At 32.0% G+C, this 176,938-nt stretch carries 190 protein-coding genes, 1 other RNA gene, 3 pseudogenes, 1 riboswitch and 2 other annotated features; of the genes and pseudogenes, 167 read left to right on the top strand and 27 right to left on the bottom strand.

Going from position 1 to position 176,938, the window contains the following annotated elements; translation table 11 throughout:
• Positions 1 to 331 precede the first annotated feature (331 nt).
• The 17 genes from B5D15_RS03040 (at position 332) to recJ (ending at position 14,115) form a co-directional block, all read left to right on the top strand.
• A complete protein-coding gene (locus B5D15_RS03040; RefSeq protein WP_143287180.1) occupies positions 332 to 526 on the top strand; it encodes a DUF1858 domain-containing protein in 195 nt (64 codons plus the stop codon).
• Between the two features lie 143 nt (positions 527 to 669).
• A complete protein-coding gene (locus B5D15_RS03045) occupies positions 670 to 861 on the top strand; it encodes a DUF1858 domain-containing protein (RefSeq protein ID WP_078695640.1) in 192 nt (63 codons plus the stop codon).
• 139 nt (positions 862 to 1,000) lie between these two features.
• Positions 1,001 to 1,744 (top strand): YebC/PmpR family DNA-binding transcriptional regulator, encoded by a 744-nt coding sequence (locus tag B5D15_RS03050; RefSeq protein WP_078695641.1) that lies wholly within the window; start codon positions 1,001 to 1,003, stop codon positions 1,742 to 1,744.
• Between the two features lie 62 nt (positions 1,745 to 1,806).
• On the top strand, positions 1,807 to 2,406 hold the full coding sequence (locus B5D15_RS03055) for a BofC C-terminal domain-containing protein (protein WP_078695642.1): 600 nt from the start codon (positions 1,807 to 1,809) through the stop codon (positions 2,404 to 2,406).
• Positions 2,407 to 2,604: 198 nt separating this feature from the next.
• Positions 2,605 to 3,099 (top strand): crossover junction endodeoxyribonuclease RuvC, encoded by a 495-nt coding sequence (gene ruvC, locus B5D15_RS03060; protein ID WP_078695643.1) that lies wholly within the window; start codon positions 2,605 to 2,607, stop codon positions 3,097 to 3,099.
• A gap of 12 nt (positions 3,100 to 3,111) precedes the next feature.
• Positions 3,112 to 3,708, top strand: coding sequence for a Holliday junction branch migration protein RuvA (gene ruvA / locus B5D15_RS03065; RefSeq protein ID WP_078695644.1), 597 nt, complete (start codon positions 3,112 to 3,114; stop codon positions 3,706 to 3,708).
• A 9-nt stretch (positions 3,709 to 3,717) separates the two neighbouring features.
• Positions 3,718 to 4,719, top strand: a complete 1,002-nt coding sequence (gene ruvB, locus B5D15_RS03070; protein ID WP_078695645.1) for a Holliday junction branch migration DNA helicase RuvB — start codon at positions 3,718 to 3,720, stop codon at positions 4,717 to 4,719.
• Between the two features lie 4 nt (positions 4,720 to 4,723).
• Complete coding sequence (gene queA, locus B5D15_RS03075) at positions 4,724 to 5,749, top strand: tRNA preQ1(34) S-adenosylmethionine ribosyltransferase-isomerase QueA (protein ID WP_078695646.1); 1,026 nt, start codon at positions 4,724 to 4,726, stop codon at positions 5,747 to 5,749.
• Between the two features lie 17 nt (positions 5,750 to 5,766).
• On the top strand, positions 5,767 to 6,891 hold the full coding sequence (gene tgt, locus B5D15_RS03080; RefSeq protein WP_078695647.1) for a tRNA guanosine(34) transglycosylase Tgt: 1,125 nt from the start codon (positions 5,767 to 5,769) through the stop codon (positions 6,889 to 6,891).
• Positions 6,892 to 6,912: 21 nt separating this feature from the next.
• The gene (gene yajC, locus B5D15_RS03085; RefSeq protein WP_078695648.1) at positions 6,913 to 7,218 is read left to right on the top strand and encodes a preprotein translocase subunit YajC; all 306 of its coding nucleotides are present in this window, start codon (positions 6,913 to 6,915) and stop codon (positions 7,216 to 7,218) included.
• A gap of 48 nt (positions 7,219 to 7,266) precedes the next feature.
• The gene (locus B5D15_RS03090) at positions 7,267 to 7,659 is read left to right on the top strand and encodes a TIGR04086 family membrane protein (protein WP_078695649.1); all 393 of its coding nucleotides are present in this window, start codon (positions 7,267 to 7,269) and stop codon (positions 7,657 to 7,659) included.
• 103 nt (positions 7,660 to 7,762) lie between these two features.
• Positions 7,763 to 7,903: a six-cysteine ranthipeptide SCIFF gene (gene scfA / locus B5D15_RS03095; RefSeq protein ID WP_078695650.1), complete on the top strand. Its 141-nt coding sequence runs from the start codon at positions 7,763 to 7,765 to the stop codon at positions 7,901 to 7,903.
• Between the two features lie 114 nt (positions 7,904 to 8,017).
• A complete protein-coding gene (gene scfB / locus B5D15_RS03100) occupies positions 8,018 to 9,376 on the top strand; it encodes a thioether cross-link-forming SCIFF peptide maturase (protein WP_078695651.1) in 1,359 nt (452 codons plus the stop codon).
• 14 nt (positions 9,377 to 9,390) lie between these two features.
• A complete protein-coding gene (locus tag B5D15_RS03105; RefSeq protein ID WP_078695652.1) occupies positions 9,391 to 10,050 on the top strand; it encodes an HD domain-containing protein in 660 nt (219 codons plus the stop codon).
• A gap of 98 nt (positions 10,051 to 10,148) precedes the next feature.
• Positions 10,149 to 11,387 (top strand): protein translocase subunit SecD, encoded by a 1,239-nt coding sequence (secD, locus tag B5D15_RS03110; RefSeq protein WP_078695653.1) that lies wholly within the window; start codon positions 10,149 to 10,151, stop codon positions 11,385 to 11,387.
• A gap of 20 nt (positions 11,388 to 11,407) precedes the next feature.
• Complete coding sequence (secF, locus tag B5D15_RS03115; RefSeq protein WP_078695820.1) at positions 11,408 to 12,268, top strand: protein translocase subunit SecF; 861 nt, start codon at positions 11,408 to 11,410, stop codon at positions 12,266 to 12,268.
• 62 nt (positions 12,269 to 12,330) lie between these two features.
• The gene (gene recJ / locus B5D15_RS03120; RefSeq protein ID WP_479722847.1) at positions 12,331 to 14,115 is read left to right on the top strand and encodes a single-stranded-DNA-specific exonuclease RecJ; all 1,785 of its coding nucleotides are present in this window, start codon (positions 12,331 to 12,333) and stop codon (positions 14,113 to 14,115) included.
• Between the two features lie 3 nt (positions 14,116 to 14,118).
• Here recJ and B5D15_RS03125 read toward each other — a convergent pair whose 3' ends face one another.
• From B5D15_RS03125 to lpdA, 10 genes are all read right to left on the bottom strand, one after another.
• Positions 14,119 to 15,231: a hypothetical protein gene (locus tag B5D15_RS03125; RefSeq protein ID WP_143287182.1), complete on the bottom strand. Its 1,113-nt coding sequence runs from the start codon at positions 15,229 to 15,231 to the stop codon at positions 14,119 to 14,121.
• A gap of 127 nt (positions 15,232 to 15,358) precedes the next feature.
• On the bottom strand, positions 15,359 to 16,483 hold the full coding sequence (locus B5D15_RS03130; RefSeq protein WP_078695655.1) for a DUF58 domain-containing protein: 1,125 nt from the start codon (positions 16,481 to 16,483) through the stop codon (positions 15,359 to 15,361).
• A gap of 11 nt (positions 16,484 to 16,494) precedes the next feature.
• Positions 16,495 to 17,436: an AAA family ATPase gene (locus B5D15_RS03135; RefSeq protein ID WP_078695656.1), complete on the bottom strand. Its 942-nt coding sequence runs from the start codon at positions 17,434 to 17,436 to the stop codon at positions 16,495 to 16,497.
• Positions 17,437 to 17,468: 32 nt separating this feature from the next.
• Positions 17,469 to 17,531, bottom strand: a riboswitch (Fluoride riboswitch).
• A 44-nt stretch (positions 17,532 to 17,575) separates the two neighbouring features.
• On the bottom strand, positions 17,576 to 17,857 hold the full coding sequence (locus B5D15_RS03140; RefSeq protein WP_078695657.1) for a hypothetical protein: 282 nt from the start codon (positions 17,855 to 17,857) through the stop codon (positions 17,576 to 17,578).
• A gap of 15 nt (positions 17,858 to 17,872) precedes the next feature.
• Complete coding sequence (locus B5D15_RS03145; RefSeq protein WP_078695658.1) at positions 17,873 to 18,280, bottom strand: putative zinc-binding protein; 408 nt, start codon at positions 18,278 to 18,280, stop codon at positions 17,873 to 17,875.
• A 1-nt stretch (position 18,281) separates the two neighbouring features.
• Entirely contained in the window at positions 18,282 to 18,683 is a 402-nt protein-coding gene (locus B5D15_RS03150) for a putative zinc-binding protein (RefSeq protein ID WP_078695659.1), read from the bottom strand.
• On the bottom strand, positions 18,676 to 19,527 hold the full coding sequence (locus B5D15_RS03155) for a putative zinc-binding protein (protein WP_078695660.1): 852 nt from the start codon (positions 19,525 to 19,527) through the stop codon (positions 18,676 to 18,678). Before B5D15_RS03155 ends, B5D15_RS03150 begins: the two co-directional genes overlap by 8 nt.
• Complete coding sequence (locus B5D15_RS03160) at positions 19,520 to 19,813, bottom strand: 4Fe-4S dicluster domain-containing protein (RefSeq protein ID WP_078695661.1); 294 nt, start codon at positions 19,811 to 19,813, stop codon at positions 19,520 to 19,522. Before B5D15_RS03160 ends, B5D15_RS03155 begins: the two co-directional genes overlap by 8 nt.
• Position 19,814: 1 nt before the next feature.
• A complete protein-coding gene (locus tag B5D15_RS03165) occupies positions 19,815 to 20,192 on the bottom strand; it encodes a hypothetical protein (RefSeq protein ID WP_078695662.1) in 378 nt (125 codons plus the stop codon).
• A 19-nt stretch (positions 20,193 to 20,211) separates the two neighbouring features.
• Entirely contained in the window at positions 20,212 to 21,609 is a 1,398-nt protein-coding gene (gene lpdA / locus B5D15_RS03170) for a dihydrolipoyl dehydrogenase (RefSeq protein WP_078695663.1), read from the bottom strand.
• A 434-nt stretch (positions 21,610 to 22,043) separates the two neighbouring features.
• Between lpdA and B5D15_RS03175 the strand changes: the two genes are divergently transcribed.
• The 5 genes from B5D15_RS03175 to B5D15_RS03195 are packed head-to-tail and all read left to right on the top strand — an operon-like array spanning position 22,044 to position 24,402.
• A complete protein-coding gene (locus B5D15_RS03175) occupies positions 22,044 to 22,529 on the top strand; it encodes a permease (protein ID WP_078695664.1) in 486 nt (161 codons plus the stop codon).
• Positions 22,526 to 23,059: a permease gene (locus tag B5D15_RS03180; protein WP_078695665.1), complete on the top strand. Its 534-nt coding sequence runs from the start codon at positions 22,526 to 22,528 to the stop codon at positions 23,057 to 23,059. The genes B5D15_RS03175 and B5D15_RS03180 overlap by 4 nt, the downstream gene beginning before the upstream one ends.
• Positions 23,060 to 23,084: 25 nt before the next feature.
• Positions 23,085 to 23,480 (top strand): thioredoxin family protein, encoded by a 396-nt coding sequence (locus B5D15_RS03185; RefSeq protein ID WP_078695666.1) that lies wholly within the window; start codon positions 23,085 to 23,087, stop codon positions 23,478 to 23,480.
• A gap of 1 nt (position 23,481) precedes the next feature.
• Positions 23,482 to 24,168: a cytochrome c biogenesis CcdA family protein gene (locus tag B5D15_RS03190; protein WP_078695667.1), complete on the top strand. Its 687-nt coding sequence runs from the start codon at positions 23,482 to 23,484 to the stop codon at positions 24,166 to 24,168.
• 12 nt (positions 24,169 to 24,180) lie between these two features.
• Positions 24,181 to 24,402 carry a sulfurtransferase TusA family protein gene (locus B5D15_RS03195; protein ID WP_078695668.1) on the top strand — a complete coding sequence of 74 codons (222 nt, stop codon included), beginning with the start codon at positions 24,181 to 24,183 and terminating at the stop codon, positions 24,400 to 24,402.
• Here B5D15_RS03195 and B5D15_RS03200 read toward each other — a convergent pair.
• Complete coding sequence (locus tag B5D15_RS03200) at positions 24,399 to 25,301, bottom strand: LysR family transcriptional regulator (protein ID WP_078695669.1); 903 nt, start codon at positions 25,299 to 25,301, stop codon at positions 24,399 to 24,401. The genes B5D15_RS03195 and B5D15_RS03200 overlap by 4 nt on opposite strands.
• 211 nt (positions 25,302 to 25,512) lie before the next feature.
• Here B5D15_RS03200 and B5D15_RS03205 point away from each other — a divergent pair, with 211 nt between their 5' ends.
• From B5D15_RS03205 to aspS, 15 genes are all read left to right on the top strand, one after another.
• Positions 25,513 to 26,181, top strand: a complete 669-nt coding sequence (locus B5D15_RS03205) for a YeeE/YedE thiosulfate transporter family protein (RefSeq protein ID WP_078695670.1) — start codon at positions 25,513 to 25,515, stop codon at positions 26,179 to 26,181.
• Between the two features lie 29 nt (positions 26,182 to 26,210).
• On the top strand, positions 26,211 to 26,438 hold the full coding sequence (locus tag B5D15_RS03210; protein ID WP_078695671.1) for a sulfurtransferase TusA family protein: 228 nt from the start codon (positions 26,211 to 26,213) through the stop codon (positions 26,436 to 26,438).
• Between the two features lie 38 nt (positions 26,439 to 26,476).
• Entirely contained in the window at positions 26,477 to 27,010 is a 534-nt protein-coding gene (locus tag B5D15_RS03215; protein ID WP_078695672.1) for a YeeE/YedE thiosulfate transporter family protein, read from the top strand.
• A 47-nt stretch (positions 27,011 to 27,057) separates the two neighbouring features.
• Complete coding sequence (locus B5D15_RS03220) at positions 27,058 to 28,293, top strand: FAD-dependent oxidoreductase (protein WP_078695673.1); 1,236 nt, start codon at positions 27,058 to 27,060, stop codon at positions 28,291 to 28,293.
• Positions 28,294 to 28,410: 117 nt separating this feature from the next.
• Positions 28,411 to 28,704, top strand: a complete 294-nt coding sequence (locus B5D15_RS03225) for an ArsR/SmtB family transcription factor (protein ID WP_078695674.1) — start codon at positions 28,411 to 28,413, stop codon at positions 28,702 to 28,704.
• A 20-nt stretch (positions 28,705 to 28,724) separates the two neighbouring features.
• A complete protein-coding gene (locus B5D15_RS03230; RefSeq protein ID WP_078695675.1) occupies positions 28,725 to 28,964 on the top strand; it encodes a thioredoxin family protein in 240 nt (79 codons plus the stop codon).
• Between the two features lie 77 nt (positions 28,965 to 29,041).
• Positions 29,042 to 30,010, top strand: a complete 969-nt coding sequence (locus B5D15_RS03235; RefSeq protein WP_078695676.1) for a permease — start codon at positions 29,042 to 29,044, stop codon at positions 30,008 to 30,010.
• Positions 30,011 to 30,152: 142 nt separating this feature from the next.
• Positions 30,153 to 30,455 (top strand): ArsR/SmtB family transcription factor, encoded by a 303-nt coding sequence (locus B5D15_RS03240; protein ID WP_078695677.1) that lies wholly within the window; start codon positions 30,153 to 30,155, stop codon positions 30,453 to 30,455.
• 77 nt (positions 30,456 to 30,532) lie between these two features.
• Complete coding sequence (locus B5D15_RS03245; protein ID WP_078695678.1) at positions 30,533 to 31,051, top strand: adenine phosphoribosyltransferase; 519 nt, start codon at positions 30,533 to 30,535, stop codon at positions 31,049 to 31,051.
• 116 nt (positions 31,052 to 31,167) lie between these two features.
• Entirely contained in the window at positions 31,168 to 33,348 is a 2,181-nt protein-coding gene (locus B5D15_RS03250; RefSeq protein WP_078695679.1) for a RelA/SpoT family protein, read from the top strand.
• 12 nt (positions 33,349 to 33,360) lie between these two features.
• Entirely contained in the window at positions 33,361 to 33,810 is a 450-nt protein-coding gene (gene dtd / locus B5D15_RS03255; RefSeq protein WP_078695680.1) for a D-aminoacyl-tRNA deacylase, read from the top strand.
• 10 nt (positions 33,811 to 33,820) lie between these two features.
• A complete protein-coding gene (locus tag B5D15_RS03260; RefSeq protein ID WP_078695681.1) occupies positions 33,821 to 34,435 on the top strand; it encodes an MBL fold metallo-hydrolase in 615 nt (204 codons plus the stop codon).
• A 58-nt stretch (positions 34,436 to 34,493) separates the two neighbouring features.
• Positions 34,494 to 34,679 (top strand): hypothetical protein, encoded by a 186-nt coding sequence (locus B5D15_RS03265; protein ID WP_078695682.1) that lies wholly within the window; start codon positions 34,494 to 34,496, stop codon positions 34,677 to 34,679.
• 10 nt (positions 34,680 to 34,689) lie between these two features.
• Positions 34,690 to 36,120, top strand: coding sequence for a coproporphyrinogen dehydrogenase HemZ (hemZ, locus tag B5D15_RS03270; RefSeq protein WP_078695683.1), 1,431 nt, complete (start codon positions 34,690 to 34,692; stop codon positions 36,118 to 36,120).
• A gap of 30 nt (positions 36,121 to 36,150) precedes the next feature.
• Positions 36,151 to 36,353, top strand: a binding site (T-box leader).
• A gap of 44 nt (positions 36,354 to 36,397) precedes the next feature.
• The gene (gene aspS, locus B5D15_RS03275) at positions 36,398 to 38,182 is read left to right on the top strand and encodes an aspartate--tRNA ligase (protein WP_078695684.1); all 1,785 of its coding nucleotides are present in this window, start codon (positions 36,398 to 36,400) and stop codon (positions 38,180 to 38,182) included.
• A 62-nt stretch (positions 38,183 to 38,244) separates the two neighbouring features.
• Here the strand turns inward: aspS and B5D15_RS03280 are convergent, their stop codons facing one another.
• Positions 38,245 to 39,708, bottom strand: coding sequence for a putative glycoside hydrolase (locus B5D15_RS03280; RefSeq protein WP_078695685.1), 1,464 nt, complete (start codon positions 39,706 to 39,708; stop codon positions 38,245 to 38,247).
• 214 nt (positions 39,709 to 39,922) lie between these two features.
• On the opposite strand from B5D15_RS03280, the gene ssrS reads away from it, so the two are divergent.
• The 5 genes from ssrS (at position 39,923) to B5D15_RS03305 (ending at position 44,168) form a co-directional block, all read left to right on the top strand.
• Positions 39,923 to 40,098, top strand: a non-coding RNA gene (ssrS, locus tag B5D15_RS03285) — 6S RNA.
• 22 nt (positions 40,099 to 40,120) lie between these two features.
• Positions 40,121 to 40,849: a tRNA threonylcarbamoyladenosine dehydratase gene (locus B5D15_RS03290; protein ID WP_078695686.1), complete on the top strand. Its 729-nt coding sequence runs from the start codon at positions 40,121 to 40,123 to the stop codon at positions 40,847 to 40,849.
• A gap of 16 nt (positions 40,850 to 40,865) precedes the next feature.
• Positions 40,866 to 41,126, top strand: coding sequence for a metal-sensitive transcriptional regulator (locus B5D15_RS03295; RefSeq protein ID WP_078695687.1), 261 nt, complete (start codon positions 40,866 to 40,868; stop codon positions 41,124 to 41,126).
• Positions 41,127 to 41,441: 315 nt separating this feature from the next.
• The gene (locus B5D15_RS03300) at positions 41,442 to 42,677 is read left to right on the top strand and encodes a serine hydroxymethyltransferase (protein WP_078695688.1); all 1,236 of its coding nucleotides are present in this window, start codon (positions 41,442 to 41,444) and stop codon (positions 42,675 to 42,677) included.
• Between the two features lie 258 nt (positions 42,678 to 42,935).
• Positions 42,936 to 44,168: a BaiN/RdsA family NAD(P)/FAD-dependent oxidoreductase gene (locus tag B5D15_RS03305; protein WP_078695689.1), complete on the top strand. Its 1,233-nt coding sequence runs from the start codon at positions 42,936 to 42,938 to the stop codon at positions 44,166 to 44,168.
• 23 nt (positions 44,169 to 44,191) lie between these two features.
• On the opposite strand, the gene kamA is transcribed toward B5D15_RS03305, so the two are convergent.
• Together kamA and B5D15_RS03315 are read right to left on the bottom strand one after the other, a co-directional pair.
• Complete coding sequence (gene kamA, locus B5D15_RS03310) at positions 44,192 to 45,463, bottom strand: lysine 2,3-aminomutase (protein ID WP_078695690.1); 1,272 nt, start codon at positions 45,461 to 45,463, stop codon at positions 44,192 to 44,194.
• A 14-nt stretch (positions 45,464 to 45,477) separates the two neighbouring features.
• Complete coding sequence (locus B5D15_RS03315; protein ID WP_078695691.1) at positions 45,478 to 46,257, bottom strand: hypothetical protein; 780 nt, start codon at positions 46,255 to 46,257, stop codon at positions 45,478 to 45,480.
• 137 nt (positions 46,258 to 46,394) lie between these two features.
• On the opposite strand from B5D15_RS03315, the gene B5D15_RS03320 reads away from it, so the two are divergent.
• A complete protein-coding gene (locus tag B5D15_RS03320; protein WP_078695692.1) occupies positions 46,395 to 47,525 on the top strand; it encodes an NAD(P)-dependent oxidoreductase in 1,131 nt (376 codons plus the stop codon).
• Between the two features lie 53 nt (positions 47,526 to 47,578).
• Positions 47,579 to 48,211 (top strand): GntR family transcriptional regulator, encoded by a 633-nt coding sequence (locus tag B5D15_RS03325; RefSeq protein WP_078695693.1) that lies wholly within the window; start codon positions 47,579 to 47,581, stop codon positions 48,209 to 48,211.
• Between the two features lie 28 nt (positions 48,212 to 48,239).
• Here the strand turns inward: B5D15_RS03325 and B5D15_RS03330 are convergent, their stop codons facing one another.
• On the bottom strand, positions 48,240 to 48,914 hold the full coding sequence (locus B5D15_RS03330; protein ID WP_078695694.1) for a L,D-transpeptidase: 675 nt from the start codon (positions 48,912 to 48,914) through the stop codon (positions 48,240 to 48,242).
• A 45-nt stretch (positions 48,915 to 48,959) separates the two neighbouring features.
• Here B5D15_RS03330 and B5D15_RS15365 point away from each other — a divergent pair, with 45 nt between their 5' ends.
• Positions 48,960 to 49,106 carry a hypothetical protein gene (locus B5D15_RS15365; RefSeq protein WP_179122177.1) on the top strand — a complete coding sequence of 49 codons (147 nt, stop codon included), beginning with the start codon at positions 48,960 to 48,962 and terminating at the stop codon, positions 49,104 to 49,106.
• Between the two features lie 53 nt (positions 49,107 to 49,159).
• On the opposite strand, the gene B5D15_RS03335 is transcribed toward B5D15_RS15365, so the two are convergent.
• Complete coding sequence (locus B5D15_RS03335) at positions 49,160 to 49,438, bottom strand: YmaF family protein (RefSeq protein ID WP_179122178.1); 279 nt, start codon at positions 49,436 to 49,438, stop codon at positions 49,160 to 49,162.
• 181 nt (positions 49,439 to 49,619) lie between these two features.
• On the opposite strand from B5D15_RS03335, the gene B5D15_RS03340 reads away from it, so the two are divergent.
• The 3 genes from B5D15_RS03340 to B5D15_RS03350 are packed head-to-tail and all read left to right on the top strand — an operon-like array spanning position 49,620 to position 52,851.
• Positions 49,620 to 50,759: a cysteine desulfurase family protein gene (locus B5D15_RS03340; RefSeq protein WP_078695696.1), complete on the top strand. Its 1,140-nt coding sequence runs from the start codon at positions 49,620 to 49,622 to the stop codon at positions 50,757 to 50,759.
• Positions 50,756 to 51,892, top strand: a complete 1,137-nt coding sequence (thiI, locus tag B5D15_RS03345; RefSeq protein WP_078695697.1) for a tRNA uracil 4-sulfurtransferase ThiI — start codon at positions 50,756 to 50,758, stop codon at positions 51,890 to 51,892. Before B5D15_RS03340 ends, thiI begins: the two co-directional genes overlap by 4 nt.
• Before the next feature lie 32 nt (positions 51,893 to 51,924).
• A complete protein-coding gene (locus B5D15_RS03350) occupies positions 51,925 to 52,851 on the top strand; it encodes an alpha/beta hydrolase (RefSeq protein ID WP_078695698.1) in 927 nt (308 codons plus the stop codon).
• Positions 52,852 to 52,885: 34 nt separating this feature from the next.
• Here the strand turns inward: B5D15_RS03350 and B5D15_RS03355 are convergent, their stop codons facing one another.
• The 5 genes from B5D15_RS03355 to B5D15_RS03375 all read right to left on the bottom strand — a co-directional run bounded on the left by B5D15_RS03355 (position 52,886) and on the right by B5D15_RS03375 (position 56,151).
• Positions 52,886 to 53,059: a zinc-ribbon domain-containing protein gene (locus B5D15_RS03355; RefSeq protein ID WP_078695699.1), complete on the bottom strand. Its 174-nt coding sequence runs from the start codon at positions 53,057 to 53,059 to the stop codon at positions 52,886 to 52,888.
• A 112-nt stretch (positions 53,060 to 53,171) separates the two neighbouring features.
• Positions 53,172 to 53,603, bottom strand: coding sequence for a Fur family transcriptional regulator (locus B5D15_RS03360; protein WP_078695700.1), 432 nt, complete (start codon positions 53,601 to 53,603; stop codon positions 53,172 to 53,174).
• A 12-nt stretch (positions 53,604 to 53,615) separates the two neighbouring features.
• A complete protein-coding gene (locus B5D15_RS03365; RefSeq protein WP_078695701.1) occupies positions 53,616 to 54,458 on the bottom strand; it encodes a metal ABC transporter permease in 843 nt (280 codons plus the stop codon).
• Positions 54,452 to 55,228 (bottom strand): metal ABC transporter ATP-binding protein, encoded by a 777-nt coding sequence (locus B5D15_RS03370; RefSeq protein WP_242948684.1) that lies wholly within the window; start codon positions 55,226 to 55,228, stop codon positions 54,452 to 54,454. Before B5D15_RS03370 ends, B5D15_RS03365 begins: the two co-directional genes overlap by 7 nt.
• An 11-nt stretch (positions 55,229 to 55,239) precedes the next feature.
• A complete protein-coding gene (locus B5D15_RS03375; protein ID WP_078695702.1) occupies positions 55,240 to 56,151 on the bottom strand; it encodes a metal ABC transporter substrate-binding protein in 912 nt (303 codons plus the stop codon).
• A gap of 220 nt (positions 56,152 to 56,371) precedes the next feature.
• On the opposite strand from B5D15_RS03375, the gene B5D15_RS03380 reads away from it, so the two are divergent.
• From B5D15_RS03380 to B5D15_RS03450, 15 genes are all read left to right on the top strand, one after another.
• Positions 56,372 to 60,133: a phosphoribosylformylglycinamidine synthase gene (locus tag B5D15_RS03380; RefSeq protein WP_078695703.1), complete on the top strand. Its 3,762-nt coding sequence runs from the start codon at positions 56,372 to 56,374 to the stop codon at positions 60,131 to 60,133.
• A gap of 163 nt (positions 60,134 to 60,296) precedes the next feature.
• Complete coding sequence (locus B5D15_RS03385; RefSeq protein WP_078695704.1) at positions 60,297 to 61,286, top strand: ornithine cyclodeaminase family protein; 990 nt, start codon at positions 60,297 to 60,299, stop codon at positions 61,284 to 61,286.
• Between the two features lie 80 nt (positions 61,287 to 61,366).
• Positions 61,367 to 62,011 carry a beta-phosphoglucomutase gene (gene pgmB / locus B5D15_RS03390; protein WP_207651444.1) on the top strand — a complete coding sequence of 215 codons (645 nt, stop codon included), beginning with the start codon at positions 61,367 to 61,369 and terminating at the stop codon, positions 62,009 to 62,011.
• 15 nt (positions 62,012 to 62,026) lie between these two features.
• Positions 62,027 to 63,349 carry a histidine--tRNA ligase gene (hisS, locus tag B5D15_RS03395; RefSeq protein WP_078695705.1) on the top strand — a complete coding sequence of 441 codons (1,323 nt, stop codon included), beginning with the start codon at positions 62,027 to 62,029 and terminating at the stop codon, positions 63,347 to 63,349.
• Between the two features lie 20 nt (positions 63,350 to 63,369).
• The gene (locus tag B5D15_RS03400) at positions 63,370 to 64,047 is read left to right on the top strand and encodes a DUF2971 domain-containing protein (RefSeq protein ID WP_078695706.1); all 678 of its coding nucleotides are present in this window, start codon (positions 63,370 to 63,372) and stop codon (positions 64,045 to 64,047) included.
• A gap of 16 nt (positions 64,048 to 64,063) precedes the next feature.
• Positions 64,064 to 65,302: a competence/damage-inducible protein A gene (locus tag B5D15_RS03405; protein WP_078695707.1), complete on the top strand. Its 1,239-nt coding sequence runs from the start codon at positions 64,064 to 64,066 to the stop codon at positions 65,300 to 65,302.
• Positions 65,303 to 65,438: 136 nt separating this feature from the next.
• On the top strand, positions 65,439 to 66,833 hold the full coding sequence (locus tag B5D15_RS03410) for a sigma-54 interaction domain-containing protein (RefSeq protein ID WP_078695708.1): 1,395 nt from the start codon (positions 65,439 to 65,441) through the stop codon (positions 66,831 to 66,833).
• Between the two features lie 263 nt (positions 66,834 to 67,096).
• On the top strand, positions 67,097 to 68,137 hold the full coding sequence (gene ord, locus B5D15_RS03415; RefSeq protein ID WP_078695709.1) for a 2,4-diaminopentanoate dehydrogenase: 1,041 nt from the start codon (positions 67,097 to 67,099) through the stop codon (positions 68,135 to 68,137).
• 4 nt (positions 68,138 to 68,141) lie between these two features.
• Complete coding sequence (gene ortA, locus B5D15_RS03420; protein ID WP_078695710.1) at positions 68,142 to 68,453, top strand: 2-amino-4-oxopentanoate thiolase subunit OrtA; 312 nt, start codon at positions 68,142 to 68,144, stop codon at positions 68,451 to 68,453.
• Positions 68,450 to 69,868, top strand: coding sequence for a 2-amino-4-oxopentanoate thiolase subunit OrtB (gene ortB, locus B5D15_RS03425; RefSeq protein WP_078695711.1), 1,419 nt, complete (start codon positions 68,450 to 68,452; stop codon positions 69,866 to 69,868). Before ortA ends, ortB begins: the two co-directional genes overlap by 4 nt.
• Positions 69,869 to 69,882: 14 nt before the next feature.
• The gene (locus tag B5D15_RS03430; RefSeq protein WP_207651445.1) at positions 69,883 to 70,254 is read left to right on the top strand and encodes an ornithine aminomutase subunit alpha; all 372 of its coding nucleotides are present in this window, start codon (positions 69,883 to 69,885) and stop codon (positions 70,252 to 70,254) included.
• Positions 70,254 to 72,458 (top strand): D-ornithine 4,5-aminomutase subunit OraE, encoded by a 2,205-nt coding sequence (gene oraE, locus B5D15_RS03435; protein ID WP_078695712.1) that lies wholly within the window; start codon positions 70,254 to 70,256, stop codon positions 72,456 to 72,458. Before B5D15_RS03430 ends, oraE begins: the two co-directional genes overlap by 1 nt.
• 15 nt (positions 72,459 to 72,473) lie before the next feature.
• A complete protein-coding gene (locus B5D15_RS03440) occupies positions 72,474 to 73,829 on the top strand; it encodes a GlmL-related ornithine degradation protein (RefSeq protein WP_078695713.1) in 1,356 nt (451 codons plus the stop codon).
• A gap of 16 nt (positions 73,830 to 73,845) precedes the next feature.
• Positions 73,846 to 74,904, top strand: coding sequence for an ornithine racemase Orr (gene orr, locus B5D15_RS03445; protein WP_078695714.1), 1,059 nt, complete (start codon positions 73,846 to 73,848; stop codon positions 74,902 to 74,904).
• A 416-nt stretch (positions 74,905 to 75,320) separates the two neighbouring features.
• Complete coding sequence (locus B5D15_RS03450) at positions 75,321 to 76,640, top strand: replication-associated recombination protein A (RefSeq protein ID WP_078695715.1); 1,320 nt, start codon at positions 75,321 to 75,323, stop codon at positions 76,638 to 76,640.
• A gap of 31 nt (positions 76,641 to 76,671) precedes the next feature.
• Here the strand turns inward: B5D15_RS03450 and B5D15_RS03455 are convergent, their stop codons facing one another.
• Positions 76,672 to 78,672, bottom strand: a complete 2,001-nt coding sequence (locus B5D15_RS03455; RefSeq protein ID WP_078695716.1) for a methyl-accepting chemotaxis protein — start codon at positions 78,670 to 78,672, stop codon at positions 76,672 to 76,674.
• Positions 78,673 to 78,883: 211 nt separating this feature from the next.
• On the opposite strand from B5D15_RS03455, the gene B5D15_RS03460 reads away from it, so the two are divergent.
• The 8 genes from B5D15_RS03460 to mnmA all read left to right on the top strand — a co-directional run bounded on the left by B5D15_RS03460 (position 78,884) and on the right by mnmA (position 88,645).
• Positions 78,884 to 81,100 carry a beta-propeller domain-containing protein gene (locus tag B5D15_RS03460; protein WP_078695717.1) on the top strand — a complete coding sequence of 739 codons (2,217 nt, stop codon included), beginning with the start codon at positions 78,884 to 78,886 and terminating at the stop codon, positions 81,098 to 81,100.
• 141 nt (positions 81,101 to 81,241) lie between these two features.
• Positions 81,242 to 82,558, top strand: coding sequence for a xylose isomerase (xylA, locus tag B5D15_RS03465; RefSeq protein ID WP_078695718.1), 1,317 nt, complete (start codon positions 81,242 to 81,244; stop codon positions 82,556 to 82,558).
• Positions 82,559 to 82,656: 98 nt separating this feature from the next.
• Positions 82,657 to 83,832: an ROK family transcriptional regulator gene (locus tag B5D15_RS03470; protein WP_078695719.1), complete on the top strand. Its 1,176-nt coding sequence runs from the start codon at positions 82,657 to 82,659 to the stop codon at positions 83,830 to 83,832.
• Between the two features lie 11 nt (positions 83,833 to 83,843).
• On the top strand, positions 83,844 to 85,376 hold the full coding sequence (xylB, locus tag B5D15_RS03475) for a xylulokinase (protein ID WP_078695720.1): 1,533 nt from the start codon (positions 83,844 to 83,846) through the stop codon (positions 85,374 to 85,376).
• A 132-nt stretch (positions 85,377 to 85,508) separates the two neighbouring features.
• On the top strand, positions 85,509 to 85,946 hold the full coding sequence (locus B5D15_RS03480) for an RrF2 family transcriptional regulator (RefSeq protein WP_078695721.1): 438 nt from the start codon (positions 85,509 to 85,511) through the stop codon (positions 85,944 to 85,946).
• Between the two features lie 2 nt (positions 85,947 to 85,948).
• Positions 85,949 to 87,148, top strand: a complete 1,200-nt coding sequence (nifS, locus tag B5D15_RS03485) for a cysteine desulfurase NifS (protein ID WP_078695722.1) — start codon at positions 85,949 to 85,951, stop codon at positions 87,146 to 87,148.
• The gene (nifU, locus tag B5D15_RS03490) at positions 87,141 to 87,557 is read left to right on the top strand and encodes a Fe-S cluster assembly scaffold protein NifU (protein WP_078695723.1); all 417 of its coding nucleotides are present in this window, start codon (positions 87,141 to 87,143) and stop codon (positions 87,555 to 87,557) included. The genes nifS and nifU overlap by 8 nt, the downstream gene beginning before the upstream one ends.
• Positions 87,558 to 87,565: 8 nt before the next feature.
• Complete coding sequence (gene mnmA / locus B5D15_RS03495) at positions 87,566 to 88,645, top strand: tRNA 2-thiouridine(34) synthase MnmA (RefSeq protein WP_078695724.1); 1,080 nt, start codon at positions 87,566 to 87,568, stop codon at positions 88,643 to 88,645.
• Here the strand turns inward: mnmA and B5D15_RS03500 are convergent.
• The gene (locus B5D15_RS03500; RefSeq protein ID WP_179122179.1) at positions 88,629 to 89,882 is read right to left on the bottom strand and encodes an O-antigen ligase family protein; all 1,254 of its coding nucleotides are present in this window, start codon (positions 89,880 to 89,882) and stop codon (positions 88,629 to 88,631) included. The two genes, mnmA and B5D15_RS03500, sit on opposite strands and share 17 nt — an antisense overlap.
• A 77-nt stretch (positions 89,883 to 89,959) precedes the next feature.
• On the opposite strand from B5D15_RS03500, the gene B5D15_RS03505 reads away from it, so the two are divergent.
• The 93 genes and pseudogenes from B5D15_RS03505 to B5D15_RS03960 all read left to right on the top strand — a co-directional run.
• The gene (locus tag B5D15_RS03505; RefSeq protein ID WP_078695726.1) at positions 89,960 to 90,472 is read left to right on the top strand and encodes a PRC-barrel domain-containing protein; all 513 of its coding nucleotides are present in this window, start codon (positions 89,960 to 89,962) and stop codon (positions 90,470 to 90,472) included.
• A 7-nt stretch (positions 90,473 to 90,479) separates the two neighbouring features.
• Positions 90,480 to 91,487: an AI-2E family transporter gene (locus B5D15_RS03510; RefSeq protein ID WP_078695727.1), complete on the top strand. Its 1,008-nt coding sequence runs from the start codon at positions 90,480 to 90,482 to the stop codon at positions 91,485 to 91,487.
• 76 nt (positions 91,488 to 91,563) lie between these two features.
• Positions 91,564 to 91,765: a binding site (T-box leader), on the top strand.
• A 48-nt stretch (positions 91,766 to 91,813) separates the two neighbouring features.
• The gene (gene alaS, locus B5D15_RS03515; RefSeq protein WP_078695728.1) at positions 91,814 to 94,450 is read left to right on the top strand and encodes an alanine--tRNA ligase; all 2,637 of its coding nucleotides are present in this window, start codon (positions 91,814 to 91,816) and stop codon (positions 94,448 to 94,450) included.
• Positions 94,451 to 94,580: 130 nt separating this feature from the next.
• On the top strand, positions 94,581 to 94,838 hold the full coding sequence (locus tag B5D15_RS03520) for an IreB family regulatory phosphoprotein (protein ID WP_078695729.1): 258 nt from the start codon (positions 94,581 to 94,583) through the stop codon (positions 94,836 to 94,838).
• Between the two features lie 180 nt (positions 94,839 to 95,018).
• On the top strand, positions 95,019 to 95,969 hold the full coding sequence (locus tag B5D15_RS03525; RefSeq protein ID WP_078695730.1) for an aldo/keto reductase: 951 nt from the start codon (positions 95,019 to 95,021) through the stop codon (positions 95,967 to 95,969).
• Positions 95,970 to 95,980: 11 nt separating this feature from the next.
• Positions 95,981 to 96,394: a Holliday junction resolvase RuvX gene (gene ruvX / locus B5D15_RS03530; RefSeq protein WP_078695731.1), complete on the top strand. Its 414-nt coding sequence runs from the start codon at positions 95,981 to 95,983 to the stop codon at positions 96,392 to 96,394.
• 62 nt (positions 96,395 to 96,456) lie between these two features.
• Positions 96,457 to 96,738 carry a DUF1292 domain-containing protein gene (locus B5D15_RS03535; RefSeq protein ID WP_078695732.1) on the top strand — a complete coding sequence of 94 codons (282 nt, stop codon included), beginning with the start codon at positions 96,457 to 96,459 and terminating at the stop codon, positions 96,736 to 96,738.
• Positions 96,739 to 96,802: 64 nt separating this feature from the next.
• Complete coding sequence (sfsA, locus tag B5D15_RS03540; RefSeq protein WP_078695733.1) at positions 96,803 to 97,480, top strand: DNA/RNA nuclease SfsA; 678 nt, start codon at positions 96,803 to 96,805, stop codon at positions 97,478 to 97,480.
• Between the two features lie 104 nt (positions 97,481 to 97,584).
• Positions 97,585 to 98,058, top strand: a complete 474-nt coding sequence (locus B5D15_RS03545) for a Fur family transcriptional regulator (RefSeq protein ID WP_078695734.1) — start codon at positions 97,585 to 97,587, stop codon at positions 98,056 to 98,058.
• A 92-nt stretch (positions 98,059 to 98,150) separates the two neighbouring features.
• A complete protein-coding gene (locus B5D15_RS03550; protein ID WP_078695735.1) occupies positions 98,151 to 99,815 on the top strand; it encodes a ribonuclease J in 1,665 nt (554 codons plus the stop codon).
• A gap of 104 nt (positions 99,816 to 99,919) precedes the next feature.
• The gene (locus B5D15_RS03555) at positions 99,920 to 100,270 is read left to right on the top strand and encodes a YlbF/YmcA family competence regulator (protein ID WP_078695736.1); all 351 of its coding nucleotides are present in this window, start codon (positions 99,920 to 99,922) and stop codon (positions 100,268 to 100,270) included.
• A gap of 18 nt (positions 100,271 to 100,288) precedes the next feature.
• Positions 100,289 to 100,759 carry a QueT transporter family protein gene (locus B5D15_RS03560; RefSeq protein ID WP_078695737.1) on the top strand — a complete coding sequence of 157 codons (471 nt, stop codon included), beginning with the start codon at positions 100,289 to 100,291 and terminating at the stop codon, positions 100,757 to 100,759.
• Between the two features lie 86 nt (positions 100,760 to 100,845).
• Complete coding sequence (gene typA / locus B5D15_RS03565) at positions 100,846 to 102,678, top strand: translational GTPase TypA (protein ID WP_078695738.1); 1,833 nt, start codon at positions 100,846 to 100,848, stop codon at positions 102,676 to 102,678.
• 65 nt (positions 102,679 to 102,743) lie between these two features.
• The gene (gene mltG / locus B5D15_RS03570; protein ID WP_078695739.1) at positions 102,744 to 103,790 is read left to right on the top strand and encodes an endolytic transglycosylase MltG; all 1,047 of its coding nucleotides are present in this window, start codon (positions 102,744 to 102,746) and stop codon (positions 103,788 to 103,790) included.
• 83 nt (positions 103,791 to 103,873) lie between these two features.
• Positions 103,874 to 104,533 (top strand): O-methyltransferase, encoded by a 660-nt coding sequence (locus B5D15_RS03575; RefSeq protein WP_078695740.1) that lies wholly within the window; start codon positions 103,874 to 103,876, stop codon positions 104,531 to 104,533.
• A gap of 45 nt (positions 104,534 to 104,578) precedes the next feature.
• Positions 104,579 to 105,766 carry an RNA-guided endonuclease InsQ/TnpB family protein gene (locus tag B5D15_RS03580; RefSeq protein ID WP_078695741.1) on the top strand — a complete coding sequence of 396 codons (1,188 nt, stop codon included), beginning with the start codon at positions 104,579 to 104,581 and terminating at the stop codon, positions 105,764 to 105,766.
• Positions 105,767 to 105,931: 165 nt separating this feature from the next.
• The gene (locus B5D15_RS03585; RefSeq protein ID WP_078695742.1) at positions 105,932 to 107,164 is read left to right on the top strand and encodes a peptidase U32 family protein; all 1,233 of its coding nucleotides are present in this window, start codon (positions 105,932 to 105,934) and stop codon (positions 107,162 to 107,164) included.
• The gene (gene udk / locus B5D15_RS03590; protein ID WP_078695743.1) at positions 107,157 to 107,792 is read left to right on the top strand and encodes a uridine kinase; all 636 of its coding nucleotides are present in this window, start codon (positions 107,157 to 107,159) and stop codon (positions 107,790 to 107,792) included. Before B5D15_RS03585 ends, udk begins: the two co-directional genes overlap by 8 nt.
• Before the next feature lie 147 nt (positions 107,793 to 107,939).
• Entirely contained in the window at positions 107,940 to 108,614 is a 675-nt protein-coding gene (sigK, locus tag B5D15_RS03595) for an RNA polymerase sporulation sigma factor SigK (RefSeq protein ID WP_078695825.1), read from the top strand.
• Between the two features lie 170 nt (positions 108,615 to 108,784).
• Positions 108,785 to 109,303, top strand: a complete 519-nt coding sequence (locus B5D15_RS03600) for a YqeG family HAD IIIA-type phosphatase (protein WP_078695744.1) — start codon at positions 108,785 to 108,787, stop codon at positions 109,301 to 109,303.
• The gene (aroE, locus tag B5D15_RS03605; protein WP_078695745.1) at positions 109,293 to 110,120 is read left to right on the top strand and encodes a shikimate dehydrogenase; all 828 of its coding nucleotides are present in this window, start codon (positions 109,293 to 109,295) and stop codon (positions 110,118 to 110,120) included. The genes B5D15_RS03600 and aroE overlap by 11 nt, the downstream gene beginning before the upstream one ends.
• Before the next feature lie 32 nt (positions 110,121 to 110,152).
• Positions 110,153 to 111,364: a GspE/PulE family protein gene (locus tag B5D15_RS03610; protein ID WP_078695746.1), complete on the top strand. Its 1,212-nt coding sequence runs from the start codon at positions 110,153 to 110,155 to the stop codon at positions 111,362 to 111,364.
• A gap of 12 nt (positions 111,365 to 111,376) precedes the next feature.
• The gene (locus B5D15_RS03615) at positions 111,377 to 112,435 is read left to right on the top strand and encodes a type IV pilus twitching motility protein PilT (protein WP_078695747.1); all 1,059 of its coding nucleotides are present in this window, start codon (positions 111,377 to 111,379) and stop codon (positions 112,433 to 112,435) included.
• Positions 112,436 to 112,448: 13 nt separating this feature from the next.
• Positions 112,449 to 113,639, top strand: coding sequence for a type II secretion system F family protein (locus B5D15_RS03620; protein ID WP_078695748.1), 1,191 nt, complete (start codon positions 112,449 to 112,451; stop codon positions 113,637 to 113,639).
• Positions 113,640 to 113,694: 55 nt separating this feature from the next.
• Positions 113,695 to 114,075 carry a type II secretion system protein gene (locus B5D15_RS03625; RefSeq protein WP_078695749.1) on the top strand — a complete coding sequence of 127 codons (381 nt, stop codon included), beginning with the start codon at positions 113,695 to 113,697 and terminating at the stop codon, positions 114,073 to 114,075.
• A gap of 64 nt (positions 114,076 to 114,139) precedes the next feature.
• A complete protein-coding gene (locus tag B5D15_RS03630) occupies positions 114,140 to 114,892 on the top strand; it encodes a prepilin peptidase (protein WP_078695750.1) in 753 nt (250 codons plus the stop codon).
• 80 nt (positions 114,893 to 114,972) lie between these two features.
• The gene (locus tag B5D15_RS03635) at positions 114,973 to 115,467 is read left to right on the top strand and encodes a hypothetical protein (protein ID WP_078695751.1); all 495 of its coding nucleotides are present in this window, start codon (positions 114,973 to 114,975) and stop codon (positions 115,465 to 115,467) included.
• Positions 115,464 to 115,790 carry a hypothetical protein gene (locus B5D15_RS03640; RefSeq protein ID WP_078695752.1) on the top strand — a complete coding sequence of 109 codons (327 nt, stop codon included), beginning with the start codon at positions 115,464 to 115,466 and terminating at the stop codon, positions 115,788 to 115,790. The genes B5D15_RS03635 and B5D15_RS03640 overlap by 4 nt, the downstream gene beginning before the upstream one ends.
• Before the next feature lie 117 nt (positions 115,791 to 115,907).
• Complete coding sequence (locus tag B5D15_RS03645) at positions 115,908 to 116,324, top strand: PilW family protein (RefSeq protein ID WP_078695753.1); 417 nt, start codon at positions 115,908 to 115,910, stop codon at positions 116,322 to 116,324.
• Entirely contained in the window at positions 116,317 to 116,718 is a 402-nt protein-coding gene (locus B5D15_RS03650) for a hypothetical protein (protein ID WP_078695754.1), read from the top strand. Before B5D15_RS03645 ends, B5D15_RS03650 begins: the two co-directional genes overlap by 8 nt.
• Before the next feature lie 13 nt (positions 116,719 to 116,731).
• Positions 116,732 to 117,349 (top strand): hypothetical protein, encoded by a 618-nt coding sequence (locus tag B5D15_RS03655; protein ID WP_078695755.1) that lies wholly within the window; start codon positions 116,732 to 116,734, stop codon positions 117,347 to 117,349.
• Positions 117,350 to 117,373: 24 nt separating this feature from the next.
• Complete coding sequence (locus B5D15_RS03660; RefSeq protein WP_078695756.1) at positions 117,374 to 117,880, top strand: hypothetical protein; 507 nt, start codon at positions 117,374 to 117,376, stop codon at positions 117,878 to 117,880.
• Between the two features lie 4 nt (positions 117,881 to 117,884).
• Positions 117,885 to 118,451 carry a type 4a pilus biogenesis protein PilO gene (pilO, locus tag B5D15_RS03665; RefSeq protein ID WP_078695757.1) on the top strand — a complete coding sequence of 189 codons (567 nt, stop codon included), beginning with the start codon at positions 117,885 to 117,887 and terminating at the stop codon, positions 118,449 to 118,451.
• On the top strand, positions 118,429 to 118,947 hold the full coding sequence (locus B5D15_RS03670) for a shikimate kinase (protein ID WP_078695758.1): 519 nt from the start codon (positions 118,429 to 118,431) through the stop codon (positions 118,945 to 118,947). The genes pilO and B5D15_RS03670 overlap by 23 nt, the downstream gene beginning before the upstream one ends.
• A 150-nt stretch (positions 118,948 to 119,097) precedes the next feature.
• Positions 119,098 to 120,171 carry a M24 family metallopeptidase gene (locus B5D15_RS03675; RefSeq protein WP_078695759.1) on the top strand — a complete coding sequence of 358 codons (1,074 nt, stop codon included), beginning with the start codon at positions 119,098 to 119,100 and terminating at the stop codon, positions 120,169 to 120,171.
• An 87-nt stretch (positions 120,172 to 120,258) separates the two neighbouring features.
• A complete protein-coding gene (gene efp, locus B5D15_RS03680; protein WP_078695760.1) occupies positions 120,259 to 120,816 on the top strand; it encodes an elongation factor P in 558 nt (185 codons plus the stop codon).
• Positions 120,817 to 120,903: 87 nt separating this feature from the next.
• A complete protein-coding gene (locus B5D15_RS03685) occupies positions 120,904 to 121,329 on the top strand; it encodes a CD1247 N-terminal domain-containing protein (protein ID WP_078695761.1) in 426 nt (141 codons plus the stop codon).
• Positions 121,330 to 121,441: 112 nt separating this feature from the next.
• Positions 121,442 to 122,395 (top strand): stage III sporulation protein AA, encoded by a 954-nt coding sequence (gene spoIIIAA / locus B5D15_RS03690; RefSeq protein WP_078695762.1) that lies wholly within the window; start codon positions 121,442 to 121,444, stop codon positions 122,393 to 122,395.
• Positions 122,396 to 122,420: 25 nt separating this feature from the next.
• The gene (gene spoIIIAB / locus B5D15_RS03695; protein WP_078695763.1) at positions 122,421 to 122,939 is read left to right on the top strand and encodes a stage III sporulation protein SpoIIIAB; all 519 of its coding nucleotides are present in this window, start codon (positions 122,421 to 122,423) and stop codon (positions 122,937 to 122,939) included.
• Between the two features lie 15 nt (positions 122,940 to 122,954).
• Positions 122,955 to 123,149, top strand: a complete 195-nt coding sequence (gene spoIIIAC, locus B5D15_RS03700) for a stage III sporulation protein AC (RefSeq protein WP_078695764.1) — start codon at positions 122,955 to 122,957, stop codon at positions 123,147 to 123,149.
• Between the two features lie 11 nt (positions 123,150 to 123,160).
• Positions 123,161 to 123,547, top strand: coding sequence for a stage III sporulation protein AD (spoIIIAD, locus tag B5D15_RS03705; RefSeq protein ID WP_078695765.1), 387 nt, complete (start codon positions 123,161 to 123,163; stop codon positions 123,545 to 123,547).
• A 9-nt stretch (positions 123,548 to 123,556) separates the two neighbouring features.
• The gene (gene spoIIIAE / locus B5D15_RS03710; RefSeq protein ID WP_078695766.1) at positions 123,557 to 124,699 is read left to right on the top strand and encodes a stage III sporulation protein AE; all 1,143 of its coding nucleotides are present in this window, start codon (positions 123,557 to 123,559) and stop codon (positions 124,697 to 124,699) included.
• 4 nt (positions 124,700 to 124,703) lie between these two features.
• On the top strand, positions 124,704 to 125,285 hold the full coding sequence (gene spoIIIAF / locus B5D15_RS03715) for a stage III sporulation protein AF (RefSeq protein WP_078695767.1): 582 nt from the start codon (positions 124,704 to 124,706) through the stop codon (positions 125,283 to 125,285).
• Positions 125,286 to 125,294: 9 nt separating this feature from the next.
• A complete protein-coding gene (spoIIIAG, locus tag B5D15_RS03720) occupies positions 125,295 to 125,888 on the top strand; it encodes a stage III sporulation protein AG (protein ID WP_078695768.1) in 594 nt (197 codons plus the stop codon).
• Between the two features lie 68 nt (positions 125,889 to 125,956).
• On the top strand, positions 125,957 to 126,445 hold the full coding sequence (locus B5D15_RS03725) for a SpoIIIAH-like family protein (protein WP_078695769.1): 489 nt from the start codon (positions 125,957 to 125,959) through the stop codon (positions 126,443 to 126,445).
• 131 nt (positions 126,446 to 126,576) lie between these two features.
• Complete coding sequence (locus B5D15_RS03730) at positions 126,577 to 126,972, top strand: Asp23/Gls24 family envelope stress response protein (RefSeq protein WP_078695771.1); 396 nt, start codon at positions 126,577 to 126,579, stop codon at positions 126,970 to 126,972.
• A gap of 57 nt (positions 126,973 to 127,029) precedes the next feature.
• Complete coding sequence (amaP, locus tag B5D15_RS03735; protein ID WP_078695772.1) at positions 127,030 to 127,572, top strand: alkaline shock response membrane anchor protein AmaP; 543 nt, start codon at positions 127,030 to 127,032, stop codon at positions 127,570 to 127,572.
• A 14-nt stretch (positions 127,573 to 127,586) separates the two neighbouring features.
• On the top strand, positions 127,587 to 127,811 hold the full coding sequence (locus B5D15_RS03740; protein ID WP_078695773.1) for a DUF2273 domain-containing protein: 225 nt from the start codon (positions 127,587 to 127,589) through the stop codon (positions 127,809 to 127,811).
• A 15-nt stretch (positions 127,812 to 127,826) separates the two neighbouring features.
• Entirely contained in the window at positions 127,827 to 128,246 is a 420-nt protein-coding gene (gene nusB, locus B5D15_RS03745) for a transcription antitermination factor NusB (protein ID WP_078695774.1), read from the top strand.
• Positions 128,239 to 129,159, top strand: a complete 921-nt coding sequence (locus B5D15_RS03750; RefSeq protein ID WP_078695775.1) for a tRNA (adenosine(37)-N6)-threonylcarbamoyltransferase complex transferase subunit TsaD — start codon at positions 128,239 to 128,241, stop codon at positions 129,157 to 129,159. The genes nusB and B5D15_RS03750 overlap by 8 nt, the downstream gene beginning before the upstream one ends.
• 1 nt (position 129,160) lies before the next feature.
• Positions 129,161 to 130,006 carry a bifunctional 5,10-methylenetetrahydrofolate dehydrogenase/5,10-methenyltetrahydrofolate cyclohydrolase gene (locus tag B5D15_RS03755; RefSeq protein ID WP_078695776.1) on the top strand — a complete coding sequence of 282 codons (846 nt, stop codon included), beginning with the start codon at positions 129,161 to 129,163 and terminating at the stop codon, positions 130,004 to 130,006.
• The gene (gene xseA / locus B5D15_RS03760) at positions 129,999 to 131,216 is read left to right on the top strand and encodes an exodeoxyribonuclease VII large subunit (RefSeq protein WP_078695777.1); all 1,218 of its coding nucleotides are present in this window, start codon (positions 129,999 to 130,001) and stop codon (positions 131,214 to 131,216) included. The genes B5D15_RS03755 and xseA overlap by 8 nt, the downstream gene beginning before the upstream one ends.
• Positions 131,203 to 131,445, top strand: a complete 243-nt coding sequence (gene xseB, locus B5D15_RS03765; protein ID WP_078695778.1) for an exodeoxyribonuclease VII small subunit — start codon at positions 131,203 to 131,205, stop codon at positions 131,443 to 131,445. The genes xseA and xseB overlap by 14 nt, the downstream gene beginning before the upstream one ends.
• Before the next feature lie 4 nt (positions 131,446 to 131,449).
• Positions 131,450 to 132,325, top strand: a complete 876-nt coding sequence (locus B5D15_RS03770; protein WP_078695779.1) for a polyprenyl synthetase family protein — start codon at positions 131,450 to 131,452, stop codon at positions 132,323 to 132,325.
• Between the two features lie 12 nt (positions 132,326 to 132,337).
• The gene (locus B5D15_RS03775; RefSeq protein ID WP_078695780.1) at positions 132,338 to 132,775 is read left to right on the top strand and encodes a divergent PAP2 family protein; all 438 of its coding nucleotides are present in this window, start codon (positions 132,338 to 132,340) and stop codon (positions 132,773 to 132,775) included.
• Positions 132,776 to 133,426: 651 nt separating this feature from the next.
• Positions 133,427 to 134,008, top strand: a complete 582-nt coding sequence (locus B5D15_RS03780) for a hypothetical protein (protein ID WP_242948685.1) — start codon at positions 133,427 to 133,429, stop codon at positions 134,006 to 134,008.
• 16 nt (positions 134,009 to 134,024) lie between these two features.
• Positions 134,025 to 135,887, top strand: coding sequence for a 1-deoxy-D-xylulose-5-phosphate synthase (gene dxs, locus B5D15_RS03785; protein ID WP_078695781.1), 1,863 nt, complete (start codon positions 134,025 to 134,027; stop codon positions 135,885 to 135,887).
• A gap of 9 nt (positions 135,888 to 135,896) precedes the next feature.
• On the top strand, positions 135,897 to 136,709 hold the full coding sequence (locus tag B5D15_RS03790) for a TlyA family RNA methyltransferase (RefSeq protein WP_078695783.1): 813 nt from the start codon (positions 135,897 to 135,899) through the stop codon (positions 136,707 to 136,709).
• A 71-nt stretch (positions 136,710 to 136,780) separates the two neighbouring features.
• Positions 136,781 to 137,638 carry an NAD(+)/NADH kinase gene (locus B5D15_RS03795; protein ID WP_078695784.1) on the top strand — a complete coding sequence of 286 codons (858 nt, stop codon included), beginning with the start codon at positions 136,781 to 136,783 and terminating at the stop codon, positions 137,636 to 137,638.
• A gap of 16 nt (positions 137,639 to 137,654) precedes the next feature.
• Positions 137,655 to 138,107 (top strand): arginine repressor, encoded by a 453-nt coding sequence (locus B5D15_RS03800; protein ID WP_078695785.1) that lies wholly within the window; start codon positions 137,655 to 137,657, stop codon positions 138,105 to 138,107.
• An 11-nt stretch (positions 138,108 to 138,118) separates the two neighbouring features.
• On the top strand, positions 138,119 to 139,819 hold the full coding sequence (recN, locus tag B5D15_RS03805; protein ID WP_078695786.1) for a DNA repair protein RecN: 1,701 nt from the start codon (positions 138,119 to 138,121) through the stop codon (positions 139,817 to 139,819).
• 163 nt (positions 139,820 to 139,982) lie between these two features.
• Positions 139,983 to 141,221: a SpoIVB peptidase gene (gene spoIVB, locus B5D15_RS03810; RefSeq protein ID WP_078695787.1), complete on the top strand. Its 1,239-nt coding sequence runs from the start codon at positions 139,983 to 139,985 to the stop codon at positions 141,219 to 141,221.
• Between the two features lie 206 nt (positions 141,222 to 141,427).
• Positions 141,428 to 142,231, top strand: coding sequence for a sporulation transcription factor Spo0A (gene spo0A / locus B5D15_RS03815; RefSeq protein WP_078695788.1), 804 nt, complete (start codon positions 141,428 to 141,430; stop codon positions 142,229 to 142,231).
• Positions 142,232 to 142,367: 136 nt separating this feature from the next.
• Positions 142,368 to 143,075: a hypothetical protein gene (locus B5D15_RS03820; protein WP_078695789.1), complete on the top strand. Its 708-nt coding sequence runs from the start codon at positions 142,368 to 142,370 to the stop codon at positions 143,073 to 143,075.
• Between the two features lie 239 nt (positions 143,076 to 143,314).
• On the top strand, positions 143,315 to 143,845 hold the full coding sequence (locus B5D15_RS03825) for an NUDIX hydrolase (protein WP_078695790.1): 531 nt from the start codon (positions 143,315 to 143,317) through the stop codon (positions 143,843 to 143,845).
• Between the two features lie 60 nt (positions 143,846 to 143,905).
• Entirely contained in the window at positions 143,906 to 144,547 is a 642-nt protein-coding gene (spoIIM, locus tag B5D15_RS03830; RefSeq protein WP_078695791.1) for a stage II sporulation protein M, read from the top strand.
• Between the two features lie 303 nt (positions 144,548 to 144,850).
• Positions 144,851 to 145,729 (top strand): site-specific tyrosine recombinase XerD, encoded by an 879-nt coding sequence (gene xerD / locus B5D15_RS03835; protein WP_078695792.1) that lies wholly within the window; start codon positions 144,851 to 144,853, stop codon positions 145,727 to 145,729.
• A gap of 94 nt (positions 145,730 to 145,823) precedes the next feature.
• Positions 145,824 to 146,999, top strand: a complete 1,176-nt coding sequence (locus tag B5D15_RS03840) for a phosphopentomutase (RefSeq protein WP_078695793.1) — start codon at positions 145,824 to 145,826, stop codon at positions 146,997 to 146,999.
• A gap of 4 nt (positions 147,000 to 147,003) precedes the next feature.
• A complete protein-coding gene (locus B5D15_RS03845) occupies positions 147,004 to 147,822 on the top strand; it encodes a purine-nucleoside phosphorylase (protein WP_078695794.1) in 819 nt (272 codons plus the stop codon).
• Positions 147,823 to 147,836: 14 nt separating this feature from the next.
• Complete coding sequence (locus B5D15_RS03850) at positions 147,837 to 148,655, top strand: purine-nucleoside phosphorylase (RefSeq protein WP_078695795.1); 819 nt, start codon at positions 147,837 to 147,839, stop codon at positions 148,653 to 148,655.
• Between the two features lie 14 nt (positions 148,656 to 148,669).
• Positions 148,670 to 149,995, top strand: coding sequence for a pyrimidine-nucleoside phosphorylase (locus B5D15_RS03855; protein WP_078695796.1), 1,326 nt, complete (start codon positions 148,670 to 148,672; stop codon positions 149,993 to 149,995).
• An 86-nt stretch (positions 149,996 to 150,081) separates the two neighbouring features.
• Positions 150,082 to 151,251 carry a D-alanyl-D-alanine carboxypeptidase family protein gene (locus B5D15_RS03860; RefSeq protein ID WP_078695797.1) on the top strand — a complete coding sequence of 390 codons (1,170 nt, stop codon included), beginning with the start codon at positions 150,082 to 150,084 and terminating at the stop codon, positions 151,249 to 151,251.
• A gap of 330 nt (positions 151,252 to 151,581) precedes the next feature.
• Positions 151,582 to 152,472, top strand: a complete 891-nt coding sequence (locus tag B5D15_RS15820) for a GspE/PulE family protein (RefSeq protein WP_341427979.1) — start codon at positions 151,582 to 151,584, stop codon at positions 152,470 to 152,472.
• Positions 152,473 to 152,512: 40 nt separating this feature from the next.
• Positions 152,513 to 153,262: pseudogene (locus B5D15_RS15825) on the top strand (GspE/PulE family protein); the annotation flags it as partial.
• Positions 153,263 to 153,274: 12 nt separating this feature from the next.
• The gene (locus B5D15_RS03870; RefSeq protein ID WP_078695798.1) at positions 153,275 to 154,486 is read left to right on the top strand and encodes a type II secretion system F family protein; all 1,212 of its coding nucleotides are present in this window, start codon (positions 153,275 to 153,277) and stop codon (positions 154,484 to 154,486) included.
• Between the two features lie 15 nt (positions 154,487 to 154,501).
• The gene (locus tag B5D15_RS03875; protein WP_078695799.1) at positions 154,502 to 154,912 is read left to right on the top strand and encodes a type II secretion system protein; all 411 of its coding nucleotides are present in this window, start codon (positions 154,502 to 154,504) and stop codon (positions 154,910 to 154,912) included.
• Between the two features lie 69 nt (positions 154,913 to 154,981).
• The gene (locus B5D15_RS03880; RefSeq protein WP_078695800.1) at positions 154,982 to 155,482 is read left to right on the top strand and encodes a pilus assembly FimT family protein; all 501 of its coding nucleotides are present in this window, start codon (positions 154,982 to 154,984) and stop codon (positions 155,480 to 155,482) included.
• A 9-nt stretch (positions 155,483 to 155,491) separates the two neighbouring features.
• Positions 155,492 to 156,007, top strand: a complete 516-nt coding sequence (locus B5D15_RS03885) for a PilW family protein (RefSeq protein WP_078695801.1) — start codon at positions 155,492 to 155,494, stop codon at positions 156,005 to 156,007.
• A gap of 11 nt (positions 156,008 to 156,018) precedes the next feature.
• A complete protein-coding gene (locus B5D15_RS03890) occupies positions 156,019 to 156,945 on the top strand; it encodes a type IV pilus biogenesis protein PilM (protein ID WP_078695802.1) in 927 nt (308 codons plus the stop codon).
• A gap of 14 nt (positions 156,946 to 156,959) precedes the next feature.
• Positions 156,960 to 157,511: a PilN domain-containing protein gene (locus B5D15_RS03895; RefSeq protein ID WP_078695803.1), complete on the top strand. Its 552-nt coding sequence runs from the start codon at positions 156,960 to 156,962 to the stop codon at positions 157,509 to 157,511.
• A 4-nt stretch (positions 157,512 to 157,515) separates the two neighbouring features.
• Positions 157,516 to 158,604, top strand: a complete 1,089-nt coding sequence (locus B5D15_RS03900; protein ID WP_078695804.1) for a hypothetical protein — start codon at positions 157,516 to 157,518, stop codon at positions 158,602 to 158,604.
• A gap of 4 nt (positions 158,605 to 158,608) precedes the next feature.
• A complete protein-coding gene (locus B5D15_RS03905) occupies positions 158,609 to 159,346 on the top strand; it encodes a type II secretion system protein (RefSeq protein WP_179122180.1) in 738 nt (245 codons plus the stop codon).
• Between the two features lie 16 nt (positions 159,347 to 159,362).
• Positions 159,363 to 161,696 carry a pilus assembly PilX N-terminal domain-containing protein gene (locus B5D15_RS03910; protein WP_143287185.1) on the top strand — a complete coding sequence of 778 codons (2,334 nt, stop codon included), beginning with the start codon at positions 159,363 to 159,365 and terminating at the stop codon, positions 161,694 to 161,696.
• Between the two features lie 11 nt (positions 161,697 to 161,707).
• On the top strand, positions 161,708 to 164,851 hold the full coding sequence (locus tag B5D15_RS03915) for a vWA domain-containing protein (RefSeq protein WP_078695807.1): 3,144 nt from the start codon (positions 161,708 to 161,710) through the stop codon (positions 164,849 to 164,851).
• Between the two features lie 103 nt (positions 164,852 to 164,954).
• Complete coding sequence (locus B5D15_RS03920) at positions 164,955 to 166,082, top strand: tRNA nucleotidyltransferase/poly(A) polymerase family protein (RefSeq protein WP_078695808.1); 1,128 nt, start codon at positions 164,955 to 164,957, stop codon at positions 166,080 to 166,082.
• Positions 166,075 to 166,689 (top strand): site-2 protease family protein, encoded by a 615-nt coding sequence (locus tag B5D15_RS03925; RefSeq protein WP_078695809.1) that lies wholly within the window; start codon positions 166,075 to 166,077, stop codon positions 166,687 to 166,689. The genes B5D15_RS03920 and B5D15_RS03925 overlap by 8 nt, the downstream gene beginning before the upstream one ends.
• Before the next feature lie 10 nt (positions 166,690 to 166,699).
• The gene (locus B5D15_RS03930) at positions 166,700 to 167,449 is read left to right on the top strand and encodes a segregation/condensation protein A (RefSeq protein ID WP_078695810.1); all 750 of its coding nucleotides are present in this window, start codon (positions 166,700 to 166,702) and stop codon (positions 167,447 to 167,449) included.
• Positions 167,434 to 168,000 carry an SMC-Scp complex subunit ScpB gene (scpB, locus tag B5D15_RS03935; protein ID WP_078695811.1) on the top strand — a complete coding sequence of 189 codons (567 nt, stop codon included), beginning with the start codon at positions 167,434 to 167,436 and terminating at the stop codon, positions 167,998 to 168,000. The genes B5D15_RS03930 and scpB overlap by 16 nt, the downstream gene beginning before the upstream one ends.
• Positions 168,001 to 168,035: 35 nt before the next feature.
• Positions 168,036 to 168,608 carry a hypothetical protein gene (locus B5D15_RS03940; protein ID WP_078695812.1) on the top strand — a complete coding sequence of 191 codons (573 nt, stop codon included), beginning with the start codon at positions 168,036 to 168,038 and terminating at the stop codon, positions 168,606 to 168,608.
• The gene (ytfJ, locus tag B5D15_RS03945) at positions 168,592 to 169,017 is read left to right on the top strand and encodes a GerW family sporulation protein (protein WP_078695813.1); all 426 of its coding nucleotides are present in this window, start codon (positions 168,592 to 168,594) and stop codon (positions 169,015 to 169,017) included. Before B5D15_RS03940 ends, ytfJ begins: the two co-directional genes overlap by 17 nt.
• A gap of 113 nt (positions 169,018 to 169,130) precedes the next feature.
• Positions 169,131 to 170,255 carry a D-alanyl-D-alanine carboxypeptidase family protein gene (locus tag B5D15_RS03950; protein WP_179122181.1) on the top strand — a complete coding sequence of 375 codons (1,125 nt, stop codon included), beginning with the start codon at positions 169,131 to 169,133 and terminating at the stop codon, positions 170,253 to 170,255.
• Positions 170,256 to 170,305: 50 nt separating this feature from the next.
• Positions 170,306 to 171,286 carry a sulfide/dihydroorotate dehydrogenase-like FAD/NAD-binding protein gene (locus B5D15_RS03955; RefSeq protein WP_179122182.1) on the top strand — a complete coding sequence of 327 codons (981 nt, stop codon included), beginning with the start codon at positions 170,306 to 170,308 and terminating at the stop codon, positions 171,284 to 171,286.
• Positions 171,287 to 171,289: 3 nt separating this feature from the next.
• Positions 171,290 to 172,297: pseudogene (locus B5D15_RS03960) on the top strand (FAD-dependent oxidoreductase); the annotation flags it as partial.
• Between the two features lie 489 nt (positions 172,298 to 172,786).
• Here the strand turns inward: B5D15_RS03960 and B5D15_RS15830 are convergent.
• The 4 genes and pseudogenes from B5D15_RS15830 to B5D15_RS03980 form a co-directional block, all read right to left on the bottom strand.
• Positions 172,787 to 173,914, bottom strand: a pseudogene (locus tag B5D15_RS15830) (recombinase family protein); the annotation flags it as partial.
• An 18-nt stretch (positions 173,915 to 173,932) separates the two neighbouring features.
• Positions 173,933 to 174,850, bottom strand: coding sequence for a BRCT domain-containing protein (locus B5D15_RS03970; RefSeq protein ID WP_207651446.1), 918 nt, complete (start codon positions 174,848 to 174,850; stop codon positions 173,933 to 173,935).
• Positions 174,851 to 174,875: 25 nt separating this feature from the next.
• Entirely contained in the window at positions 174,876 to 175,334 is a 459-nt protein-coding gene (locus B5D15_RS03975; protein WP_078695816.1) for an ImmA/IrrE family metallo-endopeptidase, read from the bottom strand.
• A gap of 24 nt (positions 175,335 to 175,358) precedes the next feature.
• Complete coding sequence (locus tag B5D15_RS03980; protein ID WP_078695817.1) at positions 175,359 to 175,715, bottom strand: helix-turn-helix domain-containing protein; 357 nt, start codon at positions 175,713 to 175,715, stop codon at positions 175,359 to 175,361.
• 199 nt (positions 175,716 to 175,914) lie between these two features.
• Between B5D15_RS03980 and B5D15_RS03985 the strand changes: the two genes are divergently transcribed.
• The 3 genes from B5D15_RS03985 to B5D15_RS03990 all read left to right on the top strand — a co-directional run.
• Positions 175,915 to 176,109 (top strand): helix-turn-helix domain-containing protein, encoded by a 195-nt coding sequence (locus tag B5D15_RS03985; RefSeq protein ID WP_078695818.1) that lies wholly within the window; start codon positions 175,915 to 175,917, stop codon positions 176,107 to 176,109.
• A 106-nt stretch (positions 176,110 to 176,215) separates the two neighbouring features.
• Positions 176,216 to 176,383 carry a hypothetical protein gene (locus tag B5D15_RS15370; protein ID WP_179122183.1) on the top strand — a complete coding sequence of 56 codons (168 nt, stop codon included), beginning with the start codon at positions 176,216 to 176,218 and terminating at the stop codon, positions 176,381 to 176,383.
• A partial coding sequence (locus B5D15_RS03990; RefSeq protein ID WP_078695819.1) for a Rha family transcriptional regulator occupies positions 176,383 to 176,938 on the top strand: 556 nt, incomplete at its 3' end. The genes B5D15_RS15370 and B5D15_RS03990, both read left to right, overlap by 1 nt.

Below are 176,938 nucleotides of genomic sequence, written 5' to 3' on the forward strand. Positions count from 1 at the left end.
CAATAATTGGGAGCTTATCTACTTGGAGTTTTTGATATTCTTTCTTAACAGGTTCATCCAACTTTTTAGTAATGCTCTTACCTGTTAAGGCAATGAATAAATACATGACAACATGTTCTAAAAACTTAATGTACGTTAACAGATAAATATTAATTTCGCTCATAACTTGTACCTACCTTTCTTGTTTAGAAGTTTGTTTTTCAAGTTATAAATTACCTCAAAATAGGGAGGGGGTGCAAGTTATTATATAAAATTTAATCAAATCAAGGGGTTAAGGTAAAAGTTTAACTAAAAGCTTTTACAAAACCTATGTATATATGGAGGTGTAATTATGATTACAAAGGACATGGGTATAACTGAAATAGTTTCAAAATACCCAGAAACATTAGAAGTTTTTGCAGCCTATGGAATGGGATGCGTAGGATGCATGGCAGCAAGGTTTGAAAACTTAGAACAGGGCGCTATGGCTCATGGAATAGATGTTAACAAGCTTGTTGATGATTTAAATGCAAAAATAAAAAAATAAAAAATATAAAAATTGAAGGTGCTGTTTTTACAGCACTTTTTATTTTTTTGTTGATTAATTGAATATTATTTGATATTATAATAATTGAATTCAAGAAAATAGAAAATATCTATTTGACATAAAATAAATCAGGAGGGATTTTAATGATTACAAAGGATATGAGCATAACAGATATAGTATCAAGATATCCTCAAACAGTTGATGTTTTTATGAAATATGGTATGAGTTGCTTTGGATGAATGGCAGCAAGGTTTGAAAACTTAGAGCAGGGTGCTCTAGCTCATGGAATGAACGTTGATGCTCTTTTAAAGGATTTAAATGATGCAATAAAGTAAATCTTAGGCCGCAAATGCGGCCTTTTTCTACGTTTAACCTTGCAATGATAAATATCTTGTGCTAATATTTTTAGGTGAAAAGTTTGTATGAAGTTTATAAAATTCATTAAGGTATTTTATTAGTTGGGAGGAATAAAAAATGTCAGGTCATTCAAAATGGCATAATATACAGGCTAAAAAGAGCAAGGCAGATGCTGCAAGAGGAAAGATATTCACAAAACTTGGAAGAGAACTTACGGTAGCTGTTAAAGAAGGAGGACCTAATCCTGAATCTAATTCAAGACTTAGTGATTGTATTGCAAAGGCAAAAGCCAACAATATGCCTATGGATACAATAATGAGAATAATAAAGAAGGCATCAGGTGAGGGAAACGGTGAAAACTATGAAGAGATAGTTTACGAAGGTTATGGACCATCGGGAGTTGCAATGATTATTGAGGCTCTTACTGATAATAGAAATAGAACTGCAAGCGATGTAAGACACCTTCTTGAAAAACATGGAGGAAACCTCGGAGCAACTGGATGCGTTGGCTGGATGTTCGAAAAGAAGGGACTTCTTGTTGTAGAAAAAAATGATAAGATTGACGAGGACGAGCTTATGATGATGGCTCTCGATGCAGGTGCTGAGGATTTTTCATCTGAGGATGAAGCCTATGAAATTACTACTGCTCCATCAGATTTTACAGCTGTAAGGGCAGCTCTTGAAAGTAGTGGAATAGAATTTTTATCAGCAGAAATTTCTATGATTCCAAGCAATACAGTGGATTTAAATGAAGAAACAGCTGCAAAACTTGAAAAGTTAGTTGATCTTCTTGATGACAACGACGATGTTCAAAACGTATGGCATAATGCTAATTTTCCTGAAGGATGGGGAGAAGAATAATATATTAGATTGTATAAAAATCTAAAAAGTGGGCATAATATCCTCTGAGAGGAGGAAATATTATGTCAAAACGACGTTTAGCCTATGTGTTAGTTCTGATTTGTACTTTAGCAGTTAGCTTTATAGCAGGTTATTTTACCATATTAGAATACGTTAAAAAGGAGCAGAAACTAAATCCTAATCCAATAAAGATTACCGATAATACTGTAACTGAAACATTAAAAGTACCAAAGTCTGAGATAATAAATGAATCTACAGTTATAGTAAAAAGAGACAGATATACAAAGGGAGTAACCTTTATAGATGAATACAGTGAAAAAGCATCTTTGAATGTAATTGGGATGGACATCTATGCTGCTGAGAATTATTTTAAAAATTTAGGTTATATAATAATTAAATTTTCACCTGAGAAGGAAAAGACTGTTGTAATATCAAAGGACATTCCTGATTTGTGGCCTGCTAACTGCTATGTGGTAAAGGATGATAATGGCTACGTTGCTCTTTATAAAGTTGAAGAGGACAATACTCTTTCCCTCCTTAGAGTAACAGAGATAAAAGTTGACAACCTTCCAGTTCAGGAGAAGGATGATTTGTCAAAGGGAAAAATATTTAAAACAAAAGAAGAAGCGGAGAATTTGATAGAAGAAGATTACAATTCATAATAAACAAATGTTTTAATTGTGAGCCTTGAATTTTGCTTATGCAAAGTTCAGGGCTTTTTTAGAGTGCTTAGCACGGCGGTAGTTTGGCGGTTCGATTATAATAAATTTATTCAAAGTATAAAAATGTGATATCATGGGTGTAAAACGGAAAGAAATGATGTATAATATTAATCGAACATGTTTTCGTTGGAGGTTTTTATGAGAATAATAGGAATTGACCCTGGAATTGCTATAATGGGATATGGAATTTTAGATTATGCTTATAATAGGTTCAGCGTTGTAAATTATGGAGCTATTATAACAACAAATAAAGAAAGTATGCCAAAACGCCTTGAAATATTATATAATTCTTTATGGGATATTTTAAATGAATATAAACCCGATGCAGTAGCCTTTGAAGAACTATTCTTTAATCAAAATGCAAAAACTGCTATAATAGTTGGACAGGCAAGGGGTGCAGCAGTTCTTTGTGCACAAAAAAGCGGTATAGATATTTATGAATATACTCCACTTCAGGTTAAACAAGCGGTTGTAGGATATGGAAGGGCTGAAAAAAAACAAATACAGCAGATGGTTAAAATGATACTTAACCTTAAAGAGATACCAAAGCCGGATGACACAGCAGATGCCCTTGCTATTGCAATATGCCATGGACATTCAAGCCACATGGGAGATATGTTTAGAATAAAATAAGGCGGTGAAGCAATGATAGCTTATATAAAAGGCGATATTGAAGTTATGGGCGATGATTATATTATAATTGACAACAATGGAATTGGTTATTTAATAAATATGCCTCTTAGCGATATAGAAAAACTAAAAAATCAAAGGGAGAATGTAAAAATTAATACATATCAATATGTCAGGGAAGACGCTATAGGACTTTTTGGATTTTTAAGCACAGAAGGCCTTAATATGTTTAAGATGCTTATTAATGTTTCGGGAGTTGGGCCTAAGGCTGCACTTTCCATTTTATCGAGCGTTTCCCCCTCAAATTTAATACTTTCAATAATAATGGGAGATGAAAAAACTCTCTGCAGAGCTCAGGGAATAGGCAAAAAGCTTGCTCAAAGAATTATACTTGAACTTAAGGATAAATTTAAGGATTATGATTTAACACAGAAAGGTAAAAATGATAATAATGACTATGCTGAAAATGATGGTATGGAGGCTTTAGCGGCCCTTATGGCGTTAGGATATACGAGGCAGGAGGCAGCTTCTGCCATTAAACAGGTGGATGATGGTACTTTAGGCATTGAAGAAATAGTTAAAAGGTCTTTAAAGTTTTTAATGAGAGGTTAGGTGATATAAGTGGATGAGAGAATTGTAACCTCTGAGCTAAAATATGAAGATATAGAAATTGAAGGAAGCTTAAGGCCGAAGTATTTCAGCGAATATATCGGGCAGGAGAATGTGAAAGAAAAGCTTTCAATTTTTATACAGGCTGCTAAAAATAGAGGAGAGAGTCTTGATCATGTTTTATTGTATGGTCCCCCTGGCCTCGGTAAAACAACGCTTTCAAGCATAATAGCAAATGAGATGGGCTGTGGTTTAAGAATTACTTCAGGGCCTGCAATAGAAAGGCCCGGCGATCTTGCAGCAATTCTTACTAATCTTGGTGAAAGTGATGTACTATTTATTGATGAAATACACAGACTAAATAGGAGTGTAGAAGAAATTCTCTATCCTGCTATGGAAGATTATGCTTTGGATATAATAATAGGTAAAGGACCGAGTGCCCGCTCAATAAGAATTGATCTTCCAAAGTTTACTTTAATAGGAGCAACAACCAGAGCAGGAATGCTCACCTCACCTTTAAGGGACAGGTTTGGAGTTATATGCAGGCTTGAACTTTATGATGTTAAGGAGCTTTGCCTTATTGTAAAAAGATCAGCACAGATTCTTAGTATAGGAATAGATGAGGAGGGAGCCTTAGAAGTTGCAAGACGCTCGAGAGGAACACCAAGAATTGCAAATAGGCTACTTAAAAGGGTTAGAGATTATGCTCAGGTTAGAGGAAATGGATATATAGATTTAAAAACAGCGAAAAAAGCCCTCGACCTTCTTGAAGTTGACAGTTTAGGACTTGATAACATAGACAGAAAGATGCTTCATACAATAATTAATAAATTTTCAGGAGGACCTGTTGGAATCGATACTCTTGCTTACTCTATTGGTGAAGAAAACGATACAATAGAAGATGTTTATGAGCCATATCTTCTTCAAATAGGGTTTATAAGCAGAACGCCAAGGGGAAGAATAGCTACAAAGCTTGCCTATGAGCATTTAGGAATAAAAGATACTAAGGAGTGACTTTATGAACGTACATGATTTTTATTTTGACCTTCCTGAAGAGCTTATTGCTCAGGAGCCTTTAAAGGAAAGGGATTCATCGAGGCTTTTAGTTCTTCACAGAGAAGATGGTAGAATTGAACATAGGATTTTTAGAGATGTTATAGAGTACTTAGAAGAAGGTGACTGCATAGTTTTAAATAACAGCCGTGTAATCCCTGCAAGGCTTTTTGGAGTAAGGGAAGGAACTGGAGCTAAGATGGAGTTTGTCCTTCTCAAAAGAATAGATAAAGACAGGTGGGAAACCCTCGTAAAGCCTGGGAAAAAAGCCAAGATAGGTTCGAAATTTATTTTTGGTGATGGAGAATTAAAATGTACTATACTTGAAAATACACAAGCAGGAGGAAGGATAATTGAGTTTGAATATGAGGGAATATTTGAACATATTCTTGATAAACTCGGTCAAATGCCTCTTCCTCCATATATAAAAAAGCAGCTTAAGGATAAAGAAAGATACCAGACGGTTTACTCAAAGGTTGAAGGCTCTGCGGCTGCACCAACAGCAGGACTTCACTTTACTGAGAAGCTTTTAGGAGATATTGAGAAAAAAGGAGTAAAAATAGCCTATGTAACCCTTCATGTGGGGCTTGGAACTTTTAGACCGGTTAAGGTTGAAAATATTGAAGAACATAAAATGCATTCTGAGTTTTATTTAATAGATGAAAAAAATGCAAATATTATAAATGAAACTAAAGAAAAAGGTAAAAGAGTTTTTGCAGTTGGAACAACTTCCTGCAGAACTTTAGAAACAGCATCGGATATAACAGGAAAAATTAAGCCTCAGTCGGGCTGGACGGATATCTTTATATATCCAGGTTATAAATTTAAAATTGTAGACAGCCTTATTACTAATTTTCATCTTCCCGAATCAACCCTTATAATGCTTGTTAGCGCTCTATCAGGAAGGGAAAATATTATGAAGGCATATGATATTGCTGTTAAAGAAAAATACAGATTCTTTAGTTTTGGGGATGCTATGCTTATACTTTAAAATTTAGGAGGATAATTATGGAAGCGATAAGATATGAGCTTATAAAAAAGGATGAAAGAACCGGAGCAAGGCTTGGAAAACTTCACACACCCCATGGGACTATAGATACACCAGTTTTTATGCCCGTTGGAACACAGGCAACTGTTAAGGCTATGACTCCTGATGAGCTTAAAAGTATAGGGGCACAGATAATACTTAGCAATACATATCATCTTTATTTAAGGCCAGGAGAAAAGCTTGTTGAAAAGGCAGGGGGCCTTCACAATTTTATGAACTGGGATAGGGCTATATTAACTGATAGCGGAGGTTTTCAGGTTTTCAGCCTGAGCGAGCTTAGGGATATTAAGGAAGAGGGAGTAACATTCAAGTCCCATATTGATGGTTCAAAGCACTTTATATCTCCTGAAAAGGCGATTGAAATTGAAAATGCTCTCGGAGCTGATATAATAATGGCCTTTGATGAATGTCCTCCCTATCCTGCTGATTATGACTATACTAAAAACTCTCTTTACAGGACTATAAGGTGGGCTGAAAGATGCAAGAAAACCCATAAAAATACTGAAAAGCAGGCGCTGTTTGGAATAATACAGGGAGGAATGTTTAAGGATTTGAGGCAGGAAGCTGTCAAGGAGATGATAAAACTCGATTTCCCTGGATATTCAGTTGGAGGACTCAGCATTGGAGAGCCTAAACCGATAATGTATGATGTTCTCGACTGGACGACTCCTTTAATGCCTGAAGATAAGCCAAGATATCTTATGGGAGTAGGAAGCCCAGACTGCTTAATCGAAGGAGTTATTAGAGGAATAGATATGTTTGACTGCGTTCTTCAAACGAGAATTGCAAGAAATGGAACTGTATTTACCAGCAAAGGAAAGCTTGTTGTAAGAAATGCAGAATATGCTGAGGACTTTAGACCTCTTGATGAAGAATGCGACTGCTATACATGCAGAAACTACAGCAGGGCATATATAAGACATCTTTTAAAAGCTCAGGAGATTTTAGGAGCAAGACTTACTACGATTCATAATTTAAGATTTACAATAAGGCTTATGGAAAAAATAAGAGAAGCTATAATGCAGGATAGTCTTTTAGAATTTAGGGATGAATTCTATGCAAAATTTGGTTATAATAATAATTAATAGAATAAAGGAGGTGTAATTATGCAGGGAGGAGCTAATATTTTGCTTTGGGTGCTTATTCTTGGAGTGTTTTACTTTTTCTTAATAATGCCTGAGCAGAAAAAACAGAAAAAAATAAAGAGCATGATTGAAGGATTAAAGGTTGGAGACAACGTTATGACGAGGTCGGGAATATATGGTAAAATCATCGATATGAATGATAATTCAATAATACTTGAGACAGGTCCCGACAAGGTAAAACTCAGTATGTCTAAGTATTCTGTATCATCTATTTTTGAAAAGGAAGAAGAGGTTAAGGAAGAAGTTATAGAAAATAAAGAAGAATAATACATATATTAATAACTCCACTCATATATATTTTAGGGGGTGGAGTTTATGTATGAAAAAGACGATAAAGAAAAACTATATGTAGTTTATCTTAAAGCAGTTATTAGAGGAATAGTATTATCTATAATACTACTCTTGATTGCATCATTAATATTCTTCTTTTCAAGCCTGAATCAGGAATACATGAAGACTGTCGTATGGGTTATTACAATTCTTTCCATATGCTATGCTTCCATATATGGCGCTTTAAAAATAGGAAGCAAAGGCTATATGCATGGAGCATTTATTGGAGGCATCTATATCATTTTAATGGCTGTTATTGCGCTTCTTGCAGAAAAGGGGAATCTTAACATGAGAGCATATATAATAATGTTTGTAATGTCCCTTGTTATAGGGGCCCTTGCTGGAATGATTGGAATTGTAATTGGAAGTAAGGATTAAATTTAAGGACTTGAATTGTAAGTATTGAGTAATAATATATTTTATGCTATAATTTAGTAGTTGATTTTAGAATAATTGATTTAACATAAAGGAGGAATTTATTATGAAACATATAAAAACAATAAACTATGGTGCATTAAAGAATAGCATAAACAAGCCAGGATGCAAAGAATGTGCAAATTCCTGCCAGTCAGCATGTAAAACTTCCTGCACAGTTGCAAATCTTGAATGTGAAAGCAAGTAACTAAAATGGCAGTAACCTTAAAGTTACTGCTTTTTAAATTTTTTAACACTTTATTTCTTTATTTATTAAGCATTTTATATTATTAAAATGTATATTTTTTAAGGAGGAGTAGCGTTGAAAATCCATAAATATAAGCAGTGCGGATTAAATATAGTAATCGATGTAAACAGCGGGGCAATTCATGTTGTTGATGATGTAGTATACGATATATTGGATTTTTATGAAGAAAAAAGCAAAGACGAAATATTAAATACTCTAAAGGGAAAATATTCTATAGATGAAGTAAAAGAAGGAATTGAAGAAATTGAAAATCTTATAAATGAAAAAATGCTCTTTACTGAGGATATGTATAAAGACATCGTCTTAAAGGATGAAGGTCCTTCCTTTGTTAAGGCTATGTGCCTTAATATTGCCCATGACTGTAATTTAAGATGCAAATATTGTTTTGCTTCAGAGGGAAATTATCATGGGAAAAGCGAGCTTATAAGCTTTGAAGTTGGAAAACGTGCTATTGATTTTGTTATAAAAAATTCAGGAATAAGGCATAATATTGAAGTAGACTTATTTGGAGGCGAGCCTTTATTAAATTTTGAAACAGTAAAACAAATAATAGAATATGCAAAATCTGAGGGAGAGAAGAATAATAAAAATATAAGATTTACAATTACAACAAATGCAACGCTTCTTAATGATGAGATTATCGATTATATAGATAAGAATATGGGAAACGTTGTTTTAAGCATAGATGGAAGACAAAGGGTAAATGATAATATAAGAATAAGACGAGATGGAAGTGGAACATACTCAGATATAATGCCAAAGATTAAAAGAATGGTTGAAAAAAGGCAAAAGGATAAACAGTACTATGTTAGAGGAACTTTTACCCATGAAAATCTCGATTTTTATGAAGATGTGATTCATCTATCAAATGAGGGCTTTAAGGAAATTTCAATTGAGCCTGTTGTTCTTCCTGAGGATAATCCTCTATCATTAAAAGAAGATGATATTCCTAAAATATTTGAGCAATATGATAAACTTACTGAGGAGATAATAAAAAGAAGCAGAGAAGGTAAAGCCTTCAAATTTTATCATTTTGCAATGGATATCAACGGAGGCCCATGCATATATAAAAGAATATCGGGATGCGGTGCAGGATATGAATATGTTGCAGTAACTCCTAATGGAGATATATATCCATGCCATCAGTTCGTAGGAAATGATAAATTCAATATGGGCAACGTTTTTGATGGAACTTTAAACAGCGCTATTTCAAAAGAATTTAAAAATGGACATATATATAATAAGCCAAAATGTCTTGACTGCTGGGCAAGGTTTTACTGCAGCGGGGGATGTCAAGCAAACAATTACAACTTTACGGGAGACATCCATAATCCCTATGAGCTTGGATGTATGATGATGAAAAAGAGAGTTGAATGTGCTATAGCAATAAAGGCAAAACTCTCACAGGAGTAAGGAGGGACTCTATTTTGGTTACCCTTGACATGGTGAAAAACAGTGAAGAAGTAAAAACCTATATTGAATACGGTAATAATCACCTCGGAGCCATTGGCTTTACAGAACACAGCTTCAGACATGCGAATATAGTTTCTAATATAGCGGCTTATATTTTAAAGGAGCTTAATTACAGCCAAAGGGAAGTTGAGCTTGCAGCTATTGCTGGATATCTTCATGATATAGGTAACGTTGTAAGCAGGCATGATCATGGTCAGACAGGGGCTATACTTTCAATGAGTATATTAAAAGAACTTGGAATGGATTTTAAAGAGATATCCCTCGTTGCAGCAGCTATAGGAAATCACGAGGAGGAGTATGGGCAGGCTGTTAATTTCATAGCTTCAGCCCTGATTCTTGCTGATAAATCCGATGTTCACAGAGGAAGAGTTAGAAATAAAGAGGCTGTAAATTTCGATATCCATGACAGGGTAAACTTTGCTGCTGAAAAATCTGAGATTATAGTTCTTTCAAAGGAGAATGCAATAGAGCTTAGACTTAAGATAAATACAGAAATATGTCCCGTAATGGAATATTTTGAAATATTTCTCAACAGGATGATGATGTGCAGAAAGGCAGCAGATTATCTAAATACCCAGTTCAGGCTTAATATAAATGAATCAAGACTTTTATAATATGGCATAGTATTACAAATATGAATAAAACAGTTAAGTTGACTTAAAATACCTTAAGATGTATAATATAATTTAGCAACGCGAAAAGGGGGATACATATGAGAAAAAAAGGGACAATAGCATTTATAATCAGTACATTTCTAATCTTATTTTTTGCCTATACATTGCTAAATGGGCTTAATTTAGGGAATTATGAAGTAAAACCGTTAAAGAGCCTTCTTTCCCTTGGTCTTGACTTAAAGGGCGGAGTATATATAGAAGAGGAGGCTGTTGGACAAGTATCTAAGGAAGATTTAGAGAGAACAAGGCAGCTTCTCGATCTTAGAATAAATAACCTTGGAGTTAAAGAATCAACGGTTGCAATAATACCTGGAGTTAATAGAATTAGAATTGAAATTCCAGGTATATACAATGCAAAGAGTGCCCTTGATGCAATAGGTAAGACTGGAGAACTCAAATTTATAGGACCGGATAACAATGTTATATTAACAGGTAAAGATGTTGCAGATGCAACAGTTGGAGTTGACCAGAGAAACAATCAGCCTGTTGTTCAATTAAAGCTTAAAGATGAAGGAACTAAGAAGTTTGCTGAGGCAACTACAAAATTTATAGGTAAGCAGATTGCAATATATATGGACGATGATATGGTTTCAAATCCTACAGTTCAGGATGCTATAACTGGAGGAGAAGCTATTATAACAGGAAGTAAGGATATAGAAGAGGCAAAGAGACTTGCTGGTATTATTAAATCTGGTGCCCTTCCAATAAAGATTAGTCCAGCTACTGTTGAAACAATAGGACCAACCCTCGGAGCGGAGGCTATACCAACAAGCACCAAAGCAGCTGTTGTTGGTGTTTCACTTGTTATGATTTTTATGCTACTTTATTATAAGATACCAGGTCTTATAGCAGACCTTGCTTTAATAGTTTATATGATACTTACAGGACTGATTTTTGTATCTATAAAGGCAACATTAACCCTTCCAGGAATCGCAGGACTCTTACTTTCAATAGGTATGGCTGTTGATGCTAACGTTCTTATATTTGAAAGAATAAAGGAAGAATTAAACCTTGGAAAATCCCTTAAGGCAGCTGTAGATTTAGGTTTCCATAGAGCATTTACATCTATTTTTGACTCACAGATAACAACATTAATAGCTGGATTTGTTCTTTATTTCTTAGGTTCAGGTTCAGTTAAAGGATTTGCTCTAACCCTTAACATTGGTGTTTTATGCAGCTTGCTCACAGCAGTAACTATAACAAGATTCCTTCTAAAATCCTTTGTTAATTCAGGAATTATAACTAATGTTAAATTCTACAGACCGTCTGTAAAGTAGGGGGTGGCGTCATGGATAAGATGTTTAAAATAGTTGAAAAGTGGAAGATATGGTTCAGCATATCATTAATCATAATAGTAATTGGACTTGGAACTTGGCTTATAAAGGATTTAAATTATGGAATTGATTTTAAGGGTGGAACAGTAGTTACAATAAAAATAGGTAAGGATTTTAATGTTGAAGATATAAGAGCCATGGCTGCAAAATACGATACAAAGGCTTCTGCAAGAGAAATACTTGAAGGAAAAAAAGTTGAAATAAGCAGCAAGGATTTTACTGATGAGCAGGTTTCACAGCTTTTTAATGATGTAAAAGCAAAGTATCAGCTTGAAGATACTGCTCTTGAATCAACAAGAAGAATAGGACCTTCAATAGGTAAAGAATTAAGGAAAAAGGCTATAACATCATCAATCGTTGCTACATTAGGTATACTTTTATATACATCCTTTAGATTTGAATTTAAATCAGGTGTTGCAGCTGTAATAGCACTACTACATGACCTTTTAGTAATGGTTACTGTATATGCTGTGCTTCAAATTCCTGTAAACAGCAGCTTTATAGCAGCGATGCTTACAATACTTGGATATTCAATAAATGATACTATAGTTGTTTTTGATAGAATAAGAGAAAACAGAAGACTTGGAAAGTATAAAAGCTTTGCAGTTACAGCAGATGTTAGTATAACTCAAACTCTATCAAGATCAATAAATACAGTCTTAACAACACTTTTTACAATAACAGCAGTATATGTTTTAGGCGTTCCAGCAATAAAAGATTTTGCTCTTCCGCTAATCGTTGGTATTATAAGCGGATGTTATTCATCAATATTTATAGCAAGCCCTGTCTGGGTGCTTTTAGAGAAAAAAGGAAAGGTAGCTTAAGAGCCAGTTTACTGGCTCTTTTTGTTTGTAAGTTTTTATAAGTAATATTATAATTATATAAGATGCAAAACAGGGGGTTGACTATATTGGAAAAATGGATGCTTAAAAACATAAATGCCGATGTAAAAAATATATCCCAAAAGTTGGGAATAAGTGAAGTTCTTTGCAGAGTTTTATTAAATAGAGGCATAACTGATTATTATGCTGCAAAATCCTTTATTGAGTCTAATGAAAAATATATGTTAAATCCAATTCTTATGAAGGATATTGAAAAAGGTGTGGAAATAATATTAGACAGCATAAAAGATAAAAGTAAGATAGCTGTAATAGGAGATTATGATGTTGATGGGGTTATAAGCACTTTTATGCTTTACAGCTCATTAAAAAGGATAGGAGCAGAAGTTATATATGAAATACCACACAGAATAAATGACGGATATGGAATAAATAAAAATATAATAGATAAAGTTTTAAAAGAGGGAGCAAAAACTATAATAACCTGTGACAATGGAATATCAGCAATTGAGCCTATAAATTATGCAAAGGAAAAGGGGCTTAAAGTTGTTGTTACAGATCATCATGATGTTCCTTTTGAAGAAAGAGATAATGAAAGGGTTTATTTAAATTCTAATGCCGATGCCATAATAAATCCTAAACAAATGGATTGCAGCTATCCTTTTAAACAGCTTTGTGGAGCAGGGGTTGTTTTAAAATTTATTCAGCTTTTATATGAAAAGAAAGGGATAGATAAAAAGGAATCTGATGCTTTTATAGAATATGCTGCTGTTGCAACAGTCTGTGATGTTGTTGATTTAACAGGAGAAAACAGAATTATAGTAAAAAGAGGACTTGAATTTATAAACAATAGTAAAAATATAGGTCTTAGGTCGCTTATTAAAGTATCAGGGCTTGAAAACAAAAAAATAACGACATATCATTTGGGCTTTATTATAGGTCCCTGCATAAATGCAACGGGAAGGCTTGACATTGCAAAAAAAGGAGTAGAGCTTTTATTAACCTGCGATGAATATAAAGCTTTAGAGTATGCAAAGGAACTTGTAGAATTAAATAATGAAAGAAAAAATATGACATTAAAGGGAGTTAAGGAAGTATTAGAAGAGATAGAAAACAGCAGTTTAAAAGATGATAAAATTATTGTAGTTTATAATAAAGAAATTCATGAAAGCATTGCTGGAATTATAGCAGGAAGGATTAAAGAAAACTATAATAAACCCACAATCGTTTTAACCTGCGGAGAAGAGTGCGTTAAAGGTTCTGGAAGAAGCATTGAAAGTTATAACATATTTGAAGGTCTTTTAAAGTGCAGTGATATTTTAATAAAGTATGGAGGACATCCTATGGCTGCGGGACTATCTTTAGAAGAGAAAAATATAGAGCTTTTAAGAAGAAGGTTAAACGATGACTCTAATCTTACTGATGAAGACCTAATTAGAAAAATAACCTTAGATATGCATCTTCCTATAGATAAAATAACTATTGAAATCGCAGAGGAGTTAAAACTTCTCGAACCTTTTGGAAAGGGAAATGAAAAACCATTGTTTGGAGAGAAAAATGTAAAGCTTTTAAGAGCAATAAAAATAGGAGATGGGAATTTTCTAAAATTTAAACTGTGCAATAAAGAAAATATAGCCTCAATTGATGGGCTTTATTTTGGAGATATAGATGAATTTGAAGCTTTTGTTATAGGAAAATATGGAAAAGATGAGCTAAACAATCTTTATAATGGATTACCCAATAATATCATTATTGATGTTGCTTTTAATTTAGATGTTAACGAGTATATGGGATATAAGACGGTACAGCTTATTATTCAAAGTTATAGATAAAATCTATTTTTTTACAGTATTTAGTTTCTTGTAATCTTCGATAAAACTTTTAACAACGTTTTTATTAGGCTTCATGTTACCATACCTTACATTAATATATATATATCTTAAAGAATTTAAAATCTCTCTATCAAATGTTGTACTGCTTTTTTGGTTTATTTCAAAGGTTGTATCGCTGTTTTTAATTTCTATTTTATTTTTAATGGATTTCTTTATAAATTTTAAATAGTAAAACCTTATCTGCTCTGAATAATCCTTAGGTTTTTTAAAAAGTACAGTACTTTTTATTTTTCCTAAAGGATTATTTTTTTCAATTTTGATATATTCCTTTTTTTCTGTGTAAATTTCTGATTCTTTGTTTTTTATGCTGTATCTTTTAAAAATTTTTATTATTATATATATTATAAAAAGACAAATTAGCCCTTTAAAAATAAAATTTAAAACAGTATTGCTGACAATGAAGCTTGATACGCTTTTATAATCTGTATTTTTTAGTTTTTCAACAGGAGTTTGAGGTATTTGAACTTTGACATTGTTTATGATTATCCTGTTTAAAATATTTCTTAAGATATTTATTAAAAAAGAGAGAATATATCCAATAAATAATAATACATAATAAAATACATGCAAAAACAATTCAGTTATAAAAAAGTAGGTGTTTAATAAAATTTGATAAAAGCTTTTCCTTAGATTATCCATGCTGAGTATAAGAGAGGATACAGATATTATTATTGAATATAGAAGATTTATTTTATCTATTTTTTTATTTATGGAAGTTAATTCTATGTTTCTTAAAGTTCTTAAAAGCGTTATAGAGGATATTAAATATATAAATATATAGGGAGCGCATACTAAATTTAATGTATGAATTTTACCGCTTAAAAGGCTTATAAAAATAATTGCAGAAAGTATATATAATGTTTTTGTAAATTGTTCTGAAGCATTGCTGTAGTTTATATTATCTATAACTTTTAAAATAAAATAATAGGAACAGAAGCTTATTACAGTAATAAATAAAATGTAATTTATAGAATTAAAAAACAAATAAGGTATAAAAGCAGGAATTAATGAGAAAAATAAAAATTTCTTATTTTTGTTTTTCTTTTTATATAGCATAAAAGTAAAGACTGTTATCCAAATAAAAAGAAAGGAGTTATTTTGTACATTACCTAAAAAAATCAAAATAAAATTTAGAATAGAAAATACAAGTGAGTAAAAATATATTATTTCTATAAAAATGATATTATTCATTTTTATCACTTCTTTCGGTAAAGATTAAAACTTTATCATCTATTTTGCTTAAATTTTTATCATCCATTGTTATAAGAATGCATCTGCTTGAAAGAGCTGATAATTTATTAATATATTCTATATAGTTTTCATGTATAAAAGGCGTTATTATTATTGTTGTAGAATAATTAAAGCTGCATTTTAATACTTTTTTTAGTGTTACTTCAAATTCTTCATCAACTGCATAGGAAGCTCTTCCGAGATTTTCAAGTATTTGATTTAAAAGAGTAATACCATATCCAAAAGAGATGCTATCGTTTTTGTTTGAAAAATCGCTTCCCTGAATATTATCTATATATGCATAGGGGATACCTGCCATTTGAAATTCTCCTACTATAGTTCGAGTAAAGGATAAACATTTTTCTATTTTTGTTTCATCTATATTAATCCAAAAAGGTTTATCACATTCAATGTTGAGAATTATAAGGCTTGTATTTTCACAGGTATAATCAAATTTTTTAACCATAAGTTTATTTGATTTAAGTGAAGAAGGCCAGTGTATAAATTTTTGAGGATCATAGGGTGTATATTCTCTTATACCAATAGTAAGTACAGGATCATCTATTATCCATCTTTTAACTGATATATCACCGTAATAATCTCCATAGGGTTTTAAATGCTCATCTATATTTAAAGGTTTAGGAATAGCAATAATGTACTGGGAAAACTCTATGCTTATATTTGAAGTATCAATACCTAAAAAATCTCCAATTGTTAAAGTTACATCGAAGAAAATATGTTTTCCCCTTTTACTGCATGCAGCCTTATAGGTTCTTTTTATTCTCTGATAGGGCATTAGAGTATAACTTGATTTATGATAAAGGTAATTTGCTGTTTTAAGAAGATTTGCATTATATTTATAATAAATAGAATCAGGGAATTTTTCTGTTACGTTAATAAAGGTTACAGGAAGCATTTTTTTATTTTCAATTATTACTGTTATATCAAATTCTTCATCAATTTCAACAATTTTTTTTGATATTTCTCTCTTATAATTAAGTTTGTAATAGGAGTATTTTTTTGAAAGATAATTTAAAATGATACCTATAAATATGAGTAAAATAACTGCGTATATCATATTGATTACCTCTAAAAGTCCTCAACGGGAGCTTTAATGCTATCTATTATATGATTAATAATTTCAATATTGTTTGCCTTATTTAATCCCTTAGTTATTATTCTATGATTTAAAACATAGGGAGATAGCATTTTTACATCCTCAGGTATAATAAAATCTCTTCCTTCTATGGCGGCCTTTGCCTGACAAGCTCTAAAAAGTGCTATAGTTCCCCTTGGACTTACTCCAAGAAGTATTTTTTCGTTTCTTCTTGTTTCTTCGATTATGTCCATAATATAATCCATAACATCTTTTGAGATATCAACTTTAGAAAAATTATTTTTTACATATAATATTTCATCTAAAGTTATTACGGGCTTTATTTCGTTTATTAAATTAAAGTTCTTATTTCTATAAACGACTTCAATTTCATCTTCTCTTTTAGGATATCCCATGCTTATTCTCATGAAAAATCTGTCAAGCTGTGCCTCAGGCAGAGGAAAAGTTCCGTAGGATTCAACAGGGTTTTGAGTTGATAGTACCATAAAGGGTTCATTTAATCTGTGAGTTTGTCCATCTATAGTAATCTGTTTTTCTTCCATTGCTTCAAGAAGACTTGATTGAGTTCTTGGAGTTGCCCTGTTAATTTCATCAGCAAGTACTATATTTGTAAACAAGGGTCCCTTCCTGAATTCAAATTCACAGCTTTTCTGATTATAAAAATTTATGCCTGTAATGTCTGATGGAAGAAGGTCTGGAGTAAATTGAATTCTTTTAAAATCGCAGCCTAAAGAATTTGAAAATGCTCTTATGAGCATTGTTTTACCAACACCAGGGATATCCTCTAAAAGCACATGACCTCCACAAATAAAAGAAATGGTTACAAGTTCTATGACATCTTTTTTTCCCACTATAACCTTTGAAACGTTTTGAATAATTTTTTCTTTAAAATTTACAAAAGCATTTAAATCCATGGCATTACCTCCTAAAAATAAAACTTCTGCATAATACTGCAGAAGTTATCAATCTAAAAAAGATAATTATGGCGAACTTCATCACCTATTTACTTTTAATTTTAATATATATAAATTTTTATACTATGTCAACAAATTTTTAACAGCCGCAGCCGCAGGATTTCTTCTTAACAGTAAACTTATCCTTTGATTTTATAACTTCGATTTGTCCTAAGGCTGGTTTAAATTTATCTTCAGCAACAAATTTAACTCCTTCAAGTTCAACAACTATATCGTTATCCTTTACATTATCAAATTCTATATCGAATATAGGTCCGCTGCAGCCAAAATCAACAAGTATAAATCTTGCAGCTTCTTTTCCTTCATTTTTTAAAGCCTCACCTAATTCTTTTAATAATTCCTTTTCAATTTTAATATTCATAATACTTACCTCCTATTATTTATTTTCAGCTATTTTATCAAATTTTTCGCATATTACCTTTGCAACTTTATCAACCATTTCCATATGCTGAGAAGTCATATCCTTTGTTGAAACTGTTTTATCAAGAGCTACATCATTTCCTAATATTTCTGAAACATCAACGATGTCACTTACTTTTCCGCTGTATTTTTCCGTTGCCCTTTTTGCACAGCACTTGCTGCATCCATCAACTGTTATTACTGGAAAAGCTTTTGCAAAAAATCTTTCTTCTTCTCCTCCTGCAAGGTAAAGAGGAAGACAAAGAGTTACTGTTTGCCCTGGACGAAGTTCTTCAAGCATTTTTCTTGTTGCAAGCCTTGAAATTGTTCCTCCAAGGCATTCTTCACCGCTGCAGGATAAAACGCCTATTTTTAAATCAGCCATTTTATTTCTCCTCCTTTAAAATGTCATCTACTTTTTCACAAATCTTTTCACATAGTTCATCTACAACCTTCCATCCATCAGGGGTTAAAGCAGTAGCTGTTCCTGCATCAACTCCTCTATGGTTTCTCATCTCATCAACAGTTCTGTACTGCATTTTAACAATACCTCCAGCAAGTTCAGCGTTTTTTGCAGCACAAAGTTTAGGACAGCCATCAATTGTAATGCATGGGAATCCTTCTATTTTTGACTTTGAATCCTCATCCCCTGTAACTATATGTGCAAGGCATACAGTTTCAGTTTCATTAGGCTTTAATTCATTTGTAACTTTAAGGGCAGATTCCCTTGCCATAAGGCCGAATACTTTTCCAATACCGCTGCAAGGTATTACCTTTACTTTAGACATGAAATTCATCCACCTTTCGTTTCATTATCTCAAAATATTTATTGAAATCATATAAAAGCTCTTTGTCGCTTTCAAAATCAGAAAGCTCAATTTCTTCAATCCATCCCTTTTCATAGGGGTTTTCATTTATAAGTTCCGGAGAATTAAGAAGCTTTTCATTAACAGCTACAACAGTACCGCTGACAGGGCTTACTACTTCAAATACAGCTTTACCTGATTCAATAGTCCCAGCCTCACCGAATTGTTCAATTTCGCTTCCAACTGCTGGAGGAGTAAAAAACATTATATCGGATAAACTCTGCTGAACATAATCTGTAACTCCAATTCTTGCCCTATTTCCTACAACATAGACATAACAGTCGTTTTCATTAAAATAAAATCCTTCCTTTGGTACTCTGAAAATAAACTTGTCTTTCTTATATATCTCATATTCAAATTTTTCAGGGAAATCAGTATCTAAAGAGCTTATAACTTTTTCTTCTTCCTTTAAAAGGTTATCTGCAATAATATTAACAAGTTTGAAATCTTCATCATTTAGTTTAAGGGAATTATGAAGTTCTATATTATTAGCCTTTGCTTCATCAGAAATATTAATTTTCTGAGCTATTTTTAAGGACTTTTCAGAAGCAAGCCTGCTGGCACACCTTGTGTTGCAGCCATCTATTACTATTAATGGCTTTTCCTGTGCAATTTTATTATACCTTGCATCTGCAACTCTATATAGTACAGGACAAATAATTTCACTATCTGAATTCTCACATACTTTTATTGCAACTTCTCTTGAAATACATCCTGCACATTTATCAAGGCCGTTGCATGGAAGGAGTGCATAGGATTTACTCATTTCCTTCCATCTCCTTTCTTAATTCCTTAATCATCTTTGTTGTTTCATTTTTGTTAGGGAAAGATAGAGCATCAACTCCGCAGGTTTTTCCACAGGCACGGCAGAATACAACGCAGTTGTTTGGATTTTTAACTATAAGCTTTTTTTCTTCTCCCTCTCTTATTTCATAGACATCGTGAGGACAGAATTTTACACATTCCATGCAGTAGTTGCATTTTGTATAATCTATTCTTGGACTCCAGTCTATTTTTTCCCTTGGTACACCCATAAAAGTAGTTTCAGCCATATTATTCTACCTCCAATCCTAAATCCTTTAAAGCATTTTTAACAACTTCTAAAGCTTTTTCATTAGTCATGTCTCTTATATCCAGCATCACAGCATCCTTTTCAATATCAAGGCCGGCATCTTTAAAGGCCTGCTTAAACATCTTTCTTTGCATATTTGGAGCACAGGCACCTATTATAACTTTTCTGTGAGCTTTTAAAAAATCTGCAAGGAATCTGTCACCATCTTCTTCACAAAGCTGAGGGTGTATAAATCCATATTCAACGGGTAGCTCAACCCTAACTTGATTAATAAAGTCCCAAATATCCATTGCCTTAAATCCAGGGCACTTTCCAGTACATACACACATAATAAAACCAGGTAATTTGTTTTCTTCCATAATTATTCCTCCTTAAAATTTATTCTTTATGAATGGCTCTGCCTAAGGCATCAGCACAGGCTTCCCATATTGCTTCGCTTAATGATGGATGGGGATGTATCATATCTGCTATAACATCAGCCTTTGCTTTTAAAGTTATTGATAGGGTTATTTCAGAAATCATTTCTGAAGCATTATTTCCAAGTATTTGTCCGCCTATAATGTAATTGTCTTCATCTATTATTATTTTTACGAAGCCTTCTCTTTCGCCTAAAGTAAGGGCTCGTCCGTTATTTCTAAAATTAAATCTGCCAACTTTATATTTTATTCCTCTTTTTATAGCTTCTTCCTCATTTAAACCAACAGATGCAACTTCGGGGTTAGTATAAACGCAGGATGGAACAGCATCATAATTAATAGTTGTATCTAAACCTAAAGCATTTTCAGCTGCTGTTTTCCCTTCTATAAATGCAATATGGGCAAGAAGCCTTCCGCCTACAACATCCCCTGCAGCATAAACTCCTTTTATGCTTGTTTCCATGTGCTCATTTACAACTATTGCACCCTTATCTATCGATAAACCTAAACTTTTTACCTCATCACTTTGGGAATTTAGTTTTCTTCCGATTGCAACTAATACTTTTTCACATTCAACTATGTTTTCTTTGTTTTCTTCTGAATATAAAACCTTAAGTAAACCATTATCTTCTCTTATAGATTTAACGGTAGAGGAAAGTTTAAAAATTATTCCCTGTCTTTTCATTATTTTTAAAAGTTCATTTGAGATTTCCTTATCTTCAAAGGGCAAAATTCTATCCTTCATTTCTATAATAGTTATCTTACATCCAAGAGTACTTAACATAGATGCAAATTCAAGACCAATAGCACCAGCACCAATAATAGTCATGGTTTTAGGTATATAGTCAAGATTTAATGCTTCATCGCTTGTTATAACGTTTGGAAGGTTTATACCTTCTATATTTGGCATGAGGGGGGATGAGCCTGAAGTTATTATCATTTTATCGCAGTATACTTCAATTTCACCTTCATCTGTTGACACAATAATTTTTTTAGGATTTTTTATCATGCCTTTTCCCTTTAAAACTTTAATTCCTTTTTGGGGGAGAATATGCTCAAGCCCCATGTTTAAATTTTTGACAACTCTGTTTTTCCTATCTATTGCACTATTCCAGTTTATGTTTGAAATGCTGCTTTCGATTCCAAATTCCTTTGATTTTTTTATTATATATGAAACTTCTGAAGTTTTAAGAAGAGCTTTTGTAGGTATACAGCCTCTATTAAGACATACGCCTCCCAATTCTTTTCCTTCAACTAACACAACATTTGCACCAAGCTGAGAGGCTCTTATTGCAGCAACATACCCAGCAGGACCCCCTCCCAAAATAGCTATTTGACAATTTAATTTATTATCATTCATATACTCACCTCCATTAACATAATTATTTAATTAAATAATTAAAACAATCTTATACTTATAGTACTACTTTGATAATATAAAGTCAATCAATTATAAAGAATTTTTTGTGAATAATAGTATCTATAAAATTAAATAGATTTACTGACGTAGTTATAATTATTTTTTGATTCATAGCTATAAAAAGAGAACATAAAATTTTTGTATAGGTTGAGCTAAGGGAAAATGGTACAATTTAGAATAATAAAAAATATATAAGATGTTTTGAATTTTATAAAATATTGCCTACGAAATAAAAATGAAGTTGCAATATTTTATGCATGAGTTTATAATAAAATTAATGAAATAAGGTCAATATGAAATTACTTATTGGCTTTATTTAATGTAAACAATTTAATTATATAATTAAATAATTGATTTAAAAAGGAGGAACATTTATGAGCAATTATATATTATATGCGATAACTATACTATTACTGGTTATTTCATATTATAAAGACAAAAAGAAGACAAAAATGGCATTAAAAAAGGCATGGAAATCCTTTGAAAATATTTTGCCTGAATTTTTAGGAGTTATAATGCTTGTTGGAGTACTTCTATCAATTTTAAATCCACAGGTTATATCAAAAATTATTGGTAATAGTTCTGGATGGGTTGGAGTTATATTGGCTGCAATTGTCGGTGCAATAACATTAATACCTGGATTTGTTGCCTTTCCCACAGCAGCAATGCTTCTTAAAAACGGAGCAGGATATATGCAGATAGCAGCCTTTGTTTCAACACTTATGATGGTAGGAGTTGTTACCATGCCAGTTGAAATAAAATATTTTGGAAAGAAGATAACAATAATGAGAAATATATTAGCTTTTATTTTTTCCTTTATTGTGGCATATATTATTGGAAAGGTGGTATATGGTGTATGAAAAAATTGCTTGAAAGATATAGATTTTTTATTATAACAATAATAGCTGTTTTAATATTAACTGCAATAAATGCAAAAATAGGTTTTAAAGCTTTCAGTATAGCAGGATATAGTTTTAAAGAGATGTCTTTAGTAATTCCTCCAGTTTTTGTACTATTAGGTCTTTTAGATATCTGGGTACCGAGGGAAACAATGATAAAATATATGGGGGAGGGCTCAGGGATAAAAGGTATAATTTTATCTATACTGCTCGGTTCTGCTGCAGCAGGTCCTTTATATGGAGCTTTTCCAATTGCAGCAGTTTTTATGAAAAAGGGAGTAAAATTCAGCAATATACTTATTTTTATTGGTGCATGGTCTACTACAAAAATACCTATGTTTTTATTTGAAATGTCTTCCCTTGGAAGTAAATTTGCAATAACAAGGCTTCTAATTGATATACCAGGAATTATAATAATTGCATATATCCTCTCTTCTATGGTTTCAAAGGAAGAAGTAAAAAAATTATATGAGAATGCAGAAAACCTTTAAAATATTTATTAGGGGGATATAAAAAATGAAAAGAGCAACTAAAATAATAATATTAATTCTTATTGTTTTAGGGATTGGAGGAGTCTGGGGCATTAAATATTATAATAATAGCAGTAAAAATGAAGATTTGCAGATAGAAAATGTAAATATGCCTATGCTTATAGATTTAGGTGCAGGAACATGCATACCATGTAAAGAAATGGTTCCAGTCCTTGATGAAGTAAAAAAAATGTACGATGGAAAGGCGAAAGTTGTAGTTGTTGATGTTTATGAACATCCAGAAATTGCAGATAAATTTGGAATTACACTTATACCAACTCAAATATTTCTCGATGAGAATGGAAGAGAATTTTACAGGCATGAAGGATATTTCCCTAAGGAAGATATTATAAAAGTATTCGATGAAATGGGAGTAAAGTGATATGATTAACCTTCTAAATAATTTTGGTAATCTTTTATCAAATAATGTTTATCTTGCATTTTTAGTATCTTTAATAGCTGGAATTGTATCCTCTTTCAGCCCATGTGTTCTTTCTACTATTCCTCTAATTATAGGATATGTTGGAGGATACGCAAAAAAAGATAAAAAGACTGCCTTTAAATATTCATTAGTTTTTTGCATAGGTCTTATAATTACTTTTACTACCTTTGGAGCATTATCTGCAATACTTGGAAAGCTGCTTACAGGGACGGGCAAGTGGTGGTTTATAATACTTGGGTTAATAATGCTATTTGTAGGATTGCAGATGATAGGAGTTATAGAATATGGAAACAACTCTTGTAAAATGCCTGATAAGAGAAAAGGCCTTTTAGGAGCTTTTTTTCTTGGGATACTTGGGGGGGTTTTATCATCTCCCTGTTCTACACCGGTTTTAATTGCAATATTATCCTTTGTTGCAGGAAAGGGTAATATTATTTTAGGAATAGTTATGCTTCTTTTTTATTCTATAGGCCATTGTACTTTAATACTTATTGCAGGTACTTCTATAGGATTTGTGGAGCAGCTTAGCAGCAATAATAAGACACTGATGCTTGGAAAAGCATTAAAAATAGTATTTGGAGTAATAGTGATATTGTTGGGATTTTATCTTATATATACAGGTATATAAGTGGTGATAAAAATGGTTGTTTTAGATTGTTTGGGGCTTATATGCCCTGTTCCATTAATAAAAGCAAAAATAGAATATAACAAATTAAAAAGAGGAGAGAGCATTATGGTAATAACAGACCATAGCTGCTCTTCTCAAAATATAAAAGAATATTTTGAAAAATTAAAATGCAGCATAAAGATTGAGGAAGTATTGAATGGTGTATGGGAAATTACTATAACAAAAATAGATTAGCAAAAGGTTTTTTTACCAAATTGCTTTATAAAAGATATAAAATCTTTTATATGAGCTTGTTCTGTTTTTTCTTTTTTATATATTATACAGATATTACAACATGCTGCTTCATCTATAGGTATGCAAATAAGGCTTTTAGAATATATTTCTTTTTTTATTGAACTATATGGTACAATAGAAACTCCATGACCTGCACTAACTGATGCTTTTATTGATTCGATTGTATCAAGTTCCATTTCGATATTAAGATTATCTAAAGGTATACCATTTTTAATAAAAATCTCTTCTACTATTTCACGGAATCCACTTCCACTTTGTGTTATAATTAGAGGCATCTTTGATACTTCATCTATCGATATAGTATTTTGATTATTCTTATATAGCTTTGATGATGCAATAAATACTAAGTTGTTTTCGCTTATTTTATAACATTCCAAAAAATCATTATTAATTTCTTTGTCAATAAAACCAATATCAGAAGTATTATCGATTACATGTTCAATTACCTGTTTTGAATGCTCAGATTTTAAAGTAAATTTAATATTTGGATGCTTTTTTTTATAAATATGAAGAGTACATGGAATAAGGTATTCACCAACGCTGTTACAGGTAGATATTTTTATCTTTTTTATATCAGATAATTTTGATTGCTCAATATCTTTTTTCATATTATCATAAATATTTATCAATGTTTCTGCATAAGCAAAAACTATTTCTCCTTCTTTAGTCAGTTCAATACCTTTATTGCTTCTTAACAGCAATTCACTGCCTATGGACTTTTCAATAGATTGAATTTGCTGACTCAATGCTGATTGAGTAAGATGTAAATTTTTTGAGGCTTTAGATATGCTTTTATACTTTGCAGTTTCAATGAATCCCCTAAGATAATCAATATTCATGATATACACTCCTACTTTCTTATTTCAATAAATATTATATGGTATAAAAATTAGTTTGTAAAATAAATAACAAATATTAATATTTCTTATATAGTATAAAAGATTCTAATGATTCAAAACATTAAAATTGATATATAATTAACATGTAGAAACAAACCGGTTTGTTGTAATTATAAAAGTTAAAAATTAGACAATTTCAGGAGGTGAAATTATGTCAGAAGTAGTTCAAAAATCAATAAAAACTAATTCAAAATCTAAGAAAAAGGTTAATCAGATTCCCTTTGGTGTAGTTCTTCTCATAGGATTAATAGGTTTTGGATTCTTCATGGCTAATCAATCACCAAAATCAGCAGTAATGTGGGTTTTTGGTGTTGCAGCAGGTTTTACTCTTCAAAGATCAAGATTTTGTTTTACTGCATCAATGCGTGACCCAGTATTAACTGGAAGTACTTCGCTAACAAAAGCTGTAATAATTGCTATTGCAACTGCAACAGTTGGTTTTGCATCAATACAATATGGAGCAGTTATAAAAGGAGCAGAAAAAATCCCAGGGAATATTTCACCCGTAGGAATTCATGTTGCAATAGGGGCATTTATGTTTGGAATAGGTATGGTAATTGCAGGAGGATGTGCATCGGGAACTTTAATGAGAGTTGGAGAAGGCTTTACAATGCAAATGCTTTCTATCGTATTCTTTATAATAGGTTCACTTTGGGGTGCAAAAGACTTTGGATGGTGGACAAACACCTTTATTTCAAAGACAAAACCAGTATTTTTACCAAATTTAATTGGCTGGGCTCCGGCACTTTTAATACAATTTGGATTGCTTTTAGCATTATACATTTTAGCCGATTGGTATGGAAATAGAAAAAGCGAATAATATTAAAAAATTAAAGGGAGGATTTTAAAATGGCAGAATTAAGATTAGATTGTTTAGGAGAAGCATGTCCAGTACCACTTTTAAAGACACAAAAGAAAATGGAAGGAATGAAGGTTGGAGATATATTAGTAGTAGAAATAGATCATAGCTGTGCTATGAAGAATGTTCCTGAATGGGCAAGAAAAGAAGGTCATAACGTTGAAATAGAAGAAGTTGATGATGGACAATGGGAAATATATATTGAAAAAACAAAATAGATAATAATTAGACACCTATTTTGTGGGAGGTGAAAGGTTTGGCTTTGAAAAATAATGTTTATTATAAGAAATTTTTAAAAGAACCTTGGAGTTATACAGCGGGTGCAGTAGTACTTGCAGCTTTAAATATTGGTATGTTTGCATCAACAGGTAAACCATGGGGTGTAACTTCACCGTTTGCCACATGGGCAGCAAAAATATATCAGAGCATGGGTGGACATCCAGAAACCTGGGCTTACTTTAAAAGTGCAGCAAATGCTGAAGCACTAAAAAACAGCATATGGCTTGATTTACATTCAGTATCTGATATAGGAATTATTTTTGGGGCATTACTTGCAACATTACTTGCTTCACAATTTAAAATAAAGAAAATAAAGTCTGTAAGACAGGTTATTGCAGCTATTCTTGGAGGTTTATTGATGGGATATGGTGCAAGAATAGCTTTTGGATGCAATATAGGTGCACTGTTTAGCGGCGTTGCGTCTATGTCGCTTCATGGATGGGTATATATGATTTTTATATTTTTAGGAGCTTGGGCAGGAAGCAAACTTCTTGTTAAGTATTTTATGTAAAAATATGGTGGCTTATGCCACCTTATATTTTAAGGAGGAACTAATTTATGGAAAAGAAACATGAATACTATGATGTTGTAATAATTGGCGGTGGAGCTGCAGGACTCACTTCAGCAATATATTGCGGAAGAGCAAGGTTAAAAACTCTTTTAATCGAAAAGTCACTTCTTGGAGGTCTTGCAACATATACAAATGAAATAGCTAATTACCCAGGCTTTCCAGACGGAATAACAGGGCTTGATTTAATGAAGCTCTTTGAAAAACAAGCTAAAAACTTTGGTGTAGATATTAAATTAACAGATGTTAAATCTGTTCAGCTTAGAGGAGAAGATAAAACAGTTGAAACCTTTAGAGTAATATATCATGCTAAATCTGTAATTTTAGCATCTGGTGGTAAACCAAGACTTACAAAAGCTAAAAATGAAGAAAATTTTCTTTATGATAAAGGTATATCCTTCTGTGCAACTTGCGATGCTGCTTATTACACTGATAAAACTGTTATGGTAATAGGAAGTGGTGATGCAGCAATTGAAGAAGGAATGTTTTTAACTAAATTTGCAAAAAAAGTTATTGTATCTGTTATCCATGATGTTGGAATTATGGATGCTAATAAGATTGCACAGGAACAGGCATTGAAGAATCCTAAAATGCAATTTTTATGGAATACAGTAGTTGACTCTTTTGAAGGAGAAGAAAGATTAAATAAAGTTATATTAAAGAATGTAAAAACTAACGAGCTTATTGATGTTACTGTTGATGGTTGTTTTTTATTTATAGGTTACGAACCAAATACAGAAATTTTAAAAGAACAAATTAAATTAACTAAACAAGGATATATTATAACAAATGAGAAAATGGAAACTAATATTGAAGGAGTTTTTGCAGCTGGAGATGTTAGAGATAAGTTTTTAAAGCAAGTTTCAACTGCAGTAGGGGATGGAGCTATTGCAGGTGTTGGAGCAGAAAAATATATTGCTGAAAGCGAACTTTTCCAAAATGAAATAATGCAGAAAGAAAAAATAGGGCTTATTTATCTTTGGTCTGCAATTGATGAAAAATGCAGGAACTTACTTGTACATGTAGAAAAAGTAGAAAAAGAATTTAAAGATGAAATAAAAGTAAATAAAATTGATGTTTACAAGAATGCTGGTCTTGCAGCAAGATTAAATATGCAATTAGATGTACCAGCCATAGTTTATACTAAAAATGGGAATATTATAAAAGTATTAAATGATATAAGCTATGAAAATATTTGCAGGGATTTAAAAATTATAAATGAATAAAAACCAAAGGCATGGAATTAATTCCATGCCTTTTACTTAAAAAATTTTAACAATACTATTGACATAATTATATAAGAATATTATTATATAATTAAGAAATTTGTTAGGGTGATGCATATGAATAAAGAAGAGATGATTGTAAAAGTATTAAAAGCTCTTGGGCATCCTATAAGATTTAAAATAGTAAAGTTTCTTTTAATAGAGCCTCAATGTGTATGTAAATTAAATGAAAATATTGAATTCAGTCAGTCGAATCTTTCACAGCATATTAAAATACTAAAGGATGCAGGAATCATAAAAGGGGAAAAACAAGGACTGAATATTGAATACAGCATTGCCAATGATAATGTGAAGCATATAATAAATATGACTGAAAAATTTGTTGAATATTATTTAAATAATATAAAATAATAGAAAAGGGAGGATAATAAATGATTATTAAAATTTTAGGAACAGGATGTTCTAACTGCAAAAAGCTTGAAGCAAATGCAAAGGAAGCCGTGTCCAAAACAGGGGTTAGTGCAAAGGTTGCTAAAGTAGAAAATATTAAAGATATTATGGCTTATGGGGTAATGAGAACTCCTGCAATAGTTATAAACGAAAAGGTAAAAGCTTTTGGCAAAGTATGTACTGTTGATGAAATAGTTAAATTCATCAATGAAGAGAAGTAGGCGTTTTGCCTATTTCTTTAACTTAAAATATTAGATAATACTTATATACTTATCTATTTGGAATAGGAGATGATTTTATGTTTGTACCAGTTCAACGATTTGCAGATTGGCTTGTGTATGGAATATTTGGATTAGCAAAAGATAGTAAACTTGGAAGTGCTTTAAATTTCTTTGTTTTTGATTCTATAAAGATATTTATACTTTTATTTATAATAATCTATGCCATAACTTTTATAAGAAGCTTTTTTCCTCCAGAAAAAACAAGAAAGATACTTGCTAAAAATAAGGGTAGCGTACTTTTAGGCCACGTTCTTGCTGCTCTTTTAGGTATAGTAACCCCATTTTGTTCCTGTTCAGCTGTACCGCTTTTCATAGGTTTTGTTGAGGCAGGAGTACCTCTTGGAGTTACATTTTCATATCTTATAGCAGCACCTATGGTTAATGAAGTTGCTCTTGGACTGTTATATGGGTTGTTTGGACTTAAAATTGCTTTAATATATGTTGCATCTGGTGAAATAATTGCAATAGTCAGCGGTCTGATACTTGGAAAATTAAAGCTTGAAAAGTATGTTGAAGGTTATGTTTATGAGATGAACATTAACAAAGATATTGAAATACCAGATCCTACCATGAAAGAAAGACTGATTGACTCATGGAACTTTACAAAGGATTTAATAAAGAAAATATGGCTCTATGTAGTAATTGGTATTGCAATTGGAGGCTTTATGCATGGATGGATTCCTAATAAGGCATTAGCACCTTATATGGGAAAGAAAAATCCATTTGCAGTATTTATTGCAGTTGCTGTTGGAGTTCCTCTTTATTCTAACGCTGCTGGAATTATTCCTCTTGTCAGCGAGCTTACCCGTGCAGGAGTTGCAATGGGAACGGCACTTTCTTTTATGATGGCAGTAACAGCTCTTAGTGTTCCTGAAATGATTTTATTAAGGAGAGTATTAAAACCAAGGCTTCTTGCGATATTTATAACTATTGTCGGAGTAGGGATACTATTTACAGGATATTTATTTAACTTTATAATTGCATAAAATATAACTTTAACGCCATATTGATAGAATATGGCGTTTACATATTTAAAAAATATTAGTATAATAAATTGTTGCTATATTGAAAACTATTATTTAATTAAATATACTATCAGTATAGTATAATATTTAGGAGAGTGAAAAAATGAATTCCGATGAATTAACGGTAAAGATATTTAAAGCCCTTGGACATCCAATAAGATATAAAATAATTAAATTTTTATATAATGGACCTAAATGTGTATGTAAATTAAACGAAAACATAGAATTCAGTCAGGCGAATCTTTCACAGCATCTTAGAATATTAAAGGATGCAGGACTTGTAAAAAGTGAAAAGATAGGGCTTGAAATGCATTATAGACTTTACAGCGAAGATATTAAAAAAATAGTGGATGAAGCAGAAAAATATGTGGAAGATTATATAAATAAATTAAAGACAAATAGTTAAAAATTTACATAAAGGTATTAAAATTAATTAAAGTTTGTTGTATAATTTATATATTGAAATATGGGGGAGGATTTATAATGGATATAAAGCAGAAAATAAGGGTAATTGAAGGATTCCCAAAGGAAGGTATAAGCTTTAAAGATATAACTACTCTGCTTAGCGACGGAGAAGCATTTAAATATACCATTGATAGTATGGTAGAACAGGTTAAGGATAAGAAAATAGATGTTGTTGTAGGCCCAGAGGCAAGAGGATTTTTACTTGGAGCACCTATTGCATATTCTCTTGGGGTTGGATTTGTTCCTGTTAGAAAACCTGGTAAGCTTCCATCTGATACCTTAAGATATACCTACAATCTTGAATATGGTACAGATTCCCTTGAAATTCATAAGGATTCTATAAAGCCCGGCCAAAGGGTTCTTGTTGTTGATGATCTTTTAGCAACTGGAGGAACAATATCCGCTGTTGCAAAACTTGTACAGCAGCTTGGAGGAGAGGTTGTTGGAATTAGCTTTGTTGTAGAGCTGACAGGACTTAATGGAAGAGAGAAACTGGAAGGTTTTGATGTAAATTCATTAGTTAAATATGAATTTTAATCTATTATGTCGAAAAACAATTGCAAAGTTTTGAATATTAATATATAATTAATAAAAAACATATGGCTGGTAGTATTACCAGCCATATGTTGTAATGTGAAGAAAAGAGGGCTGTTATGGAATCAGATTTATTTCAAAAGATTTCTGACAGAATTAAGGAATTAAATCTTGAAGAAAGACTCGATATAAATATTATATATAAAGCCTATTCCGTAGCAAAAAAAGCGCACGATGGGCAGATGAGAGAATCCGGGGAGCCTTATCTTATGCATCCTGTTGAAGTTGCACTGATACTTATTGAGATGGGACTTGATACCGATACTATTTGTGCTGCCCTTCTTCACGATGTTGTTGAGGATACGGAATATACCTATGAAGATGTAAAAAGAGAATTTAATGTTGAGATTGCTAATCTTGTTGAAGGAGTTACAAAGCTTGGTAAAATAGAATATAAGTCTAAGGAAGAACAGCAGGCGGAGAATATAAGAAAAGTACTTTTGGCTATGGCAAAGGATGTCAGGGTAATATTAATAAAGCTTGCAGACAGACTTCACAATATGAGAACTTTAAAATACCTTCCTCCCGAAAAACAAAAGTCAAAGGCACAGGAGACTTTAGACATATATGCACCTGTAGCTCACAGACTTGGTATATCAAAGATTAAATGGGAACTCGAAGATTCTGCACTTAGATATTTAAAGCCAGAAGAATATTACGATTTGGTAAACAAGGTTTCTAAGAAAAGAGCTGAAAGAGAGAATGAAATCAATGAAATAATACAAATACTAAGTGAAAAGCTCTCTCAATCTGGAATTAAAGCGGATATAGACGGAAGACCCAAGCATTTTTACAGCATATACAGAAAGATGTATCAGAAAAATAAAAATTTTGATCAAATCTTTGACCTTCTTGCTATAAGAGTTGTTGTGGACACAATAAAGGATTGTTATGCAGCTCTTGGAATTGCCCATACTCTATGGAAACCTATACCAGGAAGATTTAAAGATTATATTGCTATGCCAAAGCCTAATATGTATCAGTCCCTTCATTCTACGGTTATAGGACCTAAAGGACAGCCCTTTGAAATACAAATAAGGACATGGGATATGCATAGGACTGCTGAATATGGTATTGCTGCTCATTGGAAGTATAAAGAGGGAATACAGGAAGATGAAATTGAAGATAGACTCAAATGGCTAAGAGAGATAATGGAGTATCAGAAGAATGCAAAGGATGCTAAAGAATTTATGGAGACTGTTAAAATAGATCTTTTTTCAGATGAGGTCTTTGTATTTACTCCTAAGGGCACAGTTATAGATCTTCCAATTGAGTCTACTCCACTGGATTTTGCTTACAGAATTCATACTGACATTGGAAATAGATGCGTTGGAGCAAAAGTAAATGGAAAGATGGTTCCACTCGATTATAAGCTTGTTACTGGTGATATAGTTGAAATTATTACATCAAATACAACAAAAGGTCCGAGCAGAGATTGGCTGAATATTGTAAAGAGTTCTCAGGCAAAAGCTAAAATAAGACAATGGTTTAAAAAGTCTTTTAAAGAGGAAAATGTTGAAAAAGGAAGAGAATCCTTCGAAAAAGAAATTAAAAGGCAAGGACTTATATATTCTGAAGCTATGAAATCAGAATATATAGATGCTGTATTAAAGAAGTTTAATTTTTCACAGATAGAGGATATGTATTCATCTATTGGAAGCGGTGCATTTAGTGCCAACCAAATAGTGTCGAGAATAAAAGAAGAAATAAGAAAGAATGACCAAAGTGAGGAACATCTTTTTAAATTACCTGAAAAACAGGAAACTTCAAAAAAAGATATAATACATCCGGGTAAAAAACCTGGAATAGTTGTAAAGGGAGAAAAGGATCTGCTTGTTAGATTTGCAAAATGCTGCAACCCCGTACCTGGTGATGATATAGTAGGTTTTATAACTAAAGGAAGAGGTGTTTCTATTCACAGGAAGGATTGCAAAAACTTTCAAAGTCTTGCAAACTTTGAACCTGAAAGAGTTGTGGATGCAAGTTGGACAGGTGAACATACTGCTGATTTTCTTGCTGATATTCAAATTGAAGCCTATGATAGGCATGGACTACTTGCAGATATTACAAATGCATTAACTAATGCTAAACTTGCTTTAAAGGCTATGAACGCAAGAGCTGGCAAAAACAATATGGCAATTATAGGCCTTACGCTGCAGGTTAATAACACGATGCAGCTTGATAAAATTATGAAGGACTTTAGAAAACTTCAAGGTATAATCGATGTTTATAGAAATTAAAGAGGTGATTTTATGAGGGCAGTTGTTCAAAGAGTTAAATCATCTAAAGTTAAAGTTGATGAAAATATAGTAGGGCACATAGATGAAGGAATTTTAGTTCTATTAGGAGTTGAAGATGCTGATACGGATGAGGACATTAAGTATCTTGCAGAAAAGATTTGTAATCTTAGAATTTTTGAAGATGAAAATGGGAAATTGAATTTATCGCTTTTAGATATAAAAGGAAGTATCCTCGTTGTATCTCAATTTACCCTTTATGGAGATTGCAGAAAGGGAAGAAGGCCTAATTTTATGATGGCAGCAAAGCCTGATTATGCTGAGAGTATGTATTTAAAATTCGTTGAAGAATGTAAGAAATATGTGGACAGGGTTGAAACAGGTAAGTTTCAAGCCTACATGCAGGTTGAAATATTAAATGATGGACCCGTTACTCTTCTAATAGACAGTAAAAAAATTTTTTAGAGGTGTTATAATGATTTTTAAAGTTTATCCTGCAGGAATTTATATGGCTAACTGCTATATTATAGGTGATGAAAACACAAAGATAGGTGCAGTTGTGGATCCGGGCGGAAATCCAAAAGGCATATTTGAAGAATGTAGAAACAGTGGACTTGAAATAAAATATATCATACTCACCCATGGACATGGAGATCATATTTCAGGTGTATACGAATTAAAGGAATTAACTAAGGCAAAAATACTTATGAATAAAAATGATGAATATTTAACAAAGGGTGAAACGCTTAGTATAACTCCTATTTTGCGAAATATTAAGCTGTTTGGGATAGATGAATATATAGGAGAAGGAGATATAATAAAAGTCGGAAATATAGATATTAGGGTTTTAGAAACACCAGGGCATACATTAGGTAGTGTTTCATTAAAAATAGATAATATGATTTTAACTGGTGATGCGCTTTTTAGAGGTTCAATAGGGAGAACGGATTTTCCAAAAGCATCTCATGAGCAGCTAATAAATTCTATTAAAGAAAAGATAATGGTTTACAGTGATGACACTATGGTTTATCCTGGGCATGGACCATCTACAACTGTTGGTGAAGAGAGAAAATATAATCCTTTCTTATGATGAATATTTTAAGATAATTTGGGTAGATTAGAATTAAAAGTATTTAAGGGGTGATTTCATGAAAAAGAAGAAAACCCTGTCTTTTAAGTCTAAGTTATCAGAAAGCATATTAGATGAATTCGATTACGATAAATATTTTGATCTTGCTGAGGAAGGGTTTGATGATAAGACGATAGCCCGTGAACTTAACCTTAGCGATAAAGAATTGATGAGCCTTAAAAAAGAGGCTGAAGAGGACTATTAAGGGGATGGAAATGATTAAAGTTAAACTAAATGGACATGATTATAGGTATGAGCTTTTTCAGATAATTTCGCTTTTCTATAACAAAAATGAAATTGAATTTACTGATGAACTTGAGTATTCTTTTGAGAGCAAAGCAGATTTAAATGAGCTTTTAGTTGAATTTAAAATATACGAAGATAATATTATGATAATCTCTGAAACAGCAAAAATTACCTATGAAAATAAAAGTATAAAAAATGCAATAAAACTAACTGCCTTAAGAGCACTTAAAAGATATACAGGCATTAATATACCTTGGGGTATTCTTGTTGGAATAAGGCCAACGAAGATAGTCCATGAATGCTTTAAAGAAAATTTAAAAGATGATGAAATTTTAAGTTATCTGACATCTGTTTATGATCTTTCTATAGAAAAAGCCTGCCTTGCCCTTGAAGTGGCAAAAAACGAATCTAAATTTTTAACATATAATCCAAAGAATATAAGTTTATATATTGATGTGCCCTTTTGCCCTACCCGCTGCATATACTGTTCTTTTACTTCAACTCCTGTAGTTGGGAATGAACTTCTAATAAAGGGGTATATGGAAGCTGTGCAAAAGGAGATAAAAGAAACCCTTCGTTTTTTAACTGAAAAGGGTTTTAATATTGATACGATTTATATTGGCGGCGGAACTCCTACAGCTCTAAGCCCTTTAAATATTGAAAAAATATTAGAGGAGCTTTCAAAGCATATAGACTTACTTAGAGTGAGAGAATTTACAGTTGAAGCCGGAAGACCAGATTCAATCGATGAGGAAAAACTAAAGGTTATAAAAGATTATGCCTGCTCGAGAATCAGCATAAATCCTCAAACCATGAATGATGATACTTTAAAAAGAATAGGAAGAAATCATACATCAAAGGATGTTATTGAAAAATATAATCTTGCAAGAAATCTTGGCTTTGATAATATAAACATGGATGTTATTATTGGTCTTTTAGGAGAAACTAAAGAAGATGTTAATTATACTATGAAAAAAATAAAAACTCTCTCTCCTGAGAGCATAACAATACATACTATGGCTGTAAAGAGAGCTTCTGTTTTAAATGAGAGAGGATATAAAGATAAAAATAGTGAAATAGATGATATGTACGGCATTGCAGCAGACTCTTGCAGAAGTATTGGAATGTACCCTTATTATATGTATCGCCAGAAAAATATGGTGAGTCCTCTTGAAAATGTTGGATATTGTAAGAAGGATAAGGAGTGCATATATAATATTCAAATGATAGCTGAAAATATATCTATTGCGGGTATTGGGCCTGATGCTATAACGAAGCTTTTATATCTTAATGAAAACAGGATAGAAAGAGTTGCAAATGTTAAAGATATAAGAGAATATATTAACAGAATAGACGAGATGATAGATAAGAAGATTAAAGGGCTTGACACTTTATTTTAGTTTTCATATAATTAGATGTAATTAAAAATATAAAATGCTTTGAACGGGAGAAGTAATCTTCAAACACTTTACAGGAAGGAACACTTTAACTGAGAGCGGTTCTAAAGTTAAGGAAGATGAAAGACACCCGGGAGCTTATACCTGAATAAAGTAGGGTGTTACGTTATCTGCGTTAAAGATTGAGTGGGTGAAAACCAACTAGGGTGGCACCGCGGTATATAACCGTCCCTTTTTAGGGACGGTTTTTTTGCGTATAAAATAAAAAAGGAGGAATATTATGGGAGAATCTTTAAATGGAATGAAAAGAACGATAATGTGTGGACAGCTCCGAGAAACTGATGTGGATAAAGTTGTAACTGTCATGGGATGGGTACAAAGGAGAAGAAATTTAGGAGGATTGATATTTGTTGATTTAAGGGATAGAACTGGAATTGTTCAGGTAGTATTTGGTGAAGAGATAAATAAGGAAGCCTTTGAAAAGGCAAATCCTATAAGAAGCGAATATGTAATTGCAGTAAGTGGTAAGGTCGTACTTAGAGAATCGCCGAATTCTCAGCTTCCAACAGGGCAAATTGAGATTAAGGCAGAGAGTTTAAGAATACTTTCAGAATCTGAAACGCCTCCTATATACATAATGGAAAATCTCGATGCATCAGAAGCAATAAGATTAAAATACAGATATCTCGATTTAAGAAGGCCTGATATGCAAAGAAGAATAATGATAAGGCATAAAACTGCTAAGGTTGTAAGAGACTTTATGGATGAAAATGGTTTTCTTGAAATTGAAACTCCTATGCTTATAAAAAGCACTCCTGAGGGAGCAAGAGATTATCTTGTACCGAGCAGAAATTTCCCTGGAAAATTCTATGCTTTACCTCAATCACCTCAGATTTATAAGCAGCTTCTTATGATTTCAGGGTATGACAGATATTTTCAAATCGTAAGATGCTTCAGAGATGAGGATTTAAGGGCTAATAGACAGCCTGAGTTTACGCAGATTGATATAGAGATGTCCTTTGTTGATATTGATGATGTAATAGAGCTAAATGAAAGGCTTATACAAAAAATATTTAAGGAGATAAAAGGAATAGATGTTCAAATACCTTTTATGAGAATGCCCTATAAAGAGGCTATTGAAAAGTATGGAAGCGATAAGCCGGATTTAAGGTTTGGCATGGAAATAATCGACATAAAGGATGTAGTTAAGAGCAGCAGTTTTAAAGTGTTCAGCGATGTTGTAGCTTCAGGCGGAGAAATCAGAGGAATAAATGCAAAGGGATGTGCTGATTTTGGAAGAAAGGAAATAGACAGATTAACTGAATATGTTAAAACCTATGGAGCAAAGGGAATTGCTTGGATTGCAATAAAGGAAAACGAAATAAAATCTTCCTTTGCAAAGTTCATGACTGAAGATGAACTTAAAGCTATAATAGATAGAATGGATGGAAAAGTAGGAGATTTACTTCTTATAATCGCAGATAAATCAAAGACGGCTTTTGCATCCCTTGGAGCATTAAGATTAGAGCTTGGAAGGAAGCTTAATCTTATTGGACCTGATAATAATGAATATAAATTTCTATGGGTTACAGAATTCCCGCTTGTGGAATTTGATGAAGAGGAAGGAAGATATGTTGCTGTGCACCATCCATTTACAGCACCTATGGATGAGGACATAAAGTATCTTGAAACAGACATTGGAAAAGTCAGGGCAAAAGCCTATGATATAGTTTTAAATGGTGAGGAAATAGGTGGAGGAAGTATTAGAATTCACGATACTAAACTTCAGGAGAGGATGTTCAATGCTATAGGTCTTGATATAGAAAAGGCTTGGGCAAAGTTTGGCTATCTTCTTGAAGCATTCAAATATGGTCCTCCGCCACATGGTGGTCTTGCTTATGGATTTGACAGACTTATTATGTTCTTAACTGAAACCGATAATATTAAGGATGTAATAGCATTTCCCAAAAATCAAAATGCTGCAGATCCTATGAGCAATTCACCATCGGAAGTTGATAAAAAACAGCTTGAAGAGCTTGGAATAGATATAGTAGAACAAAAATAAAGGATGCGAAAGCATCCTTCCTTTTATTTATAAGCTAAACCATCTTCAATATACTTTAGATTTTAACGTACAGCATCCTCGGTATATTTATTTCCGGCATTCCAGAGAAGAAATTCATCTATTCCATTTTCTTCAAGAGCTTTTATTTCTCCTTTAACTTCATTTACACCATAGGGAATATGGCCTTTAACCCAGGTCGCAGTGAAATCTTGAATCCAAGGTCTTATTATAGCAGGAGTTTTTATATTTTTATTTCTTGCCATGCAGTCTTTTGCTGAGTTTAATACTGTTTCATAGGGCTTTGCATCGGGTATTCCAAGTCCATAGGTACCGTTTGCATAGTGGCTTGGATACATCATAGGACATACATAATCAACCACATTGCTTACAGCTTCAAAGTACTGCCCTAAAGCCATGTCGTCGGGAACAGAACCAACAAGACCGTATATGTCTGCAGAAATATATACATTAAGAGGTGACAACTCTTTATATGCAAGTTTTAAATAGTTTTGTATAGCTAAGGGCTTTGAGATGTTTTCAGTATTTCTGTAATCAAGGATTTTGTCTAACTTTCCTCCATTTGAAGCTGGGAAACGTACATAATCAAACTGTATTTCATTAAATCCTGCTTTTGCAGCTTCCTTTGCAACTGAAATGTTATAGTCCCAAAGCTCTTTATCATAGGCTGTTGCCCAAGCAAGATTGTCTTTGTTTGTAAATACCTTATTCGTTCCTTTATAAATTATTGCTCTGTCGGGATGAGCTTTTGTATAGGTAGGATCCTTAAAGGAAACAATTCTTGCTATTGCATAAATGTTATTGTCTTTAAGTTTTTTCATAAAAGAGCTTATATCCTTAATTGGTGCTCTTTTGTTTGCTAAAGGTGCATATTTTTCAGCTGCCTTTGTTGGAAAGAGCATAGTTCCATTATCATCTTTGACATCTATTACAAATGCATTAATGCCTGTACGTTTTGTCATCTCAATAAGCTCATCGATTCTTGAATTGCTTGCAGAATAGAGAGTAACATAAATACCCTTAACTTTAACTCTTGGGTTGCTTGGATATTCTGATGCTTTTTCCTGCGGGCTAAAATCGAGATTTTTTAATTCAGCGCTCAAAAGGTCTTTTCTTTCTTTAACAGTATATTTGGCAAAAATCCAGCCCTCAATTTTTCGGCTTCCATTTGTATAATCTATTTTATACCATAGAGAATTCTTATCATCAGTTTTGCTTTCTATAATTTCAACTTCACTACCTTTAAGCAGTTTGTCTACTGCTTTTGCATTAGATTGGGGATTTTCCCTTACTATTAAGCTGCTTGCACTTACATAAGCAACATTCTTTGGATTTTCTGAAGGAATATCCTTTTGTTTATCAGCCTCATTAGCTTTTTCTTCAGAGCTTTCCAAACTTTTTGAAGGCTCATTTGAGTTTGCTTGTACATTTTTAGCAGTACATGATGGTAAAATTGATAAAAATAAACAAAGAATTATTAGTGCAGATAAAAGCTTAAACCTTTTCATGTAACATCCTCCGTATTAATATATTGTTTACATAATTTATTATACTTTCTTTAACATCAAATTTCATCATAAAAATTCATTTGTAATTTAATTGTAAATATTTTATATTTGTGTTTTTATATTTATGAATAATGATTAAAAATATGATATATATTAATAAATAAAGAATATTAATATTGATTAAAATTCTATTGAGTGATATATTAAGATTAAAAAGCACCTGCTGTATTCGATAGGATGGACTTTGTATGAGCCAACACATACAAAAAGGGAGTCTGGGCTCCTGAAGTGGAATGTAGGCCTTAATCAAGGAAACAAGAAGCGTCAGGGAGGACACCCACCTGCTGGGGCAGGTTCATTCATTCCATCTAACGATACAGTGGGTTTTTAAATTTGTATTTGGAGGATGATTATGCTTAATGCCTTTACTAGAACGGAACTGCTGCTTGGAGAAGAAGCTTTAAATAGATTAAAAAACAGTACTGTTGCTGTATTTGGTATTGGAGGAGTAGGCTCATATGCAGTTGAAGCATTAACAAGGTGCAAAGTTGGAAGATTAATCCTTGTTGATGCTGATGATATATGTCTTACTAATATTAACAGACAAATTCATGCTACCATGAAAACTGTGGGCATGCCTAAAGTTGAAGTTATGAGAGATAGAATTTTAGATATAAATCCTGATGCTAAGGTAATAACATATAAAGAGTTTTATAATGAGGATACATCAAATAAGCTTTTAAGCTTAGAATATGATTATGTTGTTGATGCTATAGATACAGTATCTTCAAAGATTGATTTGATTGTAAAATGCAAAGAAATGGGCATACCTATAATAAGCAGTATGGGAGCTGGAAATAAGCTTGATCCTACTAAATTTGAGGTTGCAGATATATATAAAACAAGCGTATGTCCTTTGGCAAAGGTAATGAGGTATGAGCTTAGAAAAAGAAAAATTGAAAGCTTAAAGGTAGTATATTCAAAGGAAATTCCCATAAAGCCAAAGAGTGATATAATTTCTCCTTCAGATAAAGAAGAAACAAACATTAAAAAAAGACAAACTCCAGGAAGCATATCCTTTGTACCTTCGGTTGCAGGACTTATTATAGCTGGAGAAGTTATAAAGGATTTGATAAAATAAAAATTGAGGTGTAATTATGGATTATAAAAGCGATATTATAAAAAGATTGAGAAGAATAGAGGGGCAGGTAAAAGGAATACAAAGAATGATTGAAAAGGATGAATGCTGCGGTGATGTTTTAATACAGGTAGCTGCGGTTAGAGCTGCAATGAATAAGGTAGGAGGCCTAATACTTGAGAATTATTCAAAAAATTGCATAAGACAGGCAGTAGAGAGCAATTTTGAAGAAGATAAAATTGACGATCTTATAGAGACTATGATTAAATTTATTAAATAATTTAATTGTATATTAAGATTAAAGAAATAATGCATAGCCATCATTGTTTACTTGATTAATACCTTTATTTATTATTTGAAAATCCATAGGAATTTTAAACTTAAAAGTTAAAAATTCCTATGGATTTTTGTGTGCTGATTTAGAGGTAATATAAGTATTATTAATCTATATTTTATTTAAATTACTTAATTATCTAAAAAGTACCATTAGCTTTTAAATTATCTTCTTATGCTACAATATTCTTGTAAAATTTTTTGAATATATTTATAATTTAATTAAAGAATTATGCTAATATTAATAAAAAGGAGTGACATTATGAGTTTGGAAAACGTAAGAAAAATTGACAGTGAAGTTTATGAAGCGATTATAAACGAAATGAATAGGCAAAAGAGTAAGATTGAGCTTATTGCATCTGAAAACTTTACCAGCAAAGCCGTTATGGAAGCTCAGGGTTCGCAGCTTACCAATAAATATGCAGAAGGATATCCAGGAAAAAGATATTATGGAGGATGCGAATATGTTGATGTAGTTGAAAATCTTGCAAGGGAAAGGTTAAAGAAGCTCTTTAATGCAGAACATGCTAATGTGCAGCCTCATTCAGGTTCCCAAGCTAATATGGGTGTTTATTTTACTGTACTTGAAACTGGTGATAAGGTTCTTGGAATGAATTTATCCCATGGAGGACATTTAACCCATGGAAGCCCTGTTAACTTTTCTGGAAAGCTTTATAATTTCATATCCTATGGAGTTAATGAAGATGGATACATAGATTATGAGGAATTGAGGAAGACAGCTTTAAAAGAAAAACCAAAGATGATAGTTGCTGGAGCAAGTGCATATCCAAGGATTATAGATTTTAAAAAGATAAGGGAAATATGCGATGAAGCGGGATGTTATATGATGGTAGATATGGCACATATTGCAGGACTCGTTGCGGCAGGACTTCATCCTAATCCAGTTGAATATGCAGATTTTGTAACTACTACTACTCATAAAACTTTAAGGGGACCAAGAGGCGGAGCAATACTTTGCAAAGAGCAGTATTCAAAAGCTATTGATAAAACTATATTCCCAGGAATACAAGGAGGACCTCTCGAACATATAATAGCTGCAAAGGCAGTTTGTTTTAAGGAAGCTATGTCCGATGAATTTAAAGAATATCAAAAGAAAGTTTTAGAAAATGCAAAATCACTTTCTAAAGCTCTAATGGATAGAGATTTTAAACTTGTTTCTGGTGGAACAGATAATCATTTAATGCTTATAGATTTAAGGAATAAAAAGATAACTGGAAAAGAAGCGGAACATCTTCTTGATGAAGTAGGCATTACTGTTAATAAGAACACTATACCTTTTGAGACTGAGAGCCCATTTGTAACAAGCGGAATAAGAATAGGAACACCTGCTGTTACAACAAGAGGATTTGGAAAGGAAGAAATGGTTGCAATAGCTGATATAATAAATTGGGTTATTGAAAACAGGGATAAGGATTTAACTCCTGCAAAGGATAGAGTAAAAAAGATTTGCGATAGCTTCCCACTTTATAAAGAATAGTTTAAAACTCCGGTAATTCCGGAGTTTTTACTTTATAAATACTTTGTATCGTTTATCTTATTCTTTCTTTTAAATTGAATTTAAATTTTAAAATTAAAATTATATATAAAACAATGGTTAATATGGCTTTGAAAAACTTTATATTATATATGCTGTATAAAATATATATTAAGGTTTAAAATTTTAAAAAACATACGGTTTAATAATTATATTAAAATGATATAATATTTTTAGTTAGAATAGCAGGGAGAAGATATAATGAGTAGAAAAAAAGTAGCAGTAATTGGAGGAGGAGCATCAGGACTTATAGCAGCAATTAGTGCAGCCAGGAATGGAGCACAGGTTTATATACTTGAGAGGATGAACAGGGTAGGCAAAAAAATTCTTGCAACTGGTAATGGAAGATGCAATCTTACTAATGTAAACATAGATATTAAAAGATATCATGGAAAAAACCCTAAATTCTTTTATGGTGCCTATTCTCAGTTTGATGTTAATAAAACTATTGAATTTTTTGAAGATCTTGGCATAATGTGCCGTGTTGAAGAAGAAGGCAAGGTATACCCTTACAGCAATCAATCTTCAAGTGTTTTAGATGTTTTAAGATATGAAATAGAGAGACTCAATGTAATGGAAATATGCGATGCTGAAGTAGCTCAGATAAAGTTTAGAAAAGGAGAATTTAAACTTATTACAAAGGATGGAAGAAACTTCAAGGCGGAAAGCGTAATCCTCTCGGCAGGAGGAAAAGCAAGTCCAAACCTTGGCTCAAATGGAAGTGGGTATAAACTTGCAAAGGATTTTGGACATAAATTAGTTGAGCCGTATCCTGCCCTCGTACAGCTAAGACTAAATGCACCTTTTTTAAAGGCTCTAAAGGGAGTTAAATTTGAAGGTGAAGCATCAGTTGAGGCAGGGGGAAAGATGCTGCAAAGTGAAAAAGGAGAAATACTTTTTACTGATTATGGAATATCTGGTCCTCCAATTCTTCAGCTGAGCAGAATAGCTGTAGAAAATCTTAATAAAGATAAAAAACCTTTTATTTGTGTTGATATGTTTCCACAGTTTGATTTTGACGAAATGGAGAAAATAATTGAAAAAAGAATAGTTTCATCTCCATATAAAACTATTGAATTCAGTTTTGTAGGGCTTTTAAACAAAAGGATTATACCCGTAGTTTTAAAAGAATCAGGAATAAGCAATATAAATGTGAAAGCACAAGAAATTCAATTAAGTCAAATAAAATCTATTTCAAAAACATTAAAATCTATGAAAATGGAGATTATAGGAACACAGTCATGGACAGAAGCACAGGTTACTGCAGGAGGAATAGACGTTTCCGACATAAACCCTAAGACCTTAGAGTCAAAGCTTACTCCAAATCTTTATTTTGCGGGTGAAATACTGGACATCGACGGAGACTGTGGAGGATTTAATCTTCAATGGGCTTGGTCTTCAGGATATATCTCAGGTCTTTATGCAGCAAAGTAGGATATATTAATATCCTACTTTATCTACATGTTTTTACTATATTTTCCAATTCTTTTTTCTCTATCTAATTTTTTAGGTTCTATATTTATTTCATTAGTTTCGATTAGTCGAAAAACTCCTGTAGATTCATATCCTTTTTCTTTTGATTTGCAAACCGAACAGTTACAACTTGCATTAATATCATAATTAGGCTGTATATACGTAGTTATAACTCCTTCATAATTTCTTAAAATTACTTTTTCAGGTGATTGACTTATTAAATATTGAGGCATTACAGGTATTTTTCCTCCTCCACCAGGAGCATCGATTACAAAAGTTGGAATACAAAAACCAGAAGTATGCCCTCTTAAACCTTCAATAATTTCTATACCTTTTGAAACTTTTGTTCTGAAATGTTCAATACCCTCAGATAAATCACATTGATATAGATAATATGGCCTGACGCGCATCATAACAAGCTTGTGTACAAGTTCCTTTTGTATATGGACACAATCATTTATACCTCTTAAAAGAACTGATTGATTTCCAAGTGGGATTCCAGCATCTGCAAGCTTTTCACAGGCTTTTATTGAGTATTCAGTTATTTCATTAGGATGATTAAAATGAGTATTAAGCCAAATAGGATGATATTTTTTAAGCATATTAACGAGTTCATCAGTTATTCTCATTGGATTTACTACAGGAGTTCGTGAACCTAATCTAACAATTTCAACATGGGGTATTTTTCTTAATTCTTTTATAATATATTCAAGTTTATCATCATCAATCATAAGAGCATCTCCACCTGATAAAAGCACATCACGAACTTTAGCAGTATTTCTTATATATTCCAAGGCTTTTTCAATTTGAAGCTGTGGAGTTGGTAAATCATTATGTCCGGCATATCTCCTTCTTGTACAATGCCTACAATACATCGAACACATATCGGTTATTAGAAAAAGAACTCTGTCTGGATATGAATGAACTAAACATGGTACAGGAGATAAACTATCTTCGTGCAAAGGATCCTTCATATCTTCATTTGAGTAATGAAGTTCTGCTATTGTAGGTACAGCTTGCTTACGTATAGGGTCATTTGGGTTTTCAGGATTAATTAAAGTTGCGTAGTATGGAGATATTGCCATTCGTAAACTTTTTAAGCATTCGTTAATACCATCTATTTCTTCAGGAACAAGATTAATGATTTTGCTCAATTCTTCTACAGTCGTAATTCTATTTTTTACTTGCCATTTCCAATCATTCCATTGTGATTCTGTAACATTTTTCCACAAACTAATTTCCTTATAATTTCGCATAATTGAATCCTCCTTTATTTTGAATTTTTAAATTTTATATATCTCAAAATATCATTTAATCTACTATATATGGATTGACCGATTCCATCTCTTTTATAATGGAAGTCTTTATCATCAAATAAATAGCTATGAGTTATTCCAATAACTTTGCTATTATTTAATAATGCATCATTAATAATTGATATTAACTTTTCACTTTCAAAGTATTCAAGGCGGAATTCGTTATATGCATCTTTTGAATAAACCGGGTAGGAACTGATTAAATGATTTGCATTTATAACTTTATATTCTTTTCTATGTATATTGTGAGATTCGAAATAGATATCGGTATTTTTTTTTAATATATCAACTGTATTGTTGTCAATTGAAAAATATCCACCTCTAAATCCTTCAATTGGATTAATAGATAGTTTATGAAGATATTCATAACAATTATTAATTATTTCTTTTTGCTCATGATAGTTATAATCAGCAAGTAAATGTAAATCATCTCTTAAGAAACTGCATTTTTCCTGTATATGTTCAGGAAGATTATTAGGGTGAATATGCAAACCAAATACCACAAGATATTCGTTTTTTATTTTTTCAATAAGATTTAACTCGTCAAGTTTCATTGCAAAATATGGTGTTATAAATAAAAGAGTATAAATATCGTTTTCTGTATTTAATTTTAAAAATCTTTCCATATTCAAAACATTGTTTTCTAAATTTTTATCAAATATAGGTCCTTCACAGTCTACGGAAAGAAAAAAATCAAATTTCGAATGGGTTATTCTTCTACTAAAATCACTCAAAAATTTCACTCCTTTACTTATATTGAAAAGTAAAAACTTATATAGTAAAATAGAGTTGTTATTAGATACAACTTCATTATACTACACAAGTTTTCACATGTCAAAATATACATATTATTTTTAAAGGGGTGTGAGGTATGATAAGTATTGGTTTTCCACGAATGCACAAAGAGAAAAATGAAAAAAGAGATTTTTTGCCAGAATTTTTTGGTTTTTTTGTGGGTAAAAATTGTAAAATATATCTTGAAGAAGGTTATGGAAAAGATATGGGATATACAAAAGAAGATTATTTAAACATAAATAAAGATATTATATATACAGATCATAAAGAGTGTTATAAAAAAGATATTGTAGCTGTTTTACGTTCTCCAGAATATTATGAGATTGACTGGATGAGAGATGGAAGCGCTTTATTAAGTATGCTTCACTATCCTACAAGAAAGAAAAGATTAGAAAAATTAAAAGAAAAAAATATTTTTGCTATATCCCTTGATTCAATTAGAAATGATTTTATGGAAAGAATAATAGTAAATTATAAAGATACGTCTAAAAATGGAATGGAATTAGCATTTAAGGAACTTTCAAAATCTATGTGTGATTTTTATTCAAAATCGAGAGAAGTAATAAATGTTTCAATAATGGGTACTGGAATGGTAGGCCTTTATGCTGCAAAATCTGCTGCGAAATTTGGATGTGAGGAGATAAATAATAAAATTAAAGAAAGTGGATGTAAAGGTGTTATAGTAAAAATGCTTTCAAGAAGTATAACATGCGATGAAAAAGAATTAAAAAGGATATTTAAAGAAACAGATATATTAGTAGATGCTACAAATAGAGACGATCCTTCAAAATATATAATAAAAAATGATCTGATAGACTATCTTAAACCACATGCTATAATACTTGATTTAACTGCTGATCCATATCTAACAGATATAGAGCCTATTCAAGTTAAAGCTATAGAAGGGATACCTACCGGAAGTTTAGATAAAACAATTATTTATCCAGATGATGAAATATATGATACAATACCTACTAATGTAGTTATAAAAAATAGAAGAATAGTTGTTAGTTGTAATGCATGGCCGGGTATTAAACCGAAGGAATGTATGGAGGTATATGGTAAACAGATAATGCCGATATTTAATGTAATTATTACTAAAAAGGATTTGATATTTGATGAAAATAGTGATGATTTTTTTGAAAGAGCAATATATAGAGGAACTATTGAGTATTTTGAAAGAAATTACTGTAGAAAAAATTTATAAAAGTATTATAATATAAAGGTGATTAATAATATTCACTTTTTATGGAGGAAAAAATGAGAGTTCCAAATGGTATGCCTGTTTATAGATATATTGCTTTAGATATTGCTAATAAAATTGTAAGAGGAGAACTTAAGATTAATGAAAAAATAAGCGGTAGATCAACCCTTGCGGGTATGTATAATGTATCCCCAGAAACTATTAGAAGAGCTATTGCTATACTTGAAGGTATGGATGTGGTATCTTCAATACAAGGAAGCGGTATCGAAATCTTATCCATTTCAGCTGCAGAAAAATTTATTGAGGCATATAAAAACAATGAATATTTAAATACAATAAAAGAAAATATATTTGATATAGTTGAGAAAAAAAAAGAATTAGATCTGATACTTCAAAATAATTTACAAAAACTTATTGATTATATTGAACGATTTAAAAATATATCTCCTTTTACATTAATTGAGATAAGTATTAAAGAATCAAGCTGGGTTATAGGAAAGAATCTTGATGAAGTTAAATTCTGGAAAAATACTGGAGCAACTATAGTTGCCTATAGGCAGGGAGAAAACATATTTGTCTCTCCTGGCCCTGATTATAGATTTAAAGCAGGCGATATTATTGTTGTTATTGGAAGTAGTGACGTGTATGAAAAGGTATGTAATTTTATATATGAAGAAAATGAATTATAGTAAGAAAGCAGGGATTTTAATTCCCTGCTTACATTTTATTAATATCCTTTAAACTATATGAAACTATTTCAACTGTAGTTCCGCCTTTTATGTTTTCATACATCCATTTGGCATCTTCTACAGAAAGACGTATACATCCATGGGAAGCTTTATTTCCAAGGTTTTTAACCGAAGAACTTATTAAAGCTTTTGGATCGGGTTTACTGAATAATACTGAATGGAACAAGAAACCTTTGTATATTCTTCTATAGTATTGTGCATAAACTTTGAATTCACTAAAATAATACCATTTTCCTACGTTGCGGCTATTATCAGGAGGAAGCTTAAATGTTCCGGTGGGAGTTGGAGTTTTGTCTTTCCCTGTTGAGCATATCATCGTTTTTTCTAATTTTATATCATCATCTTCAATTTTAAGTATATATACCTTTTGATCAGCAATGCTTACCATTATTTTATATGGAGCTGACTCTAAGCCCTCTGATGTTATTATTACATCGCTGTCCATGGAGAGTTTTTTCATAATGTAAAAAGATTGACTATTATCCTCTGTACTTTCATTTTTAGATTCAATTGATGTGTTATCTTTGTTTTCAGATTCAGCCAAAACCTCTTTTGAGTTATAAAAAAATATCATCATAATTAAAGCTAAAATGTAGATTACTTTACTGCTTCGAATAGTTTGCCTACAAATTTTTGATATCAAAAAATACACCCCCGCATTTCGAGTTGAATACCTTTTTATTATTTTATGTTTCAAATCAATATATTGTTAATTGATTTGAAAAAAAAGAAAAATATTATGTACTTTTATAATAAATATTCATATTATAAAACACAGCCATCCGGAGCATCGGGAAGAAGGCTTGGTTGTGGAATTATTGAAGAATTTATATAATATTAAACGCCACAGGTAAGTATATACTTGTGGCGTTTATTTTTTAAAATATTCTAAGCTGTATAGGTGTATCCTGTTATATGATGAGTATGACCTTCGCAGACATCTGTAACTCCTTTATAAAGGTGCACATGTCCGCCGCCTGGTATTTCAATGTCTTCTTCAGATACTATGCAGTATGAATGGCAGTGCCCATTAGAAAAGGATGTAACTCCTTTTAGATAGTGAAGATGTGATGATTTGTCAAGGGCTATTGTGCTTTCACTGCAGTAGCTGTGTTCATGCTCATCGCAGTAAGAAGTTATTCCTGAAAATTGGTGTTTATGATACATTGAACTCACCTCGAAGTTTTGCCTTATTATATATTTTATGAGTAATAAATATATATGTTGCAGAATATAAAGAAAAACAATCATATTGTTGACAAAGAAGAAAAATAGAAATATATTTCTATTGTGGATTAAAATTGTTATGAACATAGGTTTCGCAAAAAAACAGGGGAGGCACTTTAATATGATATATTTTGATAACAGCGCAACAACTAAACCCCACAGGGAAGTTGTGGAAGAGGTTTTACTTTGTATGGAAAAGTATTTCGGTAATCCCTCTTCTGCCCACAGACTTGGCGTTGAGGCCGAAAAAAGGATGAAAGCTGCAAGAGAAAATGTTGCAAGGCTTATAAATGCACAGACAAGTGATATAATATTTACTTCAGGAGGAAGCGAGTCTAACAACACAGCTATAAAAGGCATTTTAAAGAAGGGAGACCACGTTATAAGTTCAAAAATTGAACACCCGAGTGTTTTAAAAACTCTTAAAGAAATTGAGGAAGAAGGAATAGAGGTTACATATTTAAATGTTGATGCAAATGGAGTCGTTGATATTAATCAGCTTAAAGATTCAATAAGGGAAAATACAAGGCTTGTAACTATCATGCATGTAAATAATGAAATAGGCTCTATTCAACCAATAGAGCAGATAATTAACATAGTTAGAAATAGTAACAAAAAAACAAAAATACATGTTGATGCCGTTCAATCAGCAGGGAAAATTAAGATAGATGTTAAAAGCATGGATGTAGATTTGATGTCTTTAAGTTCCCATAAAATACACGGCCCCAAGGGAGCAGGAGCTCTTTACATAAAAAAAGGATTAAACATAAAACCTCTCATTTCAGGGGGGGGGCAGGAGAGAGATTTAAGATCAGGTACTGAAAACCTTCCTATGATATCAGGCTTTGGGGTAGCTGCAGGAATTATATTAGATAATATGGAAGATAAAATAAAAAAAGTGAATGCGGTAAAGAAACATTTTGTTGAAAGGTTAAATGAATTTGACGACATAAAAGTTAACAGTCCTATTGATGATTTCCATATAGGAAATATTTTAAATGTATCCTTTAGAGGAATTAAGGGAGAGGTTCTTCTTCATGCTCTTGAGGACTATGATATATATGTTTCAACAGGTTCTGCCTGTTCGGCAAAAAAATCTTCTCATAAAAATTATGTCCTTCCAGAAATAGGTCTTAGCGAAAAGGATATTACTGGGGCTGTAAGGTTTAGCTTTTCATATCTAAATACAATTGAAGAAGTTGATGCTGCTATTGATGCGCTGAAGAAAATTCTTACGTTTTTAAGGAGGATAAAGAAATGAAAAAGCTTTTAGTAAAATACGCCAGCGAGATTTCTCTAAAGGGCTTAAATAGAAAGGTTTTTGAGGACTTGCTTATAAAGAATATTAAAGAAAGGATAGGAAAAAATCATAAAATAACAAAGGATCTCGGAAGAATTTTCATAGATGATTATGATGAATATATGTTAAATAAAATTACTAAGGTATTTGGAGTTCAATCTGTTACAGTTGCAGACGTAACTGAGAAGGATATAGAAAAGATTGGTATGGCAGCTGTTTCACAGCTAAGGGATATGGATGTTAAAACCTTTAAAGTAGAGACAAAAAGGGCTGACAAAAGTTTTCCAATGAATTCATTAGAAGTTTCAAGGGAAGTTGGAGGATATATACTTAAAAATATTTCAGATATTAAGGTCGATGTACATAAACCTGAGATTATAGTTAATGTTGAAATAAGAGAAAATGCCTATGTGTACTCTAAAGAATATAAAGGAGCAATGGGAATGCCCTATAAAAGCGCAGGAAAAGGAGTACTGCTTTTATCAGGAGGAATAGACAGCCCTGTTGCTGGATATATGATGGCAAAGAGAGGACTTGAAATAGTCTGTGTATATTATCACAGCCATCCCTATACAAGCGAAAGAGCAAAGGAGAAGGTTATAGATCTTGCTAAAAAATTATCTGAGTATACAGGAAGAATTAAATTATATGTTGTTCCTTTTACTAAGATACAGATGGAAATAATAGAAAAGTGCAGAGAAGATGAACTTACAATTATAATGAGAAGGTTTATGGCAAAGATAGCAGAGGAAATAGCCAAAAAAGAGGGAGGGCTGTGTATTGTAACAGGGGAGAGCCTTGGACAGGTTGCGAGCCAGACCTTAGAGAGTATGTATGTAACTACAAACGGAATCAATATGCCTATATTCAGACCACTTGTGGGTATGGATAAGGTAGATATTATGGATATATCAAGACAGGTAGGTACCTATGATATATCAATACTTCCTTATGAAGACTGCTGTACAATATTTGTACCAAAACATCCTAAAACAAAACCAAGACTAAAGGATATTGAGAATTCTGAAAGCGTATTAAATAAAGAAGAATTAATAAAAGAAGCTGTGGAAAATTCTGATATTATTGATATATAATAGAATTATAATTTAATAAGAGGGGGATTTTTATGATAAGGGGGAATTTTACTTTTAAGGACACTGCAGGAGAAAATATTTATGTATATAAGTGGCTCCCTGATGATGGTACAAAGGTAAAGGCTGTTGTTCAAATAGCTCACGGTCTTGCAGAGCATGCTTATCGTTATGAAAACTTTGCTGCTTATTTAACATCAAAGGGTTTTGCAGTTTATGCTAATGATCACAGAGGTCATGGAAAGACAGCTGCAACTAAAGAGAATCTTGGATATGCGGGAGAAGATGGATTTAATTGGATGGTGAAGGATTTAGATGAACTTAATGAAATAATAAAAAGGGAAAATCCAAATCTTCCGGTGTTTTTATTTGGGCACAGTATGGGTTCTTTAATTTCTCAAAGCTATATAGAAAAATATGGTCATAAATTAAAGGGCGTTATTCTTTCAGGTACAATGGGAAAACAGGGCATTATGCTTGATATTGGGATGCTTATTGCTAAAAATGAGGTTAAAAGGCTTGGACCTAAGTCTCCAAGTTTAAGGCTTCAAAAAATGTCCTTTGGAAGTTATAATAATAAGTTTAAACCCGTAAAGACTGAGTGCGATTGGCTAAGCCGTGATGAAAAGGAAGTAGATAAATATATAAAAGATGAATTCTGCGGTTTCCCATCTACTACGAGTTTTTATTATGATTTCTTTAAAGCGTTAAAAGAAATACATAAGAGAGATAGTATGAGTAAAATTCCTAAGGAACTTCCAATATATATAATGAATGGAGATATGGATCCTGTAGGCAGTAATTGTAAAACAGTAAGATGGCTTATTAATGAATATAAAAATCTTGGTATAAAGGATGTAGAATATAAGTTTTATAAAGATGGAAGGCATGAAATGCTGAACGAAATAAATAAGGACGAGGTAATGGAAGATATAATAAACTGGCTTTACAAGCATATATAAGAAAAAAGGAGAGCATCATGCTCTCCTTTAAAATTTAATGTCTGAAATCCCTTGAGTTTGAACGTCTTTCCTGCTTTCTTGCTTTGCGGCATTCTGGACATCTTAAGGGTTCGTTTTGGAATCCTTTTTCTTTATAGAATTCCTGCTCTCCTTCGGTAAATACAAATTCTTTGTTGCAGTCTTTGCAAACTATTGTCTTATCGGGCATTTTATAAACCTCCTGTGGTTTTGGATTAGGGATTAGTACTTTGTGTATTAAATCGCCATTTATATTATTTCCCAAAATATTTTAATTAAAACATGTTTTTGATTTTTTTATTTTATTCCTTATTCTTTTTGCAATTATTGCAGTAACCGTATATTTCAAATTTATGATTTTCTATATCAAATCCAGTTTCTTTTTTTATTTTATCTTCAAAATCTTTAAAGGGGCATTCTTCTATTTCAACTATTTTGCTGCACTTTATACATACTATATGATGTCTGTGTTTATCTTTACACATCTGGTATCTATATATATTATCGTTAAAAGGATTATTTTGAATTATAATATTTTTTTCAATAAGCTTCTCCATGGTTCTATAAACTGTTGAAAGATTTATTGATGAATTATTCTCCTTTAATAACAAATAAATTTCTTCTACAGATAAAGGTTTATTTGAAGCATCTAATATTTTAATTATATCTCTTCTGTGTTTTGTATTTTTAATTCCGATGCTTAAAAACATCTGATTAATATCTTTATCTTTCAAAAAACCATCCCCCTAAACAGATTCCATATTTTCCTTAAATTTTTTTCTCGAATTTAAATCAGTTAATCTGTTAATAATTAGAAGACAAATAAGTATAATTACGTTGATTATAACAATCGTTCCCCCCGGTTTCAGGTTGGCATAATATGATATAAAAAGCCCTGAAACTGTTGAGAACTCAGAGAACATTATTGAATAAATAAATGTTTGCTTATAGCTTTTAGCTATTTGCAGTGCACAAGCTACAGGAAGAACCATAAGGGATGAAACAACAAGAGCTCCAACTGTTCTTGCTGAAATTGATATTGTAACTGCTGTTAAAAGAGTAAATATAAAGTTTATTGCTTTAACGGGTATTCCGCAAAGCTTAGCAGCTTCTTCATCGAAAGTTATATAAAACAATTCTTTGTATAATAGTATTACGGTTATAATTACACAAAGACTTAAAATTATTACCATTAATAATTCTAAACTGCTTACTGCAACTATGCTTCCAAATAGAAAACTGTTAAAACTTGAAGAGTTTTTGACAAATCCTGATAGTATTCCTGCAAGACCTATTCCGGTTGACATTATAACTGCTATTGCTATTTCAGCATATTTTGGGAATGACTTTCTTATAATTTCAATGCTAAAGGCAGCGATAATAGAAAAAATTACTGCGCCAAGAACAGGATTTATACCAAAGGCAAGACCGGCGGCAACTCCTGCTAAAGAGTTATGGGACAGGGAATCTCCAATCATTGACAGCCTTTTTAATACCACAATAACACCAATGCATGGAGTTATTGCAGCAATAAAAATACCTATTATAAAAGCTTTTTGCATAAAGTCATATTGAAAAATATCTAACATTTGATACCTTCTTTCTTCAAGTTGTTTTTGCAATTATGGCAGTCTAATTTTAAATCAATGCCATAAATTTGTTTTATGAATTCTGCCTTTATATTTTCGTTTTGAGTATAGCTTATAATACCGCTTTCGCTTAGATATAAAAGCTTATTCGCATGAAGTGCAATATCTTGAATATCATGGGTAACCATTATTATAGTTATACCTAATTCTTTTTGAAGTTTGGCTAAAAGACAATAAAGTGCGCTTTCAGATTTTGAATCTATACCAACTGTCGGTTCATCAAGAAAGAGTATCTTTGGATTATTTATAAGTGCCCTTGCTATGAATACTCTTTGCTGCTGGCCTCCTGAAAGGTTTCCTATAAGTTTTTTAGAGCAGTCTTCAAGCCCTACTAACTGAAGAGCTTTTAAAATCATATCATGGTGATTCTTATCAGGGATTTTAAATAGCCCTATTTTTGCAAATAAGTTTGCGCCTACAACTTCCTCTACTGTGGCAGGAAAGCTTGTATTAAAGGAATTTGCTTTTTGAGAGACATATCCTATACTGCCCCAATCCTTGAAACTTTTTATATCTTCTCCTAATAGCTTTATTTCTCCGCTGAGAGGAGTTAATATTTTAAGCATCAATTTTAACAGAGTACTTTTTCCGCTTCCATTTGGACCTATAATCCCTAAAAAGTCCCCCTTTTCGACTGAAAAAGTTATATTTTTAAGTATTAAATTATCCATATACCCAAAACTTAAATTTTTAACATCAATTACGTTCAAAATATCACCTTCTATTGCAATGCTGTTTTTAATATTTCAAGGTTTTCTTTCATTACAGAGAAATAATCTTTACCTTTTTTTATATCTTCTTCATTAAGCCCTTCAAAGGGGTTTAGAACAGCTGTTTCTGCACCTGATTCATTTGCAATTACCTGTGCAACCTTTGGACTTATAAGTTCTTCAAAGAAAATGTATTTAACTTTATTATCCTTTGCAAATTTAACTATTTCAGCCATCTTAGATGGAGTAGGCTCGACATCAGCTGACATCCCCTCAATAGCTACCTGATTTAATCCATAGGTGCTGCAAAGATATCCAAAGGCTTTATGGGAAACTACTATATCTTTACTTTTGAAGCTTAAAACAGCATTCTTGTATTCTTTATCAAGCTCATCTAATTTTGCTGAGTTTTCAAGGAAGTTTTTTTCATAATAGTCTTTATTAGAAGGATCCGCTTTTATAAAGGCATCCTTTATTGCTTCCATTTGAATTTTTGCATTGAGAGGATTTAGCCAAACATGGGGATCGTATTTTAAATCCTCATCACTATCTTCATTTTGTAATAGATTTATTTTCTTTGATGTTTCAACTACAATAATTTTTTTATTGCTTAAAGAGTTTATTACCTTATCTATCCATCCTTCCATTCCAGCGCCATTGTAAATTAAAACATCTGCTTTTTCTAAATTTGCTATATCCTTTGGAGAAGGCTCCCAATCATGGGGCTCAATGCCTGAAGGAACAAGATTGATAAGGTTTATCTTATCTCCGCCTATTTTTTTTGAAAAATCATACATTGCATAAAAGCTTGTGCACACAGCTATTTTTTTTGTTTCATCGGTGTATGTACTGCTCCTTCTGCTGCAGGCACAGGCTGAGATTAAAATTATGATTATTAATATTAATAAAACTTTTCTTTTCATTTTCCTTCCTCCTTAAATGCGAATCGTTTGCATTTTTGTCTTTATAATAATATATCAATTTGGGAATAATTTCAACAGGAACCTTTTTTAAAATAAATTTTAATTTGTGCTGTTTAAAAATCTATTCATATGATATAATATTTGTAAAAATACAAAATATAAATCAAATAATCAAATTAATGTTCGTTATATAACAAATATTTAGTAAGGAGTAGAGAAAATGAATAGCAATATTAAGAGGTTGTTTGTTGAAAAAAAGCCTGATTTTAATGTAGAGACTATAAGATTATTAGAGGAAATAAGAGAGGGACTTGGAATTAATAGTATTAAAGGAGTAAGAATTTTAAATCGATATGACGTTGCTAATCTCTCTGAGGAAGAGTTTGAAAGGGCTAAAAAAAATGTTTTATCAGAGCCTGCTGTTGACTATGCCTATGAAGAGGAATTTAAATTAAATGAAAGTGATAGGGTTTTTGCGGTTGAGTATCTACCAGGTCAATATGATCAAAGGGCAGATTCTGCAGCTCAATGTATTCAGATATTGACGGGAAAAGAAAGGCCTTTGGTACATGCTGCAAAGGTTATAATATTAAACGGAGATATATCTGACGAAGAATTTGAGAGAATTAAGAAATATTGCATAAACACGGTTGATTCGAGGGAAGCAAGCCTTACAAAACCTGATAAAATTGATTATGATTTTGAAAAGCCAAAGGATGTAGATGTGCTTGAAGGATTTATAGATTTTACAGAGGATGAACTTTTAAAATTCTATAAAGAAAAAGAATTTGCTATGAGCTTTGAGGATTTAAAATTTTGCAGAGAGTATTTTAAAAATGAAGAACATAGAAATCCTACGATTACTGAAATAAGGGTTATAGATACCTATTGGTCAGATCATTGCCGTCATACTACATTTCTTACTAAAATAAAAGATATAAAATTTGAAGATAGTCAATATAAAGACATATTAGAAAAAGCATATCATGAATATATTTTATCCAGAGAGTATGTATATGAAAATAATAAAAAAGATATATGCCTTATGGATATTGCAACTATTGCGATGAAGGAATTAAGAAAAAGAGGGCTTTTAAATGACCTTGATATATCTGATGAAATAAATGCATGCAGCATTGAGGTTGATGCAAATGTAAAGGGAGAAAATGAAAAATATTTAATAATGTTTAAAAATGAGACCCACAATCATCCCACTGAGATTGAACCCTTTGGAGGGGCAGCAACCTGCCTTGGAGGAGCAATAAGGGATCCTCTTTCAGGAAGAGCCTATGTATATCAGGCGATGAGAATTACAGGAAGCGGCGACCCGAGAACTAAGATTGAAGATACCCTTCCTCAAAAACTTCCACAGATAAAAATAACAAGGGAGGCTGCAAGGGGTTACAGCTCCTATGGAAATCAGATAGGACTTGCAACTGGATTTGTTGATGAGGTTTATGATGAAGGTTTTGTTGCTAAGAGGATGGAAATAGGAGCAGTAATTGGAGCAGCACCAAAGAAAAATGTACTTAGGGAAAGACCTGCTTTCGGGGATGTAGTTATACTCGTTGGAGGGAGGACAGGAAGAGATGGATGCGGAGGTGCTACGGGTTCTTCTAAGGAACACGATGAAGAGTCAATAATTAAATGCGGCGCTGAGGTTCAAAAGGGTAATGCTGTAGAGGAGAGAAAGCTTCAAAGGCTTTTTAAAAATCCTAAGGTAAGCACTATGATAAAAAGGTGCAATGATTTTGGTGCTGGAGGAGTTTCGGTTGCAATCGGGGAGTTATCTGAGGGACTTGATATTAACCTTGATGCTGTACCTAAAAAATATGAAGGTCTTGATGGTACAGAGCTTGCGATATCTGAATCCCAAGAGAGGATGGCTGTTGTTGTATCAAAGGATGATGCAGAGAAATTTATAGAATATGCAAGAGAGGAAAACTTAGAGGCTACTGTAGTGGCGTATATAACTGAAGATAGAAGGCTTAAGATGAAATGGAGAGAAAAATACATTGTTGATATATCAAGGGATTTCCTTGATACAAATGGAGTAAAACAAAATACAGACGTTTTTGTTTCAAAGCCTTTAAAAGAAAACAGCTTCTTTGAAAGAGAATTTTATAGTGATAAAAATTTAAAGGAGAGATGGCTTTTAAATCTTGAAGATTTATCTGTCTGCAGCAAGAGGGGCCTTGTTGAAATGTTTGACAGCACAATAGGTTCTTCAACTGTGCTTATGCCATATGGAGGTAAATATCAGCTTACTTTAACTGAGGGTATGGCAGCTAAAATACCCTTTGCGGATACTACAACCTGCACACTTATGACCTATGGTTATGAGCCAAAGCTTGCAAAGTGGAGCCCTTTCCATGGGGGAGTTTATGCTATAGTTGAAGCTGTTGCAAAAATCGTTGCGATGGGAGGAGACTACAGCAGGGTAAGGTTAACTCTTCAGGAGTACTTTGAAAGATTAAGAAATGAGCCTAAAAGGTGGGGTAAACCTTTTAGCGCTCTTCTTGGAGCTTTTTATACTCAAAAGATGCTTAAAATACCGGCAATAGGCGGAAAAGACAGCATGTCGGGAAGTTTTAAAGACCTCGATGTTCCTCCAACCCTTGTTGCCTTTGCAGTTGATGTCTGCGATGCTAAGGATGTTATATCTCCTGAATTTAAAAAAGCAGGAAGCAGAGTTTTAAAAGTAGAACTTGATAGAGATGAATTTGATATGCCTCGTTTTGATATGCTTATAAAAAATTATTCAAAGATTACAGAATTAATTAAAGAGGGCAAAATATTATCTGCCCACACTATAAGATACGGTGGAGTATCTGAAGCTGTAAGCAAGATGTGCTTTGGAAATAAAATAGGATTTGTTTTCTCAAAGGAAGCAGACATCGATAAACTGTTTACTCCTGACATAGGCTCATTAGTATTAGAAATAGATGATGATTGTGATTTGGAAAAGGAATTTAAGGATATTGAATATTCAATTATAGGATTAACTATGGCAGAGCAGTTTATTAGAATAAAGGATGTTTACATTTCATTAGATGAATGCATTAAATCCTATGAGAGGCCATTAGAAAAGGTATTTCATACGAAGACAAAAAACTATGAGAGAGTTTTATTTACTCCATTAAGTAAAGTCAACAATAAAAAACATTCAGTTTTAAATTTTGCAAAGCCAGAAGTTTTTATTCCTGTATTTCCAGGAACCAATTGTGAATACGATAGTGCAGCAGCTTTTGAAAGAGCAGGTGCAAAGGTTAATATTTCTGTTTTTAGGAATCTAACATCAAGAGATATTGAAAACTCCGTTGATGAGATGGTAAAAAATATAAAAAACTCTCAGATTATAATGATACCAGGAGGATTCAGCGCTGGAGATGAACCCGACGGCTCAGGAAAATTCATTGCAACAGTATTTAGAAATCCAAAGATTAAATATGAAGTTATGAATTTTATAAAAAACAGGTATGGACTAATCCTTGGAATATGCAACGGTTTTCAAGCCCTTATTAAGCTTGGTCTTTTACCCTATGGAGAGATAAGGGATATGGAAGATGATAGTCCAACTTTAACTTACAATGAAATAGGAAGGCACATGTCGAGGATAGCTATGACAAAAATAATATCTAATAAATCTCCGTGGTTTAATAATGTAAATGTTGGAGATGTTTATGCAATTCCAATATCCCATGGAGAGGGAAGATTTGCTGCAAATAAGCAAATAATAGAAAAGCTATTTGAAAATGGTCAGGTAGCGACTCAATATGTTGATTTTGAAGGCAATCCGACCTATGATATATCTTTTAACCCTAATGGTTCTGCCTTTGCTATTGAAGGTATTACAAGCCCTGATGGAAGAATACTCGGGAAGATGGCACATTCAGAAAGAATAGGTTTATATACTTTAAAAAATATTCCTTTTGAGAAGGATCAAAGGATTTTTGAAGCAGGGGTTGAATATTTTAAATAAATATAAAGATTATTTAAACCCATAAACTTAATTATTTAAAGAGTATTAGCTTTTAAGTTTATGGGTTTTTTATTATACTATAATTAATTAAAGCAATGAATTATTGCACAAAAATAAAGAAAAGTTTTATAATGAATATATATTTAAAACATGGAGGGATAGTATGTTACTATTGACGAAGGAAGATATAAAGAAAGTATTTACAATGAAGGATGCAATAGATGCAGTAAAAACAGCCTTCAAATTATATTCAGAGGGTAAAAGCGTAGTTCCTTTAAGGACAAATATAGATGTTCCTAAATTCCAAGGACAGTCTTTGTTTATGCCAGGATATGTTGAGGATTTAAATAGCCTTGGAATTAAAATAGTCAGCGTATTCCCCAAAAATGCTCAAAAAAATATTCCTTCAGTTCCTGCAAAGATGATACTATTAGATGGAACAGCTGGGGATGTTTGCTGTGTAATGGATGGGACATATTTGACACAGCTTCGTACAGGTGCTGGTTCTGGAGCTGCAACCGATATTCTCTCAAATAAGGATTCAAAAATTGGTGCTCTTATAGGGACGGGAGGACAGGCAAAATGCCAGCTTGAGGCTATGCTATCTGTAAGAGAGCTTGAGGAAGTAAGGGTTTATAGCCTTGAATATGAAAAATCTTATGAGTTTGCTGAAAATATGCAAAGAGAATTAAAAGATTATAATGCAAAGATTATACCTGTTAAATCTTCAGATGAGGCAGTTTGTAATGCTGATATTATAACTGCAGTTACAACTTCAAAAAATCCTGTATTTGATGGAAAAAAGGTAAAAAAAGGAGCACATATAAATGGAGTTGGCTCCTACACTCCAAATATGCAGGAGATGGATGAATACATAGTTTCAAAGGCAGATGGTTTTTATGTTGATTCTAAGGAAGCAGTCTTATCTGAGGCAGGGGATATTTTAATCCCTATTGATAAAGGTATTGTAACAAAGGATAGAATAGATGGAGAAATAGGAGAGCTGTTAACAGGAAAGATTAAAGGAAGAAGGTCTAAAGAAGATATTACAATATACAAAACCGTAGGTATATCGGTTATGGATATTGTAACTGCTTATAAAATATATGAAAAAGCGCTAAAAATGGGTATAGGAGTATTTGCAGACATATAAAATATAAAGGATTGAGATACTTTGACATTTATGCTATAGTTTATTTGATTATAGAACTATTTTTGTTTGGGGGTTTAATTATGTCAGTTAAAGGGTGTATTTTTGATTTGGATGGAGTTATAGTTGATACTGCAAAATATCATTATCTTGCATGGAAAAGGCTTGCTGAGGAGCTTGGATTTGAATTCACAATTAAAGATAATGAAAGACTAAAGGGAGTCAGCAGGATGAAGTCTCTCGAAATACTTCTTGAGGTTGGAGGACTAAAATTTGACGATGAAACTAAAATTAAGCTTGCCGAAAAAAAGAACAACTGGTATGTAGAATATATATCTAAAATCGATAAGTCTGAAATTCTAACAGGTGTAGAAAAGTTTTTAATATCTTTAAGGGAAAATGGAATTAAAACAGCCCTTGGCTCTGCAAGTAAAAATGCAATGATTATATTAAATAATCTTGGAATTGAAAAATATTTCGACGCCATAATAGACGGCAATAAAGTAAAAAAAGCAAAGCCGGATCCAGAAGTTTTTCTGCTTGCTGCTAAGGAATTGAATATTGACCCTAAGGAATGCGTTGTTTTTGAAGATGCAGAGGCGGGAATTGAGGCAGCAAAAAATGCAGGAATGTATGCAATTGGTGTAGGTTCATCAGATAAACTGCATGATGCTGATAAAGTTATTTTAGGATTTGATGCAGTTAATATCGATATTATTAATTTTTAGTTGGGAGGAGAAAAAATGAAGGAGCAAAAAGTAAAACCCTCTATTCTTCCGGGATTTATGGAGCTTTTGCCAAAAGATCAGATTTTATTCAATAAAATGATGGACACTATAAGAAGGAATTATGAAAAATATGGATTTGTTCCACTTGATACACCTCTTATAGAAAAATCAGAGGTTCTTCTCGCAAAGGGAGGAGGAGAAACGGAAAAGCAGATATATAGATTTACAAAGGGAGATACGGATTTATCTTTAAGATTTGATTTAACTGTACCTCTTGCGCGATATGTAGCACAGCATTTTTCAGAACTTAATTTCCCCTTTAGAAGATATCATATCGGAAAGGTCTATAGGGGAGAGAGAAACCAAAAGGGACGTTTCAGGGAATTTTATCAGTGTGATATAGATATAATAGGAAATGGAAAGCTAAGCATTATAAATGATGCGGAGATTCCAAGTATAATATACTCAACCTTTAAAGATTTAGGATTTGAGGATTTTACTATACACATAAACAACAGAAAGATTCTTAATGGTTTCTTTGAATCTGTCAAGGTAGATAAAAAAATTGAAGTATTAAGGATAATAGATAAGCTTGAAAAAATAGGTTATGATGCAGTAATTAAAGAGCTTGAGGAAATAGGAATTGAAAAAGATTCTATAGAAAGGATAATGGAGTTTATAGGAATTAAAGGCTCTAATGATGATATATTATTAAAGCTTAAAGAACTTAATATAGAAAATGAACAGTTCCTTTTAGGACTTGATGAACTTAATAAAGTTGTGCACTATATTAGATGTTTTAACGTTCCAGAAAAGAATTTTATAATTGATTTGACTATAGCAAGAGGACTTGACTATTATACAGGTACTGTATATGAAACTATTCTTAATAATTATCCCCAAATAGGAAGCGTATGCTCGGGCGGAAGATACGATAATCTTGCTGAATTCTATACAGATCAAAAACTTCCGGGAGTTGGTATATCCATAGGCTTAACGAGGCTTTTCTATCAGCTGAGGGAAGCTGAAATAATTGGCGAAAACGCTTCATCTACACTATCTGAAGTATTGCTTATTCCTATGGGAGAAACTCTCGATTATTCTATAGAAGTTGCTAATTCATTAAGGAATGAAGGAATCGTATGTGAAATTTACTATGAAGATGCTAAAATAGGAAAGAAGTTTGCTTATGCGGATAAGCTTAATATTCCCTATGTGATTCTCATTGGTGAGGATGAACTGCAAAGGAAGATGGTTTCCTTAAAAAATATGAGCACAGGGGCACAAAATATTATAGAAATAAGTGAAGCAGCAGAGACAATAAAAAACAGGCTTTAATTTAAAAGGTGAAATGTTTTATGAAAAATGAAGAGGAGAGGTTTAAAGAATTTATTCCTTATTCTAATGATATTATTTGTAAATACATGGACTTTCCTGAGTTTTTAGGTTTTTTAGAATATAAAAGCCTTCATTTCACAAGGGCGGATAAATTTGAGGATGAGTTTGAAGGAAAAGTACCAAGGAGCTTTCAAAAATACTATTGCGATTTTTATAATTTTAGGAGAAAAACCTATATAAACAGCTGGAGCATATTTCAAAGCGAATCCTATGCTATGTGGCATATATATTCTAAAAGATATGGAGTTGCTGTAAAAACTACTGTTGGAAAACTAAGCAAAGTACTTTTAAATTCAGGGGCCAAGCTGTATAAAGTAAAATATGTTGATTATAATAAATGCGGCTTAAACATAGACGTTCCTCCATTAATAATAAACAAAGAGGCCGCAAAAAACTTCTTCCTTTTAAAGCCAAAATTTTATGAATATGAAAGGGAAATCAGGGCAATTGTTATTAACGATAAAGAGCTTCCCTTTATAGATGTTGGAGTTAATATAGAAAATTTTATAGATGAGGTTATTATAAGCCCCTTTGCAGATAAATGGTTTACAGGACTTGTTAGGGACTTGATATATAACCGTTATAATATGGATTTTGTTAAAATATTTTGTTCGGATGTTGAAATAGGAAGGGTATAAAATTAGGAGTGATAAAATGATAGCTGAAATATTATCAGTTGGAACTGAGCTTTTGCTTGGAGATATACTAAATACAAATGCCCAATATCTTTCAAAAAGGCTTGCAGACTTAGGAATATTTGTCTATTTTCAAACTGTTGTGGGCGATAACAACGAAAGATTAAAAAAAGCCTATGATATAGCTTTTAAAAGGGCGGATGTGGTTATAACAACAGGAGGTCTCGGGCCTACAAAGGATGATTTAACAAAGGAGATTGGAGCAGAATATTTTGGGAAAAATCTTATCCTTCACGAGGATTTGCTTGAGGAAATTAAGGGGTACTTTAAAAAATTAAATAGAGATTTTGTAAAAAGTAATGAAAAGCAGGCATATTTCCCTGAAGGGGCTGTTATACTTCCAAATGAAAACGGTACAGCACCTGGATGCATAATAGATGAAAAAGGTAAAATGCTTATTATGCTCCCAGGGCCTCCCTTTGAGATGATACCCATGTTTGAAAATTATGTTGTCCCCTATATTAAAAAATATATTGATGGTGCAATAGTATCTAAGGTAATAAGAACCTTTGGAATAGGGGAAAGTTCTATGGCAGAGAAGGTTTCGGATTTAATAGAAAACATGACAAATCCAACAGTTGCACCCTATGCAAAACAAAATGAAGCAATCCTTAGAATAACAGCAAGAGCAAAGGATGAATTTGAAGCTAAAAAGCTCATTGAACCTATAGCTGAAGAAATAAAAAATCGTCTTTTGGATTATGTTTATGGAGAAGACGATGATACCCTTGAAAATGTTGTGGGGAGGATGCTTTTAGATAAAAATATAACTATATCAACTGCTGAATCCTGTACTGGCGGACTTTTAGCGGCAAAGCTTATAAACTACCCGGGAATTTCAAAGGTGTTCATTGAAGGGGCTGTAACTTACAGCAATGAAGCAAAAATAAGCCGCTTGAAAGTTAAAAAAGAAACATTACAAAAATATGGAGCTGTAAGCAGTCAGGTGGCAGCGGAGATGGCATTAGGGATTGCAAAAGCTTCAAATACGAGAATTGGCATTTCAACTACCGGAATAGCAGGCCCAGGCGGAGGAAGCGATGAAAAACCCGTTGGACTTGTATATATAGGACTTTGCATAGATGGAAATGTTAAAACAGTAAGATATAATTTTTCGGGGGACAGGCAAAAAATAAGAGAAAGAGCGGCAATGTATGCTATAGATTATCTTAGAAGAGAACTAAAAAATATTTTTTAACCTAAACTTTAAAGAAAACTATAATGACTATATTCATAGTCTTTAATTACGAAAATACATAATTTTTAGTATCTTATCTTTTCAAATATAACCTGTGTTATTGGATTAAAGCTTTTGTATCCGAAAGGAGATAACTATGGATTTTTATAGTAAAATCCTTGAAATACTTATAAATAACATAGACGAGGGCATTCATGTAATTGATAGTGAAGGTAAGACAATTATATATAATAAAGCTATGGAAGCTCTTGAGGGATTTGATGGAAGCGAGGTAATAGGTAAAAAAATACTGGAGCTATTTCCAAGCCTTAATGAAAATACAAGTACATTATGTAATGTACTAAAGAGCGGGGAACCTATTGGAGAGAGATATCAAAGCTATGTTAATAAAAAAGGCCATAATATAACTGCTGTAAATATAACTCTCCCTATAAAATTAGATGATGAGATAGCCGGGGCAATTGAAATCTCAAAGGATTTTACAAAAGTTAAGGAACTTTATGATAGAATAATACATCTTACAGGAAAAAGCAAAAGCGAGATTAAAAGCGATAAAAAATACAATTTTGATAGTATAACAGGATGCAGCCCTAAATTTTTAAAATGTGTTGAAATGGCTAAAAAAGCAGCAGCTTCTTCATCTACAGTTTTGATATATGGTGAAACTGGGACAGGGAAGGAAGTTTTATCAAGATGCATTCATAATGAAAGCGAAAGAGCTTTAAAACCTTTTGTTGCACTTAACTGTGCAGCACTTCCTGAGGGGCTTCTTGAGAGCATACTCTTTGGAACTATTAAGGGGAGTTTTACTGGTGCAGTTGACAGAATTGGTCTATTTGAACAGGCAAATGGAGGAACACTGCTTTTAGATGAAATAAATTCTATGAGTATAGCCCTTCAGGCAAAACTTCTAAGAGTTCTTCAGGAAGGGTATATAAGAAGGGTTGGAGATGTAAAGGATATACCTGTTGATGTCAGAATTATTGCAACCACAAATGAAGACCCATATACTGCTATTATAAAGGGAAGCATAAGAAAGGATCTTTATTATAGACTGAGCGTAATTAATATTGCAATTCCATCTCTTAGAGATAGAAAGGAAGATATACCTCTATTTATAAAAGACTTTATAAAAAAATATAATAATCAACTCTCAAAGGATGTTTGGGATATATCAAAGGAAGTATATGATGCATTTATGTCCTATGATTGGCCAGGAAATGTAAGAGAACTTAAAAATTATATTGAAGGGGCTATGAACATGGTTTCAGGCCATATACTTCAAAAGGAACATTTTACCCCCCAAATACAGGATACAGTATTTATTAAGTCAAAGGACCAGGATATGCTGAATATTAATAATTATTCCTTTAGCAGTTCACTTGATGAATATATGGATGAGGTTGAAAAAAAGATAATAAAAGAAGCTCTTAAAAAGTGCGGAAATAACATATCTAAGGCATCAAAACTTTTAAAAATAAAAAGGCAGACTCTGCAGCAAAAAATTAAAAGGTATAATATAAACATGTGACAAAAAAATTGCACCTACATGCAAATAAAATTGCATAGGTGCAATTTTATTATATTTTAGGCTTTTATATATACATATTTGGTGCAAAAAAAATTGCACTAAATATTAAGAATAATCACAAAAAAGATAAAATTAAGAATAAAAATTCGCTATGCTCATAATTCTTTGTATATATATAAATTTAAATTTAAAATTTTTATGAAAATTATGGCATGTTTTTTGCAAATAAATATAATATAAATTTAATTTTGGAGGGTTAATATATGGATAAAATTAAAGTAATACTTTGGGGTATTGGCAACATGGGCGGCGGAATGGCAAACATGATTCTTGATAAGGAAGGCTTTGAAATCGTAGGGGGAATAATAAGAAATAAAAGCAAAGAAGGAATGGATCTTGGAGATTACCTCGGAATAGAAAGAAAGCTTAATGTAAAGGTTTCAACTAATGCAGAAAAAGTTTTAAAAGAAACAAAAGCAGATATAGTTTTACTTTCAATTGATTCCTTTGTTGAAGGAGTTTTTGAACCTATTAAATTAATAGTTTCTAATAAGATGAATGTTATAACTATTGCTGAAGAGATGGCATATCCTTATAAGGTTGCTCCTGAAATGTCAGAGGAGATGGACAGACTTGCAAAGGAAAATGGGGTTACAATTCTTGGAACAGGAGTAAACCCTGGATTTGTTCTTGATACTTTAATAATAACATTAACTGCAGCATGCAGAAGCGTAAAGAAGATAAAGGCAGCAAGAATTAATGACTTATCACCCTTTGGAAAGACAGTTATGGTTGAGCAGGGTGTTGGTACAACCCCTGAGCAGTTTATGAAAGGAATTGAGGATGGGTCAATTTATGGACATGTTGGCTTTGAAGAATCAATACCAATGATAGCAGATGCTCTTGGAATAGAAATCGATGAAGTAAAACAGACAAGAGAACCAATTATATCAAAGGTTCATAGAGAAACTAAGGATGTTGTTGTAGAACCAGGTATGGTTGCAGGATGCAGACACTGCGGCTACGGACTTAAAAATGGAGAAGCTGTAATTATTCTTGAGCATCCACAGCAGATACATCCAGAACTTGAAAACATTGAAACAGGAGATTATATATGGATTGAAGGAGATCCAAATCTCAACCTTTGCATAAAACCTGAAACTCCTGGAGGAATAGGAACTATTGCAACAGCTGTTAACATGATTCCTCACGTTATAAGCGCACAGCCTGGTCTTGTTACAATGAAGGATCTTCCAATACCGCATGTATTTATGGATGATGTTAGGAATCATATAAAGAGGTGATATAATGTCTGATGCCAAAAAAGGTGACTGGGTTCAGATACATGAAATAGTATTAAAACCAGAAGAAAGAACAGGAAAGCTTCCTGAGGATACGAAGAAGGTTCCTCTCGAGCTTTGGGTAAAGGGATTTTTAAATCATGATGCAAATCTTAATGATATGGTTGAGATTACTACTTTAACAGGAAGAATAGTTAAGGGAGAACTTGTTTCAGTAAATCCAAGGTACGAATATGGATTTGGAGAAGAGTATGTTCCTGAGATATTAAAAATTGGAAGGCAATTAAGAGGCATTTTAAAGGGCGGTGATAATAAATGATGGCTGATATAAGCTTTAATGCTGTAATGAATAGGAAAAATGAAATAATGAAAAAAGCCCTTGGAATGGATTACTCCATATATGAAAGCGGAGGTATTGCCTTTGATTATGAAAAAATGATGAGAGATACAGGCTTTGGACTTTCAGATGTCATGAAAATTCAAAGAGAAACTGGAGTAGGCAATACACCACTTTTAGAGCTTAAAAATTTAACAGAGCTTGTTAGAAGAATTTCACCTAAAGGCAAAGGTGCGAGAATATTTGTAAAGGATGAGGCATGCAATCCTTCAGGAAGTTTTAAAGACAGAAGAGCCTCTGTATCTGTGTATATAGCAAAAAAGCTTGGCTATAAGGGAGTTGTTGCTGCGACCAGCGGAAACTATGGTGCAGCAGTTGCATCTCAGGCTGCTATGAGAAACTTAGACTGCATTATAGTTCAGGAGTGCTATGATTCAAGGAAGATTGGACAGCCTGAAATACTTGAAAAACAGAGAAAGTGTGAATGTCTTGGTGCAGAGGTTGTACAGCTAACGGTGGGCCCTGAACTTTTCTATACATTCCTTAGGATATTGGAAGATACAGGGTATTTCAATGCCTCCCTTTATTCTACCTTCGGAATTGCAGGGGTTGAAACTTTAGGATATGAGATAGCTATGCAGTGCAGAGAGATGATAGGCCGTGATCCTGATGTAGTAGTTGCAACCCATGCAGGAGGAGGAAACTTAACAGGTACAGCAAGAGGCCTTATAAAAGCTGGAGCTGTAAATACAAAAGTAATTGGTGCCAGTGTTGATTTAAAAGGTCTTCATATGGCATCAGATACTGCCTTTAACAGAAAATCTTTTACAACTGGGCACACAGGCTTTGGCGTTCCCTATGCTACAGACCCTGATCATTCTGATGTCCCAAGGAGTGCAGCAAGGGCATTAAGATATATGGAGGATTATCTTTTGGTGAAGCAGGGTGAGGTTTTCTACATAACAGAAGCCTTGTCTCAGCTTGAGGGAATGGAAAGAGGTCCTGCAGGGAACACTTCCCTTACTGCTGCCTTTGCTCTTGCACAACAGCTAAATGAAGACAAAATAATAGTTGTTCAGGAAACAGAATATACAGGTGCAGGAAAGCATCCTTTAGCTCAGCTTTCCTTTGCAAAGAAAAATGGAGTTGAAGTTAAATTTGGAAATCCTGATGAGGAAATACCTGGAACTAACATAATACTTCCTGAGCATCCAAGCCTTATAAAAGTTAGACATGCAGATTTAGGCAAAATGAAAAAATCATATATTAAGAATGCGGTAAAAAGAGCAAATGTAAGCTTAATAAGCGATAAAGATATAGAATTTTTAATGCAGGATGTAAAAGAGGATAGAAAATTCGTTTTATCAGCATTAAATGAGCTTGGATTTAATATTTAGTAAGGAGGGAAAATATGCCTATTAAAAGAGCGGATGATTATGAAGTTAGAAGAGAACACCTTAAAAATCTTACCGATGAAGAATTAGAGGAAAGATTTTGGGCTCTTGCTGAAAAAATAGTTGACCCTTTAGTTGAACTGGCAAGAAACAATACAACTCCCTCAATTGAAAGGTCAGTACTTTTAAGAATGGGATTTTCAAGCCTTGAAGCAAAGGATATAGTAAACAATACTATAGACAGAGGACTTATGGGAAAAGGAGCAGGAAATGTTGTTTTAAAGGTATCAAAAAAGCTAAGCAGGGATTATAGAGAAGTTGGACGGGAGATGGCACAGGGACTACATTGGGACTTAGCAGTAAACATTTTCAAAGGAGGTGAAAAGTAATGGAACTAAATAAAAACGATAAAATAAATATAGACGAAATATTGAAGGATATTGAAAATTATCGTCCAAGAAGAAGAGGATGGCACTGGAGAGAGCCAGTAGATAATCTTGAAATGGGTCCCTTTACTTTTCACGATATGAGTAAACCCTTAAAAAACAGTTATGGTCTTCCTTCATCTAAGTATTTTGGGAACATTGACCCTCAGCCCCGTCCTGTTATTACAACTGAAATAGCATCAGGAAGGTTTGAAGATGATATAAGAAGAATGAGAATGGCTGCATGGCACGGTGCAGATCATATTATGGTTATAAGGACAGCTGGACAGAGCCATTATGACGGGCTTATTGAGGGAACTCCTCAGGGAATTGGAGGAATTCCAGTTACTAGAAAACAGGTAAGGGCTCAGAGAAAGGCTCTTGACATGATTGAGGATGAAGTTGGCCGTCCAATCAACTATCATTCCTATGTATCAGGGGAAGCGGGTCCTGATATAGCTGTTATGTTTGCAGAAGAAGGAGTAAATGGTGCCCATCAGGATCCACAGTACAACGTTCTTTATAGAAATGTAAATATGGTGCGCTCCTTTGTTGATGCAGCTGAGGCAAAAAAGATAATGGTTTGGGCTGATATGGCACAAATAGATGGTGCCCATAACGCTAATGCTACTGCAAGACAAGCATGGAAGGTTATGCCAGAGCTTATGGTTCAGCATGCAATTAACTGTATGTATTCAAGAAAGGTTGGTATGGATCCTAAAAATATCTGTCTTTCAACGGTTCCGCCAACAGCACCTCCTGCACCATGTTTAAGGCTCGACTTGCCCTATGCTGTAGCACTTAGAGACTTTTTCCATGACTATAGGATGAGAGCCCAGATGAATACAAAATATATTGAATCGGATACAAGGGAAGCTACAGTAACCCATGTTTTAAATATTTTAACATCAGTTTTAACAAGTGCTGATATTCAGTCAACTATAACTCCAGATGAAGGTAGAAACGTACCATGGCATTATAACAACATAGCTGCAGTAAGTACAGCAAAACAGGCTTTTGCAGGAATGGACGGCCTTATGGAAATGCTCGAGCTTAAAAATGACGGATATCTTAGAGAAAAGGCAAGGGAGATAAAAGAGAGAGCAGTTCTTTTCATGGAAGAGATTTTAGAGGTTGGAGGATATTTTAAGGCTGTTGAGGAAGGATTCTTTGTTGATTCTGGATATTATCCTGAAAGAAATGGAGATGGAATCGTTAGAAAAATAGACGGAGGAATAGGTGCAGGAACTGTATATCCAAGGGATAAGGATTATATGGCTCCGGTGACTGCTCATTTTGGATACAACAACCTTCCTGATGAAGTTAAAAACCCTTCTGATTTAATAGATGGATGTACCTTTGAAAGACCTGAAAAAATTGTTTATATTGATGAGCTTGATGAAGAGGATAATGTAAACTTAAGACTTAAAGAGTCAAGAAAATACTATAGCAGAGAGCACGTAAAACCAGAGGTTGAGTGGGCAGGAGATGGATATATACTTCAGACAATGTTCCTTCCTGTTGATGAAAGCACTGCAGAGGTAGTTGCTCTCGAGATTGGAAAGAAGTTAGGACTTGTAGATGTTGAAGTAGTTCACAAAAACATTATGCAGGATGCTGAAGGAACTTTAGTTGAGATAAAGGGAAGGGTTCCCTTTGAAATCGATGCAACAAAGCTTTATATTCCTCCAAAGCCAGAGGTTATGTCCGATGATGAGATAAGGGAAGATATTGAAAGAAGACCTATGAAGGTAGTTGCAGGAACAGTTGGAAACGATGAGCATTCTGTTGGACTAAGAGAAATAATAGATATAAAGCACGGCGGCATTGAAAAATATGGAATAGAGTGCATATACCTCGGGACTTCAGTTCCAGTTGAAAAGCTTGTTGATGCAGCAATAGAGGCTAATGCTGATGCTATACTTGCAAGCACTATAATAAGCCATGATAATATTCATTATAAAAACATGAAGAAAATACATGAGTTGTGTATAGAAAAGGGTATTAGAGATAAGATGATAATAGCCTGCGGTGGAACACAGGTAGCAAATGAATTTGCTGTTGAAGCTGGAGTTGATGCAGGTTTTGGAAGAGGAACTAAAGGTGTTCATGTTGCAACTTTCCTTGTTAAAAAGAGAAGAGAGCTTGAAGCAAAGGGATTAAAATGATTAGAAGGTGCATTTATGAAGATTGATGTTCTTGTTGCAGAAATTGGAAGTACTACAACGGTTGTGAATGCCTTTTCAGGCATTCACACCGATAATCCTTTATTTATAGGACAGGGCCAATCGCCAACGACTGTTCTTGATGGAGATGTAACCATTGGGCTTAAAGGTGCAGTTGAGGATTTAAAGAGTAACTTAAATATTGCAGAAGTGGAATACGATGATTTCCTTGCATCAAGCAGCGCAGCAGGTGGCCTTAAAATGACAGTACATGGCCTTGTTTATGATATGACAGCAAAGGCTGCAAAGGAAGCTGCCCTTGGGGCAGGGGCTATTATTCATCTTGTGACTGCAGGACGGCTAAGAAGAAGCGATATTAAAAAAATACAGGATATAAAGCCTAATATAATATTGATTGCTGGAGGACTTGATTTTGGAGAAAGGGATACTGCGCTTTATAATGCTGAGGAGATTGCAGCATTAAACCTTGGAATTCCTGTAATCTATGCAGGTAATATAGAAAACCATGAGGATATAAAGGAGATATTTAAAGACTATAATTCTAAACTTTATATAGTAGATAATGTGTACCCTAAAGTTGATCTTTTAAATGTTGAGCCCTGCAGAAAGGTTATACAAAATGCCTTTGAGGAGCATATAGTACATGCTCCAGGGATGACGAAGGTAAGAAGTATGGTAAATGGGCCTATAATTCCAACACCAGGTGCTGTTATGGAGGCTGCAAAGCTTTTAAAGGAAGATATAGGTGATTTAATTGTTATTGATGTTGGGGGAGCTACGACTGATGTTCACTCAGTTACTAAAGATTCCGATGAAATAGCAAGGATTCTTTTATCTCCAGAACCCGAGGCAAAAAGAACTGTTGAGGGCGACCTTGGTGTATATGTAAATATGAAAAATGTACTATCAAGAATTGGAGAGGAAAAACTTCAAAGTGAACTGGGATTTGATATAAAGCCTATTATTGAAAATTATAAGCCTATACCAAAGACCGATGAGGAAAAAAGATTTGTAGAAAAGCTTACCCTCGAGGCAGTTTTAACTGCAGTAAAAAGACATGCAGGTACGGTAAGAAGGCTCTATGGTGAGTCGGGAAGAAAAAGCGTTGCTGAGGGTAAGGATTTAACTCAGGTAAAATATATAATAGGGACTGGAGGAGCTCTAACAAGGCTCCCAGGGAGAGCTGATATAATGGAAAAAATTTCTGAGAGCGGAAAAGGAACGGAGCTTTTCCCAACTAAAGAGGCAAAAATTTTAGTTGATAATCATTATATTATGGCATCCCTCGGAGTGCTTTCTAAAAAGTATCCTCAGGCGGCTTTAAAACTTTTAAAGGCAAGTCTTGAAATTTAGCGATGGAGAGGATAACATGTATCCAAGATTAGAGATTAATCTTAAAAAGCTTGAGCACAATACGAGATTAATAAGACAAATGTGTGAAAGACATAATGTTAAAATATGGGGGGTAACGAAGTGTTTCTGTGCTAATCCCATGGCAGCTATGGCAATGCTAAAGGGAGGCGCTGATATGCTTGCTGATTCGAGGATTGAAAATCTTAAAAAGTTAAAGGATATTCCTTGTAAAAAAGTGCTTTTAAGAATACCTATGCATTGTGAAGTTAATGATGTGGTATTATACTCGGATTACAGCCAAAACTCTGAACTTTCAACTTTAAAGCTTTTAGGAGAGGCTGCACAAAAAATAGGAAAAATCCATAATGTAATTATAATGCTTGATCTTGGCGATTTAAGAGAGGGAGTGTGGCCAGATAATATAGATGAATTCGTCGGTGAGGCTGTAAAAATAAAAGGTATTGAAATAAAAGGATTTGGAGTCAATTTAACCTGCTATGGGGGAGTTATTCCAGATGAAATTAATCTTTCAAAGCTTGTTGAAATATCAAAGGATATGGGGGAGAAATATAATCTTGATGTTGAAATAATATCAGGAGGGAATTCAAGCAGTCTTTATCTTTTAAAGGAAAGCCGCCTTCCAAAGGGAATTAATAATTTAAGAGTAGGAGAAGCAATTCTTCTTGGAAGGGAGACAGCCTTTGGAGAGAGGTTAGATGGACTTTATGATGATGCTTTTGTTTTAAAGGCTCAGATAGTTGAGCTTAAAGAAAAACCATCGGTTCCTATTGGAAATATTGGTATGGATGCCTTTGGAGGAAAGCCTGTATTTGAAGATAAGGGAATGATGAAAAGAGCAATAGCTGCAATGGGAAGACAGGATATTGATATTAATCTTATACGTCCCTTTGATGATGATATAAAGCTTATAGGTGCAAGCAGCGACCATACTATACTTGATATTACTAATTCTAAAAAGAATTATAAAGTTGGAGATGCTGTTGAGTTTTACCTCGATTATGGAGGGCTTTTAAAGGCAGCAACATCTGAATATGTGCATAAGATTTTAATATAATAGTATTCACTAATATACATTATCAGATTATTTATATAGTTATAACTAAGTTTTTATGGAAAAATTAATTAGATATTAAACGTATCGATTTAAGTAGAGCCCATAAATACTGCTAAGGCCAATATAAAGCAAATTTTAGAAGTTCTTGCCTTGCTGACGCAGAAAATTTTAGAACTTTTGGTTGTTTGAACGGAGTGAGTTTCCAAAAGTTCTTAATTTTCAAGGAAGCAAGGCTTAGAACTTCTAAATGAGAGAAGAAGATTGGCCATGCAGTATTATGGGCTCTATAAGCTTTATAATATTAAAATAATTATTCTTTATATTTTTGCACAATAGCTTTGCTGCTAATCTTAGCTGGTCTATTATAAACTTTTGTTATATAATATTAAAAAATAACAATTTAGGCTGGTGAGGATATGAACTTTATACAAAGTTCTTTTTTTGATGATAATAAAGATACAAAATCTCCCCTTGCAGACAGGGTAAGGCCAAGAAATCTTGATGAATTCGTAGGTCAGGAGCATTTATTAGGGAAAGGAAAACTTTTAAGACGCCTTATTGAAACTGATAATATAACATCTATGATTCTTTGGGGGCCTCCGGGAGTTGGGAAAACAACTCTTGCTATGATTATTGCAAATATGACTCAATCTGAATTTGTAACTATGAGTGCTGTAACATCAGGCATTAAAGAAGTAAAGGAAGTAATGCAAAAATCTGATGAGGCAAGGCTTAAAGGAATTAGAACGGTTCTTTTTATAGATGAAATACATAGGTTTAATAAAGCTCAGCAGGATGCTTTTTTGCCTTATGTTGAAAAGGGAAGCATTATTTTAATAGGCGCAACAACTGAAAACCCATCTTTTCAGGTAAATTCAGCGCTCATTTCCCGTTCGAGGGTTTTTGTACTTGAAATGCTAAAAACAGAGGATATTGTAAAACTTTTAAAGAATGCTATTAATGATGAGAGGGGCTTTAAAGATTTAAACATTAAAGTTGAAGATGAAATTCTGAATATGATAGCAGTATATTCTAACGGAGATGCAAGGACTGCTCTGAACACCTTAGAGATAGCTGTAAAGGGTGCTAAGACAGTAGATGGTATTAAGTTTATAGATAAATCTACAGTTGAAGAATGTATGCAGAAAAAATCGCTTCTTTACGATAAAAATGGTGAGCAGCACTATAATTTAATTTCTGCTTTTCATAAGTCTATGAGAAACAGCGATGCTGATGCAGCGCTTTATTATCTTGCAAGAATGCTTGAAGCAGGGGAAGATCCTTTATATGTTGCAAGAAGAATTGTAAGGTTTGCCTCGGAGGATGTGGGACTTGCAGATCCAAGAGCTTTAGAGATAGCTGTTGCTGCCTATAAGGCTGTAACCTTTATAGGTATGCCGGAATGTTCTGTTAATCTTGCACAGGCTGCTGTTTATATGTCCCTTGCTCCAAAATCTAATGCAGTTTATATGGCATATAAAATGGCAAAAAAAGATGCCCTTGAGACCTTTAATGAAGATGTACCGATGCACCTTAGAAACGCACCTACAAAACTTATGAAGGATCTTGGCTATAATAAAGGCTACATGTATTCCCATGACTATGAAAACAATATTGCAAAAATGCAGTGTCTTCCGGATAACTTAAAAGGCAGAGCATATTATAATCCAACAGAGGAAGGACTTGAAAAGAAATTTAAAGAAAGGCTTGAATATATAAAAAGGATTAATAGATAAAAAAGAGATGGATAATCCATCTCTTTTTTATCTATATTACAAATCTTGATATGCTGCTGTTTAATTTGTCAGCGGCGTCCTTTGCCTTTTCCATTTCTTCAATAATGCTATTGGATTTTTTGTGTATATCGGATACGCTTCCTGCTATATCAGTTGCACCTCCTGCACCGTCGCTTGAAGCCTTTGCAACGCTTTCTATGGTTAACATTACTTCGTTTATTGAAGATAAAAGCTCTTGAGCTGTTGAACTAAAATTAGTAACGAGGCTGTCTACGTATTTTGCATCTGTGCTGTATTTTTCTGCAACATCTATCATTGTTTTATAATCGTTATCAACATTTACAGACATAAAATCTAAAAGACTGTTTGAACTGTTTACTAAGTTGTTTACAGTATCGCTTACCTTTCCTGTTATGTTTTGAATTTCAATAACGGTGTTTTTAGATTGTTCAGCAAGCTTTCTAATCTCTTCAGCAACAACTGAAAAACCTCTTCCGGCTTCTCCAGCCCTTGAAGCTTCGATTGCTGCATTAAGTGCTAAAAGATTTGTCTGGGAAGTTATCTGCATAATGGATTCTGATAAAGTACTTATCTTTTCAACTATTTTTGCTTCTTCAATTGCTTTTTCAAGCTCAGCTTTGGTTTTTTCAAATACTTCCTTTGCTTTTGCTTGTGATTCTTCAACGGATATTTTTGTATCCTGTGCCCTTTGGCTTATATTTGAAGCCTCAAAGGCACCATCTTGAGATTTTTTAGATATAATCTGTACTGATTTTTCTATTTCAATCGAAGCTGCTGACATCTCCTCGGCAGAAGCTGCAGTTTCTTCCATAGTAGCAGAAAGATCATGGGTTGTTGCTGATACTTTTTCTATTGTATTATTAAGTTCGCTTATACTGCAATTTACAGAGTCTATTACTGAATGTATGCCTTTTGCTTCACTTTTAACTTCAAGTATAAGCTTTTTAAGTTCATTCTGCATCGAGTCAACTCCGCCTGCAATAACCCCAATTTCTCCTTTGTAATTTATATATTTTTCAGGCATCTTTGTGGAAAAATCTCCCGATTTAATCTTATCTATAACACTAACTATAACATTAATTGGATCTACTATTTTTTTAGAAAAAAATATACCAATTAATATTGAAGCAGCTGCAAAAAGAATGAAGATTATTATATCATAATTTCTAATTGAATTTGTAGCCTCAGATATCTCCTTTTCAGGTACAAGGCCTATAACTCTCCAGCCTGTTTTGTCATGACTTTTTACTATGTATATATATTTAGCTTTATCAATAAGTACTGTTCCAGACTGAGAATTTGATTTTAATATGGCATCGATATAGGGTACTTCCTTTGAAGTTTTATTTAATAGTTCTTTTTTCTTATCTGCTATTATAGTTCCGTTTTTATCAGTTATTGTTACAAATCCGCTGTTTCCAATTTTAATAGATTGTACGAGTTCCGATAGAGTAGTAAGTTTTATATCAAGTCCTACAACGCCAATAAGATTATTAGAAGAATCCTTAATAGCTTTTGCATATGTAACCATGAAATTTCCTTTTTGAATAGCATCTTCATATGGATCAGTAACAATAAAATCATTGCTTGAAGATGCATCTATATACCAAGGGCGTTTTCTTGGATCATAACCTTCTGGAAGAGTCTGCTCTGGTGCGATTATCATCTTTCCATTATTAACTCCCATGTATATTGCGGTTATATCTTTATAGTTTGTAACATAAGAGTTTAAAGTTAACATGAGCCATTTTTCGCAGTCGCCATTTGATAATATACCATTGGCATTAGGATCTTGAGATAATAGTGAAATTAATTCGCTTTTGCTTTTATATGATGACTCAATTACATCAAGGCCTCTTTTAATGCTCTGATCGATTGTTTCTATGTATTGATTTTTCACAGCTTTTAATGATATGTAATAATTAAGGGATGTAAATATTAATAATGGAATTAAAGAAAGTAAAAGAAGAAGTGAAATGATTTGTTTTCTTAATACTTTTTTGTTTTTCATAATGTCCCCCCGTTTATAATGATGTATATATATTAAATATTTTACAAAACAAAAATACAACTATCAACGAATTTCGACATTTATTATTATTAATTTTTTAAAACAATTTGAAATTTTAATTTAATTTATGAATTTATCAATAATAATACTAAAAGGAACAAAATTCCAAGACATTTCGTCTAAATTATAAAAATGGAAAAGAAGGGATAGTGTGAAAAAAAGATTAGTTTTACCGCTTGTAATTGTCCTTTTAATTTCTTCGTTTAATGTTTATAATAATGCATTCGGATTAAGTAAAAATTGTTCCGTAAGAGTGCTGCCTTCCATAAAAAATGCACCCTTTAATAAAGAGCTAATTGTAATGTTTGACTATCCATTGGATGAAAAAACAGTTGGAAGCAATGTATATGTTTTAAATTATAAAAATTCTAAGGTTCCAATAAATATATCATTAACGGATGATAAGAAGTCTATAAAAGTTTCTCCGGTTTCAGGTTATGAGTTTGGCAAAACCTATACTCTTTTTATTTCAAACAAGGTTAGATACAAAAATGGAAAGTACACTAATACTATGGTGAAGAGGCAGTTTACAATATCACAGGATTTAGAGTCAAAAGAGCTTCCAATAGTTAAGTCTAATGAAGAACTTTTAAGTCTTTTATCTAATACTCAAAAATACTTTGATGGAATATATTATTTGAAGAAATCTGATATGAATACACAAGATAGCAGTGCTTCTTTGGAGGTTTCATCTTCAAACAATGATTACTCAAAAACAAATGTACAGGTTGAAGGTGTAGATGAAGGGGATATAATAAAAACAGATGGCAATTTTATATATGAGGCTTCAAACAACAAAGTTTATATTGTAAAGGCATATCCTGCAATTGATATGAGCGTAGAAAGCGTAATATCTTTTGATGAAAAGTATTCTCCAATGGAGGTTTATATTGACGGGAATTATCTAACGATTATAGGTACATCATATATAGATGCTCCGGTTTTAAAAGACAATACAAAGTTTATTATGCCTCCACGCTATATTAACAATTCAACTGTTAAAACCTTTGTATATAATATAGCTGATAGAAAAAATCCGAAACTTGAAAGAGAATATGAAATCGAAGGCAGTATTGTTTCAACAAGAAAAATTGGTAATATTGTGTATGTTATTTCTAATAAATATCAGTACTATTACGATATACAGAATGATTATCCTATTACTCCTTTATATAAAGACAGTGCAATAGATGGCAAATATAAAAATATGGAATTAAACAAAGTAAGATACTTTCCTGAATTTATAAAGCCAAGCTTTTTAAATATATCAGGGATTGATATTAAAGACTCTAAAAAGCCTGTACAGATATCAAGCTACCTTGGTGCAGGTCAGGAAGTATATTCATCAAACAATAATCTATATATTGCTGTTTCACATTATAAAACTTTAAAAGACAATAAAGAATCTATAATGCAATCAGATACTGTAAATACAATATTTTATAAATTTGGCTTTAAAGAAGGAAAGGCAGTTTTTATTTCAAAGGCAGAGGTTCCCGGAACAGTATTGAATCAATTTTCTATGGATGAGTATAATGGCTTTTTTAGAGCTGCTACAACATCGGGGCAGATTTGGAGGGGTGATGAAAATACTTCAAAGAGCAATGTCTATGTTTTTGATGATATGATGAATTTAAAGGGCAAGATAGAAGGAATAGCACCAAAGGAAAAGATATATTCTGTAAGGTTTATGGGAGATAGAGCCTATGTTGTGACCTTTAGAAATGTTGATCCTTTATTTGTAATAGACTTAAAAAATCCTGTAAAACCTAATATACTTGGTGAACTTAAAATTTCGGGATACAGCAATTATATCCATCCCTACGATGAAAATAATATAATAGGATTTGGAATGGAAACCACAGAAATAGAACATAAGGATGAAAAGGGCAATATTATTGGAACCTCTGTAATAAACTTAGGTATGAAGATGGCTGTATTTGATGTTTCTGATGTTAAAAATCCTAAAGCTGTTTTTATTCAAAAGATAGGGGATAGGGGAACTTACTCTCAGTTATTATATGACCATAAAGCTTTGCTTTTTTCAAAGGAAAAAGGTATTATAGCTTTTCCTGTTACTTTAATGGAAACAAAAGAGGGCAGTGAAGTATCATCCTATGGGAAATTCAGTTTTCAAGGAGCTTATGTATACGATTTTAATTTATCAAATGGGTTTAAGCTAAAAGGAAAGATAACACATTTAAACGATGAAGATTATTTAAAGGCAGGGGATTATTGGTATAACAGCAGTAAGAATATAAACAGAATTTTGTATATAGGAAATAATCTATACACTATTTCAGAATCAATGATAAAGGTAAATAATCTTTCAGACCTTAAAGAAATAAAATCCTTAGATATTAAATAGCTGCATGATTTCATGCAGCTGTTTTTATCTCTTTTTCTATTCAAACAGCATACTTTTTAAATAAACTTTATAAAGTACATTGAAAAAGAATTTTATAAATGATATAATTTAAGTAAATTTAAAACAAGGGGGAATAATTTTATGGAAGAATTTTTTAAAGGAATACCTAAGATAAAATATGAAGGTAAGGATTCTAAAAATCCTTTAGCTTTTAAGTATTACAACCCTGATGAAAAAGTTGGCAATAAGACTATGAAAGAGCATCTAAGGTTTTCAATAGCATTCTGGCATACATTTACAGGAACTGGTATTGATCCCTTTGGAATGGCTACAATGGAAAGAGAATGGAATAAATATTCAGGAATGGATCTTGCAAAGGCGAGAATAGATGCGGCCTTTGAATTTGCAGATAAGCTTGGAGCAGAATATTTTTGTTTCCATGACAGAGATATTGCACCTGAAGGGGACAATCTAAAAGAAACAAATAAAAACCTCGATGTTATAGTTTCATATATTAAAGAAAGGATGAAGGACAGCAATTTAAAACTTTTGTGGGGTACTGCAAATCTTTTCAGCAACCCAAGATTTGTTCATGGAGCTGCCACTTCCTGCAATGCAGAGGTTTTTGCCTATGCTGGAGCACAGGTTAAAAAGGCTCTCGAGGTTACAAAGGAGCTTGGCGGCGAAAACTATGTGTTCTGGGGCGGACGTGAAGGATATGAAACCCTTTTAAATACTAATATGGAACTCGAACTTGATAATCTTGCAAGGCTCTTGAGCATGGCAGTTGATTATGCAAAGGAAATAGGTTTTGATGGGCAGTTCTTAATAGAACCAAAACCAAAGGAACCAACAAAGCATCAATATGATTTTGATGTTGCAACTGTTTATGGTTTCCTTAAAAAATATGGACTTGAAAAATATTTTAAGTGCAATATAGAGGCAAACCATGCTACTCTCGCAGGCCATTCCTTCCAGCATGAGCTTTATACTGCAAGAATAAACGATATGCTCGGAAGTGTAGATGCTAATCAGGGAGATTTATTCCTTGGATGGGATACTGACCAGTTCCCAACAGATATATATGTAACAACTCTATCTATGTATGAGATATTGAAAAATGGAGGACTACATAGAGGAGGACTTAACTTTGACTCGAAGGTAAGACGAGGTTCCTTCGAACCATCTGATTTATTCTATAGCCATGTTGCAGGTATGGATGCCTTTGCAAGAGGACTTAAAGTTGCACATAAGCTTCTTGAGGATAAGGTATTAGAAAATGTTATAGAGGAAAGATATAAAAGCTTTAATGAAGGCATTGGAAAGATGATAGTAGAAGGCAAGGTTGGACTCAAGGAACTTGAAGATTATGCTTTAAATATGAAACCAATAAAGAACGTTTCTGGAAGACAGGAAATGCTTGAAAGTATATTAAATCAGTATATAATAGAAGCATAATATGGTAAAATAATGATAAAACGCCATGATAAAATTGTAAACTCAAAGCATTTTACAACTTATCATGGCGTTTACAAAATAGTATAAGTGGTGAAAGTATGATAAAACTTCAAAATGTCGATCATGAAACAATAAGAGAATCAAACAGGAAAAGCATATTAAATCTTTTGTATAGGGAAAAGCAGCTTACAAAACAGGATATATCTCGGGAAACGAAAATCAGCATTCCAACTGTTGGAAGCGTAATAAATGAATTGATTGAGGAAGGAATAGTCATTGAGGCAGGGGTTGCAGGTTCAACAGGAGGAAGAAAACCTGTAATCGTAAGGTTTGTTGAAGATTCAAGATATTCCTTTGGTGTTGAAATAAGGCCTGATAATATAAGGATTATTTTAACGAACCTTATTTCAGATATAAAATATAGCGAAAGTATGCCTATAGATGATATATCTGAATTTGACAGCATAATCCATAATGTAAATAAAATAATAAATAGAATAATTGAAGATTTTAAAATAGAAAAAAATAAAATAACAGGATTAGGATTTTCTCTTCCTGGAATAGTAGATGACGAAAATTTAATTTTAAAAGTTGCTCCTAACATGGAATTATGCGATATTGATTTTAAAAAATATAAGGATATTTTTAAGATGCCTATATATATAGAAAATGAAGCTAATCTTGCAGCCTATGCGGAGCTTAATATAGGGATAGCAAAAAAGATGAGAAACCTGATTTATGTTTCTATAACAGAAGGAATCGGAACGGGCATTGTAATTCAGGATTATTTATATAAGGGTAAGAACAAAATAGCAGGAGAATTTGGGCATATGACCATAGTAAAGGACGGTAAAAGGTGCAACTGCGGGAGATACGGCTGTTTTGAACAATATGCCTCTGTTAAGGCTTTGATTGAGTTATATAAAAGTTATAGCAATAAGAAAATAAATATTAAAGACTTTAATTTGCTTTTGAAGAATAATGATGAATTAGCAATTAAAATTTTTGATGAATATACTGACTATCTTGCCAGCGGCCTTCAAAATATGATAATGATTTTGGATCCTCACTATATAATAATTGGCGGGGATGTTGTGGAATTTGAAGATGTACTAATAGATTCTTTGATTAAGAAGGTTTTTCAAAAAAATAATTTTTATAATGAAAATAGTACAAAGATATTTTTATCGAGGCTTAAAGAAAACGCTTCAATTTTGGGGGCATCTTTGCTGCCCTTTGAAAATTTATTTAATATAAACAAAAAAATAATATAAGGGGGATTATTATGCAATATCTTCTTGGTATTGATATAGGAACGTCTGGTACTAAAACTGTTTTGTTTGATATAGATGGCAATACTATTAGCAGTGCAACCTACGAATATCCGCTTTATCAGCCCCATGCAGGATGGGCAGAGCAAAACGCAGAGGATTGGTGGGAAGCAGTTGTTAAATCTATTAGAGAAGTTTTAAGAAAAAGCAGCGTAAACTCTGAGGATGTTAAAGGTGTTGGATTATCAGGGCAGATGCACGGTCTTGTAATGCTTGATAAAGATTATAAAGTGTTAAGGCCGTCTATTATATGGTGCGATCAGAGGACAAGCAATGAATGTGTTGAAATCACAAATAAAGTTGGAGAAAAAAGACTGATTGAAATCACTGCAAACCCAGCACTAACTGGTTTTACGGCTTCAAAGATAATGTGGGTTAAAAATAATGAACCCCATATTTATGAGAAGATTTATAAGATACTTTTACCTAAGGACTATATAAGATTTATGCTGACTGGAGAATTTGCAACTGAGGTTTCAGATGCAAGCGGTATGCAGCTTTTAGATGTTCCAAACCGCAGGTGGAGCGATGAGGTTTTGGAGAAACTTGATATAGACAAAGATTTTCTTGCAAAGGTATATGAGTCGGTAGAAGTTACAGGAAAGATAAATAAAAAGGCAGCAGAACTTACGGGGCTTAAGGAAGGAACAATAGTTGTAGGCGGAGCTGGGGACCAGGCTGCTGGGGCTGTGGGAAATGGTATTGTAAAGAAAGGTATAATTTCATCAACTATTGGAACCTCAGGGGTTGTTTTTGCATATACAGATAAAGTAACTATTGACCCTAAGGGAAGAGTTCATACCTTCTGTCATGCAGTACCTAATACATGGCATGTTATGGGCGTAACTCAGGGAGCAGGATTATCTTTAAAGTGGTTCAGGGATAATTTCTGTAGCGATGAAAAAGAAGTTGCATCTCTTACGGATGTTGATGTATATGAGATTTTAACAAAAGAAGCAGAAAAATCTACAGTAGGATGTGAAGGGCTAATATATCTTCCTTATCTTATGGGTGAGAGAACTCCTCATCTTGATCCATATGCACGTGGAGTATTCTTTGGACTTTCAGCAAAACATACAAAGAGAGATATGCTGAGAGCGGTTATGGAGGGAGTATCCTACAGCCTTAAGGATTGTATGGAGATAATAAAGGATATGGGAATTGAAGCACTTGAGGTTAGAGCATCTGGAGGAGGAGGCAGAAGTCCTTTATGGAGGCAGATGCAGGCGGATATGTATAATACAGATGTTGTAACTATAAACTCATCTGAGAGACCGGCTCTTGGAGTTGCTATACTTGCAGGCGTTGGAGCGGGTATTTACTCGAGTGTCAGCGATGCCTGTGATAATATAATTAAGGTTAGTACAGTTCAAAAGCCGATTGAAAAGAATATAAGCATATATAATTCATATTATAATGTATATAAGAATTTATATACATCATTAAAGAAAAATTTTAAAGAACTTGATGAAATAAATAATAGATAATAAGAGGCTATGCAGTTCATAAAGAATTGCATAGCTTTTTTTATATTTAATAATAATGTTGACAAAAATACTCTGGTATGCTATTGTATAAATGTAAATCCTACTAAATTACTCTGAAATGAGGGGTATGAAATGAAATTATCGACAAAAGGGAGATATGGGGTTAAAGCTATGTTTGAAGTTGCACTCCGGTATGGGGAAGAACCTGTATCTATAAAAACCATATCAGAGAGGCAAAATATATCTGAATATTATCTGGAACAGCTTTTTGCGCCTCTTAGAAAAGCTGGACTTATAAACAGCATAAGAGGAGCTCAGGGAGGATATGTATTATCAAAGCCTCCAGGAGAGATAACTGTTGCGGATATACTTAATGTTCTTGAAGGCCCGATTGAAATTTCAGAATGTATAGATGATGAAGTTACCTGTGCAAGAACAGGTTATTGTGCTACAAGGCTTTTGTGGATAAAAATAAGAGACAGTGTAAATCAGGTTATTGAATCGATTACGCTGCAGGATATGATAGATGATTACAACGAGATTAAAAATAATTTAAAGAAGGGAGAATAACTATGGAGGGCAAGAGATTAGTTTACATGGACCATGCGGCAACTACATACGTAAAACCTGAAGTTCTTGATGCTATGATGCCGTATTTCACTGAAAATTTCGGTAATCCTTCTTCTATTTATACTTTTTCGAGGAAATCAAAAAGCGCTATAGAAGAAGCGAGGGAAAAAGTTGCAAAGGCTATTGGTGCAAAGGCCGACGAAATATATTTTACAGGAGGGGGCTCTGAGGCTGATAACTGGGCTCTTAAAGGAATAGCTTTTGCAAATAAAGATAAAGGCAACCACATTATAACTACAAAAATAGAGCATCATGCGATACTCCATGCCTGTGAATTTCTTGAAAAGAACGGTTTTGAGATTACTTATCTTAATGTTGATGAAAACGGAATGATTAGTCTTGATGAACTTGAAAGAGCGATAACAGATAAAACTATTTTAATTTCAATAATGTTTGCAAATAATGAAATAGGGACTATTGAGCCAATTAAAGAAATAGGAGAAATAGCAAAAAAAAGAAATATATATTTTCATACAGATGCTGTTCAGGCAGTTGGCAATGTAAAAATTGATGTAAAGGATATGAATATAGATTTGCTCTCTTTAGCTGCTCATAAATTCTATGGACCTAAGGGCGTTGGAGCTTTATATATTAAAAAGGGAGTTAAAATAGAAAATTTAATTCATGGCGGTGGACAGGAAAGAAAAAGAAGAGCAGGAACCGAGAATATACCAGGAATTGTTGGACTTGGAAAGGCAATAGAGCTTGCAACAAGTGATATAGATTCTCATAATGAAAGAATAATAAAAATGAGGGATAGGCTCTTGGAAGGAATAATGGAGAAAATACCTCATACTAAGCTCAATGGGCATCCTGAAAAAAGACTGCCGGGGAATATAAATGTAAGCTTTAGATTTATAGAAGGGGAATCGCTGCTTTTGCTTCTTGACCAGAGCGGAATATGTGCTTCAACTGGAAGTGCATGCTCGTCAGGTTCTCTCGACCCGTCTCATGTACTTTTAGCAATAGGCCTTCCCCATGAAATAGCCCATGGCTCATTAAGGCTTTCCCTTGGGGATGCAACTAAAGAAGAGGATATAGATTATGTACTTGAAGTTCTGCCTAAAATAGTTCAAAGATTAAGAGATATGTCACCATTATATGAAACATTTAAACATAAGGGGGAAACAATAAATGTATAGTGATAAAGTTATGGATCATTTCACAAATCCAAGAAACGTTGGGGAAATAGAAAATGCCGATGGTGTGGGTGAAGTTGGAAATCCAACCTGCGGAGATATTATGAAAATATATTTAAAAGTTGATAATAATATAATTAAGGATGTTAAATTTAAAACCTTTGGATGCGGTGCTGCAATTGCATCGAGCAGTATGGCAACAGAGCTTATAAAAGGTAAAACTATAGAAGAAGCATGGAACCTTACTAATAAGGCTGTTGCAGAGGCTCTCGACGGACTGCCACCGGTTAAAATGCACTGTTCTGTTCTTGCAGAAGAAGCAATCCATAAGGCTATAAATGACTATAGAACAAAAAATGGTCTTGAACCTTTTGCAGATAAGGAGTATGTTCATGACCATCATCATGAGTAGGTGAACAGATGAAAGAAAAAGTAGTTTTAGGAATGAGCGGCGGAGTAGACAGCTCCGTTGCTGCGTATCTTCTTTTAAAAGCTGGTTACGATGTTATTGGAATTACTATGCAGGTTTGGCCCTATAACAAGGAGTTTGAAGAAAGAGAAGGAGGATGCTGCTCTCTATCTGCAGTTAACGATGCAAGAAGGGTTGCAGATGCCCTTTCAATACCCTATTATGTAATGAATTTTAAAGAAGTATTTGAAAAAAAGGTAATACAGAATTTTGTGGATGAGTACCTTTTGGGCCGAACGCCAAACCCTTGTATTGCATGCAATAAATATATCAAGTTTGATGAGTTTTTAAACAAAGCGCATCAATTAGGAGCAGACTATATTGCAACGGGTCACTATGCAAAAATAGAAAAAGACGAAGATAGAAACAGATACCTTCTTATAAGATCTAATGATTCTTCAAAGGATCAGACCTATGTTCTTTATAATATGACTCAGAACCAGCTAAAACATACTCTAATGCCCCTCGGAGATTATACAAAGGATAAGGTTAGGGAAATAGCGCAGGAGATAGGACTATCGGTTGCAAAAAAGCCTGACAGTGAGGAGATATGCTTTATTCCCGATAACGATTATGGGAAGTTTATAAAAGAGAGAGTTCCTGAAAAGGTGATACCCGGAAATTTCGTTAATAGAGAAGGAAAGGTGCTTGGAAAACATAAAGGTATTTCAAACTATACTATAGGTCAAAGAAAAGGACTTGGCATAGCCCTTGGGAAACCTGTATATGTTGTTGATATTATTCCTGAAAGAAATGAAGTAGTACTTGGAGAAGAAGAAGAAATATTTAAAAGCAGACTTTACGCAACGGATATAAACCTCATTCCCTTTGATAAGCTTGAAGGAGATATGAGGGTAACTGCAAAAATAAGATATACTGCAAAGGAAACCCCTGCAACGATTTATCCCCATAAAGAAGGCATCGTTGTTGAGTTTGACAGCCCTGTCAGGGCTATTACTAAGGGACAGTCAGTTGTGTTTTATGATAAGGATATCGTCGTTGGCGGCGGTATAATCAATGAAATTCTTTAACCTTTGAGAATTTGCACAATATACCAAGAAAGGCCCAAAATACAGGTGCAACTGATACAACGCTTATATTGAAAAAAGATTGTATTAAATATCCTGAAATGCTGCATAAAAGCGGTATTATCAGGATATTTTTGTTTATGTTTTTAATTGCATCTATTATTGCAAAAATTAAAAACAGCAAATAAGTAATTAGTGCAGGAATACCGGAAGCATAGGCTATTTGAAGATACTCGTTATGAGCTTTATCTATGATTATATTTCCTATCAATCTATTTACGTCCTTTTTATAATTTTTCATAAATACTATATCAAAGGTATCGGGACCGTAGCCGATTATGGGGCTATTTTGTATAAGCTTTAGTGTCCGTTTCCATATGAATATCCTTGTTGAACCGGAATACTCGCTTTTTGTACTATCTATAGAAGCGTTTTTAGCATCACTTACTATTGAATCAAATCTTTTTATTAAAGCATTATTTTTATATGAATTTATTAGTAAAGTTATAGAAAAGATTATTAATAGAATAAAAATAAGACTTTTTAAATCTTTTTTATTCTTTATAGAAAAAATAACTAATAATAAAAAGGATAAGGCAAAGCCAATCCAAGCGCTTCTTGTATTTGTGAGTAAAAGCGTTGTGTATAAAAGGCATGTAATTAAAAGGTTTAATATTTTATTGCTTTTTATAAAGCAATAAATGCTAATAGGAAGTATAAGAACTAAATAGCTTCCGAGAAAATTTGGATTACCTATAGTAGAATAAACGTATTTAACCCATTTGCTTCTTATGGGATCAACCTTTACTATATTATATCCAAAGTACTGAAGTATTCCATAAATTGAAATTACAGTTGCTGATAAGAAAAGGTAAACTAAATGAACCTTTGAAAAAATATATTTTGAAGAAGCTATTATAAAAATTATTAAATAACATATCAGAGTTAAAAATCCTTCATATCTATATATTTTCCCAAATATAGATTGACTTATATTTACGGAAAAAATAGTTGATAGAGCTAAAATAAATATATAAACAAAAATAGTATAATATATTGCTTTATTTGAAAAATAGTCTTTATTAAACTCAAATAAAAACGGTATTGATGTGAAAAGGCATAATGCATATATTAAATAGGACTTTGCCTGATAATAATAGTCTAATCTGTTAGGCGTTATAATTAATGGAACAATGCAAATAATACATATTATAAATATGTTGAAGATTTTTTTACTCAATTGTTTCACCCCAAATACAATCTATTAGAATTATACAGCAAAGATATTATTTGTACAATTTAAAGGGTGTGGTAGATTTGAAAAGGTATATCGACGTTAAGGGGAGCAGAGTTGTTGATGATAAAGGAAATTTAATTGGAAGAATAGAAGATTGTTTAATTGATATAAAAAGATTAAAAGTCTGTTCGTACATTATCAGAATAAAAAATTTGCATTCAAATTTTAATTTAATAGTTCTTAAGGATTTAGATGAATACAGAGATGTTTTTATTTTAAAAGGAAATTTGTATAAAATAGATTATCATATATTTAAAAAGCATGAAGACATGCTTGTAAAAAATTACATTGGAATGGAAACAATAGATACAAAGAGAAAGTGGATTGGAAATTTAAAGGATTTAATTTTTGATGAAACTGATGGGAGAATAAAAGCATTGATATGTAAAATAGGATTTTTTGAAGATATATTAGATGGAAGAAAAGTTATTATAGTCGACGAAAAGACTATTTTTGAAAAGGAAAGAATAGTTGTAGATGAAAATTATATGGATATAACAAATAACGTTTCTTTAAAAAAAATAATAAGGTGATAAATTTATGTTAAAAATGAATTCCAAAAAGCTTTTTGTAATATTTTTTTTTATTGTTTTAATCATATTAGCATATTTTTCAAGGAGCATATTAAAACCTATATTGTTTTCAATTTTAATTGCCTATATTGTAAATCCTTTTGTTAACTATCTTATAGCAAAGGGAGTAAATAAAAAAATTGCTGTTATTTTATCTTTATTAATTCTCTTTTTATTTGCTTTTTTATTGATTATTATTATTGTACCCGGCATAGTTAAAGATGTTCTATCCCTTTTGCAAAATGCTGATGAATATAGGGTTATTGCTGATAAATATAAAAACAGCACAGGATATAATGTTCTGCCGCAATATATGAGGTCAGCAGTTGACAGCAGCATATTAAAAGTACAATTAGTTATAACTGATTATTTGAAGCGTTTTTTTAACCAAATAATAGATTTTTCAATGGAACTTCCCACATATATTTTAATGCCTGTGTTTGTTTACTATTTTTTAGCCGATAAAGACTATTTATTATCTTTTATTAAATCTTTCATTCCATATAATGAGAGAAATAAAGTATTAGAGCTTGGAAGTGAGATAGATAAGGTAATAGGAGGATTTATTAAAAGCCAGATAATTTTATCTATAGTTATATTTATATTGACATTTGTGGCAATGGTAGTACTAAAAATAAAATATCCACTTATTATCGCTTTTGTTAATGGAATTGCAAACATTATACCATATTTTGGACCGATTATAGGTTTCCTGCCTGCTTTTTTATCAGCATCAGCTCAGTCAATAAATAAAGCTGTAATTGTTGCAATAGTGTTTTTTATAATTCAGGAATTTGAAAGCGGAATAATTGCACCAAAACTTATGGGAGAAAGTCTTGGAATTCATCCAGTCTTTATAATGGTTATTCTTTTAATAGGAGGAAAATTTTTTGGAGCATGGGGGCTTATACTTTCAATTCCCATAGCAGGAGTCATTAAGGTGACGTATAATTATATAATAAAGAGTTTATACTAAAATTTTAGATAAAATATATAGGCTGATTTAAAATAGAATTGACAAAAATGTATATATTTTATATAATGTTAAAAAGTTAAATGCGATGAAGGGAAGGAGTATGCTATTGTTTTTCTTTCAGAGAGAAGGCGGCAGGTGAAAGCCTTTAGAAAATGTAGCAGAAGCAGTCCCAAAGCTTCCTGCCGAAAAGAGTAGGCAGAGACGGAGCAGCCGTTACAGCATTAAGTGACCATTTTGGTAATAAGGGTGGTACCGCGGAGATAGCCTTCGTCCCTATATAGGGACAAAGGCTTTTATTTTTACTAAAAAATAGGAGGAGATTGTGTATGAGATGGATGGGTGTAAATGAAATAAGAGAAAAGTATTTGTCCTTTTTTGAAAGCAAGGAGCATTTAAGGCTTCCAAGTTACTCGCTTATACCTCAAAACGATAAAAGCCTTCTTCTTATAAATGCAGGTATGGCTCCACTAAAGCCGTACTTTACAGGACAAGAAGTTCCTCCAAGAAGAAGAGTTACAACATGCCAGAAATGTATCAGAACCGGTGATATTGAGAGAGTAGGAAAAACAGCAAGACATGCTACTTTCTTTGAGATGCTTGGAAACTTTTCCTTTGGTGACTATTTTAAAGAAAGTGCAATTCCATGGGCATGGGAATTTGTAACTAAAGTTTTAGAGCTTCCAAAGGATAAACTTTATGTAACAATATATCTTGATGATGATGAGGCTTTCGATATATGGACTACAAAAACTGACATAGAACCAGAAAGAATTTTCAGACTCGGGAAGGAAGATAATTTCTGGGAGATAGGTCAGGGTCCCTGTGGACCATGTTCTGAGATACACTTTGACAGAGGAGAGGGGAAAATAAATACTCTTGAAGAATTTTTAAAAGCTGGAGAAGAAGACAGAGTTATTGAATTTTGGAATCTCGTTTTTACACAGTTTGATAAGGATGAAAATGGAAATTACAACCGCCTTCAAAGCCCAAATATAGATACAGGAATGGGACTTGAAAGAATGGCAACGATTATGCAGGGCGTAAACAGTATTTTTGATATAGATACTATGAAAAATATATTAAATGAAGTATGCAGAGTATCTAATACTGAATACAAAAAAGACAGTAAGAAAGATGTTTCTTTAAGGCTTATTACTGACCATATAAGAAGCGTTACTTTTATGGTAAGCGATGGCATACTGCCTTCCAATGAAGGAAGAGGATATGTATTAAGAAGACTTTTAAGAAGAGCAGCAAGACATGGAAAACTTCTTGGAGTTGACAAAGCATTTTTATGGGAGCTTTGCGATGTTGTAATAGAAAACTCAAAGGATGCCTATCCTCAGCTTGAAGAGAAAAAAGATTATATAAAGAAAGTAATAAGGCTTGAGGAGGAGAGATTTGACGAGACTATAGACCAAGGTATAGTAATATTAAACCAGTATATAGATGAACTTAAAAAAGAAGAAGCAAATACATTATCAGGAGAAAAAACCTTCAAACTTTATGATACCTATGGCTTCCCTCTTGAATTAACCCTCGAAATACTTGAGGAACAGGGTATGAATGCTGACATAAATGGATTTAATGAAGAGATGAAACTTCAAAGAGAAAGGGCAAGAGCTGCAAGAGAAGAGACTAATTATATGGGAACAGAGATGGACATATATATGACTCTTTTAGCTGAGATAACTACAACTTTTTCAGGATATACGGATACAAAAACAGAGGGTAAAGTGCTTGTTATTGTTTCAAATGGTGATGTGGTAGATAGAGCTAATGCAGGGGATGAGGTTTCAATTATTCTTGACAATACATCATTCTATGCTGAGATGGGAGGACAGGTTGGAGATAAGGGATACCTTGAGGGAGAAGATTTTAAAGTTGAGGTTTATGACTGTAAGAAGACTTCTAATGGGAAGATATTACATATTGGCAAAGTAGTAGAAGGAAGTATAAAGGCTGATTCAAAGGTAAAAGCTGTTGTTGATAGAAACAGAAGAATTGATATTGCAAGAAACCATACAGCAACCCATCTTCTTCACGCAGCTTTAAGAAAAGTTCTTGGAAGCCATGTTGAACAGTCTGGTTCCCTCGTATCGCAGGATAGATTAAGATTTGACTTTACGCATTTTGAGGGTATTTCTTCTGAGGATTTAAGAAAGGTTGAAAATATAGTAAATGAAAAGATAATGGAAGGGCTAACGGTTGAAACTGTAGAAACGTCAATAGATGAAGCAAGAAAAATGGGTGCTATGGCACTGTTCGGAGAAAAATATGGAAATATCGTAAGGGTAGTAAAAGCAGGAGATTTTAGTATAGAACTTTGCGGTGGTACTCACGTTAATAATACTTCCTCAATAGGCATGTTTAAAATAATATCAGAAGGAGGAGTTGCCGCAGGAGTTAGAAGGATTGAAGCAGTTACAGGAAAAGGCGCATTAAATTATGTGGAACATTTAGAAGATACAATAAAGAGTGTTGCAGCAGCTTTAAAAACGTCGTCAAAGGATATAGTAAGACGCTGCGAATCTTTAATGCATGAAATAAAGGATAAAGAAAAAGAAATAGAAAATCTTAAGTCAAAAATGGCTTTAGGAGCTCTTTCAGATATAATAAATAACGTTAAGGAGATTAAAGGAATAAAAGTTGCACTTTCATCCCTTGAACTTGATGCAGAGTCTTTAAGAGAGATAGGGGATAAATTAAGGGATAAGCTCGGTAAATCTGTAGTTCTTCTTGCGGGCATAAAAGATGATAAGGTTACCTTTGTTGCAATGGCAAGTAAAGATGCAGTTTCCTTAGGAGTTCATGCAGGAAATTTAGTAAAAGAAGTTGCAAAGATAACCGGAGGAGGCGGCGGCGGAAGGCCTGATATGGCTCAAGCCGGAGGAAAGGATGTTTCAAAGGTAAATATGGCTCTTGAAAGCGCATATGCTATTATTGAAAATATGATTAAATAAAAGAAGGCGGGTTACCGCCTCCTTTTATTTTAAAACAATATTTAAAAACATATATAATAGCATTTGATTTAATTTAAATATAGTGGTATATTATGTTTATAGTTAAAAACATGGGAAAGGTGTGGTTAATATGACCGAACGCCATGAAGGTACTATGCAGTACAAATTTGACATGGAAAATAACGAAAAAATAAAAGAAATACTCAGGGAGGTATATGAAGCCCTTAAGGAAAAAGGATATAACCCTATAAATCAAATCGTAGGCTATATACTTTCAGGAGATCCTACATATATAACAAGTTATAAAAACGCAAGGGCTAAAATCAGAAAGCTTGAAAGAGATGAAATATTAGAGGAACTTTTAATGAGCTTTATTGAAGAAAAATGATTTATGTTTAAAAGTAAAGTTTATTTGTTTTTTAAGCTGTAAAATTAATATCTTAAAATTATATTTGGACAGACTATTTATAATTGCTGAATAAATAATAATTTTAGCATTTAATATAAAAAGCTTTGAAAAGGACGGTATAAAATATACCGTCTAAAATTTTGAATTGGAGGAATAGCTTTGGAATATGTAAGGCTTGGTAAAACAAATTTGGTGGTATCAAGGCTTTGCTTTGGAGGGCTTACTGTAGGTCCGCTGCAGGCCAATATGGATATTGAAGAGGGAGCAAAAGTTATAGCGGCAGCTTTTGATATGGGAGTAAACTTTATAGATACGGCAAAGCTGTATAAAACATATCCTTATATAAAAAGGGCCATGGAAATATCAAAAAATAAAAATATAGTTATATCATCTAAATCCTACGATTATACCTATGAAGGTATGAAGGAAAGCGTATTGGAAGCTTTAGAAGAGCTTGGAGTAAAAAAAGTAGGAATATTCTCTCTTCATGAACAGGAGAGCAGATTGACGTTAAAAGGTCACTCTGAAGCATTAAGATATCTTATTGATGCTAAAAAAATGGGAATAATAGATGCAGTAGGAGTTTCAACTCATGCGGTAGAAGTGGTTGAAGCTGCTGTTGATATGGATGAGATAGATGTAATTCATCCAATCATAAACATAAAAGGTCTTGGGATAATAGACGGCACTATAGATGATATGCTAAAAGCTGTTGAGAAGGCCAATAAATGCGGTAAAGGAATATACTCTATGAAGCCTCTTGGAGGAGGAAATCTTATGTCAAAATCAATGGAATGTTTTAAATTTGTTTTAGATAATCCTAATATACATTCTGTTGCAGTTGGTATGCAGTCCTTAGAGGAGGTATATACTAACATATCGATATTTGAAGGAAAAAATCCTGATGAAGATGTTCTTTTAAGATTAAAAAACAGGAATAGAAAACTGCACATTGATTACTGGTGCATAGGATGCGGAGAATGCGAAAGAGCATGTAAAAATAAAGCAATAAAAGTTGTTGAGGGAAAAGCAAAGGTTGATAAAGATAAGTGTGTTCTTTGCGGTTATTGTTCTGCTTATTGTCCGCAGTTTTGCATAAAAATTGTTTAGGAGGGTTGAAATTGAGAATAATGGGTCTTGATGTAGGCGATAAAACCATAGGAGTTGCCATTAGCGATCCCTTTGGATGGACGGCTCAGGGAATAAAAACAATAAAAAGAACAGGTATTAAAAAGGATATTAATGAGATAATAAATATTATCGATGAGTATAAAGTTGAAAAAATAGTAGTAGGCTATCCTAAAAATATGAATGGAACTATAGGACCGAGAGCTCAGTTAGTGACTGATTTTTGCAATAAATTAAAAAGCAGAGTTAATATCGATATAGAACTTGAGGATGAGAGGTTAACTACGGTTGCAGCTGAAAGGATGCTTATTGATGCAGATGTTTCGAGAAAAAAGCGAAAGGAAGTAATTGACACTATTGCAGCAACATATATACTGCAGACGTATCTTAACAGAATTAACAAATAAATGATTGACAGCTTTTAAAATAATAATTACAATAACATTATAATTAGAAAAGAGGTGTTCTTATGGAAAACAACGAAAACACAGTAATATTAACTGATGAGGATGGCGTAGAAACTGAATTTGAAGTCATCACAGCTCTTGAAGTTGATGGTAATGAATACTATGTATTATATCCTGTAAATGAAGCAGAAGAAGATGATGCAGTAGTATTAAAGCTGATTAAAAATGAAGATGGAGAAGAAATGCTTACAACTATTGAAGACGATGATGAATTTGAAAAGGTAGCAGCTGCATACGAAGAGTGGTTAAGTGAAGAAGACTTTGAGGATGAAGATGAAGAATAAGGATATACCTTTGGTATATCCTTTCTTTTATATATAAATAAAACTTAAAAGAGGTAATTTTAACATGTATATAGATGGAGAAAAAAATGAAGGTATTTTTATAAAAAGGCTTAACAGGTTTGAAGCTTTAGTAAGGGTAGATAATAAAATAGAATTGGTTCATGTTCCTAATACAGGAAGAATGAAAGAGCTGCTTTATGAAGGAGCAAAGGTTATACTTAATAAGACTAACAACCCTAATAGAAAGACTAAATACAGTCTTCTGCATATATACAAAAATCAACATCTTATATGTGTTAATTCTTCTTTAGCGAACAGGGTATTTGAAGAAGCAGTTTTAACGGGTGAGATTGACTGGGCTGAAGGTGAAATAAAAAGAGAGGTTCAATTTTTTAACAGCAGGTTTGATTTCTTTATTAAAAAGGATGAGGGAATATTTACAGAAGTAAAATGTGCTACCTTTGAAGAGGATGGAATAGCAAAATTTCCTGATGCTCCTACAGAAAGAGGAAAAAAACACATAGATGAACTTATATTAGCTAATAATAATTATAAAGCTGCAATCGTAATTATCTCTTTTATGGATTATGTTAAAAGTTTTACACCAAACTATAAAATAGATAAGGAATTTGGGGAAAAACTTATAAAAGCATTTTCAATGGGAGTTATCGTAAAGGCTTACAGATGTTCTGTAAGCATAGATGAAGTTGTATTAAAGGATGAGCTGAAAATTATTTTTTAAAATGAGCTGCTACAGCTGAATCTATATATCAATTGAAAATCTCTTGACAATACATGTAAAATAATGTTAAATTTAATATAATAGTTTTGAATTGAGGTGTAAATATGGTTGTATTCTCAAGAGAGGAAACAGAAAAGCTTAAGCAGCGCTTAAAGACAGGAGGATATAAGCTCACTCCGCAAAGAAGAGCTGTGCTTGATGTAATTATAGATAATGAGGGAAAACATCTTTCTACTGAAGAAATTTATGATATTGTAAAAAAGGACTGCCCAGAGATAGGCCTTGCAACTGTATATAGAACGCTTCAGCTTTTAGAGAAAATGGGAGTAGTCTGCAGAATGAATTTTGACGATGGATGCAATAGGTATGAGCTTATACATGACGAAGAGGATCATCAGCATCACCATCTCGTTTGTATAAATTGTGGAAATGTTGAAGAAGTCGAGGGGGATCTTTTGGAAACCCTTGAGGAAAAAATAGAAGAAAAGTATAACTTTAAAATAACTAATCATAGTGTAAAATTTTTTGGATTTTGCAGCAAATGCAATGAATTAAATAAAGATAAAGTTGACGATTAATCGATTTGCAGGTTAAAATCATTATATCTTTTATAGTTTTAGAAATATTATTGGTAATATATAGATATAAATACGAAGGAGGGAAAGCATATTTGTCAAAAAAAGATAAGGTAAAGATAATTCCTCTCGGAGGAATTAATGAGATTGGAAAGAATATGACTGTTATTGAATATAAGAATGATATAATAGTCATAGACTCCGGACTTATGTTTCCAGAAGAAGAGATGTTTGGGGTTGATATTGTAATACCTGATATTTCATATCTTATAAAACAGAAGGATAAGGTAAAAGCTATAGTATTAACCCACGGTCATGAAGATCACATAGGTGCACTTCCATATATATTAAAACAATTGAATGTGCCGGTTTATGGTACTAAGCTTACACTTGGTATTGTACAAACAAAGCTGAAAGAGCACGGTATTCTCAGGGATTGCTCGTTAAATGTAGTAAAGCCGAAGGATATCATCACCTTTGGAGATATAAAAGTCGAGTTTATTAAAAACTGCCACAGCATACCAGACTCCTGTTCCCTTGCAATACATACTCCTGCTGGCATAATAGTTCATACTGGAGATTTTAAAATCGATTATACTCCAATAGATGGAGTTGTAATGGATTTAGCAAGACTTGCTGAACTTGGGAAACAAGGTGTAATGCTTCTTATGGCAGATAGTACGAATATTGAAAGACCTGGTTATACTATGTCAGAAAGGACAGTTGGAGAAACCTTTGATAAAATTTTCAGCGAAACAAAGTCAAGAATAATAGTTGCTACCTTTGCTTCAAACATCCATAGAATACAACAGATAATGGATTCTGCGTATAAGCATGGAAGAAAGGTTGCAATTTCTGGAAGAAGCATTGAAAACATAGTTGAGGTTGCCAGTGAACTGGGATACTTAAAGTTTGCAGAAGGGCTTTTTATAGATATTGACGATATAGAAAAATATAAACCAAGCGATATCGTTATTATCACCACTGGAAGTCAGGGTGAGCCTATGTCAGCCCTTGCAAGAATGTCAACTTCTGAACATAAGAAAGTTGAGATTATGAGAGATGATCTTGTAATAGTTTCGGCGACTCCAATACCTGGAAACGAAAAACTTATTTCAAGGGTTATAAATCAATTGTTTAAAAGGGGAGCTAATGTAATATATGAATCCCTTGCAGATATACATGTTTCAGGGCATGCCTGTCAGGAAGAACTTAAATTGATTCATACATTAGTAAAACCTAAATATTTTATGCCTGTACATGGAGAATACAGACATTTAAAACAGCACTCACTGCTTGCTCAAAAGCTTGGAATGGATGAAAAAAATATTTTTATATCTGATATTGGACAGATATTTGAAATAAATGAAAATATGGGAAGATTAAGCGGTTATGTAACTGCCGGCCAGGTTTTAGTGGATGGACTTGGAGTTGGAGATGTTGGAAATATTGTATTAAGAGATAGGAAACATTTGTCTCAGGACGGTATACTTACCGTTGTAGTAACTATAGAAAAGGAAACAGGAAAGGTTATAGCTGGACCAGATATTATATCAAGAGGATTTGTATATGTAAGAGAATCAGAGGACCTTATGGAAGAAGCAAGGAATATTGTTAAGGCAGCGCTTGAAAAATGCCTTAAGAATCAGGTGACCGAATGGGCAGCTATAAAGTCGAGCATTAAGGATGATTTAAGAGAATATTTGTATGAAAAGACTAAACGTAAACCTATGATATTACCAATAATAATGGAAATATAATTTAAGCCTGGTGCATTATTCACCAGGCTTTTTAAAAAATTTTTTTGTATTGAAAAAAGCTTTAATTTATGGTAATAATTAATTGATATAGGAGGTGTTTTGTAATGAATGTATATGACAAAGCTCATGAACTTGCAAGAGCTCTAAAATCCGCACCAGAGGTAATTGAATATAAAGCAGCATCAGAAAAAATAAATTCTAATGAGAACAATAAGAGGATGGTAGATGATTTTAGAAAAAAGCAGTTTGAACTATATTCGCAGCAGTTAAAAGGAATTGAACCTTCAAAGGAACAGATTGAATCAATAAATAACCTTTTTAATATAATAAATCTTAATTCAGAAGTGAGAAATTATCTTGAAGCTGAAATGAGATTTTCAAGGCTTTGGGAGGATATATTGAAAATTTTAGGGGATGCAGTTGATATTGATTTTGGAGCCGATTTGATGAAGTAATGGAGGTTAGCGCTTTAAATGAAAAGAAATGAAAATAGATATATTATTGAAGCTGGAGTTATAGCTGCAATTTACTGCGTACTAACTATTGTTTTAAAACCTATATCCTATGGTGCAGTTCAATTTAGATTGTCAGAGGCCATGACAATACTTCCTTTTTATATGTCATCGGCAGTTCCAGGATTATTTTTAGGTTGTGCTCTTGCAAATGTTTTTGGAGGGTTAGGACTTGTTGATATTGTTTTTGGAAGTCTTACAACTTTTTTAGCAGCATATATTACATCAAAAATGCCAAATAAATATTTTGCAGTACTTCCTCCAATAATTTTAAATGCCCTAATTGTATCAATTTGGGTTAGCAAAATTACTAATATGCCATACATAGTTACTGTTGGTACTATTGGTTTTGGAGAATTTGTGTCTGCAGGAATAGCAGGAGTAATTTTATCTTCTGTTTTTGAACGTGTTACAAATATATACAAACGTTGACATTTGTCTTTAGATTGCTTAAAATTAAATATTGTTGAAAATAGGATACTAATAATAGTATCCTATTATTTTTGGAGGTTGTTTAAATGGAGAAAATTATAAGAAATGATATCAGAAACGTTGCAATAATCGCTCACGTAGACCATGGAAAAACTACGCTTGTTGATGGAATGTTAAAGCAAAGCGGTATATTCAGGGTTAATGAAAAAGTTGAAGAAAGAGTTATGGATTCTAATGATCTTGAAAAAGAAAGAGGAATTACAATACTTTCTAAAAATACAGCTGTAATGTACGATGGAATAAAAATTAATATCGTAGATACTCCAGGACACGCAGATTTTGGAGGAGAAGTTGAAAGAGTTTTAAAAATGGTGGACGGGGTGGTACTTCTTGTTGATTCCTTTGAGGGTCCTATGCCTCAAACGAGGTTTGTTTTAAGAAAAGCTCTCGAATTAAAATTAAAGCCTGTAGTTGTAATAAATAAAATCGACAGGGCTGATGCAAGACCTGAAGAAGTTATAGACATGGTTTTAGAGCTTTTTATCGAACTTGGAGCAGACGATGAGCAGATTGAGTTTCCGGTAGTTTTCTGCTCGGCAAAGGAAGGCATTGCAAAGATTAATCTTTCTGATGACTCAAACAGTTTGAAGCCTTTGTTTGAAACGATTATAAACAATATACCTGCGCCATCTGGATATATAGATGAGCCTCTTCAGATGCTTGTCACAACTATTGATTCAAACGATTATGTAGGAAGAATTGCAATTGGAAAAATAGAAAGAGGGAAAATAAGAAAAAATCAGCAGATTGCAGTTTGCGGAACTGATGGTAAAGTAAGAAACGGAAAGATTGTAACCCTTTATTGCTTCAGCGGTCTTAAGAGAGAGGAAGTAGAAGAAGCATCTTTAGGAGATATTGTCGCAGTATCTGGAATATCAGATATTAACATTGGTGAAACTATTGCTGATGTGCAAAATCCAGAGGCTCTTCCCTTTGTAAATATTGATGAGCCGACTATTTCTATGACCTTTAGCGTAAATGACAGCCCCTTTGCAGGACGTGAAGGAGATTATGTAACATCGAGACATTTAAGAGATAGGCTATTAAAGGAGCTTGAAACGAATGTAAGCCTTAGAGTAAAAGAGACTGAATCAACAGATTCCTTTGAGGTTTCTGGAAGAGGAGAGCTTCATCTTTCTATTCTTATTGAAACAATGAGAAGGGAAGGATATGAGTTTCAGGTTTCAAAACCGAGAGTAATTTTAAAGGAAATAGATAATAAGCTTTATGAACCTATAGAGTATCTTACAATAGATGTTCCTGAGGATTTTATGGGAGTTGTCATGGAAAAACTTGGTGTAAGAAAAGCAGAAATGGTAAATATGACATCAGCTATAAATGGATATGTAAGGCTCGAATTTAAAATACCCGCAAGAGGTCTTATAGGATATAGAAATGAATTTATGACCGATACAAAGGGCAATGGAATTATGAATCACATATTTTATGGATACGAGCCCTTCAAGGGAGATGTTCCAGAAAGAAGCAGGGGTGCCCTTATTGCCTTTGAAACGGGTGAGGCTGTAACCTATGGACTTTATAATGCTCAAGAGAGGGGAACTCTTTTTATAGGGCCTTCAACTCCAGTATATCAGGGAATGATAGTTGGAGTATGTTCAAGAGCAGAGGATATAGATGTTAATGTATGTAAAAAGAAGCATGTTTCAAATATGAGAGCTGCCGGCTCCGATGAGGCATTAAGACTTACTCCTCCAACAGAAATGTCTCTTGAGCAGTGCCTTGAATTCATTGCAAGCGATGAACTTGTTGAGGTAACACCTAAGACTATTAGAATGAGAAAAAAGATACTTGATACATCTATTAGAAAAAAGGAGATTTCAAGAGGTAAAAACTCTTAAAGAAACTTGTTTAATTTGTCTTTAAATAATATAATATGAATAGTAAATGGGAAAGTGGTGGGGAAATGTATTACAAAAAGAGAAATTATAAGATACTGTATTTACTATTTATTTTAATATTAGGTATAATAATTGTTTCATATCTAAGCTATAAAAATTATATATATTCTCCAATTTCAAAGGAAAACAAGCAGATAATTTTCCGTGTTGATAGAGGAGAAAACAGAAAAACAGTTATTAATAAAATGCTTAGAAATAAAATAATTAAAAATCAGTTCTTTGCTAATGTGTATGCTAAAAATAAAAACATTGGAAAGGATTTAAAACAGGGTATATATATATTAAATACATCTATGACCCCATCACAGATACTTGATAAGGTGCTTAATGGTAGAATTGATAAAGACCCTGATATAGTATATGTTACTATACCTGAGGGTTTTACTGTTAAAGAAATTGCAGAAAGACTAAATAAAGAGGGCCTAATAAATGATATAGACTCCTTTATTAATGAATGTCAAAATGGAAATTTTAATTATCAATTTTTAAAAGCAATACCTAAAGATAGGAAATCGAGGCTTGAAGGGTATTTGTTTCCCGATACCTATGAATTTAAAAAGGGAATAAGCAGTCATGATATAATAGATAAAATGCTTTCAAGATTTAATGATATTTATGAATCAGTTATTGTACCACAAATAAATAGCCAGAGTTATTCTTCTGATGAAATAATAATAATGGCTTCAATAGTTGAAGAAGAGGCAAAAATTGATAGTGAAAGGCCTATAATTTCAAAGGTGTTTTATAACAGGCTCAATAAAAACATGAAGCTTGAATCCTGTGCAACGGTACAATATGCTTTAGGAACTCATAAAAGTACCTTGTATTATAAAGATCTTCAAGTGGAATCTCCTTATAATACTTATAAATATTCAGGACTTCCTAAAGGTCCTATCTGCAGCCCTGGCAAAAGGTCGATTGAGGCTGCACTAAAACCTGCAAATGCTGATTATATCTATTTTGTCTCAAAGGGAGACGGGAGTCATTACTTTACAAATAATTATAACGAATTTCTAAAATATAAAAATATGCTTAAAACAACTAAGAATTAAAACAAAACTTTTTGTAAAAGATATTTAATACATGGAAGATAGCAAAGCTATTCCATGTATTAATTTTGTATTCGGAGGATAAAATGAGCAATATTGCACATGATTATATTGAAGAATATATAAGAGGGCTTATACCCCAAAAAAGCGGTCATATAAAGATGATGGAAGATTATGCTAAGGAAAATGATGTTCCAATAATTCATCCTGAGGTTGCACAATTTTTAAGAGTGCTTATAAAATCACATAACGTAAAAAGAATTCTTGAAGTAGGCACAGCTATAGGTTATTCGGCACTTATTATGGCACAAGCCTGCGGTGAAGGATGTGAAGTTGTTTCTATAGAAAGAGACGATGAAATGTATAATAAGGCAATTGAAAATATAAAAACGCTGAAAATGGAGGATAATGTTAAAGTCCTTAAAGGAGATGCTCTTGAAGTTTTACAGGATATTGAAGGGGAATTCGATTTGATTTTTTTAGATGCTGCAAAGGGGCACTACGATAAATTTCTTCCATTATGCTTAAAACATTTAAAAATAAAGGGGCTTTTAGTGTGCGATAATGTTCTTTTCAGGGGAATGATTGCAACTAATAAGCTTCTTATAAGAAGAAAAATTACTATCGTAAAGAGGATGAGAAAATATTTATCTCACATATCTAATATGCCAGAGCTTGAAACCGTAGTTCTCCCAATTGGAGATGGAATCGCCCTATGCTGCAAGTTGGAGGTTGACAACAGTTAATAAAAAATTATAAGAAGTTATAATTTAATATGGAGTTGACTCAAGATGATTAAAACCTATAAAGTAATGCTTTTACCTAATAATAAGCAAAAGACAAAACTGTTTGAATGTGCAGGCGTTGCAAGGTGGGCATATAACTGGGCTTTAGAACAGCAGCAGATTAATTATAAAAACGGTGGCAAATTCTTAGATGACAAGGTATTGAGAAAAAGATTAACAGAACTTAAACAGGAAGAAAAATATAAATGGCTTAATGACTATTCAAACAACATAACAAAGCAAGCAATAAAAGATGCTTGCATTGCATATAAAAATTTCTTTGAAGGTCGTGCTAAATTCCCCAAGTTTAAATCTAAGAAAAAAAGTAAACAAAGTTGTTATCAAGATACAGACAAAGTTGTTATAACAGATACTCATATAAAATTAGAGAAATTAACTACATCCAGAAAGAAAAACAAACAAAAGTTGAATTGGGTTAAATTGGGTGAAACAGGAAGAATACCGATAGGTAAAAATATAAAATACTCTAATCCACGCATAACTTTTGATGGACTTAATTGGTGGTTATCAATAGGAGTAGAAGAAAATTCAAAGCAAGATAACATTCAATGTTCAGAAGGTATAGGAATAGACTTAGGAGTAAAGGATTTAGCTATAGTTAGTACAGGACAGAAGTTTAAGAATATAAACAAGTCAAGCAAATTAAAGAAACTTGAAAAGAGGCTTAAAAGACTGCAAAGGAAACTATCTAAAAAATATGAACTAAATAAAATTCAAACAGAAGGAGGTGGATACCGTTACAGAAAGACTAAAAACATTAAAAAGTTAGAGCTTCTTGTTTTAAAGACACAAAGAAGGCTTAAAAATATAAGGCACGATTATATTCATAAGATAACTGCATCTTTGGTGAGAACCAAACCAGAGTATGTAGTAATGGAAAGCTTAAATACTTGTGGAATGTTAAAAAATAGAAAGTTATCAAAGTCAGTACAAGAACAAGCTTTCTACGAGTTTAAAAGGCAGATGGAATATAAATGTGAATTAAGTGGAATTAAGTTTATACTTGCAGACAGATTTTACCCTTCAAGCAAAACTTGCAGTAGATGTGGCAGTGTAAAGGATAATCTATCATTATCAGAAAGAGTTTTTGTATGTGATAAATGTGGATATGTGATAGACAGAGACTTAAATGCAAGTATAAATCTTAAAAACTACGGCAAATCAATAGCATAGCATAAAACGTTAGCTATTGATATGTACCCATACGTTAGTGGGGAATTTAAGCCTTTGGAGTGTCAAACAAACATGAGTAGGTTTATCCGAAAGTGGACACGATGAACAAGGAAGGAAACATAAACTTTATAAAGTTTTATAAGTTTTTTGTAACGGAGGTATATAATGAGTAAAATAGAGCTTTTAGCTCCTGCAGGTAATCTTGAAAAATTAAAGACTGCTGTTATATATGGTGCTGATGCTGTATATATAGGTGGAGAGGCCTACAGCCTTAGAGCTATGGCTGACAACTTTGACAGAAAAACTATGATTGAAGCTCTTAAATTTGCCCATGACAGGGGAGTTAAAGTTTATGTAACTTTAAATATTTTCCCTCATAATGATGATTTAAAAGGAATGCCTGAGTATATTAAATACCTTAGAGATATAGGGGTTGATGCAGTAATAATATCTGACTTAGGAGTATTTTCTATAGTTAAGGAAGTTGCACCAGAACTTGAAATACACATAAGCACTCAGGCAAACAATGTGAATTATAAAACTGCAGAATTTTGGTATAAGCTTGGAGCAAAAAGGGTTGTACTTGCAAGGGAGATGTCTTTGAAGGAAATAAAGCAGATGAGGGAAAAAGTACCAATGGATTTAGAGCTTGAGGCTTTTGTTCATGGTGCTATGTGCATATCCTACTCTGGAAGATGCCTGCTTTCAAATTATATGACAGGAAGAGATGCAAATAGAGGAATGTGCGCTCATCCCTGCAGATATAAATATTATCTCGTGGAGGAAAAAAGACCGGGAGAATATTTTCCTGTATTTGAAGATGAGAGAGGAACATATATTATGAACTCTCAGGATTTATGTATGATACAGCATATACCAGAGATAGTAGAGAGTGGGATTTATAGCTTAAAGATAGAAGGAAGAATGAAAAGTTCATATTATGTTGCAACAGTTACAAAAGCTTATAGGCAGGCAATAGATGCTTATCTTAGGGATAAGCAAAATTATGAATTTAACCCCAAATGGCTTGAAGAAGTTTCAAAGGCGAGCCATAGAGAATTCTCAACAGGATTTTATTTTGGGAAACCTAAAAAACAGATATTTAGTACATCTTCATATATAAGAACTCATGATATTGCAGGAATAGTTTTAGATTATGATGAATCGTCAAATATTGCAGTTGTTGAGCAGAGAAACAGGATATTTAAAGGCGATGAAGTTGAAATTTTAACTCCAAAGGGTGATAATTTCAGCATAAAACTAAATGTTATTTGGGATGAAGAAGGAAATGAAATAGAAGCTACTCCTCATCCTCAGATGATATATAAAATAAAATCAGAAGTACCACTGAAGCCATTTGATATGCTTGTAAAAGAAAAGGGGGATATGAATGAGTAAACCTATACTTATTGGAATTACAGGGGGAACGGGTTCTGGAAAGAGTACAGTAGCTCAGGAAATTTATAAAGGACTTCCTGAGGAACAGATATGCATTATTGAGCAGGATTCCTATTATAAGGATCAAAGCCATTTGTCCTTTGAAGAAAGAGTAAAAACGAATTATGATCATCCTGATGCCTTCGATACTGAACTTTTATTAAGCCATTTAAAACAGCTTAGCGATGGAAAGTCTATAGACAAGCCAATTTATGATTTTGGAATACACAACAGAGTAAAAGAAACTATAAAGGTCGAACCTAAGGATATTATAATACTTGAAGGAATTTTAATACTTGCTGAGCCTGAAATAAGAAAGATGCTTGACATAAAGATATTTGTTGATACTGATGCTGATGTGAGAATAGTAAGGAGAATACAAAGGGATATAAAGGAAAGAAAAAGAACTTTAGATTCAGTGATTGACCAGTATATAAGTATTGTAAGACCTATGCATCTCCAGTTTGTTGAACCAACAAAAAGATATGCAGATATTATTATCCCAGAGGGAGGATATAATAAAGTAGCTATTGACATTATGATAGCAAAGGTTAAAGAGATAGCTGCTTCAAAGCAGAATAAAAATTAATTTTGGAATATATTTATTTTTGTACCAAAATATGATAAAATAATATTACAACTCAAAATCTTTTAAAATATAAACATATCCAAAACCTTCAGGTAGCTGTAGAAGTTACATAGAAATTCTACCGGGGGTGAAAATTTGTTGTTGGATATGTTTTTTAATCTCTGCAGCTGCAATGTTCCATTTATAGGTTATGTAGCAGGAAGCAGCTCTTTTCCCTATCCACTTACTGAAGAAGAAGAAAGAAAGCTGTTTTTCTTATATAAATCTGGCGATGAAAGCGCTAAAAATGAGCTTATAACAAGGAACTTGAGACTTGTTGCCCATATTATTAAAAAGTTCAGTCCTCAAGGCAGGGATGCTGACGATTTGATATCTATAGGTACCGTAGGACTTATTAAAGCTATTGAAAGCTTTGATTACAATAAGGGCAACAGACTTGCAACCTATGCTGCAAAATGTATTGAAAACGAAATATTAATGTATGTTAGAGCTAACAAAAAAATAAAGTCAGAAGTTTATCTTCAAGATCCTATTGGAGTTGATAAGGAAGGCAATGAAATATGCCTTATGGATGTACTTGGAACAGACAGCGATGCGGTGCTTGATGAGGTTGAGAATAAAGTATCTATAAAAAAATTATATAACCTCATAGAAAAGATTCTTGAAGGTAAAGAGAAACTTATCATACAGTTGAGGTATGGGCTTACAGGCGAACCTCAGACTCAAAGGGAGATTGCAGCACTTCTTGGAATATCAAGATCATATGTATCGAGGATAGAGAAAAAGGCATTAAAAAAACTTGCAAAAGAGATGAAATGTTAGATTTGAAACTATAAATTAGTTTTATTTTAATAATTTTGTAAAGGATTTGAAGCAGAAATTCTGCTTCTTTTTTATTAACGATAAATTGATGTATGTGTTGGAAATGATGTTTAATTTATGTATAATATAATAATGTAAGAAGATTTATAGAAAAGTAAGTCGAGGGAATCATGAAAAAAAGATATTTACCTGATTATTATTTCAAAAGTATTTATACAATTGATTTTAAAAAACTGAAAAGTAAAGGTATAAAGAATCTTATAATAGATATCGACAATACCTTAATGCCTTGGGGATGCAGAATAGCCGATGAAAAAGTTAAAAATTTAATAAAAAGCTTAAGAGATGATGGATTCAATATATGCTTACTGTCAAACAGCTCAAAGCACAGGGTTAAATTATTTAAGGATAATATGGATGTTGAATTTTATTCCTTTGGAATTAAGCCTATGAAAATAATGTTTAAAGGTGCTATGAAAAAACTTATGGGCTCCCCAAAGGATACATGTGTTATTGGAGATCAGATATTCACTGATATTTTAGGTGGAAACAGGTGCTGCATTTATACTATTCTTGTTGATCCTATTTCGAATAATGAATTTATAACAACTAAGCTTTTAAGGAAAATCGAAGGAAGTATAAAATCAAAATTAGAATATCAAAAGGAGAATGTAGAGAGTGAAGGATAATCTGTATGGATTGCTTGGATATAAATTAACTCACAGCATTTCCCCCGTTATACATGAGGAAATACTAAAAAGACTTAATATAGATGGAAGATATGAATTGTTTGAGATTGAAGAGTATAAATTAGAGGATAGTATTAAAAGATTTAAAACTTCTTCAATTAGGGGGTTAAATGTAACTGTACCATATAAAATTACTGCATTAAAGTATATTGATGAATTGAGCGAAGAAGTAAAAAATATTGGTTCTATAAACACTATATTATTTGAAAATGGTAAAACAAAAGGTTTTAATACGGATTACTACGGATTCAGCCTGATGCTTGACAAATATGATTTGAATATAAAAGGCAAAAAAGCTTTAATTTTAGGAACAGGAGGCGCTGCAAGGGCAGTTGTTTTTTCTCTTTTAAATAAAGGAATAGATAAAATTTATATAGCAAGCAGAAACGCATATAAAGCCAAAACAGGGAAATGGCCTCCTATAGCAGAAATCCTTTCATATGATTATTTAAAGGGTTTAAAAAATATGGATTACATTATAAACTGTACACCTGTTGGTATGTTTCCTAATATTGATTCTTCTCCTGCTGACAGGGAGATAATTAAAAATTTTTCAGCTGCTATCGATTTAATTTATAACCCTTATAAAACTCTTTTTTTAAAAGATGCAGAAGAACTTGGATTAAAAGCATTTAATGGGCTTTATATGCTTGTAGCTCAGGCGGTTATTTCCCAAGAAATATGGAATAATATAGCAATTGACAAAAATCAAATTGATATTATATTTGAATTAATTAAAGAAAAAATATATCTTTAAACTATAAAATTTAAAAGCTTGGGTGATAATCTATGAGCAATATTGAAAGCTCAAATGCTGATATGAATTTAGTGGATATAAAAAATATATCTGCAGTAAAAATTGTTGATAATATTATAATTGAGGCAGTAAAAAGAAAATCAAGCGATATACATATAGAGCCCTTTGAAAAATACGTGAAAATCAGGTTTAGAATAGATGGACACCTTTACGAATATAAAAGATTTCCCTTTGAAATATATGAATCTTTAGCTCTTAGAATAAAAGTAATTGCAAATATAGATATAGCAGAGAAGAGATTACCTAAAGATGGAAGAATAATAGAAAAGATAGATGATAATGAATTTGACTTTAGAGTATCAACCCTGCCGAGCATTTTCGGAGAAAAAATAGTAATAAGAATATTAAATAGAAACAATGTTATTATAGATAAAGGACAGCTTGGATTAAAAAAGACTGAAATAAAGATAATCGATAAGATTTTAAGAAGCAGTAATGGGATGCTTTTTATAACTGGACCTACAGGAAGCGGAAAAACAACTACTCTTTATACTCTAATTAAAGAAATTAATTTAGACGATAAAAATATTGTTACAGTAGAAGACCCCGTTGAATATATGATAGATGGAGTTAATCAAGTAAATATAAATGTAAAGTCAGGATTAACATTTACAAGCATATTAAGAGCTATACTCAGGCAGGATCCTGATGTTATTATGATTGGAGAGATAAGAGACTCTGAAACTGCTGAAATTGCTGTAAGGGCAGCTATTACGGGACACCTTGTTTTAAGCACACTTCATACCTATAATTGTGTATCAACAATAATTAGGCTGATAGATATGGGTATAGAGCCCTATCTTATTGCAGCTTCGATATCAGGAATAGTTTCTCAAAGGCTTGTAAGGAAAATATGCCCCTATTGCCAAGAAGAATATGAAGCAGGGAATTATGAAAAATATATGTTAGGAATAGAAATGAATGAGAAAGCGAAGCTGTATAGAGGAAGAGGATGTGCTAAATGTAATTATACAGGATACAAAGACAGAACAGGTGTTTTTGAAGTTTTAGAAATATCAAATGAAATAAGAGAAGCTATTATTACATGTAAAAACATAAACGATTTAAAAAAATTGTGCGTTGACAGAGGGATGGTAACTCTTGAAAATTCATGCAAAGATATGGTTTTGCATGGTTTAACTACTATAGATGAATATTTAAGAATAGTTAATAAGGAAGAGTAGAGGAGGTCAAAAATGATACCATTTGAAGAATTGCTTTATAAAGCAGTAGAACTTAATGCTTCAGATTTACATATCACGGTTGGAATACCGCCTACTATGAGAATAAATGGAAGCTTGATGCCCTATGGAAATGAAAAATTATCTCCAAAGGATACAGAGGAGTATACAAAATGTATTCTTAATAAAGAACAATATGAAAAATATTTATCAGAAGGCGAGATGGATCTTTCATATTCTATTCAAGGGAAAGGGAGATTCAGGGTAAATATTTTCAGGCAAAGAGGAAGCGATGCAATGGCTCTTAGAACTGTAGCGCTTCAAATGCCTACATTAGAAAAACTTGAAATGCCTCAGGTAGTCAAAAGCCTGTGCAAAAAAAATAGAGGTTTAATACTTGTTACTGGGCCTACAGGGAGTGGAAAGTCTACTACTCTTGCAGCTATGATAAATGAGATAAACAATACAACAAATGGCCATATAATAACTCTTGAAGATCCAATAGAGTATTTGCATAAACATAAGAAAAGTATTGTAAACCAACGAGAAATAGGCCATGATACTATGAGCTATTCTGCTGCCTTAAGAGCAGCATTAAGAGAAGATCCAGATGTTATTCTCGTTGGGGAAATGAGGGACCTTGAAACAATTTCTATTGCTATAACTGCTGCTGAAACAGGACACCTTGTAATGTCAACTCTTCATACTATAGGAGCTTCAAAGACAATAGATAGAATTGTTGATGTATTTCCACCTCATCAGCAGCAGCAAATTAAAGTTCAGCTGTCTTCAGTGCTTGAGGGTATTATATCACAGCAGCTGATTCCTAAAGCAAACGGACAGGGAAGAACATGTGCCTTCGAGATTATGGTTGCAACACCTGCTATTAGGAATCTTATAAGGGAAGGGAAAACACATCAAATAGATTCTGCAGTTCAAACTGGAGGAAAGTATGGCATGAAAACCATGGATATGTCTTTAGTCGAACTTTATAAAAAAGGCATAATTACCTACGATGATGCTATTACCTATTGTGTAGATAAGGATATTATGGAAAGGCTAATTAACTTTTAAGAAGGTGTAGTTTATGCCTGTTTATAAATACAGAGCAAAAAGTATAAACGGGGATACGATAAGCGGGGAAGTAATTGCAGAGGATGAAAAGAGTGCAATAGGGATAATCAGGGAATATGGCTATTATCCCTGCTTTATTAAAAACTGCAGTAAAAATATATCTGATTTTTTTACTCCTGCTAAAATAAACAATAAAGAACTTTTTATGCTCTGCAGGCAGATTTATTTATTTAACAGTTCTGGTGTTAATATAATACAAGCCTTTCAAATCATTAAAGAGGGTATGAGTTCAAAATTATATAAAGATTATTTTGAAGATGTAATTAAAAATATTAAAAGAGGCATGAGCATATCAAGTGCACTATGTATAAACCAAAAGGTACCTGATATTTTAATTAAAATGATTAAAGTTGGAGAAAACTGTGGAAAACTTGATGAAATTATGGAGTCAATGGCTGAATATTTTGAGTGGAAATATAAATCAGAACAAAAGCTAAGACAAATATTGATATATCCAATTTTTGTAGCAGTTTTTGCATTTATAGTGATAAATATACTGTTGTTTAAGGTTATACCCTCTTTTATAACTATATTTAACCAATTTAATATAAAAGATTTTCCTTTAACTACAAGAATTATTATTTATTTTAGCAGTTTTATAAGAGATAAGCAGATTACATTAATAATATTTTTTGTAGTTTTGTCTGTTATAGTAAAAATGTTTTTAAATAGCAAAAATTTAAATTTAATAAAATTTATGTTACCCTTTTATAATAAAATATACAGCAGCATAATATGGCTGAACTTTGTAAGAGCTTTTTCAATGCTTGTTTCAAGCGGTATATCTATAATAGAGAGCATAGATATATGTATTGAAACTATAGATGATAATATTATAAAAAGACATCTTACAAAAGCACTTGATATAATAAAAGAAGGAAGCAGCATTTCCTATGCCCTCGCATCTCAAAAAATAGTCCCTCAGAACATAATAAAGCTTATTAAAATAGGCGAGGAATCAGGAAATCTCGATATAATGCTTAAAAAATGCTTTGAAATATATGAAATTGAAGTGGAAAATCAATCTGAAAGGGTTATATCGATTATTGAACCTCTTGTTATAGCTTTTTTATCGGTCGTTGTTGGATTTATAGTTATATCTATTATTATGCCTATTTTTCAGATTTACGATGTAATTGGATAAATGTGAATTAAAAAGTTAAAAATGGAAATAATAAGGGTAGGAGGCGATAGTTTGTATGAAGATTAAACGAAAAGGCTTCACCCTTATTGAAGTATTATCTGTTATAGCAATTTTAGGTATTATTATGTCTATTGTTGTACCTCGAATTGGAAATTACAACAAAAGCGCAAAAAAAGCTATGTTTTTATCTGACGCTAAAACAATAATGACGGCTATAGAACTTTATAATGTAGAGGCAGAAGATTTAATTTATGATAGTGATACTATCGATGAAGTTAAAGCAAAGCTTTTACCAGAAGGAGACGAAAGTAAAAAATACTTAAACAATTGGCCTTCGGAGTTTCCAAGGGGTGTAGAAACCGTAGGGGATTTAAAAGGATTTATTCAGGATCCTAATAAAACTGCCTATTATGAAAGAAATACTCAGAGCAATTAAAATAATGATGGTTTTAAAATTTATTTTAAATAAAATATTTTTTTAAGGGAGATAGGGAGTAAAAATGAATACTATACTTGTTATAATCTATGGGATTGTTATTGGAAGTTTTTTAAACGTATGCATATACAGAATACCTAATAATGAGTCCATTTCTTATCCGCCGTCCCATTGTACAAATTGCGGAAATAGAATAAAATGGTATGATTTAATTCCAGTTTTAAGTTATGCTGCATTAAAGGGAAGATGCAGATTCTGCAATACAAAAATCTCTGCTGAATACCCTTTAATAGAAATATTTACGGCTTTAGTTTTTGCTAATTTATATCATAAATATGGAATAACCTTTGAGTTTTTTAAATATGCAGTTTTTGTTGCGATTTTAATAGTGATTGGTATGATAGATTTAAAAACTACTGATGTATATTTTAGCACAATTGTATCAGGACTGATTACAGGTGCTTTATTTGCATCATATGAACTATATCGCTATGGAGTAATATTAAATTATTTTCTTGGCGCAGCCTTTGCGGCAGGAATAATAGCTGTAATTATATTGCTTACAAAGGGTATGGGATGGGGAGATGCAGAAATATGCCTCGTATGCGGGCTTTATCTTGGATTTAAATTGTCAATAGTTATGCTCTTTTTAACCTTTATAATAGGAGCGATTGCAGGAATAGTATTAATCCTTACAAAAATAAAATCAAGAAAGGATTTTATTCCCTTTGGGCCTTTTATTTCATTAGCTTCAATTATTACTGTATTCTGGGGAGAAAATATAATAGCCTGGTATTTTAAAAGCCTGATGTTATAATTGGGCTTTTATTTTTTATCTAAGTATAAAAATATACCTTTATGGGTATTAATTATAGATGGCTGCTGGAGGTAAATTTTATGTATATTAAAAAAGGATTTACTCTTATAGAAACACTTTTTATTTTATTTATAATAATAATGATAAGCTTAATGTGCTCTTTAAGGGCTGAATCATATATTAAAAAAGACAGGCTAAGTATTTCCTGCGAGGAACTTGTAAACGATCTTAGATATGCTAAGATGACGGCAGTTTGCAAAAATAAATCTACTGTAAGAGTATTATTTTTAAAGGATAATGGGAAGGGGGAATATAGTGAATATATTATTTACAGCGCTTCTAACATTGAAGAGCCGTCAATGGTAATAAAACAAGTAAAACTTCCCCCTAATGTTTTTATCAGCAGGGGAAAAAGCACCTTTAGCCAGGGAGATTCTGAAAACAGATTGATTTTTTACTCTAAAGGGAATGTAAAACCTGCTTGCAGAATTGTTTTAATAGATAAAGAAACAGGAAGGGAAGAGGAAATAACCCTGACAATAGGGTATACAAGGATAATGAGGGTGAAAAGATGAGAAAAGGCTTTATGTTGATTGAAACAGTTATTATATCCTCTGTAATTTCTATTATACTTATTTGTGTGACCAATCTTCACATAAGAGCTATTGAAATAAATAGAATTACGAAGGAAAGAGATGAAGCTTTTAATATAGCAAGGTCTGTTTGTGAAATATATAAAGGCAGAAATGTAGTGATTCCCAATGATTATACTGCTTTTTATGTTAATGATGTTTATGAAACCTACGAAGAATTTTTAAACTCCCCGATGGAGGGTGTATCAAATAATGATTTAGACTTTTTTATAGATAAAAACTATAAAAAAAAAGATACGGTATAATTTTAAAAAAGATTGAGGAAAGTGGTTTCTCAGGAATAAAAGTATATGTTTTTTCTATGAATAGAAAGGAGAGGCTTATTTCTCTTATGATATTAAAATAGTTTAAAGTGGTGGATTATGAAAAATAAGGGCTTTACTTTGATAGAAGTGTTATTGATGATAATAGTTTTATCATCAATAACAGTATATGTTATGAATTTTTTGTTTCACTATAATAACTTTGTTTGGAAAATTGAAGATAATGTTGATATACAGGAAAACATGAAAATAGCTATGGATTTTCTTTATGATAGTATTGTAAAAGCTGGTTCTATAAACATAGAAAATAATTCTATTTATATAGATGGCAAAAAATTTTACATTAAAAACAATATATTAAGATATGACACTGATTCTCAACAAATAGCATCAGGAATTACAAAAATTGAGATAATAAAGATTTCTGATAATCAAAATCTATACTTTATAAAAATATATTCTAATAATAAAATTGAAACAACATATGTATTAAACAGAAGTGATGTATATGATTAAAAAAGGATTTGCAGCTATTTATATAATAATACTTCTAATACCGGTGATGCTTTTTTCTTTTAAGATGATAGATTTAACTGTTATAGATTATAAAATAGGTTCAAATATTTATATAAAGCAGCAGGCTTTATATAATGCTGAAGCAGGAATAGAATTTGCTTATAAAACTCTGCAGGAATATAATTACCCTAAATCCTTTAATAAAACCTATTATATAAACATAGATGAAAATAATGTTGAAATTTTAGATAGAAAAGCTTATTGGGAATCCATGGCGGTTGTAAAAATTTCATCAAAAACTCAAAACAGCATTATAGAATATTTAGTAGATTCAACAGGAAGCTATAAGGGTTTTAATTATAATATCAGTAAAACAGTTAAACATATTGAATAAATTGGAGGGCATTATGCTTTCGATGGATATTATTTCTATTTGTTTTAATTTTGACTCGATTGATGTTATGTATGCTAAAAAAACAATTTTTTTCTTAAATATAGTAGAGGCTTTTAAAATTAAATCATTACATTATGATATAACAAAAATCGATATTTCTAATATTGTTAAAGAGTATATTGCTGAAAAGAAAATAAATCCAATAGCTATTAGATGGGTATTAAGGGATGAGGATTTATTTAAAAAATATATTGTAATTCCTTATATGAATAAAAAGTATATAGAAAAAAACGTTCACTATGAAATAGAAAAAGAATTATGCAGGTATTTTAAGTATTATAATATTTATTTTAAAATTATAAACTCTTTTTATGAAAACCATAGCAAAAAACTTAATATTAAAGCTTTTGCAGTTCCCAAAAGTATAGTTGATTTTTGCGTTGATGTCTCTAAGGATTTAGGAGTTAAAACTGATATAATTGAGCCAAAAGAAGAAAGCAGGGAGAGAACATTAAAAAATATAAAAAGAAATAAAAGTGATACAATCTTCAAAAATAATATATTTGTTAAAGAAAGCTGCAATATCGATATACTCGAATTTGCGAGCAATATTGGAATACTTTTAAGATGATACTACAGGCCTTTGGAGGTTTTTATGAAAAATGTTAATTTTATAGATGGAATCGTTATAGAAAAAAGGGATTTCAGCTATGACAGTAGAAAAAAAACAATTCTTTTATTGATTTCGGCTGTAATACTTTTAATAATGTTATATGTTCCATATATTGAATATAAAAATTTGCAGAATAAAAAAGAAGAAATTGAAAAAACATACAAAACTTCTTTAAATGATTATAATGAAAACATGTTTAATTTTTATAATGATATATTAAACAATCTTAAAAACAAAAAAATATATTCATACAATTTTGTTTATGGAATTTATAAGTGCACGCCAAAGGATTTGAACATAAATTCAGTTGAATATAATAAAAAGTCTGTTTTAATTGAGGGTGAAACTAAGGATTACAGCTTAATAGAATATTTTATAAATGAGCTTGAAAACAATTTTAAAAACCAATCTGTACGGCCTTTAAGAATAGATTGGGAAAGCATTGAGAATACATATAAGTTTTATATAAATATTAATTTAAAAAGGTGAAAAAATGAAGAATTTGAGTAAAAGAGAAAAGTTTCTGCTTTTTACAGCGATAGCTTTTATGATATTATATTTATATTATGCTTATTATCTTTTATTTTTTTTGAATAAAATAAGAGACTTAAATATGAAAATCAAAGAAATAGAAAATAATAAATATAAATATAAATCTGAGGAATCAATAAAACTTTATACTGGTATTCCAAAGTCAGAGGAAAGTTTTAAAGCAATAAGCGATATAAAAAGTTTTTCTGATTCCTTTAACTTATCTTTGATTAGAATCGATTTTAAAACGCCTTATGAGGTAAAAGATATAAGATATAGCAGCATAAAGCAAATGAAGCTTTATGCTGTTCCTGTTGAGGTTATTTTAAATGGAGGCTATGAAAACATCTGCAATTTTATAAAGAGCTTTGAAGAAAATAAAAGGATATGCGAAATAGATAGTGTACAATTTAAAAAATCAGATGTGAGTTTTAGCGCATATATTAATATATTATATTATTTTTTAACTAATGATGGTGAGGTTGAGAGGGGTAATGGCACACAATATGAAAGTATTAAATATGAATAAAAATTATCAGATTGCATTAATAGGTATGCCAGGAAGCGGGAAAACAACTGTAGGAAGAAGGCTTTCATCTATACTTGATGTACCATTTTTTGATGTGGACGAATTTATACGGAATAAAACTAAGAAAACAATCGATGAACTTTTTTTAAAAGGAGAAGAATACTTTAGAGATATTGAAACCGATGCTTTAAGAGAAATATCAAAAATCTCTCCCTGCGTAATTTCTACAGGAGGGGGAGCAGTTACAAGATATGAAAATATGGAATTGCTGTCAAAAGCTATAATTATATATTTATATAGACCTCTTCAAAACATAATTAAAGACATAGACTGTTCTTTAAGACCTCTTTTGAAAAATAATCCTGACAGGGTATTTGAATTATATAATGAGAGAAAGAATTTATATGAAAAATACTGCAATTTTAAAGTTATTAACGATAAAACTATAGATAATGCTGTAGAAAATATCATAGAAAAAGTATTAAAAATTCTATAGAGATAGAATTTTATAGGTAATTTAATTATAGTTTGCATTATATCTACAAATTTGCTAAAATACTATTGTTATGTATATATACTATGCTATAATCAAAATTTATTATTTTAGTGTATGAAAGATGTAAGCCTTTTTAAGGAGGTGCAGTAAATGATTGAAAAGAGAATAGCAAGGTTTAGACAGCAGTTCGAAACATTAGGTATAGATGCAGCGCTTATAATAAGCGATGTTAACAGAAATTATCTTACAGGTTTTACTGGAGATGAGAGCTTTGCTATAATAACAAAGAATAAGGCCTTTTTTATTACTGATTCGAGGTATACGGAGCAGGCAAAAAAACAAGTAAAAAACTTTGAAATAATAGAATATAAGCCTCCTTCAGTACAGGAATATATTAAGAAAATAGTTTTAGATAATGAAATAAAAAGAATAGGATTTGAAGAAGATAGAATAAGCTTTTCAGAATATGAGAAATATAAAGAAACTCTTGAAGGAATAGAGTTAATAAAATTAAACGGTGCAGTTGAAAATCTCAGAATAATAAAGGATGAAGAGGAAATAGAACTTATTTCAAAGGCTGCACAGATTGCAGATGATGCATTTTTACATATTCTCAATTTTATAAAACCTAATATGACGGAAAAGGATGTTGCTCTCGAACTTGAATTTTTTATGAGACAAAAGGGTGCATCAAAGCTTTCTTTTGATTCTATAGTAGCATCTGGTAATAGGTCATCCCTTCCTCATGGAGTTGCATCGGATAAAGTTATTGAAAAGGGAGATTTTTTAACCCTCGACTTTGGGTGCATCTATGAGGGGTATTGTTCAGATATGACAAGGACAATCGTTATAGGAAAAGCTGATGATAAGCAGAAAGAAATATATAACATAGTTCTTGAAGCGAATAAAGAAGCACTTGAAGCGATTAAACCTAAGATGGCTTGCTGTGAAATAGATAAAATTGCAAGGGATATAATTTCAAATAAAGGTTATGGTGATAGATTCGGTCATGGTTTAGGCCATGGAGTTGGAAGAGAAATTCATGAACAGCCAAGGCTCAGCGCTTTTAGTAAGGCTGTTTTAGAAAAAGGTATGGTAGTAACTGATGAACCGGGAATATACATTCCTGAATATGGAGGAGTAAGGATAGAAGATTTAGTGCTTGTAACAGAAGATGGATATAAAGTTTTATCCAAATCTTCAAAGGAGTTAATAGAACTATAATTTTTTAAGAAAAAATCAATAATTTATAATAATTAAGTTTAAAATATTAATATATAGCAAATAATATCTAATGGAGGGATAATGTTCATGATTTCAGCAGGAGATTTTAGAAAAGGTGTAACTTTTGAATTGGATGGACAAGTTTACACAATAGTTGATTTTATGCATGTAAAACCTGGAAAGGGAGCTGCCTTTGTAAGAACAAAACTTAAAAATGTTGTTACAGGAGCAGTTGTTGAAAAAACTTTCAGCCCAACAGAAAAGTTCCCAGAAGCTATAATTGAAAGAAAGGAAATGCAGTATCTTTATAACGATGGAACTTTATACTATTTCATGGATATGGATACCTATGATCAGGTTCCTTTAAACCATGAAAAGGTTGAGGATGCTATAAAGTACCTTAAGGAAAATATGTTTGCAATAATAAAATTCTATAAAGGAGAAGCATTCTCTGTTGAAGCACCAAACTTCGTTGAACTTACAGTAACTGAGACAGAACCTGGTTTTAGAGGAGATACAGCTACTAACGTTATGAAGCCTGCTACTGTAGAAACAGGAGCAACATTTATGGTGCCTTTATTTGTAAACACTGGAGACGTTATAAGAATAGACACAAGAACAGGAGAATATATGTCACGTGTATAATGCATACTAATATTGATTGATAGCAGTTGTTTTCAGTATTAGTTATCTGCTGTTAATCAATATTATTTTATTTAAGGAGGCGTTACGATGGAAAACGTTAAAGAAAAGGTAGCATACTTAAAAGGATTAATGGAAGGACTTGAACTCGATAACAGCAGCAAAGAAGGAAAACTTTTTAAGGCTATTATAGAAACGATGGATGAAATGGCAGAGGCAATAGAAATACTTGAAGAAAATCAGAACGAACTTGATGAATACGTTGATACAATGGATCAAGATTTGGCAAGACTTGAGGACGATATATATGAAGATGAAGACGAGGATTATGACTATGAAGATGATGATGACGGATATATAGAAGTTGAATGTCCTAACTGCCATGAAACAGTTTACCTTGATGAAGAAATGTTCGAAGATGACGAAGATGAAGAAATAATATGTCCAAACTGCAATGAACCAATACATTTTGGATGTTGCTGTGATGACGAAAATTGCAATTGCAAAGATGAATAAGTCTTTAACTTCCCGAAAAACCGGGAAGTTTTTTTTATTTAATTTTATAATATTTTGTTATAAATTTTATGGACTCATAATAAACATTATATTAAGAAAGGGGGACATGTCCATGACGGATGACAAAAGTATTTTAGAAACACTAAAAAGAGAAATACTGCCTCTTTTATCTCAGAGAGTGTCATTGATGATAGAAAGACTAAGCATTAATGACATGAGTGGAATTGAAGAAATTAGAATGAGAGCAGATAAACCGCTTATGATATTTAAGGGTGGTGAAGATTTTTTTTTAGGTGAGCAGGGCCTACAAAAACATAACATTAAATCTTTTATAGTAGAAAGAAATGATATTGAAAGAACGCTTCAGCTTATGAGCGATTTTTCTATATATGCAGTTGAGGAAGATTTAAAACAGGGTTTTTTAACATTAAAAGGCGGTCATAGAGTTGGAATAGTGGGAAGGATTGTGCTTGAAGAAAACAGAATAAAAACGGTAAAGAACATATCAAGTTTGAATATAAGAGTTGCAAGAGAAGTTAAAGGATGTGGAATTTCTGCCGTAAAAGAGCTCTACTGTGATGGCGTAAAGCATACCCTTATAGTTTCTCCACCAGGGTGCGGAAAGACTACTCTTTTAAGGGATATAATTAGGATTTTAAGCTGTGGATGTTCAGATATAAATTTAAGAGGATATAAGGTTGGTATTGTAGACGAAAGATCAGAGATTGCTGGGTGCTATCTTGGAATACCTCAAAAGGATGTGGGCATTAGGACAGACGTTATAGATGCATGCCCTAAAGTACAGGGTATTTTTATGCTTTTAAGATCTATGTCTCCTGAAATAATAGCAGTTGATGAAATAGGAAGCTTAAAGGATGCTCAAGCTATTGAAGAAGCTATAAATTCAGGAGTTAAAGTAATTGCAACTGTTCATGGAAAAGATATGGATGAAGTTTTAAAAAGACCAGGTATAAAAAGTCTTATGGAGAATGAGGCCTTTGAAAGGGTAGTTATATTGAGCAGAAAAAGGGGGCCAGGAACGATTGATAAGATAATAAAGTTTTAAGAGCTTAAGAAAAAGGAGGGTTTTTATGCTGAAAATTTTAGGAAGCATAATTGTTGTTGCATCAACTTCTGTTATTGGTTTTTTGTATGCGATGATATTTACTGAAAGGGTAAGGCAGATTAGGGATATGCAGTATGCTCTTAATATTCTTGAATCAGAAGTGGTTTTCAAATCAACACCTGTAGCAGATGCGTTTTACTTTGTTTCACTGAATTGTACTGAAACTATAAAAAATATTTTCAATCATATGAGCAATCTTATAAAAGACAGAAATGTACAGAGCATTTCAGAAGCTTTTGACAGCGCATTAAATGCCTTTAAATCTGATTTATATTTTGAAAAAGAAGAGACAGAAGTAATAAAGGCTTTTATGCAGACTCTCGGATGCGGGGATTTAGAAGCGCAGAAAAAGAATTTTAATATAACAGTTGAAAAGCTTAAAAATTTTGAAAAAAATGCAGAAGAATCTAAGAGGAAAAATGAAAGGCTTTATAAATATCTTGGTGTTTGCTGCGGAATAATGATAGTAATAATTTTAATATAAAAGAGGTGAAAAATAATGGATGTGGGGCTTATATTTAAAATTGCTGCAGTTGGCATACTGATAGCTGTGCTTGACAAGATACTAAAAAATCTGGGCAAGGATGAGCAGGCAACTCTTGTTACATTAACAGGATTAGTTGTTGTTTTAATGATGGTAATCGGTCTTATCAGCAGACTTTTTGATAGTATTAAAACCCTTTTTCAATTGTAGAAGGTGATTAAATGGAAATAATTCAAATACTTATTATAGGTATAATTTCAACAGTAATTATAGTAATGCTTAAGGATGAGAAACCTGAGATTGCAATGCAGATTAGTCTTGCGGCAGGGATTCTTATATTCCTTCTTATGATAAGCAGAATTACTATCGTTATTCAAGCGCTTCAGCAGATAGCTGCAAAGGTAAATATAGAATATACATACATCAATGTAGTGCTTAAAATAATTGCTATTGCATATCTTGCTTCCTTTGGAATAGAGATTTGTAAAGATGCTGGACAAACATCTATTGCAGGTAAGATAGAAATGGCAGGAAAGATACTCATAATCAGCCTATCAATACCAATATTGATGGCGGTAATGGACATGGTTCTAAAAATAATGCCATAGGTGAAAATTATGAAAAAAAAATATATTATTTTAACCTTTTTATTTTTATTTTTATTAAACTTTAAGGCTTATGCAAAAGACGATAATAATCTTTTAGATATGTCAAAGCTTGAAACATTTTCACAAAGATTACAGGCAGAAGAAAACTATCTGCCAGATATAAGTTTTTCGAAAATGATTAGTACATACAAGGAAACAGGTTCAACAGGTATAACTTTAAAAACATTTTTACAAAGTCTTTTGAAGTATATATTTAATGAAGTGACTGCAAATTCAAGACTATTTGTTGAGCTTTTGATTATAGGCATATTATGTGCAATACTTCAAAACATACAAAATGCCTTTCAAAGCGATGGAATATCAAAAATAGCTTATTATGTATGCTTTTTGATTATGGTAATCATAATAATAAAAAGCTTTACTGTATCGATTGACATTGGCAAGAAAGCAATAAACAGCATGATTGAATTTACCAATGCATTAATGCCGGCATTGATTGTGCTTTTAGCAGCAGTTGGAGGATTTTCGTCAGCAGCAACCCTTGATCCTATTTTGATGTCTTCAATAAAAATTACGAGCGATATCATAAGAGACTTAATAATTCCAATGACTATGATAACTTCAATATTATATATCGTTAACAATTTAAGCGATGAGATAAAAATCTCAAAGCTTGCGGATTTAATTAAACAGATAAATCTTTGGATACTTGCATTTATTATGACAATATTTACTGCTGTAGTAACTATAAGGTCACATGCCAGCTCAACTTTTGATGAGGTTGCAGTAAAATCTGCAAAGTTTGCTGTTGATAACTTTATACCTGTTGTAGGAAAATGCTTGTCTGATGCTGTTACAACAGTTGCTGGCTATTCATTGATATTAAAGGACGCAGTAAGCATAGCAGGTCTTATAATAATGGTTATTATCTGCATTTTTCCTTTGATTAAAATAATAATAGTTGCTTTAATTTATAAATTTGTCAGCGCAGTTATGGAGCCTATAGTTGATAAAAAAATTATAAATTGTTTAAGCGCTGTTGGAAATTCTATAACAATGATATTCGTATGCGTTTTATCAGTAGCAGTTATGTTTTTTATTATGATAACTATTATAGCTCAAACTGGAAGATTTATTGTAATGGCAGGGTGATTATATGTTAGAATTTTTAAAAAGTTATATTTTATCAGTTACAGTTATAGTATTATTCCTTGCATTTATTGATATTATTCTTCCTGAAAATAGTATAAAAAAATATGCAAGATTTGTAACTGGACTTATAGTGATAGTAACGATACTATCGCCTGTTTTTAAAATTTTTGATAGAAAAAACGATATTGAAACATATATATTAAGTTATCAAAATGAATATAATACTGTTTTTACTAATTCTAATCAGATAGATGTACAAAGGAAAGTAAAACTTCAAACTGAACAAATATTTAAAGAAAAATTAAAAGAGAGTATTGAGAAGGAAATATATAATTCAACCAAAAAAAGATATTCCATAACGGATATAGCTTTGGATAAAGGAAATAGTGATGACATATACAGTTTTGCTAATATAAAGCAAATAAAGCTTAAAATTTTAGAGGATAACTCTTCAATAAAATCTGTAGATAAAGTAGTCATTGGAGAGGGAAATCAAAAGTATGATGAATATAGAGATGATGAGGTAGTTAAAATACTTCAAACAAAATATGATATAAATCCTTCTATTATAAAATTTGAAAAGTGAGGGATTAGGATGAATTTAAAAAAGTTTATAGAAAAATTAAATTCAAACAGAAAAAAGAGCATATATTATTTAATTGTTTTACTCCTTTGCGGTGTACTTTTAATACTTATTGGAGATATAACCTCTACCCTTTATTCTAAGAAGTCTAAGGAGACTAAAAATACTGTTGAAGTTAACACTAATTCAAATATAATTACAACTTCTCAAAGCTTTGAGGATAAGGTAAAAAAGGATTTAATAGATACACTTTCCCAAATACAAGGAGTTGGAAAGGTAAGTGTTATGATATATTTTGAGGGAGGAAGCGAATCAGTTCCAGCCCTTAATGTAAATGATACAAATAAAAAGGTAGAGGAAAAAGACAGTCAGGGTGGAGTTAGAGTCACAACAGAAATGAGTAAAAATCAAAATGTCGTTATTATAAGCGAAGGAGGGAATAGTAAACCTTATATTATAAAACAGATTAATCCATCAATAGGAGGAGTTATGGTTGTTGCTGAGGGAGCAAACAGTTCTGAAATAAAGGAGAGAATACTAAATTCAGTAAAAACAGTTCTTAATATACCTGCAAGCAAAGTATCAGTAATGCCAATGAAAAAGTAATCTTTAATCAAGTATAATATTTAAGGCATTCACATATAATTATTTAGAATAAATAATGGGGGGATATTATGTCAAACTTAAGAAGGCAGACTATTATAATTGCTGTTTTAATAGTACTTATAGGATGTGCTGGGTATTTTGCAAAGAGGTTTAATGATACTGCTCAAAACACAGGGGCACTAAGTTCAAGCCTTAAAAAGCAGACAACTAACTTTTTTGCTGAATCGAGGATGGGAAGAGACAACCAAAGAAGCGCAATGAAGGAAGAATTTGAAAAGATAATAAGCGATGACAAGGCAAATAAAGAAGCAAAAGCAGCCGCTTCTACAAAACTTATGCAGATTTTAGATTGGGGCAACAAAGAAAACACAGTAGAAACCCTCGTTAAGGAAAGAGGTTTTGAAGATGCGATATGCTTTATTGATGACAATGGAGTTGAACTTTGTGTAAAAACCAATGAACAGCTGACAGAGGAACAGGCAAATCAGTTAAAGGATATTATAGTAAGAACAACTCATGTTTCCCCTTCTAATATAACTATTAAATCAAAGCAATAATGATTAACAAAATAATGCGGCGAAGATTCGAATAATAATTTCGCCGCATTATATAGTTTTGTAAAATTATTGATTTTTTGCTATAATAGATGTAGACTTAGAATATAGATTTTGTGCAGGAGGTGGTAATAATGGATGAAAATACAACTATGATAAATGAAGTTGGAGAAGTTAAAATTGCTCCTGAGGTTGTGAATATTATAGCATCCCTTGCAGCAACTGAAGTTAAAGGTGTTGCAGGTATGAGTGGAGGATTTACTGATGATATTGCTGAAAAGTTTGGAATGAAATCCTCAAATAAAGGTATAAAAGTTCAACTTGGAGAAGAAGAGGTTGTAATAGATCTTTTCCTAATATTAGAATATGGATTTAGAATTCCCGAAGTTGCATGGGAAGTTCAGCAGAATGTAAAGAAAGCTGTTGAAACTATGACAGGACTTAAGGTCGTTGAAGTAAATATACATGTTCAGGGTATAAATATTTTAAAAGAGCAAAAGGAAGAAGAGACAGTTAAAAAAACAAAGTAATATTTGTTAACCCTCTATTATAGAGGGTTAATTTTAAATTACAAAGGAGATGAATTTATGAACAGTTTGAATAAGTTTATACTTATTCTGTATATTTTAGGGCTTACATGTCTTTATGTGCTTTTTATGCTTATTCCATTAAATTATGTATCCTATAGTCAGGTTATACAGTATTTGAATGATTTATACGGTGCATATAAATGGTATTATTTAACAGGAACTGTACTTCTAATTATTCTAAACATATATATAATTGCTTCTCTTTTTAAAGGCTCAGAATCTTCAAAGCTTGGAGTCTTAAAAAGTATGCCTGAGGGAGACATGTACATATCAAATGAAACCATAAAGTCCCTTGTTCTTAAAACTGTAAGCCAGACAAAGGGAGTAAAGGATGTTAAAGTTTTTGTAAAGCCCGGAAGAGATAATATGAATATACTTATAAAAGCTCTAATTCTTCCTGATATAAATATACCTAATACGATTAAACAGATACAAGAAAATATTAGAACTTATATAGAAAATGTTGCAGAAATTCCAGTTGGAGAGATAAAAGTTGTTGTAGAAGATATAGCTCAAAGTACAAAGCTTCGTTTTGAATAGAGAGGTGTTTTAAGATGTGGAAAGAAGTTATTTTAAATATCTTCCACAATAACCAGGGAAAATTTATCGGAACAATAGCAGGACTTATAATTGCAGTATTTATATTATTGATTGGATTTTTTAAAACACTGTTTATTGCAATATGCGCATTTATAGGGTATTATATTGGAAAAAAGATAGATAATAAAGAGAGTATAGTAGAAATAATACAAAAAATACTTCCTGATGAATGGAGATAATTGGAGGAATGATTGATGAGCAGAAAACTTGCAAGAGAAACAGCAATGACATTGATATATCAGATGGACTTAAATAATTCAAAGGCATCGGAAGTTTTAGATAATTTTTTTGAAAATAACGATACAGAGTTTGAAAGCGATGATGTTGAATACATAAAAAGCTGTGTTTCTGGAGTAGAAGAAAACCTTAATATGGTAAACAGCTATATTGAGAAATATTTAAAATCAGGATGGAAAATAGGCAGGATTTCAAAGGTAGATCTTGCAATATTAAGGCTTGGTATATATGAAATGCTGCTAAGAGATGATGTGCCGCCAAAAGTTGCAGTAAATGAAGCCGTAGAAATTGCGAAAAAATACAGCACAGAAGAGTCGAAAGCTTTTATAAACGGCATACTTGGCAACATAATAAGGGAGATAAAGGATAATGCATAGGGTATTAGGAATAGATACAAGCAATTATACCACATCCGTTGCAATTGTTGATAATGGAAGCATCGTTTATGATAATAGAAAACTGCTTAAAGTAAAAGAAGGAGAAAAGGGCTTGAGACAATCTGAAGCCCTTTTTCAGCATGTAAACAATCTTCCATCTCTTTTAAACGATAAAACTGTAAAAAGCCTTGATGCAGTATGCGTGAGTATAAAACCAAGACCAAAGGAAGAATCCTATATGCCTGTATTTAAAGCAGGTCAAAGCATTGCAGAAGCAGTAGCCTATACCAATAATATAAAAATTTTTTATACAACGCATCAGGAGGGGCACATTGAAGCTGCATGCCGTTCAATTGATTTTGAGTATAAGGAATTTATTGCATTTCATCTGTCAGGAGGAACTTCTGAGGTTTTATATGTAAAAAGGGATAAAAATTATATTATAGAAAAAATTGGAGGAACAAAAGATATAAGCTTTGGACAGCTTGTTGATAGAATTGGAGTAGCATTAGGATATGAGTTTCCTTCAGGAAGTTATGTGGATTTAAAAGCATTGCGCTGTGTTAACTCTGAACTTAGAATACCATCAAGGGTGGATGGATTAGAATTTAATCTTTCTGGGCAGGAAACTTTAGGATTAAAATATATAGATAAAGGCTATAATCATGAAGAGATATGTTATGCTGTCATGTTATGTGCTGCAAAAACTATAGAGAAAGTTATTATAAATTCATTAAAGACTTATAAGCTTCCTGTTTTAATAATGGGGGGAGTAGCATCGAGCAGCTTTTTGAAAAATTATATAACAAAAAAATTTTTCAATAGCGTATTTTTTTCTAATCCTAAATATGCATCAGATAATGCAACTGGAGTTGCATTTATTGGATATATGAATTTGGGAGGTGCTTTTTAAAATGGGTATTATCATGGATGGAAAGAAAATAGCAGAGGGTATAAGGACAGAATTGTCAGAGAAAATAAAAAAGATTGAAATGGAAAAGAAAGTTAAACCAACTCTTGCAACGATTATAGTAGAAGGTGATGAAGCTTCAGCTTCTTATGTTAAAAACAAAGAAAAGGTATGCCTTCAAACAGGTCTTGGTTCTGTAACTTATGAACTAAAAAAAGATACAAAGGAAGAAGAACTGATAGAGATTATTAAAGAATTAAACAGCAGAGAGGATATACACGGAATAATTGTACAGGTTCCCCTGCCAAAGCAAATAAACGAAAACAAAATAGCAAGTTTAATCGATTATCGTAAGGATGTTGACTGCTTTAATCCTGAAAATGCAGGAAGGCTGTTTAGAGGAGAAAAGTGCTTAATGCCCTGTACTCCCAAAGGCATAATAAGGCTTATGAAAGAATACGGTATTGAAATATCAGGCAAAAAAGCTGCAGTAGTAGGTAGAAGTAACATAGTTGGGAAACCTGCAGCTATTATGCTTTTAAACAATAATGCAACTGTAGTTTTGTGTCACTCGAAAACTTCTGATTTAAAGTCACAGCTTATAGATTGTGATATAATTGTAAGTGCAGTAGGAAAGCCTATGCTTATTACTGCCGATATGGTAAAAGAAGGGGCAGTTGTAATAGATGCAGGAACAACTATGGTAGATGGAAAACTCAAAGGAGATGTTGATTTTGAAAACGTATTAAAAAAGGCATCGTATATAACTCCTGTTCCAGGTGGAGTAGGGTCAATGACAACAACGATGCTCATTGAAAATGTTTTGGAGGCTTTTAATAATTATGAGTAAACAGCCCTTTACAGTATCGACTTTAACTACATATATAAAGGATATAATTGAAAGCGATGTTGAACTTTGCAACGTTACAGTAACAGGAGAAATTTCTAACTTTAAATATCATTCCTCAGGGCATATGTATTTTACTTTAAAGGATGAAGACGCAAAGATTAAATGTGTTATGTTTAAAGGGTATAACCTCTTTTTAAAATTTTTGCCTGAAGACGGTATGAAGGTTATAATATCAGGATATATTTCTGTATATGAACGGGATGGACAATACCAGCTGTATTGCTGCAGCATGCAAAAGGATGGATTAGGCAGTCTTTATGAAGCCTTTGAAAAGCTTAAGCAAAAGCTTGAAAAAGAAGGACTGTTCGATGAAGAAAGAAAAAGGCAACTGCCTTTGCTGCCTGAAAAAATAGGGGTAATAACTTCACCCACAGGAGCAGTAATTAGAGATATTATAAACGTTTCTTCAAGAAGATACAGCAATGTAAAGATACTTCTCTACCCTGCAAAGGTTCAGGGGGAAGGTGCAAAGGAAAGCATAGTTGCGGGCTTAGAATATTTTAACAGCAGAGATGATATCGATGTTATAATAGTTGCCAGAGGAGGAGGTTCAATAGAAGAATTGTGGGCCTTTAATGAAGAGGAAGTTGCAAGAGCGATATATAAAAGCAATATTCCGGTTATATCTGCAGTAGGCCATGAAACTGATTTTACAATATCGGATTTTGTCAGCGATATTAGAGCATCAACCCCTTCCCATGCAGCAGAAATTGCAGTACCCTCTTATAATGATATTAAATATAAAATTAAAAATATAGAAAACAGATTGATATCTAATATAGAGGATAATATAACAAGAAAAAGATATATAATAAATGATTTTATGAGGATTATAAATTCTAAATCTCCTGCAAATATTATAGTTCAAAATCAGCAGTATATAGATTCTATACAATATAAATTAATTAATTGTGTTAATAATAAAATTATATTTAATAAAAATCGTATTGAAATAGCTGTAAACAAAATAGATGCGTTAAATCCTGCAAAGATACTTTTAAGAGGATATGGGTATGTTGAAAATAAAGGAGAAATAATAAAAAGCGTAAAACAATTGAGCATTGATGATAAAATAAATCTTCACCTTAGCGATGGTAATGTAAAATGCAGGGTGGAGGATATTTTGGAGGATAAAAATGGAACAAGGTAGAGAAAACATTAAATTTGAAGATGCATTAAAAAGACTTGAAGAAATTGCAGATTATATGGAATCTGATAATCTTTCTTTAGAGGAGTCCTTAAAAATGTTTGAAGAAGGTATGAGGCTTGCAGATTTTTGCAATAAAAAGCTTGATAGTGCTCAAAAGAAAATAAGCATAATACTTAAGGATAAGGATTCAAACATAGTAGAAGAGGACTTTACTTTAGAGGAGGAATAATTTAATGGACTTTCAAAAGGAACTTATGCTAAAACAGGAATTAATAAATAGAAGGCTTGAAAAGATAATAAATGAGGATGATGCTCCAAAGAAAATTGTTGAGGCAATGAAATACAGCCTTCTTGCAGGGGGAAAAAGAATAAGGCCGGTGCTTGCGGTATCGATATGTGAGGCTCTTGGTGGCAAAATAGAAGACATTTTAGATTTTGCATGTTCTATAGAACTTATACATACCTACTCTTTAATTCACGATGACCTTCCTGCTATGGATAACGATGATTTAAGAAGAGGTAAGCCGACTAATCATGTGGTATTTGGAGAAGCAACTGCAATACTTGCAGGGGATGCACTTTTAAATTATGCCTTTGAAATAATTCTTAAAGAGGCATTAGATAAGAATAAATATTGTTATCTAAAGGCTGCAGACATTATTGCAAAATCTGCAGGAATAAAAGGTATGATAGGCGGACAGGTAATTGATTTAGAAAGCGAAGGATTAAACATAAGCATTGAAGCTTTATATAATATGCATAGAAAAAAAACAGGAGCACTGATTGAGGCCTCCTGTCTTTGCGGGTGTATTATTGCACAAAAAGAAGATATGACAGATACAGTTAAAGAATATGGGAAAAATCTTGGAATTGCATTTCAAATAGTTGATGATATACTTGATTATGAGGGAGATCCTAAAAAACTCGGTAAAAATACAGGAATTGATAAGAAAAATAATAAATCTACATTTGTAAGCATTTTAGGTATAGATGAATCAAAAAAACTTGCTCAGGAATATTCCAAAAACGCAAAAAATAATGCTAAAATAATAGATAAAAGCGGATTTCTTTTAAGTCTTACTGATTATCTACTAAACAGAGAAAGCTAAAGGTGGTATATCGTGTCAATAGGTGGAATACTTCATAACAAAATACTGATTGCAGCAGTTATAGGATGGGCGGCAGCACAGATACTAAAGGTTTTTACTGCATATTTTAAAATTGGCAAAATAGATTATTCAAGGCTTGTAGGTTCTGGAGGAATGCCAAGTTCCCACTCGGCCTTTTCAGTAGCATTGGCAGTAAAATCGGGGAATCTTCTTGGATTTGACAGCCCAGAGTTTGCTATAGCTCTTTGCCTTGCGCTTATAGTAATGTATGATGCTGCAGGAGTAAGAAGAGCTGCTGGAAATCAGGCAAGAATATTAAATATGATAATAGACGATATTAAAAATGAAAAAGGCATTAAGGAAGAGAGATTAAAGGAGCTAATAGGACATACACCTGTAGAAGTTATTGCAGGTGCCCTATTAGGAATAATTATTGGCATTATTGTATAGAATACAACATTGAGATGTTGAGGGTGATATGATAGAATTATATTCTGTTCCAAGTGGCGCAGTATTCTAGTCAGCTGTGTTTATTATGAAGGCGGGGCTAAAAATCCGCCAAAGGGCACATCGATGAAGTTCCTTGTGCTGGCTCGCTACGCCCAGTAGTGGGTTGGTGCTGGGAGTAAGGGGGATGGGGCGACCGCAATGGCATGCGCAATCGACCCTACCCTCGCGGAGACCTATGTACGTGCTGCATTGGCAAGTACGGCATAGGATTAAACCTGCAATGCGGTATTAAGCTGCGTGCAGTGTAGCCTGCCTTGAGTGGAACTGGTGGAGGATAGATCAGATACAAAATCTTTGGATCCAAGGTTTTGTATTATCGCTATAGGAAACCAGTTTTGCAAAAGAGGCTAATAATAAATCAGGCTGTTGAGGAAAACTCCTAGACTGTTCCAAAGAGAGGAAGAAAAGGGATTGCAGTGTGGACTAAGTGGTAATCCAGCCCCATATATGGCAACAATATGGACTTTTGGTTAAAGGGAAACCGCCACAGCGGCGACGCTGAGGTCTTAAAAGTGGGAAAGCCTGCTGGACCTAAGCCGCAAACTTAACCTTTTCTTCTGCCACTTGGATTATACATAGAGGTAGAGTTTTATGAAGGAAAAAGAAAAAAAGAAAAAAATTAAATTATATGCAAAAAGAACAAAGGATAAAGGTTCAAATTATAAATGGATAATAGGAATAACTTTATGGACCTTTTTAATTTCTGCATTTATTAGTTTCATATCAGATATTCTTCTTTCTAATGTTGGAATATTAATTGCATTTATTATATTAGTTATTATAATACTTACAGGAATTGTATTTGATATTATTGGAGTTTCTGTTACAGCTGCAGATGAAGTTCCCTTTCATTCTATGGCATCAAGAAAGGTAAAAGGAGCTAAAACATCTGTGCTTTTGATTAGAAATGCTGATAAAGTTTCAAATTTCTGCAATGATGTTATAGGCGATGTCTGCGGCGTTGTAAGCGGAGCTACAGGTGCTGTAATAATAAGCAAAATATTATACTCCGCAAATATACATAATAAGACTATATTAACCTTATCCATAAGTGCTTTTATAGCCTCAATGACTGTTGGGGGGAAAGCAGTTGGAAAAAACTTTGCAATATCCCAAAGCAACAATATAGTATATTCAGTTGCATGGATTATAGAATCTCTGAAGGGAAAATAAAAAAGATGAGGTAGAAATGATGAGTCTTTTAGATGGTGTTAACTGGCCAAGCGATATAAAAAAACTTAAAATCGATGAGCTATATAAGCTTTCAGAGGAGATTAGAAATTTTTTAATTCAAAACGTCTCAAAAACAGGCGGGCATCTTGCTTCTAACCTTGGCGTAGTTGAGCTTACAATAGCACTTCACAGAGTATTTGATATGCCTGTTGATAAAATAGTATGGGATGTTGGACATCAGTCCTATGTTCATAAAATAATTACAGGAAGAAAAAATAAGTTTAATACTTTAAGAAAATATGGAGGGCTTAGCGGTTTTCCAAAGCCAAAGGAAAGTCCCTATGATGTCTTTGCAGCAGGGCACAGCAGCACATCGATTTCTGCTGCTCTTGGAATGGCAAAGGCGAGGGATTTAAAAAATGAAAATTATAATGTAGTTGCAGTAATAGGAGATGGAGCATTAACCGGAGGTCTTGCTCTTGAAGGATTAAACGAAGCAGGTATTTCTCATACAAAGATTATAGTGGTTTTAAACGATAATGAAATGTCTATATCTCAAAATGTGGGAAGTATTGCAGCCTATTTAAGCAAAATAAGGACTGATCCAGCATATTTGACATTTAAAGATGAATTGGAAATGATATTGAAAAAAATCCCTGCTGTTGGGAATAATTTATATAAAGGTGCGGAAAGATTAAAAGAAAGTTTAAAATACTTGGTTGTTCAGGGGATGCTTTTTGAAGAGCTGGGCTTTACATATTTTGGGCCAATCGATGGCCATGATATACAAAAGGTAAGTGAAGTTTTAGAAAGAGCAAAGCATAAAAAGGGCCCTGTACTTGTTCATGTTGTTACTAAAAAGGGAAAAGGATACTGCTTTGCTGAAGAAAGTCCCGATATATTTCATGGAGTTGGACCCTTTGAAATTGAAACAGGAGAAAATATAGTTTCAGGGAAAACTACATATTCAAATATATTTGGAGAAGAGATAGTAAAGGCTGCAGAAAAAAATAAAAACATAGTAGCAATAACTGCAGCAATGCCGGATGGCACGGGATTGAAGGATTTTGAAAAAAAATATCCTTCAAGATTTTTTGATGTTGGTATAGCAGAGCAGCATGCTGTAACTTTTGCAGCAGGTCTTGCAGCAAATGGCTTAAAACCTGTTTTTGCAGTTTATTCAACATTTCTTCAAAGAGCCTATGACCAGATTATACACGATGTATGCCTGCAGGATCTTCCGGTTTTATTTGCAATAGACAGATCAGGCATAGTTGGAGAAGATGGAGAAACTCATCAGGGCGTATTTGATATAGCTTATTTAAGGTCTATTCCTAATATTACAATACTTTCACCAAAGGATATTTTTGAATTCAAAGATATGCTGAAATGGTGCTTTGAATATGAAAGACCTGCTGCAATAAGATACCCCAGAGGAGGGGACTTAGATGTTAAGTTCCCATGCTATGATAATATAATAAAAGGAAAATGGGAAATATTAAAAGAGGGTGAAGATATTGCAATACTTGCAGTTGGAAGGATGGTCCAATTTTCCTATGGAGTTTTAAATAGATTGAAAAACAGCAATAATATAAATGCTGCATTAATTAACTGTAGATTTATAAAGCCTATAGATGTTGTTCTTCTTGATAAAATTTTTGAAAAATATAAAATTATATTTACTGTTGAAGACGGATTGCTCGCGGGAGGCTTTGGCAGTGCAGTTTTAGAATATGCATGTGAAAAAAACTATAAAGGTAAGATAGTAAGGATTGGCTTTCCTGATGAATTTATACCTCATGGAAACTCTTCTATTTTATATAAAAAATATGGTTTGGATACCGATGGCATATATGAAAAAATACTTATGAATATATGAGGAGGAAAGATGGCTGAAGATAAGGAAAGAATAGATCAGCTTCTTGTAAAAAGAGGTTTTTTTGATTCAAGAGAAAAGGCTCAGAAAAATATAATGGCAGGTTTGGTTTTTGTTAACAATAAAAGAATAGATAAACCGGGAGAAAAGGTGCCTATACAATCTAACATAGAGGTAAAAGGAGAAGCTATTCCATATGTAAGCCGTGGCGGTTTAAAACTTGAAAAGGCTATTAATGAATTTTCAATAGATTTAAAAGATAAAACTGCAATGGATGTGGGAGCTTCAACAGGAGGTTTTACGGACTGTATGCTTAAAAATGGTGCTAAATTGGTGTATGCAGTTGATGTTGGATATGGTCAGCTTGCCTGGGAGCTTAGAACTAACCCCAAGGTAGTATGTATGGAAAGAACTAATATACGTTATGTAAAACCTGAGAATATAGACACAAAAATCGATTTTGCATCAATAGATGTTTCATTTATATCCTTAAAACTTGTTTTACCTGTTGTAAAGCAGCTTTTAAATCCTTTAGGAGAAATAGTATGTCTCATAAAGCCTCAGTTTGAAGCAGGAAGAGAAAAGGTAGGGAAAAAAGGCGTTGTAAGAGATGCTGCTGTACATAAGGAGGTTATATCAAAAATATTGGATTTTGCAATGGACATAGGATTTAAAATTAAAGGCTTAACCTTTTCGCCTATAAAAGGCCCAGAAGGGAATATTGAATATCTTGCATATTTAATCAATGATGATGATGCTGAAGGTAATATAGAAGGTTTAATAGAAGATATTGTAGAAAAATCCCATAAACTTCTTGAAAAATAGAGTAAAAAAGAGGATTTTTAAGGTTGTTATAGAAATAATATATAGGTTTAGGCGTTATTGGCGGTGAAATTATGTCAAAAGTATCAATAATCACGAATTTATCTAAAGATAAAGATTTAAAGATGACAGAGTTAATCGTTGAGTGGCTTGAAGAGAGAGGATTTAAGGTTCTGTTATTAGAGGAAGCTGCCAATAGATTAAAAAGAAAGGAATTAGGATGTAATACAAAACAAATATATAGTCTATGCGATTATGCAATAGTTCTTGGAGGAGATGGTACTCTTTTAGGTGCAGCAAGGGAAGCTGTAAATTATGAAACGCCTCTTCTTGGGGTAAATATGGGACGTCTTGGGTTTATTACTGAAGTTGAAGTAAAAGACGTATTTACAGCCCTTGAAAAAATTTGTAAAAAAGAATTTGCTATAGAAGAAAGATTGATGCTTGAGGCACGGGTGATAAAAGAAGGAGTAAATACTGACGTTTTTTATTGTTTAAATGATTTTGGAATTACTAAAGGAATTCTATCAAGGATAATCACTTTAAAAGTATATGTAAATGATGAATATATGGATACTTATAATGCAGATGGAATTGTTATATCAACACCCACAGGATCAACCGCTTATTCGCTTTCTGCAGGAGGCCCTATAGTTAATCCTAAAATAGGTGCAATAATAATAACACCCATCTGTCCTCATTCTTTAGGCTCAAGATCCATTGTAATATCAAAGGACGAGGTTGTAATGGTAGATGTTGAAGATGATAACCAAGGAGTATATTTAACTACAGATGGACAAAGAGGTTATAAACTTAAAAACGGTGACAGGGTAATAATAAGAAAAGCTCCATTTACTGCAAGACTAATAAAGGTTTTTAATAGAAGTTTTTATGATGTAATGAGAAATAAATTAAAGAATGAAAGGGAATAAAGAAAGGGGTTTTTTTATGAAGATTGCAAGACATGCGAAGATTTTAGAAATAATAGGAGAAAAGGACATAGAAACTCAGGAAGAGCTTGTAGATGAGCTTAGAAATGCAGGAATAGATGTAACTCAGGCTACTGTCTCAAGAGATATAAAAGAGTTAAAACTTATAAAAGTTCTTTCAAACAGCGGTAAGTATAAATATGCTCACATCGCAGAAAGTAAAAATATTCTTACTGATAAATTTATTAACATTTTTACTCAATCAGTAATTAATATAGATTATGTTAATAATATTGTTATCGTAAAAACACTATTCGGTTCAGGACCTGCAGCTGGAGAAGCGATAGATAATATGGGACTCGATGGGCTTGTAGGAAGTGTAGCTGGTGATAATACTCTGATTTTAATAGCAAGAACTCCTGAAAAGGCTCAGGAGATAGTTTTAAAGTTTAAAAAAATATTAAATGAATAGGAGGAGTATAAATGCTCCTGCAACTTCATATAAAGAATTTTGCGCTTATAGATGATGTTAATATAGATTTTTATAATGGGCTTAACATTTTAACAGGAGAAACCGGAGCAGGAAAGTCTATATTAATAGATTCTGTAAATTTTGTGTTAGGCGAGAAGCAAAGTAAAGATATAATAAGAACAGATGAAGAATCTGCCTATGTGGAAGCTGTATTTGAAAGCAGCGATGAAATCAATGAAATTCTAAATTTAAATGGAATTGAATCTGACGATGTTTTGATTATATCGAGAGAAATTAATCTAAACGGCAGGACTGTATCGAGGATAAACAACAGAACGGTTACAGTAAACCTATTAAAACAGATAAGCGGTTTATTAATAGATATACATGGGCAGCATGAGCACCAATCGCTGCTAAATGAAAATAGTTACATCGATATACTCGATTCATTCTGCACAGATGGATTTAAAGAAGTTAAAAATGAATTTAAAGATATATATCATAAAGTCAAAGAAATAGAAAAGGAAATAGAAAAATTAGAAGAAAATGAAGAGTACAAATCAAAGAGGATGGATTTACTAAAATATCAGATTCAGGAAATTTCTGAAGCTGGTTTAAAAAACGGTGAAGATGAGGAGCTTATAAAAAGGAGGAATATATTATCTAATGCTGAAAGAATATATTCTTCATTATCTTTAATTTATTCAGAGCTTTACGGGGGAGAAAATAGAGAATGTGCCTATGACAAAATTGGTACAAGCATTGCAAATATAGAGATTGTTGAAAAATATGACGAAAAATTAAAAGATATAAAATCATCAATGGAAGATGTTTATTACAAACTTGAAGATATAATAGATGTAATAAGAGATTATAAGGATTCTATAGAATTTGATTCAGAAGAACTTGAGAGAATTGAATCAAGACTTGATTTGATAAATAATTTAAAGAGAAAATATGGCAGTAATATAGAAAGCATACTTTCTTATCTAATAAAGATAAAAGATGAATTCTCCTTGATAGAAAGAAATGAAGAAATTATAGAAAAATATAAAGAAGAGCTTGAGAGGCTGAATTTAAAACTTTATGAGCTTACAGATAAAATTACAGATGAAAGGAAACAGACAGCATTAAAGCTTGAAAAATTAATAGAGAATGAACTGAAATATCTTGGAATGGGAAAAGCTCTTTTTAAGATAGTTATAGATAAAAAGAACAAATTAACAGATAATGGAATAGACGACATTTTATTTACTATGACAGCAAATCCTGGTGAACCATTAAAACCTTTAAACAAAGTAGCTTCAGGCGGTGAAATGTCAAGAATTATGCTTGCCATAAAAACGGTTATAGCAGATATAGATAAGATACCGACGCTGATATTCGATGAAATTGATACAGGAATAAGCGGCAGAACAGCTCAGTGCGTAGCTGAGAAGATGAGCGAGATTTCTAAATCTCATCAGATTCTGTGCGTTACTCATCTTCCACAGATAGCTTCTATGGCAGATATACATTTTAAAATTGAAAAAGATGTTAATAAAGAAAAGACATTCACAAAAGTATATAAACTGGATGATAATGAAAAAATTGAAGAATTATCGAGAATGCTTTCAGGTGCTCAGGTTACGAATATTACTCGAAGCCATGCAAAAGAGATGATTGAGCTTGCTCAAAAATTTAAAAAGCAAACAAAAAAGCTTAAGTTTTAACTTAGGCTTTTTTTATTTGCTTTTTTGATTAATTAGATGATGCTTTACATTATAGTTTTATATTGTTATTGCTTCCCACATTATTATAGTATATATGGACATTAAAAAGGTTAATTTAGAAGTAGAAAGAAGGTGAGACTTAAAGACTGCCTGTTAAGGAGTGATGAGCTTGAAGAGTAAATATTTGAGTATATTAACAAGTTTTAGCATAGTGATAGCTCTTACTTTCTTTGCTGCAACAATAAATGTAATTTCTTTGCCGGATGATATAAAAATTTCAGGCAGCAGCACTCAGATAAATTTAAGAAATAACAGTTTGAAAAATAATCTTATATATAAAATCGATTCTAATAGCAGTGAAAAAAATTCAAAATTTAAAAAGGATACTCTAAATATAAGCATAAAACTCTTTGGCATAATTCCCGTTAAAAAGATGACTTTGAGCATAGTTCCTGAATTTAAAGTTATTCCGGGAGGACAGCCAATAGGAGTTAAAATCAATATGGATGGTATACTTGTAGTTGGTTTTTCAGATATAGATACTCAAAATGGATGGAAGCAGAGTCCTGCATTAACATCAGGTATAAATATTGGAGATAGAATAATTGAGATAAACGGAGTTAAAGTAAATAGATGCAGCGAGCTTTCGAGCATTATAAATAACAACAAAGATTCTGTTTTAAAAATAAAAGTAATTAATAGCGAGAAAACTAGAATAGTAGATGTGAAACCAGTTGAAACAAAAAATAAAAATGAATATAAAATTGGTCTTTGGGTTAGAGATTCAACAGCTGGAGTGGGAACTTTAACGTTTTATGATGATAAAAATAATATATTTGGCGCTCTTGGCCACCCTATAAGCGATGTTGATACCATGTTAATTCTCCCTATAAGCAGCGGTAAAATATATAATGCTAAAATCGTATCTGTGGAGCAGGGAGTTAGAGGAAGACCAGGAGAACTTAGGGGAACGTTCTCTATGGAGGACGAAATAGGTGATATAGAAAAAAACACATCAACAGGTATATATGGAAAAATAAACAGTAGAGTTTCAAAAAATATCTACAACTATGCAATTCCAATAGCTCTCCAAAATGAAATAAAAGAGGGACCGGCAAAAATTTTGACATCGATTGACGGAAATGAGGTTAAGGAATACAGCATATATATTGAAAAGCTTACTCAGCAGTCAAAACCTAATTCGAAAAGCATGATAATTCGTGTAACAGACAGCGAGCTTTTAAGAAAAACTGGAGGGATTGTTCAGGGAATGAGCGGAAGCCCTATTATACAGGATGGAAAACTTGCAGGTGCTGTAACCCATGTGTTTGTTAACAAACCTGATATGGGATATGGTATATATATAGAATGGATGTTAAAAGAGGCTGGAATAAATTTTTAAATAGCATATATTGGAAGTTGGAAAGTTACTTTCTGACTTCCTATGTCTTTTGGTAATAAAAAAACTTTAAAATAAACCTAATAAATAATAAAATAATATAAAATTTGAATTTTATAAAAAATTTTTATTAAATAAAGAAGGAAATCAATAATATTTGTCGAATTAGTATAATTGCTAATTAATGGAAAGAAAGGTTGGGAGGGTTTATGGAGTCCAAAAGAATCAAAATTGTTATTGCTGATGACAATAAAGAATTTGCAAATATTTTAAGCGACTACTTGAAAGGACAGAGCGATTTTGAAGTTGTAGGAATAGCAAAGGATGGTATTGAAGCTGTAAAACTTGTGTCCAGTTATGAGGCTGATGTTCTTGTTCTTGACATTATTATGCCGCATCTTGACGGATTAGGAGTTCTTGAAAAAATAAACTCTATGGCTAACATAGCTATGCCTAAGGTCATAGTATTGTCTGCTGTTGGACAAGATAAGATAACTCAAAGAGCTATAAACCTCGGAGCTGAATATTATGTTGTAAAACCCTTTGACATGGAGATTTTCAGCAATAGAATAAGGCAGATGTTTTCAGGAAATATTGCAGGCAGCGAAATTAGAAGGAATTCTCTTATATCAACTGAACCTGCAAATTTAAAGAATCCTAACGCCCTAGAGGCAGAAATAACAAACATAATCCATGAAATAGGTGTTCCTGCACATATAAAAGGATATTTGTATTTAAGAGAAGCTATTCAGATGGTAGTTAACGATGTTGAGCTTCTAAGTGCAGTTACAAAGGAATTATATCCCTCAATTGCAAAAAAATATAACACAACTGCGAGCAGGGTAGAAAGGGCTATAAGACATGCAATTGAAGTTGCGTGGTCCCGAGGACAGGTTGATACTATAAATAAAATATTTGGTTATACAATACATAACGATAAAGGCAAACCGACAAACAGTGAATTTATAGCTATGGTTGCAGATAAATTAAGGCTTAAAGTAAAACTTGGATAAAAAGGTTTAAAAAAACAGGCGTTTTAATAAAAATGCCTGTTTTTTATCATATAAATAAGCAAATAATAAATTTTAAATATTATGGGAAAATAAATAATAGTATTTTTAATTAAAACTTCTTCAGGAAGTGAATTTTATGAATTTAAATAAGAGCTGTAAAATAATACAAAGGGATGCTATCGTTTTAATATTTATAATTTTAATATTGATGGTTTGCTTAATAGAAGGAAGAATATCTAATTATAAGTTTCTTATGTTCTCGGCTTTAGTATCCTTTTCATATTATTTAGAATTCATCTTGGAATTTATAGAGCGAAAAAGTACATATTATAAGCTGTATGATGAATATATTAATTTTTTATGTATGCTATCCTATGGATTATATATTAACTACTTTTTTAATGAGGAGAATTGGGTTTTAAAAGGATTAATGATAGCTCTAATATCTAATCTTATGAGAAAAGATGGATTAAAGATAAAAAGAATTAATTTTTTTTATATATTAGGATTTTTAATATTATTTAATAATATTAGATGGAACTTAGAGATATATTTTGCATCTTTTATAGCGATTAGTATATATTCTTTTATATTTCCATTATGTACTGTCAGCAAATCTTTATTAAATATGTTAGGCTTTATTATAGGTCTTACAATTAACGAGATTTTTGCTTTTAATATATCTTTGCTGTATATTTTAGCTTTATTGCTCATAGCTTTTAACGTATATTACAGCCCAATATCTAAACATATACTTTTGCAAAAACCCATAAAAAATTTAAATGCCTTAGTTATTTTGAAAAAATTTATTGTTAGAAACAGTCTGCAAAAAATTAAAAATTAATTTTTACACATTAGTTTATATATGTGTTTGTGCTTTTTTCACTTTGCATTGCCTTAATTAATTCGTAGAGGTATTTATACTTTTTCTGATTTTCTTTAAGAAAACATATTACATCTTCAAACTTTCCACATAATATCAATTGATTCTTATTGTTTTTTTCCATAATTTTTTTCATCTCCTAAAATATTGTGGTATTATATTATTATGCTAAATTTTTCAAAATATACGGGGTGATTGAGATGAATTTTAAAGAGGTAACTATATCACAAAACTATATTCATAAAGGGAAAATAATTAACCTTAGAGTTGATGAAGTTGAGCTTCCGAATGGAAGAAAATCTTTAAGAGAAATTGTAGAACATAATGGAGGAGTTGGAATTGTAGCTGTTAACGAAAAAAAAGAGGTATTACTCGTTAAGCAGTATAGAAAACCCTTTGAAGAAGTTCTTATTGAAATACCAGCAGGTAAATTGGAAAAAGGAGAAGAGCCTTTAAAATGTGCAGAAAGAGAGCTTGAGGAGGAAACAGGGAAAAAGGCTTTGAACCTAAAGCTTTTAAATGTTTTATATACATCTCCAGGTTTTTCTAATGAGAAGCTTTACATTTATTTTTGTGATAAGATGGAGGATGGAAATTTAAACCCTGACGAGGATGAAAATCTTGAAATATTGAATATAAAGTTTGAAGAGGCATTAAAAATGATTAGAAACGGTGATATAAAAGATGCTAAAACTATAGCAGGTATTTTAGCAGCAGAAAAATTAATATAACATAATACTTGTCCTCCTTTCATATAAATTTATAGAAACTAATGAAAAGGAGGATTTTTTATGAATAAAAGATATAATGATATTGTATCAAAGAACATACATGAGAACATAGGCATATATTTTACAGTAACATTATTTTTTGCGATAGGTATTGCAGCTGGGGCTTTTACAATAAAAGCCTTAGATAGCAACAAAAAGCAGGACCTTGTTATATATCTTAATAATTTTTTTCAGATTTTAAATAGCCAGAATATACCTAACAGCCAAATCTTTTTGCAGTCTTTAAAAAATAACTTTCAAACAGTTTTTTTTATATGGCTTCTAAGCATAACCATAATAGGAGTACCAGTAACTTTATTTGTTACAACTTTTAGGGGATTTATTGTAGGATTTACTATTGCGTTTTTGATTGAAGGTTTAGGATGGAAGGGTTTAATATTTACATCTATTGCAGTTCTTCCTCAAAATATTTTATATATTCCCTGTCTTTTAATAATTTCAGCCTTCAGTTTAGCTTTTTCCCTTCAGGCATTCAGACAAAAGATAAGAGGTACTGCATCTATAGGTGTAAAAAATAATATCTTATCATATACAGTAATTGTTGCGGTATTTTTTATAATTATGTCCATTGGAAGTGCTATAGAGGCATATCTATCTCCAGTTTTAATAAAAAGCCTTGCAAGCTATATGATTTATCAATAGAGGTGGCATATGGGGTAGATAGGAAAAATGTTATATTATTTATTAAAGTTTTTGCTATAATATTTATAATAGGCATAGTAATTCCGTATCTTATCAATTTTATTATGAATAATATATTTAACAATACTTTTCGCTTTAATAATTCTATTTACGTTATGGATAATAACAGCTATTCAAATAGTTTTTTAAAAATATTTATAAAATTATTAAGTAAAATAATAGATTTTTAAATAAATGATGGAGGAATTATCGTTTTAATGTTGAATATTTAATATAAAAGTTGTCATAAAAGGAGACTTTTAAATGGATAAGGTTATAAATGATTTTTTAGGAGAACTGACCCACGATAAAAGGCTGAGCAAAAACACATTAGAATCCTACAGCAGGGATATCAGGCAGTTTTTAACTTACCTGAATGAAAATAATATAGACTTTAAAAATGTAAAGAAAACAAATATCATTGCTTATATTTTGTATCTTCAAAAAGAGTGCAGGGCAGTATCATCTATTTCAAGAAGCCTTGCATCTATTAGAGCTTTTTATCGTGTACTAATAAAAAATCATATAGTAACTTATGATCCTACATTGGATTTAGAATCTCCAAAGATAGAGAAAAAAATGCCCCAGATACTTTCAATATCTGAAGTTGAAAATCTTCTTTCAATTATAGATGTTTCAGAGCCTAAAGGTGCAAGGGATAAGGCTATGCTTGAGGTTTTATATGCAACCGGAATCAGGGTTACTGAGCTTGTAAATCTTGAGGTTTCAGATGTTAATCTCGAAGTTGGTTATATTAAGTGCAATGGAAATAAAGAGAGGATAATACCTATAGGGAAGATTGCAATTGATTCTCTCGGAAATTATTTGAATAATCATAGAAGCTATTTTGTAAAAAATGAAGAAGAAAAATCTTTGTTTTTAAATTTCCATGGAGAAAAAATGACAAGGCAGGGATTTTGGAAGATAATAAAATATTATGCAGCTTTAGCTGACATAGATAAAGAAATAACGCCTCATACATTAAGGCATTCCTTTGCAGCTCACCTTATAGAAAACGGTGCGGACTTAAAATCTGTTCAGCAGATGCTCGGTCACTCGGATATATCAACTACCCAGATATATGCTGAGATGATTAAAAATAGAATAGGCGATGTATATAAAAAGACACATCCAAGGGCATAAAGCCCTTTTTATTTTCTTTTTTTTGAGTTATAATATAATTCCAATCATTGAAAGTTTTACAAAAATACTATTTTTAAAAATAAGGAGAGATAGTATGGTTAATAGGGTTGTTTTAATAGTTATGGACAGCGTGGGAATTGGAGAACTTCCTGATGCTAAGGAATTTAATGATGAAGGAAGCGATACAATAGGCAATATATCAAAGCAATTAGGCGGACTAAATCTTTTGAATCTTCAAAAACTTGGACTTGGCAATATAGATGGAATAAAGGGAATAGAAAAGGCAGAAAACCCTATAGGGTGCTATGGTAAATCCCTTGAAAAATCATCGGGAAAGGATACAACAACAGGACATTGGGAAATAGCAGGTATAATTCTAAAAAAAGCCTTTCCAACCTATCCTAATGGCTTCCCTCAGGATTTAATAAATGAATTCGAAAGAAGAATAGGAACAAAGGTGCTTGGAAATTATGCTGCATCGGGTACAGCAATAATTGAGGAACTTGGAGATTTGCATGTAAAAACAGGATATCCAATAGTTTATACCTCAGCAGACAGCGTGTTTCAAATAGCTGCCCATGAAGAAGTAATACCTCTTGAGAGACTCTATGAAATATGTGAAATTGCAAGGGAGCTTTTAAAAGGAGAGCATGCTGTAGGAAGGGTTATAGCAAGGCCATTTGTTGGGAAAAGTGGAGAATACAAAAGGACATCAAACAGGAAGGATTTTTCTTTAAAACCTCCTAAAAAAACTATGCTTAACTATATAAGCGAAGCTAATATGGATGTCTTTGCAGTTGGAAAGATTGAAGATATATATTCAGGGTATGGAATAACAAGGGCAGTGCATACTAAAAACAACATGGATGGCATTTTAAAGACAATAGAATTTATTAAAGAACCATCAAAGGGATTAATATTTACGAATCTTGTAGATTTTGATATGCTCTATGGTCATAGAAATGATGTTTCAGGTTATGCAAATGCTCTCTTAGAATTTGATGGTATGATTCCAAAGATTATCGAAAATCTAAGGGATGATGATGTTCTTGTAATTACTGCTGACCATGGATGTGACCCTACGACTCCAAGCACAGACCATTCAAGAGAATATATACCTATTATATTTTATGGAAAAAATCTAAAATCAGGCATTAACATAGGAACAAGAAGCACCTTTTCAGATATAGGAAAGACTATAGCTGAGCTTTTAAATGTTGAAGCTGATATTGAAGGAGAAAGTTTTGCAAAGGAAATATGCAGGAGGTAATATTATGGAATATATTGAGAAAATATCAGAATCATGCAGTTATATAAAAAATATAATTAATGAAGTACCGGATGCCGCTGTAATCCTTGGCTCGGGGCTTGGAGGCCTTTCCGATGAAGTACAAAACAAAATAATTATTAAATATGAATCAATTCCTAACTTTCCAAAGTCAACGGTTGCTGGTCATGCAGGAGAATTTGTTTATGGTAACTTAGAAGGCAAAAAAGTTATTATGATGAATGGAAGATTCCACTTTTATGAAGGATATGACATGAAGACGGTTACTTTTGCTGTAAGGGTGCTTTCAAGTTTAGGTATTAAAAAGTTAATAGTTACAAATGCAGCTGGAGGAGTAAATACATCCTTTAAGCCAGGGGATCTTATGATAATAAAGGATCACATAAACTTTACAGGAACAAATCCTCTTATTGGTAAGAACCTCGATGATTTCGGGCCAAGGTTTCCTGATATGTCTCAGCCCTACGACAAGGAACTTAGAGATATTGCCCTTAAAGCTGCTTTAGATAAGGATATTAAGGTTGTTGAAGGAACTTACCTTATGATGACGGGGCCAAGTTACGAAACTCCTGCGGAGGTTAGAATGGTAAGAATTCTCGGAGGAGATGCTGTAGGAATGTCAACTGTTTCTGAGGTTATAGCAGCAAATCACAGCGGAATGAGGGTTCTTGGCATATCCTGCATAACTAATATGGCCTGCGGTATATTAGATAGACCTTTAAACCATGAAGAAGTTATTGAAACTTCTAATATGGTAAAAGATAAATTTAAAACTTTAGTAAGAGAAATAATAAAAAGGTTATAAAAGGGGGGTTAAAGATGGATTATATCGATATGATTAATGAAGCAAAAAAGTACATAGAAGGGAAATTAGAAAAAAAATTAGATGCTGCAGTTATTCTTGGTTCTGGGCTTTCAAGCCTTGTTGAGGAAATGAGCAATACTACTTCTATAAAATACACCGATATACCTCATTTTCCACAGTCAACGGTTGCAGGTCATGCAGGAGAATTCGTTATTGGAAATATAGGAAGTAAATACATAATCGCCATGAATGGAAGGTTTCATTTCTACGAAGGATATGATTTAAAGCAGGTAACATTCCCGATTAGGGTTATGAGAGCCCTCGGAGTTGAAAAGCTGATTGTAACCAATGCCTGCGGAGGGATGAATGAAAACTTTGAAGCTGGGGATTTAATGATAATTACAGATCACATAAATATGATTGGTACAAATCCTCTGATTGGGAAAAATTTTGATGAACTCGGGCCAAGATTTCCTGATATGTCTCAGCCCTACAACAAAGAGCTTATTAAACTAACAAAGGATGTAGCCAAAAAGCTTAATATTAATGTTAGAGAAGGAGTTTATGTAGCTGTTTCAGGGCCTATGTATGAAACTCCTGCAGAACTTAGAATGCTAAGGCTTCTTGGCGCAGATGCGGTTGGTATGTCTACAGTTCCAGAGGTTATCGTTGCAAATCATGGAGGAATGAAGGTTCTTGGAGTTTCGGTTATAACTGATATGGCTATAGCTGATAATCTTGAGCCCCTCGACCACAGCAGGGTGGTTGAAACAGCTAACAGGGCAAAGACAAAGTTCGTTTCTTTAATCAAGGAGACCATCATTAATATGTAATTGGGGGAATAATTATGAGGATGTATGATATTATTCTTAAAAAGAGAAATGGTGGGGAACTTTTAAAGGAAGAGATAGATTTTTTTATTGAAGGATATACAAAGGGGAGCATACCTGATTATCAGGTATCTGCCCTTCTAATGGCAATTTATTTTAGGGGAATGAATAAAAGAGAGACTGCAGACCTGACAATGGCTATGGTAAATTCAGGGGACAAAATAGATTTATCAAAAATAGAGGGAATTAAGGTTGATAAGCACAGCACAGGAGGAGTCGGGGACACTACAACTCTTGTTTTAGGTCCTATGGTTGCTGCAGCAGGAGCTCCGGTTGCTAAGCTTTCGGGAAGAGGTCTTGGACATACAGGAGGAACAATAGATAAGCTTGAATCTATAAAAGGCTTTTCTGTTGAAATGACACAGGACAAATTCATAGAAAATGTCAACAGAATAAAGCTTGCAGTGGGGGCACAGACGGGAAACTTAACTCCTGCTGATAAAAAGCTCTATGCTTTAAGAGATGTTACAGCGACGGTAGATAATATATCTCTTATTGCATCGAGCATAATGAGCAAAAAAATCGCCGCAGGGGCAGATGCAATAGTTCTTGATGTTAAGACAGGAAGCGGCGCTTTTATGAAGACAATAGATGATTCCTTTGCCCTTGCAAAGGAAATGGTGGATATAGGTACAAACGTTGGAAGAAATACAGTAGCAATAATATCTGATATGGACCAGCCTCTTGGATTTGCAGTTGGAAATGCCCTCGAAGTAAAAGAGGCAATTGACACATTAAAAGGCTGCGGACCTTCAGATTTATACGAGCTTTGCCTCGCATTAGGTTCTCAAATGCTTATGCTGTCTAAAAAGGCAAAGGATGAAAAAGAGGCAAGAGAAAAGCTTGAAGCTGCAGTAAAAAGCAAAGAGGCCCTTAATAAATTTAAAGAATTCGTAAAAGCTCAGGGAGGAGACATATCTATGATAGATAATACAGAGCTTCTTCCAAAGGCTAATCTTGAAATCGATGTAAAAGCTGAAAAAGAAGGATTTGTATCAAAGATTACAGCAGATGAGATTGGGCTTGCTGCACTCTCACTTGGAGCAGGAAGGGAAACTAAGGAAGGAAGCATAGACCTTTCTGTAGGCATAATAATCTCTAAAAAAGTTGGAGATTATGTAAATAAAAGAGATGTAATTGCAAAGATTTATGCAAACGATATAGAAAAGGCAAAAACTGCAGAGCAAAAGATTCATGAAGCATACCATATTGTAAAGGAAAAAGTAGAGGTAAGACCTTTAATATATGGAATAGTTACAAAGGATGGAATAAAAAGATTTTAAAAGCCGCTTTTGCGGCTTTTTTTATATTTTTTAATTTTTAGGAGAAAATAAAAGTAGGTTTAGAATATTTTTAGGAGGTATACATAATGAAATATAGAAAAATATTATCAGAAATGATTCTCTGCCTGCTTTTTATTAGTATCCCCTGTACTGTTTTAGCTGAGCCTGATGTTAAGGATACTGTAAACATAAACTGCAAATCTGCAATACTTGTTGAAAACAGCACAGGTAAGGTTATATATGAGAAAAACTCTCACGAGAAACTCACCCCAGCCAGCGTAACTAAGATTATGACGATGCTTTTAACTATGGAGGCGGTTGACAGCGGAAGGATAAAACTTACGGATAAAGTTGTTTGCAGCGAAAGGGCAAAATCCATGGGGGGGAGTACTATGTTTCTCGATGCAGGTGAAATCAGGACAGTTGAAGAGCTTTTAAAGGGGGTTGCAGTTGAATCGGCAAACGATGCTGCGATAGCTCTTGCAGAATATCTTGAAGGAACAGAAGAAGCTTTTGTTGAAAAGATGAATTTAAGAGCAAAGGAACTTAGCATGAATGATACCCACTTTAACAACTGTACAGGGCTTTTCCCTGATAATCACTATTCTTCAGCCTATGATATTGCAATAATGTCGAGGGAACTTTTAAAACATACAAAGATACTCGATTATACAAAGATATGGATGGAAACTATAAGCGAAGGAAGACAAAAGCCCTTTACCCTGATTAATAGAAATAAGATGCTTAAAACCTATAAAAACTGCGACGGCCTTAAAACCGGTTATATAAAAGAGGCTCTTTATTGTATTTCTGCAACCGCCGAAAGAAACGGAATAAGGTTTATATCTGTAATAATGGGCTCCCCTTCATGGAAGGAGAGAAATGCCGATGCAGGAAAACTTCTCGACTTAGGCTTTGCAAAATATGAGAGAATTAGCGTGATGAAAAAAGGAGAGGTTATTGAAAGCATAAATATACCTAAAGCACTTCCCGAAAAGATAGACATAGCTGCAAAGCAGGATTTAAACTTAATAGTTGAAAAAGGAAGCAAACCTAAATACGAAAAGAAGCTTGAAATTATAAAAGATATAAAGCTTCCTCTAAAGAAAGGCGATAAGATTGGTGTTATAAAAGCAGTAGATGGAAACAATGTATTAGGAGAGGTAGATGCTGTAGCAGCCTGCGATGTAAACAAAATGAAAGTTACTGATTTTATGAAGTATATGTTCAAAGAATGGATAAAGGTTAATGATTAGGGTGCCGAAGGGCACCCTTGCTTTTTTATAAAGAAGATAAAAATCATCTGATTATTTGCGGATTTATTACAAAAATATTTAAGAACATGTTAAATATCACAATTTTATTGTAAATAATGTCTAAATTTAGTAAAATGGTAATAAAGAATAAAACTTGATTTAATAAATTATTTTAACAATATCAAAAAATTAATGGTTTTATATTTTATTATATATAGAAAAGTTAAACTTAATTAATTATTCTGACTAAAGAGTGAATATAATTTGAAAATTGTAAAAAAAGGTATATAATATATATTAAAATTCATTTTCTTATTGAAAGGATTGGCAATGAAAGCTAGAAAAAGATTAGGAGAATTTTTAACTGATTCAGGACTTATAACAAATGAGCAGCTTCAAAAGGCTTTAGCTCTGCAAAAAAACACTAATAAAAAGCTTGGAGAGATACTTGTAGAGAATGGATTTATAACTGAAGACCAGATTATAGAAGTGTTAGAATATCAGCTTGGTATACCACATGTTAAGCTTGACAGGTATCCAATCGATAATGAGGCAGTAAAGCTTATAACAGAAAACCTTGCCAAAAGGCATAATCTCCTTCCTATAAGGCTTGAAAATGACAGCCTTTATGTAGCAATGGCAGATCCCTTAAACATATTTGCAATAGAAGATGTTGCAATATATACGGGCAAGCAGGTTCAGCCAGTATTATCTAAAGAAGAAGATATAAAAAGATTTATAAATAAATACTACGGAAAGCAGGAAGCCCTGAAGGCTGCAGAAGAATTTAAAAAGGAAAATAAGATATTTAAGTTTGATAAAAATATAAAGCCAGCAGAGGACGATGTTCAAGGCCCTATTGTTAAACTTGTTAATGCAATTTTTGAACAAGCTATAAACCAGAGAGCAAGCGATATACATATAGAACCCTTTGAAGATGAAGTCAGGATTAAATTTAGAATAGATGGAATTTTATATGAAATAATGAAGGTTGAATATGAGCTTCATGCTCCCCTTACCGCAAGAATTAAGGTAATTGGAAATATGGATATTGCTGAAAAGAGGATTCCGCAGGACGGAAGGACATCCTTTGAAATATATGACAAAGAATATGATATGAGAATTTCATCCCTTCCAACTGTATTTGGAGAAAAAATAGTTATAAGAATAGCTGATAAAAGGGAATTCTTAAAGGACAAAAAAAAATTTAGGATTTCTTGAACATGATTTAAAGCAGTATGAAAAATTAGTATCATCACCCCATGGAATAATACTTGTATCAGGACCAACAGGAAGCGGTAAATCAACAACACTTTATACAGCATTGAGAGAACTTAATACTGGTGATAGGAATATAATAACCGTTGAAGATCCTGTAGAGAGCACTATTTATGGCGTTAATCAGGTTGAAGTTAATACAAAGGCGGGGCTTACCTTTGCATCAGCTCTAAGGTCAATACTTAGACAGGATCCTGATATAATAATGATTGGTGAGATTAGAGATAAGGAAACAGCTGAGATTGCAGTAAGGGCTGCAATAACAGGGCATTTGGTATTATCAACTATTCATACTAATGATGCAGCAAGCTCTGTAACAAGGCTTTTAGATATGGGAATTGAAGCTTTTATGATTAATTCATCATTAATAGGTGTAATAGCCCAGAGGCTTGTTAGAAGGATCTGCCCATATTGTAAAACAGAATATAATGCAGAAATCGATGAAATTAAAGCTATGGGACTTGATGAAACAAAAGAGTACAAGCTATATAAGGGTGAAGGATGTATTTACTGCGGACAAAAAGGATACATTGGAAGGACAGGCATCTATGAGATTTTGGCTATAGATAAAGAATTGAGATCAGCAATAAATAAGGGATTAAGCAGCGATGAGCTTAAGGACTTAGCTATTAAAAATGGAATGGTTACACTTAAAAACAGCTGCATTCAGAAGGTTTTAAGTGGAGAAACAACCTTTGAGGAATATTTAAGAGTTACTTATTCTATGGATTGATGAGGGATAAATATGGCAAATTATACATATGAGGCTATAGATGATAAAGGCAAAAGGATTAAGGCAAACATAGCAGCCGATGACTTGCAGGATGCTTTAAGGCAGATTAAGGAAAAAAATCTTTATGTGTTAAAAATAGATGAAAATAATGTACTAAGCAAGGAAATTAAAATAAAGTTTCGTAAAAGAGTTAGCTCAAAGGATTTAGCTGTTTTCTGCAGGCAGATTGCAGCTCTTTTGCAGGCAGGACTTAATATATTGACTTGTTTTAATGTAACAAAAAATCAGATAAACAATAAACTCCTTAAAAATGCTGTTTTTAAGCTGTCTGAGGATATTGAAAAGGGAATATCTATTTCATCTTCTATGAAGGGTTTTCCTGATGTATTCCCTGAGATTTTAGTCAATATGGTAGAGGCTGGGGAAGTTGGAGGTTCTCTTGATAATTCCTTTGATAAGATGGCTGTGCAGTTTGAAAAGGAAATGAAGTTAAAACAGAAGATAACAAATGCTCTTATATACCCAGTAATCGTGCTTTTGGTATCTTTGATTGTTTTAAACCTGCTTCTTATATTTGTAATACCAACCTTTGTTGGAATGTTCAACGACTTAGGAGTAGAGCTTCCAGCACCAACAAGGGCAATTTTGCGGACAAGCACCTTTATGAAAAACAATTGGATGATTGTATTATTATTTATAATACTGCTTATTATTTTAATTAAATATTATAAAAAGACTCCTTCAGGAAGCATATACTTTTCAAATTTAAAACTTAAACTGCCTCTTATTGGGAAAATTTCTCTTTATTCTTCAATAGCGAGGTTCACAAGAACGCTGTCAACTCTTGTAAATGCTGGCGTTCCTCTTATAACATCGATTGAAACAACAAAGAAACTTTTACAGAATGCATACATTGAGAAAAGATTTGAAGGGGTTGTAGAACAGGTAAGAGGAGGTGAGGGATTAAGCAGTCCTATAAAGTCTTTGGGACTTTTTCCAGAGCTTGTGCCAGTAATGATTAAAACTGGCGAAGAGAGCGGAACCCTCGAGGAGATGCTCTCAAAACTTGCAGACCTCTACGAAAATGAGGTTGAAAACATGGTTACAAGGCTTACGGCAGTATTTGAACCTGTAATGATAGTTTTTTTAGCACTTATTGTAGGTTTTATGCTTGCATCAATAATACTGCCAATGTTTAAACTCTATGGAAATATGAGCATGTGATTGGAGGAATGAAAAATGGAAAAAAGAAATAAGAAAAAAGGTTTTACACTGATTGAAATGATAGTTGTAGTTGCAATAATTGCAATATTGGCTGGAATAGCAGTACCACAGGTAACAAAACAGATAAACAATTCTAAAAAAAGTGCAGATATAGCAAATGCAAAAACGATAGCTAATTTAATACAACAGCAAATAGCAGAAGGAAATACAATTGCAGAAAGTAAAACGAATTATTCAGAAGTAACTTCAACAGTTTTAAATAATAATACAGTACCTCAAGTAAAATATAAACAAGGCTATGTTTTTGTTTATAAATTAGACATAGATAATAATACTTTAATAGTTGGAGTATCCGATAAAGATACAAATGGTATAAAACAAGAAGACGTAATTACTTTATATCCAAATGTTGGATCTGGTTATTAAAATAACAACCTAATTTTTTTTTCATCGGGGCAATATTGCCCCACCTACTTTACTTAAAAGGTGATTATTATGAAAAAAGGTTTTATCCTGATTGAAATGGCAATCGTAGTTGCAATATTAGGAATACTTTTATCGATATCCTATATAAACTTTACAAGGCTTTCTGTTAAATCAAATGTGGACTCTAAAGCTGATGAAATAGCATCCATGCTTAGGGATACCTATGAAAACGGAAATAAAGAGATGAACTTTAAAGATTATTACATAGAGATTATAAAAAATGGAAACAGCTTTGAAGTGTCTTTAATAAGTCATAAAAATTCTGTAAGAAAAACTGATTTGAAGGATTTTGAATTAAATATTGTAGGGCAGACATTTGAATCATCTCCTAAATACATTTATTTTTCTCCCAATGGAGAAGTATTTTTATCCAATGAAAAAATTGAAGAAGGTTATGATTATAATATAGATGATAAAAAATTCAGCGATATAGTTATTAAAAAAGGAGAAAAGATTTCGAAAAAAATTCATATAGATGATATGCCTTTAGGAAATATTACTGTAGATTAGAGGTTTCTTATGAAGAAAAAAGGTTTTACGCTTATTGAAATAATAGTTACATCGGCTATATTATTAATATTATTAGGAAGCTTATATAGTTTTTTTAATACAAACTATATGCTTTTGTTTGAAGAAAAGAAAAAGGCATATATTGAATCACAGGTAAAAAGCTTTATGGATTTTACAATGCAGTCTCTTCAGATGTCTTATCAGGAAAAAATAGAAGCAGAGGATGCTAAATTAACTTTATATCTTCCTGCTGAGGATAATTCTCAAGTTGAATTCGATGCTTCAAAGAGCATCAAAATAGATATATATTATAACAATGGCAGTATATTTATATCTAAAATAAAAAATGGAATAAAGTCAGATAAAGCTTTACTATCAGGAAGCGTTAAAAATTTTAAAATAGAAAAGATTTTAGGCGATAGAGGCAGTTTAGAAGGTATAGAGATTAAATTTATAGTTAATTATGATTTTAAATTTAGAAATTTAGATAAGGAATATTTTATTAAATACAACATTAGAAAATAAGGAGTATTGATATGTTTAACAGTTTAAGCATAGAACTAAACAATACCTATGTAAAAATTGCAGAGGGTAAAAGGGGAAGGAAACTGAAAGTTATAAATTGTAAGGAAGTAAGTATTGAAAGTGAAGTAAATATAGTATCTGATTTGTATAACGAAACAGATATTCTAAATGCATTAAACAAATATTTAGTAGAAAACAAAGTATCGAAATTCGATGTAAATGTTGTTTTATCCGGAGTTACTAATCTTCTTGTAAGAGAGATTATTTTGCCCTTTGTTTCACAGGATAGGATATATGATATGCTGAAATTCGAATCCCCTCAATACTTTCCAGTTAACATAGATAAGTATATATTAGATTACAAGATAATAGAAGTTATAAAAGAGGGTAAAAACAAAAAATTAAGGCTTCTTGTATATGCTATTCCTAAAAGTATAATTGAACAGGTAATTAGTATAATGAATAAGCTGAATATGAAAATAAATAAAATTGATATAGAATCAAATGTTCTTTCTAAGCTTTCATCAAAGCTTGGAATAGGGAAAAATGAGGATTCAATGCTTATTAATATAGAGAGAAGTTTTTTGACCTGTGTAATAATAAAAAACGATATTATACAGCTTACAAAAACCTATCCCTATGATATGAAAGATATGCTTTATAATAGGGACAGAGATGATTTTGCAGTAGATGAATATAAGCTTAACGAAATAATAGATAACGTTGTTAAACTTATAGAGTTTTACAGGATGAGAGAAAGGCAGGAAATAAACAAAATATATATAACTGGAGAACTTTGTAGTTGCTTTGATATTTCAAATATTCTTTCTAAGAAGACAGGAATTGTAGCCGAAATTTTGAACAAGCTTGAATTTATAGATTGTAAAAACGATACAAAGTTAGAAGATTATATAATCCCAATTTCAACGCTTTTATAATTAAGGGGGATATTATGCTTGAAAATCTTATAATAAGTTCAAATAAAGATATAAATTTATTAGAAGCCTATAACAGGCAGATAAAAAAAGAAAAGAAGGATTATAAAATATATTATTTTATTATTATAGAGATAGCTGTATTTGTTATTTTAACTGTTATTTCAATTTACAGGATGTCTAATTTAAAAATACAAAACTCAAAGCTTACAGAAAGAATAAGCAAACTTATTCCTATAGAGCAGCAGGTTAAGGAATATACTGAAATAAAAAATAAATATGAAAATAAAAAGGCTATTGCCGAGGAAATATCAAATCAGAATGAAACTTTTAATGAAGCCATAACAGTATTAGAGGAAATAACTCCAACAGAAATCACAATTGAAAATATGATAATGACTAAAGATAAACTTTCCTTTGTTATAAAATCGGGCAAAGAAGAGAATATTGCTCAATTCATATATAATATGCAGAATACAGATGTTTTTAAAAATATAGTATTTAATGGTATTTCAAAGCAGGGGAATGATAAAAGAACTTCAATAACTGCTGACATAGTGAGGAAGTGATTATATGCTAAAGCTTACAGAAAAAGATAAAAAGTTATTGTTAATATTGCTGATTTTTATTTTAGGAGTTGTATACTACTACATATATGGTTTTATGTCGGGAAAGATATCAAACCTTAAAGAGGAAAATCAAAAGCTTATAAATAGGGAAGATGAGCTTAACAGAGCCGTTGAAATATATAATAAAAATAAGAGCAAAATTGAAGATACAAAATATGCTTATTTTGATATATCTCAAAAGATGTCTAAAAATTTAGATGAAAAATTCTGCATAGTTGATGCACTAAATTTGTTAAGAAAATATGATGCAGAAATAAATGATCTTCCAATTTCACCAAGGCAGGACTATAAATACAGCAAAAACAATAAAAAAATAGATGGAGGTTTTTATCATACTCTTAAGATATCTACAAAGATAAGCTATGATAATTTAAAGAAACTTTTTACCGAGACACAGCAGTTTAATACTATATACTCAGTCGATAATGTTTCAATAGTGCCAACAGAAAATAAAAATGTATTAGCAGTATCCTTTGATTTAAATTTTTATGGATTTAAAGATGAAAATGCTCCGATTAGGCAGTGGCAGGATTTCAATTTAAAAACGGGAAAGGATTTCTTGTTTTCTAAATTGAATTTTACAAATAAAGCTACTGAGGAAGTAACAGATGATTATATATTAAAGAATAAGGATTTTGTTATCAGCGCATCTACTTTAAATTCTCCAACAAGCGCAATTGAAATGATAAAGAGCGGAGATAATGTAGTTGTTTATGGTAAAAATAAGCAAATTGAAAAGGCACAGATAGAAATAAAACAAAACAAGAATGCTCTCCTTTATAGAATGTCAACGGAGGGGGATAAATATCCTAAAGACAATACATATAAAGAATTTAAAGCTAATACAGAAAGCATCATAATTTCAATTTACTCTTCAGGAAGAAAATATGCAGATGATAAAAATATAGTTCTTTTAAATATTAAAAACGATTCTGATAAGAAAGTAAAAGTATATGTTTTAAACGATGATAAAAACCTTCCAAGGCTTAACATAACAACTAATGGTAATAAGGTATATGTTGAAAAGAGATGATAGAGTGAAAAGAAAATGTAAAAAAGGTTATACATTAGTGGAAGTTTTAGCTGCAATGGCTATTTTTGCAATGCTTATAATACCGGTTTCAAAACTTATAGAATCTAATATTAGTGTAAATAAATCATCAAAGGAAGAATTAGAAACAGCTTCTGTTTTAAGTTATGCTTATGAAGCATATCTGCAGGATAGCAGCTTAGAAGAAATTACTTATCCTAACGATAGCAGATATAGTATTAATTATGCTGCTGAAAGCCTTCCTGATGAAATTTCATCTAAGGATTTGGATATAAAATGCGGCGAAAACAATATAAATATAAATTCAGCATATTCTATACCTGCTTCAGAAAATATGAACATTAAAATTAAGATAAACTATGAAAATAACAAAGCAAATTATGATATTTTTTATGATTCTATATCTAATGGCGAAATAAATCTTACTGTTGATAATCCAAATTTTATTATATATTTAGATATGCTGCAAAAGAGTAGTGAAAAAAAAATTAATATTCTTATTGAAGGAATTTATCAAGATGGGATTTTAAGCGATAAAACAATAAAACTATATAAAAAGAATAAAGAAGGAGAAAACAGTTTAAATATAGTATCTGTTTATCCTGATTTAATAGAAAAAACAGTTGATGAAAAAAAGAAACTTAACAGGAAAGTAATCATAACTATTAAGAAAGATGGCAAAAAATTAATAGATAAAAGCTATACTTTTACTGTTAACGATTAAAGAGAGTGTGATGTCTGTGAAAAAGAAAAAAGGTTCTGCTATGATATTTGTTATTCTAATAATAGTAGTATTATTTACCTTAAGTGCTGGACTTATGGAAATAGCATTATCATCCCTAAGGCAGAGCGCAAATTATAAAAATAAAAATGAGGCCTTTTATTATACCGATGCAGCAACTAATATAATAATAAATTATATGAATGCAGTAGGGAACGCAGCTAAAAACTCAGTAAACGAATACTGCTTTACTCCTTTAGGGGAGCCTAATTTAGAGGATGAAAGAATAAAAGCAGCCTATGAAACAGATAATTTTGAGGCTTTAATGAAAATAATTTTCCATGATTATTATGTGGATAAATTAACTAAGTATTTGAATAATGAAATAGCATTGCCTATAAAAACAGGTACGATGGAATTACCTTCTGATTTAAAGTGGGAAGACATTAAAGCAAAGATAAATGAAGATATTGGAAAAATGACATCAAGTGGTGTAAATATAACTTATCAATTCTATTCTGACTCTGATAATAGTTTGTTTCAAAGCATCAAGGACCACAGCAGATTATTTTATGAAAGCGATAAAGGTTTAGTAGATTCTTTAATAGTTAAGACATCCTTAAATAGTAAAAAGGTTGAGAGAATGCTGTTTACAAATTTCACCTTTACTCCTTTTAAAGAAAACACAGAAAACATAAGCAAAAACATTGAAAAAAAAGGATATAATCCTTTGCTTGATTATTGTATATTGTCAGGAAAAAATCTTTTAATAATAAATGGAGATAATACTGCGTCTATAAGTGGAGATATATATGTAAGGGGCTCTGGAAATAGGCTGAGTGAAAATGCGCCTTATAATAAGTATGGAGGAATTATTGCAGGAATTAATGAAAACACATTAGATGGATTAAAGGAATCCTCTGTTAATAAGTCTGAATTTAATTTAAGTGATAATATAAGCGGTAATTTAATAGTTAATGGAATGGCTGTAGTAGGGGGAATTGAAGAAAAAGAGGGTATTATTGATGGGGAGGATAAAGATAGATATTATTTAAACAGCGGTTATATTAGAACATCAGCTCCAAATTCAAAAATTACGGTTGAAAAGGATACCTACTGCAACTCAGTTGTTACTGACGAGGAAGCTTACAACTCATCATTAAATTTTGATGAAAATGTATATATTTCTGATAATGTCTCCTTATATGCTGAAAATCAAAATAATAACAGTAACAGCGTATATATAAAAAAAGATTTGATTTCCTTTGAGCAGTCAAACGATGACACCAATTTTAACAATTCATCATCAATAGTTGTTAACGATGATTCTGCGAAGCTGAAAATAGATGGAAAGGTTTATCTGTTTGGTACGGCTTTTATTGATGAATTGAAAAATTCAGACAACCGTATATTCAAAACCTTTGAAACTACAGCTATTACTCCTAATTTTAATATATATACATATAAAATGGATGGATTTAATTATAGAGATTATTATTTGGATATAAATAATAAAGAAGATGAATTTTCAAAGATTAGTATGTTTGATGTTTGGGATACGCTGAATAAAATTGGGAACAGAGCTGAAGTTATAAATAATTCAAAAAATTATGTTGACACATATTTAAATAATCATATAAATAAGCCTGATGAATTTGATTTTGAAATAAATAAATCTCAAATAGAATTAAATAAAGCAGATAGCAGCTATTACCCGTTTTTGTTTATAGCTAACAATAATCTTTATCTTGAACCAAACAACTCAATAAAGGATACTGCATCACTAACAGCAGATGCTAAAAAAACTGAAATAATTAAAAAGATAAAATTCGAAGATAAGGGATTGAAATCTCAAATAAGCGGTATTGGTGATGAAAGGTTTAACTTCTTAAAGTATTATTTAGATTTTGATTGCTTAAATGGTGATATTAAACTAATCAATAAAGATAAGAAAATTTATATAAGGCTTTCTAATGATAATATAGATATTAACTTAAATAAAGAAAATGTTGATGTTAAAGATTATAATTTAGATGGTTATAAAGTTTTAATAGCAGGCTCTAAAAACATAACCATAGACAGCGATAAAGATACCAAAATTTATGGGAATATTATAAGCTTAGGCGATATAATTTTAAAAGGCAAAAATATAACTTTAGAGTGGGATAAAGAAATTTCTAAGGAGATAATGAATTATTATGATTATAATAGAAGCGACGACTGCTTAAAATTGTATCAATTTTTTTCGAAGGGCATTATGCTTCAAGATTTATATACAAAGGAAGTATATTCAGGTTATCCAAAAACTACTGACATATTAATTAATACAAGAAGACAAATAATAAAAAAATAGGAGGTGGCAGGGTGAAAAAAAAATTTATTTCTATTTTTCTAATGTTTTTATTCATTATAATGCAGTGTTTTAATAATGCAGCTTATGCAAGCATTATTAAAGACTACGAAGCCGAAGCCTATGTATTCGTGGATAGCAGCAGTACTATTGCAAAGGATAAAGAAGTTAATGTGGTGTATAGATACTACATTAACGGAAAAGCTAAGGATTTTGATAATAGTGTTCCTATTAGTTTAAGTTATGCTGTTTCAGATAAGTTTTATTACATATCATCAAATCTTCCTAATGCAGTTTTTAAAAATCAACTTTTGACAGCATCAGGACTGTCTAAGGAAACAGGAAAATATATAGAGTATAATATTGTTTTAAAAGCAAAAGAAAACATTGATATTAAAAATCTTAGCGATTTAGGGAAGATTACAGTTACTTATAAAAATAATCAGGGAAACGGAAACTTAAAAACTGCTGAGGCAGCAGTAAAAATAGTTTTGAAGGATTCTAACAGCAGCTCTTATAATGATACAACTAATCTTAAGTTTACAGCTCAAAACAATAAAACAGAAATTTATTCAGATGAGAAATTTGAAACATCATTTACAATTGAGCCTCAAGGACAAGTAAGTATTGAAAGGAAACCTGTTTCTATAATACTTGTAATGGATACCTCAGGTTCAATGAAAGAAAATAGTAAAATAGATAAATCTAAGGAAGCTGCTAAAAAATTAATGGATACTATATATAATAATAGAATAAGCAATGACAAGGCAGGTTTGGTTGACTTTGATACTTATGTAAACAATAATAGCAGCAATAGATATGTATATAATTCTTACGGTTATTATTGGGGTACTTGGAAAACAAAGTATACCACGAGTATATGCAGCAGTTTGAAATATATAGATAACAGTACTTTAAATGATTATAAAGATAAAATTAATAAGATGTTTGCTGTAAGCTCTATCTCTGATGTAGTTGGAGGAACGAACTTAGAATCGGCACTTCTTCTTTCAAAGGAATATTTTAATAACGATAGTAATGAAAAACATATTATCGTATTAACCGACGGCAATCCAACATTTTATATGCAATCTGATGGAAATATTAAGGGGCTTGGAAGCGGTTATGACGAAAATGCGGCAGATAAAGCAATAAATGTTTTAAATGATTTAAAGAATATGGGAGTAAAGACTCACTTTATTGGCCTGAAAACAAAGGATAACGATATAAATGATGACTTTTTAAATGCAGCAGCAAGTGCTGGGGGAGGCTTAAAATTTACAACTAAAAATCCTGATGAAGTTGATTCTATAATGCAGAATATATACAGCGTTATAAATAAATCAATTGTATATAGCAATATCAATTTTGAATATGTTCTTCCTGAAGGAATAGAAGCAGATAAGTCGAGCCTTCCAGAAGGATTTAAAGTTGAAAATGGTAAAGTTACAGGACAAATTAATGATATTGAATTTAAAAATAATCAGTCTGCACCTCAGCCATTTAATTTTAAAATATCTTTTAAAGCAAAAAAGGCTGGGGATATAGATTTAGGAGAGGCGCAAATTAATTATACTAAAAATAGCATATTAGGTAATTCGGAAGGCATAAGGAAGGCAGAATTAGGAAGCATAAAAGTTAGTATGAGAGATTTCGGGGTAGACTTGGATTTTAATGCAAATAAGAGCAGTGATAATTTATATTTAGATCAAGAACTTACTTTAAATTATAGCATAAATCCAAAAGGCATCTTAAATCTTACAAGAAAACCTGTTTCAATAGTTCTTATAATGGATTCATCAGGTTCAATGGCACAGATAAAAATTAATGGCAGGTATCAAATAATTGACAAGACAGATGATAGATATGTTAACACAAAAATGTATTATGCTTCTGAGTCTGCAAAAAAATTGATGGATTTGATATTTTTAAAAAGTATTGCTGGGGACAAAATTGGATTGATAGATTTTGATACTTATGTAAACAATAACAATTGCAATACATTAATAGACTCAAACAGTCAGCAGAACATAAATGCATTAAAAAATAAAATTAATAATATGTATGCCGAAGGTGGAACAAATCTTGAGGCTGGATTATTAAAAGCAAAAGAATATTTTTCTTTAGATAATTCGGGTAACGATAAATATATTATATTGCTTACCGATGGTATGCCTTCATTATATTTTGATAGCAATGGTAAATTAGCTGGAATTGGAAGTTCATATGATTATACAGCAGGAGAAGAGGCTAATAATGCAGCAAAAGAATTGAGCAGAATGGGAGTAAAATTGAACGTAATAGGCGTTGATACTGAAAATGGAGATGTTAAAAAGGAATATATAGATAATTTAGCGGCTATATCAGGAGGGGTTTCCTATTATACAAGCAATCCTCAATCCATTGACACTTTAATGCAGGAGACATATAAAATAATAAATAAATCAGTTGTTTATGAAAATATAACTATTACTCAAGACATACCTTCAGGATTGACAGCTTGCAGTCTTCCTAACGGCTGGAAAATTGAAAATGGACGATTAACAGGATATGTAGAGAATGTAGTTTTTGAAAACAAAAGCAACAAAACACCAGAGGCTAAAGAATTCACTGTAAAGCTGAAAGCTTCAAAGATTGGTGAATATGACTTGGGATATGTGACAATGAATTATTCTATGAAATTCGATGAATTTTCAACATCTAAAGAGCCTAAAAATATATACCTTGGAAAAGTTAATTTTAAGCTTAAAGATTTTAGTAATTATATAAACTTTAATGATATGCAGATAAATAAAAAGATTGTACCTAATAAAACCACATTTACTATAACTATTACACGAAACAAGAATGAGCTGTATAATCTATCTAATGATGCAAAAGTTGAGCTTATTTTAGGTACTGACAACAATAAAGTAAGCATTTTATCTAAAACAGGAAACCTTTTATTTGATAAGATCTCAACTTCTAAAACCTGTAGCTTTCAGGCATCAATAATTGATTCATCAAAAGAACAAAGTGCTAATATAACTGTTAAAGCTATTAAAATAACTTTTAATGGTGAATCCTATACTATAGACAGTAAAGATGAAATAGCTAAATATTTTAATAATAAAGAACCTGTACAAAAATTGAAGGTAAAAAAATTTTCCCTAAGGTAAAACAATCAGTGCCCTCTATTGGGCACTTTAATTTTTGTTTAGAAAAAACAAAAGTAGTGGTATAATAAAATATATTTTGTTTTTATTGATTTTGGAGGCTCTTATGGGGTTTTTAGATTTTGCTATAATTAAAACTTTTTCGAATTTATTCATGATGTTAAATATAGAAGGGTATCTTGTTGGGGGAGCAGTAAGGGATATTTTAATGGGAATAGAGCCAATGGATTTCGATTTTGTATGCGAATTAGATGAAGAAGAGCACTACAGCGCTGCTGAAAAAATAGCTTATATTTTAAAATGCGATTTTAAATACAACAATTTTTACCATACAGCAAAGTTCTTTTATAAAGGCTTCGATGTTGATTTCGTAATGGCAAGGGCAGAGAAGTATATAAGTGCAGCTTCAAAGCCTATTATAAAATCAGCAGATATTATTGAGGATTTGAAAAGAAGAGATTTTACTATAAATTCTATCGCAGTTAGTTTAAAGAATGAAAAATTTGAAATCATTGATCCATTTAAAGGAATAGAGGATATTAAAAATAAAAAAATAAAAATACTCCATGATAAAAGCTTTAAAGACGATCCGACAAGGATATTTAGAGGCATTAAATATGCATCAAGATTTGATTTTGATTTTGATGACGAAACCCAAAATAGTTTGGAAGAAGCTTTGCAAAGAGGGTATATTTTAAAACTTCCTAAAGGAAGGATAAGGCTTGAGATAGATGGCCTTTTAAATGATAAAAATCCTCTTTTGGCCTTTGAATTTATAAAAAGATACAATATATTTGAATCAATTGTAAAATCGAATATATATATATCTTTAGAATATGATGAAATAAAGTTTAATGGTCTCGATTTCAATGATAAAATGGTTCTTATTTTTTATAAAAATAAGGAAGAAGTGCTCAATAAAATAAAGGATTTATTATGCTTAGGGGAGAATTTTATAAAGTATTCATTAAAAATAAAAAAATTGGAAAGTAATCTTTTAATGAGCGACTTTGAAGTTTATAAGCATCTATTTGAGGAGAATATAAAGGACTGCCTTCTTTATTCAGCTTTTGATGAGGATTTAAGAGTACAAAGCTATTTAAAATATAAAAATTCAATAAAAATTGAAAAGGATTTTGAGAATTTGCCTTTGAATATAAGAAAGGAATGCATAGCATCAAAAAAAGCAGATATGATTATAAATTTATTAAATGGAGGATCTGACTATGTTTAATTACGATATCGCCCAGTTTTTAATAACTGGTATTGCAATAATAATTTCACTTTCAATACATGAATATTCCCATGCATTAATATCCACTCTTTTGGGAGATGATGTTCCCTTTAGATATGGAAGGCTTACTTTAAATCCCCTTGCCCATATAGACCCTATAGGAATTATTTCACTTTTTCTATTTAAATTTGGATGGGCAAAACCTGTTCCTATAAGCTCAAGAAACTATAAAAACAGAAGGCTTGGAATAATATTAACATCCCTATCAGGACCAATATCAAACCTTTTACTTTCTTTTTTTACAGCCCTTTGTTTTGTTATTTTTAGTCCAAGCAGTGAGGGTGTAGTATATTTTTTAGGAGAACTTTTTACAATAAATACTGGGCTTTTTGTTTTCAACCTTATACCTATACCACCCCTCGATGGCTCAAAGATATTTGCAGAGCTTTTTGGAGGAAGGATTGCGGATTTTATATACAGCCTTGAAAGATGGGGTATGGTTTTACTATTTGCTCTTCTTTGGATACCTCAGGTTAGCTATTTTTTATCTTTTTTAATACATACAGTTAAAATATTTATATTGAATATAATAACAATAATTTTATGATGGTGATGATATGTCTATAAATATTAAACTTGAAATGTTTGAAGGTCCGTTAGACCTTCTTTTGCACTTAATAAAAAAATCAGAAGTAGATATATATGATATACCTATTGCTGAAATTACAGAGCAGTATATTTCTTATCTTAAAGCCATGGAGGAACTGGATCTTGAGATTGCCAGCGAGTTTTTAGTTATGGCATCAACTCTTCTTGAAATAAAATCAAAGATGCTCCTTCCAAAGGTAAATATAAGTGATAATGAAGAATCGGCGGATATAGACCCAAGGAAGGAGCTTGTTGAAAAACTTGTTGAGTATAAAAAATATAAGGAATTCGCTGAAAGGCTCAAAGAATTTGAAAAGTGCGGAGCTATATTTTTTAAAAGTCCTGAGATAATAGATGATATTGAAAACAAAGATGTATATTTTAAAAACATAACCGTTGAAAATCTCATGACAGCATATAAAAGAGTTATTAAAACCTATGAAAATAGATTTAATAAAAGAAGTGAAATACCAAAGGATATAGATTATGATGAATTCAGAATAGAAGATAAGATGGATTATATTAAAAATATGGTATATAAATATAAAAGAGTATCCTTTGAAAAGTTTTTTGAAAATGCAAAGTCAAAGCTTGAAATAGTAGTTACTTTTCTTGCAATGCTTGAGCTTATAAAGCTGAGGTTTATAACTGCAATTCAATATAAAAACTTTGAAGAAATCATAATAGAAGGGCAGGATGAACTATGGAAGATTTCCTAATAGACTTCCAATTTGAAGATGATGACGAAAGACTTAAGGGAATAATAGAAGCTGTATTGTTTGCTGCTGGTGACCCAATTTCAATAAAGGATTTAGCTTATGCAGCGGGAGTTAGCGAAAAAAGGGCTGAAACTGTTATAGAGATGCTCGAAGAAAGTTATAAATCTGCAGACAGAGGACTTTATATCATAAGATTTAATAATAAAATACAGCTTTCAACAAAACCTGAATATGGAGAATATATAAAAAAGCTTATTAAACCTGAAGGAAGGCAGAATCTCTCCCAGGCAGCTCTTGAGACTTTATCTATTATAGCCTATAAACAGCCTATAACAAGGATTGAAATAGATGAAATAAGGGGAGTCAGAAGCGACAGGGCGATTGCAACTCTTCTCGAAAGAGGGCTTATAAAAGAAAATGGAAGGCTTGATGCTCCTGGAAGGCCTATATTATACAGCACCACCGATGATTTTTTAAAGTATTTTGGATTTAAAAATATTAAAGAATTACCTGAACTTATTGAATTTAATTTGGAATATGAGGAAAAATAAAAAAATGAAGTAAACTTTTTTTGAAGGTGTAAATCATGGGAATTATAGTTTTAGCTGTAATATCAGTCGTAATTTTATTTTTCCTTTTAAGCACAATTATTTTTTCAATATACGTCGGCAGGGATAAAAAAGTTGTTATTAATATTATTTTATTTAAAGTTATAAAAATCAAAATAAATGATAAGAATAAGAAAAGGAAGAAAAATAAAGGCTTAAAAATTAACATTCCTCCTAAAATAATACTTAAAATTTTAAAAGAATCTCTGCCCCCCGTTAAGTATTTAATTGAAAAATCAAGACTATATATTAAACTTGATATGACTTTTGGGCTATCCTCTCCTGATAAAACTGCGATAACCTATGGACTGATTAATTCCTTTATTTACACTTTAGATTGTTTTTTGAAATCTTCTTCAAAAAAAGTTGATTCATCATATAATATAGTTCCGGATTTAAAAGACAAAAGGATTGATGTGTTTCTCGACTTTAAAATCTCTATTAGGATTTTAAACGTCTTTTCCTTCCTTTTTAAGCTTTTAAGGATTTTTCTTCATTATAAATCCAATTTTAAATTTAAAGGTGGTGTAGTATATGGAGCATCCAATTGAAGCTTTAATGAAAACTACTATGGACAATTTGAAGCAGATGATTGATGTAAATACTATTGTAGGAGATGCCGTTGAAACTCAGGACGGAACAGTAATAATTCCTATCTCTAAGGTAAGTATAGGCTTTGCTTCAGGCGGCAGCGAATTTAAAGGTTCAGATTCTAAAGGAGATGAAAACACTAAGCTCCCCTTTGGCGGAGGAAGCGGAGCAGGAGTATCCCTTCAGCCGGTTGCTTTTCTCGTTGTAAAATCTGATTATGTAAGGCTTCTTCCTGTAGCTCAGGCAGGCTCAATAGAGAGAATAATCGACAACATACCTGAGTTTATTGAAGAAATTACAGCGCTATTTAAAAAAGATAAAGAAAAAGAAAATTCTCAGGAAGAAAACTCGGCTTTTAATGCTACTTAAATAAAATTTTGAGCCCATATTGCAGATTATTTTAGCAATATGGGCTAAGTTTAACTTTTATATCTGAAACATCATAAATTATAAATCCTGTGACTATGTTTGGAGGATTTAATATGAAATTTAAGAAAGTATCCTTTCTTTTTTTTATTATCATTTTACTATCAGGTTTTGCTTACAGCCCTCAAAAAAACATAAATTTAAAATGCCTGTCAGCAGTAGTAATAGATCAGGATTCAGGAAGAATATTGTATTCTAAAAATGAAAACAGCCTTCTTCCAATGGCAAGTACTACTAAAATTATGACAGCAATTGTTGCCATTGAAAGGGGAAACCTAAAGGATACAGTTACTATTTCAAGCAGAGCTTCATCGATAAAGGGCTCTGTGGTTGGATATAAAAAGGATGAAAAGCTATCCCTCGAGGAACTTTTATATGGTCTTATGATGCGCTCTGGGAACGATGCTGCAATAGCTATTGCAGAGCACATATCAGGAAGCGTTGAAGAGTTTTCAAAGCTTATGACAGATAAAGCTTTTGAGATAGGGGCATATGATACAAGTTTTAAAAGCCCCCATGGTCTTGATATGGAAAATCACTATACAACAGCAAAGGATCTTGCTAAAATAACTGCTTATGCGATGAAAAATGAAACTTTTGCTAAAATTTCATCTACAAAAGAAATAGATTCTGGAGAAAGCGGAAAATTCACACGAAGTTATAACAACATAAATAAATTTCTATATCAATATCCTAATTCCGATGGAGTTAAAACCGGCTCTACAGGAAAGGCAGGAAAATGTTTTGTAGCCTCGGTTAAAAACCCCTATGGAAGATATATATGTGTTGTCTTAAACAGCAGCGACAGGTGGAACGATGCTAAAAAGCTTGCCGATTATGCGGAGAAAAATTACAAGTATATTAAAATTCTAAGCAGGGATGAGCTGATAAAATCATTTAAAGTTTATGGAGGAGAAAAAAAATATATTGCAGGGAAAATAGAAAAGGATCTTTATATACCTGTTACTGAAGATGAAATAAACAGCATCAAAATGGAAGTTTATGCTCCTTCGGTTATTTTCTCCCCTGTAAAGGAAAATGAAATATTAGGAAATGTGGTTGTATATGCTAAGGATACTGCAGTTGGCAAGTACCCTATAATCAGCGACATGGAAGTTAAAAGGAAGAACTTTGCAGAGAATTTAAAGGAAATGATGAAAAGAATGGCAAATATAAAGTAACCAAAAGCCCCCTTCAGGAATAATCTGAATATATGGAAGGGGGTTTAGTTGTGTTTAAGTATATAGATTGTATTGATGCAGGGAGTCCTTATTGCCCTTGCGAGCTTGCCTCAAAGGGAGAATGCATAATCTGTTCTCAACTTCACGGAAAGGAGTTTTGCGACTGCTTAAATTGGAAAGGAACCTGTATATACCAAGAATTCCTTTGGAATGGTTGTAAAAGTAAAAAAATAAGGGAGTTTAAAAAATTTAAAATAGAAAAAAGAGAATACTTTAGAGAAGATATTTTAAAACTTGATATAAAAGTAAATAAAGAGCTTTCAAGGGATTTAAACAATATTGGAGCTTTTGTATTTCTTAAAAATGAAAAGGATGCAGAATTCTTCAGCACTCCTATTTCAATTTTAAACAGCGATATTGAAACTGATATTATTACTGTTGTAATAAAAAGAGAAGGCATAAAAAGCAAGGCCCTTTTCGAATGTGAAGATGAAATATTAGTTAAGGGACCTTATTTTAATGGAATACAAGGGCAAAAATATTTAAATGAGCTTAAAAATAACAGCTGCCTTATATTATCAAGGGGTATTGCCTCGGCTCCAGCAGTTTTAGCAGCTAAAAAACTTAAAATAAATAAAAATGAGGTATATGTGTTTTTAGACAGGGGAAGAAGCAGACAAAACTTTTCAAAGCCCTATTTTTTATCCCTCGGGTGTATAGTTGAAGATGTTTCATTTTTAAATACAGATGGAGAGCTAAAGTATGAATATAAAAAGCAAATAGAGCAGCTTATAAAGAAATGGAATTTTAAAACGGTGCTTTCTGCAGGCAGCGATGATTTTCATGAAAAAGTTATAAACTTTATATATGGAATCGATAAGTATATAAATTTTGCAACAGTTAACAACAGCACTATGTGCTGTGGAGAGGGTATATGCGGAAGCTGCATAATTAAGGGAAGAAATAATGTAAAAATAAGAGCCTGCAAGCAGCAGTATAATCCTAAGGAAGTATTTTTAAGGGGGATTTAATTCATGAAGGTTGTGGTAATTGGAGGCGGCTGGTCAGGATGCGCAGCAGCCCTTGAGGCTAAAAAGTGCGGTGCTGACGTTTTACTTATTGAAAGGACGGATATGCTCTTAGGCCTTGGAAATGTTGGAGGAATTATGAGAAATAATGGAAGATACACCGCAGCTCAGGAGATGATTGAATTAGGGGGAGGGGATTTATTTGAGCTTGCAGATAAATGTGCAAGGCATAAAAATGTTGAATTTCCAGGCCACAAGCATGCGACTTTATATGATGTTATAAAGATGGAGCCAACTGTAAGAAGATATCTTTTAGAAAAAAATATAAATATTTTATTTGAAGCAAGGGTAGTCGATGTTGAACTTGAAAGAAATTCAATAAAGGGAATATATCTGTATGACGGAACCTTTATCGAGGGTGATGTTTTTATTGAAACTACTGGCTCGACGGGGCCTATGGGCAACTGCTTAAGATATGGAAAAGGATGCTCCATGTGCATATTAAGATGCCCATCCTATGGTCCGAGAATAAGCATAAGCAAAAGAGCAGGGGTTGAGGATATACTTGGCATGAGGGGAGATGACAGCTATGGAGCTATGAGCGGCTCATGCAAATTAAACAAAGAATCACTGTCGGATGAAATAAGGGAAAGTTTAGAGAGGGATGGGGTTTATATCATTGAGATTCCAAAGGAGGATGTAAACTTAGAAAAGCTTAACATGAAGGTCTGCCAGCAGTATGCCCTAAAGGAATTTGCAGAAAACATTGTACTTCTTGATACAGGCCATGCAAAGCTTATGACAAGTTATTATCCCCTTGAAAAACTTAGAAAAATACCCGGATTTGAAAATGTAAGGTTTGAAGACCCCTATTCAGGAGGAAAGGCTAATTCTATAAGGTATCTTTCCATGGCACCGAGGGATAACTCTATGAAGGTTACAGGGGTTGACAACCTCTTTGTAGGAGGAGAAAAAAGCGGACTTTTTGTTGGGCATACTGAAGCTTTTCCCACCACTTTGCGACAATAACCCACCCATGCTTCCGTTGCCATTTTCACCAAATAGTATAATTTTAATATCTCCTTTTTCTCCATCCCATGTAATTGATTTTACTATACTTGATATTAAGAATTTCTTTTCTTCCAATGTACACTGGTCAATTAATGTTCCGAATTTTTTTAATATGTTTGTAAACATATCAAGATCTAATTTTTGTTGTTGAATTTTTTCCTGCTGTTCTATTAAATCTGTTTTCTCTTTATTTAAAGATTTTATTTCTTTGTTTAAAATTTCTATTTCTTCTCTTATGTATTTTGCGGTATCATCATCATTAATATATGCTAATTGTTTAATTAGATTACTTATAGCCATTTTAATATCATGAATTTTTTTTTCTAAATTTTCTATTAGAAAGTCAGTATTATTTGTTGTTGCAGTTTCTTTAAGTTCAGATAAATTTTTTATAAGTTGTTCAGGATTCAATGTTATATCTTTAAGTTTATTTATTACTAATGTTTCTAATTCATCACCTCTAATATTAGGATTTGAACATCTTGTTTTGCCTGAATCAACTTTAAGTGAGCAAGTATAATAATATGTTTTATTATGTCCATAAGCAACTCTCATATTGCACCCACAATGGGCACATTTTAATATTCCTGTTAAAAGAGCAGTATTAGTTTTCCCTAATCTTGGAGCTTTCTCTTTATTTACTTGTAATGTTTTTTGGACTTCAAGCCATTTATCTCCATCAATTATGCCTTCATGTCTACTTATTGCTGCTATCCACTCAGAAATATTCCTATACGATTTTGTTCCTATTTTTTTATTGTATGTCAAAAATGCATGTTTGGAATCTGGTTTTCCAACAACAGTTATGCCTAAACTTTTTAGGTATTCAACGACTTCTTTTGAGGATTTTACATAGACTGGATTAGTTAATATCTCTTGTATCTGTTTTTTGTTCCAATCCTTATGCTGCTTAGTTTTATAGTGATTCGATAATAAAAATTTGTTTACTTGACTTAATGATTTTAATTCAAGATATTTTTCATAAATAAGATTAACTATTTCTAATTCTGTATTAATTGGCGATAACTTATACATTTTTCTTGGTTTCATATTTTCATCATAATACTGAATTGCTTCGCTATTAAAACCTAATGGAGTTTGCCCACCAAGCCAGCGACCCGACTTTGCAAGTTCAAGCATGTTATCTCTAACTCTTTCTGCAATAGTTTCCCTTTCAAGCTGTGCAAAGACACCTGCTATATACATCATAGCCCTACCCATTGGGGTTGAAGTATCAAATTGTTCTCTAATACTAATAAAAGATATTCCAAACTCTTGAAGTTGGTTTATAAGCATAGAAAAATCAGCAATATTTCTACTTATTCTATCAAGACGATAACATATTAGGACGTTAAATTTTTTATCTTTGGCGTCCTTTATCAAATGCTGAAATTCCGGTCTATTAGTATTCTTCCCTGAAAAACCTTCATCTTCATAAATAATAAATTCATTTGTGTTGAAATGTTTTTGAGCATATTCTTTGCAAAGTTGTACTTGATTTTCTATTGATTCACCTTTTTCTGAGAATTTTGATTTACGAGAATAAATTGCAATTTTCATAAATATATCTCCTATAATTTATTTTAATGATTCTAAAGCATCCCAAAAATCATTCTCATGAACAATTAAAATTTTATGGCCTTTTTTCCTCAAATTAACAGCTTGTTCAACTTTTCTTCCATAACATGAAAACGCCCAGCAAGGATTTCCGTTGTTACCAATGACTAAATAGTCTGTTTCTTTTGTTACTTTATCATGATATCTACCACCAAATGAAATTATAACCTCACTTATTTGTTTTCTTGTTGTTTTAGAAGATGTTCCTGTAAAGCAAAATAACTTATTATTAATAATTATTTCAGGACATATTGAACAAATACCACTAATGTTTATTTTTTCCCTTAATTCTTCGATTTCATTTCTATTTAAATTAGAAGAACATTTTGTATCGACAAAGTCGCTTAAAAATAATTTAAGAATTTTTCTTTCATAGTCATCAATAAATCCATCAGAAAGAATAGATATTAAAAGACTATAGATTTCATCATAAGGATATGTCCCAATTAAATGTTCATTATCTTCAAGCCAATTTTTTAAAGCTTTAATTTCAGAATCTGTTATAACTCCATCAGCTAATATCCCATGTAGAATTCCATGAAGTCTTTGTACATCGGAAGTTATTATATCAAAATACATATTTCCTATTTTATAATTATTACATAACCAGAGAATATCTTCTCTTTCGTTTTCATCTATAATTCCATCTTCTATAGATTTTTTTATAGTGTTCAATATATCTCCCAATGGTTGCCTATTTATATAATTACTATATAATTCACACCAAGCTGATAATTCTTTTAATTCATATTCATTTAAAATGTTATCGATTGTTATTCCTATTAGTATTCCCTCTAATGTATGAAGAGCTTTATCAATTTCCAATCTTAAAGTATATTTACGATATTGTTGACTATCATATTTTTCCAAATTTAACACAAGTTTTTCCCTCCTTATTTTAAAATTAAAACTTTTCTAAAATAGCTAAGGGGTCAAAATAAATAATATAATTATCAATAGTATAAAATAATCCATATTTATTTTTGTAATAAGTTAAAGCTTCATCTAAAAATTCTTCAGTAACATTTAAAAATTCAGCCAATTCATATTTATTTCTAATTCCATTTTTGTAGGCTTGAATTATTGAGGTTATACCGACCAATTTTTTATAAGCCCAATTACGAGCAATTTTTTCTTGTTTAATATTAATAACGTTTGATTGTTCTAATATATTACCTGAAGAAGTGTAGTGATGACCTATTTCTTCAGCTAAAATACAAACCTTTTCAGCATTTGTTTTAATGTTTTGATTTATTGCAATAGTATTGTTACAATAAAGCCCTTTAATATTGCCTTTGAATTTCATTTCAATAACATCAATATTTTTTTCATCTGCTTCATCTAATAGTTTTTCATATTCCATTATCCCACACCCCTTAGATATATATTATTTTTGCTTTTTGGATAATATAAATCTAATAAAGCTTTCTATATCTTCTATATCCTCGTCTGTAAATTTTTCACTTTTAAAATGAGCAGCAAGAGTTTCAATTTTATTCCCCTCAATTATTTTATCAACTTTTTCAAAAGAATTTGTTTTAGGATAAGTTTTATCATCAAAAAAATAATTTAAAGGCACGTCAAGAGCTGTAGCTATTTTATTTAAAATTTCAATATCAATTTTGCGTTTCCCGTTTTCAATTTTACTTATTGTAGATTGAGGTATTCCTGTAATTTTAGACAACTCATATGTTGATATATTTTTTTTTAATCTTAAATCTTTAATTTTTTCTGAAACATTCATATTATCACCTTTTTTATAAAAATCGAATTAAAATAATTCGATTTTAGAATAATTCAATTTTATAGAAATGTCAAGTAATTTTAAGTAAATTCGAGCAAATAAGAGATAATTTTACAAAATAATTCTAAAATAGACTTGTTTATACATCAACTCAATTCTATAATGTAATTAATTCGAATATAGAATTGGAGGTGAGAGAATGGAAGTCGGAAATAGAATTAAACAAATAAGAAAAGAATTGAAATTATCTCAATACGAGTTAGCAAAATTAATAAAATCTCTAAACCAATCACAATTATCAAAAATTGAAAATGGGAAAAGAGAATTAAAAGCTGATGAATTAATTCAAATTTCTAAAGTATTAAATATTCCAGTTGAAAAATTAATTAGTTAAAAAAATATAAAAAATTTAAAGACATAAATAAACCTAAAAGAAAGAGGAAAATGCTGCAAATACAACATGTCCCACTTCATATACTTTACAAGAGGGGGATAAATATATGAAACCAAAGGAAATAACTATTTCAATTGAAGGCGATGTTAAATTAGCATGTACTAATTATACCAAAGCCGTAGTTAAATTGATAAAAAATAAGTTTACCACTAATGATATAGATTGCTTGATAAAAAAAATACAATCAGATATAAGCCATAAGGAGGTAAGGTGATGAACGAACTAACCGTAATAAACCAAAACGGACAGCTTGTAGTTGACAGCAGAGAAGTGGCGGAGATGATAGGAAAACAGCATTCACATTTATTAAGGGATATCAAAGGGTATATCGAAATTCTTAACCAATCCAAAATTGGATTCGTTGATTTCTTCATTGAAAGCACATATATGGACAGCAAAGGGGAAGAAAGACCTTGCTACCTGCTCACCAGAAAAGGCTGCGACATGGTAGCAAACAAAATGACTGGAGAAAAAGGAGTTATATTTACAGCAAAGTATGTAACGAAGTTTGAGGAGATGGAGAAACAAATAAAAAACCAAGTGATTACATCGGAGCTAAGCCCACAGTTACAGTTACTCATCAATATGGAGCTGGAGCAAAAGAAAATGAAATTAGAGCTTCAAGAGACCAAAAAAGAGGTCCAAGCTATAAAAGATATTATAGTAATCAATCCGAGAGCAGAGTGGCGAAAGCAAACAAATAACATATTGAACAGTATAGGCTATAAAACAAAGGAATATCAAAAAGTAAAAGAGGAAGCCTACAAAG

This window comes from Caloramator quimbayensis, assembly GCF_900167605.1.
GTDB lineage: Bacteria > Bacillota > Clostridia > Clostridiales > Caloramatoraceae > Caloramator_B > Caloramator_B quimbayensis.

Excerpts from the sequence above, each read along its gene's own strand:
- B5D15_RS03305 (WP_078695689.1), top strand. The coding sequence starts at position 42,936 with ATGAGTAGAAAAAAAGTAGCAGTAATTGGAGGAGGAGCATCAGGACTT.
- secD (WP_078695653.1), top strand. The coding sequence starts at position 10,149 with ATGAGAAAAAAAGGGACAATAGCATTTATAATCAGTACATTTCTAATC.
- B5D15_RS03640 (WP_078695752.1), top strand. The coding sequence starts at position 115,464 with ATGAGAAAAGGCTTTATGTTGATTGAAACAGTTATTATATCCTCTGTA.
- B5D15_RS03975 (WP_078695816.1), bottom strand. The coding sequence starts at position 175,334 with ATGGAATATGAAAAACTATTAGATGAAGCAGATGAAAAAAATATTGAT.
- B5D15_RS03300 (WP_078695688.1), top strand. The coding sequence starts at position 41,442 with ATGAGTTTGGAAAACGTAAGAAAAATTGACAGTGAAGTTTATGAAGCG.
- B5D15_RS03450 (WP_078695715.1), top strand. The coding sequence starts at position 75,321 with ATGAACTTTATACAAAGTTCTTTTTTTGATGATAATAAAGATACAAAA.
- B5D15_RS03655 (WP_078695755.1), top strand. The coding sequence starts at position 116,732 with ATGCTTTCGATGGATATTATTTCTATTTGTTTTAATTTTGACTCGATT.
- B5D15_RS03820 (WP_078695789.1), top strand. The coding sequence starts at position 142,368 with ATGAATTTAAATAAGAGCTGTAAAATAATACAAAGGGATGCTATCGTT.
- B5D15_RS03615 (WP_078695747.1), top strand. The coding sequence starts at position 111,377 with ATGATACCATTTGAAGAATTGCTTTATAAAGCAGTAGAACTTAATGCT.
- recJ (WP_479722847.1), top strand. The coding sequence starts at position 12,331 with ATGCAAAACAGGGGGTTGACTATATTGGAAAAATGGATGCTTAAAAAC.
- yajC (WP_078695648.1), top strand. The coding sequence starts at position 6,913 with ATGCAGGGAGGAGCTAATATTTTGCTTTGGGTGCTTATTCTTGGAGTG.
- B5D15_RS03380 (WP_078695703.1), top strand. The coding sequence starts at position 56,372 with ATGAATAGCAATATTAAGAGGTTGTTTGTTGAAAAAAAGCCTGATTTT.
- B5D15_RS03040 (WP_143287180.1), top strand. The coding sequence starts at position 332 with ATGATTACAAAGGACATGGGTATAACTGAAATAGTTTCAAAATACCCA.
- B5D15_RS03580 (WP_078695741.1), top strand. The coding sequence starts at position 104,579 with ATGATTAAAACCTATAAAGTAATGCTTTTACCTAATAATAAGCAAAAG.
- B5D15_RS03635 (WP_078695751.1), top strand. The coding sequence starts at position 114,973 with ATGTATATTAAAAAAGGATTTACTCTTATAGAAACACTTTTTATTTTA.
- B5D15_RS03770 (WP_078695779.1), top strand. The coding sequence starts at position 131,450 with ATGGACTTTCAAAAGGAACTTATGCTAAAACAGGAATTAATAAATAGA.
- nusB (WP_078695774.1), top strand. The coding sequence starts at position 127,827 with ATGAGCAGAAAACTTGCAAGAGAAACAGCAATGACATTGATATATCAG.
- secF (WP_078695820.1), top strand. The coding sequence starts at position 11,408 with ATGTTTAAAATAGTTGAAAAGTGGAAGATATGGTTCAGCATATCATTA.
- B5D15_RS03950 (WP_179122181.1), top strand. The coding sequence starts at position 169,131 with ATGAAATTTAAGAAAGTATCCTTTCTTTTTTTTATTATCATTTTACTA.
- B5D15_RS03750 (WP_078695775.1), top strand. The coding sequence starts at position 128,239 with ATGCATAGGGTATTAGGAATAGATACAAGCAATTATACCACATCCGTT.
- B5D15_RS03850 (WP_078695795.1), top strand. The coding sequence starts at position 147,837 with ATGGATTATATCGATATGATTAATGAAGCAAAAAAGTACATAGAAGGG.
- thiI (WP_078695697.1), top strand. The coding sequence starts at position 50,756 with ATGAAAAAGCTTTTAGTAAAATACGCCAGCGAGATTTCTCTAAAGGGC.
- mltG (WP_078695739.1), top strand. The coding sequence starts at position 102,744 with ATGTATTACAAAAAGAGAAATTATAAGATACTGTATTTACTATTTATT.
- dtd (WP_078695680.1), top strand. The coding sequence starts at position 33,361 with ATGAGGGCAGTTGTTCAAAGAGTTAAATCATCTAAAGTTAAAGTTGAT.
- B5D15_RS03795 (WP_078695784.1), top strand. The coding sequence starts at position 136,781 with ATGTCAAAAGTATCAATAATCACGAATTTATCTAAAGATAAAGATTTA.
- orr (WP_078695714.1), top strand. The coding sequence starts at position 73,846 with ATGTATCCAAGATTAGAGATTAATCTTAAAAAGCTTGAGCACAATACG.
- B5D15_RS03930 (WP_078695810.1), top strand. The coding sequence starts at position 166,700 with ATGTCTATAAATATTAAACTTGAAATGTTTGAAGGTCCGTTAGACCTT.
- B5D15_RS03165 (WP_078695662.1), bottom strand. The coding sequence starts at position 20,192 with ATGGAAGAAAACAAATTACCTGGTTTTATTATGTGTGTATGTACTGGA.
- xseA (WP_078695777.1), top strand. The coding sequence starts at position 129,999 with ATGAGTAAACAGCCCTTTACAGTATCGACTTTAACTACATATATAAAG.
- B5D15_RS03860 (WP_078695797.1), top strand. The coding sequence starts at position 150,082 with ATGAAATATAGAAAAATATTATCAGAAATGATTCTCTGCCTGCTTTTT.
- B5D15_RS03190 (WP_078695667.1), top strand. The coding sequence starts at position 23,482 with ATGATTAACCTTCTAAATAATTTTGGTAATCTTTTATCAAATAATGTT.
- sigK (WP_078695825.1), top strand. The coding sequence starts at position 107,940 with ATGTTTTTTAATCTCTGCAGCTGCAATGTTCCATTTATAGGTTATGTA.
- B5D15_RS03920 (WP_078695808.1), top strand. The coding sequence starts at position 164,955 with ATGGGGTTTTTAGATTTTGCTATAATTAAAACTTTTTCGAATTTATTC.
- B5D15_RS03050 (WP_078695641.1), top strand. The coding sequence starts at position 1,001 with ATGTCAGGTCATTCAAAATGGCATAATATACAGGCTAAAAAGAGCAAG.
- ortB (WP_078695711.1), top strand. The coding sequence starts at position 68,450 with ATGATGGCTGATATAAGCTTTAATGCTGTAATGAATAGGAAAAATGAA.
- B5D15_RS03555 (WP_078695736.1), top strand. The coding sequence starts at position 99,920 with ATGAATGTATATGACAAAGCTCATGAACTTGCAAGAGCTCTAAAATCC.
- spoIIIAF (WP_078695767.1), top strand. The coding sequence starts at position 124,704 with ATGTTAGAATTTTTAAAAAGTTATATTTTATCAGTTACAGTTATAGTA.
- B5D15_RS03280 (WP_078695685.1), bottom strand. The coding sequence starts at position 39,708 with ATGAAAAGGTTTAAGCTTTTATCTGCACTAATAATTCTTTGTTTATTT.
- B5D15_RS03090 (WP_078695649.1), top strand. The coding sequence starts at position 7,267 with ATGTATGAAAAAGACGATAAAGAAAAACTATATGTAGTTTATCTTAAA.
- B5D15_RS03790 (WP_078695783.1), top strand. The coding sequence starts at position 135,897 with ATGGCTGAAGATAAGGAAAGAATAGATCAGCTTCTTGTAAAAAGAGGT.
- spoIIIAE (WP_078695766.1), top strand. The coding sequence starts at position 123,557 with ATGAAAAAAAAATATATTATTTTAACCTTTTTATTTTTATTTTTATTA.
- dxs (WP_078695781.1), top strand. The coding sequence starts at position 134,025 with ATGATGAGTCTTTTAGATGGTGTTAACTGGCCAAGCGATATAAAAAAA.
- B5D15_RS03235 (WP_078695676.1), top strand. The coding sequence starts at position 29,042 with ATGTTTGTACCAGTTCAACGATTTGCAGATTGGCTTGTGTATGGAATA.
- sfsA (WP_078695733.1), top strand. The coding sequence starts at position 96,803 with ATGTATATAGATGGAGAAAAAAATGAAGGTATTTTTATAAAAAGGCTT.
- hemZ (WP_078695683.1), top strand. The coding sequence starts at position 34,690 with ATGATTAAAGTTAAACTAAATGGACATGATTATAGGTATGAGCTTTTT.
- B5D15_RS03245 (WP_078695678.1), top strand. The coding sequence starts at position 30,533 with ATGGATATAAAGCAGAAAATAAGGGTAATTGAAGGATTCCCAAAGGAA.
- scfA (WP_078695650.1), top strand. The coding sequence starts at position 7,763 with ATGAAACATATAAAAACAATAAACTATGGTGCATTAAAGAATAGCATA.
- xylB (WP_078695720.1), top strand. The coding sequence starts at position 83,844 with ATGCAATATCTTCTTGGTATTGATATAGGAACGTCTGGTACTAAAACT.
- B5D15_RS03135 (WP_078695656.1), bottom strand. The coding sequence starts at position 17,436 with ATGGATTTAAATGCTTTTGTAAATTTTAAAGAAAAAATTATTCAAAAC.
- B5D15_RS03885 (WP_078695801.1), top strand. The coding sequence starts at position 155,492 with ATGAAGAAAAAAGGTTTTACGCTTATTGAAATAATAGTTACATCGGCT.
- B5D15_RS03180 (WP_078695665.1), top strand. The coding sequence starts at position 22,526 with ATGAAAAAATTGCTTGAAAGATATAGATTTTTTATTATAACAATAATA.
- B5D15_RS03200 (WP_078695669.1), bottom strand. The coding sequence starts at position 25,301 with ATGAATATTGATTATCTTAGGGGATTCATTGAAACTGCAAAGTATAAA.
- B5D15_RS03845 (WP_078695794.1), top strand. The coding sequence starts at position 147,004 with ATGGAATATATTGAGAAAATATCAGAATCATGCAGTTATATAAAAAAT.
- queA (WP_078695646.1), top strand. The coding sequence starts at position 4,724 with ATGAACGTACATGATTTTTATTTTGACCTTCCTGAAGAGCTTATTGCT.
- spoIIIAA (WP_078695762.1), top strand. The coding sequence starts at position 121,442 with ATGACGGATGACAAAAGTATTTTAGAAACACTAAAAAGAGAAATACTG.
- amaP (WP_078695772.1), top strand. The coding sequence starts at position 127,030 with ATGAACAGTTTGAATAAGTTTATACTTATTCTGTATATTTTAGGGCTT.
- pilO (WP_078695757.1), top strand. The coding sequence starts at position 117,885 with ATGAAGAATTTGAGTAAAAGAGAAAAGTTTCTGCTTTTTACAGCGATA.
- xylA (WP_078695718.1), top strand. The coding sequence starts at position 81,242 with ATGGAAGAATTTTTTAAAGGAATACCTAAGATAAAATATGAAGGTAAG.
- B5D15_RS03840 (WP_078695793.1), top strand. The coding sequence starts at position 145,824 with ATGGTTAATAGGGTTGTTTTAATAGTTATGGACAGCGTGGGAATTGGA.
- B5D15_RS03205 (WP_078695670.1), top strand. The coding sequence starts at position 25,513 with ATGTCAGAAGTAGTTCAAAAATCAATAAAAACTAATTCAAAATCTAAG.
- B5D15_RS03320 (WP_078695692.1), top strand. The coding sequence starts at position 46,395 with ATGATAAGTATTGGTTTTCCACGAATGCACAAAGAGAAAAATGAAAAA.
- B5D15_RS03410 (WP_078695708.1), top strand. The coding sequence starts at position 65,439 with ATGGATTTTTATAGTAAAATCCTTGAAATACTTATAAATAACATAGAC.
- B5D15_RS03630 (WP_078695750.1), top strand. The coding sequence starts at position 114,140 with ATGAATACTATACTTGTTATAATCTATGGGATTGTTATTGGAAGTTTT.
- hisS (WP_078695705.1), top strand. The coding sequence starts at position 62,027 with ATGAAGGAGCAAAAAGTAAAACCCTCTATTCTTCCGGGATTTATGGAG.
- B5D15_RS03400 (WP_078695706.1), top strand. The coding sequence starts at position 63,370 with ATGAAAAATGAAGAGGAGAGGTTTAAAGAATTTATTCCTTATTCTAAT.
- B5D15_RS03545 (WP_078695734.1), top strand. The coding sequence starts at position 97,585 with ATGGTTGTATTCTCAAGAGAGGAAACAGAAAAGCTTAAGCAGCGCTTA.
- B5D15_RS03150 (WP_078695659.1), bottom strand. The coding sequence starts at position 18,683 with ATGTCTAAAGTAAAGGTAATACCTTGCAGCGGTATTGGAAAAGTATTC.
- B5D15_RS03620 (WP_078695748.1), top strand. The coding sequence starts at position 112,449 with ATGCCTGTTTATAAATACAGAGCAAAAAGTATAAACGGGGATACGATA.
- B5D15_RS03825 (WP_078695790.1), top strand. The coding sequence starts at position 143,315 with ATGAATTTTAAAGAGGTAACTATATCACAAAACTATATTCATAAAGGG.
- B5D15_RS03535 (WP_078695732.1), top strand. The coding sequence starts at position 96,457 with ATGGAAAACAACGAAAACACAGTAATATTAACTGATGAGGATGGCGTA.
- spo0A (WP_078695788.1), top strand. The coding sequence starts at position 141,428 with ATGGAGTCCAAAAGAATCAAAATTGTTATTGCTGATGACAATAAAGAA.
- B5D15_RS03335 (WP_179122178.1), bottom strand. The coding sequence starts at position 49,438 with ATGTATCATAAACACCAATTTTCAGGAATAACTTCTTACTGCGATGAG.
- B5D15_RS03880 (WP_078695800.1), top strand. The coding sequence starts at position 154,982 with ATGAAAAAAGGTTTTATCCTGATTGAAATGGCAATCGTAGTTGCAATA.
- B5D15_RS03140 (WP_078695657.1), bottom strand. The coding sequence starts at position 17,857 with ATGAATATTAAAATTGAAAAGGAATTATTAAAAGAATTAGGTGAGGCT.
- B5D15_RS03130 (WP_078695655.1), bottom strand. The coding sequence starts at position 16,483 with ATGATATACGCAGTTATTTTACTCATATTTATAGGTATCATTTTAAAT.
- spoIVB (WP_078695787.1), top strand. The coding sequence starts at position 139,983 with ATGAGCTTGAAGAGTAAATATTTGAGTATATTAACAAGTTTTAGCATA.
- B5D15_RS03290 (WP_078695686.1), top strand. The coding sequence starts at position 40,121 with ATGCTTAATGCCTTTACTAGAACGGAACTGCTGCTTGGAGAAGAAGCT.
- B5D15_RS03325 (WP_078695693.1), top strand. The coding sequence starts at position 47,579 with ATGAGAGTTCCAAATGGTATGCCTGTTTATAGATATATTGCTTTAGAT.
- ruvC (WP_078695643.1), top strand. The coding sequence starts at position 2,605 with ATGAGAATAATAGGAATTGACCCTGGAATTGCTATAATGGGATATGGA.
- B5D15_RS03470 (WP_078695719.1), top strand. The coding sequence starts at position 82,657 with ATGATAAAACTTCAAAATGTCGATCATGAAACAATAAGAGAATCAAAC.
- B5D15_RS03440 (WP_078695713.1), top strand. The coding sequence starts at position 72,474 with ATGAAGATTGATGTTCTTGTTGCAGAAATTGGAAGTACTACAACGGTT.
- B5D15_RS03455 (WP_078695716.1), bottom strand. The coding sequence starts at position 78,672 with ATGAAAAACAAAAAAGTATTAAGAAAACAAATCATTTCACTTCTTCTT.
- typA (WP_078695738.1), top strand. The coding sequence starts at position 100,846 with ATGGAGAAAATTATAAGAAATGATATCAGAAACGTTGCAATAATCGCT.
- ruvA (WP_078695644.1), top strand. The coding sequence starts at position 3,112 with ATGATAGCTTATATAAAAGGCGATATTGAAGTTATGGGCGATGATTAT.
- B5D15_RS03405 (WP_078695707.1), top strand. The coding sequence starts at position 64,064 with ATGATAGCTGAAATATTATCAGTTGGAACTGAGCTTTTGCTTGGAGAT.
- B5D15_RS03355 (WP_078695699.1), bottom strand. The coding sequence starts at position 53,059 with ATGCCCGATAAGACAATAGTTTGCAAAGACTGCAACAAAGAATTTGTA.
- B5D15_RS03260 (WP_078695681.1), top strand. The coding sequence starts at position 33,821 with ATGATTTTTAAAGTTTATCCTGCAGGAATTTATATGGCTAACTGCTAT.
- B5D15_RS03265 (WP_078695682.1), top strand. The coding sequence starts at position 34,494 with ATGAAAAAGAAGAAAACCCTGTCTTTTAAGTCTAAGTTATCAGAAAGC.
- B5D15_RS15365 (WP_179122177.1), top strand. The coding sequence starts at position 48,960 with ATGTTTCAAATCAATATATTGTTAATTGATTTGAAAAAAAAGAAAAAT.
- efp (WP_078695760.1), top strand. The coding sequence starts at position 120,259 with ATGATTTCAGCAGGAGATTTTAGAAAAGGTGTAACTTTTGAATTGGAT.
- B5D15_RS03220 (WP_078695673.1), top strand. The coding sequence starts at position 27,058 with ATGGAAAAGAAACATGAATACTATGATGTTGTAATAATTGGCGGTGGA.
- B5D15_RS03575 (WP_078695740.1), top strand. The coding sequence starts at position 103,874 with ATGAGCAATATTGCACATGATTATATTGAAGAATATATAAGAGGGCTT.
- spoIIIAD (WP_078695765.1), top strand. The coding sequence starts at position 123,161 with ATGGAAATAATTCAAATACTTATTATAGGTATAATTTCAACAGTAATT.
- B5D15_RS03870 (WP_078695798.1), top strand. The coding sequence starts at position 153,275 with ATGGCAAATTATACATATGAGGCTATAGATGATAAAGGCAAAAGGATT.
- spoIIIAG (WP_078695768.1), top strand. The coding sequence starts at position 125,295 with ATGAATTTAAAAAAGTTTATAGAAAAATTAAATTCAAACAGAAAAAAG.
- B5D15_RS03385 (WP_078695704.1), top strand. The coding sequence starts at position 60,297 with ATGTTACTATTGACGAAGGAAGATATAAAGAAAGTATTTACAATGAAG.
- B5D15_RS03610 (WP_078695746.1), top strand. The coding sequence starts at position 110,153 with ATGAGCAATATTGAAAGCTCAAATGCTGATATGAATTTAGTGGATATA.
- B5D15_RS03725 (WP_078695769.1), top strand. The coding sequence starts at position 125,957 with ATGTCAAACTTAAGAAGGCAGACTATTATAATTGCTGTTTTAATAGTA.
- udk (WP_078695743.1), top strand. The coding sequence starts at position 107,157 with ATGAGTAAACCTATACTTATTGGAATTACAGGGGGAACGGGTTCTGGA.
- kamA (WP_078695690.1), bottom strand. The coding sequence starts at position 45,463 with ATGCGAAATTATAAGGAAATTAGTTTGTGGAAAAATGTTACAGAATCA.
- B5D15_RS03480 (WP_078695721.1), top strand. The coding sequence starts at position 85,509 with ATGAAATTATCGACAAAAGGGAGATATGGGGTTAAAGCTATGTTTGAA.
- xseB (WP_078695778.1), top strand. The coding sequence starts at position 131,203 with ATGGAACAAGGTAGAGAAAACATTAAATTTGAAGATGCATTAAAAAGA.
- xerD (WP_078695792.1), top strand. The coding sequence starts at position 144,851 with ATGGATAAGGTTATAAATGATTTTTTAGGAGAACTGACCCACGATAAA.
- nifS (WP_078695722.1), top strand. The coding sequence starts at position 85,949 with ATGGAGGGCAAGAGATTAGTTTACATGGACCATGCGGCAACTACATAC.
- B5D15_RS03625 (WP_078695749.1), top strand. The coding sequence starts at position 113,695 with ATGAAGATTAAACGAAAAGGCTTCACCCTTATTGAAGTATTATCTGTT.
- B5D15_RS03145 (WP_078695658.1), bottom strand. The coding sequence starts at position 18,280 with ATGGCTGATTTAAAAATAGGCGTTTTATCCTGCAGCGGTGAAGAATGC.
- B5D15_RS03225 (WP_078695674.1), top strand. The coding sequence starts at position 28,411 with ATGAATAAAGAAGAGATGATTGTAAAAGTATTAAAAGCTCTTGGGCAT.
- B5D15_RS03230 (WP_078695675.1), top strand. The coding sequence starts at position 28,725 with ATGATTATTAAAATTTTAGGAACAGGATGTTCTAACTGCAAAAAGCTT.
- recN (WP_078695786.1), top strand. The coding sequence starts at position 138,119 with ATGCTCCTGCAACTTCATATAAAGAATTTTGCGCTTATAGATGATGTT.
- B5D15_RS03685 (WP_078695761.1), top strand. The coding sequence starts at position 120,904 with ATGGAAAACGTTAAAGAAAAGGTAGCATACTTAAAAGGATTAATGGAA.
- B5D15_RS03160 (WP_078695661.1), bottom strand. The coding sequence starts at position 19,813 with ATGGCTGAAACTACTTTTATGGGTGTACCAAGGGAAAAAATAGACTGG.
- spoIIM (WP_078695791.1), top strand. The coding sequence starts at position 143,906 with ATGAATAAAAGATATAATGATATTGTATCAAAGAACATACATGAGAAC.
- B5D15_RS03430 (WP_207651445.1), top strand. The coding sequence starts at position 69,883 with ATGCCTATTAAAAGAGCGGATGATTATGAAGTTAGAAGAGAACACCTT.
- B5D15_RS03195 (WP_078695668.1), top strand. The coding sequence starts at position 24,181 with ATGGTTGTTTTAGATTGTTTGGGGCTTATATGCCCTGTTCCATTAATA.
- B5D15_RS03055 (WP_078695642.1), top strand. The coding sequence starts at position 1,807 with ATGTCAAAACGACGTTTAGCCTATGTGTTAGTTCTGATTTGTACTTTA.
- B5D15_RS03210 (WP_078695671.1), top strand. The coding sequence starts at position 26,211 with ATGGCAGAATTAAGATTAGATTGTTTAGGAGAAGCATGTCCAGTACCA.
- B5D15_RS03740 (WP_078695773.1), top strand. The coding sequence starts at position 127,587 with ATGTGGAAAGAAGTTATTTTAAATATCTTCCACAATAACCAGGGAAAA.
- B5D15_RS03670 (WP_078695758.1), top strand. The coding sequence starts at position 118,429 with ATGAAAGTATTAAATATGAATAAAAATTATCAGATTGCATTAATAGGT.
- B5D15_RS03800 (WP_078695785.1), top strand. The coding sequence starts at position 137,655 with ATGAAGATTGCAAGACATGCGAAGATTTTAGAAATAATAGGAGAAAAG.
- B5D15_RS03900 (WP_078695804.1), top strand. The coding sequence starts at position 157,516 with ATGCTAAAGCTTACAGAAAAAGATAAAAAGTTATTGTTAATATTGCTG.
- B5D15_RS03340 (WP_078695696.1), top strand. The coding sequence starts at position 49,620 with ATGATATATTTTGATAACAGCGCAACAACTAAACCCCACAGGGAAGTT.
- B5D15_RS03780 (WP_242948685.1), top strand. The coding sequence starts at position 133,427 with ATGAAGGAAAAAGAAAAAAAGAAAAAAATTAAATTATATGCAAAAAGA.
- B5D15_RS03510 (WP_078695727.1), top strand. The coding sequence starts at position 90,480 with ATGTTAAAAATGAATTCCAAAAAGCTTTTTGTAATATTTTTTTTTATT.
- B5D15_RS03855 (WP_078695796.1), top strand. The coding sequence starts at position 148,670 with ATGAGGATGTATGATATTATTCTTAAAAAGAGAAATGGTGGGGAACTT.
- B5D15_RS03375 (WP_078695702.1), bottom strand. The coding sequence starts at position 56,151 with ATGAAAAGAAAAGTTTTATTAATATTAATAATCATAATTTTAATCTCA.
- spoIIIAB (WP_078695763.1), top strand. The coding sequence starts at position 122,421 with ATGCTGAAAATTTTAGGAAGCATAATTGTTGTTGCATCAACTTCTGTT.
- B5D15_RS03295 (WP_078695687.1), top strand. The coding sequence starts at position 40,866 with ATGGATTATAAAAGCGATATTATAAAAAGATTGAGAAGAATAGAGGGG.
- B5D15_RS03155 (WP_078695660.1), bottom strand. The coding sequence starts at position 19,527 with ATGAGTAAATCCTATGCACTCCTTCCATGCAACGGCCTTGATAAATGT.
- pgmB (WP_207651444.1), top strand. The coding sequence starts at position 61,367 with ATGTCAGTTAAAGGGTGTATTTTTGATTTGGATGGAGTTATAGTTGAT.
- B5D15_RS03755 (WP_078695776.1), top strand. The coding sequence starts at position 129,161 with ATGGGTATTATCATGGATGGAAAGAAAATAGCAGAGGGTATAAGGACA.
- B5D15_RS03560 (WP_078695737.1), top strand. The coding sequence starts at position 100,289 with ATGAAAAGAAATGAAAATAGATATATTATTGAAGCTGGAGTTATAGCT.
- B5D15_RS03185 (WP_078695666.1), top strand. The coding sequence starts at position 23,085 with ATGAAAAGAGCAACTAAAATAATAATATTAATTCTTATTGTTTTAGGG.
- B5D15_RS03730 (WP_078695771.1), top strand. The coding sequence starts at position 126,577 with ATGGATGAAAATACAACTATGATAAATGAAGTTGGAGAAGTTAAAATT.
- ortA (WP_078695710.1), top strand. The coding sequence starts at position 68,142 with ATGTCTGATGCCAAAAAAGGTGACTGGGTTCAGATACATGAAATAGTA.
- B5D15_RS03520 (WP_078695729.1), top strand. The coding sequence starts at position 94,581 with ATGACCGAACGCCATGAAGGTACTATGCAGTACAAATTTGACATGGAA.
- aspS (WP_078695684.1), top strand. The coding sequence starts at position 36,398 with ATGGGAGAATCTTTAAATGGAATGAAAAGAACGATAATGTGTGGACAG.
- ytfJ (WP_078695813.1), top strand. The coding sequence starts at position 168,592 with ATGGAGCATCCAATTGAAGCTTTAATGAAAACTACTATGGACAATTTG.
- B5D15_RS03600 (WP_078695744.1), top strand. The coding sequence starts at position 108,785 with ATGAAAAAAAGATATTTACCTGATTATTATTTCAAAAGTATTTATACA.
- B5D15_RS03240 (WP_078695677.1), top strand. The coding sequence starts at position 30,153 with ATGAATTCCGATGAATTAACGGTAAAGATATTTAAAGCCCTTGGACAT.
- B5D15_RS03250 (WP_078695679.1), top strand. The coding sequence starts at position 31,168 with ATGGAATCAGATTTATTTCAAAAGATTTCTGACAGAATTAAGGAATTA.
- B5D15_RS03895 (WP_078695803.1), top strand. The coding sequence starts at position 156,960 with ATGCTTGAAAATCTTATAATAAGTTCAAATAAAGATATAAATTTATTA.
- nifU (WP_078695723.1), top strand. The coding sequence starts at position 87,141 with ATGTATAGTGATAAAGTTATGGATCATTTCACAAATCCAAGAAACGTT.
- B5D15_RS03350 (WP_078695698.1), top strand. The coding sequence starts at position 51,925 with ATGATAAGGGGGAATTTTACTTTTAAGGACACTGCAGGAGAAAATATT.
- lpdA (WP_078695663.1), bottom strand. The coding sequence starts at position 21,609 with ATGAATGATAATAAATTAAATTGTCAAATAGCTATTTTGGGAGGGGGT.
- B5D15_RS03890 (WP_078695802.1), top strand. The coding sequence starts at position 156,019 with ATGTTTAACAGTTTAAGCATAGAACTAAACAATACCTATGTAAAAATT.
- scpB (WP_078695811.1), top strand. The coding sequence starts at position 167,434 with ATGGAAGATTTCCTAATAGACTTCCAATTTGAAGATGATGACGAAAGA.
- mnmA (WP_078695724.1), top strand. The coding sequence starts at position 87,566 with ATGAAAGAAAAAGTAGTTTTAGGAATGAGCGGCGGAGTAGACAGCTCC.
- spoIIIAC (WP_078695764.1), top strand. The coding sequence starts at position 122,955 with ATGGATGTGGGGCTTATATTTAAAATTGCTGCAGTTGGCATACTGATA.
- B5D15_RS03925 (WP_078695809.1), top strand. The coding sequence starts at position 166,075 with ATGTTTAATTACGATATCGCCCAGTTTTTAATAACTGGTATTGCAATA.
- B5D15_RS03980 (WP_078695817.1), bottom strand. The coding sequence starts at position 175,715 with ATGAATGTTTCAGAAAAAATTAAAGATTTAAGATTAAAAAAAAATATA.
- tgt (WP_078695647.1), top strand. The coding sequence starts at position 5,767 with ATGGAAGCGATAAGATATGAGCTTATAAAAAAGGATGAAAGAACCGGA.
- ord (WP_078695709.1), top strand. The coding sequence starts at position 67,097 with ATGGATAAAATTAAAGTAATACTTTGGGGTATTGGCAACATGGGCGGC.
- B5D15_RS15370 (WP_179122183.1), top strand. The coding sequence starts at position 176,216 with ATGAAACCAAAGGAAATAACTATTTCAATTGAAGGCGATGTTAAATTA.
- B5D15_RS03650 (WP_078695754.1), top strand. The coding sequence starts at position 116,317 with ATGATTAAAAAAGGATTTGCAGCTATTTATATAATAATACTTCTAATA.
- B5D15_RS03875 (WP_078695799.1), top strand. The coding sequence starts at position 154,502 with ATGGAAAAAAGAAATAAGAAAAAAGGTTTTACACTGATTGAAATGATA.
- B5D15_RS03365 (WP_078695701.1), bottom strand. The coding sequence starts at position 54,458 with ATGTTAGATATTTTTCAATATGACTTTATGCAAAAAGCTTTTATAATA.
- oraE (WP_078695712.1), top strand. The coding sequence starts at position 70,254 with ATGGAACTAAATAAAAACGATAAAATAAATATAGACGAAATATTGAAG.
- B5D15_RS03985 (WP_078695818.1), top strand. The coding sequence starts at position 175,915 with ATGGAAGTCGGAAATAGAATTAAACAAATAAGAAAAGAATTGAAATTA.
- alaS (WP_078695728.1), top strand. The coding sequence starts at position 91,814 with ATGAGATGGATGGGTGTAAATGAAATAAGAGAAAAGTATTTGTCCTTT.
- B5D15_RS03585 (WP_078695742.1), top strand. The coding sequence starts at position 105,932 with ATGAGTAAAATAGAGCTTTTAGCTCCTGCAGGTAATCTTGAAAAATTA.
- B5D15_RS03675 (WP_078695759.1), top strand. The coding sequence starts at position 119,098 with ATGATTGAAAAGAGAATAGCAAGGTTTAGACAGCAGTTCGAAACATTA.
- B5D15_RS03175 (WP_078695664.1), top strand. The coding sequence starts at position 22,044 with ATGAGCAATTATATATTATATGCGATAACTATACTATTACTGGTTATT.
- B5D15_RS03940 (WP_078695812.1), top strand. The coding sequence starts at position 168,036 with ATGGGAATTATAGTTTTAGCTGTAATATCAGTCGTAATTTTATTTTTC.
- B5D15_RS15820 (WP_341427979.1), top strand. The coding sequence starts at position 151,582 with ATGAAAGCTAGAAAAAGATTAGGAGAATTTTTAACTGATTCAGGACTT.
- B5D15_RS03660 (WP_078695756.1), top strand. The coding sequence starts at position 117,374 with ATGAAAAATGTTAATTTTATAGATGGAATCGTTATAGAAAAAAGGGAT.
- B5D15_RS03645 (WP_078695753.1), top strand. The coding sequence starts at position 115,908 with ATGAAAAATAAGGGCTTTACTTTGATAGAAGTGTTATTGATGATAATA.
- B5D15_RS03125 (WP_143287182.1), bottom strand. The coding sequence starts at position 15,231 with ATGCTATATAAAAAGAAAAACAAAAATAAGAAATTTTTATTTTTCTCA.